At 62.5% G+C, this 230,686-nt stretch carries 186 protein-coding genes and 1 tRNA gene (2 of these 187 running past the window's edge); 62 read left to right on the plus strand and 125 right to left on the minus strand.

Features of this window, described 5'->3' with window-relative positions:
- On the minus strand, positions 1–608 hold the 5' portion of the coding sequence (locus tag ACBG85_RS15415) for a DNA-3-methyladenine glycosylase (protein WP_003944023.1). The gene continues 1 nt to the left of window position 1, outside the view; only the first 608 of its 609 coding nucleotides appear in the window; the start codon lies at positions 606–608; only part of the stop codon is in view: it crosses the left edge, with 2 bases visible at positions 1–2.
- An 86-nt stretch (positions 609–694) separates the two neighbouring features.
- Here ACBG85_RS15415 and ACBG85_RS15420 point away from each other — a divergent pair, with 86 nt between their 5' ends.
- From ACBG85_RS15420 to ACBG85_RS15430, 3 genes are read left to right on the plus strand one after another with little or no spacing between them, the layout of a single operon-like run.
- Entirely contained in the window at positions 695–1,429 is a 735-nt protein-coding gene (locus tag ACBG85_RS15420; RefSeq protein WP_372023933.1) for an ABC transporter ATP-binding protein, read from the plus strand.
- A complete protein-coding gene (locus ACBG85_RS15425) occupies positions 1,426–2,181 on the plus strand; it encodes an ABC transporter permease (protein WP_042450499.1) in 756 nt (251 codons plus the stop codon). Before ACBG85_RS15420 ends, ACBG85_RS15425 begins: the two co-directional genes overlap by 4 nt.
- Positions 2,178–2,795 (plus strand): TetR family transcriptional regulator, encoded by a 618-nt coding sequence (locus ACBG85_RS15430; protein WP_042450497.1) that lies wholly within the window; start codon positions 2,178–2,180, stop codon positions 2,793–2,795. Before ACBG85_RS15425 ends, ACBG85_RS15430 begins: the two co-directional genes overlap by 4 nt.
- Here ACBG85_RS15430 and ACBG85_RS15435 read toward each other — a convergent pair.
- The 14 genes from ACBG85_RS15435 to ACBG85_RS15500 form a co-directional block, all read right to left on the minus strand.
- Entirely contained in the window at positions 2,792–2,998 is a 207-nt protein-coding gene (locus ACBG85_RS15435) for a Trm112 family protein (protein ID WP_003944045.1), read from the minus strand. The genes ACBG85_RS15430 and ACBG85_RS15435 overlap by 4 nt on opposite strands.
- A gap of 39 nt (positions 2,999–3,037) precedes the next feature.
- Positions 3,038–6,019 (minus strand): acyl-CoA synthetase, encoded by a 2,982-nt coding sequence (locus ACBG85_RS15440; RefSeq protein ID WP_007736206.1) that lies wholly within the window; start codon positions 6,017–6,019, stop codon positions 3,038–3,040.
- Between the two features lie 170 nt (positions 6,020–6,189).
- Positions 6,190–7,632, minus strand: coding sequence for an argininosuccinate lyase (argH, locus tag ACBG85_RS15445; RefSeq protein WP_065454995.1), 1,443 nt, complete (start codon positions 7,630–7,632; stop codon positions 6,190–6,192).
- A gap of 3 nt (positions 7,633–7,635) precedes the next feature.
- Positions 7,636–8,835, minus strand: a complete 1,200-nt coding sequence (locus tag ACBG85_RS15450; protein ID WP_007736221.1) for an argininosuccinate synthase — start codon at positions 8,833–8,835, stop codon at positions 7,636–7,638.
- A 47-nt stretch (positions 8,836–8,882) separates the two neighbouring features.
- Complete coding sequence (locus ACBG85_RS15455; protein ID WP_020907875.1) at positions 8,883–9,362, minus strand: arginine repressor; 480 nt, start codon at positions 9,360–9,362, stop codon at positions 8,883–8,885.
- Positions 9,359–10,309 carry an ornithine carbamoyltransferase gene (gene argF, locus ACBG85_RS15460; RefSeq protein WP_021334039.1) on the minus strand — a complete coding sequence of 317 codons (951 nt, stop codon included), beginning with the start codon at positions 10,307–10,309 and terminating at the stop codon, positions 9,359–9,361. Before argF ends, ACBG85_RS15455 begins: the two co-directional genes overlap by 4 nt.
- Entirely contained in the window at positions 10,306–11,505 is a 1,200-nt protein-coding gene (locus tag ACBG85_RS15465; RefSeq protein WP_372023937.1) for an acetylornithine transaminase, read from the minus strand. The genes argF and ACBG85_RS15465 overlap by 4 nt, the downstream gene beginning before the upstream one ends.
- Positions 11,502–12,425, minus strand: a complete 924-nt coding sequence (gene argB, locus ACBG85_RS15470) for an acetylglutamate kinase (RefSeq protein WP_007736229.1) — start codon at positions 12,423–12,425, stop codon at positions 11,502–11,504. Before argB ends, ACBG85_RS15465 begins: the two co-directional genes overlap by 4 nt.
- Entirely contained in the window at positions 12,422–13,672 is a 1,251-nt protein-coding gene (argJ, locus tag ACBG85_RS15475) for a bifunctional glutamate N-acetyltransferase/amino-acid acetyltransferase ArgJ (RefSeq protein ID WP_058037535.1), read from the minus strand. The genes argB and argJ overlap by 4 nt, the downstream gene beginning before the upstream one ends.
- A 20-nt stretch (positions 13,673–13,692) precedes the next feature.
- Positions 13,693–14,763 carry an N-acetyl-gamma-glutamyl-phosphate reductase gene (gene argC, locus ACBG85_RS15480; protein WP_063316068.1) on the minus strand — a complete coding sequence of 357 codons (1,071 nt, stop codon included), beginning with the start codon at positions 14,761–14,763 and terminating at the stop codon, positions 13,693–13,695.
- Positions 14,764–14,801: 38 nt separating this feature from the next.
- Positions 14,802–15,263 carry a hypothetical protein gene (locus ACBG85_RS15485; protein ID WP_054187435.1) on the minus strand — a complete coding sequence of 154 codons (462 nt, stop codon included), beginning with the start codon at positions 15,261–15,263 and terminating at the stop codon, positions 14,802–14,804.
- A gap of 102 nt (positions 15,264–15,365) precedes the next feature.
- Complete coding sequence (locus ACBG85_RS15490; protein WP_054781544.1) at positions 15,366–16,301, minus strand: SDR family oxidoreductase; 936 nt, start codon at positions 16,299–16,301, stop codon at positions 15,366–15,368.
- A complete protein-coding gene (locus ACBG85_RS15495) occupies positions 16,298–17,209 on the minus strand; it encodes a bile acid:sodium symporter family protein (protein WP_007736251.1) in 912 nt (303 codons plus the stop codon). Before ACBG85_RS15495 ends, ACBG85_RS15490 begins: the two co-directional genes overlap by 4 nt.
- Entirely contained in the window at positions 17,209–18,528 is a 1,320-nt protein-coding gene (locus tag ACBG85_RS15500; protein WP_007736253.1) for an NAD(P)/FAD-dependent oxidoreductase, read from the minus strand. Before ACBG85_RS15500 ends, ACBG85_RS15495 begins: the two co-directional genes overlap by 1 nt.
- Before the next feature lie 56 nt (positions 18,529–18,584).
- On the opposite strand from ACBG85_RS15500, the gene ACBG85_RS15505 reads away from it, so the two are divergent.
- The gene (locus ACBG85_RS15505) at positions 18,585–19,646 is read left to right on the plus strand and encodes an Lrp/AsnC family transcriptional regulator (RefSeq protein WP_063316069.1); all 1,062 of its coding nucleotides are present in this window, start codon (positions 18,585–18,587) and stop codon (positions 19,644–19,646) included.
- A 58-nt stretch (positions 19,647–19,704) separates the two neighbouring features.
- Here ACBG85_RS15505 and pheT read toward each other — a convergent pair whose 3' ends face one another.
- The 6 genes from pheT to infC all read right to left on the minus strand — a co-directional run bounded on the left by pheT (position 19,705) and on the right by infC (position 25,730).
- On the minus strand, positions 19,705–22,191 hold the full coding sequence (gene pheT, locus ACBG85_RS15510) for a phenylalanine--tRNA ligase subunit beta (protein ID WP_311093581.1): 2,487 nt from the start codon (positions 22,189–22,191) through the stop codon (positions 19,705–19,707).
- Positions 22,192–22,251: 60 nt separating this feature from the next.
- Complete coding sequence (gene pheS / locus ACBG85_RS15515; protein ID WP_003944109.1) at positions 22,252–23,322, minus strand: phenylalanine--tRNA ligase subunit alpha; 1,071 nt, start codon at positions 23,320–23,322, stop codon at positions 22,252–22,254.
- Positions 23,323–23,492: 170 nt separating this feature from the next.
- The gene (locus ACBG85_RS15520) at positions 23,493–24,323 is read right to left on the minus strand and encodes an RNA methyltransferase (RefSeq protein ID WP_030536731.1); all 831 of its coding nucleotides are present in this window, start codon (positions 24,321–24,323) and stop codon (positions 23,493–23,495) included.
- A 23-nt stretch (positions 24,324–24,346) separates the two neighbouring features.
- A complete protein-coding gene (gene rplT / locus ACBG85_RS15525) occupies positions 24,347–24,736 on the minus strand; it encodes a 50S ribosomal protein L20 (RefSeq protein WP_003944011.1) in 390 nt (129 codons plus the stop codon).
- Between the two features lie 63 nt (positions 24,737–24,799).
- Positions 24,800–24,994: a 50S ribosomal protein L35 gene (gene rpmI / locus ACBG85_RS15530; RefSeq protein WP_003944043.1), complete on the minus strand. Its 195-nt coding sequence runs from the start codon at positions 24,992–24,994 to the stop codon at positions 24,800–24,802.
- Between the two features lie 43 nt (positions 24,995–25,037).
- Positions 25,038–25,730 carry a translation initiation factor IF-3 gene (infC, locus tag ACBG85_RS15535; RefSeq protein WP_075833310.1) on the minus strand — a complete coding sequence of 231 codons (693 nt, stop codon included), beginning with the start codon at positions 25,728–25,730 and terminating at the stop codon, positions 25,038–25,040.
- A gap of 369 nt (positions 25,731–26,099) precedes the next feature.
- Here infC and ACBG85_RS15540 point away from each other — a divergent pair, with 369 nt between their 5' ends.
- A complete protein-coding gene (locus tag ACBG85_RS15540) occupies positions 26,100–26,468 on the plus strand; it encodes a DUF1844 domain-containing protein (protein WP_007736262.1) in 369 nt (122 codons plus the stop codon).
- Between the two features lies 1 nt (position 26,469).
- Positions 26,470–26,886, plus strand: a complete 417-nt coding sequence (locus ACBG85_RS15545) for a DUF1801 domain-containing protein (protein ID WP_030536732.1) — start codon at positions 26,470–26,472, stop codon at positions 26,884–26,886.
- Between the two features lie 5 nt (positions 26,887–26,891).
- Here ACBG85_RS15545 and ACBG85_RS15550 read toward each other — a convergent pair whose 3' ends face one another.
- On the minus strand, positions 26,892–27,602 hold the full coding sequence (locus ACBG85_RS15550; protein WP_047270467.1) for a YafY family protein: 711 nt from the start codon (positions 27,600–27,602) through the stop codon (positions 26,892–26,894).
- Positions 27,603–27,682: 80 nt separating this feature from the next.
- Between ACBG85_RS15550 and ACBG85_RS15555 the strand changes: the two genes are divergently transcribed.
- Positions 27,683–28,390: an alpha/beta fold hydrolase gene (locus ACBG85_RS15555; protein ID WP_372023943.1), complete on the plus strand. Its 708-nt coding sequence runs from the start codon at positions 27,683–27,685 to the stop codon at positions 28,388–28,390.
- Positions 28,391–28,461: 71 nt separating this feature from the next.
- Here ACBG85_RS15555 and uvrA read toward each other — a convergent pair whose 3' ends face one another.
- Complete coding sequence (gene uvrA / locus ACBG85_RS15560; protein ID WP_024487477.1) at positions 28,462–31,422, minus strand: excinuclease ABC subunit UvrA; 2,961 nt, start codon at positions 31,420–31,422, stop codon at positions 28,462–28,464.
- Positions 31,423–31,596: 174 nt separating this feature from the next.
- On the opposite strand from uvrA, the gene ACBG85_RS15565 reads away from it, so the two are divergent.
- Positions 31,597–32,283 (plus strand): MBL fold metallo-hydrolase, encoded by a 687-nt coding sequence (locus tag ACBG85_RS15565; RefSeq protein WP_030536735.1) that lies wholly within the window; start codon positions 31,597–31,599, stop codon positions 32,281–32,283.
- Positions 32,284–32,311: 28 nt separating this feature from the next.
- Here ACBG85_RS15565 and ACBG85_RS15570 read toward each other — a convergent pair whose 3' ends face one another.
- Entirely contained in the window at positions 32,312–32,878 is a 567-nt protein-coding gene (locus tag ACBG85_RS15570; protein WP_223304674.1) for a DUF2716 domain-containing protein, read from the minus strand.
- Between the two features lie 245 nt (positions 32,879–33,123).
- On the opposite strand from ACBG85_RS15570, the gene ACBG85_RS15575 reads away from it, so the two are divergent.
- The 3 genes from ACBG85_RS15575 to ACBG85_RS15585 all read left to right on the plus strand — a co-directional run bounded on the left by ACBG85_RS15575 (position 33,124) and on the right by ACBG85_RS15585 (position 37,016).
- Positions 33,124–34,056, plus strand: a complete 933-nt coding sequence (locus tag ACBG85_RS15575) for a DoxX family protein (RefSeq protein WP_003944048.1) — start codon at positions 33,124–33,126, stop codon at positions 34,054–34,056.
- A 132-nt stretch (positions 34,057–34,188) separates the two neighbouring features.
- Positions 34,189–36,471, plus strand: a complete 2,283-nt coding sequence (locus ACBG85_RS15580; protein ID WP_372023946.1) for an ATP-binding domain-containing protein — start codon at positions 34,189–34,191, stop codon at positions 36,469–36,471.
- 83 nt (positions 36,472–36,554) lie between these two features.
- Positions 36,555–37,016, plus strand: a complete 462-nt coding sequence (locus tag ACBG85_RS15585; RefSeq protein WP_007728747.1) for a DUF732 domain-containing protein — start codon at positions 36,555–36,557, stop codon at positions 37,014–37,016.
- A gap of 1 nt (position 37,017) precedes the next feature.
- Here ACBG85_RS15585 and ACBG85_RS15590 read toward each other — a convergent pair whose 3' ends face one another.
- The 3 genes from ACBG85_RS15590 to uvrB form a co-directional block, all read right to left on the minus strand.
- Positions 37,018–37,470 (minus strand): universal stress protein, encoded by a 453-nt coding sequence (locus ACBG85_RS15590; RefSeq protein WP_003944055.1) that lies wholly within the window; start codon positions 37,468–37,470, stop codon positions 37,018–37,020.
- 188 nt (positions 37,471–37,658) lie between these two features.
- Positions 37,659–38,534, minus strand: coding sequence for a hypothetical protein (locus tag ACBG85_RS15595; protein ID WP_372023948.1), 876 nt, complete (start codon positions 38,532–38,534; stop codon positions 37,659–37,661).
- Between the two features lie 45 nt (positions 38,535–38,579).
- On the minus strand, positions 38,580–40,742 hold the full coding sequence (gene uvrB / locus ACBG85_RS15600) for an excinuclease ABC subunit UvrB (RefSeq protein WP_007728743.1): 2,163 nt from the start codon (positions 40,740–40,742) through the stop codon (positions 38,580–38,582).
- Positions 40,743–40,828: 86 nt separating this feature from the next.
- On the opposite strand from uvrB, the gene ACBG85_RS15605 reads away from it, so the two are divergent.
- On the plus strand, positions 40,829–41,347 hold the full coding sequence (locus tag ACBG85_RS15605; RefSeq protein ID WP_054187412.1) for a DUF402 domain-containing protein: 519 nt from the start codon (positions 40,829–40,831) through the stop codon (positions 41,345–41,347).
- A gap of 4 nt (positions 41,348–41,351) precedes the next feature.
- Here the strand turns inward: ACBG85_RS15605 and coaE are convergent, their stop codons facing one another.
- On the minus strand, positions 41,352–42,566 hold the full coding sequence (coaE, locus tag ACBG85_RS15610; protein ID WP_030536741.1) for a dephospho-CoA kinase: 1,215 nt from the start codon (positions 42,564–42,566) through the stop codon (positions 41,352–41,354).
- 159 nt (positions 42,567–42,725) lie between these two features.
- Between coaE and ACBG85_RS15615 the strand changes: the two genes are divergently transcribed.
- Positions 42,726–42,941, plus strand: a complete 216-nt coding sequence (locus ACBG85_RS15615) for a hypothetical protein (protein WP_003944056.1) — start codon at positions 42,726–42,728, stop codon at positions 42,939–42,941.
- A 179-nt stretch (positions 42,942–43,120) separates the two neighbouring features.
- Here ACBG85_RS15615 and rpsA read toward each other — a convergent pair whose 3' ends face one another.
- The gene (rpsA, locus tag ACBG85_RS15620) at positions 43,121–44,608 is read right to left on the minus strand and encodes a 30S ribosomal protein S1 (RefSeq protein WP_003944095.1); all 1,488 of its coding nucleotides are present in this window, start codon (positions 44,606–44,608) and stop codon (positions 43,121–43,123) included.
- A gap of 337 nt (positions 44,609–44,945) precedes the next feature.
- Between rpsA and ACBG85_RS15625 the strand changes: the two genes are divergently transcribed.
- Positions 44,946–45,791, plus strand: a complete 846-nt coding sequence (locus ACBG85_RS15625; protein WP_311093582.1) for a class I SAM-dependent methyltransferase — start codon at positions 44,946–44,948, stop codon at positions 45,789–45,791.
- Positions 45,792–45,794: 3 nt separating this feature from the next.
- On the opposite strand, the gene ACBG85_RS15630 is transcribed toward ACBG85_RS15625, so the two are convergent.
- The 4 genes from ACBG85_RS15630 to ACBG85_RS15645 form a co-directional block, all read right to left on the minus strand.
- On the minus strand, positions 45,795–46,556 hold the full coding sequence (locus ACBG85_RS15630) for an amino acid ABC transporter ATP-binding protein (protein WP_019748634.1): 762 nt from the start codon (positions 46,554–46,556) through the stop codon (positions 45,795–45,797).
- Complete coding sequence (locus ACBG85_RS15635) at positions 46,553–47,509, minus strand: amino acid ABC transporter permease (protein WP_019748635.1); 957 nt, start codon at positions 47,507–47,509, stop codon at positions 46,553–46,555. The genes ACBG85_RS15630 and ACBG85_RS15635 overlap by 4 nt, the downstream gene beginning before the upstream one ends.
- Positions 47,509–48,423: an ABC transporter substrate-binding protein gene (locus tag ACBG85_RS15640; protein ID WP_372023952.1), complete on the minus strand. Its 915-nt coding sequence runs from the start codon at positions 48,421–48,423 to the stop codon at positions 47,509–47,511. The genes ACBG85_RS15635 and ACBG85_RS15640 overlap by 1 nt, the downstream gene beginning before the upstream one ends.
- Before the next feature lie 164 nt (positions 48,424–48,587).
- A complete protein-coding gene (locus ACBG85_RS15645; protein ID WP_064689634.1) occupies positions 48,588–49,685 on the minus strand; it encodes an isocitrate/isopropylmalate dehydrogenase family protein in 1,098 nt (365 codons plus the stop codon).
- Between ACBG85_RS15645 and ACBG85_RS15650 the strand changes: the two genes are divergently transcribed.
- Positions 49,651–50,226, plus strand: a complete 576-nt coding sequence (locus ACBG85_RS15650; RefSeq protein ID WP_193595251.1) for a 2'-5' RNA ligase family protein — start codon at positions 49,651–49,653, stop codon at positions 50,224–50,226. The genes ACBG85_RS15645 and ACBG85_RS15650 overlap by 35 nt on opposite strands.
- On the opposite strand, the gene ACBG85_RS15655 is transcribed toward ACBG85_RS15650, so the two are convergent.
- The gene (locus ACBG85_RS15655) at positions 50,171–51,100 is read right to left on the minus strand and encodes a DMT family transporter (protein ID WP_372023953.1); all 930 of its coding nucleotides are present in this window, start codon (positions 51,098–51,100) and stop codon (positions 50,171–50,173) included. The genes ACBG85_RS15650 and ACBG85_RS15655 overlap by 56 nt on opposite strands.
- Before the next feature lie 213 nt (positions 51,101–51,313).
- On the opposite strand from ACBG85_RS15655, the gene ACBG85_RS15660 reads away from it, so the two are divergent.
- Both ACBG85_RS15660 and trxA read left to right on the plus strand, forming a co-directional pair.
- Positions 51,314–52,309: a helix-turn-helix domain-containing protein gene (locus tag ACBG85_RS15660; protein WP_372023955.1), complete on the plus strand. Its 996-nt coding sequence runs from the start codon at positions 51,314–51,316 to the stop codon at positions 52,307–52,309.
- Between the two features lie 74 nt (positions 52,310–52,383).
- Complete coding sequence (gene trxA / locus ACBG85_RS15665) at positions 52,384–52,755, plus strand: thioredoxin (RefSeq protein WP_003944106.1); 372 nt, start codon at positions 52,384–52,386, stop codon at positions 52,753–52,755.
- 58 nt (positions 52,756–52,813) lie between these two features.
- Here trxA and polA read toward each other — a convergent pair whose 3' ends face one another.
- Positions 52,814–55,561, minus strand: coding sequence for a DNA polymerase I (gene polA / locus ACBG85_RS15670; protein ID WP_007728727.1), 2,748 nt, complete (start codon positions 55,559–55,561; stop codon positions 52,814–52,816).
- Positions 55,562–55,862: 301 nt separating this feature from the next.
- Between polA and ACBG85_RS15675 the strand changes: the two genes are divergently transcribed.
- Genes ACBG85_RS15675 through ACBG85_RS15690 form a run of 4 tightly spaced genes read left to right on the plus strand, consistent with a single transcriptional unit; the run spans position 55,863 to position 59,992 of the window.
- Entirely contained in the window at positions 55,863–57,173 is a 1,311-nt protein-coding gene (locus ACBG85_RS15675) for a branched-chain amino acid ABC transporter permease (RefSeq protein WP_223304673.1), read from the plus strand.
- A 5-nt stretch (positions 57,174–57,178) separates the two neighbouring features.
- Positions 57,179–58,168 (plus strand): branched-chain amino acid ABC transporter permease, encoded by a 990-nt coding sequence (locus tag ACBG85_RS15680; protein WP_003944088.1) that lies wholly within the window; start codon positions 57,179–57,181, stop codon positions 58,166–58,168.
- A complete protein-coding gene (locus ACBG85_RS15685) occupies positions 58,161–59,189 on the plus strand; it encodes an ABC transporter ATP-binding protein (RefSeq protein WP_007728722.1) in 1,029 nt (342 codons plus the stop codon). Before ACBG85_RS15680 ends, ACBG85_RS15685 begins: the two co-directional genes overlap by 8 nt.
- Entirely contained in the window at positions 59,186–59,992 is an 807-nt protein-coding gene (locus ACBG85_RS15690) for an ABC transporter ATP-binding protein (RefSeq protein WP_372023956.1), read from the plus strand. Before ACBG85_RS15685 ends, ACBG85_RS15690 begins: the two co-directional genes overlap by 4 nt.
- A gap of 71 nt (positions 59,993–60,063) precedes the next feature.
- On the opposite strand, the gene ACBG85_RS15695 is transcribed toward ACBG85_RS15690, so the two are convergent.
- Both ACBG85_RS15695 and ACBG85_RS15700 read right to left on the minus strand, forming a co-directional pair.
- Positions 60,064–61,395, minus strand: coding sequence for an ABC transporter substrate-binding protein (locus ACBG85_RS15695; protein WP_003944031.1), 1,332 nt, complete (start codon positions 61,393–61,395; stop codon positions 60,064–60,066).
- A gap of 208 nt (positions 61,396–61,603) precedes the next feature.
- Positions 61,604–62,221: an ANTAR domain-containing response regulator gene (locus ACBG85_RS15700; RefSeq protein ID WP_003944029.1), complete on the minus strand. Its 618-nt coding sequence runs from the start codon at positions 62,219–62,221 to the stop codon at positions 61,604–61,606.
- Positions 62,222–62,328: 107 nt separating this feature from the next.
- Here ACBG85_RS15700 and ACBG85_RS15705 point away from each other — a divergent pair.
- Positions 62,329–62,405, plus strand: a tRNA-Leu gene (locus tag ACBG85_RS15705).
- A gap of 74 nt (positions 62,406–62,479) precedes the next feature.
- A complete protein-coding gene (locus tag ACBG85_RS15710; RefSeq protein WP_211921108.1) occupies positions 62,480–63,112 on the plus strand; it encodes a hypothetical protein in 633 nt (210 codons plus the stop codon).
- A gap of 111 nt (positions 63,113–63,223) precedes the next feature.
- Here the strand turns inward: ACBG85_RS15710 and ACBG85_RS15715 are convergent, their stop codons facing one another.
- Positions 63,224–64,195: a bifunctional 5,10-methylenetetrahydrofolate dehydrogenase/5,10-methenyltetrahydrofolate cyclohydrolase gene (locus tag ACBG85_RS15715; protein WP_372023958.1), complete on the minus strand. Its 972-nt coding sequence runs from the start codon at positions 64,193–64,195 to the stop codon at positions 63,224–63,226.
- A 277-nt stretch (positions 64,196–64,472) separates the two neighbouring features.
- On the opposite strand from ACBG85_RS15715, the gene ACBG85_RS15720 reads away from it, so the two are divergent.
- Positions 64,473–64,976, plus strand: a complete 504-nt coding sequence (locus tag ACBG85_RS15720; protein WP_042923025.1) for an SRPBCC domain-containing protein — start codon at positions 64,473–64,475, stop codon at positions 64,974–64,976.
- A 33-nt stretch (positions 64,977–65,009) separates the two neighbouring features.
- Here ACBG85_RS15720 and ACBG85_RS15725 read toward each other — a convergent pair whose 3' ends face one another.
- From ACBG85_RS15725 to ACBG85_RS15780, 12 genes are all read right to left on the minus strand, one after another.
- Positions 65,010–65,891, minus strand: coding sequence for an acyl-CoA thioesterase (locus tag ACBG85_RS15725; RefSeq protein WP_372023959.1), 882 nt, complete (start codon positions 65,889–65,891; stop codon positions 65,010–65,012).
- Positions 65,892–67,310, minus strand: coding sequence for a pyruvate kinase (gene pyk / locus ACBG85_RS15730; RefSeq protein WP_003944038.1), 1,419 nt, complete (start codon positions 67,308–67,310; stop codon positions 65,892–65,894). It abuts the gene before it with no gap.
- An 82-nt stretch (positions 67,311–67,392) separates the two neighbouring features.
- A complete protein-coding gene (locus tag ACBG85_RS15735) occupies positions 67,393–68,895 on the minus strand; it encodes a glutamate synthase subunit beta (RefSeq protein WP_372023961.1) in 1,503 nt (500 codons plus the stop codon).
- A complete protein-coding gene (gene gltB / locus ACBG85_RS15740; RefSeq protein WP_372023962.1) occupies positions 68,888–73,387 on the minus strand; it encodes a glutamate synthase large subunit in 4,500 nt (1,499 codons plus the stop codon). The genes ACBG85_RS15735 and gltB overlap by 8 nt, the downstream gene beginning before the upstream one ends.
- Before the next feature lie 133 nt (positions 73,388–73,520).
- Positions 73,521–74,333 (minus strand): TM2 domain-containing protein, encoded by an 813-nt coding sequence (locus ACBG85_RS15745; protein ID WP_064074454.1) that lies wholly within the window; start codon positions 74,331–74,333, stop codon positions 73,521–73,523.
- Between the two features lie 126 nt (positions 74,334–74,459).
- Positions 74,460–74,885 carry a TM2 domain-containing protein gene (locus ACBG85_RS15750; RefSeq protein WP_030536756.1) on the minus strand — a complete coding sequence of 142 codons (426 nt, stop codon included), beginning with the start codon at positions 74,883–74,885 and terminating at the stop codon, positions 74,460–74,462.
- Positions 74,882–75,955 (minus strand): prolipoprotein diacylglyceryl transferase, encoded by a 1,074-nt coding sequence (gene lgt / locus ACBG85_RS15755; RefSeq protein ID WP_180279703.1) that lies wholly within the window; start codon positions 75,953–75,955, stop codon positions 74,882–74,884. Before lgt ends, ACBG85_RS15750 begins: the two co-directional genes overlap by 4 nt.
- Entirely contained in the window at positions 75,952–76,755 is an 804-nt protein-coding gene (trpA, locus tag ACBG85_RS15760; protein WP_372023963.1) for a tryptophan synthase subunit alpha, read from the minus strand. Before trpA ends, lgt begins: the two co-directional genes overlap by 4 nt.
- Positions 76,752–78,101 carry a tryptophan synthase subunit beta gene (gene trpB / locus ACBG85_RS15765; RefSeq protein WP_007728699.1) on the minus strand — a complete coding sequence of 450 codons (1,350 nt, stop codon included), beginning with the start codon at positions 78,099–78,101 and terminating at the stop codon, positions 76,752–76,754. Before trpB ends, trpA begins: the two co-directional genes overlap by 4 nt.
- Before the next feature lie 74 nt (positions 78,102–78,175).
- Positions 78,176–78,985 (minus strand): indole-3-glycerol phosphate synthase TrpC, encoded by an 810-nt coding sequence (gene trpC / locus ACBG85_RS15770; protein ID WP_003944016.1) that lies wholly within the window; start codon positions 78,983–78,985, stop codon positions 78,176–78,178.
- Positions 78,986–79,110: 125 nt separating this feature from the next.
- Positions 79,111–79,815 carry a TIGR02234 family membrane protein gene (locus tag ACBG85_RS15775; protein ID WP_372023965.1) on the minus strand — a complete coding sequence of 235 codons (705 nt, stop codon included), beginning with the start codon at positions 79,813–79,815 and terminating at the stop codon, positions 79,111–79,113.
- Positions 79,812–81,398, minus strand: a complete 1,587-nt coding sequence (locus tag ACBG85_RS15780; RefSeq protein WP_007728697.1) for an anthranilate synthase component I — start codon at positions 81,396–81,398, stop codon at positions 79,812–79,814. Before ACBG85_RS15780 ends, ACBG85_RS15775 begins: the two co-directional genes overlap by 4 nt.
- Positions 81,399–81,455: 57 nt before the next feature.
- Here ACBG85_RS15780 and ACBG85_RS15785 point away from each other — a divergent pair, with 57 nt between their 5' ends.
- The gene (locus tag ACBG85_RS15785) at positions 81,456–81,914 is read left to right on the plus strand and encodes a peroxiredoxin (RefSeq protein WP_007728696.1); all 459 of its coding nucleotides are present in this window, start codon (positions 81,456–81,458) and stop codon (positions 81,912–81,914) included.
- A 40-nt stretch (positions 81,915–81,954) separates the two neighbouring features.
- Here ACBG85_RS15785 and ACBG85_RS15790 read toward each other — a convergent pair whose 3' ends face one another.
- Positions 81,955–82,737, minus strand: a complete 783-nt coding sequence (locus ACBG85_RS15790; protein ID WP_003944012.1) for a dioxygenase — start codon at positions 82,735–82,737, stop codon at positions 81,955–81,957.
- Positions 82,738–82,911: 174 nt separating this feature from the next.
- On the opposite strand from ACBG85_RS15790, the gene ACBG85_RS15795 reads away from it, so the two are divergent.
- The gene (locus tag ACBG85_RS15795; RefSeq protein ID WP_030536759.1) at positions 82,912–83,421 is read left to right on the plus strand and encodes a MarR family winged helix-turn-helix transcriptional regulator; all 510 of its coding nucleotides are present in this window, start codon (positions 82,912–82,914) and stop codon (positions 83,419–83,421) included.
- 28 nt (positions 83,422–83,449) lie between these two features.
- Here ACBG85_RS15795 and ACBG85_RS15800 read toward each other — a convergent pair whose 3' ends face one another.
- Complete coding sequence (locus tag ACBG85_RS15800; protein WP_064689623.1) at positions 83,450–84,988, minus strand: FAD-binding protein; 1,539 nt, start codon at positions 84,986–84,988, stop codon at positions 83,450–83,452.
- Between the two features lie 203 nt (positions 84,989–85,191).
- On the opposite strand from ACBG85_RS15800, the gene ACBG85_RS15805 reads away from it, so the two are divergent.
- Positions 85,192–85,782: a TetR/AcrR family transcriptional regulator gene (locus ACBG85_RS15805; protein ID WP_003943994.1), complete on the plus strand. Its 591-nt coding sequence runs from the start codon at positions 85,192–85,194 to the stop codon at positions 85,780–85,782.
- Here ACBG85_RS15805 and ACBG85_RS15810 read toward each other — a convergent pair.
- The 20 genes from ACBG85_RS15810 to ACBG85_RS15905 form a co-directional block, all read right to left on the minus strand.
- Positions 85,779–86,237, minus strand: a complete 459-nt coding sequence (locus tag ACBG85_RS15810) for a hypothetical protein (RefSeq protein ID WP_225320405.1) — start codon at positions 86,235–86,237, stop codon at positions 85,779–85,781. The two genes, ACBG85_RS15805 and ACBG85_RS15810, sit on opposite strands and share 4 nt — an antisense overlap.
- A gap of 5 nt (positions 86,238–86,242) precedes the next feature.
- Complete coding sequence (locus ACBG85_RS15815; protein WP_225320042.1) at positions 86,243–86,779, minus strand: hypothetical protein; 537 nt, start codon at positions 86,777–86,779, stop codon at positions 86,243–86,245.
- Complete coding sequence (locus tag ACBG85_RS15820; RefSeq protein WP_328599001.1) at positions 86,746–88,065, minus strand: MlaD family protein; 1,320 nt, start codon at positions 88,063–88,065, stop codon at positions 86,746–86,748. The genes ACBG85_RS15815 and ACBG85_RS15820 overlap by 34 nt, the downstream gene beginning before the upstream one ends.
- Complete coding sequence (locus ACBG85_RS15825; protein WP_231783419.1) at positions 88,062–89,195, minus strand: MCE family protein; 1,134 nt, start codon at positions 89,193–89,195, stop codon at positions 88,062–88,064. Before ACBG85_RS15825 ends, ACBG85_RS15820 begins: the two co-directional genes overlap by 4 nt.
- Complete coding sequence (locus tag ACBG85_RS15830; RefSeq protein ID WP_372023969.1) at positions 89,192–90,454, minus strand: MCE family protein; 1,263 nt, start codon at positions 90,452–90,454, stop codon at positions 89,192–89,194. Before ACBG85_RS15830 ends, ACBG85_RS15825 begins: the two co-directional genes overlap by 4 nt.
- Positions 90,454–91,467, minus strand: a complete 1,014-nt coding sequence (locus ACBG85_RS15835; RefSeq protein WP_372023971.1) for an MCE family protein — start codon at positions 91,465–91,467, stop codon at positions 90,454–90,456. Before ACBG85_RS15835 ends, ACBG85_RS15830 begins: the two co-directional genes overlap by 1 nt.
- Before the next feature lie 5 nt (positions 91,468–91,472).
- Positions 91,473–92,495 carry an MCE family protein gene (locus ACBG85_RS15840; RefSeq protein ID WP_064112554.1) on the minus strand — a complete coding sequence of 341 codons (1,023 nt, stop codon included), beginning with the start codon at positions 92,493–92,495 and terminating at the stop codon, positions 91,473–91,475.
- Entirely contained in the window at positions 92,492–93,661 is a 1,170-nt protein-coding gene (locus ACBG85_RS15845; RefSeq protein WP_372023973.1) for an MCE family protein, read from the minus strand. Before ACBG85_RS15845 ends, ACBG85_RS15840 begins: the two co-directional genes overlap by 4 nt.
- 9 nt (positions 93,662–93,670) lie before the next feature.
- Positions 93,671–94,543, minus strand: a complete 873-nt coding sequence (locus tag ACBG85_RS15850) for an ABC transporter permease (RefSeq protein ID WP_003944051.1) — start codon at positions 94,541–94,543, stop codon at positions 93,671–93,673.
- Positions 94,540–95,280 (minus strand): ABC transporter permease, encoded by a 741-nt coding sequence (locus ACBG85_RS15855; protein WP_030536769.1) that lies wholly within the window; start codon positions 95,278–95,280, stop codon positions 94,540–94,542. The genes ACBG85_RS15850 and ACBG85_RS15855 overlap by 4 nt, the downstream gene beginning before the upstream one ends.
- 34 nt (positions 95,281–95,314) lie before the next feature.
- Positions 95,315–96,568 carry a cytochrome P450 gene (locus tag ACBG85_RS15860; RefSeq protein ID WP_030536770.1) on the minus strand — a complete coding sequence of 418 codons (1,254 nt, stop codon included), beginning with the start codon at positions 96,566–96,568 and terminating at the stop codon, positions 95,315–95,317.
- A 53-nt stretch (positions 96,569–96,621) separates the two neighbouring features.
- Positions 96,622–98,259, minus strand: coding sequence for an acyl-CoA synthetase (locus tag ACBG85_RS15865; protein ID WP_338925134.1), 1,638 nt, complete (start codon positions 98,257–98,259; stop codon positions 96,622–96,624).
- A 26-nt stretch (positions 98,260–98,285) separates the two neighbouring features.
- Positions 98,286–99,533: a hypothetical protein gene (locus tag ACBG85_RS15870; RefSeq protein ID WP_372023975.1), complete on the minus strand. Its 1,248-nt coding sequence runs from the start codon at positions 99,531–99,533 to the stop codon at positions 98,286–98,288.
- Between the two features lie 5 nt (positions 99,534–99,538).
- Positions 99,539–100,090: a hypothetical protein gene (locus ACBG85_RS15875; RefSeq protein WP_007728648.1), complete on the minus strand. Its 552-nt coding sequence runs from the start codon at positions 100,088–100,090 to the stop codon at positions 99,539–99,541.
- Between the two features lie 37 nt (positions 100,091–100,127).
- Positions 100,128–100,319 carry a ferredoxin gene (locus ACBG85_RS15880; RefSeq protein WP_020907945.1) on the minus strand — a complete coding sequence of 64 codons (192 nt, stop codon included), beginning with the start codon at positions 100,317–100,319 and terminating at the stop codon, positions 100,128–100,130.
- Positions 100,320–100,321: 2 nt separating this feature from the next.
- Entirely contained in the window at positions 100,322–101,716 is a 1,395-nt protein-coding gene (locus tag ACBG85_RS15885; RefSeq protein ID WP_372023978.1) for a cytochrome P450, read from the minus strand.
- Complete coding sequence (locus ACBG85_RS15890) at positions 101,713–102,519, minus strand: SDR family oxidoreductase (protein WP_003944110.1); 807 nt, start codon at positions 102,517–102,519, stop codon at positions 101,713–101,715. The genes ACBG85_RS15885 and ACBG85_RS15890 overlap by 4 nt, the downstream gene beginning before the upstream one ends.
- Positions 102,519–103,724 (minus strand): cytochrome P450, encoded by a 1,206-nt coding sequence (locus ACBG85_RS15895; protein WP_003944019.1) that lies wholly within the window; start codon positions 103,722–103,724, stop codon positions 102,519–102,521. The genes ACBG85_RS15890 and ACBG85_RS15895 overlap by 1 nt, the downstream gene beginning before the upstream one ends.
- Entirely contained in the window at positions 103,721–104,287 is a 567-nt protein-coding gene (locus ACBG85_RS15900) for a TetR/AcrR family transcriptional regulator (RefSeq protein ID WP_024487471.1), read from the minus strand. Before ACBG85_RS15900 ends, ACBG85_RS15895 begins: the two co-directional genes overlap by 4 nt.
- 136 nt (positions 104,288–104,423) lie before the next feature.
- Entirely contained in the window at positions 104,424–105,281 is an 858-nt protein-coding gene (locus ACBG85_RS15905) for a mycofactocin-coupled SDR family oxidoreductase (RefSeq protein ID WP_047272231.1), read from the minus strand.
- Between the two features lie 217 nt (positions 105,282–105,498).
- Here ACBG85_RS15905 and ACBG85_RS15910 point away from each other — a divergent pair, with 217 nt between their 5' ends.
- The 5 genes from ACBG85_RS15910 to ACBG85_RS15930 all read left to right on the plus strand — a co-directional run bounded on the left by ACBG85_RS15910 (position 105,499) and on the right by ACBG85_RS15930 (position 110,719).
- Positions 105,499–106,965: an aldehyde dehydrogenase gene (locus ACBG85_RS15910; RefSeq protein WP_218694821.1), complete on the plus strand. Its 1,467-nt coding sequence runs from the start codon at positions 105,499–105,501 to the stop codon at positions 106,963–106,965.
- Positions 106,966–107,025: 60 nt separating this feature from the next.
- Complete coding sequence (locus ACBG85_RS15915) at positions 107,026–107,775, plus strand: SDR family oxidoreductase (RefSeq protein ID WP_030536773.1); 750 nt, start codon at positions 107,026–107,028, stop codon at positions 107,773–107,775.
- The gene (locus tag ACBG85_RS15920; RefSeq protein ID WP_064689614.1) at positions 107,772–108,707 is read left to right on the plus strand and encodes an NAD(P)-dependent oxidoreductase; all 936 of its coding nucleotides are present in this window, start codon (positions 107,772–107,774) and stop codon (positions 108,705–108,707) included. The genes ACBG85_RS15915 and ACBG85_RS15920 overlap by 4 nt, the downstream gene beginning before the upstream one ends.
- Positions 108,704–109,165, plus strand: coding sequence for a carboxymuconolactone decarboxylase family protein (locus tag ACBG85_RS15925; protein WP_082654858.1), 462 nt, complete (start codon positions 108,704–108,706; stop codon positions 109,163–109,165). The genes ACBG85_RS15920 and ACBG85_RS15925 overlap by 4 nt, the downstream gene beginning before the upstream one ends.
- 87 nt (positions 109,166–109,252) lie before the next feature.
- Positions 109,253–110,719, plus strand: a complete 1,467-nt coding sequence (locus tag ACBG85_RS15930) for an FAD-dependent oxidoreductase (protein ID WP_058037534.1) — start codon at positions 109,253–109,255, stop codon at positions 110,717–110,719.
- 10 nt (positions 110,720–110,729) lie between these two features.
- Here ACBG85_RS15930 and ACBG85_RS15935 read toward each other — a convergent pair whose 3' ends face one another.
- From ACBG85_RS15935 to ACBG85_RS15945, 3 genes are all read right to left on the minus strand, one after another.
- The gene (locus tag ACBG85_RS15935; protein ID WP_218694822.1) at positions 110,730–111,551 is read right to left on the minus strand and encodes a GNAT family N-acetyltransferase; all 822 of its coding nucleotides are present in this window, start codon (positions 111,549–111,551) and stop codon (positions 110,730–110,732) included.
- A gap of 102 nt (positions 111,552–111,653) precedes the next feature.
- Positions 111,654–112,676: an alpha/beta hydrolase family protein gene (locus ACBG85_RS15940; RefSeq protein WP_218694823.1), complete on the minus strand. Its 1,023-nt coding sequence runs from the start codon at positions 112,674–112,676 to the stop codon at positions 111,654–111,656.
- A gap of 86 nt (positions 112,677–112,762) precedes the next feature.
- Complete coding sequence (locus ACBG85_RS15945) at positions 112,763–139,555, minus strand: non-ribosomal peptide synthase/polyketide synthase (protein ID WP_372023982.1); 26,793 nt, start codon at positions 139,553–139,555, stop codon at positions 112,763–112,765.
- 260 nt (positions 139,556–139,815) lie between these two features.
- On the opposite strand from ACBG85_RS15945, the gene ACBG85_RS15950 reads away from it, so the two are divergent.
- The 3 genes from ACBG85_RS15950 to ACBG85_RS15960 are packed head-to-tail and all read left to right on the plus strand — an operon-like array spanning position 139,816 to position 144,298.
- Positions 139,816–140,640 carry an FAD binding domain-containing protein gene (locus tag ACBG85_RS15950; RefSeq protein WP_007733027.1) on the plus strand — a complete coding sequence of 275 codons (825 nt, stop codon included), beginning with the start codon at positions 139,816–139,818 and terminating at the stop codon, positions 140,638–140,640.
- On the plus strand, positions 140,637–143,330 hold the full coding sequence (locus ACBG85_RS15955) for a molybdopterin-dependent oxidoreductase (protein ID WP_372023983.1): 2,694 nt from the start codon (positions 140,637–140,639) through the stop codon (positions 143,328–143,330). Before ACBG85_RS15950 ends, ACBG85_RS15955 begins: the two co-directional genes overlap by 4 nt.
- Complete coding sequence (locus tag ACBG85_RS15960) at positions 143,327–144,298, plus strand: antibiotic biosynthesis monooxygenase (RefSeq protein WP_064689198.1); 972 nt, start codon at positions 143,327–143,329, stop codon at positions 144,296–144,298. Before ACBG85_RS15955 ends, ACBG85_RS15960 begins: the two co-directional genes overlap by 4 nt.
- Positions 144,299–144,383: 85 nt before the next feature.
- Here the strand turns inward: ACBG85_RS15960 and ACBG85_RS15965 are convergent, their stop codons facing one another.
- Both ACBG85_RS15965 and ACBG85_RS15970 read right to left on the minus strand, forming a co-directional pair.
- Positions 144,384–145,622 (minus strand): DUF222 domain-containing protein, encoded by a 1,239-nt coding sequence (locus ACBG85_RS15965; protein WP_372023985.1) that lies wholly within the window; start codon positions 145,620–145,622, stop codon positions 144,384–144,386.
- A gap of 117 nt (positions 145,623–145,739) precedes the next feature.
- Positions 145,740–148,892, minus strand: a complete 3,153-nt coding sequence (locus tag ACBG85_RS15970; RefSeq protein WP_058039494.1) for a multicopper oxidase family protein — start codon at positions 148,890–148,892, stop codon at positions 145,740–145,742.
- Positions 148,893–149,161: 269 nt separating this feature from the next.
- On the opposite strand from ACBG85_RS15970, the gene ACBG85_RS15975 reads away from it, so the two are divergent.
- Positions 149,162–149,773 carry a glyoxalase gene (locus tag ACBG85_RS15975; protein ID WP_021333651.1) on the plus strand — a complete coding sequence of 204 codons (612 nt, stop codon included), beginning with the start codon at positions 149,162–149,164 and terminating at the stop codon, positions 149,771–149,773.
- A gap of 34 nt (positions 149,774–149,807) precedes the next feature.
- Here the strand turns inward: ACBG85_RS15975 and ACBG85_RS15980 are convergent, their stop codons facing one another.
- Both ACBG85_RS15980 and ACBG85_RS15985 read right to left on the minus strand, forming a co-directional pair.
- Positions 149,808–150,821: a cation diffusion facilitator family transporter gene (locus tag ACBG85_RS15980; protein ID WP_058226988.1), complete on the minus strand. Its 1,014-nt coding sequence runs from the start codon at positions 150,819–150,821 to the stop codon at positions 149,808–149,810.
- Entirely contained in the window at positions 150,818–151,240 is a 423-nt protein-coding gene (locus ACBG85_RS15985; protein WP_003942406.1) for a metalloregulator ArsR/SmtB family transcription factor, read from the minus strand. The genes ACBG85_RS15980 and ACBG85_RS15985 overlap by 4 nt, the downstream gene beginning before the upstream one ends.
- Positions 151,241–151,349: 109 nt before the next feature.
- On the opposite strand from ACBG85_RS15985, the gene ACBG85_RS15990 reads away from it, so the two are divergent.
- On the plus strand, positions 151,350–151,775 hold the full coding sequence (locus ACBG85_RS15990) for a nitroreductase/quinone reductase family protein (RefSeq protein ID WP_058227033.1): 426 nt from the start codon (positions 151,350–151,352) through the stop codon (positions 151,773–151,775).
- 60 nt (positions 151,776–151,835) lie between these two features.
- Here ACBG85_RS15990 and ACBG85_RS15995 read toward each other — a convergent pair whose 3' ends face one another.
- The 4 genes from ACBG85_RS15995 to hisI form a co-directional block, all read right to left on the minus strand.
- Positions 151,836–152,222: a DUF2784 domain-containing protein gene (locus tag ACBG85_RS15995; RefSeq protein WP_003942402.1), complete on the minus strand. Its 387-nt coding sequence runs from the start codon at positions 152,220–152,222 to the stop codon at positions 151,836–151,838.
- Positions 152,223–152,295: 73 nt separating this feature from the next.
- Positions 152,296–152,556, minus strand: coding sequence for a hypothetical protein (locus ACBG85_RS16000; protein WP_223304508.1), 261 nt, complete (start codon positions 152,554–152,556; stop codon positions 152,296–152,298).
- 62 nt (positions 152,557–152,618) lie between these two features.
- Complete coding sequence (locus ACBG85_RS16005; RefSeq protein ID WP_065352537.1) at positions 152,619–152,912, minus strand: DUF1905 domain-containing protein; 294 nt, start codon at positions 152,910–152,912, stop codon at positions 152,619–152,621.
- A 6-nt stretch (positions 152,913–152,918) separates the two neighbouring features.
- Complete coding sequence (gene hisI, locus ACBG85_RS16010; protein WP_003942390.1) at positions 152,919–153,266, minus strand: phosphoribosyl-AMP cyclohydrolase; 348 nt, start codon at positions 153,264–153,266, stop codon at positions 152,919–152,921.
- Between the two features lie 101 nt (positions 153,267–153,367).
- On the opposite strand from hisI, the gene ACBG85_RS16015 reads away from it, so the two are divergent.
- Positions 153,368–153,889: a universal stress protein gene (locus ACBG85_RS16015; RefSeq protein ID WP_050655349.1), complete on the plus strand. Its 522-nt coding sequence runs from the start codon at positions 153,368–153,370 to the stop codon at positions 153,887–153,889.
- 21 nt (positions 153,890–153,910) lie between these two features.
- Here ACBG85_RS16015 and ACBG85_RS16020 read toward each other — a convergent pair whose 3' ends face one another.
- Positions 153,911–155,392, minus strand: a complete 1,482-nt coding sequence (locus tag ACBG85_RS16020) for an NAD(P)/FAD-dependent oxidoreductase (protein WP_030537063.1) — start codon at positions 155,390–155,392, stop codon at positions 153,911–153,913.
- Positions 155,393–155,496: 104 nt separating this feature from the next.
- Between ACBG85_RS16020 and ACBG85_RS16025 the strand changes: the two genes are divergently transcribed.
- On the plus strand, positions 155,497–156,114 hold the full coding sequence (locus ACBG85_RS16025; RefSeq protein ID WP_372027863.1) for a TetR/AcrR family transcriptional regulator: 618 nt from the start codon (positions 155,497–155,499) through the stop codon (positions 156,112–156,114).
- Here ACBG85_RS16025 and hisF read toward each other — a convergent pair.
- From hisF to ACBG85_RS16080, 11 genes are all read right to left on the minus strand, one after another.
- Positions 156,111–156,884, minus strand: coding sequence for an imidazole glycerol phosphate synthase subunit HisF (gene hisF, locus ACBG85_RS16030; RefSeq protein ID WP_003942380.1), 774 nt, complete (start codon positions 156,882–156,884; stop codon positions 156,111–156,113). The two genes, ACBG85_RS16025 and hisF, sit on opposite strands and share 4 nt — an antisense overlap.
- Positions 156,881–157,714, minus strand: coding sequence for an inositol monophosphatase family protein (locus ACBG85_RS16035; protein ID WP_003942414.1), 834 nt, complete (start codon positions 157,712–157,714; stop codon positions 156,881–156,883). Before ACBG85_RS16035 ends, hisF begins: the two co-directional genes overlap by 4 nt.
- A 9-nt stretch (positions 157,715–157,723) precedes the next feature.
- The gene (gene priA / locus ACBG85_RS16040; protein ID WP_372023990.1) at positions 157,724–158,458 is read right to left on the minus strand and encodes a bifunctional 1-(5-phosphoribosyl)-5-((5-phosphoribosylamino)methylideneamino)imidazole-4-carboxamide isomerase/phosphoribosylanthranilate isomerase PriA; all 735 of its coding nucleotides are present in this window, start codon (positions 158,456–158,458) and stop codon (positions 157,724–157,726) included.
- A gap of 19 nt (positions 158,459–158,477) precedes the next feature.
- On the minus strand, positions 158,478–158,729 hold the full coding sequence (locus ACBG85_RS16045; RefSeq protein ID WP_042449550.1) for a hypothetical protein: 252 nt from the start codon (positions 158,727–158,729) through the stop codon (positions 158,478–158,480).
- Entirely contained in the window at positions 158,726–159,361 is a 636-nt protein-coding gene (hisH, locus tag ACBG85_RS16050) for an imidazole glycerol phosphate synthase subunit HisH (protein WP_003942389.1), read from the minus strand. The genes ACBG85_RS16045 and hisH overlap by 4 nt, the downstream gene beginning before the upstream one ends.
- Before the next feature lie 9 nt (positions 159,362–159,370).
- Positions 159,371–160,492: an MFS transporter gene (locus tag ACBG85_RS16055; RefSeq protein ID WP_372027865.1), complete on the minus strand. Its 1,122-nt coding sequence runs from the start codon at positions 160,490–160,492 to the stop codon at positions 159,371–159,373.
- Positions 160,493–160,584: 92 nt separating this feature from the next.
- Entirely contained in the window at positions 160,585–160,734 is a 150-nt protein-coding gene (locus tag ACBG85_RS16060) for a hypothetical protein (protein WP_007732248.1), read from the minus strand.
- Positions 160,731–161,345 carry an imidazoleglycerol-phosphate dehydratase HisB gene (gene hisB / locus ACBG85_RS16065; RefSeq protein ID WP_003942383.1) on the minus strand — a complete coding sequence of 205 codons (615 nt, stop codon included), beginning with the start codon at positions 161,343–161,345 and terminating at the stop codon, positions 160,731–160,733. The genes ACBG85_RS16060 and hisB overlap by 4 nt, the downstream gene beginning before the upstream one ends.
- Positions 161,342–162,484, minus strand: a complete 1,143-nt coding sequence (locus ACBG85_RS16070; RefSeq protein ID WP_372023993.1) for a histidinol-phosphate transaminase — start codon at positions 162,482–162,484, stop codon at positions 161,342–161,344. The genes hisB and ACBG85_RS16070 overlap by 4 nt, the downstream gene beginning before the upstream one ends.
- Positions 162,481–163,803: a histidinol dehydrogenase gene (gene hisD, locus ACBG85_RS16075; protein ID WP_007732254.1), complete on the minus strand. Its 1,323-nt coding sequence runs from the start codon at positions 163,801–163,803 to the stop codon at positions 162,481–162,483. Before hisD ends, ACBG85_RS16070 begins: the two co-directional genes overlap by 4 nt.
- 153 nt (positions 163,804–163,956) lie before the next feature.
- Entirely contained in the window at positions 163,957–164,439 is a 483-nt protein-coding gene (locus ACBG85_RS16080) for a hypothetical protein (RefSeq protein WP_231917356.1), read from the minus strand.
- A 117-nt stretch (positions 164,440–164,556) separates the two neighbouring features.
- Between ACBG85_RS16080 and ACBG85_RS16085 the strand changes: the two genes are divergently transcribed.
- The 3 genes from ACBG85_RS16085 to ACBG85_RS16095 all read left to right on the plus strand — a co-directional run bounded on the left by ACBG85_RS16085 (position 164,557) and on the right by ACBG85_RS16095 (position 169,716).
- Positions 164,557–167,826: an arabinosyltransferase domain-containing protein gene (locus ACBG85_RS16085; protein WP_372023995.1), complete on the plus strand. Its 3,270-nt coding sequence runs from the start codon at positions 164,557–164,559 to the stop codon at positions 167,824–167,826.
- A gap of 140 nt (positions 167,827–167,966) precedes the next feature.
- Positions 167,967–169,220 (plus strand): glycoside hydrolase family 1 protein, encoded by a 1,254-nt coding sequence (locus tag ACBG85_RS16090; RefSeq protein WP_082920640.1) that lies wholly within the window; start codon positions 167,967–167,969, stop codon positions 169,218–169,220.
- 46 nt (positions 169,221–169,266) lie between these two features.
- Positions 169,267–169,716: a hypothetical protein gene (locus ACBG85_RS16095; protein WP_372023997.1), complete on the plus strand. Its 450-nt coding sequence runs from the start codon at positions 169,267–169,269 to the stop codon at positions 169,714–169,716.
- On the opposite strand, the gene ACBG85_RS16100 is transcribed toward ACBG85_RS16095, so the two are convergent.
- Positions 169,694–170,497: a helix-turn-helix domain-containing protein gene (locus ACBG85_RS16100; protein ID WP_231783434.1), complete on the minus strand. Its 804-nt coding sequence runs from the start codon at positions 170,495–170,497 to the stop codon at positions 169,694–169,696. The two genes, ACBG85_RS16095 and ACBG85_RS16100, sit on opposite strands and share 23 nt — an antisense overlap.
- Before the next feature lie 92 nt (positions 170,498–170,589).
- Here ACBG85_RS16100 and ACBG85_RS16105 point away from each other — a divergent pair, with 92 nt between their 5' ends.
- On the plus strand, positions 170,590–171,393 hold the full coding sequence (locus tag ACBG85_RS16105; RefSeq protein ID WP_230358757.1) for a sulfite exporter TauE/SafE family protein: 804 nt from the start codon (positions 170,590–170,592) through the stop codon (positions 171,391–171,393).
- Here the strand turns inward: ACBG85_RS16105 and ACBG85_RS16110 are convergent.
- The gene (locus ACBG85_RS16110) at positions 171,390–171,995 is read right to left on the minus strand and encodes a dihydrofolate reductase family protein (RefSeq protein WP_070161666.1); all 606 of its coding nucleotides are present in this window, start codon (positions 171,993–171,995) and stop codon (positions 171,390–171,392) included. The two genes, ACBG85_RS16105 and ACBG85_RS16110, sit on opposite strands and share 4 nt — an antisense overlap.
- A complete protein-coding gene (locus tag ACBG85_RS16115) occupies positions 171,989–172,645 on the minus strand; it encodes a nitroreductase family protein (protein WP_372024000.1) in 657 nt (218 codons plus the stop codon). Before ACBG85_RS16115 ends, ACBG85_RS16110 begins: the two co-directional genes overlap by 7 nt.
- Positions 172,646–172,755: 110 nt before the next feature.
- Between ACBG85_RS16115 and ACBG85_RS16120 the strand changes: the two genes are divergently transcribed.
- Positions 172,756–173,385, plus strand: a complete 630-nt coding sequence (locus ACBG85_RS16120) for a LysE family transporter (RefSeq protein WP_037130153.1) — start codon at positions 172,756–172,758, stop codon at positions 173,383–173,385.
- Between the two features lie 21 nt (positions 173,386–173,406).
- Here ACBG85_RS16120 and ACBG85_RS16125 read toward each other — a convergent pair whose 3' ends face one another.
- The 5 genes from ACBG85_RS16125 to ACBG85_RS16145 all read right to left on the minus strand — a co-directional run bounded on the left by ACBG85_RS16125 (position 173,407) and on the right by ACBG85_RS16145 (position 179,882).
- Positions 173,407–174,078, minus strand: coding sequence for a DUF1345 domain-containing protein (locus tag ACBG85_RS16125; RefSeq protein WP_030537075.1), 672 nt, complete (start codon positions 174,076–174,078; stop codon positions 173,407–173,409).
- Between the two features lie 53 nt (positions 174,079–174,131).
- On the minus strand, positions 174,132–175,451 hold the full coding sequence (locus tag ACBG85_RS16130; protein WP_372024003.1) for a lipase family protein: 1,320 nt from the start codon (positions 175,449–175,451) through the stop codon (positions 174,132–174,134).
- Positions 175,452–175,471: 20 nt separating this feature from the next.
- Positions 175,472–176,803, minus strand: coding sequence for a cyclopropane-fatty-acyl-phospholipid synthase family protein (locus ACBG85_RS16135; RefSeq protein ID WP_054187182.1), 1,332 nt, complete (start codon positions 176,801–176,803; stop codon positions 175,472–175,474).
- A 127-nt stretch (positions 176,804–176,930) separates the two neighbouring features.
- A complete protein-coding gene (locus ACBG85_RS16140; RefSeq protein WP_372024005.1) occupies positions 176,931–178,487 on the minus strand; it encodes an aspartate aminotransferase family protein in 1,557 nt (518 codons plus the stop codon).
- Between the two features lie 3 nt (positions 178,488–178,490).
- Positions 178,491–179,882, minus strand: a complete 1,392-nt coding sequence (locus ACBG85_RS16145; protein ID WP_311093607.1) for an MFS transporter — start codon at positions 179,880–179,882, stop codon at positions 178,491–178,493.
- A gap of 124 nt (positions 179,883–180,006) precedes the next feature.
- Between ACBG85_RS16145 and ACBG85_RS16150 the strand changes: the two genes are divergently transcribed.
- Positions 180,007–180,660 carry a GNAT family N-acetyltransferase gene (locus tag ACBG85_RS16150; RefSeq protein WP_180279627.1) on the plus strand — a complete coding sequence of 218 codons (654 nt, stop codon included), beginning with the start codon at positions 180,007–180,009 and terminating at the stop codon, positions 180,658–180,660.
- A 95-nt stretch (positions 180,661–180,755) separates the two neighbouring features.
- The gene (locus ACBG85_RS16155; RefSeq protein ID WP_073513049.1) at positions 180,756–181,325 is read left to right on the plus strand and encodes a DUF5655 domain-containing protein; all 570 of its coding nucleotides are present in this window, start codon (positions 180,756–180,758) and stop codon (positions 181,323–181,325) included.
- A gap of 350 nt (positions 181,326–181,675) precedes the next feature.
- Here ACBG85_RS16155 and ACBG85_RS16160 read toward each other — a convergent pair whose 3' ends face one another.
- Positions 181,676–197,887, minus strand: a complete 16,212-nt coding sequence (locus tag ACBG85_RS16160; RefSeq protein ID WP_372024007.1) for an amino acid adenylation domain-containing protein — start codon at positions 197,885–197,887, stop codon at positions 181,676–181,678.
- Positions 197,888–198,079: 192 nt separating this feature from the next.
- On the opposite strand from ACBG85_RS16160, the gene ACBG85_RS16165 reads away from it, so the two are divergent.
- Complete coding sequence (locus ACBG85_RS16165) at positions 198,080–199,939, plus strand: DUF4012 domain-containing protein (protein WP_030537083.1); 1,860 nt, start codon at positions 198,080–198,082, stop codon at positions 199,937–199,939.
- Between the two features lie 182 nt (positions 199,940–200,121).
- A complete protein-coding gene (locus ACBG85_RS16170; RefSeq protein ID WP_020969805.1) occupies positions 200,122–201,153 on the plus strand; it encodes an iron-siderophore ABC transporter substrate-binding protein in 1,032 nt (343 codons plus the stop codon).
- A 36-nt stretch (positions 201,154–201,189) separates the two neighbouring features.
- Here ACBG85_RS16170 and ACBG85_RS16175 read toward each other — a convergent pair whose 3' ends face one another.
- From ACBG85_RS16175 to ACBG85_RS16200, 6 genes are all read right to left on the minus strand, one after another.
- The gene (locus ACBG85_RS16175) at positions 201,190–201,693 is read right to left on the minus strand and encodes a GbsR/MarR family transcriptional regulator (protein WP_058039484.1); all 504 of its coding nucleotides are present in this window, start codon (positions 201,691–201,693) and stop codon (positions 201,190–201,192) included.
- Between the two features lie 61 nt (positions 201,694–201,754).
- The gene (locus ACBG85_RS16180; protein ID WP_042925087.1) at positions 201,755–203,011 is read right to left on the minus strand and encodes a hypothetical protein; all 1,257 of its coding nucleotides are present in this window, start codon (positions 203,009–203,011) and stop codon (positions 201,755–201,757) included.
- Positions 203,012–203,045: 34 nt separating this feature from the next.
- Positions 203,046–205,037 carry an ArnT family glycosyltransferase gene (locus ACBG85_RS16185; RefSeq protein WP_372024010.1) on the minus strand — a complete coding sequence of 664 codons (1,992 nt, stop codon included), beginning with the start codon at positions 205,035–205,037 and terminating at the stop codon, positions 203,046–203,048.
- Between the two features lie 93 nt (positions 205,038–205,130).
- Positions 205,131–205,643 (minus strand): GNAT family N-acetyltransferase, encoded by a 513-nt coding sequence (locus ACBG85_RS16190; RefSeq protein WP_372024012.1) that lies wholly within the window; start codon positions 205,641–205,643, stop codon positions 205,131–205,133.
- A gap of 123 nt (positions 205,644–205,766) precedes the next feature.
- Positions 205,767–207,077 (minus strand): DUF222 domain-containing protein, encoded by a 1,311-nt coding sequence (locus tag ACBG85_RS16195; protein WP_372024014.1) that lies wholly within the window; start codon positions 207,075–207,077, stop codon positions 205,767–205,769.
- A gap of 48 nt (positions 207,078–207,125) precedes the next feature.
- Positions 207,126–208,019 carry a dihydrodipicolinate synthase family protein gene (locus tag ACBG85_RS16200; protein ID WP_047270128.1) on the minus strand — a complete coding sequence of 298 codons (894 nt, stop codon included), beginning with the start codon at positions 208,017–208,019 and terminating at the stop codon, positions 207,126–207,128.
- Positions 208,020–208,090: 71 nt separating this feature from the next.
- On the opposite strand from ACBG85_RS16200, the gene ACBG85_RS16205 reads away from it, so the two are divergent.
- Entirely contained in the window at positions 208,091–208,999 is a 909-nt protein-coding gene (locus ACBG85_RS16205) for a LysR substrate-binding domain-containing protein (protein WP_058226964.1), read from the plus strand.
- Positions 209,000–209,005: 6 nt separating this feature from the next.
- On the opposite strand, the gene nadC is transcribed toward ACBG85_RS16205, so the two are convergent.
- From nadC to nadA, 3 genes are read right to left on the minus strand one after another with little or no spacing between them, the layout of a single operon-like run.
- Positions 209,006–209,878 carry a carboxylating nicotinate-nucleotide diphosphorylase gene (nadC, locus tag ACBG85_RS16210; protein ID WP_372024016.1) on the minus strand — a complete coding sequence of 291 codons (873 nt, stop codon included), beginning with the start codon at positions 209,876–209,878 and terminating at the stop codon, positions 209,006–209,008.
- Complete coding sequence (locus tag ACBG85_RS16215; protein WP_372024018.1) at positions 209,878–211,449, minus strand: L-aspartate oxidase; 1,572 nt, start codon at positions 211,447–211,449, stop codon at positions 209,878–209,880. Before ACBG85_RS16215 ends, nadC begins: the two co-directional genes overlap by 1 nt.
- Entirely contained in the window at positions 211,446–212,483 is a 1,038-nt protein-coding gene (nadA, locus tag ACBG85_RS16220) for a quinolinate synthase NadA (protein ID WP_003941702.1), read from the minus strand. Before nadA ends, ACBG85_RS16215 begins: the two co-directional genes overlap by 4 nt.
- Before the next feature lie 102 nt (positions 212,484–212,585).
- Here nadA and ACBG85_RS16225 point away from each other — a divergent pair, with 102 nt between their 5' ends.
- A complete protein-coding gene (locus tag ACBG85_RS16225) occupies positions 212,586–213,314 on the plus strand; it encodes an NUDIX domain-containing protein (protein ID WP_007733069.1) in 729 nt (242 codons plus the stop codon).
- A gap of 14 nt (positions 213,315–213,328) precedes the next feature.
- On the opposite strand, the gene ACBG85_RS16230 is transcribed toward ACBG85_RS16225, so the two are convergent.
- Together ACBG85_RS16230 and ACBG85_RS16235 are read right to left on the minus strand one after the other, a co-directional pair.
- A complete protein-coding gene (locus tag ACBG85_RS16230) occupies positions 213,329–213,661 on the minus strand; it encodes a hypothetical protein (RefSeq protein WP_003941794.1) in 333 nt (110 codons plus the stop codon).
- Positions 213,662–213,770: 109 nt separating this feature from the next.
- Positions 213,771–214,373 carry a TetR/AcrR family transcriptional regulator gene (locus ACBG85_RS16235; protein WP_007733070.1) on the minus strand — a complete coding sequence of 201 codons (603 nt, stop codon included), beginning with the start codon at positions 214,371–214,373 and terminating at the stop codon, positions 213,771–213,773.
- 83 nt (positions 214,374–214,456) lie between these two features.
- Here ACBG85_RS16235 and ACBG85_RS16240 point away from each other — a divergent pair, with 83 nt between their 5' ends.
- Positions 214,457–215,287, plus strand: coding sequence for an SDR family NAD(P)-dependent oxidoreductase (locus ACBG85_RS16240; protein ID WP_372024021.1), 831 nt, complete (start codon positions 214,457–214,459; stop codon positions 215,285–215,287).
- A gap of 11 nt (positions 215,288–215,298) precedes the next feature.
- On the opposite strand, the gene ACBG85_RS16245 is transcribed toward ACBG85_RS16240, so the two are convergent.
- The 3 genes from ACBG85_RS16245 to bioB are packed head-to-tail and all read right to left on the minus strand — an operon-like array spanning position 215,299 to position 217,135.
- The gene (locus tag ACBG85_RS16245) at positions 215,299–215,889 is read right to left on the minus strand and encodes a DUF2567 domain-containing protein (RefSeq protein WP_003941661.1); all 591 of its coding nucleotides are present in this window, start codon (positions 215,887–215,889) and stop codon (positions 215,299–215,301) included.
- An 11-nt stretch (positions 215,890–215,900) separates the two neighbouring features.
- Entirely contained in the window at positions 215,901–216,125 is a 225-nt protein-coding gene (locus ACBG85_RS16250; RefSeq protein WP_003941741.1) for a hypothetical protein, read from the minus strand.
- Entirely contained in the window at positions 216,122–217,135 is a 1,014-nt protein-coding gene (gene bioB / locus ACBG85_RS16255; protein WP_024487821.1) for a biotin synthase BioB, read from the minus strand. The genes ACBG85_RS16250 and bioB overlap by 4 nt, the downstream gene beginning before the upstream one ends.
- 175 nt (positions 217,136–217,310) lie before the next feature.
- Between bioB and ACBG85_RS16260 the strand changes: the two genes are divergently transcribed.
- Positions 217,311–217,967, plus strand: a complete 657-nt coding sequence (locus ACBG85_RS16260; protein ID WP_007733086.1) for a TetR/AcrR family transcriptional regulator C-terminal domain-containing protein — start codon at positions 217,311–217,313, stop codon at positions 217,965–217,967.
- On the opposite strand, the gene ACBG85_RS16265 is transcribed toward ACBG85_RS16260, so the two are convergent.
- Together ACBG85_RS16265 and ACBG85_RS16270 are read right to left on the minus strand one after the other, a co-directional pair.
- Complete coding sequence (locus ACBG85_RS16265; RefSeq protein WP_007733089.1) at positions 217,953–218,273, minus strand: AzlD domain-containing protein; 321 nt, start codon at positions 218,271–218,273, stop codon at positions 217,953–217,955. The genes ACBG85_RS16260 and ACBG85_RS16265 overlap by 15 nt on opposite strands.
- Positions 218,270–218,983, minus strand: coding sequence for an AzlC family ABC transporter permease (locus ACBG85_RS16270; RefSeq protein WP_051649715.1), 714 nt, complete (start codon positions 218,981–218,983; stop codon positions 218,270–218,272). The genes ACBG85_RS16265 and ACBG85_RS16270 overlap by 4 nt, the downstream gene beginning before the upstream one ends.
- A 64-nt stretch (positions 218,984–219,047) precedes the next feature.
- Between ACBG85_RS16270 and ACBG85_RS16275 the strand changes: the two genes are divergently transcribed.
- The 3 genes from ACBG85_RS16275 (at position 219,048) to ACBG85_RS16285 (ending at position 220,539) form a co-directional block, all read left to right on the plus strand.
- Positions 219,048–219,620, plus strand: a complete 573-nt coding sequence (locus ACBG85_RS16275) for a helix-turn-helix domain-containing protein (protein WP_030537098.1) — start codon at positions 219,048–219,050, stop codon at positions 219,618–219,620.
- Positions 219,621–219,721: 101 nt separating this feature from the next.
- Positions 219,722–220,135: a VOC family protein gene (locus ACBG85_RS16280; RefSeq protein ID WP_007733099.1), complete on the plus strand. Its 414-nt coding sequence runs from the start codon at positions 219,722–219,724 to the stop codon at positions 220,133–220,135.
- Between the two features lie 29 nt (positions 220,136–220,164).
- A complete protein-coding gene (locus ACBG85_RS16285) occupies positions 220,165–220,539 on the plus strand; it encodes a VOC family protein (RefSeq protein ID WP_030537100.1) in 375 nt (124 codons plus the stop codon).
- Between the two features lie 5 nt (positions 220,540–220,544).
- On the opposite strand, the gene ACBG85_RS16290 is transcribed toward ACBG85_RS16285, so the two are convergent.
- A complete protein-coding gene (locus tag ACBG85_RS16290) occupies positions 220,545–220,709 on the minus strand; it encodes a hypothetical protein (RefSeq protein ID WP_180279628.1) in 165 nt (54 codons plus the stop codon).
- Positions 220,710–220,997: 288 nt separating this feature from the next.
- On the opposite strand from ACBG85_RS16290, the gene ACBG85_RS16295 reads away from it, so the two are divergent.
- The 7 genes from ACBG85_RS16295 to ACBG85_RS16325 all read left to right on the plus strand — a co-directional run bounded on the left by ACBG85_RS16295 (position 220,998) and on the right by ACBG85_RS16325 (position 227,926).
- Positions 220,998–221,126 carry a hypothetical protein gene (locus ACBG85_RS16295; RefSeq protein WP_003941742.1) on the plus strand — a complete coding sequence of 43 codons (129 nt, stop codon included), beginning with the start codon at positions 220,998–221,000 and terminating at the stop codon, positions 221,124–221,126.
- Between the two features lie 58 nt (positions 221,127–221,184).
- On the plus strand, positions 221,185–221,625 hold the full coding sequence (locus tag ACBG85_RS16300; RefSeq protein WP_007733103.1) for a tail fiber domain-containing protein: 441 nt from the start codon (positions 221,185–221,187) through the stop codon (positions 221,623–221,625).
- A gap of 10 nt (positions 221,626–221,635) precedes the next feature.
- Positions 221,636–223,609, plus strand: a complete 1,974-nt coding sequence (locus ACBG85_RS16305; RefSeq protein WP_372024024.1) for a helix-turn-helix domain-containing protein — start codon at positions 221,636–221,638, stop codon at positions 223,607–223,609.
- Positions 223,610–223,721: 112 nt separating this feature from the next.
- On the plus strand, positions 223,722–225,005 hold the full coding sequence (locus tag ACBG85_RS16310; protein WP_042925108.1) for a hydroxymethylglutaryl-CoA reductase, degradative: 1,284 nt from the start codon (positions 223,722–223,724) through the stop codon (positions 225,003–225,005).
- A 5-nt stretch (positions 225,006–225,010) separates the two neighbouring features.
- A complete protein-coding gene (locus ACBG85_RS16315; RefSeq protein ID WP_081557965.1) occupies positions 225,011–225,979 on the plus strand; it encodes a hydroxymethylglutaryl-CoA lyase in 969 nt (322 codons plus the stop codon).
- A gap of 76 nt (positions 225,980–226,055) precedes the next feature.
- Entirely contained in the window at positions 226,056–226,547 is a 492-nt protein-coding gene (locus tag ACBG85_RS16320) for a hypothetical protein (RefSeq protein WP_372024026.1), read from the plus strand.
- Positions 226,544–227,926 (plus strand): tripartite tricarboxylate transporter permease, encoded by a 1,383-nt coding sequence (locus ACBG85_RS16325; RefSeq protein WP_003941745.1) that lies wholly within the window; start codon positions 226,544–226,546, stop codon positions 227,924–227,926. Before ACBG85_RS16320 ends, ACBG85_RS16325 begins: the two co-directional genes overlap by 4 nt.
- A 61-nt stretch (positions 227,927–227,987) precedes the next feature.
- On the opposite strand, the gene ACBG85_RS16330 is transcribed toward ACBG85_RS16325, so the two are convergent.
- From ACBG85_RS16330 to ACBG85_RS16345, 4 genes are all read right to left on the minus strand, one after another.
- Complete coding sequence (locus tag ACBG85_RS16330; protein WP_372024028.1) at positions 227,988–228,905, minus strand: GGDEF domain-containing protein; 918 nt, start codon at positions 228,903–228,905, stop codon at positions 227,988–227,990.
- A 13-nt stretch (positions 228,906–228,918) separates the two neighbouring features.
- Positions 228,919–229,398 carry a hypothetical protein gene (locus ACBG85_RS16335; RefSeq protein ID WP_372024030.1) on the minus strand — a complete coding sequence of 160 codons (480 nt, stop codon included), beginning with the start codon at positions 229,396–229,398 and terminating at the stop codon, positions 228,919–228,921.
- 187 nt (positions 229,399–229,585) lie between these two features.
- Positions 229,586–230,269: a dethiobiotin synthase gene (gene bioD, locus ACBG85_RS16340; protein ID WP_166502373.1), complete on the minus strand. Its 684-nt coding sequence runs from the start codon at positions 230,267–230,269 to the stop codon at positions 229,586–229,588.
- Positions 230,266–230,686, minus strand: partial view of an 8-amino-7-oxononanoate synthase gene (locus ACBG85_RS16345; RefSeq protein WP_285182776.1) — the end only. 725 nt of this gene lie beyond the right edge of the window; 421 of the gene's 1,146 nt are visible here — the last part of the coding sequence; its start codon lies beyond the right edge, outside the window; it ends in the stop codon at positions 230,266–230,268. The genes bioD and ACBG85_RS16345 overlap by 4 nt, the downstream gene beginning before the upstream one ends.

Consider the following 230,686-nt stretch of genomic DNA (forward strand, 5'->3'; position numbering starts at 1 on the left):
CACGAAATGACCGGCGCTCGCGGGCTTCGGCGATACGCGGACACCGCTCGCGAGTCCGGAATCCACAGGCGCCACGGAACCTCCGCCGCGGTACTGACCCCCACCCGCGGTCCGCTCACCCATTCCTTCGACTCCCCCAATTCGAGCCGAATCCGAGAGGCAGGGTTGAACACGTCTGTTCCGTTGTCCGCCAACGTGATTGCGACAGAAGCACCGAGATTACCCGGCCCTCTGGCCCATTGGTGAGATGGTCGATCCGGCGATCTCCGAGCAGACACCACATCGTGACCGGCCTCGATTTCGGCCGCTCGGAGCAGAACACCACCCGCGACACCATCCGGGCCGTACGAGATGTTCATACAAAAGTGCATTCCATAACTGCGGTAGACGTAGAGACGCCCCGCCCGCCCGAACATCACGCTGTTCCGCGGCGTTCTCCCTCGATACGAATGTGCTGCCGGATCCGGCCATGGCCCGTCCTTCTCCCCTCCGTACGCCTCGACCTCGACGATCCTCAGCGAGATGTCGTCGACGGTCAGGGTCGAGCCGAGAATTGTCAGGCCCGCTTCCAACGGGTTCTCCACATTTTCCAAGGTCTCGATGCTCACCCTTCGATTGTGCCCACGCCGTTGACTCATCGGTCGGCCGAGTCGCATAATTCAACAAGTGATGAATTATTGAAACGAGGCGAACCGTGACCACAACGCCAGCAATAGATATCCGCGGACTACGAGTCATTCGCGGCAAGCACGAAGTTCTTCACTCGCTTGACCTGCAGGTATCAGCAGGATCGATCACCGGACTGCTCGGCCCGTCCGGCTGCGGCAAGACAACCCTGATGCGCACGATTGTCGGAACACAGATCGTCGAAAGTGGTGAGGTCAGAGTGCTGGGCGATCTCGCCGGTTCCGTTGCTCTTCGCCACCGGGTCGGATATGTCACCCAATCCCCCAGCGTGTACGGCGACCTGACGGTCACTCGAAACGTCCAGTACTTCGGCGCTCTTTACGGCAAGTCCGGCGCCGACGTCGCAGCAGCGGTCGACGCCGTCGGATTGAGCCGATACGCCGACCAGACCGCCGCCGATCTGTCTGGTGGTCAACGCGGGCGAGTCTCGCTGGCTTGCGCGTTGGTGGCGTCACCTGATGTGTTGATCCTCGACGAACCGACCGTCGGCCTCGATCCGGTGCTTCGTGTCGAACTGTGGGAACGATTTGCCGACCTTGCTCGCAGCGGAACCACCCTGGTGGTCTCCAGCCACGTCATGGATGAGGCCGACCACTGCGCTGAGCTGATCCTGATGCGAGACGGGCATCTCCTCGCTCAACTCACACCCGATGAATTGCGCGCCAAAACCAGATGTGAACGCCTAGAGGACGCCTTTCTCGAGCTGATTCGGACTTCACCCGTCGGAGGCGAAATATCATGAGCATCAGGATCTTCGGTGCTACGACCGTCCGCATTCTGCTTCAGCTCCGCCAGGACCATCGCACGGTGGCCATGATCTTGTTGGTCCCGTCGTTGTTGATGATTTTGCTGTATTTCCTCTACCAAGACGTACCCACGCCACCCGGCCAGGTTTCGCTCTTCCAACGAGTGGCGATCACGATGTTGGGAATCTTGCCGTTTGTGGTGATGTTCCTGGTCACGTCCATCGCCATGCAGCGCGAACGCAGTTCAGGAACCCTCGAACGCCTGCTCACCACACCGATGGGCAAACTCGACCTTCTCGCCGGATACGGGGCGGCATTTTCGCTCTCCGCCGCCGCCCAGGCAGCCCTCGCGTGCGCGGTTGCTTTCGGATTCCTCGGACTCACCATCGCCGGCAGTCTTGCCTGGGTCATCGTCATTGCAGTTCTCGGCGCAATACTGGGCGTTGCGCTAGGCCTGTTGGCCAGCGCATTCGCGAAGACCGAGTTCCAAGCGGTGCAATTCATGCCGGTAGTTGTGGTTCCACAGCTCTTCCTCTGCGGACTCCTGGTACCGCGCGACCAATTGCCGACCTGGCTCGAATGGATCAGCAACGTCCTCCCCTTGAGCTACGCCGTCGACGCACTTCAGCAAGTGTCGATTCATGCCGACGCGACGGGTCAGATGTGGCGTGATCTCGCCGTCATGGCGGGCTTCGCCGCCGCCGCGCTATCGCTGGCCGCGGCCACACTCGATCGCCGCACTCCATGACCGACGACAGCACCGCGCCGACGCCGACTCGTTCGGGGCGACGACCGGGCAAGTCGGAGACTCGCGCGCAGATTCTCGATTCGGCGCGACGGGCGTTCTCCCAGAACGGTTTTCGACGAACAACCGTTCGATCGATAGCTGCGGCCGCTGACGTCGATCCGGCTATGATTCATCACCATTTCGGGAGCAAGGAGCAGTTGTTCACCGCTGCGATCGCGCTACCGATCGATCCAGCAAAGGTACTGGGACCGGTTCACACCTCCCCGACCGAAAACCTCGGCGAAAGCCTTCTCCGGGCGGTGATCGGGCTATGGGATTCGGAACACCAGCCGGCGATTCTGGCGGCTTTTCGATCAGCCATTTCCGGCGACGGATCGCAGTTGATCCAGAGCTTTCTGCTCGATGTCGTATTGCGCGACATCATTCCGCGGGTGGACACACCACCTGGTACCGGCTTGATCAGAGCGGAATTGGTGGCATCTCAGATGGCCGGACTGCTTGTCACGCGATATGTGCTCGGACTCGAACCACTCGCATCATTGAGCGTCGACGCTTTGGTACCGCTGGTGGCTCCGAACCTCCAGCGGTACCTGACCGGTGAGTTGCCGATCTAGCCTTCAGCCCGTGCGAGCAACTTTTCGTGCTCGTCGTCCGCTACATCGCGTGCCTCGTCGATCAACAGAACGGGAATGCCGTTCTCGATCGGGTAGGCACGACGCAGGCGCGGGTTGTAGAGCAACTCGTCCCCGACCAGCAACAGCGGGCCTTTGTCCTGGGGGCAGGCCAAAATGCTGAGCAACGTCGAATCAATAGCCACGTGTGTCCTCTCGAACCGATCAAACAGAATGTCCTCAGGCTACCGTGCTCCGGTGCTCACCCTCGTCGGCATCAACTGCGCGGCAATTGCCTTGGTCAGCCGCTTGTACGACTGCGACTCGGAATCGAGGAACCAGGTCCGTGGCCCCGGCGCCGGCAATCCGGCCGCAGCCAACGCAGTGGAGCTCGGACGGTACGACGAACCCACCGGGATCTCGTCAACCACGTGCACGATATCCGGACGAGCGTCGAAAGCGATGCGCGAGAGGGCCTCTGCAAGCTCGGCAGAACGGAACTGCCGCCCCGGACGCCATGTCACGGCAGCGACCGCGAGCTGATGCGGCGCGTCACCGACTCCGTATGCGACGGCAAGATCCACCCGCGCCACACTCGACAACGCGTCGACGATCGGCTGGGTGAACACGGGACCGCGGACCGTGGAAATGACCGTGTTCTTGTGGTCGATCAGCCAGTAGTCGCCGTCGGCGTCCCGGCGGAAGAGATTTTCGGTGGGAATCCACGAATCGCCGGCTTGGAAGAGACCTCGCATGGCTCCGCCCGAGAGATCGGCGGTGAATCCCGCGCGCCCGAGCAGCAATCCGACCTCGTCTTCAGCGCACTCACGGACAAATCCGTTTCCGTTCTCGAGGAGCCGACCACTCAGCGGGTCGTATGCCGCCAACCGCACCTGCGCGCTACCCGGCAGTGGGCGCCCCTTGGAACCAACTTTGGAGCCTGCAACATTGGCAAGAATCACGTCGCCTTCGGTCGACGCATAGAACTCGAGTACCTGCGCGGGGTCGAACGCCTCCGTTGTCCGCTTCCACAGACCATGGGGCATGCCCGAACCGATGAACAGGCGGACCGGATGACTACCGTCGATGAGAAGAAGATCCTCGTCGAGTATCTCGCGCATCATCGACCACGTGTAACTCACGACCGTCACGCCGTAGCGGTGGATTTCCTCGACGAACCTCGCGGGGTTCAGTCCACGTGAGAGCGCAATGCGTGAGCCACCGGCCATGGCACCACCGATGGTCGCGAGCAGACTCGACGAATGATGGAGTGGCGCAAGGCAGTACACGGTGTCACCGCGATCGAGATCTGCCGCCGTGGCCGTGCCGAAGGCCGACAGTGCCCACCGGTAGTTGGTGATCTGCTTGGCTTCGAGCACACCGCCGGATTCCGCAAAGATGATGAAGGCGAGTTCGCGGGCGACACCGGGATCCGGTCGGTACCACCCGGGCAGATTGACCTTCGTCGGATCGATTTGTTCGAGATCGATCACGTCGTGTGACGGATCCACCTCGAGGCCACGGGCATCGCCGCCGCCGAGCACCAGTACCGGCCGACCGGTAACCACTGCAGCATCGACGTTTTCCGGATCGGTGATGATCCGATCGACCGACCCCAGCTTGACCGCCGCCGTGATGTCGGAGCCTGGCGGAAGCATGACCGCGACGGCACCAAGTCGCGACAGGGCCGCGATGGCCGCGAGTGCGCTGGGGCGGGTCTCCATCAGGACACCGACATGCGCTGCCGGACGCACTCCCACGGAGATCAATCCACGCACGACATTGTCGATACGCGCGTTGACCGCTTCATAGGTGTGCACGCGATTGTCGAAGAGGAAGCACTCGCCGTTCGGCGCCTTTCGACGCTGCTCCGCCAGCAACTGGCTCAGCGAGATTTTGGTGTGCGGCTGAATCTGGTTGAGTCGAGCCAGACGTGGCAACGCTCGTGCCGCTTCTCCCGACAATTCGAAAGTGCCGCGCAACGCACCGGCGGCAAGGTCACTGATTCCCTTGGTGACTCCTGCACCTACTTCAGCGACCGAGGCGACGGTGTGGATGATCCGATTGCTGATCGACACACCGGTCTGGTCTTCGAGGTCGGCGCCGTAGACCATGTTCGCGATACGGTCCGGGAGGGGTCCACCCGTCTCGGTCCACTGTACGAATTCACCGGTGGTCGGCCAGGTGTGATTGGCCGCGGTGGAACCGACAACCAAACCGAAATGGCCTGCACGCAAGGTAGATTCGTAGACCTTCGCCCGCGGAGCGGCTTGACTGATGCCTCGAACCGCTTGCGGCTGGCCGATGTCGTCGACCTCACCGACGAATGCCAGGATGGGGCAGGTGATCTCGGCGAGCGAGACCAATTGATCCTTGATGACGAACCCACCTGTCATCATTCGGTTGTGCACGATGAACTGCTTGAGCAGTTCGGCTACCGCGGGCCCCGACCACGCGACCCAACCCTCGGTCGCGAGGAAGCGGCGTTGCTGCTCCCGCGGAAGCAACGCCTCACGGTCGTGCAGTTGAAGCAGAAAGTCGACGCGCATCTTCAGCGTCTTCACGGGATCGAGCAACTGGAACCCGGTACGGGCCATCCACCCGGTGACCGCCAGGCGATTGAAGACGTGATCGGCGAGGAAATCTGCACCCTTGGTTGCCAATCCCGCCGGGATGCCGAAGGGTAGCGCGGCGAGTGTGTCGACCGGACTGCCGAAGGTGATGACGCTGGCGATGTTTCGACTACGCCGATACGCGGCAGCCTGATAGGCGAACATGCCACCCTGCGAATAACCGGAGATGTGAACATCTTTTCCGGTGTGACGGTGGATGTGATCGACGATGTCGCTGAGAGCGATGATGTGATCGGCGAGGTTACGATCCCAACCGCCCTCTTCGGAGTCGGGCGAACCGAAATCGACGACCCAGGGATCAAGGCCCATCTCGTGCAGAATTCCCACAGCGCCCTGGTCACGGGTCACGTCGTACACGTTCGCCGACATCATCATCGGCGGGATCAGCAAGATCGGTGCGCCGACGGTTTCCGGGTCACTGTCCGGGAAGTAGCGCCGTAGCCGATACATCGCTGCGCGTTCGACGATCTCGAACGGCGACGTGGTCGCATCCGTTTCCAGCCCACCCAACCGGACGACCTCGAGGCCGTTTTGTGCTGTCGCAACCACCCGACGAATCGGGCCCAGCACAGACTTGGAATTCAATCCCACCATTTCACTCCCAAGTTACTCACCATGTGACGTCAGTCTCATTTTTCCCGCGCGCGACAAGCCTACTGACGGCGAATACGCGTACGCGGTCAGGGAGCAAATTCTGCTACCTGACCGCGTACGACCGAAGGACTACTGCCGAAAAGAGAGCGACAACACTCGTGACCGCGAGGTCACAGGGTCCATTCCCGCAGTGACTGCGCCACTGCTTTGACTCCGTCCAGCTGCTCGGCAACCCGCACCCCCGCGGTGCCGCCTCGCGCGTTGCGCGAAGCGATGGAACCCTCGACTGTCAGCACCTCACGAACAGCGGGTGTCAGCGCGCTGTCGACGCCGGCCAGTTCCTCGTCCGTGAGATCTTCGAGTCCGACGCCTCGCGCTTCGGCGACACGCACACACGCTCCAGCAGCCTCGTGTGCAACCCGGAACGGCACGCCCTGGCGCACCATCCACTCCGCGATGTCGGTGGCCAACGTGAACCCTGCCGGAGCAAGTTCCGCCATGCGTTCGGTGTGGAACTCGAGAGTCTGCACCAGGCCGGTGATGGCCGGGAGCAACATCTCCAGCTGCGCAACCGAGTCGAAGACCGGTTCCTTGTCCTCTTGCAGATCGCGGTTGTACGCCAGCGGCTGAGCCTTGAGCGTCGCCAGCAGGCCGGTGAGGTTACCGATCAAACGACCAGACTTACCGCGCGTGAGTTCCGAGACATCCGGATTCTTCTTCTGCGGCATGATCGACGAACCTGTCGACCACGCGTCGGCAAGCGTGATGTAGCCGAATTCCGGTGTGCTCCAGATGATGATCTCTTCCGCCATGCGTGAGAGATCGACACCGATCATCGCAAGCACGAACGCTGCCTCGGCCGCAAAATCACGCGAAGCGGTTGCGTCGATCGAGTTCTCGGCCGAGCTGTCGAACTTCAATTCCGCTGCAATGGCTTCGGGGTCGAGACCGAGCGAGGAACCGGCGAGTGCACCGGAACCGTACGGGGACACCGCAGCTCGTACGTCGAAGTCGCGAAGACGTTGCACGTCGCGCAACAACGGATGTGCGTGAGCGAGCAGGTGATGCGCCAACAGGACCGGCTGAGCCGCCTGCAGGTGCGTCTTGCCCGGCATCACGGCATCCGGATGGGCCCCGGCCTGAGTCGCCAGAGCATCGACCACGTCGAGAACGCCGGTGGAGATGCGGCGGACCGCATCCCGAAGCCACATGCGGAACAGCGTGGCCACCTGGTCGTTGCGCGAACGTCCAGCACGCAGGCGCCCACCGACCTCAGGCCCGACACGCTCGATCAGACCGCGCTCGAGTGCGCCGTGTACGTCCTCGTCCGATTCACTGGGCCCGAAGGCGCCACTGGCGACATCTGCCGCCAGACGGTCGAGACCGTCGAGCATTGTCACGAGATCGGCCTCGCTGAGCAGGCCTGCCTTGTTCAGCACACGTGCATGCGCCTGCGACGCACGCACGTCGTACGGAGCGAGGACCCAGTCGAAGTGAGTCGACTTGCTCAGCGCCGCCATGGCAGCGGCCGGTCCGGACTCGAACCGCCCGCCCCACAGCGCACCTTCGTTGGTGCCGTGTTTTTGAGCGTCTCCGTCACCGCGAGCCGTCATGGCTCAGAGTCCCAGATCGCGCTTCGCGGCGACCTTCGACGACAGACCGTGGATCTCGACGAAGCCCTTCGATGCGGACTGGTCGAAGCTGTCGCCCTCGTCGTACGTCGCGAGGTTGAAGTCGTAGAGCGACTCCGGGCTGCGACGACCGTTGACGGTGATGGCTCCACCGTGCAGGAAGAGACGGATGTCGCCGGTAACGCGTTCCTGCGTCTTGTTGACGAACGTGTCCAGTGCGTCCTTGAGGGGCGAGAACCAGAGTCCGTCGTAGACCAGCTCGGACCAACGCTGCTCCATCTGACGCTTGTAGCGACCGAGTTCGCGTTCGAGGGTGACGTGTTCGAGTTCCTGGTGCGCGGTGATGAGAACCATGGCGCCGGGAGCTTCGTAGATCTCACGGCTCTTGATGCCCACGAGACGGTCCTCGACGACGTCGAGACGGCCGACGCCCTGAGCGCCTGCGCGCTTGTTCAGTTCCTGAATGGCTTCGAGAACCGACACCGGGCGGCCGTCGATGGCGACCGGGCGGCCCTTGTCGAAGCTGATGATGAGCTCGTCGGGTGCGTTCCAGTTGACCGTCGGGTCCTGGGTGTAGTCGTAGACGTCCTTCGTCGGCGCGTTCCACAGATCCTCGAGGAATCCGGTCTCGACGGCGCGGCCCCAGACGTTCTGGTCGATCGAGAACGGCGACTTCTTGGAGACGTTGATCGGGATGTTGTTCTCTTCGGCGAAGGCGATGGCCTTCTCGCGGGTCCAGGCGTAGTCGCGGACCGGTGCGATGACCTGAAGGTCGGGTGCGAGGGCGCCGAATCCGACCTCGAAGCGAACCTGGTCGTTGCCCTTACCGGTGCAACCGTGCGAGACGATGGTGCCGCCGTGCGAGCGTGCAGCTTCGACGATGTGCTTGACGATCAGCGGACGGCTGATGGCCGAGACCAGCGGGTAGCGGTCCATGTACAGGGCGTTGGCCGCGATGGTCGGCAGGCAGTATTCGTCCGCGAACTCGTCGCGGGCGTCGACGACAACGGATTCGACTGCGCCGCAGTCGATCGCGCGCTGACGCACGACCTCCATGTCCTCGCCACCCTGCCCCAGATCGATGGCGACGGCGACAACTTCAGCGCCCGTCTCCTTACCGATCCAACTGATGGCAACAGAAGTGTCCAGCCCGCCCGAGTAGGCGAGTACGACGCGATCGGCCATGGTTTTTGTGCTCCTTCGGTTGAAAATCTCTATCAAAGAATAAGGGGTCAGGCGAGCGATTCGATCATGGCCGCGAGTTCCGCTCCGGAAAGCGGTTCTCGGGCCACCACGAAGATGGTGTCATCTCCGGCGATCGTTCCCACGATGTCGGGCATCGAGGACCGATCCAGTGCGCTCGCGAGGTAGTGCGCGGCTCCCGGCGGTGTCCGGAGAATCGCCATGTTGCCGCTGAAATCGGTGGAGACCAACAGCTCACCCAACAGCCGTGAGAGACGGTCGGTACCGCCGGACACACCGCGTACCGGGTTCCCGTCCTCCGGCACCACGTAAACACCGGCGCCGCCGTCGGCGGCACGCAGTTTCACCGCTCCCAGCTCTTCGAGGTCACGCGAGAGCGTCGCCTGCGTTGCTTCGATGCCCTCGGCACCGAGCAAGGCCGCCAGCTCCGTCTGACTTCGGACAGGGTGAGCCGCCAGAAGCGCGATGATGCGCGACTGGCGACCAGCCCGAGTGGGAGCGACGCTCACGCCGGGTCCAGTTGGGTTCGCTGTTCCAGCAGCCACACGAGCAACGCCTTCTGGGCGTGCAGACGGTTCTCCGCCTCGTCCCAGACGACGCTCTGGGGTCCGTCGAGAACCTCGTCGGTGACCTCTTCGCCGCGATGGGCCGGCAGGCAGTGCAGGACGACAGCCTTCGGATCTGCTTTTGCGAGCAGTTCCTTGTTGATCTGAAACGGACGGAAAGGTCCGACTCGATCGAGCCCGTCGTTCTCCTGACCCATCGAGGTCCAGGTGTCGGTGACCAACGCGTCGGCGCCGACGACGCCGGCCTGTGGGTCCTGCGTCAGGGTGATGGTCGCGCCGGTTTCCTCGGCGCGTTTGCGTGCTGCTGCCACGACCCAGTCCGCCGGTTCGAAGCCGGCGGGGCTTGCGATGGTGACGTCTATGCCTGCGGTCACTCCGCCGAGCATCAGCGAGTGAGCCATGTTGTTGGCGCCGTCGCCCAGGTAGGTCAGCTTCAGTCCCTTGAGCTCACCCTTCTGCTCGATCAGCGTTTGCAGATCGGCCAGAACCTGACAGGGATGAAATTCGTCGGACAATGCGTTGACGATGGGAATCGTTGCGCCCGTAGCCATTTGCTCCAGTCGCTTCTGGCCGAACGTGCGCCACACGACGGCATCGACGTAGCGGGAGAGAACGCGTCCGGTGTCCGCCAAGGTCTCTTCACGACCGAGTTGAGTGCTGCGCCCGTCTACGACGACAGCGTGGCCGCCCATCTGTGCGATGCCCATCTCGAACGAGAAACGTGTACGCGTCGAGTTCTTCTCGAAGATGACACCGACTCCGCGGGGACCCTCGAGCGGACGCCGAGCGAACGGGTCCTTCTTGAGAATCGCTGCGAGTTCGAGAACTTCGGCCTGCTGCGCAGGAGTCAGATCGTCGTCCCTGAGAAAGTGTTTCACCACGGTAGTCACTTCTCCCCCGGCTGGTCAGCCGATAGTGCACTGTCGAAGATGGCAGGTAGTGCTGCCACGAAGGTTTCGGCCTGCTCGTCCGTGAGGATGAGCGGCGGCGCCAACCGGATCACTCCGGGTTGCGCTGCATTCACAAGGTACCCGGCTTCGCGCGCTGCGTTTTCCACTGCCGGCGCGACGTCCTCGGTCAGCACGACACCCAGCAACAGTCCTGATCCCCGTACGTAGTCGACCAACGGATGGCCCAGATCTTCGATGCCCGCCGAGATCGATTTGCCCAAGCTGTCGGCGCGTGAGATCAGGTCTTCCGCTGCAATGGTTTTCAGCACGGCAAGCGCCGCCGCAGCGCACACCGGATTGCCACCGAACGTCGTACCGTGCTTGCCCGGTCCGAACAACTCTGCCGTTGCCCCGGTCGCGATGCAGGCGCCGATCGGCATTCCGCCGCCGAGTCCCTTCGCAAGAGTGATGACGTCCGGCACGATGCCGACTGCCTGATGTGCGTAGAACCAGCCGGTCCGGCCGATGCCGGTCTGCACTTCGTCGAGTACGAGCAGCGCACCACGTTCGGCGGTGATCCGCCGAGCCTCGACGAGGTATCCCTCGGGTGGCACCACGACGCCGCCCTCACCCATGATCGGTTCGAGGAACACAGCGGCGGTGTCGGAATCGACGGCCTGCTCGAGTGCCTCGACGTCGCCGTACGGCACGAACTCGACACCGGCGGGCATCGGTTCGAACGGCGCCCGCTTGGCCGGCTGACCCGTCAGAGCGAGTGCCCCCATCGTGCGACCGTGGAAGGAGCCTTGGGCTGCGATGATCTTCTTCCGGCCGGTGGCGCGAGCGAGCTTGAAGGCAGCCTCGTTCGCCTCGGTACCGGAGTTGCAGAAGAACGCGCGCCCGGTGACGTTGCCGAGATGAGCGAGCAGCTGCTCCGCCAACTCGACGACCGGCTCGCTGGCGTACAGGTTGGACACGTGGCCGAGTGTCGACAGCTGAGTAGTCACGGCTTCGACGACGGCCGGATGTCCGTGTCCGAGAATGTTGACGGCGATTCCGGCCAGGAAGTCGACGTACTGCTTGCCGTCGGCGTCGGTGAGTACGGCGCCGTCACCGCGGACGAGAGCAACCCGGGGTACGCCGTAATTGTTCATCAGCGAAGCGGACCACCGCTGCTGCAGATCGATCGTGCTCATGAGATAGCTCCCTGCTGGGGACCGGCGACCGAGGAACCCGGCACGACCATCGTGCCGATTCCTTCACCGGTGAAAAGTTCGAGTAGGACTGAATGTTCGAGCCGACCGTCGATCACGTGCGCCGACGGCACACCTCCGCGCACCGCGCGAAGGCAGGCCTCCATCTTGGGCACCATGCCGGCATCGAGACTCGGCAACAACTGAGCAAGGGCGTCGGTGTCGATCTCGGTGGCCAGCGAGGCTCGGTCCGGCCAATCGGTGTACAGGCCCTCGACGTCGGTGAGGACAACGAGCTTCTCGGCACCGATCGCCTCGGCCAGTGCGGCAGCAGCGGTATCGGCGTTGATGTTGTGGACGACACCGTCGGCGTCGGGTGCGATGGTCGAGACCACCGGAATACGTCCTGCTGCAATGAGATCGAGTACCGCGTCCGGGTTCACGGTAGTGACGTCTCCGACCAGGCCGATGTCGGTCTGCTCTCCCTCGACCGCAACAGTGCGTCGAGTAGCGGTGAACAAGTGCGCATCCTCACCGGAGATACCGACCGCGTAGGGACCGTGCGCGTTGATCAGCCCGACGAGTTCACGGCCCACCTGACCGAAGAGCACCATCCGGACGACGTCCATCACCTCGGGCGTCGTGACCCGGAAACCACCGCGGAACTCACCCTTCATGCCAAGGCGTGCCAGCATCGCGTTGATCTGCGGGCCGCCGCCGTGCACGACGACGGGGTGGATGCCGACAGTCCGCAGGAACGCCATGTCCGCGGCGAAGGCGGTCTTGAGTGTCTCGTCGATCATGGCGTTTCCGCCGTACTTGACCACGACCACCTTGTCTCGGAATCGCTGCAGCCACGGCAGCGCGTCGGCGAGGACATGCGCCTTCTGATGCTCGCTGATCACGGGATACGTCTCGGTCATGACGAGTACGCCGAGTTCTCTTCGACGTACGCGTGCGAGAGGTCCGTGGTGCGAATGCTCACGGACTCGTTGCCGATTCCCAGGTCGATGTCGAGTTCGATGTCGATCCCGCTCAGGTCCACCTCACGCGCTCCCGGAGCGCCGACGCCGTCGATGCAGACGGGACTCCCGTTGAAGGACACACTGATTCGATCGGGATCGAGCTCGATGGGAGCGATACCCACTGCGGCGAGAACGCGACCCCAATTGGGATCGGAACCGAAAAGCGCTGTCTTGACCAGGCTGTCGCGGGCGATGGTCCGGGCGCCGATCAACGCATCGGACTCGGACGCTGCGCCGCGAACCGTCACCTTGACCCGCTTGGTGACGCCCTCGGCGTCTGCCATCAACTGATCCGCGAGATCATCACACACGGCCAGCACTGCGGCGTTCAGTTCGTCCTGCGTCGGCGTGACACCGCTGGCGCCGGAGGCCAACAGGAGCACTGTGTCGTTGGTGGACGTGGCGCCGTCGACGTCGAGGCGATCGAAGCTCAGGTGGGTGGCGGCGCGCAGAGCGGTATCGAGCTGCTCGGCCGTTGCGACAGCATCGGTCGTGACGACGCACAGCATCGTGGCCAGCGCAGGCGCGAGCATGCCTGCGCCCTTGGCCATTCCGCCGACGTTCCATTTGTTCGCGTGGTGCAGCGACGCCTGCTTCGGCACGGTATCGGTGGTCATGATCGCGTATGCCGCGTCGGTGCCGCCGGAGATTCCGCCAGCGAGTTCGTGCACTACCTCGGTGACACCGGGGATCAGCTTGTCCATGGGCAAGCGGTCACCGATAAGTCCGGTCGAACAGACAGCGACCTCGATCGCGCCCGTCTCGGTGCCCCAATTACTCAGTGCCGAAGCAACTTCCTCGGCAGTCTTGTGTGCATCCTGGAATCCACCCGCGCCCGTGCAGGCGTTCGCGCCGCCCGAGTTGAGCACCACCGCGCGCAGCTTGCCCGTCGTCAGGACCTGCTGAGACCAGAGCACCGGAGCTGCCTTGACCTTGTTCAGGGTGAAGACGCCGGCAGCGGCCAGATCGGGTCCCTCGTTGAGCACCAATGCGAGGTCCGACTTGCCACTCTTCTTGATACCGGCAGCAATTCCGGCACCGCGGAATCCGGCAGGTGCGGTGACGCCCTGCGTGCGGAGCAGACGTCCCTCGGCGACGTGAACCACGTCTGCAACGGTCGCGTCAGGCTCGGTTGCGTTGTCGATCTGCTGCGGATTGTCGGTGCTCACGGAGCTACTCCCACGGTAGAGAGACCTGCGGTCTCGGGTAGGCCAAGGGCGAGATTCATCGATTGCACCGCGCCACCGGCGGTGCCCTTGGTGAGATTGTCGATTGCCGAGATGACAACGAGCTGACCGGCGTCGGCGTCAACGGTGACCCCGATCTGTACGGCATTGGATCCGATCACGGCACCGGTCTGCGGGAAGACTCCGGCAGGCAGTACGTGGATGAACGGCTCGTCGTTGTATGCCTTGTCGTAGATTTCGCGCGCTTGCTCTTCGGTGGCCGTGGTGGCTGCCGTGCAGGTCGCGAGGATGCCGCGCGGCATGGGCGCGAGGACTGGAGTGAAGGAGACACTGATGTCCTTGCCGCCTGCGGCCGAGAGATTCTGAATGATCTCAGGGGTGTGGCGATGGACGCCGCCGACGCCGTACGCACGGACGGAGCCCATGACCTCGGAACCCAGCAGATCAGCCTTCGGTGCCCGGCCGGCGCCCGAAGTGCCACTGACCGCAACCACGTTCACGTGTGAGTCCACGATCCCCGCGGCAACGGCGGGGGCCAGCGCGAGGCTCGCTGCCGTCGGGTAGCAGCCCGGAACGGCGATGCGGGTTGCGCCTACCAATTTCTCACGGGCACCGGGCAATTCAGGAAGACCGTAGGGCCAGGTGCCGGCATGAGCGCTCTTGTAGTACTTCTCCCAGGCTGCGGGATCCTGCAGCCGGAAGTCCGCGCCGCAGTCGATGATGACCGTCGACTCGGGCAGCAACTTGGCGTACTGAGCCGAATTTCCGTGTGGGAGACCGAGGAAGACGACGTCGTGACCCGAGAGGATCTCGACAGTGGTCTCTTCGAGTACCCGCGACGAGAGTGGAAGCAAGTGCGGATGATGCTCACCGAGCGTCGAACCGGCGTTGCCACCGGCGGTCAGCGAACCGATCACCAGGCTGCCGTCGACATAGGAGGGGTGCCCGAGAAGCAGACGCAGAACCTCACCACCGGCGTACCCACTGGCGCCGGCAACGGCGACTCTGATCGGCTTGCGTGCGTTCTCGGTCGTACCACCTTCAGTCATGTCACACAGTATGCATCATTGTGCATCGGAATGCATAATTACTTACCCATGGATCGCCGGATCTCCTCGAGCTTGGCCTTTGCGGCCTTCTGGCGCTCGTCCCACTGCTCGTCGACGGACTTTCCGGCAGGACTCTCGTGCGCCAGTTCGGACGAACCTATTGAAGTACCGAAGCGCCCCTCTATCTTCTCCCGAACGCGGTCGAAAGTGGGCACTCCCCCTTCGGTGTAGTCGGGTTCGGGAATTCTCGGATCGGTCGCAAGTACCACCGGGACGTCGATGATCTCGTCGACCTCCACAACGGTGTCGGGCAGTTCGACTTCTTCGGCGTCGGTGATCTCGTTCTCGTCCTCGACGCGGTTCGGCTCGAGGCTCGCGGCAGCGGTGTCCACCACGGAAAGAAGGACCGACAAACTCGGACGACGCTCGACCACTGCGCGGACGACCGCGAGGAAGTCCTTGTCGTCGAGTGCACTGGCGGCCTCGACTACCTGGTGCACGGACCCATCATGTTCGGACCCATCATTTCGTGACACTGTCAGTCCCTTCTCGAAAACGCCGACGGACAATTCCGATCCTTCCACGACCGTCCGTCGAAGGGGTCAGCGTGACGCGAGATACGCGGCAAACGCTTCCTCGCTCGAATATTCGGGGACGTATCCGAACTGTTCCTTGAGCCGCCGATTGTCGAGAACCGGTCGGTACTGGAGAAATCCGACGCGCTCCGGACCGTGTTCCGTTACGCCCAATCGCCGTCCGACGCGTAGAACGCCTCGCAACAACCATGCAGGAAGCGTCACCGTGCTCTTGCCCATCCGGGAAGCCAACTCGTCGACGGTCAGCACGCCGTCGCCCGCGACATTGAAGATGCCCACTTGGTTTCCGGTCACGGCCTCCGCAAAAGCGCCCGCGACATCGGTGTGCCAGACGAAGACGAAGGGGCTGTCGCTCCCGGCAACCTTGAGCAGCTTGCGGCGATCGAACAACGCGGTGATCTGATTGTCGACGCTCTCGCCCAAGATCGTGCCGATCCGGAAGACAACTTGTTCCAACTCCGGGTGTTCGACGCGATATTCGGCGAGCATCTCCTCGACCAGGCGTTTGTGGCGACTGTATGTGAATTCGTCGTTGCCTCGGACAGGTACGTCCTCGGTGATCCACGGTGGGTTGTCGGAGTGGTAGCCGTACGCCGCTCCGGACGAAGACACGACGACCCGTCCAACCCCGTGTTCGACGCAGGCCGCGAGCACGTTTCGTGTCCCGTCGACGTCGACGCGGTACTCCTGCTCTGCTGTCGTTTTCTTGCCGGGATTCACGATGGACGCAAGGTGGATCACGACGTTCGGTCGGTACTGACCGAACACCCGCCCCAATTCTGTGGGGTCGCAGACGTCCGCCCTGACGCGGCGGATGCGATCGTCCGGCGTGTCCTTGACCGTGAGGTCGACACAGACGACGGTGATGCCCTGCGCGATCAGTGCGTCGATGACAGCGGTACCCAGGAACCCGTTTCCGCCCGTGACGAGTGCGACGGTCATGCCGGTACCGCCTTTCGGGCGCGTCGCTTGGACCAGATCGTCGCCAGAGCCAACCCGGCGATGATGTCCCAGATCCCCCACCAGCCGGCCACGACGGCCATGCCACCGAGCCCGTCGAAGAACGTGAACACCAGGCCAAGCCCCAGCCCGGCATTGCGGATGCCGACCTCGAAAGAGACGGCGCGACGGCTGTATTCGTTCAACCCGGTGACGGCGCCGCAGAAGTATCCCAGTGCTAGGGCAACCGTGTCGTGCAGGAAGACCGCGAGCAGTACCACCCCGATGTAGTCGACGAAGTACGACGCGTTCCCCGACACCCCCGCGACGATGAAGATCAACAACGCCACCAACGAACCGTTTTTCACCCAAGGCTGCGCTTTCGCGGCGATCTCCGGAAACCTTCGTGCCGCCCAGATGCCGAGAACGAACGGCACACCGATGATCAGGGCGATTTGCGCGACCATCTCGAGCGCATTCAGGTTCACGGACTGCAACAGAGCGTCGGTCTCCGGGCGTCGGCTCCCCCAGAACGCAAGATTGAGCGGCATGAGGAAGATCGCGAGGACGTTCGACACCGCCGTCATGGACACCGAGAGTGCGACGTCGCCGCCCGCCCGGTGAGTCAGGACGTTCGAGATGTTCCCTGGCGGGCAGCACGCCACCAGGATCATGCCGAGTGCTACCGACGGAGCCGGCGAGAGAATCAGCGTCAGGAGAAAAGTCACTGCCGGCAACAGCAGGAACTGCGCAGCAATACCCACCGCCATCGCCTTGGGTTTGGTGAGCGCACGACGAAAGTCGTCGACCGAGGTGTCGAGGGCGATCCCCAGCATGATCGCGGCCAGCACCGCGTTGAGGATCATCAACGATCCCGGGTTGAAGTTGAGCACCACGTCGTCGATCGGCATCACTGTCCTCCCTTCGTCAGAGCGGCATCAAGCAGTCCGATGTGCCGCTTGATCGCCGAGCGGTAGGCGTCCTTGTTCACGTAGTAGGCCATTCGTCCCAACTTCAGGTACTTGTATCCCCCGGACAGATCGGGAGGAGGACCGGCCGCCGCCGCCGAGAATTCCCGCGCCGCGGCGGGGGCTTCGGTACGTGCGGTGATCAATTTGGCCACCAACTCGGCCTGCTCGAAACGGCCCTGCCACCCGAGACCGGATGCTTCGACCATGCCGAGAACAAAGAGATTGTCGTGGCGGCGACTCGCGACGTTGAGGAACAGGTCCGGGGCAGCGCCCGACCAGTCCAAGTCCTCGCGCGCGATGAAGGGATAGTCGAGGTGATACCCCGTGGCGCAGAGAACGAGGTCGTAGTCGGCAGACGATCCGTCGACAAACCGCACCGTCTTCCCCTCGAACCGGTCGACGTCGGCGCGCACGTGCACATCACCGTGCCCGATGTGGTGCAGGATCAACGAGTTCACGACCGGATGCGATTCGTAGATCTTGTAGTCCGGTGCCGGAAATCCGAACCGCACCGGATCACCCGTGAACTGCTTGAGTACCAAGGTGTCGACGCGTTGTTTGATCCACGGCGGCAACGGCTTTCCCTGATTCAAGGTGTCCGAGGGTCGGCCGAACAGATACTTGGGGACGAAGTAGTAGCCTCGCCGAACGCTCAGGTCGACGCACTCGGCCTGGTGGACGGCATCGACGGCGATGTCGCATCCACTGTTGCCCGCTCCGATGACCAGTACCTTCTTCCCGCGGAAGATCTCGGCGCTGCGGTACTGGCTCGTGTGCATCAACGTGCCGGTGAAGTCGCCCCGGAAAGTCGGCATGTTCGGCTTCGACAGCGTTCCGTTCGCGATGATCACGCCTCGATACCGCGCGACTGTTGTCTCACCGCTGCGACTGCGCGTGGTGACCTGCCATAGCGAATCGACCGGCGAAACGTCGACGACGGTAATGCCGAAGGCAAAGTGCCTGCGAAGATCGTGAGTATCGGCGTAGTCGCGGAAATAATCGGCAAGTTCGACGTGGCTCGGGTAGTCGGCCACCGAATCAGCCATCGGGAACTCCGCGAATGCGGTGGTGCCCTTCGAAGAGATGAGGTGCGCCGACTCGTAGACGGTGCTGTGCGGGTTGTCGATGTCCCAGAGCCCACCGACGTCGTCGTGGCTCTCGAAGCCGTCGAACGCTATCCCGGCCCGATCGAGGTTTCGCGCGCCGGCCAATCCAGACGGGCCCGCTCCGATCAGCGCGTACTTCTCCTCTGTGATCATCCGTCGAGCGTCGCAGATAGTCCGAATCTTGCAGCAATATGCCGGATAATGACGTTATGAGTGCACCAGATGCCGGCAACGGTCGCAGGATAGATGAAATCGATCTGAGGATAATCAATGCGCTCCAGCTCGCACCGCGATCGAAGTGGCTTTCGTTGGCCGAACCACTCGAACTCGACGCCGCGACTCTCGCCCGTCGTTGGAATCGACTCTCCGAATCGTCGTTGGCCTGGGTCACGGTCACTCCAGGGCCACAGGTCCTGGGCAGCATCGTCACAGCGATCATCGAAATCGATTGCTCACCTGCTCTTCTCGACACCATCGCGGCACGGCTGACTCGCTCGGCCCACGCCGTGACCATCGAAGCATCAACGGGCAGAGCAGATCTGCTCGTCACAGCCGGTACCGCGGATCTGGCGTCGATGTCGCGCTTCATCTCGGAAGACGTCGCAACGATCGACGGTGTACTGGCGACACGAACCTCGATCATCACACGCTGGTTCACCGAAGGTGGGCGATGGAGACTCAATGCGCTGGCACCGTCCGAGAAGGGTGTGCTGACCACCAGCGAAAACCGTACTGCCGTGCGCGCTCGGCCGACCGGGATATCCGAACAGGATCGCAAGGTTCTGACGAAGCTCGCTTACGACGGGCGCACTCCCATGAAGGAGTTGGCCGACGCGATCGGTGTCAGTCCCGCTGCGTGCAAACGCCAGATCGACCGGCTCACGTCTTCGGGGTTGGTGGCGCTGCGGTGTGAATTCGCGCGGCCGCTGGCCGGGCTTCCCGTGCTCGCCACTTTGTGGTGCCGCGTCGAACCCGAGCTTCTCGATACGGCGGGACGAGTGCTGAGCCGAGCGCCGGAAGTCCGAAACTGTTTCGCGGTGGTGGGCGCCGACAACCTGGTGGTTCAGTTGTGGCTGCATTCTCCTGCAGAACTCGATGCATTCGAAACTCGTCTGCGCAAGGAGATTCCGGGTCTTTGCGTCACGGAACGATCCATCGTGCTGTATTTGCGCAAACTGCTCGGCCACGTGCTCGACCAGCAAGGGCGACGGACGGACACCGTTGCGCCAGATGTGTGGCTTTCCGATTCACCTCAGTCGAAAAGCCGATAACACGACAGAGCCCACGACCACCGGCAACGGTCGTGGGCTCTGTGATCAGTTGAGGAAATCAGCCGCGCATCTGCGCACCGACGGCCTTGGACGCCGCCTCCACTGCCGCATCACGCGCGGCACTGGCCTCGTCCTCGGTCAGCGTCCGGTCGACACCACGGAATCGCAACGCGAACGCGAGCGACTTGCGGCCTTCACCGACCTGCTCGCCCTCGAAGACGTCGAAGAGGCGAATGTCTTCGAGAAGTTCGCCGCCGCCGGAACGCAGAGCTTCCTGCACCTTGGCTGCCGGAATGTCGCGATCGACAACAACTGCCACGTCCTGGAGCACTGCGGGGAACGGCGAAATGCGCGGAGCGGGCAGATTCTCGACCAATGGCAAAGCGTCGAGATCGATTTCCAGTGCGCAGGTGCGCGCGGGCAGTCCCGCGCGCTCGAGAACAGCCGGATGCAGTTCGCCCGCATGACCGACTACGTTGCCGTCAACGACAACCTCGGCGCAACGGCCGGGATGCCACGGCAGGTACTGCGCCGCACGCAGTTCCACCTCGACGCCTGCTGCAGCTGAAATGACCCGCACGGCTGCAAAAGTGTCCGAAGCCTCGGCCTGACGGCCAGGACCCCAGGGGCCGCTCGGCTCACGCAAACCACTCAACACTGCAGCGATGTGCACGGGCTGAGCCGGCAACGACGCGATCAGGTTCGCGATCTGCTCGTCCGTCGGACGACGATCCACCGGCAATGCATCCACCGGCTTGGTGTCGGGGCCCGGCAGGACGACCTGCGCGATGCCGTACAGCGACAGATCACGCTGACCGCGAGAAGCGTTGCGAGCCAGGATCTCCAGCAGACCCGGGAGCAGCGTGGTCGCCAACTCCGGACGATCGGCTTCGAGCGGGTTGAGCACCTTGCTGGTGTTGCGGCGCGGATCATCCGCGTCGAGGCCCCAGACGTCGAAGACGTTCGTCGGCAGGAAGACCGGAGGAAGGACCTCGACGTAACCGGCGTGAGCCACGGCCTTCGAGACCGTGCGCTTTCGCCGCTGCGACGGAGTCAACCCACGTCCGGCCGGAGCGGCGGGAAGCACAGACGGGATCTGCTCGAGACCTTCGAGGCGAAGAACTTCCTCGACGAGGTCCGCAGGCTGCACCAGGTCCGGACGCCACGACGGCGGCGTCGCGACCAACTGGCCGTGTCCTTCTTCGCTGACGCCGACCTCGACGTTGCAGCCAACCTGGGTGAGGCGGCGAGCTGCGGTGCCGTTGGGGTACGTGACTCCGGCGACACGGTCGGGCAGGTCGATATCCATGCGAATGGCAGCGCGAGGGGCGACATCGCCCACGTCGGTCAGGACCGGTTCGATCCGTCCGCCGGCAATCTCGACCAGCAGAGCGGCTGCGCGGTCGACGGCCGCGAGCGGAATTGCCGGATCGACGACGCGCTCGAAACGCTTGCTCGCCTCACTCGGCAGCTTGTGCCGGCGCGCCGTCTTGAAGACTGCGAGCGGATCCCAAGTAGCTCCTTCGAGGAGGATGTCCGTCGTTGCCGTTCCCACCTCGGTGGTTGCGCCGCCCATGACGGCAGCCAGCGAGATGACTCCGGAATCGTCGGCGATGACAACGTCTTCGGGATCGAGCGTGCGTTCGACGTCGTCGAGCGTCGTCAGCTTCTCCCCCGCCTTGGCGCGACGGACCACCAGGTCGCCCTGCACCGAGGTCGCATCGAACGCGTGCAGAGGCTGACCGAGTTCGAGCATCACGTAGTTGGTGACGTCGACGGCCGGCGAGATCGGGCGAACACCCGAGAGCAGAAGTCGACGCTGCAGCCACCACGGGCTCACTGCCTGCGGATCGATACCCGTGATCTTCCGCATCACGAAACGCGAAGCCTTGGACTCCGGTTCGAGGCGCACCGGCCAGGCTTCACCCTCAGCCGGGTGAGCGGGAACCGAAGCGGGATCGGCGTATTCGAGATCGAAGCCGCACGCGAGTTCTCGCGTGAGACCGCGGACCGAGAAGCAGTAGCCACGGTCCGGGGTGATGTTCAGTTCGATGATCGTGTCACCGAGACCGAGCAACTCGTTGCCGTCCGCGCCGGGTTCGGCGGTACCGGGCTCGAGCACCAAGATGCCCGAATGGTCTTTGCCGATACCGAGTTCCGAGACGGAGCAGATCATGCCGTCGGACACCTGGCCGTACGTCTTGCGAGTGGCGATTTCGAATCCGCCGGGCAGCACCGCGCCGGGCAACGCAACGACGACGAGGTCACCCTCGTTGAAATTACGCGCGCCACAGACGATGCCGCGAGGCTCGGGTTCGCCGACCTCGACCTGGCAGAAGCGGATCGGCTTCTTGAACTCGGTCAGTTCGGTGATGGAGACGACCTTGCCGACGACCAACGGGCCGTCGATCGCCTCGAGTGTGTCGAGTTCCTCGACTTCGAGTCCCACCCGGACGAACCCGGCGTCCAGCTCTTCCGGGGTCACCTCCCAGTCCGGAGTTGCCCGCTGCAGGATCTCGGTCAGCCAGGATTGCGCTACTCGCACGTCTGCTCAGCTCTCTCGTTTGTCGATAAGTCTTTGTGAAGGTTCCGCGGACCGGATCGGTCAGCCTGCGACACCGAAGGGCAGCGTGAAACGCACGTCACCCTCGACGATGTCGCGCATGTCCGGGATACCGTTGCGGAACTGCAGGGTCCGCTCGAGGCCCATGCCGAATGCGAAACCCGAGTACTCGTCGGGATCGATACCGCTGGCGCGCAGAACGTTCGGGTTGACCATGCCGCAGCCGCCCCACTCGACCCAGCCTGCGCCGCCCTTCTTGTTCGCGAACCAGACATCGACCTCGGCCGACGGTTCCGTGAACGGGAAGTAGTTGGGGCGCATACGGGTACGCGTCTCGGGGCCGAAAAGGGCACGAGCGAACGCGTCGAGAGTCCCGCGCAGGTTGGCCATGGTCAGGCCCTTGTCGACGGCCAGGCCTTCGACCTGCGAGAAGACAGGCGTGTGGGTCGCATCGAGTTCATCGGTGCGGAACGTGCGGCCCGGGCACACCACGTAGATCGGTACCTCACGCGAGAGCATGGTGCGGACCTGCACCGGCGAGGTGTGGGTACGCAGCACCTGGCGCGAGTTCTCGGGTGCCAGGTGGAAGGTGTCCTGCATCGTGCGGGCAGGGTGATCCGGCAAGAAGTTGAGCGCGTCGAAGTTGAAGTGCTCGGTCTCCACCTCCGGACCCTCGGCAACTTCCCAACCCATCGCGACGAATACGTCGGCGACCTGCTCGGAAATCAGGCTGATCGGGTGACGCGCCCCGACGGGGTGACGATCGGAAGGCAGAGTGACGTCGATTGCCTCGGCAACCAACACCGCGGCGTCACGCTCGGCGAGGAGGACCTCACGACGAGCGTCGTACGCGTTGTTGATCCGAGTGCGGAAGATGTTGACGCGCTTACCGGCGTCCGCCTTTTCCTTGCCCGGAAGGCTGCCGAGTCCCCGGCGAGCGAGGGCGATCGGGGACTTGTCCCCCAGGTGCTCCACCTTGACGTGCGCCAGCGCATCCAGGTCAGCGGCGTCCGCCAGCGCCTTCTCGGCGTTCTCAGCCGCAGCGGTCAACGCCTCTTCGGTGAGTACACTCGCGTCGACCTCCGGCGGTGTCGCGCCCTCATTTTTGGCCACGGCTGTGACGCTCCTGTCGCTTCTCGGTTTACTTCTCGTACTGCGTGCTTCTTGTACTGCTTACTTCTTGTACTGCGAGCGAGCTTTCGAACTCGCTCGAGCATTGTCTCTGCTCTTGTATTGTCTCAGGCTTCCGCAAATGGGATTCCGTGAGGTCTTCGCGTGCGTTTTCAGCCGTGATCGGTGGCGCGATTTTGCACCCGCGCGCTTGCGTACAGGCAAATTGCCGCCGCTGTCGCGAGGTTCAAGCTTTCGGCGCGGCCATGGATCGGAATCCTGACCCGATGATCAGCCTGCGCGGCGATCGCCGGATCGAGACCGTGCGCTTCGTTACCGAACAGCCAGGCCGTCGGCTTGCTCAGCAACTCGTCGGCCTCGTCGAGATCGACCTCGCCGTCAGCTGCAGTCGCGAGAATCTGAATGCCGGCTGCGCGAATCTGCTCGATCACCGACACTGTGTCTCGATCGCGGACGACTGGCAGGTGAAACAGGCTGCCCGCCGACGAACGAACGACCTTGCCGTTATGCGGATCGACGCTGTCGCCGGCGAGGATTGCCGCATCGGCACCCACTGCGTCGGCGATGCGAATGACGGTGCCCGCGTTACCTGGTTCGTTGACCTCGACCGGCACTGCGAGCAGGCGGGTCTCCTGATGGACGGCTGCGCTCAGCGGTACGTCCAGTAGATCGCTGACGGCAACGAGTCCGGGCGGCGTGACGGTATCGCTGAGAGCTTTGATTGCTCGATCGGTCACACGAGCAACACGAACTCCAGCGGTCAGCGCCCGATCGATGACGTGCTGATAGCGCTCGGCTGCGTCCTCGGTGTAGAAGAGGTCGTGTACCGGGCGGGCCTCGCCATTCGAGAGTGCACCGTTCAACAGTTCGGTGACCGAGTTCTCGCCCTCGACGAGGAAACGTCCTGCTTTGCGTCGTTCTGCTGTGCGCAGGAGCTTGACAGCAGAAACGACCCGCGGAGTCCGCTCGGTGAGCGGGTCCACGGGCCGTTGCTGTGATGCGTGAATCAGGCTGCTTCTCCGGCAGGAGCGTTCACGTCAGCCGGCAGAGCGGCCTTCGCGAGTGCGACCAGGCCGGCAAAGGCCTCGGCATCGGAGACAGCGAGCTCGGCCAGGATCTTGCGGTCGACGTCGACCTCTGCCAGACGCAGGCCCTGGATGAGGCGGTTGTACGTGATGTCGTTTGCACGAGCTGCAGCGTTGATACGCGTGATCCACAGCTTGCGGAACTCGCCCTTGCGCGCACGACGGTCGCGGTACGCGTAGGTGAGCGAGTGGAGCTGCTGCTCCTTGGCCTTGGTGTACAGACGCGAACGCTGTCCACGGTAGCCGCTGGATGCAGCAAGAATTGAACGACGCTTCTTCTGGGCGTTGACCGCCCTCTTTACGCGTGCCACTTGAAAAATCCTGTCAATCTAGGGGCTGAAAGTACGGCCCCGGGTGGTCAGTAAGGGGGCGACTCAGATGCCGAGCATGCGCTTGATGCGCGGAGCGTCGTCAGGGCTGACAACAGCGACACCGTCGAGACGACGGGTAACCCTGCTGGACTTGTGCTCGAGAAGGTGGCGACGGCCGGCCTTCTGGCGCATGAGCTTTCCGCTGCCGGACACCTTGAATCGCTTCGAGGCGCCGCTGTGGCTCTTCATCTTGGGCATGGAGTCCTCAGTTCTTGTTACGTGGTGGATCTTGGGAAATCGACTAGCTGGCCGGAGCCTCGGGAGCGGCATCGCCGGTCGTCGGTGCTTCCGGAGCTGCTTCACTGGAAGCCGGTGCGGCCGGAGCCGGACGCGGAGCAGCCTGAGCCACTGGCGCCTGAGCGCTCTCCTGCGCCTTGACACGAGTCTTGGCGCCCTTGTGCGGTGCCAGGACCATCGTCATGTTTCGGCCGTCCTGCTTTGCCGAGGTTTCGACGAATCCGAGATCTGCGACGTCTGCTCCCAGACGCTGCAGAAGGCGGTAGCCGAGTTCGGGGCGTGACTGCTCACGTCCGCGGAACATGATCGTGACCTTGACCTTGGAACCGGCTTCGAGGAAGCGAACGACGTTGCGCTTCTTGGTCTCGTAGTCGTGGTCGTCGATCTTGGGTCGGAGCTTCTGCTCCTTGATGACCGTCAGCTGCTGGTTCTTACGTGACTCACGTGCCTTCTGCGCAGCCTCGTACTTGAACTTGCCGTAGTCCATGATCTTGCAGACCGGTGGACGGGCGTCAGGAGCTACCTCGACCAGGTCGAGGTCGGCCTCAAGGGCCAAGCGGAGTGCATCTTCAACACGCACGATGCCTACCTGTTCGCCGCCAGGTCCGACCAAACGAACCTCGGGAACGCGGATACGATCGTTGATGCGGGTCTCAGTGCTGATGGGGCCTCCTAGGTTGAACGGTGCGGTCTTCATGACCGCACGCAGCCCGTACCGCCCGCACCCCAACAAAAAAGCCCCGCTGTGATGATTGCTCATCCGCGGGGCCCGATGTCGACCGATCACATAAGATCCAGCTCACGCCGAAACCTATCTCCTCGACTGAGCGAGGAACCTGACGAAGAATGATCTCCGATAACAGGTGACCGGAACCACTGAACTGCAGTTTCACCTGCCGCGCAGAGGTGGGAGTCGGACTCCACTTGCTGCCCCCGAACAAGTCGGAGGCGGTCGTTGCAACAAGAGTAACAGGTCGCCACAGATGAAAGAAATCGGTGCCGCTCCCAGTGCTGCCGGGAGAGGCCCGATTCAACACCGTCACGGCCTGATGGAATCCTTACATCCATGAGTGAGAACTTCGAGGCAGAACAGAACACCGACGGCGCGAACCCCGACGTCCGCGAACTCTCCGAAGTTCCCGCGGTCGAGGTCATCAGCCGTGCTGCAGTGATGCTGATGAGTTCAGCTGCCGAAAAACTCGGCCTCTCCGACGCCGATCCGTCTTCCAGCCCCTACCTGGACCTCGACGAAGCGCGTCGCGTCATCACGGCACTTGCCGGACTCGTGACTGCGTCGGTCGAATACCTCGGCCCTCATGCCGGACCCATCCGTGAAGGCCTCCAAGCCCTGCAGCGCGCATTCCGTGAGGCGTCCTCGCACCCGGACGAGCCAGGAAAGGGACCGGGCGAGAAGTTCACCGGTCCGGTCTACTGAGTTGGCAACCGCCAACAAGACTCAACCGACGCCCGAGGACGTCGACGCATTCATTTCACGCGTCGACGACCGCAAACGCGCCGACGCCGTGGAGCTGATCTCCCTGCTGTCGGCCGCAACCGGCGAGCCTGCTGTCATGTGGGGCTCGAGCATCATCGGATTCGGGGCACGGCACTACCGATATGCGAGTGGCCACGAAGGTGACACCCCACTGATCGGGTTCTCCCCCAGGGCCACCGCGCTCACGTTGTACTTGTCGCTGAACTTCGACGACTACACCGACACGCTCGCTCGCCTCGGCAAGCACAAAATCGGCAAGGGCTGCCTGTACGTCAAACGGCTGAGCGACGTCGATGTGACGGCCCTGACCGAACTGATCACGGATTCCGTTGCCGCAGCCCGCAACATGATCGACTGAGTCACTCACCTACGGGGAGAAACAGGCCGAGCGTCTTCGGGCGGTTGCCCGAAGACGGTCGAATCGCGTGGTGTGAAGTGATCGTTCGTCAGCGTGGCCCGACGCATTCGATCGAGTCGAAACCACCGCACCGCGTCGCGCTGGCGACACCAGCCGATAAGAAACCACTGCCCACGGTCCTGCGCCAGAATGTGCGGCTCAACTGCCCGCACCGTCTCCGCACCGTCCCCGTCCACGTAGTGCAACGACACGACGCGGCTCTGCTCGAGACCCTGCTCGACGGCTTGCCGGTTCGCGCGCGAATCCGTCAGAGCCCCGCCGTCACCGCGAATCCACACGCGGCCACCGAGCTCCGCGACCTTACGACGACTCTCCTCGTCCATCACATCGAGCAGTTTCGCCAGCGCTGCTCGCCCATCCGGCGCAAACGGAGCATCACCCATCGCCGTCAAGGCCAACGCGATCGAAACTGCTTGCGGAACAGTGAAATTCACCGGCGGTAGCGTGGCGCGACCCACGAGTCGGTAACCACCCCCGGGGCCTGAGCGCGCTTCGATCGCCGCACCCGACATCATCAGCGTCTCGATATCCCTCTTGATCGTCCGGGTGGTGACACCGAATTCCTCGGACAATCGGGAGCACGTAGTCCCTCGATCGCCCTGTCGCCGAAGTTCCTCGACGAGAGCATGCAATCTCGCAGCTCGATTCACGTTCACCAGTGTCTCAGATTCCGATACCAAACGGTGACATAATTGGTGACACTCTGTTGTCACCAACCCGGGTGCACTGTGAGTACATGAAAACTCACATCGTTCTTGTTCCCGGATTCTGGCTCGGTTCATGGGCTTGGGATGCAGTACTCCCCCACCTCGAGCGTTCCGACACCCGCGTGACCAGCCTGACACTGCCCGGGCTCGACGCCGTAGACACAGATCGATCAGCGGTCACCTTCGACGCTCACGTCCGTGCAGTCGTCGACGCCGTATCGGACTCCGACGAGCGCACGGTCTTGGTCGTACACAGCGGCGCCGGCCCGGTGGGGTACGCCGTCACCGATCGCATCCCGGATCGCGTCGCTCGGATCGTCTACGTCGACTCGGGCCCCATGCCCGACGGCGCAGCGCTGCGACCGGATCTGGCTTCCGATGTCATCGAGATTCCGCTCCCCACGTGGGCAGAGCTCGAAGCGGACGGCAGCAGCCTCGAAGGACTCGACGAGAAAGCTCTGGAGACGTTCCGCGCCAACGCGGTACCCGAACCGGCTGGGCCCGCGCGTGAGCCGATTGTCCTGATGAACGAAAAGCGCTACCAGGTGCCGTCAACCGTCGTTTGCAGCACGTTCCCCTCCGCGGTGATCGCCCAGATGGCCGACGGAGGTCATCCGATGGCCGCCGAACTGGCGAAACTCCCCGTGACGTACGTCGACCTCCCGACCGGCCATTGGCCGATGTGGTCGCGCCCCGAAGAGGTCGCCAACGTAATTCTCGAGGCCAGCACTTCCTGATCGACAAAGCAGTGATGCCGGGTCGATTCCGACCCGGCATCACTGACCGATTTCTACTTGCTCACGTTCTACTAGCTCACGGAAGCGGCTTTCTTCCGTGGCGCGGCCTTCTTTGCGGCAACTGCCTTCGTTGCACGCTTCTTGGTGATCGGCTTGGCCTTGACCGGCGCGTGCTGTGCGGTGAGAACCTCACTGAGGAACTTGCCCGTGTAGCTCTCGGGGACCGCGGCAACGTCTTCCGGAGTACCTTGCGCCACAACGGTTCCGCCGCCGGATCCACCCTCGGGCCCCATGTCGACGACCCAGTCCGACGTCTTGATCACGTCGAGATTGTGCTCGATCACGATCACGCTGTTGCCCTTGTCCACCAGACCGTTGATCACGATCAGGAGCTTGCGGATGTCCTCGAAATGCAGACCCGTGGTGGGCTCGTCGAGGATGTACACCGTGCGACCGGTGGACCGCTTCTGCAATTCGGCGGCGAGCTTGACGCGCTGCGCTTCACCACCGGACAGAGTCGGAGCCGGCTGACCCAGTCGGACATAGCCCAGGCCGACGTCGACCAGCGTCTTGAGGTACCGGTGAATTGAGGTGACCGGCTGGAAGAACTCGGCTGCTTCCTCGATAGGCATGTCGAGTACCTCGGCGATCGACTTGCCCTTGTAGTGGACCTCGAGCGTTTCGCGGTTGTACCGGGCGCCGTGGCATACCTCGCAGGGCACGTACACGTCCGGCAGGAAGTTCATCTCGATCTTCAGCGTTCCGTCGCCGGAGCACGCCTCGCAGCGTCCGCCCTTGACGTTGAACGAGAATCGGCCGGGCTGGTAACCGCGGACTTTCGCTTCCGTGGTGGCCGCGAACAGGGTTCGGATCTTGTCGAACACGCCGGTGTACGTCGCCGCGTTCGATCGTGGAGTCCGGCCGATCGGAGACTGATCGACCTGCACGAGCTTGTCCAGCTGATCGAGTCCGTTGATTCGTGTGTGACGGCCAGGCACCTGGCGTGCACCGTTGAGCTTGTTCGCCATGACGGTCGCGAGAATGTCGTTGACCAACGTCGACTTGCCCGAACCGGAGACACCGGTGACAGCGGTGAGAACACCCAGCGGGAAACTCACGTCGATGCCGTCGAGATTGTGCTCGCGAGCTCCGACGACCGTGACCTGGCGTTTGCGATCCACCGGCCGACGAATGGCCGGAACCTCGATGAAGCTGCGACCCGACAGGTAGGCGCCGGTCAGAGATTCTTCACACGTCAGCAGTTCTTCGTACGGTCCGCTGTGGACGACCTTGCCGCCGTGCTCGCCGGCGTACGGTCCGATGTCGACTACCCAGTCGGACGTGCGGATAGTGTCTTCGTCGTGCTCGACGACGATCAGCGTGTTGCCGAGGTCGCGCAAGCGCGTCAGGGTTTCGATCAGTCGTCGATTGTCACGCTGATGCAGGCCGATGGACGGCTCGTCGAGTACATACAGCACGCCGACGAGTCCGGAACCGATCTGCGTTGCCAAGCGGATTCGCTGGGCCTCGCCACCGGACAACGTGCCAGCGGCACGCGAGAGGGAAAGGTATTCCAAGCCGACGTCGAGCAGGAACCCGAGTCGTGCCTGAACTTCCTTGAGGACCTGACCCGCAATCGCCTCTTCGCGCGAACCGAGAGTGAGGCTGTTCAAGAAGTCCGCGCAATCGGAGATCGACAGTTCACAGACCTCGGCGATGGACTTACTGCCGAAGTCTCCAGCCGCGATAGTTACCGACAGGATTTCCGGGCGCAGGCGAGCACCACCACACGCCGGGCACGGCGTGTCGCGCATGTACCCGTCGTACCGTTCCTTCATCTGATCCGATTCGGTCTGCTCGAGCCGGCGATGCAGGAACGGCATCACACCTTCGAACTCCGCGTAGTAAGAACGGGTACGGCCGTACCGATTCTTGTACCGGACGTGAACCTGCTCCTCGCTGCCTTCGAGGATTGCTTTGCGGGCCTTCGCCGGCAACTTGTTCCACGGCGTCTTCATGTCGAAACCGAGGATGTCGCCGAGGCCGGAGAGCAACCGTCCGAAGTACTCCGAACTCTGGCCCATCGACCACGGCGCGATCGCTCCGTCTTCGAGGCTCAGGTCGGGATCGGGAACCACCAGATCCGGGTCGACCTCCTTGCGGATACCGAGGCCAGTGCATTCCGGGCAGGCGCCGTAGGGCGAGTTGAAGGAGAACGAGCGCGGTTCGAGATCGTCGATCGCGAGTGCGTGGCCATTCGGGCAGGCCAGCTTCTCGGAGAAACGACGCTCACGATCAGGTGCATTTTCTTCACGGTCGACGAAGTCGAGGACCACGATGCCTTCAGCCAAGCGAAGTGCGGTCTCGACCGAGTCGGTCAGGCGCTGCTTCGAACTCGCCTTGACCTGCAATCGGTCGACCACTACTTCGATGTCGTGCTTTTCCTGCTTCTTGAGCTTCGGCGGATCGGCCAGCGAATGGACGACACCGTCGACGCGCACTCGCGAGTAGCCCTGGGTGTTGAGCTGATCGAAGAGATCGACGAACTCGCCCTTACGAGTACGGACCACTGGTGCGAGGACCTGGAACTTGATGCCCTCTTCCATCTCGAGCACCTGGTCGACGATCTGCTGGGGCGTCTGACGTGCGATCTTCTCACCACACACCGGGCAGTGCGCCGAACCTGCGCGGGCATAGAGAAGTCGGAGGTAGTCGTAGACCTCGGTAATGGTGCCCACCGTCGAACGGGGGTTGCGGTTGGTCGACTTCTGGTCGATCGACACCGCAGGAGACAATCCCTCGATGAAGTCCACATCCGGCTTGTCCATCTGACCGAGGAACTGACGCGCGTATGCCGAGAGCGACTCGACGTAGCGGCGCTGACCTTCGGCGAAGATCGTGTCGAACGCGAGGCTGGACTTGCCGGAGCCGGACAACCCGGTGAAGACGATCAGGCTGTCTCGCGGGAGGTCGAGATCGACTCCTCGCAGATTGTGCTCACGCGCACCCCGCACGATCAGGCGATCCGCCACACCAATTCCCTTCATTGTCAATCGTCCGGGGCCGTCCCCCCGGAGAAGTCTCGAGTGGCCTCGCAAACGCGAGTCCTCGAGCGATCGTCATCGTAGGCCGAGCCACCGACACGTTTTTCTCACCAGGCGAGCCCATCGCTCTACCTGCCCCTATTCGAAGGTAGCCTGCGTTTCATGACGAATCAGCCCATCGTGATCGACGACTCCTACACCGGTCAGGTCTCCCCCGATTCTGCCCCTCAGCGGCGCACAGTCGAAGGCGCCGTCATCACGAAGATGTCGGTCGGCCCCATGGACAACAACACTTACCTCGTCGTCTGTTCCACGACCGGGAAATCTCTCCTGATCGATGCGGCCAACGAAGCCGAGAAGATCATCGCGCTTATCGAACAGGAAGCACCTGTTTTCGATTCCATCGTCACCACCCACCAGCACGGCGATCACTGGTTGGCCCTCGAAGACGTTCACGCCGCAACCAAGGTGCCGACCGCCGCGCACCCCCTCGACGCAGAGGTCCTTCCCGTCACCCCGGACGTGCTCCTCGAAGACGGCGACAAGGTGACCGTTGGCAACTTGAGCCTCGACGTCATTCACCTGTCCGGCCACACGCCCGGCTCCATCGCGCTGGCTCTCACCGAACCGAGCGGACAGGTTCACCTCTTCACCGGCGACTCACTCTTCCCCGGCGGAGTAGGCAAGACCGCCGACCCCGAGAAGTTCACTTCTCTGCTCGACGACGTGGAAAACAAGCTGTTCGGAAGGTACGACGACGCGACCGTCGTCTACCCCGGGCATGGCAAGGACACGACGCTCGGCGCCGAGCGCCCGCACCTGGCGGAGTGGCGCGAACGCGGTTGGTGACGTTTCACCTGTTCCGTACTGGACCCCGCTAACCGACTTGGCTGTCGACCTGTTCACCGTTGACCCGAAGTCGCGGAAGCCAGGTCGACAGAGTCCGGCCCAGTCCTTCGACCATCCGTTCCCCGAACACACACAGCGTGCGTTCCCACGGATGGCCGAAGGTCCCTTCCGTGAAGTCGTCCCGACTGAATATGTAGTAGTCACCGTTCGGATAGACCGGGACACGCCACTCCGCAAGCTCCTTCGCAGCAGCGTGTGCCTCCGCGTCGAAGGTGTAGCCCGGATGCTGCCAATCCAGAACGACGAAGTTGGGATCGTCGTTCAAATCGGTGACAAAACAGCGCAGCGCTTCGGCGTTGATCGCATCCACGCGAGCGGCCCACGCCCCTGGAGTCGCAGCTGGCGCCGCACCCAAATCGAAGACCACGGACGGGATGGGCTCGGCGATGGCGGGCCAAGATCGTGCGTCGATGCCGGGCGTGAACCCAAAGCGGTCACGAAAGATCGCCCAGTTTCTCTCGTTCTCCTCGTCCGACAGCTGTCCCCAGCCGGTGGGAAGGGTCGAGCCGAAGTTCTGAGTCATCTTGGTGGTCACAACACCATCGTGCTCGAACGGTGCGCATACTGTGACACCTTCGAACACGCCGTATGCGGATACGCGGTAACGGATACTTCAGAACGGTGTGTCCGGATCAGTGGAGAAGTCATCGTCGCAGTACAGCGCGTTTCGGCGACCAGGAATCCGTCAACCGGGTCAGGCGTGCCGGGATCGCCGAACCGGACCAATTCCTTGTGAGATCGCTAGGGTGGAAAACGAACCTACATCGGGAGGCTTGAAACATGCTGGTACGTCGAATTGCTCGTCCACTGCTTTCCACGATCTTCATCGCCGGGGGAATCGATGCTTTGCGCAACCCTGCTCAGCGAGCAGCCAAAGCGTCACCGCTGATCGACAAATCCGTCGAGACGCTGCCAGGAGCAGTGACGCAGAAGGTGCCTGCTGATCCGGAAACACTCGTCAAGATCAACGCCGCCGTCCAGATCGGCGGCGGTGCCCTGCTGGCCACCGGCAAGGCGCCGCGGCTCGCGTCGTTGGTGCTCGCGGGGAGCCTGGTACCGACCACGCTTGCCGGTCACGACTTCTGGAACGAAACCGATCCGTCACTGCGAGCGATGCAGCGCACCAACTTCATCAAGAACGTCAGCTTGCTCGGCGGACTGATGATCGCCTCCGTCGACACCGAGGGCAAGCCGTCGCTCGGCTGGCGCGGCCGTCGCGCCGCGAAGAAAGCCCAGGCGTCTATCGCCGCGGCACTTCCATTGGTCGCATCGCAGACCGATCACACGAGCGATCGCGTCGAGCATGCTCTGTCGGTGGCATCCGAACGCGGTTCCGAGCTTGCCGAAACCGCGAAGGCACACGGCACGGATTGGCTCGAACTTGCGAAGGAGCGCAGCTCCGAGTTCGCGGAGATCGCGAGCAAGCGAGCCGCGGAATTCGGAGAGGTCGCCAAGGAACGCGGCCCGGACATCCTCGAAGTCGCGCAGAAGCGCGGCTCCGAACTGGCCGAGACCGCACGCGAGCGCAGCGCCGAACTGGCAGAGCTGGCGAGCAAGCGCAGCTCCGAGTTCGCCGAACTCGCGCTCGAAAAGAGCAACGAGTGGGCCGAAACGGCGTCGGAGCAGACCGAGGTGCTGGGTAAGCGTGCCCGAAAGCGCGCCGAGAAGGCGCTCGAAAAGGCTCGCGCCAAGAAGGACGAATTGACGCACTGAGTGCACTGAAAGACACGGTCAGGCCACCTTCGGGTGGCCTGACCTGTATCTATGCGGCAGTTCATCTGGGGGAACTAGACTGTCGTGGCGCTTTTGCAGCGCGTGAATTTCTCATCAAGCCTAGGAGATCCTTTGCCCGACGCGGACCCGTCACTGAACGAGCAAGAGCTCGAGCAGCAGTACGTGACGATGTTGTACTCCCGTCTCGACGATCTTCGAAAGTATGCCCAAACTCGCTTGAGCACGGTCCTCCTCGAGACCGGCGGAACCCCGCAAGCACGCAGTGAACGCGAATCCTTCAACGCCATGTACACCGAGGATCTCGCCAAGTACGACGCAGCCGAGAACGGAATGTGTTTCGGACGCATCGACTTCGACGACGAGCGACGCTACGTCGGCCGACTCGGAATTCTGGACACCGACAACGACTACGAAACGCTACTGCTCGACTGGCGAGCTCCGATGGCACGCCCGTTCTATCTGGCGACGCCCGCGGCACCTGAGGGCGTGAAGCGGCGACGCCATATTCGCAGTCGGAGCCGCACCGTCACCGGCATCAACGACGAATATCTGGACCTCGACGCAGCCCGCGCCGCGGGCGTGGTGACCGAAGCCGGCGGCGTCGCCGGTGAGAGCGCTCTCCTGGACGCTCTGAACGCAGCGCGTACGGGTCAGATGAACGACATCGTCGAGACCATTCAGAGTGAGCAAGATTCCATCATCCGCTCCGAGCACAAAAGCGTTCTGGTGGTCCAGGGCGGTCCGGGTACCGGCAAAACCGCAGTCGCCCTTCACCGTGCCGCCTTCTTGCTCTACACCTACCGTCAGCAACTGGCCAAGGCCGGAGTTCTCATCATCGGGCCGAACGCGACGTTTCTCGACTACATCAGCCAGGTCCTTCCTTCACTCGGCGAGACCGGAGTTCTGCTCTCGACGATCGGGGACCTGTATCCCGGAGTGCGTGCGACTCGTACGGATTCCCTCGCCGCCGGTGAGATCAAGGGTTCCCTCGCGATCCTCGACGTACTCAAGAACGCCGTCCGGGATCGGCAGGAAGTTCCGTCGAAGCCGATAACCCTTCGATTCGACACGTACGACTTGAAACTGGATCGCAAGACTGTCACGAAGGCGCGCGGGCGTGCTCGGTCGTCGCGTCGCCCACACAACCTGGCGCGCCCGATCTTCGTGGCAGCAGTCATCGAGGCGTTGGCACTGCAGATGGCCGAACTCATCGGCGGAAACCTCGTCGACGGTGGGTCACTCCTCAGTCGGGACGACATCGCCGACATTCGCGACGAGATGCGTGAGGACCCGGACATCATGTCCGCCATCGCGAAGCTGTGGCCCGAATTGTCGCCGCAGCAAATCCTCGCGGAACTGTGGACGTCGCCGGCGCGGTTGGCCAAGGCAGCACCGCAACTCGACGACGCCCAACGCGACGAGCTTCTGCAGAGCGTCGGACCGGGTTTCAGTGCGGCCGATGCTCCCCTGCTCGACGAACTGGCCGAGATTCTCGGCGTCGACGACGCCGCCGAACGCGAACGCGCACAACGTGAATGGCGCGCGCAGATCGCCGACGCTCAGGGCGCCCTCGACATCCTCACCGGCTCTGCACCACAGGACCTCGAGGACGAGATGGATCCCGAGATCTTGATGGCGTACGACTTGATCGACGCCAGCCAACTCGCCCAACGCCACGATCAAGGTCAGCGTCAGACGACGGCGGAACGCGCTGCCGGCGACCGGACGTGGACCTACGGTCACGTGATCGTCGACGAAGCCCAAGAGCTCTCCGAAATGGCGTGGCGAATGCTGATGCGGCGCATACCGAATCGCTGGATGACGTTGGTCGGCGATACAGCCCAGACCGGGGATCCGGCGGGAACCTCGTCCTGGCAGAAGATTCTCGAGCCTTACGTCGCCAAGCGCTGGAAGCTCACCGAACTGACCGTCAACTACCGAACTCCTTCGGAGATCATGGATGTCGCGCACCGTGTACTCGAAGAGATCGACCCGGAGCAATCCGTGCCCCGGTCGGTACGCGACAGCGGATTCGCGCCGTGGGCGCTCAAGACCACGGCCGAAGAATTGGAATCGACCGTGCGCCGTTGCATCGAGTCCGAGTCGCATCCCGGTATCACCGCAGTGATCGCCGGTTCCGAGGTCGTTGCCGATCTGGCGGGCATTGCGAGTGACACCGTAAGCGTCCTGTCCGTCAAGGACGTCAAGGGACTCGAGTTCGACACCGTATTGATCGTCGAACCTGCCGACATTCTCGACGAGTCACCACGCGGAATGAACGACCTCTACGTCGCATTGACCCGCGCTACCCAGAGGCTCGGCATCATTCACGTCGAGTCGCTCCCCTCGGTTCTCGACGGCGTCGAAGCAGCAGAGTTGGCCTTCGATTCGTGAGCATCACGGAGTAGGTTCGTGCGTGACACCACGAATGGTGGTGTCACTCCAATTTGTGTCGACGACTGAAGGAATGACCCCTCGTGCTTGGCCTGCCCGCAAGTTCCGCCGCACCCATCCGCAAGATCGCTCGCGTGGTGATCGGCGTCGGGATGCTTGCGGCGGTGACAGCCGGTTGCTCAGAGGATGATTCGAGTTCGACGGCTGCTGCCGGCAGCGACGACATCGCTGCTGTTGCTGCCGCACCGACAGAAAAACCGGTAGACGAGGCAGATCGGCTGCGGGCGGCGCTTGCGTCTACCGGGGTCACGCCCGCCTTTTCCGACGACATGTTGCAGGCGCTCGGTGACGGCGTCTGCCAGCAGCTCGCGGCCGGAACGGATCGAGCGATGATCATCGCGAATCTGCGGGCGGTATCGCTGAACGGAGCAAGCGAACCAATGGTCACCTCCGGAAACGGCTCGGCCGCATCGACAACACCCCCCAGCGCCGATCAGCTGGCTGAAGTGTTCGTCGATGCGGCCGAGGCCGACTACTGCCGGTAGTTCAGCGAACGGTGTGCACGATCAGGACATCGGACGTCGCCTTGCGAGCGGCATCGGAAGGCACCGATCCGAGTAGACGCCCGGTCAACGTGTTCAATCCGCGATTTCCGACGACCAGCAAGTCGCCCTTCACCTCGTCGAGCAAAGCGAGAAGCGATTCGACGGGAGCGCCGACGACGGCGCGCTCGACAACATCCTTTGCCCCCTGGGCATGTGCGCGCTCACGAGCGGTGCGAAGGATCTCGTAGGTCGGAGCGGAACCGGTGACCTGGTAGGCCTCGTTACCCAACGCATCAGCGGCAGCGCTCACGTCCTTGGGATCAGCCGGGTAGTACGCACACGCGATGACGAGCTGAGCGTCCGAGCCACTGGCAATGGCGGCAGCTCTGTCGACTGCCTTCAGTGACGACTCGGAGCCATCGGTTCCTACGACAACGGTCCGGTAGGCACTCATTCATTCCTCCATGGTTACGGGACGGACGGTACGGCCGGCACCGGGCGCAACGCTGTTGCGCCCGCTCGACAACCGCTGCGCTGACATTAGCGGGATTGTGCCGCGGATAGTGTTATTTGCAGTACACGCCACAAGCCCACAGTGAATGTGATTCTTCGTCACAGACACATTTGTTCGGTGGTGACCACTCAGCGAAGTTTGCCAAAGCGGGGCCCGAACAGCGCCGCCGGAAATACTTCCTGCTCGACCAGGGCGGTACGCCACGGCGTCGCCAATTCCAGCAACCGCTTGGCACCCTCCTCACCCAGCGCATCCCACGGAGCCAAAGCGAGGTCGTCCGTCAGGTCTTCGACGACGTCACGCAAGTCCTGCCCGTCCTCGGTCAGCGCACCGGACGAACGATCCAGCAGTTCGCGGTCCTTCAAACTCTCGACGGCCTCGTCCCACTGTTCCTGCGACCATCCGCGACGAGTCTGCGCGAATTTGCGCTGAAACCCGATTCCCGTCGCGGTGTGCGTGATCAACGCGTCCAGGCCGTTCAATCCCGCGGTCTGAAGGGCCGCAATGTGGCCGTCACCGCGATACTCACGCAGCAGTGTCAGCGCGTGCCAGAAACGCAGGTGCGGCTCGGCCGGCCAGTCGAGCGACGCCCAACCCGCGTACAGAGGGCGGCCGTCCACTCCAGGAATGTTCTGGGCAGCGATCGACACGAGTTCGGCGGCCTCGGCCATGTCCGCCGATCCTGTCACGTCTGCACCGAACAGGCGGACGTACGCCGCGTCGATTGCCCGATACCGCGCGGCGGCAACCTCTGTGGGCCTTGCCAATTCCCAGGCACGTGGGATGACACTGGCGATCAATTCAGGATTGAAGTTGAAGAAGGTGGCCGTGACGACAGTCGCGGGTGGAGCGCCGAGCGGAGCTGATCGCCCGGCAAAGTACACCATTCGGCCAGGCTCCAACCCGACGCCGACAAGTTCCTTCTCCGTCTCCGGGACGAAGTACGCCAAGGAATGGAGAAGTTCGAGAGTCCGCGCGGTCTTGCCTGCAGTCTGTGCATCCATACCTGAAACCGTAGCGGTCGAAAGCACGAACGCACGCGAGGCGACCTACTTGAGACCCGCGGCGTCCATTCCTCGAAGCTCCTTCTTCAAATCCGAGATTTCGTCTCGCAATCGCCCAGCCAACTCGAACTGAAGGTCACGTGCAGCGTTCATCATCTGATCGGTGAGTTCCTTGACCAGATCTGCCAATTCGGCCCGAGGCATCGATTTGGTGTCGCGCCCCTCGTACACACCCGCACTGACCGCACGACCGGCCTCACCCTGCGCACGCCGACCACGCGTCGCATTGCGACCCGAACCACCGACGTCCACGGACGCCGCAGTGTCCTCTGCCTCCTCGTACACCTGATCGAGAATGTCCGCGATCTTCTTGCGTAGAGGTTGTGGGTCGACGCCCATCTTCTCGTTGTAGGCGACCTGCTTCTCGCGTCGTCGCTCGGTTTCCTCGATGGCCTGCGCCATGGAAGCGGTGATCTTGTCCGCATACATGTGCACTTGACCGGATACATTTCGAGCCGCTCGGCCGATCGTCTGAATGAGGCTGGTGGAGCTACGTAGGAAACCTTCCTTGTCGGCATCGAGAATCGCGACCAGCGACACCTCGGGAAGGTCGAGTCCCTCACGCAGGAGGTTGATGCCGACCAGCACGTCGTACTCCCCCAGGCGGAGCTGACGGAGCAACTCGACTCGCCGGAGCGTATCGATATCCGAGTGCAGGTAGCGGACGCGAATACCGAGTTCGAGCAGGTAATCGGTCAGATCTTCCGACATCTTCTTGGTCAACGTCGTGACCAGCACACGCTCGTCACGTTCCGCTCGCTCGCGGATTTCGTGAACGAGATCGTCGATCTGTCCCTTGGTGGGTTTGACGATGACCTCGGGATCGATCAATCCGGTCGGGCGGATCACCTGCTCGACGAACTCACCGCCGGACTGACCCAACTCGTACTTACCTGGTGTCGCCGACAAGTAGACGGTCTGACCGATCCGCTGACTGAATTCTTCCCAAGTCAGAGGGCGGTTGTCTGTTGCTGACGGTAGCCGGAATCCGAACTCGACCAGGTTTCGCTTGCGCGACATATCGCCCTCGTACATGGCGCCGATCTGAGGAACCGTCACGTGCGACTCGTCGATGACCAGAAGGAAATCTTCCGGGAAGTAGTCGATCAAGGTTGCGGGGGCAGTTCCAGGGCCACGGCCGTCGATGTGGCGCGAGTAGTTCTCGATGCCGGAGCAGAATCCGACCTGTTTGATCATCTCGAGGTCGTACTGCGTACGCATGCGCAGACGCTGAGCCTCGAGGAGCTTGCCCTTGCCTTCGAGCTCGGCGAGTCGCTCTTCGAGTTCCGCCTCGATGTCCTTGGCGGCACGCTCCATGCGTTCAGGGCCGGCGACGTAGTGCGTCGCCGGGAAGATACGAACCGTGTCGACCTGGCGAACGATGTCACCAGTCAGTGGATGGAGGTAGTACAGTGCCTCGATCTCGTCACCGAAGAATTCGATGCGGACCGCCAGCTCTTCGTACGACGGAATGATCTCGACCGTGTCGCCGCGCACGCGGAACGAACCTCGCGTGAACGCCATGTCGTTGCGGTTGTACTGAACGTCGACGAGCAGACGCAGGAACGCATCCCGCGGCACCTCCACACCGACGTCCAGCTGAATCGAGCGATCGAGGTACGACTGCGGTGTACCGAGGCCGTAGATGCACGACACCGATGCCACCACGACCACGTCCCGTCGTGACAGAAGGCTGGACGTCGCCGAGTGGCGCAGCCGCTCGACATCGTCGTTGACGGACGAATCCTTCTCGATGTAGGTGTCCGTCTGGGCGATGTACGCCTCGGGTTGGTAGTAGTCGTAGTACGAGACGAAGTACTCGACCGCGTTGTTGGGTAGCATTTCCCGAAGCTCGTTCGCGAGCTGAGCCGCCAAAGTCTTGTTCGGAGCCATCACCAGAGCCGGGCGCTGCAGCTTCTCGATCAACCACGCAGTCGTGGCCGACTTGCCGGTACCGGTCGCACCGAGGAGGACTACGTCCTTCTCCCCCTCGTTGATCCGTTTCTCCAGCTCGGCGATAGCTGCCGGCTGATCGCCTGCCGGTTCGTACGGGCTGACGACCTCGAAGCGCGCGTCTGAGCGCTCGATGTCACCAACCGGCCGAAACTCGGAATGCGCGACCACGGGATGTTCGGAAGCAAACGCCATGAAACCAGGGTAAGCGCACCTACCGACACAATGCCCGCTCGTCCGCGTTCAGCCGAAAATGCAGTTCGGCGGTAGGTTCTTCGACCATGAGCGAGGAACGTCCCCACATTCACCGGCCGAAGGTCGAAACCTTCGACATCGCAGCTCGCACCAACGTCGATCCCAAGGGCTTCGTTCGCCCGGTCGAGCACTACCGCGAAGAACCGTGGGGGCTGTACATGGCGCGCCACGCCGACCATCCCCGGTTTCACTACCTGGAGTCCTGGATCATTCCCGAACTCGGAATTCGGGCGTCGATCCTGCACTTCACCCCGGAACACATCCGAGACTGGGATTTCTATGTCGACATCGGCGACTTCATCCGCGGCGACCAGGTCTGGACGTCCGAGGACCACTACCTCGACCTGATCGTGCAGACCGGACGCAGCGTCGAATTGCTCGACGTCGACGAATTGCTCGAGGCGAACACCGCCGGGATTCTCGACCCGAAGACGTCAGAGCGTGCGATGCTGAACGCGGCCCGCGCTATCGACGGCATCGCCGCCCACGGTCACGATCTCGACGCCTGGCTCACCTCGGTGGGCATGCCGGTCACGTGGCGCTGAGTGGTTAGAGGGACCAGCCTGATTTCTCGGCCCACTCCCATGCCCGGTGGAAAGCGGCGTCGAACCACGGCGTCTTGACTCCCAGGTAGGCGTCGATCGCAGCGGCGTAGTCGTCGATGCCGGCGGCACTCTCGGCTGCCTTGACCTTGAGTTCGGCATATTCGGCACGCGCCGACGCATCGGCGCGAAGCCAGTCGCGGAAGAGGATCGCGAACTGCTGACCTGGCCAACCGTCCACCCGAATGTGAATGTTCGCGCGGCGCCCTGGATCGGCGCTTCCGTGAATTCGCTTCGCCCACACCGCCGGATCGGTCTCGCCACCGAGGTACGACGGTTTCGGGTCGTCGGCGACGATGTGCTCGATCCGGGGGAACCCGGCAGCGGCCAGATCTTCCGCGAGATCGTCGGCAACGCCGAGGTGCTCGACAGTGATCTGAATGTCGATCACGTCCTTGGCATCGAGACCAGGCACTGCGGTCGATCCGATGTGATCGATACGGCGCGCACGGTCACCGGACGCCAACGACAACCGGCCGATGATTCGTTCGGCCTGCGCCGGCCACGACGGGTCGGCTGGAGTCAGCTCGGGCAGTGCGCGCACTACCGTGCCCTCGCGGAGGTTCTTCTCGAAGGGAACAAGTCGATTCGCCCACAAGTCGCGGACCACGTCGTCGAGTGAACCCGGCTCTCCGCTGTTGTCGAGCCACACGTCGGCAACAGCACGACGCTGATCGTCATTTGCCTGCGCTGCGATGCGCGCACGAGCGTCGGATTCAGGCATGCCGCGCGAGCCCACCAAGCGCCGAACTCGTTCCTCCTCGTCGACGTAAACGATGACGACCAGATTGAATGCCGGCGCCATCGAACCCTCGACCAACAGCGGAATATCTTGAACGAGCACTGCATCCGACGGCGCAGACGAAATCTGCTCCATCGTCCGCGCACCGATCAGTGGGTGGAGGATGCCGTTGAGAGTTCCGCGTGACGTGTCGTCGGCAAACGCCAACGACGCTAGCGCGGGTCGGTTGAGGCTGCCGTCCTCGGACAGAATCCCGTCGCCGAATGCATCGACCAGAGCGGCAAGTCCCGGAGTACCGGGCTCGACCACTTCTCGGGCGATCAGGTCGGCGTCGACGATGACGGCTCCCAGTTCGCTGAGGATTTTCGACACTGTCGACTTACCGGCTCCGATGCCTCCAGTGAGGCCAACTCTCAACACACTCGACAGTCTCTCATCTCCGCGCCCGAGAGATTCAGACACGCCTACTGATCGAACACGCCGGGGCGTTCGAGGCTCAAATACCACAATTTCGGTGACCGTGCGGTTATGTTCTAGCGAACGCACCTGTACCTGCACCTTCTCGAGAAAGTGGACGCCATGCGAGCAGATCGCGACCATCACGGTCAGCACCGCCTCGGAATGCCGAACGGCGTGCACTGCATAGAGTTTCCCGAAGTTGCTTTTGCCCTGGCAGAGCACCGTCGTACGTGGTTCACGATGCTCGTGAGCCAAGGCCGACACAGCTTCGCGTCGATGCGTAAGCGCACAGCCGAAGCGACCGCCACCTACTGGGTGCCTGCTCCCGCAAACTGAGTTCTCTTCACGAAGTACAAAATGACCGGCAACCCTTCGGTGCCGGTCATTTTTGTGTTCACTCACTGAATTGATTCTTCGCTCGCAAGTGACACCTGGCAGAGAAAAGAACCCCGCCCCTGCACGTGCAGGGGCGGGGTTCTTCACAGATCTCGCCTGATCAGATCAAGCGGTAATCCTTATGCGTTGCCCGACAGCTTCTCGCGAAGTGCGGCGAGTTGTGCATCGCTGGCAAGCGATCCGCCAGCGGACTCGGCCGGAGCGGAGCCGGCAGCAGCCGGAGCCTCGGCGTCGTCTGCAGCAGCCGTCTCCGAGGAGTAGCCGGCAGCAGCGGTGGCAGCCTCAGCGGCCTCGTCTGCAGCGGTCTTCTCCATCTGAGCGGTGTGCATCTTGTGGCGACGCTCAGCCTCGGCGTAGCGGTTCTCCCACTCTTCACGCTGCTTGTCGAAGCCCTCGAGCCATTCGTTGGTCTCGGGATCGAAGCCCTCGGGGAAGATGTAGTTGCCCTGCTCGTCGTACGAGTCGGCCATGCCGTACTTGGACGGATCGAACTCGGCGTTGTAATCCTCGTTGGCCTGCTTCAGCGACAGCGAGATACGACGACGCTCGAGGTCGATGTCGATGACCTTGACGAGTGCATCGTCGCCGACGCCGACAACCTGGTCCGGAACCTCGACGTGGCGCTCAGCGAGCTCCGAGATGTGAACGAGGCCTTCGATTCCCTCTTCGACGCGCACGAATGCACCGAACGGAACCAGCTTCGTGACCTTGCCGGGCACGATCTGGCCGATGGCGTGCGTGCGGGCGAACTGACGCCACGGATCTTCCTGCGTTGCCTTGAGCGACAGGGAGACGCGCTCGCGGTCCAGGTCGACGTCGAGAACCTCGACGGTGACCTCGGTGCCGACCTCGACAACCTCGGACGGGTGATCGATGTGCTTCCAAGACAGCTCGGAAACGTGAACCAGACCGTCTACGCCGCCCAGGTCCACGAATGCACCGAAGTTGACGATGGAGGACACGACGCCCTTGCGGACCTGGCCCTTCTGGAGCTGGTGCAGGAATTCGCTGCGAACCTCGGACTGAGTCTGCTCGAGCCATGCGCGGCGCGACAGGACCACGTTGTTGCGGTTCTTGTCGAGCTCGATGATCTTGGCCTCGATCTCCTTGCCGACGTACGGCTGGAGGTCGCGGACGCGACGCATTTCGACGAGCGAAGCGGGGAGGAAGCCACGAAGACCGATGTCAAGGATGAGGCCGCCCTTGACGACCTCGATGACGGTGCCCTTGACGGCCTCGTCCTTCTCCTTGAGCTCCTCGATGGTGCCCCAGGCACGCTCGTACTGAGCGCGCTTCTTCGACAGGATCAGTCGACCTTCTTTGTCCTCCTTGGTGAGGACGAGAGCCTCGACCGCATCTCCCACGGAGACGACCTCATTGGGGTCGACGTCGTGCTTGATGGAGAGCTCACGAGAAGGGATGACGCCTTCGGTCTTGTAACCGATGTCGAGCAGAACCTCGTCGCGGTCGACCTTGACGATGGTTCCTTCGACGATGTCGCCATCGTTGAAGTACTTGATCGTGGCATCGATGGCGGCGAGGAAGTCCTCGGCGGAGCCAATGTCGTTAATGGCAACCTGCGGCGAGGTGACGGTTGTGGAGGGCATATGTTGAATTGCTCCGGACGAGTTGTGGTCGGTTGATGGATTTTGTCGGACGAGATGCGCAACTGTGGCGTACAAATGTTGGAAGTACTTTGTGAAGTACTAGATCGAAGTACCCAGCTGCATCAATAACGAACAACCGAATACCGGATCACATTCCACACCGCGGAAGCGCACCGCGAGCTCCCTCGGTCCGACCGATTCCGAGACCTTGGTAAAGATCTCGTATAGACAATCGGTCGGATGACAGACACTCGCGTGAGTAAGACTACGCGTCGGCTATCTTGCCGGGCAAACCCGGGTACCCTGCGCCCGCATCACCCGTTCTACTGTGTTGTTCATGTCTGACGAGCGCCATGCCGCTGCCAATTCCATTCTCGGTACCAGCGGCGTCGGCCGAGTCCGTGTCGATTCGAGTGCCAGCGACTGCGCCAGCCGTGCGTGGTGGGACGCCGACGCCGACGATTACCACCGAACCCACGGCGAGTTTCTGGGCGTGAACAGCGCGGAAGGTGAATTCGTCTGGTGCCCCGAAGGGCTGCACGAGGGCGATCACCACTTGCTCGGCGACATAGTCGACAAAGACATATTGGAAGTGGGTTGCGGCTCGGCACCGTGTGCCCGATGGCTCGCCGGACATGGTGCTCGGGCCGTCGGTCTCGACATCTCGATGGGGATGCTCGCCCGCGGGCAGGACGCGATGAATGCCGGCGGACCGGCAGTCCCGTTGATTCAGGCAAGTGCGGAACTCCTGCCGTTTGCCGACGGGAGTTTCGACATCGTCTGTTCCGCGTTCGGCGCCGTCCCGTTCGTTGCCGATTCGCAGCGAGTGATGAACGAAGTCGCCCGGGTTCTGCGTCCCGGCGGATCGTGGGTCTTTGCCGTCAACCATCCGATTCGATGGATCTTCCCCGACGATCCCGGGCCGAAGGGCTTGACCGCGACCCTCCCCTACTTCGACCGCACCCCGTATGTCGAGGTCGATGACAACGGAGTCCCCACCTACGTCGAGCATCACCGCACCATCGGCGACCGGGTTCGTGAGATCGTCGCCGCCGGACTTCAGGTGCGCGACATCATCGAGCCCGAATGGCCGGAGTGGTTGGACCGCGAATGGGGACAGTGGAGTCCCCTGCGCGGCCAACTCTTTCCGGGCACTGCAATTTTCAGCGCCGTCAAACCCTGACGGCTACAGCAGCTTCGACAGGAAAGCCTTGGTCCGGTCGTGCTGAGGATTGGCCAGGAGTTCCCGCGGCTCGCCTGCCTCGACCACAACTCCCCCGTCCATGAACACCAACTGGTCGGCGACCTCGCGGGCGAATCCCATCTCGTGGGTGACGACCACCATCGTCATGCCTTCTTTGGCCAACTGCTTCATCACGGTGAGAACTTCACCGACCAGTTCGGGGTCGAGCGCGGACGTCGGCTCGTCGAACAGCATGAGCTTCGGGTCCATCGCGAGGGCGCGGGCGATGGCAACTCTTTGCTGCTGACCACCCGACAACTGGGCCGGGTAGGCGTTGGCTTTGGCGCTCAACCCGACCTGATCGAGGAGGTCCTTCGCTCGTTCGACAGCCTTCTTCTTACTGACGCGCTTCACCTGCGTCGGCGCTTCGATGATGTTCTCGAGAGCGGTGCGGTGCGGGAACAGATTGAAGTGCTGAAACACCATCCCGATGTCGCGGCGTTGTTTGGCCGCTGCTCGCGGGTGAAGTTCGTACAGTTTTCCGTTCTTCTCCGAGTAGCCCACCAGGTCGCCGTCGACGTACAGTCGGCCGGCGTTGACCTGCTCGAGGTGATTGATGCAGCGCAAGAACGTCGACTTGCCCGACCCGGACGGCCCGACGAGACACAGGACCTGACCGGGGTCGATTTCGAGCGAAATCCCTTTCAGGACCTCCAATGCGCCGAAGTTCTTACAAACTCGGTCTGCTTTCACCATGGGGGTCATTTGCGTTCTCCTCCGGGGGTATCCGGAAGCGTTTCCACTACCGTAGCTTTTCCTTGCGCGTCGGCCAGTGCCTGAAGTTGGCGTGTGGTCAGTGCTCGGGTTGCGCCCTTCGAATAGTGACGCTCGACGTAGTACTGCCCGATCATGAGCAGACTCGTGATTGCGAGGTACCACGTCGCCGCCACCATCAACAGGGGAATCGGCTCGAAGTTGGCGCCCGAGATATCGCGCGCTCGACCGTACAACTCGAAGCTGTAAGGGACCGCCGTCACGAGCGAGGTGGTCTTGAGCATGCTGATGACCTCGTTACCGGTCGGCGGAATGATGACGCGCATCGCCTGCGGTAGAACGGTTCGTCGCATCGTCTGACTCCACGTCATACCCAATGCAACAGATGCTTCGGTCTGGCCCTCGTTGACCGAACTCACGCCGGCGCGGACGATCTCGGCCATGTAGGCGGCCTCGTTCAATGCCAAACCGATCACGGCAAACAGAAACGCTGCCTGCAAGTCCTGGAGATTGATGTGCGCAAACTGATGTACGAAGGGAATACCGAGATCGATGCTCTTGTAAATCGACGGGAACAGGCCCCAGAAGACCAACTGCACGTAGACAGGTGTTCCTCGAAAGATCCACAGATAGCCCCAAGCCGCGGCGCGAAGCACCGGGTTGGGAGAGAGTCGCATGACTGCCAGAATCACACCGAGGACGATCGCGATCACCATTGCCAGCACCGTCAGCTGGATCGTTGTCCACGCACCAGCGGAGATGCGTTTGTCGAACAGATACTGACCGTAAGTCCCCCATGCAAAGGCTTCGTTGGTCGCCGCGCCGTAAACGAACAGTCCGAAGAGGACCACGACGACGACCGCGGCAATCCAACGACCAGGTCTGCGTAGTGGAATCGCCTTGATCGGCACCGGATCGCCGGTCTCAGTTGTTGTCATGTTCATCAGCTTTCCGCGCCGTTGATCTTGGATACTTCGATGACGCCGGCCTCGACACTCCAGGTCTGCGCGATCTGTTGATAGACACCGTTGTCGATCAGGTACTGCATTGCCTGCTGCAGGGCGGGACCGAGGGCGGAACCCTTCACGATCGGCCAGCCGTACGGCGCGGAATCAAAGGGCTGACCCGCAGCTTCCATCCGCCCCTTACTCCGTTTGATCGCGTAGCCGGTCACCGGTGAATCAGCGGACAACGCGTCGACTCGACCCAGGATGAGTGCGTTGGCCGCGTCGTCCTGACTGTCGTACTTAATCTTCTCGATGGGCGGCTTGCCCGCAGCAACGCATGCCTCGCTCTTGGCGGGTACTTCGTCGATGTCCTCGGTAGTTGTGGTCTGTACCGCCACTCGCAACCCACACGCATTGTTCGGGTCCACGGGATTGTCCGGCCGCTGAGCCCACTGGATACCTGCGCTGTAGTACGTGACGAAGTCGACCGACTTCTCCCGCTCCTTGGAGTCGGTGAACGAAGACATGCCGAGGTCGTAGCTTCCCGACTGGATAGCGGGGATGATCTTGTCGAAGTCGGCCTGGTTATAGACAGCTTCGATCCCGAGCACAGTCGCCACTGCGTTCATGATGTCGACGTCGAAGCCGACGATTTTGCCATTCTCATCTTTGAATTCGTTTGGTGCGTAAGGAATGTTGACCCCGACCTGCAGCTTGCCCGACTCCCTGACGTTCGGGGGCAACAGGGCGGCGATCTCGGGCACCTTCTGGATGTCAAGTGGCGGCCCCTCCGGAACGAGGCCCTCGTTGTTGGTCACACACCCGCCGCACAGTGCGACGATCAAGCCCACCAACAAGACTCGCACCACGTTGGCGCGGATACGCCCGCCACTGCTCGAGCCATAACTCACGCCACGTGGCCTTGGTGCCCGTGCGTTTTCATCGACCACGACTCTGCTCTCCACTCGTCGATCGCCGCACTTGCAACGTCCATCCGAAATTCAGTCGAACGGTAGGTTACGGCAGGAGTTCCACCGTCGCCGACTTCGCAAGATTCCGGCCTGTCGTACAAGAATCAGCGACGCAGAGTGTGTGCGTACACGACTTCGGAAAATTCGCTGGTCGATGCCAAACCGCCGAGGTCGGCGGTCGCGATGCCCGACGCGATGGTCGTGCGAACGGCATCTGAAATCCGGCGTGCTGCCGCAGACAACAACCGATCGCCACGCGCATCACCGAGCCAGTCGAGCATCATTGCACTCGAGAGGAACAGTGCCGTCGGGTTCGCCCGATTCTTCCCGGCGATGTCGGGTGCGGCACCGTGCGCAGCCTGAGCCATGACCTGCGTCTCGGAAGCGTTGATCGACGGCGCGGTTCCGAGTGAACCGGACAGCTCGCCCGCCAGATCCGACAAGATGTCGCCGAACATGTTTTCGGTCACCACGACATCGAAGTCGCCGCCGCGCCGAACCAGGTGCGCCGCCATCGCGTCGACGTGCTCGTCGTCGACGACTACGTGTGGGTACTCCGCAGCGACTGTTCGGCAGGCGTCACGGAACAGGCCGGTGGTCAGTGTGAGGACGTTGGCTTTGTGGACGATCGTGACGTGATTGCGCCGTCGCGACGCCAACGCGAAGGCAGTGCGTGCGATCCGTTCACACGCAGCGCGGGTGAACACACCGACGGCCAGCGCGATGTCGGGCGTCGGCATGAACTCGCCGCTGCCGACTGCCATGTTCCGATCCGCGTACAACCCCTCGGTGTTCTCGCGGACGATCACCAGATCCATGTCGGGGACCATTGCCTTGACACCGGGGAACGCCGCTGCCGGTCGGATGTTCGCGAACAGCTCGAACTTCTTCCGGATGACGCCGCCGGGTGTGAGTTGTCCGCGAAACCTCTCCGGATAGGACGCACTGTCGTGGGGTCCGAGAATCCAACCCTGCAGCTGCCCCAACGAATCGATGGTCTCGTCGGGAATCGGTGTGCCGTGGCTGTCGATGGCCGTGTTCCCGAGCGGAAGCTCGACCCACTCGACGGGCGGAGCATGAACCGCTGACAACGCCGCATCCACGATCTGCCGTGTCGCCGGGACGATTTCGTGGCCGATTCCGTCGCCGTGCATGAGTCCCAGCCGCATGGCCGAAGTACCGATTGCGCTCGCACCTGTCATCAGGCAATCATTGCTCACCATGGTCCAGTCGGTGGAATTGCTCCTCGATCCAGTGAGTGAGTCGGCAGTCCGAGCACAGTGGCAGCTTCTCGCCGACGCCGGTTTACCAAGTCAGGCCTCTCATCACAGCCCGTCCAACCGTCCGCACATCACACTGTTCGTCGCCCGTGAGATCCCCGCGGAGGTCGACGGACTGTTGAAGCGGCGCTTCTCGGCCCCGGACTTCGAGGTCCGACTCGGTGGCTACATCGTGTTCGGCGGCAAGCAGATGGTCTTGGCGCGCTCGGTCATTCCTTCGCGCGCACTCCTTCACCTGCACCGAGAAATAGCCGAGGCAACCGTTGGTTCGACGGCGCTTCCCGCCCACGTCGAGCCCGGCGGGTGGACTCCTCATGTGACGCTCGCCCGACGCGTCGAACCTGCACGTCTGGGTGAAGCCATTGCCCTGGTCGGTAACGACGTGATTCACGGGCGCAGCGGCGCGATCAGGCGCTGGGACGGCGAACAGAAGACGGAGTGGTTACTGACGCCGCCGCTGTGACAGATCGGGTTGCACGTCGGGTCACCAGGATTCCCGCGATCACCGAGAGTGCACCAACCGGCTGATTCCAGCCAACGCTTTCGTTCAAGACTATTGCGCCGAGAGCGACGCCCACCACTGGACTGAGGTAAGTGACGGTGGACGCCGCAGTCGGCCCCCACCCCTGAACGACATTGGTGTTCCAGATGAATGCGAGCCCGGTCCCCAGTGCGCCCAGAGCGATCATCGACAGGACAACTGCCGGCGTCAGGTGCATCGGTGTATTCGCGATGACCGGTGAGGCCAGAACCATCACGAATGCACCGATACTGATCTGCAATAACGCGACCGTGCGGGTGTCGACGCCGAGAGGAAGCACGAAACGTCTGAGGTAGACAAACGAAATCCCGTACGAGGCAGTCGCTCCCAGGCAAGCGACCTGAGAACTGACACTTCCGCCGACGCCGAGATTCCACGGCGCCAATACGATCAGCACCCCACCGAATCCGAGAAGCAACCCCAGCGATTTGTATCGCGTCAGCGTCTCCCCCGGCAGAAAGGCAAGGGAGACAGCCATAGTCATCAGTGGCGTGGTGGCGTTGTAGATGCTCGCGAGTCCCGAAGACATGTTTTGCTCCGCCCAACTGAACAGCAGCCACGGCACGATGCATTGTGTCGCTGCGAGAAAAGCCATGTGTTTCCAGACGCGAAAGTCCCTCGGTAGGCCGATCCGGCTGACCGCTGACACGAGAACCAGCGCGAGCGCACCGAAGACCAAGCGCCACAGAACTACCTGCGTGAAGGACAGACCTTCGAGCCCGATCTTCATGAAGAGGAAACTGGCTCCCCACACCACCGCAGCTGCGGTGTATTGAAAGGCCAGACTTGCCCTCAAAGGGTGAAGTCTCCGTGCGGACTGACGTCGTGACGAGTGTCGGGCGTTCGGCCGGCAAGAGCTAGTACGTTCAGGACCAGTAGGACCAAGACGCTGACGACGATGATTGCCATGTGTCCAGCCTGACGGAATGTCCCACGTGGCAGTAGTGGCAGAAAAGCCAGACTTGGACGATTTTCTGCCACTTTCCTGTTTTTCTGTCACACTCGAAAGATGCTCGCGAAAGTGGTGGTCCCACTGATGCCGATGACCGAAGCGTTCGAACTCGGCGTCGCATGTGAAGTCTTCGGCTTCGACCGATCCGACGACGGCCTCCCCACGTACGACTTCTCTCTGATCGCCGCAGTTCCGGGTCCGATCCGAACGCGGTTCGGGTACAACATCGATGTTCCGTACAACCTCGATTCTCTCGACGACGCCGATCTCATCGTCGTGTCCGCCGGCGGAACCTACGACGCCGGCGACGCGTACATGTGCTCACCGAGTCCCGACTCGAGTGTCGATCCCCTGTTGGTCAAACTCAACGAGGCCTTAGCCCGGGGCGCCAAGGTGGCGAGTCTGTGCACCGGAGCGTTTGTCCTCGGGGCGGCTGGACTACTGGACGGAAGGCGATGCACGACGCATTGGCGGCATGCAGAGAGGCTTGCCCAGACGTATCCGGAAGCCAAGGTCGATCCGGACGTGTTGTACGTGGACGAAGATCCGGTGTTCACCAGCGCAGGCACCGCGGCAGGAATTGACCTGTGCCTGCACATCGTCCGAAAAGAACAGGGTTCTCGCGTTGCCAATGGCATCGCGAGAAGGATGGTGGTGCCGCCCCATCGTGACGGTGGGCAAGCCCAGTACGTTGCCACTCCCCTCGCCTCGACGCCGAGTGCAACCCTTGCCCCGCTCCTCGACTGGATGACGGAGAACCTCGCCCTCGACCTCACTGTGGGCATGGTCGCAGCCCGCGCGAACATGTCCGCGCGCACGTTCGCGCGCCGTTTCCAAGCGGAAACGGGAACAACCCCCGCCCGCTGGCTCAGCGATCAGCGAGTACTGGCCGCCCAACATCTCCTCGAGAATTCCGACCTCTCCGTCGACGTCATCGCAGAACGCGTCGGATTCGGCGGCGGTGCCGTGCTTCGCCAGCACTTCATTCGTCTGCGTTGCACCACGCCGCAGGCCTACCGCCGGACGTTTCGGGCGACCGAGAACGCAAGCTGAAATCGGCTCAGGGAAGAATCAGCGGTTCCGGGGCGTTGCACACACCAACAGCCCGCACAATGGAAAGGACCCCTGTGGCCACCCAGACACTCACCCAGCAGAACTTCGACGAAACGATCAACGGCAGCGACGTCGTCCTCGTGGACTTCTGGGCCTCCTGGTGCGGCCCGTGCCGCCAGTTCGCACCGACGTTCGAAGCCTCTTCGGAGAAGCATGCCGACGTCGTTCACGCCAAGGTCGACACCGAGGCCGAGCAGGGAATCGCAGCGGCCGCCAACATCCGCTCCATCCCCACGATCATGGCCTTCCGCGAAGGCGTACTCGTGTTCAACCAGGCCGGCGCGCTTCCCGCCGCTCAGCTCGAGGAGCTCGTCACTCAGGTCAAGGCACTCGACATGGACGAGGTCCGCAAGCAGATCGCAGAGCAGACCGCATCTGCTGAATAGCGTGAAAAGGCTGGGCCGGAATCGAAGTCGATTCCGGCCCAGCCTTTTTCGTTGCTGCCTAGTGAGCCGCGCTGTCCCAGCTTCGACCGGTTCCCACCGAAACATCCAGAGGCACCGACAGCTCGATGGCTGTGGCCATCTTGTCCTTGACCAGCGCGGTGACCTCCTCCAACTCGGAGGCAACCACTTCGAGCACCAATTCGTCGTGCACCTGCAACAGCATGCGCGACTTCAATCCGGCGTCAGCGAGAGCCTTCTGCACGTTGATCATCGCCACCTTGATGATGTCGGCCGCAGTGCCCTGGATCGGCGCATTGAGGGCAGCACGTTCGGCAACCTCACGACGCTGACGGTTGTCGCTGTTGAGGTCCGGCAGGTAGCGACGACGACCGTAGAGCGTCGAGGTGTAGCCGTCCTTACGTGCCTGCTCGACCACCGCGTGGAGGTAATCCCGCACGCCGCCGAAACGAGCGAAGTACGCATCCATCTGCTGCTTCGCTTCTTCGGTCGAAATCTTCAGCTGCGACGCCAATCCGTAGGCACTGAGCCCGTAGGCCAGACCGTACGACATCGCCTTGACCCGGCGCCGCAGTTCTGGAGTCACCTCTTCGATCGGTACACCGAATGCGCGCGAGCCGACAAAGCTGTGCAGGTCCTCACCGGTGTTGAATGCCTCGATCAGTCCCTCGTCGCCTGATACGTGCGCCATGATGCGCATTTCGATCTGGCTGTAGTCGGCAGTGAGTAGAACGTCGAACCCTTGCCCGACTACGAATCCGTCGCGAATCTCGCGCCCCGCGTCGTTTCGCACCGGGATGTTCTGCAAGTTCGGATCGGTCGACGACAGACGTCCGGTCGCGGCAACCGTCTGGTTGAACGTCGTGTGAATGCGTCCGTCTTCGGCTACGGCCTTGAGAAGACCGTCGACGGTCACCTTCATACGCGTCGCATCACGGTGCGCGAGAAGGTGTTCGAGGAACGGGTGTCCTGTCTTGTCGAACAGACCCTGCAACGCCTCGGCGTCGGTGGTGTAGCCCGTCTTCGTCTTCTTCGTCTTGGGCATGTCGAGTTCTTCGAACAAGACCACCTGCAGCTGCTTCGGCGAACCCAGGTTGATCTGCTTGTCGATCACCTCGTAGGCCGAGTTTGCTGCGTCGGCGACCTGGGAGGCGAAACGGCTCTGAAGATCGTGCAGATGCGCGCTGTCGACGGCGATGCCGGTGGCCTCGATCTGAGCGAGCTCGATCGTCAACGGCAGTTCCATGTCGGAGAGGAGCGACTTGGATTCGATCGACTCCAACTCGGTGTCCAGTGCAGCTGCCAAGTCGAGAACGGCCTGAGCGCTGAGCATCGCGGTCTCGGCCGCTTCGGCATCGAGCTGCTCGGTGTCGTCGAGCAGTGAAAGCTGTTCCTGGCCGGATGTTTCGGCGCGCAGTTCACGCTTGAGGTAGCGGAGCGAGAGGTCGTCGAGATTGAAGCTGCGCTGGCCCGGCCGGACGAGGTACGCGGCCAGAGCAGTGTCGCTGGTCAGTCCACCGAGCGTCCAACCACGCCCACGCAGAGCATGGATCGCCCACTTGGCTTCGTGCAGCGCCTTCGGCTGCGATGCGTCGGCGAGCCAATCACCGAGAGCTGCTTCGTCTTCCGGTGTTGCCGTCGACGCCGCGATGTATGCACATTCACCGTCGGAGGCCGCGATCGCGAGTGCAGTGACGTCGCCGGCGAACGGAGTTCTGGTTCCGAGCACCGTCACGCCGTGACGCTCACCGGTTCGTGCGTGGGCGTCGAGCCACGCGGCAACCGCACCCGGGGCGAGTGCGTCGCCGCTGACCTCGAACCCTTCCTCTGCTTCGGGCTCGGACGACGACAGGGTCGCGAACAGTCGATCGCGGAGAACCTTGAACTCGAGATCGTCGAACAACGCATGAATCTTCTCGCGGTCCCACGGGGCCAACACCAACTGCTCGGGCGTGTACGGCAAGGGAACGTCGCGAACCATTTCGGTGAGCTGACGATTGAGCAGGACGTTCGCGAGGTTCTCCCGCAGTGAGTCGCCCACCTTGCCGCGGACCTTGTCCACGTTGTCGACCAGTCCCTGCAGGTCGCCGTACTCACGGATCCACTTGGTGGCGGTCTTCTCGCCGACGCCGGGGATGCCGGGGAGGTTGTCACTCGGGTCGCCGCGCAGTGCAGCAAAATCGGGATACTGCGCCGGGCTGAGGCTGTACTTCTCCTCTACGGCCGTCGGCGTGAATCGGGTGAGCTCCGAGACACCCTTCTTCGGGTAGAGCACAGTGACGTTGTCGGTCACCAGTTGCAGCGAGTCACGGTCACCGGTCACGACGAGAACCCGGTATCCGAGGGCCTCCGCCTGCGTGGTCAAGGTGGCGATCACGTCGTCGGCTTCGAAACCTTCCTCGGCCATGACCGGGATGCCCAGCGCGCCGAGAACGTCCTTGGTGATGTCGATCTGGCCCTTGAATTCGTCAGGAGCCTTCGCGCGCTGCGCCTTGTATTCGGGGAACAGGTCGGCGCGAAACGTCTGACGCGACACGTCGAAGGCCGCGGCCAGGTGGGTGGGCTGCTCGTCACGAAGAAGGTTGATCAACATCGACGTGAAGCCGTACACCGCGTTGGTGGCCTGCCCACTGTGTGTCTTGAAGTTCTCTGCAGGCAGCGCGTAGAAGGCGCGAAACGCCAACGAATGCCCGTCGAGAAGCATCAGAAGAGGGCGATCGTCCGCCTTGCCGGTGGTGCCGGCTGGAGCGGTGGACGTGCTGGACCGAGTTGTGGTTGCGGGGCTCACGGTTCATCAGTCTAGGGATCGCGACCGACATCGACGCCTTCGCCGTTGTTTACGCAGGAACAGACACAAGAATCGGACAATTGATGCAGCCTTCGCCTTCGATACGGAACCGAAACATCCCGGAAATCTCAGAACCCCATCTGAAGCGAACGGAGCCGTTAGAGTCCGGAAATCGCAGCAGCGAAACAATCCCTCTGCTGCGCGGCACTTTGTCCAGACGCGCTATTCCCGACCCGCTCGGAGGACGTACGTGGCCCCACCCGTAGTGAAACGGCAGACCCTCGCGACACTCAGCCGACTACTGGCCTTTGCATTACTGACGTTCTTCGCATTACTCAGCCTGGCCGGAACTGCTTCGGCTCAGGAACCGACCACTTCCCCTACACCGCCGACCCCGACAGCATCCGCGCCACCGACAGCACCGGTTCCCGACAACGCTGTCCCCGTCAGCGGCAATCTCAACAACGGCGGCACACGCCTCGAGGGCGTCACCGTGCGTGCACTCGATTCTTCCGGCACGGAAGTCGCCACCGGAGAATCGGCATCGAACGGCCGTTGGGAACTGGCCGTGGCACCGGGCACCTACACCTTCGAGATCGTTGCCGACACACTTCCCGACGGGGTCAGTGTGCAAGCCGCTGTCGAACGCGAGGTGGTGGCCGGCCGCGCGAACACCGTGATCTTCTCGTTCGGCGAGGTACGTACCGCCTCGAATGTCAGCTTCGGCGAGAAGCTGATCCGCACGACGGTCGACGGTCTGCGGTTCGGCCTCGTGATCGCGATCGCCGGTGTGGGTTTGAGCCTGATCTACGGCACCACTGGCCTGACCAACTTCGCTCACGGCGAGATGGTGACGTTGGGAGCCGTTGCTGCCTGGGTGATCAACACGTCCTTCGGCGTTCCGCTGATTCCCGCCACGATCCTCGCGATCTTCGTCGGCATCGGCATCGGCCTGCTGACCAACGGAATCGTCTGGAAACCACTGCGTAAGCGCAAGACCGGGTTGATCGCGCAATTGGTGGTCTCGATCGGCCTCGCGATTTCATTGCGCTACTTGATCCTGATCTTCTTCTCCGACCGCGCCGAACCGTTCGACGACTACCAGGGCCAGGTCGAGAAGAACTGGGGCCCGATCGCACTGACCGACGCCAACGCGATAGTCATGATCGTCAGTCTGGTCGTCCTGGTCGGCGTCGCACTGCTTCTGCAGAAGACTCGCATCGGAAAGGCCATGCGTGCCGTCTCCGACAATCGTGACCTCGCCGCTTCGTCCGGAATCAACGTCGAGCGCGTGATCATGTTCGTCTGGGGTCTCGGCGGCGGATTGGCCGCCCTCGGCGGTGTGCTGTTCGGCATCTCCGAACTCGGCGGACGCGTCCAGTGGGAAATGGGATTCAAACTGTTGCTGCTCATGTTCGCCGGAATCACCCTCGGTGGTCTGGGAACCGCGTACGGGGCGCTACTCGGCTGCGTCATCGTCGGACTTCTGGTCCAACTCTCGACGCTCATCATCAACCCAGACCTCAAATACATCGGCGGACTTCTCGTCTTGATCGTGATCCTCGTGGTTCGCCCCCAGGGCATCCTCGGATCCAGACAAAGGATCGGGTGACGAATATGGACATCATGGGAGCTTTCCAGGTTTCCTTCGCCCAGCTGATCGGGCCGTCGGCAATCTTCTACGCACTGTTGGCAATCGGGTTGAACCTGCACTTCGGCTACGCCGGACTGCTCAATTTCGGTCAGATCGGGTTTGCCCTTCTCGGCGGCTACGGCGTCGGCATCATGACCGTGACCTACGACCAGCCGCTCTGGCTCGGCATCCTCGTCGGACTCACCGCAGCCGGGCTCCTCGCGCTCGTGCTCGGTATCCCGACGCTGCGTCTGCGCGCCGACTATCTCGCCATCGTGACCATCGCGGCCTCGGAGATCTTGCGTCTGATCTTCCGCTCGACCGCGTCGGATTCGGTGACCGGTTCCACCAATGGCCTGTTCGGTTTCGCAGACCCGTTCACCGCACTGAGCCCCTTCGACTCGGCCAAGCAGTACTCATTTCTCGGCGTGAAGTTCTACGGAGACGACCTCTGGTCGATGGTCGTGGGGTGGACGCTGGTCTTGATCTTGTGCGGATTTGTCTACCTGTTGACGCACAGCCCGTGGGGGCGCGTCCTCAAGGCGGTACGCGAAGACGAGGACGCAGCGCGATCGTTGGGCAAGAACGTGTTCGTGTACAAGATGCAGGCGCTGGTTCTCGGCGGCGTGATCGGTGGTCTGGCCGGAGTGTTCAACGCTTTGCAGACCAAGTCCATCAACCCGGACTTCTACTCGACCGCGCAGACGTTCTTCGCGTTCGGCGCACTGATTCTGGGCGGGGCGGCAACGGTATTCGGCCCGGTGGTCGGCGCAATGTTGTTCTGGTTCCTCCTCGCCATCCCTGATGCCTTGCTGCGTCAGGCGATCTCCGGCGAGAATCCGCTGCTCTCGCTGACCGAACAACAGGTCGGAGCCACCAGGTATGTCCTGCTCGGATTGATGATTGCTCTCCTGATGGTCTTCAGACCGCAGGGAATACTGGGTAACAAGCGGGAGGTGCAACTCAATGCTTGACGCCGATACCAGAGCACAGATCTTTGCCGACGTTCCTCACCTTCCCGGATCGGCGAAACCCGATCCGGTGTTGGTCGCTGACAACGTCTCGCGGACGTTCGGCGGTCTCAAGGCCGTCGACGTCGATCACCTCGAGATTCAACGAGGGTGCATCACGGGTCTGATCGGTCCAAACGGTGCCGGAAAAACGACGCTCTTCAACCTCCTTACCGGATTCGACCGGCCGGACACCGGTACGTGGTCGATGGACGGTCAATCGCTGGGCCGCATGTATCCCCACCAGGTAGCCAGGAAAGGAGTGGTACGGACGTTCCAGTTGACCAAGGCGCTCTCCAAACTCACCGTGCTGGACAACGTACGTCTCGGTGCCACCGGCCAACGTGGTGAACGCATTTTTGCATCTCTCGTCCCGTGGATCTGGAAAGGCCAGGAACGCGAGATCACCGATCGCGCCAACGAACTCCTCGCACGATTCAAACTCGACACCAAGGCCGACGACCTCGCCGGTTCACTCTCCGGTGGGCAGCGCAAACTGCTCGAAATGGCTCGCGCACTCATGACCTCGCCCTCGGTGGTGATGCTGGACGAACCGATGGCGGGGGTCAATCCTGCTCTGACGCAAAGCCTGCTCGGACACATCAAGTCATTGCGCGACGACGGAATGACCGTCGTGTTCGTCGAGCACGACATGGACGTGATCCGAGACATCAGCGATTGGGTGGTGGTCATGGCGCAGGGCAGCGTCATCGCCGAATCCACCCCGGACGAACTCTCGTCCAACACAGCCGTCGTCGACGCATATCTGGGCAGCCACCATGACCAGGCCCTCGAGTTCGACGACAACGGAAATCCGGTGGGCGAGACGGCCGTTCTGGCCGCCGCCCTGGCTGAAGCCGAGGTCGAAACCCTCGAGTCGGGCGGGGACCTGTCGGAACCCGACGTCGACAACCTTCCGGCCGATCTCGCCGCGACGCTGGAATCGAGTCCCGAGGAACCGCGCGGAAGGCACGAGAAGCCATGAGCGAGAACCACGCACGTTCACTCACGCCTGCAGAGTTCGCCGCGACGGCCGAGGAGCATCAGCGACTGTCGGCAGGTGCCCTGATCCGCGCCGACAGCCTCGTCGCGGGCTACATTCCCGGCGTCAACATCCTGCGTGAATGCAACTTCTTCCTGAAGGAAGGGGAAATCGTCGGGATCATCGGACCGAACGGCGCAGGCAAATCGACACTCCTGAAATCACTGTTCGGACTGATACCGGTACGCGAAGGGTCGGTCACCCTACGCGAGGACAACATCACGTCTGCGCCCGCTCACGTCCTCGTTCAGAAGGGAGTCGGGTACGTCCCTCAGACACAGAACGTCTTTCAGACTCTGACCATCGAAGAAAACCTCGAAATGGGCATTTATCTGCGGCCCAAGGCATTCGCGGAACGATTCGCCTTCGTGAGTGAACTGTTCCCTCTTCTGAGTGAACGACGAAAGGTGAAGGCCGGCGCACTCTCCGGCGGCGAACGCCAGATGGTCGCGATGGGCCGGGCCCTGATGATGGATCCGTCGGTGCTGCTGCTCGACGAACCGTCCGCGGGCCTGTCCCCCATGTTCCAGGACGAGGTGTTCATCCGCTGCAAGAAGATCAATGCTGCCGGTGTCTCGGTCATCATGGTCGAGCAGAACGCGCGCCGCTGCCTTCAGATCTGCGACCGCGGTTACGTACTCGATCAGGGTAAGAACGCGTACACCGACACCGGCGCCAATCTGATGAACGACCCCAAGGTGATCGAGTTGTACTTGGGAACGCTCGCTGGAAGCAAAGAGAAGTAGGACAGACACGAGAATGGGCCAGGGTCGCGAGACCCTGGCCCATTCTCGTTGGCTGCTTACCTGCCCACGACTTACTTGCCCACCACCACGAATCCTTCTGTGGTCAGGGTGTTCTCAGGGCCGAACTTGAGCTTTCCGTACGAACCGATGGACGGCTCCCCCGAATCGTTGAAGTCCAACTCACCGGTGATGCCGTCGTAGTCGATGTCGGTTCCCGCCTTCACCAACGGCAGGCACTCGACGTAGGACGTGCACTTGGTGCCGCCTTCGGTGACGCTGTTGATGTTGGCCGCGATGTCGGTACCGGCCGTCGACTTCGCCTGCTCGGCAGCGAGCGCTGAGATCACCACCGCGTCGTATGACTCTCCGGCGTAGTTGAAGTCGATCAGAGAGGGGTTCACAGCCTTCAGACGATCCTGGAAGGCAGCTCCGACGTCCGTCAGGGGCGTCGTTCCCTGCATGGTGTCGAGCAACGGCTTCGCCACGGATTCGCCGAGAGCGTTACCCATGTTGCCGTCGACGCCGTACATCGCCATTCCGTCCGACGGGCCGATGCCCACTTCGTGCATGCGCGTGATGATCTTCGCCGACTCTTCGAAGCCCACCAGTGCCACTGCATCCGGATTGAAGTTCTTGACTTGATCGACTTCGGAGTTGAACGACTGCGCGTTCGGGTCGTAGATGATCTTCTCGATCTGATCGGAGGGGACACCCGAATCGATCAGATTCTTTTCGATGTTGTCCGCCAGACCCGTCCCGTACGGGTCGTTGAGGGCCATGATCGCTACGCGCTGACCACCGTCGTCCGAAATGAGCTGTGCGACGGCCTGAGCCTGTAGTACGTCCGTCGGAGCGGTGCGGAAGTACATGCCCTTGTCGGGGTAGCAGACGAATTGGTCCGAGGTGTTGGCAGGCGAGAACATCACGACGCCTGCGCTGGCGATCTTGTCGATCACCTTGAGCGAGACCGAGGACGACGCGGCGCCGACGATGACCTGAGTGCCTGCAGCCAATTCGCGGTCGACGGTGGTGTTGGCGGTGTCCGTTGTGGTGTCACCCGAATCGCCGGGAATCAGCTGGACCGGTTGGCCGAGAACGCCTCCGGCTGCATTGACGTCATTGACTCCCAGCTGGGTGCCCGCGACCATCGGCGGCCCGAGGAACGACAAGCTGCCTGTATCGGGAAGAAGCGTGCCGATGCGCAGCGCTTCCGTGGACGGGGTGGCGCCGGCCTTGGCCTGCTCCGGGGTGCAATCAGTCGTGACGGATGTCGTCGCGGCAGAAGCGCCGGACGTAGAGCCACTCGAAGACGAGTCATCCGACTTGTCCGAGCTACAGCCTGCAAGTGCCAGTGATGCCGCGCCGAGAACTGCAGCAGTACGCACAAGTGTTCGTCTAGCCATCCCACGCTCCTAAGATCAGCCGGTGCTCGCGCCACCCGAACTGGCGCTCGCTGTGGGATCAGACGCTAGACCTTGGAACCGTTTCGCGATCCTTCAAGAAAGCCCTGTGACCTGACTGTTATCTGAAGGTGCACAGTGTTTACACGGCTGTAGCGCTGCGCGACGTTTCGACGGTCGACGCAGCAACCGGGTAACCCGGACACTTTGCTCAAGCGTCCGGTTCACCGCCCAGAGTTTCCAGTACGACCTGTGCGACCGCCTTCATCGTGGAGCGCCGATCCATCGCGGCGCGCTGAATCCACTTGAACGCCTCAGGTTCGGTGAGCGCTTGGCGAACCATCAGAACACTCTTGGCTCGCTCGATCAGCTTGCGTGCTTCGAGCCGGTCCGAAAGATCAGCGACCTCACGCTCGAGCGCCGTCACCTCGCGGAAACGACTGACCGCCAATTCGACAGCGGGAACGAGGTCACTGATCGAGAACGGCTTGACCAAGTAAGCCATGGCGCCGGCATCGCGTGCGCGCTCGACCAACTCGCGCTGACTGAACGCTGTGAGAATGACAACAGGAGCGATGCGTTTGGCGGCAATCTCCGAAGCGGCGTCGATGCCGTCTCTCCTGGGCATTTTCACGTCCATGATGACCAGATCAGGCTTGAGCGACTCGGCCAACTCCACCGCGACCTGCCCGTCACCGGCCTCACCGACGACGTCGTAGCCCTCTTCGCGGAGCATCTCGACCAGATCCATGCGGATCAACGCCTCGTCTTCAGCGACGACAACACGACGGGGTGCGAGCTGATTGCCTTGCGGCTGCGGCGAATTCATGGCCACCATCCTCCTCCATCGAACCGCCCCGACACGAGACGCGAACGATTAGAGGGTACCGGTGTTTGACATTGAAATCGCATCTTCTAATGTAGTCATCGCAACAAGCCCTCGTATCCCAATTGGCAGAGGAAACGGATTCAAAACCCGTCCAGTGTGAGTTCGAGTCTCACCGAGGGCACCACCTGCCGCAGCTGGCCGCACCGCAAGGTTTCGGCATTCGGCTGTACCCCAGATCGACCGCCGTAGATTCGATCCATGAACGGTCACCGGCTGATTGCTCTGCTCGGAGCCATATCGATTCTCGCGCTGCTCACCGGGTGTCAAACAGACGGCCAATCCAATACTGCCGGCGAATCCAGCACTGCCGGCGAATCTTCCACCCAGGCCGCGCTCGATGCTGCAACACAGACCGGCACCCTTCAGGTCGGCTCTCCCCCTATCGATGCCCCATCCACCGAGATCTCCATGCCTCCCCCGTTCCCGAACGACACGGAGGTCCCTTCACCGACTCCGCGCGTCGACGTGACCGAGATCGACGTGATCGATCACGATGGTTTCACCCGCATCACCTATCGCTTCGACGGAAGCGGATCTGTGTTCTGGAAAACCGAATACGTCAGTGAAGCAATCCGAGCGGGTGACAGCACAGTCGTGGACGTCGGAAGTCGATCGATACTTCAAGTCGACCTGATGGGAGTCCAATCGGATTCGTCGCTCAACTCCGTATCTCACGAGGGCGAAAACATCACGCGCATAGACAGTGCAGCCAGGAACAGTGCGATCCTGCAGTCGTTTGTCGGCACGGTCGACATCCGTCCGGCATACACCGTATCGACATCCGATTCACCGTCCCAGTTGACGATCGACATCCCCAAGGCAGACAGCTGACTGTCGAATACCCAATTGCGCGCTCAGCTCAGCCATTCCAGCGCAGCGGTGCTCGACGCGGTAATTCGGTTATCGCGGGGCGGATGAATACTCCGTCTCGACACCGAGGTCTCACAATCGATCCGAGGCGATTGCGGGGTCCGGTTCAACACGACTGTCATGATTCTCACTGCATGCCCGAACGTCCGCTGCTCGAACTGCTGCTGCCAGTGTTTGTTCCAGCAGGACTGCCACCGTCATGGGGCCGACGCCACCCGGCACTGGTGTGATCGCACCGGCATGTGGGAGCGCAGCGGCGTACTCCACATCTCCGACGTTGCCCTCGTTGTACCCCGCATCGATCACCACTGCACCAGGCTTGATCCACGTCCCTTTGATCAGTTCCGGAACACCGACGGCCGCGATGACGACGTCTGCCGAGGCGACGTGGGCGGCCAGGTCGACGGTGCGCGAATGGCAGTATGTCACCGTTGCGCCTCGACGCAGGAGGAGCATTCCCATCGGCAATCCGAGTATCGGGCTTCGGCCGACCACGACAGCATGCTTTCCGGAGAGTTCGACGCCTGTGGCGTCGAGCAGGCGCAGGATGCCACTCGGCGTACACGATTCGAATCCCCCACCGGTCAACGCCATTGCCGCAAAAGATGCCGAAGTGACGCCGTCAACGTCTTTGTCGGCCGAGATGGCATCGAACGCGGCCCGTTCGTCGATGTGGTCTGGCACCGGGTGTTGCAGCAGTATGCCGTCGATCGAAGGGTCCGCCGACAACGCTCTCAGCACGTCGACCAGTTCTTCGGTGGTTGTACTCACTGGGAGTTCGACCGTCCGCGACGTCATTCCGACGGCGACAGATCGTTTGGCCTTCATCTGTACATACGCCTTCGAGGCCGGGTCCGCTCCCACGATGACGGCGGCCAGGCAAGGAACGTGCCCCGCCTCATCACGAAACTGCCTGGTGCGCACCGACAGGTCCGCGAGCGCAGCATCGGCAATTGCGCGTCCGTCGATTATTCGAGCGGCCACGTTCTGGCTGGGCAGATTTTCGGTAGACAGATTTTCGGTGGGCCGATTCTCGATAGACATGGATCCCCTTCACACAAGATGTGTGAAGCACCCAGGCGGTCGATGCCTCGCGATGTGCACTCCCCGGTGGTAATTCCCACCCGCGCCAGTCGTGCGTGGTCAGCGTACCGCGCGGTTGCTTCACCGCCACGAAACGCGTCGAGAACGCCACTCACAAAACGAGACAAATCGACATAACCTATCAATAGGTAACGATCTGACCTGCAGTTATTCCATCCTGTGCAATTAGATGGCACGATGGGGGCAACCGCACGGGCACCAAGCATTGGAGGCACCGATGGACAACGGCAAGATAAACCTGACCTATGACGGTCGGGTGTCACTGAGCTTCCAACTGGCGATTCCGCACGCACCGGACAAGGTCTGGAAAGTGATAACGGAACGCGAGTACCTCGACGCCTGGTTTCCGGCGGACGTCGATTTCGATCTCACTCCCGGCGCGGATCTACTGTTCAAGGTGACACCGGAACAAGTCGAGCGTTTCGGACTGCCCGCAGATCACGTGACGCGCGGGACGGTCATCAGCGTCCACCCGCACCGAATTCTCGAATTCCTCTGGGACGCAGACACTCTTCATTGGGAACTGGCACCGGACGGCACCGGCGGCTGTTGGCTGACTCTCACCCACACGATGGAGGACGAGGAGTCCGCGTACGCGCACGCCGCCGGTTGGCACGCGGGCTTGGAAGTTGTTGCGGCCCAACTCGATGGACGCGAAGTCGACTGGTCTCCGTGGGACCGCGCCGACGAACTCTCACCGCAATATCGCAAGTCTGCTTGATTCTGGGCCCGAGTTCAGTCTCGGGCCCGCATCTCATTCCCCTTTACGCGGGAAATGCCTGATCATTCCTTCTTGGACCACCGTCGCCAACAGCAGTCCTTCCACCGAGAAGTACCGTCCGGTTGCCAGACCGCGCGAACCTGCGGCGACCGGCGATTCGGTGGCGTACAGGACCCAGTCGGTGAACTGGAACGGGCGATGGAACCAGATCGAATGATTGACCGTCGCCGCGACGATACGATCATGACCCCAGGACAAACCATGAGTGGTCAGAATCGAATCGAGCACGGTGGTGTCGGACGAATACGCCAGCGTCGCAGCGTGAATGAGCGAATCGTCCGGCAGATCACCGTCGGGGCGCATCCACACCCGATTGTGGTTGAGTTTCTCGCCGGTGCCCTTGAGGATCCACGCCGGATCGTTGGCGTACCGCATGTCGATCGGCTTGAGCGCTGCACTGAAATGCGGCAGTTTTTCCTCGTACCCCACCAGATGATCGCCGATGGGAGGCAACGACTCCGGAAGTGGAACATCCGGGATCTCGACAGCATGGTCGAGCCCCTTGCCGGAGTCCTGGAACGCCGCGAGCATCACGAACAATTCGTTCTCACCCTGATAGGCAGTCACCTGACGGTTGGCGAACGCCCGCCCGTCGCGATGACGATCCACCCGATACTCGATGGGCGCCTTGACATCTCCGCCGCGAATGAAATGGGCATTCACCGCATGGATGGGGCGATCACCGTCGACGGTCCGCCCGGCGGCCATCAGTGCCTGAGACACCAACTGACCGCCGAACGTCCGCGAACCTACCTGTTTCGGGTGGTATCCACGGAACGCGTCTTCACCGATCTGCTCCAGATCCAACAAACCGAGGAGAGTACCGAGGTCGGTGGACGCGTTCGCGTGGGTCACTCAGTGGTCCTCTTCACCGATGCGGTGGACGTGAATGAGGTTGGTGGAACCGACAGTTCCCGGAGGGGACCCGGCAACGATGACCACGAGGTCGCCCTTGACGTACCGCCCGAGGGAGAGCAACGCACTGTCCACCTGACGCACCATCTCGTCGGTGGTGGCCACCGCATCGACCAGGAACGTCTCGGTTCCCCACGTCAGCGTCAGCTGACTGCGCACCGCGGGCAGCGGTGTGAAGGCGAGCAACGGCAGCGGCGTGTGCAGACGAGCCAGTCGACGCACCGTGTCACCGGACTGAGTGAACGCAACCAAGGCCTTGGCGTCGAGACGTTCGCCGATGTCGCGTGCTGCGTACGAGATGACACCGCGCTTGGTGCGCGGGACGTGGGTCAACGGTGGGACACGGGTCGATTCGTTCTCGACGGCCTCGACGATGCGAGCCATGGTGCGAACGGTTTCCATGACGTACTTGCCCACCGAAGTCTCGCCCGAGAGCATGACTGCGTCGGCGCCGTCGAGAACGGCGTTGGCGACATCGGATGCCTCTGCGCGAGTGGGACGTGAGTTCTCGATCATCGACTCGAGCATCTGCGTCGCGACTATGACCGGCTTCGCGTTCTCACGAGCAATCTGGATTGCGCGCTTCTGAACGAGCGGGACCTGCTCGAGCGGCAACTCGACACCGAGGTCACCGCGGGCGACCATGACGGCGTCGAACGCGAGCACGATGGCTTCGAGATTGTCGATGGCCTCGGGCTTCTCGAGCTTCGCGATGACGGGAACGCGGCGCCCGACTCGATCCATGATGGCGTGAACCAATTCGACGTCCGCCGGTGAGCGAACGAAGGAGAGTGCAATGAAGTCGACACCCAGCTTGAGAGCGAACTCGAGGTCGGCGATGTCCTTGCCCGACAGGGCTGGAACGGAGACGTTCATACCGGGCAGTGAGAGGCCCTTGTTGTTGCTGACCGGACCGCCTTCGGTGACCCGACAGACGACGTCGTTGCCGTCGATGGACGTGACGACCAGGCCGACCTTTCCGTCGTCGACCAGCAGTCGATCGCCGGCCTTGGCGTCGCGCGCCAATTCCTTGTACGTGGTCCCGACGCGATCGTGCGTTCCCTCGACGTCGTCGACGGTGATACGAACCTCTTCACCGTTGGCCCAGGTGGTCCGCTCGTCCTTGAATCGGCCGAGGCGAATCTTGGGCCCCTGAAGGTCGGCGAGAACACCGACGGCCTTTCCGGTGGCGTCCGACGCGGCGCGGACGCGAATGTAGTTTTCTTCGTGATCGGCATGCTCGCCGTGGCTGAAGTTGAGGCGCGCCACGTCCATGCCGCTCTCCACGAGCTCACGGATGCGGTCGCCAGAAGCTGTCGCAGGTCCAAGTGTGCATACAATTTTTGTCCGTCGGTTCACGGCTCGAGCCTAGTCGCTACCCCACCGCACTTCTATCCGGCATTTGCGACCTGCACTTTCTGTACTTACTCGATTCAGTTGGTCAGCTCACGAACAGCGGAAATGCCTTTGGATGAACCGGAGCCGGAAGCGCCGACTCGCCTGTGAGAAACATGTCGACGGCACGTGCGGCCGACCGTCCCTCGGCAATCGCCCACACGACCAGCGACGCCCCGCGATGCGCGTCGCCGCAGACGAATACGCCGGGTGTCCGGGTCTGCCACCCGACATCACACTCGATTCTGCCGAGTGGATCGGTGCCGACATCAAGGTCGGTGAGCAGCGGGGCGGTTTCGACGCCGTCGAAACCCAGAGCGAGCAGGACCATCTCGCACACCAGATCCGTCGTGTCGCCGGTCTCCACCAGGGTCCGTTGTCCGTCCTTCGCTCGTGACACGGCTACCGGAACCATCCGGATTGCACGGACCGCACCCTTACCGTCGTCGAGAAATTCCTGCGCAGCCCATCGGAACCGTTTGTCACTGCCCTCCTCATCCGCCGGCGAGCTGCGTAGGACCCGCGGCCACAACGGCCATGGGTCGCGATCTCGATCGCGGTGTGCCGGAGGTGGGACGTGGTAATCCAACTCCGTCACTGCGTGCGCACCCTGGCGATGCACCGTGCCGAGGCAGTCGGCGGCCGTGTCGCCGCCACCGATGATCACGACTTTCTTACCTCGCGCCGAGATGCTCGACGCACCATCACCCTCGCATTCGTGGTTGGCCGCACGCAGGTACGTCATCGCACGATGGATTCCGCGAAGACTACGACCCGGTACGTCGGTGTCTCTGGCACGATCAGCCCCGACCGCCAGGACTACCGCCTCGAAATCCGTCGAGAGGTCGTGCGCGCTCACGTTCACTCCGACGGCGCAGTCAGTGACGAATCTGGTCCCCTCGGCGGTCAGTTGGTCCAGCCGCCGGTTGATGAGGGCCTTGGGCAACTTGAATTCCGGAATTCCGTAGCGAAGCAGTCCCCCGATCCGATCGCTCCGCTCGAACACCGTGACACTGTGTCCGGCTCGTGTCAGTTGTTGAGCCGCGGCCAGCCCCGCCGGTCCCGAACCGACAACCGCAACACGGTTTCCGCTGTGAACTACCGGTGCCTGCGGCCCCAACCAACCCGATTCCCAGGCGTTGTCGACGATCGCCTGTTCGATGCGCTTGATGGTGACACCCCCCGACGTGTGCTCGTCGTCGAGTGCGAGAACGCAGGCCGTTTCGCACGGTGCGGGGCACAGATGTCCGGTGAACTCGGGGAAATTGTTGGTGGAATGCAAATTCTCCGAGGCTTCGGACCACCGTCCACGCCGAACCAGGTCGTTCCATTCCGGAATGAGATTGCCGAGCGGACACCCCACGTCGGCCGAATGGCAGTACGGCACAGCGCAGTCCATGCAACGCGAGGCCTGTGCAGATACGTCTCGATTTCGCACGACGGGATCCAGCGACTCGTATACCGGCGCCCAGTCGCCGACACGCACATCGGTCGATCTGGTCGGTGAGCCGGATCGTTTCACGTTGAGGAACCCGCGTGCGTCAGGCATGAGCCGGCTCCACCAGTTCGTTCTCTTCCACGACCTTCCGGTAGTCGACAGGCAAAACTTTGGTGAATCTCGGACTCTGGCCAACCCAGTCGTCGAGAAGTTTTGCCGCCACCGGCGAGCCGGTCGCAGCCAAATGCTCGCCGAGAATTTCGACCAGCTGACTGCAGTCTTCCGCCGAAGGCCGCTCCAGAACGACCATGTCGCCGTTGACCTTCTCTGCCTTCACGTCGAGTACGAAGGCAATTCCGCCCGACATTCCCGCAGCAAGGTTCCTACCAGTTGGGCCGATGATGACGACGCGACCCCCGGTCATGTACTCGCACGCATGGTCGCCGACGCCTTCCACCACAGCGACCGCGCCCGAGTTGCGCACCGCGAATCGTTCCCCGACACGCCCCCTGGCATAGAGCGCACCGCTCGTAGCGCCGTACAGCAGCGTATTGCCGGCAATCACCTGCTCCTCGGCCACGAAGGGTGCGTCCTCACTCGGCCGAAGCACAATTCGTCCACCCGAGAGCCCCTTTCCCACGTAATCGTTTGCATCGCCGACGACGACCAGCGAGATGCCGGGCGGCAGGAACGCACCGAGTGACTGGCCTGCCGTTCCACTGAGCACGACGTCGATGGTGCCTTCAGGTAGCCCAACGGCGCCGTAGCGTCTGGTCACCTCTGCGCCCAGCCTCGTTCCCACCGCCCGATCCGTATTGTGTACTGGCAGTTCGATATGCACGGGTCGAGCGTCCTCGAGTGAGTTCGCGGCGCACTCGATCAGGGTGCGTTCGAGTTCGCTCGAAACAGGTACACACGGCGGGTAGGCCGCGCCGGTCGGCGCGGCCGGAACGTCGAAGAGTGGTGAGAGGTCCAACGTGCGACTCTTCCAATGCGCCACCGCCGGAGACATTTCCAATACGTCTGCGTGGCCCAGAGCGTCGTCGATACTTCGAAACCCCAGTTCTGCCAACAGCCGTCGTACGTCGTCGGCGATGAAGCGGAAAAAGTTCTCGACGTACTCGGGCCGGCCGGTGAATCGCTCGCGCAGTTCGGGATTCTGCGTTGCTACTCCGACGGGGCAGGTGTCGAGGTGACATACCCGCATCATGACGCAGCCGGCCGCGATGAGTGGCGCCGTGGAAAACCCGTACTCCTGCGCCCCCAGCAACGCGGCGACGACGACGTCCCGCGCCGTGCGCAAACCCCCATCACACTGGACGACGATTCGATCGCGTAACCCGTTGAGCACCAGAGTCTGCTGAGTTTCGGCCAGCCCGACCTCCCAGGGCGTACCCGCGTGGTGGATGGACGAGAGTGCCGCAGCACCCGTCCCACCGTCGTGACCGGAGATCAGCACCACGTCGGCGTGCGCTTTGGCCACACCTGCCGCAACAGTCCCGACTCCGGCTGCGCTGACCAACTTCACGTGTATCCGCGCGCGATTGTTCGCGCATCTGAGGTCGTAGATCAATTGGGCGAGATCCTCGATCGAATAGATGTCGTGGTGCGGGGGCGGAGAAATGAGCCCGACCCCAGGCGTCGAGTACCGGGTTTCCGCGATCCACGGGTACACCTTGGACCCCGGAAGCTGCCCTCCTTCACCCGGCTTGGCACCTTGGGCCATCTTGATCTGAATGTCGGTGGCATTGACCAGGTAATCGCTGGTCACCCCGAAGCGACCACTCGCGACCTGCTTGACAGCGCTTCGACGCTTGTCGTCACGCAACCGCTCCGGCGACTCTCCGCCCTCACCGGTGTTGGAACGCCCGCCGAGAGCATTCATCGCAACCGCCATCGTCTCGTGCGCCTCCGCAGAGAGGGAACCGTAGCTCATCGCACCGGTGTTGAATCGAGCGAGAATCAACTCGACGGGTTCGACCTGATCGAGCGGAATCGGCGGACGAACCTCACACCGAAATCGAAACAATCCCCGCGGTGTTCCGCCCTGCGCGCTCAGTCGATCGACTTCATCGCTGTAGCGACGAAACATCTCACTTCGCCCGGTCCGGGTCGCATACTGAAGGAAGAACACGGATTCGGGTGTGAACACATGCAATTCACCATCGCGGCGATACCGGTACTGTCCACTGTCGGTCAACTGACGATTGTCGAACTGACGATGCTGCACTGCGGACGACGAGAACGCAGCCGTGTGGCGCATCAGAACTTCGCGCGCGACTTCGGTGATACCGATCCCGCCGATCCGGCTCCGTGTGTTGCAGAAGTATTCGTCGACCAACTCTCGACCCAAGCCCACGGCCTCGAATACCTGTGCGCCCGTGTAGGAGTGAACCGTAGCGATTCCCATCTTCGACATCACTTTGAGCACGCCGAAATTTGTTGCTCTCAGGTAGTTGTCCGACGCAGTCTTCGGATCTATCCCGGGAAGTTCGTCCTGCTCGCTGAGGGCTTGGACAGATTCGAGAGCAAGATACGGGTGGACAGCCGCCGCACCGTAGCCGATCAGCAGCGCGATGTGATGAACTTCGCGCGCGTCACCCGAGTCGACGACGAGGGAAACCTTGGTCCGCAGGCCATGACGAACCAGATCGTGGTGCACGGCTGATACTGCGAGCAATGACGGAATGGGAGCCTGCTCAGGGCCTGATCCACGGTCGGAGATCACCAGAATCTCGATTCCGGCTGCGGCGGCTGTTCGGGCGGACTCACGAAGCCTCTCGACGCCTTCGGTGAGACTGCCCCTCGGATCGAAACTTGCGCGAAGGACAGCGCTTCTCGGAGTTCTTGCGCCGTATAGTTCGGCAACCTTCGCCATCTTCCCCGGTCCGATCACCGGTTTGTCGAGAACAATCCTTCGGCACGACAGCGCCGACGCTTCGAACAAGTTCTGCTCAGCGCCGAGGGTGACACCAAGCGTAGTGACGACTTCCTCGCGAATCGCGTCCAAAGGCGGGTTGGTCACCTGAGCAAAGAGCTGAATAAAGTAGTCGTACAACAGCTTCGGCCGATCCGAAAGAACGGCGAGAGGCGTGTCGACACCCATCGATCCCAACGGCTCCGATCCTGAGCTTGCCATCGGGACAAGAATGTCCCGCAGGTCCTCGGCGTGGTATCCGAAGAGCAACTGCCGTTGCAACAGCGGAGGCGGATCGCCTCGGGCAGGCGCAGTCTCGGGGATGTCCTCGAGGTCTACCAATCCCCCGTCGACCCAGTCCCGGTAGGGGGCTGTGCTCGCGAGTTCGGACTTGATCTCCGCATCGGAAACGATCCGATGGCGAGCGGTGTCCACGAGAAACATGCGTCCCGGTTCGAGGCGCCCCTTCTCCAACACCTCGGACGTGGGAGCGTCGAACACACCGCTCTCACTGGCCAACACGATACGGTCGTTCTTCATCCGCCACCATCGCCCTGGGCGAAGACCGTTGCGATCCAACACGGCCCCGACAACAATGCCGTCGCTGAACGTCACGGACGCCGGACCGTCCCACGGTTCCATCAGACAACCGTGAAATTGGTACAAGGCCTTTATCTCGTCGGGCATCGAAGAATCGTTCTCCCAGGCTCCGGGAATCATCATCGCGATGGCGTGTTGCACACTGCGGCCCCCGAGCGTCAAAAACTCCAGTACTTCGTCGAACGACGAAGAGTCGGATCCTCCCGGGGTGCAGATCGGAAACAGGCGATCGATGTCCCCACCTAAAAGTGTGCTCCGCAGCATCGGCTCGCGAGCGCGCATCCAATTCCTGTTTCCCACAATCGTATTGATCTCGCCGTTGTGGGCGATGCAGCGATACGGCTGAGCGAGTGGCCACGACGGAAATGTGTTCGTGGAGTATCGACTGTGCACAACTGCCAACGCAGTTCGCATTCGGTCGTCGCGTAGGTCGGTGAAGTAACCGGATAACTGCGTCGGCGTCAGCATGCCCTTGTACACGATGGTTCGGGCGGACAACGAGGGGAAATACACCGCATCATCGGCCGAATGAATTCGCTCGACTTGTCTCCTGAGCGCAAACACTCGTCTGTCCAAGGCAATTCCGCCCACACTACGATCTCGCGACTCGGCGCACGTCACAAAACACTGACTGATGTACGGAGCGCACTGCGCGGCAACGGTTCCGACGCAGTCTCGGTCGACCGGCACCTCTCGCCACCCGATAATCTGCAGTCCTTCTGCCGCTGCGTACCGGTGTATCCGAACTACCGCGCGCCAACGTGCTTCCTGATCCACCGGGAGAAAGCAGTTTCCGGCCGCGTAGGTGTTCTCACCCATCGCGTTGGGTGGTGGAAGCTCGAACTCGGTCACCGCGTCGAAGAACTCCGTCGGCAGCTGAATCAGAATGCCCGCGCCGTCTCCGCTGTTGGATTCGCGCCCAACTGCGCCGCGATGGGAGAGATTGCCCAGGACCGCGAGCGCATCGTCGACAACGGAATGCAGGTGGCGTCCAGAGGTGTCTGCTACCACGGCTACACCACACGAATCGGTTTCCTGATCGGGGTCGTACAGGCCCCGAGGTTCAGGTATTCGAGAAAACAGCACTCGGCGACCTCCACGCGGACATGCAGCCGACGTGCGCTAGTTTATCAGCCCATAACCGCAGGTCGCGAGAGCAAAACGGTGACCCCCTGATACCGAGGCATCAGGGGGTCACACTTGCCGAGGGTCGTTTCGATCAGCTACGCAAAGGGCGGTTGTACTGATCGCGCACACTGCCGGTCAACATCATGATTCCGTCGATGAGCGGCCAGATGCCACCGATTCCACACGTCAACCAAGTGACCGCGATCTGTGCGACAGCCATGCCGGGCTGGTTGAGATAAAAACGTCCTGCACCGAATCCGCCGAGCAGAATGCCCAGCAATCCGGCAGTCGTCTTCGACTTGTCCGAGTACGGTTCACCGGTCATCGGGTCACGTCCGTATGGTGCGGACGGGTCGACCAGGCCGTAGCCAGGCTGAGGATAACCCTGAGCTTGTGGGTACCCCTGAGGCTGACCGTAACCCGGCTGTGAGTATCCCGGCTGGGGGTAGCCCTGCGGCGGAGCCGCGTAGGGATTCGGAGTCTGATCTGCCGGTGCACCGTAGACGGGACCGTCCGTCGGGGTTTGGGTCGGCCTCGAGTAGTCCGGCGCCGGATAGTTCTGGGCGGCGTAACTTTCCTGCGACGTGTACGGCGCTGTCGGCTGATTCGGGGTGGAATCAGAATCGGCAGCGGGAAACGCTGTGGTCGATTCGGTTCCGGTCGGCGGCGGGTAGATGGGGTGGTTTCCCCACCCCGGACCGTTTCCGACTCCCGAATACGTGTCCCAGCCTGGACCGGTGCCGGTGGTCTCCGTCGACGGCGTCTTTTCGGTGGGTGCCGAGGTTTCCGTCAACGACGCATCCGCCGTCGCGTCGTAGTCGAACGGCGACCCGAACTGCGGTGGAACCGGCGGCTGTGATCCAGACGAGTCCCCCGACTCGGAAGGTTCCGGATTCTTGTTCAAGTTAGGCAACGTACTTTCCTTCGATTCGACGACGGTACGTAATAGCTTTTGTTATCGGACTTCGAGAAGGTTCGACCTTCTCGAGGCCAGTCCCCCACACATGTTTCCTCGGTTCGCGCTCGCGACTCATCCTCGCAATGGCCGGCGAGCACCGTCCCGCGCATTGCCCGAAAGTATCACGATGCCGTCGACGAACGCCCAGATCCAGATTCCGATCGCAAATGGAATTCCGATGAGGAACGCCGACATGAACAGCGCGAAGAACATGCCGAGCAGTTGGCACAATCCGATGCCGACACTTCCGATATAGAGGCGCCCGACTCCACAGATTCCGAAGAAGCCCAGCAAGATCTGCAACAGTCCAGCGGTGGCCTTCGACTTGTCGGAATACGGTTCCCCGGTTACCGGGTGCCGACCGTACGGGGCGTAGGGATCTCCGAACCCGTACATCGATGGAGGCGGCAATGGCTGCTGATATCCGTACGGATTGGGCGCGCCGTAGACCGGTCCCTGATCCTCGGGGAATCCCCCCTGCGAATAGGGACCTGTCACGGCTTGTCTTTCTTCGACAGCTTCACCGCGTCCGACGACTCATCCGACGCTGCCGTGGAGGCGCTTGCCTCACTGGAAGCGGATTCAGCAGCATCGGATTCAGAATCTTCAGCGTCGGCGACTTTCGCGTCGGCCTTCGCCGAATCAGTTTCGGTAACTGGCGCCGCGACTCCTGCTTCGCCGGCAGCTACCGCAGCGACGTAGTCCTTCGACTTCAAATCAGCCGGATCCTCACGACCCTTCTTCGCCAGGAAGAAGTAGGCCAGTGCGGCGAAGAACACGATCCCCGAAGTGAATGTGTTGACGCGAATGCCGGCGATCTCGTAGGCGAAATCGTCGCGCATCAGTTCGACGACGAACCGGCCCAGGCAATAGCCCGCGACGTACAGAGCAAACAGGCGTCCGTGGCCGATCTTGAATCGGCGGTCGACGAGGACCAGCAGGATCACGATCAGGACGTTCCACACAGCTTCGTAGAGGAACGTCGGGTGAACGACCCGAATGACTTCTCCGTTGGAGACACCTGCCAGTTGATCGAGCTGGCCGGAAGAGTTCACACGCTCGAAGATCTCGAGGCCCCATGGGACGGTGGTCTCGCGACCGTACAACTCCTGGTTGAAGTAGTTGCCGATACGACCGATGGCCTGCGCGAGCAAGATTCCGGGCGCAATCGCATCACCGAGCGCGGACACCGGAATGCCGCGTCGACGGCAGCCGATCCACGCACCGATGCCGCCGAGGAACACTGCTCCCCAGATTCCGAGGCCTCCCTGCCACACCTTGAGTGCGTCGAGTGGCTGACCGTTCTCGCCGAAATAGGCGGGCCAGTCGGTCAAAACGTGGTAGAGCCTGCCACCGATCAGACCGAAGGGAACGGCCCAGATCGCGATGTCGAGAACGGTCCCCTTCTCGCCGCCGCGGGCGACCCAACGACGATCTCCCCACACGATCGCGACGATGATGCCGAGGATGATGAAGAGCGCGTAGGCGCGAAGCGCCACCGGTCCGACGTACCAGACGCCTTGGGGCGGGCTGGGGATATAGGCCAGCAGGTCCACAGTTGAGGTCACGACGCCACGGTAGCCGAGCGGACGCCCTCGGCGAGTTCTTCGGTGAGCGAGCGAACCGCTCCCAGGCCGTTCTCGACCGCGGAGACCAGAGCCGAGCCGACGATGACGGCATCGGCGTATGCCGCGATTTCGGCAGCCTGTGCGCCGGAGCGAACTCCCAATCCGACGCCGACGGGAATGTCGGAATGCGCGCGGATTCGTGCGGTCAGTTCCGGAGCCATCGAAGACACGGCGTCGCGAGCGCCGGTGACACCCATCGTCGAGGCCGCGTAGATGAATCCACTACTCGCATCGAGTGTCATCGCGAGTCGTTCTTCCGTCGAGGACGGAGCGACAAGGAAGATCCGGTCGAGGTGGTGCTCCTCGGATGCTTCCATCCAGACGCCGGCTTCTTCCGGAATGAGGTTGGGGGTGATCAGTCCGAGCCCGCCGGCGGAAGCGAGGTCTCGTGCGAACTTGTCGACGCCGTACTGCAGTACCGGGTTCCAGTACGTCATCACGACGGCCTTGCCGCCGACCGAACTGATCTGCTCGATCACGGTGAAGATGTCGCGAAGGCGAACGCCGTTGGTGAGTGCGGTTTCGGCTGCACGCTGGATGGTCGGACCGTCCATGACCGGATCGGAATACGCGACACCGACTTCGATGATGTCGCAGCCACCGTCGACCATCGCCTTGAACACGTCGATCGATTCGGGAACGGTCGGATAACCGGCAGGCAGGTAACCGACGAGGGCGGCACGCTTGTCAGCCTTGCAGGCGGCAAAGGTGGGTGCGAGGCGTGATGGTCGTTCGCTCACTTGTCCGAGCCTTCCGTGTTGTCGTTCTCGTCTGCTGCATCATCCGGAGCGGCTGCCTGACCTGAGGCGCCGTCGAAAAGACCGAACCAGCTTGCGGCGGTGTCCATGTCCTTGTCACCGCGACCGGAGAGATTGACGACGATGATCGCGCCCTCACCGAGTTCTTTGCCCAGTCGGAGTGCGCCGGCGACGGCGTGGGCCGATTCGATGGCCGGGATGATGCCCTCGCGGCGCGAGAGCAGCAGCAGCGCATCCATGGCTTCACTGTCGGTGACGGGTTCGTAGGTCGCGCGCCCGATATCGCTCAGGTAAGCGTGCTCGGGTCCGACGCCCGGGTAGTCCAGACCAGCAGAGATCGAGTGCGATTCGATGGTCTGACCGTCTTCGTCCTGGAGGAGGTAGGAGTAGGCACCCTGGAATGCACCAGGGGTACCGCCGGCGAACGTTGCTGCATGCCTTCCGGTTTCGACACCGTCGCCGGCCGCTTCGTAGCCAACCAGCCGTACCGACAGATCGTCGATGAACGGGTGGAAGATTCCGATTGCGTTGGAGCCGCCTCCGACGCAGGCTGTGACTGCATCGGGCAGGCGGCCGGTCAGTGCCTGAACCTGGACGCGTGTTTCGAGGCCGACCACTCGCTGGAAGTCCCGAACGATGGTGGGGAACGGGTGCGGGCCTGCCGCGGTACCGAAGCAGTAATAGGTGTTGTCCGCGTGGGAAACCCAGTCGCGCAAGGCTTCGTTGATCGCGTCCTTGAGCGTGCGCGAACCGGTCTCGACCGAAACGACCTCCGCGCCGAGCAGGCGCATGCGTGCGACGTTCAGTGCTTGACGTTCGGTGTCGACAGCACCCATGTAGATGACGCACTCGAGACCGAGCAGTGCACAGGCGGTTGCCGATGCCACACCGTGCTGGCCCGCTCCGGTCTCGGCGATGATGCGGGTCTTGCCCATACGCTTTGCCAGCAGAACCTGACCGAGAACGTTGTTGATCTTGTGAGAACCGGTGTGGTTCAGATCTTCACGCTTGAGAAGGATGCGCGCACCGCCGGCGAACTCGCTCATTCGCGTTGCCTCGAAAATCGGCGACGGGCGCCCGGTGTAATCGCGCTGCAAGCGGTCGAGTTCGTTCAAGAACGTGTCGTCCGCTCGAGCCTTTTCGTACTCCGCAGTGACTTCGTCGATAACCGCCATGAGGGCTTCCGGCACATGCCGTCCGCCGTAGACGCCGAAATGGCCTCCGGCGTCGGGATCGTGGGAGCGCTCGGTGAGTCCCGCGCTGGCCGGCGGCAGATTGCCGCCCTTGAATATTGCACCGGAGCCTGGTTCCTGAGTACGTGAAGTCACCCCACCAGTCTGCCCCAACGGTGTCGCTGGTCACCGCCCGGGTGCATCAAAGCACGCCGGGCGGGTGAAGCGATTTATCGAGACGGTTTGGGGCAGGACGGGTGCGCACCTGCATTGACCAGATCTGCGACGGCCTTGCGAGGGTCGCCGCTGGTCACGAGGCCTTCACCGACGAGCACTGCGTCGGCGCCCGCCCCGGCGTACGCCAACAGATCGGCAGTTCCGCGAACACCGGACTCGGCAATCTTGATCGTCTCGGTCGGAAGACCGGGAGCGATGCGACCGAAGGTGTTCTTGTCCACCTCGAGAGTCTTGAGATTGCGGGCGTTCACACCGATCACCTTGGCGCCGGCTTCGAGCGCGCGGTTGGCTTCTTCCTCCGTGTGCACCTCGACGAGGGCAGTCATTCCCAGAGATTCGGTGCGATCGATCAACGAGGCGAGCGCCTGCTGCTCGAGTGCCGCGACGATCAGCAAGATGACGTCGGCGCCGTGAGCGCGAGCCTCGTGAATCTGGTACGGCCCCACGATGAAGTCCTTGCGGAGCACCGGAATGGTGACCGCTTTACGGACTGCGTCCAGGTCGGCCAACGAGCCGTGAAAACGGCGCTCTTCGGTGAGAACACTGATGATGCGTGCGCCACCGGCTTGGTACGCCGCGGCGAGCTCAGCGGGATCGGCAATGTCGGCCAACGCACCCTTTGACGGGCTCGCTCGCTTGACCTCGGCGATGACGCCGATGCTCGATTCCAGAAGTGCTGCTGCAGCATCGAGTGCAGGCGGTGCAGCGGCCGCAGCAGCCTTGACTGCAGCGAAGTCGAGTACGGCTTCGCGGGCGGCGACATCAGCGCGCACCCCGTCGAGAATCGAGTCGAGTACGGTCATCGTGGCCCGAATCCTTTCTGGGCAAGAGCCCGATGTGAGATACGTCATCAGGGTGGTCTCAGCCTAGTGGGACGAAATTTTGCTACTCCGTCGGGGTACCCACGCAGGTGAGGGTTCAGTCTTACTCAGTGGGACGACCCCGGTTTCGCGCCGTTGTCTCCCCCAACTCCGTCGTCCCCGTCAGTCGCTGTCGGGTCCTCTCCGGCGTCGAGCGCATCCCACAACATCCGTTGTGTCACAGGCTCGTCCGATGCGGGTTTGTCTCCCTGACCGAGCTTGGCTGCGGCCTCGCGGCGCGCGGCAGGGTTGTCGTATTTCGACGACAACCCGCCTCGCACTGGAGGTTTGCGCATCAGAAGTACCGCCGCGCCGAGCGCCGCCACCGCTCCGACCAACGCAAGCAAGGCAGGCAATACCGAAACAGTCGTCGAGAGATCTTCCGGGTGACCGGACAACTCGGCCAAGTCCACCGCTCGGTCCGCAGAGGCTCCGGACACCAACAACTGCACTGCCGTAACCGCTACCGCGATGGCGACGAGGGCAACCAACAGTCCGACTACCCGAAGTGCCCAACCTCGCACCGCAAACGACGCCGCGATCGCCGCTAGAAGCGCGAGCGCGAGCGGAGTCATCGCCGCCGCCCAGGTGCTGCCGTCGAGATCCGTCGTCCTCTCCAGCGTCTTGCCGTCGCTCGAGGTCAGATGAACCCACGTCATTCGTGAGCTGCCCCACAGAGCTGCTGCCGACAACGCCAGCAGAAGCGTTCTCGGCACGGCGGTGCCACGAGAAACGCTTGTAGGCTCCGCTGCACTCGACTCGTTCTCACTCACTGATCGTCACCTCCGATGGTGCGCAGGGTGTGCGCCGACGCAATCGCGCTCAGCACTGCCATCGCCTTGTTGCGGGCCTCGGTGTCCTCGTAGACCGGATCCGAGTCGGCGACGACGCCGGCGCCCGCCTGGACGTATCCGATCCCGTCCTTGATCAATGCCGTTCGGATCGCGATCGCGGTGTCGGCGTCGCCGGCGAAGTCGAGGTAGCCGACGATGCCGCCGTAGATACCGCGCCTGGTCGGTTCCAGTTCTTCGATCAGCTGCATCGCTCGGACCTTGGGCGCCCCCGAGAGGGTTCCAGCGGGGAAGCATGCGGTGACGGCGTCGAGAGCGTGCTTTCCCTCGGCCAGATGTCCGGTGACCGTCGATACGAGATGCATCACGTGGCTGTACCGCTCGATGTGCCGGTAGTCGTGCACCTTCACCGTGCCCGGGCGACAGACACGACCCAGATCGTTTCGCCCCAGATCGACGAGCATGAGGTGCTCGGAGTTTTCCTTCTCGTCGGCGAGGAGGTCCTTCTCGAGCAGGATGTCGTCCTCCTCTGTGGCACCGCGCCATCTGGTTCCAGCGATCGGGTGTGTTGTCGCGACGCCCTCGGCGACGGTTACCAGTGCCTCAGGGCTCGAACCGACGATCGAAAACGCCGTCTCTCCATCACCGTTCGGCACGTTGAGCAGATACATGTACGGGCTGGGGTTCGACGCTCGCAGCATCCGGTACACGTCGATCGGTGCTGCAGTGCAATCGATCTCGAATCGCTGCGAGAGAACTACCTGGAATGCCTCGCCCGCTTCGATGTCGCCGATCAACTTTTCGACGTCGACACCGAAGCTCTCGGTGGTGCGCTGACGACGGTAGTTCGGAGTCGCTTTCGAAAATGTCGACACCGTCGATTTCGCCGGCGCCGCGAGAGCACGAGTCATCGCGTCCAACCTGGCGACTGCGTCGTCGTACGCCGTGTCGACGCGCTCGTCCGTGCCGTCCCAGTTGACGGCATTGGCGATGAGGGTGATCGCCCCTTCGTGGTGATCGACTGCGGCGATGTCGGCGGCAAGCAGCATGACCATTTCGGGGATCTGCAGGTCGTCGACCGCGGAGTCACCCAATCTCTCGAGGCGCCGCACCGCGTCGTAGCCGAGGAATCCGACCATTCCGCCGGTCAGCGGGGGCAGGTCGGGCAGCCGCTCCGAACGAAGCAGCTCGAGGGTGGCACCGAGCGCGTCGATCGGGTCGCCGCCGGCCGGAGCGCCGGCCGGAACGTTGCCGTACCAGGCCGCCTCTCCGTCCACGACGGTCAGTGCAGCCGGACTCCCGACGCCGATGAACGACCACCGCGACCACGAACGACCGTTCTCGGCCGACTCGAGCAAGAAGGTGCCGGGACGATTGCCGGCCAACTTCTCGTACGCCGAGAGCGGAGTTTCGGAGTCCGCCAACACTTTCCGAGTGACCGGAACGACCCGGTGCTCAGCTGCGAGGGCACGGAACTGCTCCCGGGTGGTGGTGGAATCGGACGCGTCACCGACGATCGCGGTGTCGGACGACCGTGCGGACATGGAGGTGGGCTCGCCGTGCATGCCTCCATCATCCCAGGCTCCCCCACACGGTCGTCGTGCGCGGGTAACCTCGGCCGAATGAAACCAGGCCAACTCGCTCCCGATTTCTCACTGCCCGACCAGGACGGGACTCCGCGCTCGCTGACGAGCCTGCTCGAGAACGGACCCCTGGTCCTCTTCTTCTACCCGGCAGCCTCGACGCCGGTGTGCACCGCCGAGGCGTGCCACTTCCGTGACCTCGGCAGCGAATTCGCCGCGGTGGGCGCTTCGCGAGCGGGCATCAGCACCGATACGGTCGAAGCTCAGTCCACCTTTGCCACCGCACAATCCTTCGACTACCCCCTACTCGCCGACACCGACGGCAAGGTAGCCGAACAGTTCGGCGTCAAGCGCGGACTCCTGGGCAAGTTGGCTCCGGTCAAACGCTCGACCTTCGTGATCGACACCGACCGCACCGTCCTCAAAGTCATCTCGAGTGAACTACGCGCCAACACCCACGGCGACCAGGCGCTCGAGTTCCTTCGCAATCGAAGCTGACCCACCTGGGCGACCTGATTCTCTGCGCGATTTGAAATCTCTAGGCGACCTGAATCGAGCGCTTCGCAAGCCCCATCCAGAATCCGTCGATCACCTGGGTGGGCACCTGTTCCGGATCGGATGACGCACCGAGCGTGACGAACAACGGGGCGAAGTGCTCGATGGTCGGATGCGCGTACGGCATCCCGGGAGCTTGAGCGCGGAAGTCGATCAAGGAATCGACGTCACCGGCAGCGAACCTCTCCCCTGCCCACGCGTCGAATTCCGCCGACCATCCCGGGGCCTGCGCCTCCGGTGACGGATCGCGCAGGAACGGTAGCCCGTGCGTGGTGAATCCGGATCCCACGATCAGTACACCTTGCTCACGGAGTGGCCGTAGGCGCTGTCCGAGATGGAGCAAACGCTCGGGATCGAGGGTGGGCAGCGAAATTTGCAGTACCGGGATGTCTGCGTCCGGGTACATCACCGTGAGCGGCACGTAGGCACCGTGATCCAGGCCTCGATTCGGCTGCTGAACCACGCGTTCGTTGTCCGGCATCAACGCGGCAACCTGGGCGGCGAGTTCCGGAGCGCCGGGAGAGTTGTACTTCGCGCGGTAGAACCTCTCGGGAAAACCACCGAAGTCGTAGATGAGCGGGGTGCCCGTGGTCGTCGATCCGATCGTCAGCGGTGCTGATTCCCAGTGCGCCGATACGACGAGGATTGCCGTCGGCCGCGGAAGGTCGCCGGCCCACGCCCCCAACTGGTCGACCCACAACGCGCTGTCCACCAGCGGCGGAGCACCGTGGCTGAGATACAGCGCAGGCATGGTTGTGGTGGACATACGGACTCCTCGGGATAGACATTCGTCGCAAGTTGAAGATTCAACCTAATATAGAACTCAACACTTGCGTCCCGCAACTATTCCCCGCAGGATTCTTCTGGACATGCGTCTGAGACGCTGTACACAAGCACGCTCCGTGCACGAAGAATGCTCGACCCGAAGGAGAAGTCACCGATGAGTGAACCGACCGCGCAGCCCGACGCGCAGTCTCAGACGAAGTGGCTCACAGCCGAGCAGCAAGAAGCATGGCTGACACTGATCGCTCTCGTGACACGGTTGCCTGCCGCACTCGACACTCAACTACAACGCGATTCGGCACTCACACACTTCGAATACTTCGTACTCGCGGCACTCTCGGACGCCCCCGACCACAAGCTCCAGTTGTCGGTACTGGCCCAGCGCGCGAACGCGTCCCTGTCCCGCCTCTCGCACGTGATCACGAAGATGGAGAAGGCCGGCTGGGTGAAACGGGAAGTCATTCGTGGCAGCCGCGGCTCCAACGCAGTGCTCACCGATGAGGGAATGGCAAAGGTGGTCGCGGCCGCACCGCCGCACGTCGCCTCAGTTCAAGGTCTCCTCTTCGAGGGCCTCGACGATCGCCAGGTCGCCCAGCTTTCGTCGTTGGGTACAGCAATGCTCACCCAACTGGACAAGGGAATCGCCGCCGGACTCGGCAAGGCCTGACCACATCCCCGAGACGAGCGACTGATGATCAAGACGGCAGCTTCGCGAGGTCGAGTGCAGCCAAGTGACTGAACAGCATGCTCGCTCCGATCGGGTTTCCACCGCCGGGGTACGTAGTCCCGCTGGCCGCTGCCATCGTGTTCCCCGCCGCGTACAACCCGGCAATCGCCGTACCGTCGGCTTTGAGCACCCTCCCGGTCGCGTCGGTCCGTAGACCACCTTTGGTCCCGAGGTCGGAGATGCCGAAAGCGGCAGCGTGAAACGGCCCTTGATCGATCGGTACGAGCGGCGAAGCCCCCTCGGAGAAGGCGCGGTCGTACGCAGTGTCTCCTCGACCGAAGTCCGTGTCGACGCCAGTCGCCGCAAACGCGTTGAATCGCTTCACGGTCTCCACCAGTTCCGCTGCGGGAACATCAATCTGGGCAGCGAGGTCTTCGAGTGTCTGTGCACTCTTCCACAACCCCGCAGCCACATACTGCTCCGTCTGGGCCATGGGTACGTTGGGTGCCTTCACCGGCGGCACTGCGCCTTCTCTGTTGTCGTAGATCATCCAGTACGGCGTGGTTACTTTCCCTGCCCGCATGTGTTCGATGACGGCGCGACCCAAGCGGTCGTACGGCGCTGATTCGTTGACGAATCGACGACCGTCGTCGTCCACGAAGATTCCGCCGGTGAACCACAGCGCAAACGCGGAGCGCCCATCTGGATGGGTGAGTCCCGGCGACCACCAGGCCTCGCCCATCAGGTCGGTGTCGGCACCCGCGGCGACCGCAGCCTGGTGCGCCTTCCCGAGGTTGCCGGGGCAGCCCATCGTGTCGAGAGCGGATCCGGGGACACCGAATTCGGCACGCATGGTCTCGTTCTGCTCGAATCCACCGGCGGCGAGGATCACTCCTCTGCGTGCCTGAATGGTTCGACGCCGACCATCTCGGTCGACGACGGCTCCGACCACCACCCCGTCCTCGACAACCAGTTCCTCGAGAGTGGTCTTCAGGTGCATGGTGGCGTTCGGGAGTTCCGCAAGAGCCAACAGGAATCGACCGATCAACGACTGGCCGCCGACGAGGTACTTCGGCAACTCCTCCCCCAGCCGTTCCGTCGCCAGCGGCGGACGAAGCGAATCACGAAGGGCACCCAGCTTGTTCGCGTTCATCGGCTTGGGAACAATGTGCCGTCCACTCGCTCGAGCCTTGGGCTCTTCACCGAAGTAGTCGGGCCACGGCAGTATCTGAAACTCGAAGTTCGAGTCCTCTTCGAGGTAGTCGATCAACCCGGCGCCACCTCGAACGTAGGCTTCCTGAACGTCGGCGGGCGTACGATCACCCACCACTGATCGGTAGTACTCCAGCGCATCCTCGATGGTGTCGTCGTCCCCGCCCCGACGAAGAACGGCGTTGCACGGGAACCACATTCCGCCGCCGCCCGAGTACGCCGTTGTTCCGCCGTACTTGTCGGTTGCTTCGATCGCAATGACGTCGAGGCCTTCGCGGGCTGCCGTGTACGCGCCGGTGAGTCCGCCGCCTGATCCCACAGCGAGTACGTCGCACGTCTCGTCCCACTTCGTCATCGTCAGCCTCTCTGATTCTGGGCACAGTTTCCGAACATGTTCTAGAAATCGTTCTAACACATGGACTTAGCGATCGCGGGGGTTCGAAATTCTGTCCCACCGAGCGGGAGCGAGACATGACGCCGAGCGGGAGCGAGAACGAGAACGAGCAGCGATAGCGCACACTTTGCTCGCACGGGTCCGATCCCGTAGTGTCTGGACACATGTCTGGTAAGACCAAGTTCGAGTCCACTCGTCGACGGCTCACACAGCAGCAAGCCGAAACCGTCGATCGATTGACCGCGGCAGCGATCACGGTCCTGCGCGACAAAGGGTTTGCGGATCTGACCGTGCGGATGGTGGCAGCGGAAGCCGGTGTCGCCGCGGCTACGGCGTACACCTATTTCTCGTCCAAGAGTCACCTTGTGGCAGAACTGTTCTGGCGCCGACTCGACGCGGTACCGCACGAGCCCTCCCCCGAGGCGGAACGAGAAGCGCAGGTCTGCTCGGTCCTTCGAAGCGTCGCACTCCTCGTTTCCGACGAACCGGAGCTGGCCGCGGCCGTGACCACGGCGATGATGGGCAACGATCCCGACGTCGAACACCTTCGGGGACGTATCGGCAAGAACATCCGCGAGCGGCTCATCGAGGCGCTGGGGCCGTCATACGATCCCGACGTACTCGAAGCACTCGAAATCTCCTGGTCCGGAGCGCTTGTCCGAGCCGGCATGGGTTACGAGTCCTATTCGCAGATCGCAGACCGGCTCGAAGTCACTGCCAGGCTGATCATGGCGGGCCGCGACAACCTTCACTAGATGGGGGTCATGGCACTCACCAGCCATGTGCCGTCGACTCGATCGAGTGTCACCTCGACTCGGCTCGACGTCGACGCTGGTGCCGGCCGCGCGATACTCGTCGTGATCTGATCGACGAACAGGAGCAATTCCGCTCGGTCTGCAGCAGCGGAGAGCACTCCGACATCGACTACTCGCGCTTTCGTGCTGATTCCCTGCTCCTTCGACTGTGGGGCAACTGTTTTCGATCCGAATTCGGTGAAACTGTCCTGAAACGATCCGCCGGCGCCTTCGGCCGCTCGTGCGAGATCGCCGTCGACGGTATCGCTGTTGTAGCTCAAGAGCTTCTCGACGAGCGTGGGCGCCACACCGATCACCTCGGCACGTGCGGTTTCAGCGTCCCCCGAACGGTGGTGACTCCAGATCGCAGTGCCGCCGACTCCCATCAAGACCAACGCTGCAAGCGCTATGACCATGCGCTTCACGGCACGAACTCCACACTCGACATCAGTACCCGCCCGTCGACGTCCTCGACACCGACGCGCAGACGGTAGGTGCGCGCCGAAGACTCTCCCGCTGAATTGCCGACCTGAGCAGATGCCGCGATCAGCACCACCCCCGATTTACCGGATTCCGATGCCAAGGCTGCGGTGTCGACACGCCCGTCGGAATCGACGGCAAAATCACGGATGGACGCGACGAACGCAGATTCGCCGGACTTCAGTTCGTCGGCAAAGGTTCCCGTACTCAGCGACTGCAGTGTCTCGAGGTCCTCGTCGACTGTGGCGGAGTGAACGTCGATCAGAGCGAGGGCTCCTGCGACCGCACCGTCGACGTAGTCTTGACGCTGGGACTCTCGCGCGCGGTCCGATCGAACTGCCAGAGCACCGAAGACGACAACGACGCTCAGAGCCGCGAGTGCAATCCAGACCAGGGCAGTGAGTACACCGCGCTTCCCTCCGACCGGATCCAGCACCTCACCTCTCAGCGATTCGTCGGCGTCAGCAACTGTTGCCACGGCTCACCCTCCCCCGGGCCGGAGTCAGCCGGAGCCAACTCCGTGTGTTGATAGTCGACTCCGTCAGGCCCGGTGTACAACTCGCCGGGCGCATTGGTCCCCGACGGCACGTACGCTTCGGGGCTCCGACAGATCTCCGGGCTCGGTGCTCGTTTGCCCGGTACCTCCATACAGGGAATGTTCCGGGATCCACGAACTGCGAAGACCGAGTTCTGCGGAACTTTGCAGTACAGATCAGCCGGGGTGTCCGGCACACTCATCTGGGTCGGGTCCCGTCGCTGATCGGCCGGAAGGTAACCGGTCGAGCACGCCGCGGGGTCCTGCGCTTGGAGGTGGAAGTTGACGTTCGCGGCGCCGTCCACCTGCCCGCGTTGGACAACGGTTTCCTGTGCCGCAACCAGTGGCGGCAAGATGACGAGCACCTGCTCCAACCCGGCGTTGTACGTCAAAGCCACCTGAGCGGTGCTGGTGAAATTGGCAAGCAGCACAGGCAAAGTGGGCTTGAGGCCTTGAAACAGCAGGTCGGCTTCAGTCGCGAAGCCCGGTCCGGTCTCGAGGATATTGCGCACGGACCCGTCGGCGACCGCCAACTGTCCACTGAGTTGAGCGACACTGGACGCCCACTGGCGAATCTGATCGCCCGTCACCACCTGTGTCTGCAGGAGCGGATCCAACTGCTGTACGAGCGTCGTAGCCGGCGTTGTGGCAGCAGACATCTGATCGACGAACGAAGTGGTCGAATCCAGCAGACGAGCCAGATCCTCGCCCCTGCCTCCGAAAGCTGCCGCGGACTCGTCGATCACCGATCGCAACTTGTCCTGCGGTACGGATGCGAGCATCGCCTGCGCCTGATCGAGGACCGGTCCGATCTCGGTCGGGATCGTGACAGCGTCGGGGCCGATCACGTCTCCGTCGGTCAGAAAGGGTCCGTCCGCGGTGCTCGGTTGCATGTCGACGTATTGCTCGCCGATTGCCGACACGCTTCGCACCGCTACTGTGAGCCCGCTGGAGGGAACGGGAACCGCACTCTCCAAAGATAATTCGGCGCGTACCACTCCCGGAGACAGACGCACCGACCTGACCTGACCGATGGTGTCGCCGCGATAGGTCACGTTCGCGTTCCGATACAGGCCGCCGGCGTCGGGCAGTTCGACTGTCACCGAGTAGCGCCCGATGCCGAGCATGGTCGGAACTCTCAGGTACGAGATAGCCGCTGCGCTCATGCCTATCACCGCCAGGATCGCGAAGATCGTCAATTGCCTTCGCACCAACTTCGTGAGAATCATCGTCCACCTCCCTGGGCGGGTTGCGCTGTGCCAGGTGGGCCGGGCTGCCCTGTGCCGAGTGGGGCGGTCAAGGGATCGACCAGTACTCCGTTCTCCACGGGGGTTTGCGGCGCCCCGAACGGAGTGCCGAAGCCGAGCCCCGACTGGAGACGATTACTCGTGAGGTCGATCAGCGCCCACAGATTGGTGTAATCGCCGCGCATTCCGTCGTCGATGGTCGTCTGAGGGAAGGGAAAGGTACTCAGGTTGCCCAAATTGTTGATCAGGTCCGGCCCCGTTTCGACCACCTTCTGCAGCGTCGATTCCAAGGAGCTCAAATTGGCTTTCAGATCGTCGCGGGTCCGATCGACCAGATCGGTCCCGACGTCCCCGAACCTACCGACCGCATCGAGCGCGGTGGTCAGGCTCACGCGCTGGGCGCTCAGTTCCGCCAAGGCAGGATCGAGCATCTCCAAGGCCTGACCGAGAACATCTCTCTGGGCCGTGATTTCACCGGCGAAGACGTCGAGATTCTCCATGGTCGTGACCATCGCATCACGTTGGCGGTCGAGTGTTTCGGTCACGGTATCCATCTGACTCAGCAGGTCGCGAGCCGCGTCGGTCCGTCCGCCGAGCGCCGTGTTCAGCTCCGTGGTGATGCTGTGAATCTGAGCGAGCCCGCCGCCGTTGAGGACCAATGACAGTGCCGTCAACGCTTCCTCGGTGGTGGGATAGACGCCGGCCGACGCGAGGGGGATCACCGATCCCTCCGACAACCGCCCTTCCGGCGCAACATCGGTAGGCGGCGCAAGCGCAACGTGTTTGGACCCGAGCAGACTGGTTTGGCCGATCTTGGCAGTCGCGTTGGCGGGCAGCGACACCGAGCCGTCGAGCGCAACCGTCACTCGTGCGTGCCAGTTGTCGGTCTCGATCGCACTGATACTCCCGACTGTCACGTCGTTGACCATGACCGGAGAGTTCGGACTGATCGACGTGACGTCGGGCATCTCGATCACGACCGAGAAACTTCCCTCACCGCGGCCGGCCGCGCCTGGCAGCGACACCGAATTCAGCCCGCTCCATTGACAACCCGTCAGAACGAGCACGGCGCTCGCCGCCACACACACTGTTCCCCACCAGCGGGCAGTCATCGTGATCCTGTCGACGGCATGAGCAGTCCGGCCAGGTCAGGCGCCGGGAGCATGATCGGAAAGCCCAACGCAGCAGTCGGTTTCAGATCAGGCTCGCTGTACATCAACTGATCCGGTAACGCGCCGAGTGCCCTGGTCGGATTGAGGCTCAGATCCGGGTAGTTCGCCTTGATCGTGTTGAGCAACGGGCCGAGGTATTCGACGCACAAATCCGCGCCCTTCTTCGAGGTGTCGTTGGCCAGGCCGGCGATTCCGCCGCAGATCAAGTCGATCGGGTTGCCGACGTTCTGGAATGCGGGCACACCCACCATCGCTCCTTGGGCCGGCCGGTAGACGTTGTAGTAGTTCGACAACGCTGTCGGAGCCAGATGCAATACCTTCTCGAGGCCTGCGCGCTTGTCGACCAGTACCTGGGACACGTCGGCCAACTTCGCGATCTGCTCCGTCAAGCCGGTTCGGTTCTGTTCGACGAACCGCTGTACGTCGACGACGGCGGCGTCCAGATCGGCGAGAGCCGGAGCCAATTGCGTCCGGCTCTCGGCGAGCACACTCGAGACATTTGCCAGTCGTCCTTGGAACTGAACGATCTGTTCGTCGCTTGCGGCGAGTGCGGTCGTGAAGGTCTGCAGGCCGCGGATGGTGCCGAACAGATCGGCTCCGCCTTCGTCGAGTGTGCTCATAGCCTCCGAGAGTTCGGTCACCGAGCGCCCCAGCGCTTCCCCGTTGCCGGCCAGTGCGGATCCGGCACCGTCGAGGAAGTTGGCGGCGGGACCGCGATCGTCCCCGACGGGACCCAAAGCATCGGCAGCCCGGCCCAGCTGTTCCTTGATCTGGTCCCACTCGACCGGGACGGCCGTTCTGTCGAGTGGGATCTCCGCACCGTCATTCAGTGCGTCGGCGCCGTCCGTCACCGCCGGCGTCAACTGCACGAAGCGGGCCGAGACCAGCGACTGGGCAACGATCACCGCTTTCGCGTCCTCGGCGACGGGAACCTCGCGCGCCAATTTCAGTTCGACGCGCATTCGATCTCCCTGTGGGGCGATCGCGGTGACGCGGCCGACGTCGACTCCCACGACACGAACGTCGTCACCGACATACAGACCGGTCGTCGAGGTGAAGTAGGCCGTCACGTTGTAGTAGCGCAGATGTTGCACCGCAAGGTATCCCGACACGACGACGATCGCCGCACCGATGACGCTTCCACCAACGACGGCGATTCGACGCCAGTTCAGCGGAGTGCGAACTCGTGAAGCACCCATCATCGAACCTCCGGAATCGGTAGCGGCGCAGGTGGTAGCCCGAACATCGCGTTGATCAACGGTTGGGTGTATTGCGCCGGCACCAGGTTCTGGACGTAGGCGTAGTAGAAGGGGCCGCTGGCCACGGTGTCACCGAGCGTGCCCACGTACGTACCGAGACCGTCGATTCCCTGAGAAAGGTTGTCCTTGTTGTTCTGCAGAATGCCGACAACCGTGTCGAGTTTGCCGAGGACCGGCTGCAACTGCGCCTCGTTGTCGTGGACGAGTCCGCTCAGCTGGGTCGACAACGCCGAGATGTTCGTGATCACCTCCCCCAGCGCCGCGTGTCGCCGATCCAGTTCACCCAACAAGGCATTGCCGTCGACGAGTAGCGCGTTGACCTGTGGTCCACGCTCGGCCAACGTCCCGGCGACGTCGTTTGCATCGGACAGCAAGGTGCGCAACATGTCGTCGCGTCTATTGACGCTCTCGGAGATCCGTGCGACACCGTCCAGTGCCGGCCTCAGGTTCGGCGCACTGTCGGACATCACCAGTCCCACTGCGTCGAGCGATTCGGAGAGTTGGTCGAGATCGATGTCCTCGACCGTCGTGGTGAGGTCACCGAGCACGTCGGGCAGCGAGTACGCCGATCTTGTTCGCTCGACCGGGATCTCGCCGCCGACCGCGATCCTTCCCGGACCGTCCAGATCGAGCGATACCGCTCGCTTGCCGAGCAACGACATCGTGGTGACGGCCGCCGATGTGCTTTCTCCCAAACCGATCGAGCCTTCCAGTGTGAAATCCACGCGCGCAAGTCCGTGCTCGACCTCGATCCGGTCCACCGTTCCGATCTTCACTCCGGCGGCGTTGACTTCGTCTCCCGGCGCGAGACCGCTGGCGTCGGCGAACACCGCGCTGTACCCGACACCCGATTTCAGGAACTGCAGATTCTGATACTGGAGCGATGCCAATACGACGGCGGCCGTGACGACCAATCCCACGACCCCCACGCGTACGGCCTGGCTCTGTGCCATCTCTCTCATCGTGGTGCGCACCTTCCGGTCGTCTGATCCACCAGGTCGACAGTGAGCGGCGTACCGTCGGCACCGTCGACCTTCAGTGCGATTCCGCACAGATAGAAGTTGAAGAACGACCCGTACGAGCCGACTCGGATCAGCTGCTTGTAGTTCGAGGGCATGGACGCGAGAATCCGATCGAGCTCACTTTGTTGCTCGATCAGCGGATTCAGGCTTGCGTCCAGCTTCGACAGGTTTCCCGCGATGTCCGGGCGAACTCCGGCGAGGAGATCGGCGAAGGCGCCTGATGCGGTGTTCACACTCTCGACGGCAGTCCCGATCATCTCCCGGTCCGCCGCGAGCCCGCTGACCAGCTGTTGTAGGTGATCGAGAGTGTCACTGAACTGACCACCGCGGCTGCGCAATTCGCTGAGCACACCGTCGAGGTTGCCGATCACTCGACCGATCAGTTGGTCGCGGTCTGCGAGAGTGTTCGTAATCGATCCGGTGTGCGCCAGCACCGATGCCACAGTTCCGGACTGGCCTTGAAACACCTCGAGCAAGGACATCGACAACGCGTTGACCTGCTCCGGGTCCAGGGCTTGAAACAGCGGCTTGAAACCACCGAGTAGCGCATCGAGGTCGAGTGCCGGTGCGGTGCGATCGACGGGGATGCTCTCGCCCTCTGGTTGCGGTTCCGCGATCCCCGGATCGTCGAGCAGTTCGAGGTATCGATTACCCACCAGATCCTGATATCGAACAGCGGCTCTGGTCGATACGGTCACGGTGTCACCCGTATCCACACTGAAACTCACGTGGGCACGGTGATTCCCACCGAATTCGACGGAGCCGACAGAACCGACCGGCACACCTGCGATGCGCACCTTGTCGCCGGCTCTGAGCCCGGAGGCGTTGACGAACTCCGCCGAGTACGACCTCGCGTCGCCACCTCGCATCTGGCCGAACACGAGGATCAGCCCGGCGTTGACGAGGATCATCACCAGAACAAAAATTCCGAACTTGACGGTGTACCCACGAACTTTCATCGGATCTCCGTCCCGAACAAGTAGCTCATCAGATCCGGGACCGTGTTCATCGGTTGCCCACCATTCGGCTGACGCTCGGGCGCAAACGGATTCACCCCGGTGTCGGTCACCAGGTACGGAGCATTGACGTTCGGGTCGCGCAGTGGAAGGCCCATACACTGCGGGCCACCTGTTGCCGCGACCTTCGGGAGGTCGTCGGGATATCGGTACGGTTCGGTTCCGGCGATCAGACCGATCGACATCTTGATTCCTGGTTGTCCGTTGTAGGCGCCGTCGCCGATCTTCTTGCTCTCCTGCAGTCCGTGGAACATGCAGGGAATCACCGGGGAGTATTCCTCGAGCAGTGCGGTGGTCGGCCGCAGTAACGACAGAACGGTGTCGATACCGTCGGCGTTTTCTCCCAGTACATCTTCTCCGGTGCGGGCGACCCCGATCACGTTGAGCAAGAGGAGATCAAGATTCTGCTGCTCGTCGAGAACAGTGGTTCCCGTCGTCGTGAGCGAGTCGAGTGTGTCCATCAAGTCGAGAACAGCGTCGCGGTAGGTCTGTGTGACGGCTGGTAAATCCGTCAACACATGATCGAGAGACTCACGTGCAGTGTTGAATTCGAGCAAGGAGGAATCTGCTTGTTCGAGTGCGACCCCGAGCCGTTCGCCGCGTCCTTGCAGAGCAGTCGAGAGGGCACCCAATGTCGAATCGAGTTTGCCCGGGTCCACCGTCCGGAGCACGGTGGTGAGTTTCTCGAACACCGTGTTCAGCTCGACGGTCACCCGGGATGCGTCGATCGTCGCTCCGGCGGCAAGTCGCGCACTACTCGGCTGCTCCGGCGAGGACAGGCTGACGAACTTCGCGCCGAAGGCCGTGTTCGACGTGATCGCCACATTCACGTTTGACGGAATCGATTCGAGCGCTTCGGGATCGATCGACAACGACAGTTGTGCGGTGGCGTCGTCAGTCGGCGTGATGGACTCCACCGAGCCCACGGTCACCCCGGCCATCTTCACCCGCGCGCCCGGATCCATCACGAGCCCCGCGCGCTCCGCGATCACCGTGATCGGGACGCGAGCGACAAACACCTGGTTGAAAGACGCGACCGACAACGCGATGACCCCGACGATCGCCGCAGCCAAGCCCAGAGCAGCCAACTTGTAGCCGTATCTGTGCACGCAGTCCCCCTAACCGGACAGATTGAAGTTGCCGGAACCGCCGTAGAGCGCGAGTGAGACGAGCAGGGTCACCGCCACGACGCAGATCAGCGAGAGCCGAACCCCGCGGCCCACTGCAGTTCCCACGCCCGACGGTCCCCCGGACGCGTTGTATCCGTAGTACGTGTGGATCAGCATCACCAGTAGTGCCATCACGAGCACTTGAACGAAGGACCATGCGACGTCGACCGGATCGAGGAACGTCGTGAAGTAGTGGTCGTAAAGACCGGAGGACTGACCGAACAGCACGACCGTGGTGAATCGTCCGGCCAGAAATGATCCCACGAGCGCCAGTGAGTACAGCGGCAAGATCGCGATCATCCCTGCGGTGACGCGGGTGCTGACGACGTACGGGACCGAACTGATCGCCATCGATTCGAGGGCGTCGATTTCCTCACTGATGCGCATGGCACCGATCTGCGCGGTCGAACCTGCTCCGATCGTGGCCGACAGGCCGATTCCCGCGATGACCGGCGCGGCGATACGAACATTGATGAAGGCGGAGAAGAATCCGGTGAGCGCTTCGACTCCGATATTTCCCAGTGAGCTGAAACCTTGGATCGCTATGGTGCCGCCCGAGGCGAGAGTCAGAAATCCCACGACCGCAACCGTGCCGCCGATCACTGCCAAAGCTCCGGTGCCCATGCTGATCTCGGCTACCAGTCGCAAAACTTCCTTAGGGTGTTTGCGAATTGCCCACGGGATGTGAGCGATGGCGCGCGCGAAGAAGACAGCTTGTCGCCCGACGTCGTCGATCGAGCGTGACGTTCGAGCCACCCGCGCCCGCGTGCGTCCGAACTTGCCGATTTGTGCCAGCGAATCCGACAGCGTCACCTCGATCACCCCGCCGTCAATCGGATGCCGACCGCGGTGACGATGGTGTTGACGACGAACAACGCCATGAATGCGTACACCACCGTTTCGTTGACGGCCTCCCCCACGCCTTTCGGCCCACCCCGTACCGACAGTCCGCGATAGCAGGCCACCAATCCCGCCAGCATCCCGAACAGTGCAGCTTTGACCATCGACAACGCCACCTCGGGCAGGCCGGTCAGCAACGTGATTCCCTCGACGAAGGCGCCAGGGTTCACGCCCTGGAGAAACACCGAGAAGGCGTAACCGCCGGCGATGCCGATGACGCAGACGAGTCCGTTGAGCAGCAAAGCCACCACGGTCGACGCGACCACCCGAGGAATCACCAGCCGAGTGATCGGATCGATCCCGAGCACCTCCATGGCGTCGATCTCTTCACGAATCGTTCTCGATCCCAGATCGGCGGCGATGGCAGTCGCGCCCGCACCTGCCACGATCAGCACCGTCACCACCGGACCGACCTGAGTCACGGCGCCGAGCGCGGCCCCGGCGCCGCTGAGGTCGGCGGCACCGATCTCACGGAGCAGGATGTTGAGCGTGAAACTCACCAGGACCGTGAACGGCACGGCCACCAATACGGTCGGCACGATCGACACCCGGGCGATCATCCAACTCTGCTCGAGAAACTCCTGCACTTGAAAGCGGGTGCGGAACAAGCCCACTGCGACATCGGCGCCCATACGGTAGAACTGGCCGAGTTCGCGCATCGGGCCCGCAAGTGCAACTCTTCCGCTGTACACGTCAATGCCCCGAAGGACATGACGTGGAGTTGCCGTAGTCGACCTTGAATTCCTTGATCCCGTTGAGCCAACCGGACGAGAGCCTGCTCGGATCGCCGAGCTTGCTGATGTCGGGCATGTGATCGGCGATCTTGCCGAAGATCAGATCGACCTCCATTCTGGCCAGGTTGGCGCCGACGCAGTAGTGCGGCCCGGTTCCTCCGAACGCGAGGTGCGGGTTCGGGTCTCGGGTGATGTCGAAGACGTCGGGGTTCCCGAAGACGGTTTCGTCGAAGTTCGCCGAGCCGTAGAGCAGTACGACACGCTGCCCCTTCGCAATCGCAGTGCCGGCAATCTGTGTGTCGACCACTGCTGTTCGTTGCATCGACGTCAGTGGCGAAGCCCAGCGGATGATCTCGTCCGCGGCGGTGCGCGGACGCTCGCGCTTGTACAGTTCCCACTGATCCGGATGCTCGAGAAATGCCATCATGCCGAGTGTCGTTGCGTTTCGCGTCGTTTCGTTGCCCGCGACAGCCAACATGATGACGAAGAAACCGAACTGTTCCGGGGTGAGTTTCTGCCCGTCGATGTCGGCATGCACCAAGCGTGAGATGATGTCGTCGAGCGGTTCCTCCCGTCTCGCCTCAGCCAGTTGATAGGCGTAGCCCAGGATCTGCGCCGACGCCATCCGAGACTCGCCGGCGAGTGACTCGTCGTCGTATCCCGTCATCTGATTCGACCATTCGTACAGCTGACGGCGCCCGTCCTGCGGTACACCGATCAGCTCCGAGATCGCCTGCATGGGTAACTCGCTGGCGACCTGGCTGACAAAATCACCGCTACCTTCCGCCACGGCAGCCGACGCTATGTCTTCTGCCCGCGCTTCCAACCCGGCCCGCATCGCTTCCACCGACCGCGGAGTGAACAAGCGCGCCACCAACTTGCGCAGCTGTGTGTGCTCAGGGGCGTCCTTGTTGATGAGAACGTGTTTTGTCGCCTCCAACTCCTCCGCCGAGATGTTGTCTTCATGCCGCGGAATGCAGCCGTTGACGTTGCTCGAGAACTCCTCGCTGCGCAACGAGACGTCGCGGACGTCTGCGTGGCGGGAGACAACCCAACAACCACCGTCGTGAAATCCGCCGGTACCCGGTTCCTGGGCGTTCCACCAGACCGGAGCGCATCGTCGTAGTTCGGCGAACTCGGCAAGCGGGACGCGCTCGCCGTACAGATGCGGGTCGGTCACGTCGAACCCGTCGGGAAGGTCGATCTCAGGCATTGCAGATGCTCCTTTACGGATGGGTGCCGGGTGCCGGGTGTTGCGTGTGAGCGCTAGTCGATCCGGTGGACCGGGTCGCTGTTCTGTGAGAACTCCTTGGCCCAGCGGTAGTCCGGCTTGCCGCTCGGCGCTCGAACGACCTCGTCGGCGATCCAGAAGGAACGCGGAATCTTGTAGCCGGCGAGGTGACTGCGGGCGTGCTTCTCGATGGATTCGAAATCCGGTTCCACACCGTCGCGGATGCGAAGCACTGCCGCCACCCGATTGCCCCACCGCTCGTCCGAAACACCGATCACTGTCGCGTCGTAGATGTCGGGATGGGCCTTCACCACGGCTTCGACTTCTTCCACGAAGACCTTCTCGCCGCCGGTGTTGACCACCATGTTTCCCCGTCCGAGGAGGGTGACCGAGCCGTCGTCCTCGATCCGCGCCCGGTCTCCGGTCACCACTGCCCGCGCGCCGTTCACCTCGCGGAATATCTCGGCCGACTTCACCGGATCGTTGTAGTAGCCGAGTGGAACGTTTCCGAGTTTCGCCAGCCATCCTTCGGCGCCCGAGCCCGGCTCCAACACTCGGTTGTCGTCGTCGACGACGACCGTGAATCTGTTGGCGCCCACTTTGGGTCCGCCACGCTGCTCGAGCCCCTTGGTTGCGAATCCGATTCCGCCGAAGCCTGTTTCGGACGATCCAACCGAATCGGAGATCATCAGATTCGGAAAGACGTCGAAGAACGCATCTTTGACCGATCCGGAGAAGAGCGCAGCGCCGGAGGCGAGCACAGCCAGGCTCGACCCATCCGGTTGCAATTCGTGATGGGCTTCGACCAGTGGACGGCCCATGGCGTCGCCGGTGATGACCATGACCTGCGGCCGATACTCGGCGACGACTTTCCAGACCTGTGCCGCATCGAACTTCGGTTCGAAGATGACGGTGTTTCCGGAGAACAGAGCGTTGAACGTCGGCATCAGTGCCGAGGTGTGGATCAGCGGTGGAAGCATGCACCACCGCATCGGTTCGGCTGCCGCGGCGCCACCGCGCGACTGCTGGTACTCGTCGGCGATCGGCTCACCCGAATAGAAGTCGTAACCGCCGGCCAATACGCGCCAGATGTCTTCCTGCCGCCAGACGACGCCTTTCGGTCGTCCGGTTGTTCCGCCGGTGTAGAGAACGTAGACGTCATCGCCGGAACGCTCGGGAAATGCATGTTCACCTGTGCGAAGCGAGGATTGGTTGCCGAGCGCATCCTCGTACGCCACTGCCCCCGGAATCGACGGTTCGTTCCCGAGAGCGAGTTCGTCCGCCGCCTCGATCACGTACTTGACCCGCGGCGTGGCCACCAAGGCCTCGGCGACCCGCTCAGCGAAACCACGATGGAAAACCAACGCCGTGAGATCCGCGTTCTCGTACAGATAAACCAATTCGTCGCTCGTGTAGCGGTAGTTCACCGTGATGGGAACGCCGCGGATCTTGAAGGCCGCGAGGACAGCAACCATCGCCTCGATCGAGTTGTGCAGCTGAATACCGATGTGCGAACCGACACCCAACCCGACGGACTGGAAGTAATGCGCCAATCGGTTGGCCCGCTCGTCGAGCTCACGGTATGTCACCTCCTCGCCGGAAACGATCAGCGCGAGGCGATCGGGCATCGCATCGACGGAATGCTCGAACAGGTCTGCAAACGTGTACGCCATAGGTTGAGTCCTTCGGGTTCGGCCGGTCAGACGACGAAGAGAGGCAAGGGGATTCCGCGATCTTCGAATACGAATGCCGCGCCGGTACTGACCTTCGTGATGGCGACTTCGACGCATTCCGGAGCGGGAGCTTCGGTGATGTCGACGGCCAGAAGAAGCCCCGCGGCATCTTCGGCCACCACTCTCACGGTGAAGTGCGGATTCACGCCGCGGACCAAAGCTTGGAGAGGATCAAGGTGCTCGCTGCCGAGCAAGGTCGGCCAACCGCCGTCGCGGTCGACAAGAGCTTCTCGCGAGATCCGCAGCTCCAGAGCACCGCCGTCCTGTCGAATCTCGCTCTCCACATACTGCTTCGGATTCAGCAAGGGATGCACGGACAGGACCAATGCCAACGATTCCAGCGTCGAAGGAAGCCCGAGCGCATCTCGAATACGCTGTGCCGCAACTCCCGCGATTCCGGTCAATTGCTTTCGCGTGATCTCGCGAGCCTTGTCTTCGTCGGCACGGCGGCGAACCGCTGCCAGAAAGCCCAACGCCAACAGATGATGCTGCACGCAGATCTCCTCTGCGATACGAACCAAGGCTGATCGCGAGAAGTCGGAAAACCTCAGGTCGGACAACAACGGACCCGAGTAGTCCGCCCTACCGTCCCCACCGTGATCGATCGGGCTCAGCTCGACCGTCACCGCGGCGGTGCGTCCGATCTGCTCGGTGTGCGCGGTCATCACGGGAGGCGTGTGCGACGGGTCGATGGAAACGGTCCAGGCGCAGTGCGGATGTCGGTCGGCGGGCCTGCGCGGTGGTCGGTGAATCGGCCGGATCTGGGCGCGCGGGTTGGTCGCGATGGCCGTTGCATCGAAAGTCGGATCCTCGATGTCGTGACACATCGAGGTCACGAACTCATCGCCCAACGGCTCGACGTCCATGAGTGCTCCGCAATGGTCGAGCCAGAATTCACCGTGCAGCGGATCGTCGACCCGGTATCGGAAGTCCATGAACTGTGGCGGAGCGCCGATGTCGAGTTGTAATCCTTTGAAGATCGTCACGACGTCGTCGCCCTCGTATCCGAGAGCCCTCTGCATGCGGCGGGTGTACCAGGGGCTGGCCGACTCCCACTCCTCGACGGCCACCTGTGCCATACCCTCGCGTCCGAATTCGACGATCAGATGCGCCATGCCCGAGCGATCGATCAGCTGCCCGCACAGGAGCAACTCGGGCACCAGCACGGCAAGGTCGCGCTGCGAGAGTGCCTCGAAGGAATCGCGCACCGACATCGGACTCACCACAGCGAAACCGGCGCGGTGCCCACCGGATACCAGCCCGGTAGCGGGTCGCCCGAGATCGATCGCTGGATCCGGCCCTGCATCCCCTTCGAGAGAGCATTGTTGCCGATCATCTCCATGAACAGTGCCGACACGTTCCCGAAGTCGAAGAAGTCACGCTGCCACGACCATTGGAAATCCCCGCCGTAGCGGAACCAACTACCACCGATACCGTAGACGGAGTAGTTGCTACCGTCCTCACGCTTGGCATCGGAAATCTGCTTCCACAAGCCGATCACGTTTCCGCTACGGTCGTCGATCACAAAGTCTTGATACGGATACTCCCAGCCTTCGAGGCCCTTCATCTCGAGACCGAGCGCGACTTCGCGAATCTCCTCGCGCCCCACCGCCATGAAATCCTGCTTGGGGCCGTAGTTCCACCCGTACGTGGCGTCCTCGGTATACATGTCCGCCAACGGTTTCCAATCGCCGGCGGCTTCGGCCTTTTTGTTCGCCTCGATCCAGCGTTGGACCATCTCGTCGAGCTCTGCGCGGTCGAAACCCGTCATCTGAACTTCCTCCCTCGAGCACATGAATTCGCTGCAATCAATCGACAATTCTCAGGGCGCCGGTCGGGCAGTACCTGACCGCCATCTCGGCTTCACCGCGGAGCGACTCGGGTGGGTCCGAGTCCAGAAGACTGACCTTCCCCCGCTTCGGGACGACAAAGATCTCCGGTGCCTCCAGCTCACACGCCGCATGGCCTTGGCACAGGTCGAGGTCGACTTCGACGTGCATGATCACCCCTCACGCCCGGGACGTGTTCGGCGCCGGTACCTCACCGCGCACGGCTGCTGCAACTGGACGACCATCTTGCTGTGGTCGTTTCGGTAGGATTCCGACGGCTGCGCCATCTCGAACTCGAAGTCCCGCAGCAGGATCGAGAAGATCGCTTTGAGCTGCATCTGGGCGAACGCAGCGCCGACGCAGCGATGCCGGCCGGCTCCGAACGGAATCCACGTCCAGCGGTTGACGATGTCCTCTTGATTCGGGTCGATGTACCTCCCGGGATCGAAGGTGTCCGGCCGGGGAAAGTCCTCGGCGATTCGATTGGAGATCGCGGGTGTCGCGGCGACAATATGGCCCTCTCGGATCTCGAAGCCGCCCACTTCGAAATCTCCACGAGCCACCCGCAACAGGATGATCAACGGCGGATGCAGTCGAAGGGTTTCCTTGACCACAGCCTCGAGAACCGGAATCTGGCGCAGGGCATGAAAACTGATGTCGGCGCCGTCGGAGTACAGATTGTCGAGTTCGTCGACGACGTCCGTCATGGTGTCGGGATGCCGCAACATCTCGATCAGCGACCACGCTGCCGTGCCGGAAGTCGTGTGGTGGCCGGCGAACATCATCGAGATGAAGATTCCGGTGATCTCGTCGGCACTGAACCGGAGGTCGCCGTTCTCGTCCTTGACCGAGACCAACACGTCCAACATGTCGCGGTCATCCTTGCCCTGCGGAGGATTCGCGATGCGCCCGTTCATGATGTCCTGTACCAGAGCGACCAACGCCAACCGGGCCTCGTCGCGGCGGCGGAAACTCTCGATCGGCGCGTACGGATCCACGAAAGCCAATGCATCCGTTCCCTGTTCGAGCTCGTGATACAGCTTGGCGAAGCTATCATCCAGTTCGTCGCGGAACTTCTTGCCGATCAGGCACGCCGACGAGGTGTAGATGGTCAGCTCGGCGAAGAAGTCGAGCAGATCGATCTCGCCTTCGTCTCCCCACTGCGCGACCATCGCCTCGACTTCGCGGCCGATCGTGGCGGCGTGCCCGCGCATCTGTTCGCCGCGCAGAGCCGAGTTGTGCAGCATCTCTTTACGCCGCTCCGGGCTGGCGTCGAAGACGACGCCTTCACCGAATATCGGCTTCATGAAGGGGTAAGCCGCTTGTTGGTCGAGATCCTCGTCGGTGGAGCGGAAGAAGAACTCGTTTGCCTCGGCTCCGGACAGCAAGATCACTGTGCGGTCGGCAAGTTGAAAGGCGCCGACGTCACCACATTCCTCACGCACCCGGCGCATGAGCGCTATCGGGTCGGTTCGCAGTTCCTCGAGATGCCCGTGCGGGAGATCCCCGCCGGACACCCGCGGCGGCTCTGGCAGTGTTCGCGACGTCTCTTGCACTCCGTGCGTCATGTCGTCTCCTGTGAGTTCGCAGTGGGAAGTTTGTCCAGTGGCGCCTCGGGCTGAACTTCGACGAGCACGATGTGTGCTCCTCGCGGCGCCGACACAACGGCGACGATGGCATTGGCGATGTCCGAGGCGCGCAGAAAGTAACCATGGCGGGCGAACCCCCACTTGCTCCACGATTCCCCGACCGGTCCGATGATCTCCGGCGTCGTGTCCATCCCCATGCCGGTCAGTGTCGGCCCGGGTCGCACGATCGACGCGCGAATGCCTGTTCCCTCGAGCTCCATTCGCATCTGACGCCCCATTGCCTCGAGCCCGGCCTTCGCCGCGTCGTACGCACCCATGAGTGGACGCTGGCGCTCGGCACAATCCGAGCCGATCAGTACGAAGTCACCGCGCTGTCGTTGCCTCATACCGGGGAGAACACGATGCGCCAATCGCTGCGCACCGACGAGGTGAACTTGGATCTGCCGTAGAAACGCCTCAGGATTCATCTCGTCCGCAGCCCCGAATTCGAGGTCTCCGGCACCGGAGACGACGATTTCCGCGGGGCCGTGGACTGCCTCTGCGGCCGAGACGAACCCGTCGACCGAATCACCGTCCGTGACGTCGAGGAAGTGGGCGAACGCTTCACCACCGTTGCTGCGGATCTTCTCGGCGATGGCTTCGCATTCGGCGACTCGACGCGCACCGAGTGCAACCGGATGCCCGAGTTCGGCCAGGGCATACGCGGTGGCTGTGCCGATTCCCGACGACGCACCACTGATCAGTGCCGGCCGGCGAACGGGATTGGGTTCGAAACGAGGCATCAGCGCACCTGCACTTTCACCGGCAGGGCCGCAAAGCCCCGGACATTTGTCGAATGAACACGCTCGATTCCGGACTCGACGACTTCGTAGTCGCTGACCCGACGCCCGAACTCCGCCAGGGCGATCTTGGCTTCGAGCTTGGCAAGGTGGGCACCGAGGCAGAAGTGCACGCCACCACCGAAACTCGCGAGTTTGCCCGACGAACTCCGGCCGATCTGGAAGCTGTCGGCATCGTCGAAGACGTCGGCGTCTCGGTTGGCCGATCCGATCAGGAGCAGGACCTTCTCCCCCGCCGGAATCGTGCGCCCGTGGTATTCGAGGTCGACAACCGAAGTCCGAGCCACGATCTGACTCGACGTGTCGTAGCGAAGAGTCTCTTCCACCCATTCCGAGGCTCGTTCGGGATCGTCGAGGACCGGTGCGATCTGCTCCCGGTGGTGCGAACCCCAGTACAGAGCGTTTCCGAGAAGCTTGGTCGTGGTCTCGTTTCCGGCCACGACCATCAGAAACATGAATCCGAGGATCTCCTGGTCCGAAAGCTTGTCTCCGTCGATCTCGGCGTCGAGCAAGGCCGAGGTCAGATCGTCCGTCCGCGATCGGCGACGCTGCGCGATCATCTCCTTGTAGTAGCCCATCAAACTGATCGAAGCCTCCACCGCAGGTTGCGGCACGTCGAGAACACCCGCCTCCCGATGCACCACCAGATCCGCCTTGCGCCGCAGTTCGGCTCGGTCGGGTTCGGGGACACCCATGAGTTCGGAGATGACGTCCATCGGCAGCTTTCCCGCCACCTCCGTAATCCAGTCGAACTCCCCCGCGCCCAGCGCGGGTATCAGATGTTGCTTCGTCAGTTCGAGTATCCGGCCGTCGAGCTCCGCAACACGCCGCGGTGTGAATCCGCGAGAAACCAACTGGCGCAACCGCATATGGCGGGGATCATCCATAGCGAGAAACGACATCACATAATGCGCGTGTGGACCGTAGGCTGCGGGGTCGAGTGATACTCCGTTTGCGCTCGACAGACGCTTGTTGTCCTTGAATCCGTCGACCACGTCCGCATATCGCGACAATGCCCAAAATCCCACGTCCGGATTGTGATACAGGGGTGATTCTTCGCGCAGACGCTTGTACGTCGGATACGGATCGTCGTGAAAGTGGTAGTCGTACGGATTGAAGACCACCGGATCGATCAAAGCTTCTGTCATGATTTCTCCAGGATCAGTAGAGCTGAGGCCTCGAGGCGTCCAGCGATTTGCGCGTAGGTTCCGTAGCCGATCCCTGCCCGCAGAAGCGCCCCGGCATAAAGCATTTCGAGCGCTTCCAACACTTCGGGTTCGCCATTCGGATCCAACGCCGAGGCGAGTCGTTGATGGATCTCGAGCCCGATCCGGCCGCGAAGATGTTCCACTTCAGGGTCGGATCCGAGCAGTGCATTGGTCACGGCGGCCGATACCTCCGGTTCGTCCGCGAGAAGCAGCGCGATATTTCGAAGTACAGACAGCACGTGCGCGGTGCGATCCAACCCTGAGCCATCAGGCGCCGACGAGTTCTGAAGTCTTCGCCAGAAAACCTCTGCGACGAGATGCTCCTTGGACGCGAAATACGTGTAGGCGGTCGCAGTTCCTACACCCGCTTCGGCCGCAACCGAACGGACAGTCAGCCCGGAAAACTCTTGTTTGCGTAGAACTTTCACTGTTGCTTCGGCAAGCCTGGCCACAGTTTCCGCCTGTTTGCCCGTGAGGCGCCTGCGAGTGGATTCGTAGACAATCGATCCCCCGCCACTTGAATCGCCCCGTTTACTGGACACGTGTCTGGACGTTACTACAGCGTCCTGTCCAGGGCAACGAAATGGGGAAACTTGGAAAATTCACCACGAACAGGCAGCAGCGACGCGAAAAGTTCTACTACAGACCGATCTTCATCCCGGCACCAGCGTCCACGCGCAGTTGCTGGCCGGTGACGAATCGCGACTCGTCCGAGGACAGGTACACGACTGCATGCGAGATGTCCGCGGGTTCGACCCACGGGATCGGCATCGCCTGCATGAACGGGAACGTCACAGCCGCATCCTCGGCGGTCGGATTCTCGAGGTCGGGACGGAACGTCCGGTACATCGGCATGCTCTGCAACATGTCGGTGTTCACATTGGTCGGATGAATCGCGTTGACGCGAATGGAACTCGGCCCGAGGGTCAGCGCCAACGAACTGGTGTAGGCCTGAATCAGCTTCTTGGCCAGGCCGTATCCGTCGCCACCCGGACCCTGGAGCGCCTGTTGCCCGTTGAATCCGGTCTGCGGCACCAGACCGGCAACAGATCCGATCGCGATGATCGAACCCCCTTCGCCGAGGTATTCCATCGACGCGTGCACTGTATTGACGACACCGAGAAAGTTCACATCGAAGGCGTCGACGAAACCGGCGGTCGACACGTGTTTGCCCAGCGGACAGATACCGGCGTTCGCCACGACGACATGCAATCCGCCCAACTGCCCTACCGCCTCGGCAAGTGCTGTTTCGAGTCCGGCGCGATCACGGACGTCGACACGCGCCGTCACCACCTGCTGCCCGGCCTCTTTCACCAGGCGAGCGGTTTCCTCCAGATCGGCTGGACTGGCGAGCGGGTATTCGTTGCTGGCGATGTCTGCGCACAGATCGAAGGCGATGATGTGCGCGCCCTCCTGCGCGAGACGGACGGCGTGACTGCGCCCCTGACCTCGAGCAGCGCCGGTCACCAACACCACTTTTCCGTCAACTCTGTTCATTTCGACCTCTCTCCTGTGGATGTGAAGACGTGGTTGTGAATGTGCGGTGAACCGTAGCGGCGCCGCACCGGACACGAGGCGGTTTTCGTCGAAGCAGATCCGAGACCCTCTCGAGACCGCTGGGCTCTCGAAATCTCTTATGCCCCAAAAACCATTGCCTCAACCACAAGTGTGAACTAGAGTCCAGACACATGTCCAGAAAGAGAGGGTTTGCGCTATGACGCTTCGACCCGCAGACAGTTCTGCACTTCTCGTCGACGGAAAACTGGTTCCCGGATCCGGCGGGACCTTCGAAGTTTTCAACCCGGCGACCGAGGAACTGATCGGCCGTGCGGCCGAAGGCACCGCCGCGGACATGGACGCGGCCATCGCCGCTGCGCGCCGTGCGTTCGACGACACCGAATGGGCACGCGATCACGGGTTTCGCGCTCGCTGCCTGCGCCAACTGTGCGATGCACTCCAGTCCCACATCGAGGAGTTGCGTGAGATCACCGTCGCCGAGGTCGGCGCACCGGTCATGCTGACGAGCGGTCCGCAACTCGAAGGCCCGATCGAAGATCTTCGCTACTGGGCCGATCTGATCGAAACCTATTCGTGGGAACAAGATCTCGGGCACGCGTCACCCATGGGGATTCCGACCCATCGCCGACTGCTCAAGGAAGCCGTCGGCGTCGTCGGCGCAATCACACCGTGGAACTTTCCGCACCAGATCAATTTCGCCAAGCTCGGTCCCGCCCTCGCAGCCGGCAACACCATCGTTCTCAAACCCGCGCCGGACACGCCCTGGTGCGCCGCGCTGGTCGCCAAGGTGATTGCAGAAGAAACCGAGATCCCGGCCGGCGTAGTCAACGTCGTGACGTCGACAGATCACTCCCTAGGCGCGCAGCTGTGCAGCGATCCGCGCGTCGATCTCGTGTCCTTCACCGGTTCCACCGCCACCGGACGCACAGTGATGGCCACGGCCGCGCAAACCCTCAAGAAGGTCTTCCTCGAACTCGGGGGTAAGTCCGCATTCATCGTCCTCGACGATGCGGACATCAAGGGTGCATGCTCGGTTGCCGCGTTCTCCGTCTGCGTTCATGCCGGTCAGGGATGCGCGCTAAGTACCAGACTTCTGGTGCCGCGCTCTCGGTACGACGATGCTCTGGCCGCGGCATCTGCCGCGATGGCGGGTATCCGAGCCGGCGACCCCAGCGCGCGCGGAACGGTGTGTGGCCCGGTCATCTCGGCGCGCCAGCGCGCCAGGGTGGAGAGCTACCTCGCCCTCGCGGTCGAAGAGGGCGGCACGATCGTGACGGGTGGGGGCCGTCCCGACGATCGCGAGAGGGGTTTCTTCGTCGAACCCACTCTCATTGCCGGGCTGGACAACTCGTCTCGCGTAGCGCAGGAGGAGATTTTCGGGCCCGTCCTCGTGATCCTTCCGTACGACAACGACGACGACGCTATCCGGATTTCCAACGATTCCCCCTACGGCCTGTCCGGGTCGGTGTGGGGCACCGATCCCGATCGCGTCGCGCACGTCGTTGCCGGTGTCAGAACCGGAACGCTGAGCGTCAACGGCGGCGTCTGGTATTCGGCCGACGCACCGTTCGGCGGCTACAAACAATCCGGGATCGGCCGCGAAATGGGCCTCGCGGGTTTCGAGGAATACCTCGAAACCAAGCTCGTCGCTTCACCTTCCTGACATTCCACACCCTCACCCCACACCCTCACCACAGAATGATCACCACGAAAGTAGGTCGACATGGGACGTTTCGACGGTCGCACCGCGATAGTCACCGGAGCAGCGCAGGGTATCGGAGAGGCGTATGCCCGCGCTCTGGCCGCGGAGGGGGCCAACGTGGTCGTGGCGGACCTCAATCGCGAACTCGGTGAAGCAGTCGCCAAGCAGATCAACGCGGACGGCGGAAATGCCGTGTTCAAGGACGTCGACGTCGCCGACGGGGAGTCGACTGCGGCACTCGCCGACTTCACGATCGAGCAGTTCGGCAGCATCGAGCACCTGGTGAACAACGCTGCCATCTACGGCGGAATGAAGATCGATTCCCTGTTGACGGTGGACTGGGACTACTACCGAAAGTTCATGAGCGTCAACATGGACGGCGCATTGCACGTGTGCCGGGCGGTAGTACCTCACATGCGAGCGAAGGGCGGTTCGATCGTCAACCAGTCCTCCACAGCAGCCTGGCTGTACTCGAATTACTACGGACTCGCGAAGGCCGGCGTCAACAGCCTGACACAACAACTCGCGACCGAACTCGGCTGGTCGAACATCCGGATCAACGCCATCGCTCCCGGCCCTATCGACACGGAGGCGACTCGAACCGTCACCCCCGGCAACATCGTCAAGGACATGGTGAAACGAATCCCGTTGCAGCGCATGGGAACACCGGACGATCTCGTCGGCATGTGCCTGTTCCTCCTCTCCGACGACGCAGGCTGGGTGACCGGGCAGATCTTCAACGTCGACGGAGGCCAGGTGTACCGGTCATGACGCAATCGGCGCCGAAAGCCAGCGCTTCGAAAACCAGACTGGGATACATCGGCCTAGGCAACATGGGCGCGCCGATGGCGCAGCGCCTCCTGGACTGGCCGGGCGGACTGGTGGTGTGTGATGCCCGCGCAGAAGCGCTCGAACCGTTCACCGCTGCGGGCGCGAGCGCAGCATCGACGCCCGCCGACGTTGCAGCGCAGGCGAGCATCATCTCCGTCACGGTGCTCGACGACGCGCAGGTACGCGAGGTTGTGTGCGGGCCGCACGGGATTCTGTCGACCGCACAGCCAGGCACTGTCGTCGCGATTCACTCCACTATCTCGGACACCACGGCGGTGGAACTCGCTGACATCTGTCAACAGCGTGGTGTTCTGCTGGTCGACGCGCCGATCAGTGGCGGTGCCGGCGGCGCAGCGCAGGGCAGGCTGGCAGTGATGATCGGCGGCTCCGACGAGGCGTTCGAAGCCGTCCGCGAGCCCTTCGGATCCTGGGCCGAGCTGGTGGTTCACGCCGGTGACGTCGGCGCGGGAACGCGAATGAAGCTCGCACGCAACCTTCTTCACTTCGTCTCGTTCACCGCCACGACCGAGGCCGCGCGACTCGCCGAAGCAGCAGGACTCGATCTCCGCACGCTCGGAAAGGTCGTCAGGCACACCGATGCGATCACCGGTGGCGCGGGCGCGATCATGCTCCGCGACACCACCGCACCGGTCTCGGAGGACGACCCGTGGTTCTCGATACTGCGGCATGTTCGCAATCTCGGGGAGAAGGACTTGGCCTTGGCCATCGACCTCGGTGATCGGCTGAATCTCGACCTGCCGCTCGCGCACCTTGCGCTCGCCGGACTCGGTGCCGGTCTGGGCGTCGGGAATGACAGCGAAGTCAGGCCGGCCGAACCTTCAACGGCATCTACTACTCGGGAGCACGCATGACCGACATCACTCACATGACCGATGCCGGTGGAACCGACGAAAGCCGCATCTCCGAGGCCCGTGCTCGTGGCGTCGCGAAGATGAACGAGGTGTACGGCTGGGAGCTTCCCGCCGACGTTCCCGGCGACTTCTTCGCGGTCACCGCCGACCACCTCTTTGCCGACATCTGGACGCGACCGGGACTGTCGGTACGTGATCGACGACTACTCCTGATCGGTGCCATCACCGCCCAGGGGCAGAACGATGTGGCGAAGATCCAGATCAACGCTGCTCTCCACAACGAGGAGTTGACCGAGCAGCAGTTCGAAGAGGCCGCAATCTTCCTGTGCCACTACGTCGGCTGGCCGCTGGCCACCGGGCTCAACAATGCGCTGATCGCCGTGAAGGCCGACAGACGTAAAGCCGCGCGCGCCAAGGAGAAGGCCGCGGCCGATTCCGCGAAAACGGACACCGACTGACTTTCGGTCGAGATACTGCCATCAGGGCATCGATCACACCCACCGATTCCCCCACCAATCAACCAGAAGAGCGAAGGATCCGAATCCATGGCCGAGGCCAGCTCAATCCGTCCGCAGTCCTCCGCAAACATCGAGCAGTGGCACTTCGAGGCTGACGTCGTCGTCGCCGGCTACGGCATTGCCGGAGTGAGTGCTTCGATCGAGGCCGCGCGAGCGGGCGCCGACGTGTTGGTGCTCGAGCGCACGAGCGGCTGGGGCGGCGCTGCGGCGCTGGCAGGCGGATTCATCTATCTGGGCGGCGGGACCCCGTTGCAGCAGGCACTCGGGTTCGAGGACTCCCCCGCCAACATGAAATCGTTCATGATGGCCGCACTCGGTCCCGGCGCCGACGAGGAGAAGATCACCGACTACTGCGAAGGCAGCGTCGAGCACTACAACTGGCTCGTCGACAACGGTGTGCCGTTCAAGGAGAGTTTCTACGGCCAACCCGGCTGGGAAACACCCTTCGACGACGGACTCATGTATTCCGGCGGCGAGAACTCGGCACCGTTCAACACGATCGCGACACCGGCCCCTCGCGGGCACGTTCCACAGATGAGCGGCAAGCGCACCGGGGAGAAGGGCGGTGGTTTCATGTTGATGAAGCCACTGATCGAGACGGCCGAAAGCCTCGGCGTACGAGCAGAATACGACATGCGAGTCCAGCGCCTGGTCGTCGACGGAGATCGAGTGGTCGGCATCATCGCCAAGCAGTACGGCAAGGAAGTGGCAGTTCGAGCACGCACGGGTGTCGTACTGGCGACGGGAAGCTTCGCCTACAACGAAGCGATGATCCAGTCGTACGCCCCACGGCTGATCGGGCGCCCCGGTGCGGCTATCGAAGAGCACGACGGAAAGTCCATCCAGATGGCGCAGGCTCTCGGGGCCGACCTCGCGCACATGGACGCCACCGAGGTCGCATTCTTCGGCGACCCCCAGTTGATGATCCGCGGCATTCTCGTCAACGGACGCGGCCAGCGCTACGTCAACGAGGACACGTACCCGGGACGAATCGGCCAGGAGACGCTGCTGCGCAACGAGAATCAGGCCTACCTGATCATCGACGAAGCTTCCTACGAAGAGGGCTGCGCCGCCGACAGTTCCACACCGTTCTTCAGATTCCAGCCCAAGTGGGTGGCCGAGACCGTCGAGGAACTCGAATCCGACATGGGTCTGCCGGAAGGCACCCTCCAGTCGACCGTAGAGGTCTACAACCGCCACGCCGCGCGTGGTGAGGACCCGGTACTGGGAAAGAAGAAGGAGTGGGTCAAGCCGATCGGCTCACCCGTCGCCGCGCTCGATCTTCGCAATTTCACCGCCGGTTTCACGCTCGGCGGTCTGCGCACGTCGATCAACTCGGAGGTCATGCACGTCTCCGGCGAACCGATCCCGGGTCTGTTTGCCGCTGGACGATGCACCGCCGGTGTCTGCGCTGGAGGGTATGCCTCCGGAACGTCCCTCGGAGACGGCAGCTTCTACGGGCGACGCGCGGGAATCAGCGCTGCCAAGGGCTGAGCGTCTCTTCTCAGATGTCAGCGTCCTCGCTGCGACGTTCGAGGAACAACGTGTCACGCCACCGCCCACCCAGTTGAGCGATACGCGACCGAGTGCCGACGACTCGGAATCCGACGGCCTGATGCAAGGCGACGCTTGCCCGGTTCTCCGGGAAAATCGACGACTGCACTGTCCAGATCTCACTGGCGTCGGCGGCTTGCACCTGTCGGCGAAGCAGCAGCTTGCCCACGCCGCGCCCGCGAGCGCCGCTACCGATGTAGATGGAGTTCTCGGCGACCCCGCGGTAGCAGTCTCGCGAGGACACCGGGCTGAGGCTCGCCCAGCCTTCGACGCGGCCGTCGATCTCGGCCACCCATCGATGATCGGGTAACCATTGCGCGTCGAGCTTCTCGGCGGATGGCACCGAGGTGGTGAACGTCGCGGTTCCGGTGTCGATTCCTTCGCGGTAGATCGAGCGGACGGCATCCCAGTCGCCGGATTCCATGCGGCGCACCACCACGTCATCGGGAAGAACTCCCAGTGTGTCTTCGACCGGACCACGAGCAGCCACGACGGCGGCCGCTGCCATCAGATCGGAGTATGCCGTTCCGGCAACACTGACAACCGAAGTGCCTTCACGCACCGAAGCCTCGACAATACCGACCTCGATCAAGGCCTCGAGGTGGGCACTCAACGCCGACGGCTCGAGTGATGCGGCGTGTGCAATCGTGTCGACGTCGATCGGACCGCCGGCAGCAAGTCGGAGCACTCGCAGCCGCGTCGGATCACCCAGGCACGCAAACCTGCGCGCAAGTACGTCGGTGTCGAGGGGAGCGAGTGTTTCTGAACTCATGAGGCGACTATAACGCCGCTGACCTGCAGTTCGGTCGGCTAGGTTCGGCAAGAGTGTCCCGGAGTGAGAAACAACTCAGCCACCGACCCCAGGGTTCGCCGGCTAACGCGCACCGATCGACGCGGCAATCATCGACCACGAGTTGTGAAGATCGTCCTGCCAGTAACCCCAAGAGTGAGTGCCAGTTGCCCGGAAATCATAGGTGGCCGGGATGCCCAAGGAGTCGAGCCGCTCGGCCAAACGCTGGGTGCACTGGTTCGTCCCGGCCTCGATGACTCCACCCACGATCACCTGGTTCGCCAGAACGCCGAGGTCGCCGTTGACCATCGGTCCGCCCAGATTCTCGTGTGGGCCGGGCAGGCCCGATCCATTGCTGATGTAGAGGTCGACCCCCCGCAATCTCTCGGCGTTGACCACAGGATCGTTGGCTACCCAGCCCGGACCGCCGGGAGGACCCCACATGTTGTCCACGTTGCCGCCGCGGAATCCGACCACGAATCTCACGTAGTCCTGACCGGGTTGAGTACTCGTCTCGGCACACCCGCTGAAAGCACCGACGGCACGGTAAACGGATGGCGCCGCCTCGGCCAGGCTCAGAACCGAGGTACCTGCCATCGACAATCCGGCAACGGCATTCGTACCCGTAGTCCCGAGCGTGGCATCGACGATCGGTGGCAACTCCTGGGTGAGAAATGTGGTCCACTTGTTCAGTCCGAGAACAGGATCGGGCTTCTCCCAGTCGGTGTAGTAGCTGTAGGCACCGCCGATCGGGTTGACGACGTTGACGTTCTTGTCGCCGAAGAAGTCGACGACGTCTGTCCGTGTCTGCCACGTCGCCGTGTCCTCGCCTCCGCCGGCGCCATTGAGTAGATAGAGGGTCGGCCGGGGCGCACTCGTGTCTGCCGGCCGAATCACCTCGAGCGGAATCACCTTGTCCATCGCAGCCGAGTAGACGTACATAGTCAGCTGACGGGCGTTGATCTCCTCGACGTGATCGAGAGCTGAACCGTCTGGAGGGGATGTTCGCGCCTGATCAGCCGAGGCAAGCGCCGCTTCACCGAACAATCCCGTCCATGCGACGAGTGCGACGACAAGCATTGCCCGAGTACGTCCGATTCTTCTCATTGCCGCTCCTCGTGCTCGATTGCGGTGCCCGGCAACAGCTCGGTGGCGCTCGCTTCGCGGGCGTGCGGCTTGGTGGCTTGAAGTTGTCATGCCCGTTCGGAGTAGCCGGAAAACATCGAGAGCACCCGGGCGAGCTCCGGTCCGATGACCGCCATGGCCGGAGGTTCGATCATCTCGTTGTGTTCGCAGCGCACGGGCACCTCCACGATCCGGCCCGTCACGAGTGGGCTCCATTCCTGCGGCGACCTGTCGCGCGGAATCGTGTCGTCTTCTCCGGATGCCAGGAAGATCAGCAGATCTCCTTCGTAGACCTGGGGAACGAACTGGTGCGTGATTCTCTGTGAAGTCTCGTACCCTCGGGCAATCCGTTCGAGGTCCCGACCGTCGACTCCCGTATCGGGCCCGAGCCTCCGGGCCAACACGGCCGCCGCCTCGTCGAAGGTCAGATCTCGGTCGGTCTGGGGTTCGAGGCCGAGTCCTCGCAGTAGGTCTCGGACGTCGAGTTCGGCTGACGCAGGGGCATCGCCGTTGTCGGGGTAGCTGTCCATCATCGCCAGTGTGGCGACGTCGCGGCCGGACGATTGCAGTTCGACGGCCATGGCGTGCGCGATGACTCCGCCGAGGGACCATCCGAGTAAGTCGTACGGCCCGTCCGGCGAAACGGCCTCCACCTCTTCGACGTAGCGATGGGCTAACTGTTCGATCGACTGATAGTCACCGTCGTCGCTGAGAGCGGGGAGCTGAAGTCCGTACACGGGTCTGTCCTCGGGCAGATACCGCACCAAGCCGGCATACCCCCAGGACAGGCCGATACCGGGGTGCACACAGAACAGCGGTCGCCCAGTCCCTTCCGTCCGCAGTGGAACAACCACGGCGAGAAGCTCTTCCATACCGGCGTCGGCTGTCGGCATGTCGAGGCGTCGAGCGATTCCAGCGGGTGTCGGGTCGAGGAACATCCACTGAAGCGGGATTCTCCGTTGGAAACGAGAGTGCAGTGCGCTGACGATTCGGGTGGCCACCAGGGAGGACCCGCCCAGGTCGAAGAAGCTGTCGGTAGTGCTCACCCGGTCGACACCCAGAACCTCGACGAACGAGTCGACCACGGCACGCTCGGTGTCGGTGACCGGCTCGCGGAACTCGGCTGCAGCCGAACCGAATTCGGGTTCCGGTAAGGCCTTTCGGTCGAGCTTGCCCACCGGTGTCATCGGAATCCGCTCGAGAAGCACCACTGCCGACGGAACCATGTGCGAGGGTAGTCGGTCGGCTGCGTACGCCCGTATCTCGTCAGTGCCGGTGGCGTCGGCAGCTGACGCACGCACGTACGACACCAGGACCGTTTCACCCGACGGTCCCGTGTGGCCGACAGTCGCGGCGAAGTCCACCGACGGATGGCGTGAGAGAACTGCATCGATTTCCCCGAGTTCGATCCGAAAACCACGGACCTTGACCTGGAAGTCGCTGCGCCCGATGTATTCGAGCGTGTGATGCACCCCATCGCCGGAGCCAACGATTTTGGCACTGTCACCGCCGGATTCACGCCAACGCACGACATCTCCGGTGCGGTACATCCGGCGCCCCGGCGACCCGTACGAGCACGCGACAAATCGTTCCGACGTGAGCGACGCCCGATTATGGTACCCACGTGCCATACCTGGACCGATGATGTACAACTCCCCCGGCACGCCCACCGGGACGGGCTGCAAACGCTCGTCCAGCACCAGGAAGCCGAAGCCCACTGCCGGCGAGCCGATATTCACTCCCGCACCGGGTTTCATCGAATCGCTGACGCTCGCCTGCACGGTGGTTTCAGTCGGGCCGTAGCCGTTGTGCAGCCTCCGACCCGGCGCCCATTGCGCGACGACCTCCGGCGGGCAGGCCTCGCCCACCAGATCGAGAACACGGAGCGCCTCGAAACCGTTGTCACCCAACGCCGCCAGCGCGGTCGGTGTAATGGTGGCATGAGTGACCTGCTCGCGCCGGAAAACATCGGCCAATTCGGCGCCACCGTACACAGCAGGCGGAACGATCACGACTTGCGCCGAGGCGCTGAATGCCATCGTCAACTCGAAGATGGAAGCGTCGAAACTCGGCGATGCCAACTGAGAGACATGAGAGTCGTGAGTGACCTCGAACCTCTCACGAGTTTCGGCCGTGAAGCTCGCCAAACCTCGATGAGTAATGTTCACTCCCTTGGGTTTCCCGGTAGATCCCGAGGTGTAGATCAGGTAGGCCGGATGATCGAGGTTCAGTTCACCGGTTCGATCGTCATCGGTGATCGGTTCCGGCGACAGCGCGGCTACCCGCCGGGCGAAGTGTGGGTCGTCGAGTTCCAGCCAGGGAACAACGTCGGGTAGGTGAGTTCGGCTGGTCTGAACAGTCAAACCGAGCGAGGCTCGGCAATCGGCGAGCATGTATTCGACGCGCTCGCGCGGATAGGCCGGATCGACAGGCACAAAAGCCGCTCCGGCTTTGGTCACCGACCAGATCGCCACCACCGATTCGATCGAGCGAGGCATTCCCAGTGCCACGAAGGTCTCCGGGCCCACACCGCGACCGCACAACTCCCGGGCAACACGATTCGACCACTCGTCCAGGTCGCGATAACTGAGCTGCCGGTTCTCGAGCGACAGGGCCACCGAGTCAGGATCGATCGCCACGGCGTCCGCCAACAACTCAGGCCACAATTTCGGAGGTACTTCGGGGAGCCCATGCGCCGGCGTCAACTCGCGACGTTCGAGATCGCCGAGTAGGTCGATGTCACCGATCGGTACCTGCGGATTCCGGGTCACGGCCTCGAGCACACGAACGAACATGTCGGCAAAACCGCCGACCGTACCGGGGTCGAAGAGATCAGTGGCAAAGTCGACGGCTCCGCTCATCCCTCCCGGTTCACCGCGATCGTCGTACTCCTCGGCCAGAAGGAATTCCAGGTCTACCTTCACTACCTCGAGTTCAGGGTCGATCCCGCGGACATCCAGTCCCGGTAGCTTCAGAATCGGTCGTTTGTTGTTCTGGAATTCCAGCGACACCGAGGAAATCGGTGCATAAGCGCTCGACCGTTTCGGCCCGACCGCGTCCACTACCCGCTCGAAGGGCACGTCGGAATAAGCGAACGCGGCGAGGTCGACTTCGCGGCAATGCTCAACCAACTCGCGGAACGATCGAGCCGGATCCACCTGTGTGCGCAGTGCGAGCGTGCCGACGAACATGCCGACCAGATCATCGAGGGCACGATCTCCCCGGCCGGCGATCGGCGTGCCGATCACGATGTCGTCGGTGCTGCCCAAACGTGCCAGCAAGAGCGCGAGCGCTGCATGCACAGTCATGAATGCAGTGGACTCGTGCTGCCGCGACACGTTCAGAATACGGCGGTGAAGATCACTGCTGATCGAGAAGTGAATCCGCGAGCCGTGAAAACTCTGTTGCGTCGGCCGGTCTCGATCGAGCGGAAGTTCCAAGAGGTCGGGAGCACCTGACAATGCACGTCGCCAGTAAGCCAACTGCTCACTGATCACCGACCCGGGGTCGTCGACTGAGCCCAGAATCTCCCGTTGCCAGAGCGCAAAGTCGGCGTACTGGACTGGAAGCGGCGTCCACTGGGGATCCCCGCCGTACGCGTGGGCCTCGTATGCAATCATCACGTCTCGGGTCAACGGAGACATCGAGAAGCCGTCAGCCGAGATGTGGTGCACCACTACGGCAAGCACGTGTTCGCGCTCATCGATGGTGAACAACGCTGCCCGCAGGGGAATTCGTGCGGCGACGTCGAAACCGGCCGAGACCATCCGGGCAAGCTCGTCACGGAGATGATGTTCGTCGGTCACCGATGTCTCGGTCAGTTGCGGCAGCTCGGCGCTCTCGGTGGGCAGGATGTGCTGGACCGGTCCGTCACCGTGGACCGGGAACATCGTTCGCAGCGATTCGTGGCGGGCGATGACATCGGACATCGCCGATCTCAAGGCCGGTTTGTCGAGTTCACCGCTCAACCGCACCACGAGCGGAATGTTGTATGCAGGAGAACTGGTGTCGAGTTGATTGACGAACCACATCCGCTGCTGAGCAAACGACAAGGGGATGCTGTCGGGTCGGGGGCGCGGTCCCAGTCGCTCCGACCCTTCGGCAACCGACTGGCCGATCACCGTAGCCAACTCGGCGACCGTCGGCGTCTCGAACAGATCCCGCACGCCCACGGTAGCTCCGAGCACCGCCCGTAGCCTCGCCGCGACCGAAGTGGCGCTCAGAGAATTTCCACCGAGCTCGAAGAAACTGATGTCGGTACCGACTCGTTCGAGGCCGAGCACCTCGCCGAACACGTCCGACACTGCCTGTTCGACCGGGCCGACCGGGGGACGGAAATCCCCTGTGGTCGTCTCGATTTCGGGTTTTGGCAACGCCGAACGGTCGACTTTTCCGACAGCGGTCAACGGAATGTTCTCCAGCACCGTGAGAACGGCAGGCACCATGTGCGAAGGCAAGCGCCGGGCCACGGCGCGAATCAGAATCCTGGTGTCCAGTCGACCCGCCGTGGGCACGACGTACGACACGAGTCGGGTGTCTCCGGTGGGGCCGGAATCGGCAACCGTAACGGCAAAACCGACGTTGGGCTCCGACATGAGCACACTGTCGATCTCACCGAGTTCGACACGGAAGCCTCGAACCTTGACCTGGAAGTCGCTTCGCCCGACGTACTCGACACACATGTCCGCCGTCCATCGCACGATGTCGCCGGTGCGGTACATCCGCGTTCCTGGGTCAGCCGGGTTGGCAACAAAGCGTTCTGCCGTCAACCCCGCCCTTCGGTGATATCCCCGTGCCACGCCTGGTCCGGCCAGGTACAGCTCGCCGGGGACCCCGACGGGAACCGCTTGAAGTCGAGTGTCGAGCACCAGTTCGCTGACGCCCCTGACGGGTCCACCGATGGTGATTGGTTCTCCGGCGGTCATCGGCGGGCTGACGTTGGACATGATCGTTGCTTCGGTCGGTCCGTACGCGTTGTACAGGCGGCGGCCAGGTGCCCAGCGAGCGACGAGGTCGGGCGGGCACGCCTCGCCCCCGAATACGACTTCCGAAAGTTGTTCCAGCCCAGCCGGGTCCACCGATGCCAATGCCGCTGTGGTGACGAACGCGTGCGTGACGGCGTGCTCTGCCAGAAGTTGCGCCAGGTCCTCGCCCCCGTAGATCCCGGGTGGAGCGATAACCATCGTCGCCCCGGCTCCGAAAGCCTGCAGATATTCGAAGAGCGACCCGTCGAAACTCGGAGTGGAGAAGTGCAGCGTGCGTGATTGTGGAGTTGCGCCGTAGCGTTCGAGCTGGTCTCGGGCGAAGTTGTCGAGCCCTCGCTGCGTGACCACGACGCCCTTGGGCACGCCGGTCGACCCCGAGGTGTAGACCACGTAGGCAGCTGAATCCAACCCGATCGGACGGAGTCGGTCGTTGTCGGTCAACGGGCTCCCCGAGAATCCCTCGCACTTCTTCGTGAAATGCGGATCGTCGATAATCAGCCACTCCGCGATATCGGGCAATCGATCTCGGCCCGCGGTGGTGGTCAATCCGAAGCTGACCTTCGAATCGATCAGCATGTGATTGATCCGCTCGTCCGGATAGTCGGGATCGATCGGCACGAACGCAGCGCCTGTCTTGGCGACGGCAAGTATCGACACCACGGACGCGAGAGAACGTGGGACACCGACCGCTACATAGTCCTCGGTTCCCAGGCCGTGCGAGACGAGCATGCGAGCAATGCGATTGGAAAGGATGTCCAGCTCGCCGTAGGTCATGCTGCCGTCCGCCGATTCCACGGCCGGTGCGTTCGGATCACGCTGGGCTGCCTCGTCGAAGATCTCCGGGAAGACGCGCGACGACCCGCCGGCCGTGCCACGGACTGGCACCAATTCAGCATGTTCGGAGGCTGCGAGCACCGACACCACAGCCAAGGGACGATCCGGCTGGGTACACGCTTCGAGTACGCGCCGCAGTCGTCCGGCGATCTCTTCGATGTCGGCGGCACCGAAAACCTCGGGTATGTACTCGAATTTCAGGCGGAGCCTGGTGTCGACCGATGCTACGAGGCTGAGCGGGTAGTGGGCAGCGTCCTTGGCTTCGACATCGGTGATCCGGACCCCCGCAATATCGGTATCGGACGAAAGCCCCTGACGGTCAACGGGATACGATTCGAAGACAGTCAACGTGTCGAATCCGATCTCCGGCCCCGCGCCTACGTGGATCTCGGAAAGCCCGAGACAGTGGTGATCCGACAGCTCTGCTTGCTCGGCCTGGATCCGCGCGAGGAGTGTGCCGATACTTTCACTCGGGCGCAGCGTGATTCGGACCGGAATTGTGTTGATGAACAGCCCGACCATGGTTTCGATCCCGGTCAGCTCGGGAGGTCGACCCGACACCGTCGCTCCGAACACCACATCGTCTCTCCCGGTCAGTGCAGCAAGGACGATCCCCCACGATGCCTGAACAATCGTGTTGATCGTCAGCCCGAGTTCACGCGCCATTCCGCGAAGTGAGGTTGTGAATTCCTCGTCCAGATCGAACACCCACTCGGCCGCCATGGTGGAGAGTCGACGCGATCGAACCGCTGGAGCCAACAGCGTCGGTCCTTCGACTCCGCTCAGCGTCCTCGCCCACACAGCTCGGGAAGCTTGCTGATCGCGGCGGCTCATCCAGGTCAGATAGTCGCGATACGCGCGCGCGTGAGGCAAGGCCGCCACTTGACCGTCGGCGGCATAGAGCGTCGCCAATTCCCGGATCAGCAGGGGCATGGACCAGCCGTCCAGAAGGATGTGATGATTGGTGAGCACGAGCGTGAACTTTTCGGGGGCGAGAGCGATCAGGGTGAATCGGATCAACGGCGCCCGTGCCATGTCGAACGGGCGCGCTCGGTCCTCGGCCAGCGCTCGATCAATTTCCTGATCTGGTGCACCCGTGAGGTCGATTTCCTGCCACGGCGCTGCCACGTTGCTTCGGACCACCTGGACGGCACGGCCGTCGGCGCTGTGAAGGAAGGCGGTACGCAGGTTCTCATGCCGGCCGAGCAGCGCGTCGGCGGCGCGGCGCAGGCGCTCCGAATCGACTGCGCCGGCTAGATCGAGAGCCACTTGTACGAGGTATGCGTCGACCGATCGTTCGGCCAATTCGGCGTGGAACAACAACCCCGCTTGCAGTGGAGAGAGTGGCCAGACATCGCTCAGGTCGGGACACCGACTTTCGAGGTCGTCGATCGCCTCCTGTCGAAGATCGACCAGATCGAAGTCCGAGGGTGTGAATCCGCCGCCGCCCGCCGCGAACTCTGCGAGTCCGGCCAGTGCGTCGAGCCACCACTGCCCCAGTTGCCGAACGTCGTCCGCACCCAGAATGTCCGGTGGGAACGTCCAGCCGGCAACGAGCTGCGGACCGTCCTCGGTATCGCTGTCGACCGTCATCACGTTGACCTCGAGGACGCTGGCGAGTGGGAGATCGACGGCCGCAACCGTCCGCAGGTCCTCGTCACGGATCGGTACCCATCCCGCTGAAGCGTCGGCGTCGGATCCACCGACGCGTCCGAGGTAGTTGAAGCTGATCTGAGGCACCGGAAGTTGCGAAAGAGTGTGTGCCGTTTCGCGGTTCAGATAGCGCAGCAACCCGAAGCCGATGCCGCGGTCCGGCACCGCCCGGAGTTGTTCCTTGACAGTCTTGGCAGCGACGCCGGCAGCCGGGCCGCCGGCGAAGGCGTCACCCGGATCCACTCCGCTCAGATCGATCCGCACCGGGAAGATCGTCGTGAACCATCCCACCGTGCGAGCAAGATCTGCCCCGGGAACCACCTGTTCCTCGCGTCCGTGCCCCTCGAGACTGATCAATGTCTCCGGATTGTCGATGCCGCGGTCCATGCGCCAGCGGACCATCGCAAGTGCCAAAGCCGTCAACAATCCGTTCTCGACGCTCCCATGAATCGCCTGCGGAACTGTCGTCGACACGGCCTCGGTCAATCCCGTGGGAACTCGTACTTCGATGTCAATGGTGGCCGAGGCGGTGTCCCTCTTCGTCAGGGCGCGCACACCCAGAGTCGGATCCGGGCCCTCGAGCACCTCTCGCCAATAGTCGATTTCAGCGACCCGATCCGGCTCGCGCGCGGCGTCGACGAGGCCATGTGCCCATCGACGCATCGAGGTTCCGACCGGAGCAAGTGACGGGTCGACGCCTGACTGCACCTGCGCACAGGCAAGTGCAAGATCGGGGATCAGGATTCGCCAGGAAACGCCGTCCGTCACGAGGTGGTGCGCCACGATTAGCAACTGTTTCCGGCTCTGCCGGTCCTTTTGAATCTGTCCGTCGGTGTCGAGCAGGACTGCCTGCACCATCACACCTGCCTCCGGGTCGAGCCGCCCCAGAGCTGCGTCGAGTTCTGTCGAGACCGTCTCCGCGGCAGAACCCCCGAGGCTCCCGTGGCGTACGACGGTCTCCGCCCGCACCGTACCTACAGGCGCAACGTCCATCCGCCGAGCGGATTCAGGATGATGCGTCGCCCGGATGCCTGCGCGGAGGATGTCGTGGTGGTCCAGCACAGCCTGCATGGCCAGTGTCAGCGTGACCTCGTCGAGCGTGGCAGGAACCGAGAGCAGAACAGATTGGGAGTACCGGCGAAAATCTCCACCACGGTCAAGCATCCATTCGACGATCGGCGTCAATTCGATCTCACCGACGCCGCCGCCAGGCAATTCGTCGACGACGACACGGTTGCCAGCCGTTCCGGCCGTCTCGGACAGCGCCGCAACAGTTTTGCGTTCGAACACCTCGCGCGGTGTGATCAGAACTCCGGCAGACCTGGCGCGCGTCACCAACTGGATGGACATGATCGAGTCACCGCCTAGAGTGAAGAACGAATCGTCGACCCCCACCTCCTCGAGTCCCAGAACTTCGGCGAACAGACTCGCAAGGATGTTTTCCGTCGCGGACGCGGGGCCACGACTTACGGTTGCCTGTCGCCCGAAGTCAGGTTCAGGCAATGCATTCCGGTCGAGCTTTCCGTTCACCGTCAGCGGCAAACCCTCGAGAACCGTCACGACAGCGGGGACCATGTGGGGCGCCAACCTCTGTGAGACATACTCGAGCAACGCCGCCGGAGAGATAGTGGCACCGGACTCCGGCACCACGTAGCCCACCAACCGGTCTCTGCGGGCTACCACCGCCGACTGAGACACGCCCACTCCGGAGAGCAGTGCAGCCTCCACCTCGCCGAGTTCGATTCGGTACCCCTTCACCTGCACCTGCAGATCGTTTCGTCCGAGGTACTCCAGCTGCCCGCTGTCGTTCCAGCGCCCCAGGTCACCGGATCGATACATACGCGCACCACTGACCGCGAGGTCGGGAATGAACCGCGCGGACGTCAGACCGAACCGGCCGAGGTATCCGCGTGAAACCTGATCACCGGAGACATACAGTTCACCCACCACACCGGGCGGCACCGGGTGCAACCGCTGATCCAACACATACACACGCAATCCGGGTAACGCCCGACCAATCACCGAGGCCGATCGTTGACGCACCAGCACACGATCGAGCGGTAAATGGCTGACGTGCACAGTGGTCTCCGTGATGCCGTACATGTTGACCAGATCTGGTGACGAAGTCCCGCGGCGGGCGTACCAGCGCGTCAACTGTCCGAAGTCGAGCGCTTCTCCGCCGAAGATCACGTAGCGCAATGACAGGGCCGCACCCCCGGTAAGCCGGTCGGCTTCCGCCAATTGATAGAAGGCGGTGGGAGTTTGATTGAGCACCGTGACACGTTCGTGCCGTAGCAATTCGAGGAATGCCTCTGGTGAACGGGCCGTGAAGTAGTCGACCAGTACCAGTCGGCCACCGTGTGCGAGTGCGCCCCACATTTCCCAGACCGAGAAGTCGAATGCCTCCGAATGGAACATCGTCCACACATCGCCGCTGCCGAAGCCGAAGAGCGCTCTGGTGTTTGCCAGCAACGTCACTACGCTGCGGTGAGAAACCTGCACCCCCTTCGGGCGCCCGGTGGACCCGGAGGTGTAGATCACGTAGGCCACCGATTCGGGTCGGAGCGGTAGCAGCCGATCTCGGTCGGTCACCGCAAGCGGAGAAAACCTGTGCAGTGCATCGAGAATCACCGGGTCGTCTACCGCAATCACTGGAATCTCGCTGTCTGCGATTGCGTCACTGTCTCGTATGTAGTCGCCGTCGGCCCGGGTGGTCAACACACACTTCGGCCGGGCGTCACGCAGCACGAAGTCCACCCGGTTTACCGGAGAAGTCGAGTCCACCGGTACGTATCCGCCACCCGCCTTCACCACCGCCAGCAATGCCACCATCAGGTCGATCGAGCGGGCCATCGCGACTGCCACCAAGGTTTCCGGCCCCACCCCCTGCGCCACCAACAGTCGAGCAAGGCGGTTTGCTCGCTCGTCGAGTTCGCGGTACGTAACCGACAATCCGCCGCAGCGCACCGCCACGGCAGCACCGGACGTCCGCGCCGTGCGATCGAAGAGATCCGACAACGAATCCTCGTCTGTTCCGGCGCCAGAGGGCGTGGGCGCAACCAGCAACCCGCTGAGTTCGCCGGCCAGAATCATGTCGATATCACCGACGACCACCGACTGGTTCTCGGTCACGGCGCCGATCACTCTTTCGAAGCGCGCCGCGATGCGCGCCACCGACATTCGATCGAAAATATCTGTTGCATAACGGAAACCGGCGCTGATACCAGCGGGCTCACCGTGCTCGTCGACGTGCTCCATCACACTCAGTTGCAGATCGAATTTCGCAACCGCGAGATCGACGTCGAGCGAGCGAACCGTCAGTTCCGGCAAGTCGAAGCGCAGTCCCGTATCGGTCTGGAATTCGAGGAGTACCTGAAACAGAGGTGAATGCTCGGTGGAACGGTCGGGCGAGAGGTAATCCACCAACCTCTCGAAGGGGATGTCTGCATGGTCCAGAGCACCGAGATCCATTGACCGCACCGCGGCCAACACCTCGGCAAAGGTTGCTCCGGATGAGACAGGTGTGCGAAGGACGAGCGTGTTGACGAACATCCCGACCACATCGTCGAACACCGATGCACCGCGACCTGCGACCGGAGTCCCGATCACTACGTCGTCCGCTGTAGTGAGCCGTGCCAGCAATACCGCCAGAGCCGCATGCATCACCATGAACAGAGACGAACCGTTCTGGTGTGCGAGTTCGTTCAAAGCTCGATGGATCTCGGGCGAGAAGTCCATCGAAACCACCGCGCCCTCGGCAGACCGTTTCGAGGTTCGTGGTCTATCGAGAGGGAGCGGCAAGACGTCCGGAATACCCGACAGCTTCGCTGTCCAATAATCGAATTCGGCCGAGGGCGAAGTTTCCGGACCAACGTCTGCGTCGACGATCTCACGCTGCCAGAGGGTGTAGTCGGCGTACTGAATCGGCAGCGGCACCCAGTCCGGGCTCCGACCTTGCGTGCGCGCGGTATATGCACTCATCAGGTCGCGTGCCAGTGGTGCCATCGAGAAGCCGTCTGCGGCGATGTGGTGAACAACGATCGCGAGTACATGCTGCTCCGGTCCGGTTCGGAGTAACCTCACGTGCAGCGGGAACTCTTCGGACACATCGAATCCGATGTCGAAGAACGCGCGCAAGTCCGTGAAAAGCCCCTCGCCGGGAATCGGCACGGGGTGGATTCGAGGAGCAGCGACCGCGGGTTCGGCGATCACCTGGTAGGGCCCGTCTGCGGACGCAGGAAAGATCGTTCGAAGGGATTCGTGCCGTTCCACCACATCACCCAGCGCGGCTTGGAGCGCACCCGAATCCAGGAACCCGTCCAGTTGTAGTGCGACGGGGATGTTGTAGAGCGGAGACGACGTGTCGAACTGGTTGACGAACCACATCCGCGATTGCGCGAACGACAGCGGAATACGTTCTGGCCGTGCCCTACTCGTGAGGGGCACACGAGTAGCTTCCTCGAGTCCAGGCTCGCCCGGCGCGGAGTCGATTGGATCTATCGAGGCCGCCAGGTCCGCGACCACGGGGGCGTCGAACAGTGCATTGACCCCCATATTGGTGTGCAATGCGGCGTTGATGCGGGCGATGACTCGAGTGGCGCTGAGGGAATCCCCGCCGAGTTCGAAGAAACTGTCGTCGGCACCCACCTGGTCGAGACCGAGAACGTCGGCAACAGCACGGGCGATTCCGATTTCGGCAGGAGTGGCGGGAGTCCGAAACGCAGCGCTCGCAAAATCAGTGTCCGGGAGGGCTTTACGGTCCAACTTCCCATGCACCGTCACCGGAAACTCCCCCAACACCACCACCACCGACGGCACCATGAACCCCGGAAGAGACCTCCGCACCCCCTCCAACACCACCACCTCATCGACCACCACCCCCACCTCACCCACCACAAACCCCACCAAAAAATCCCCACCCACACCCGACCGCAACACCACCACCGCACCAGCCACCCCCACCTGAGCAGCCAACACCGCCTCCACCTCACCCAACTCCACCCGCTGCCCCCGCACCTTCACCTGAAAATCCGTGCGCCCCACAAACTCCAACACCCCACCACACCCCCACCGCACCACATCACCCGTCCGATACACCCGAGCACCCACCACCCCCGACACCGGATCCGCCACAAACCGACCCACCGTCAAATCCACACGACCCTCATACCCCCGAGCCACCTGCACCCCACCCACATACAACTCCCCCACCACACCCACCGGAACCGGCCGCAACCGCGAATCCAACACCAACACCCGCGTATTCCACACCGGCCGACCAATCGGAACACCCACCCCCACAACACCCTCCACCCGATGAAACGTCACATCCACCGACGCCTCCGTCGGCCCGTACAAATTCACCAACTCCGCACCACACACCCCCGCAAACCGCCCCGCCAACACCGACGACAACCCCTCACCCGACACAAACACCCGACGCAAACCCGAACACCCCACCCCCAACTCCCCCACGCTCAACTCCCCCACGAACACCTCCAACATCGACGGCACAAAATGCACCACCGACACCCCCCACCGCTCGATCACACCCACCAAATACACCGGATCACGATGCCCACCCGGATCCGCCACCACCAACCGCGCACCCACCATCAACGGCCAAAACAACTCCCACACCGACACATCGAACGACACCGGCGTCTTCTGCAACACCACATCCCCCACACCCAACGGAAACTCCCCCTGCATCCACAACAACCGATTCACCACCCCCGCATGCGACACCACCACCCCCTTCGGACGACCCGTCGACCCCGACGTGAACATCACATACACCGCATGCTCAGGCAACAACACCCCCAACCGATCCCCCACCCCCACCGGACCACCCGAAAAACCCGAAACATCAACACAACCCACATCAACAAACCCCACCCCCACCGGCAAACACCCACCATCACCAACCCGCGACAACACCACCACCGGATCCACCACACCCACCACAAACCCCACCCGCTCCACCGGCGCACCCACATCCACCGGAACAAACACCCCACCAGCCCGCACCACCGCAAACACCGCCACCAACAACTCCACCGACCGCGACAACGCCACACACACCCGCGACTCCGGACCCACCCCCAACGAAATCAACAACCGCGCAAAACGATTCACCCGAACATCGAACTCACCCCACGACAACACCACCCCACCACACACCAACCCCCCACCACCCACACCAGCAAACCGCCCATCCAACACATCCACCAACGTCAAACCCCCCACCACAACCCCCACACCATCCCAACCACCCACCACCAACCCACGCTCACCGGCGACAAACACGTCGACCTCACCGACCGGTGTATCCGCGTTCGCTGCGAAGGCGGCAAGAATCCGCGACATTCGCTGTGCAATGGTGTCGACCGCGGCGCGGTCGAATGCCGCCGGCTGGTACCGCAGGCTGACCTGCAGCGTCGGTTCCGCGACCGACAGCACGGTGAGCGGGTAATGCGTGGCGTCGCGGGCATTCACAGCGGTGACGCGCATACCGGCAATGTCGGTGTTCCCGCCCATCCCCGAGGTATCGATCGGATACGACTCGAAGACCGACAGTGTGTCGAACAAATTGCCTGTCCCTACGACAGATTGAATCGCGCCGAGTCCGACATAGTGATGATCGAGCAGAGCTGTCTGCTCGCTTTGCAGTCGAGCGAGCAGCTGCGTACACGTCTCGTCCGGATCCAGTTGCACTCGGACAGGCAACGTGTTGATCAGCAGCCCCATCATGTTTTCCACACCAGACAACTCGGGTGAGCGGCCCGAAACCGTGACGCCGAAGACTACGTCGTCACGGGAAAGCATCCGAGACAGTAGGACACCCCACGCCGCCTGGATCACCGTGTTCATCGTGATCCCGCTCCGTTGGACCAGCGCACCGAGTCCGTCGCGGACCGAATCGGGTAGATCGACGGCAACCTCTTCGGGCACCAGCTGCTCCGCGATCGGCGTCGAAGGCGCCAACAACGTCGGCTCGTCGACGCCTTCCAAGGCGTCCTCCCACGCCGCGAGCGAGGTCTCCATATCGCGGTGCATCAACCATTCCAGATAGGCGCGGTAGGAGGGAGTCTCGGGAAGATCGGCCGGGGCCCTCTCGACCGGGAGACCGTCGGCCGCGTATCGCATCAACAGTTCGCGAACCAGCAACGGTATCGACCAGCCGTCGAGAACGATGTGATGGTTCGTCACCACCAACACGCACCTCGTCGGCGAGGTTCGCAGCAGCGTCAGCCGAAGCAGTGGCGGCGATGCGAGGTCGAAGGGTGCACTGCGGTCCTCGTCGAGGCGGCGCTCCAGATCTGCGTCGGTTGCCGATCCGCGATCACTCAGGTCGACCTCGGTCCAGGGAATCACGGCATCGTCGACAATCAACTGCACCGGTAGGCCGTTCACGTCGTAGAGAAACGCTGCACACAGATTCGGGTGGTTTGCGAGTAGTCCGGCAGCAGCGCCGCGCAAACGCTCGGAATCAACCGCTCCTTCGAGCTCGACGCACAACTGCGCTGTGTAGACGTCCGTCGACGTGGCCGCCAGTGAGGCATGGAACATCAGCCCGGCCTGAAGGGGCGACACCGACCAGACATCTTGCAATCCGGGGAAGTCGTTCTCCCAGCGTTCGATCTGTTGTTGGTCGACCGAGACGAGGGGAATGTCCGACGGCGTCAGACCGCCCGCATCAGGTCGCGACGCGTGCGCGGTGAGTCCGTCGAGCGCACGACGCCACAGTTCCGCGAACTCCGCGATGTCAGACCTGTCGAGCACTCCGCGGGGAAAGGTGAAAGATGCTGTCAGGCAGGGCCCGTCGACATGGTCCTCAACCGCCGCGTTGATGTCGATCACGGACGCCACAGGCATGGACGGGTTCTGGGTTCCGCCGAGCCTTCGATTGCCCTCCACCGGCAGCCAGTCCTGTGTTCCGTCAGAGGAGCTGATCCGGCCCAGATAGTTGAAACTGATCTGAGGAAAACGGAATCGGCCGAGTGGGTCGCTCTCGCCCGACAGGTACCGCAACATCCCGAATCCGATTCCATGATCGGGGATCGCACGCACGTACTCTTTGACAGCTTTGAGAGCCCGCCCGGCGTCGGCGCCACCTGCCAGTGCGTCGTCGACGTCGATTGCGCCAAGTTCCACGCGCACCGGGTAGAGCGTGGTGAACCAACCAACGGTGCGAGCGAGGTCTGCACCAGGAACCGCTCCTTCCTCGCGCCCGTGTCCTTCGAGCGTGATCAGGGCGGCAGCGGTATCCATACCGCGGCGTCGTCGCCACTCGATCGAGGCCAACGCAACAGCGGTGACGAGTCCGTCGTTCACGCCGGCGTGGAATGCCGCAGGAACCGTGGTGAGAAGGTTCCTGGTCGCCGAAGGCGAGATGTCCACTGTAACGGTGTCGACCGTGTCGTCGACGTCGATCGTGGGATCGAGTGGGCGCGAACCGATCAACGGGTCATCGCCGTCCAGGATCGTTTTCCATATGTCCAGTTCGACGCTCCGGTCGCCCACGTGCTCGACAAGCCCATGCGCCCATCGCCGGAACGACGTTCCGATCTGTGGCAGTTCGGGCGTGACACCGGCCTGGAGTTGTGCTGTCACCGACGCCAGGTCGGTGACCAGAATGCGCCACGAGACGCCGTCGACAACCAGGTGATGAATCACCACAAGTAGTCGGCCCCGCCCGGTCGACACGTCAGGTTTGTCGGCCAGGTCGAACCAGATCACGCGCACCATGTCAGCCGTGGCGGGATCCAAGCTGTCGGCCACGGCCTCGAGTTCTCCCGACGCCAAGGCCCTGAATCCTTCGTCGTCCACCGAATCGACAGCTACGCGGTGGATCAGTCCTTCGGCCGAGATCGAGCCGGGTGGTAAGACTTCCATGACCCGGTCACTCTCAACCAAGCGAGCTCGAAGCATTCCGTGGCGGTCCAGCAACACCTGGAGACCACGGACAAGGAGGTCCTGGGTGAGATCAGCGGGAGCTGTCAGCAAGAGCGCCTGGGAGAACCGTTTCACTCCGCCGCCACGCAGCCCGCCACTGCTGCGGTCGAGCATCCACTGCGCCACCGGGCTCAGTGGAACAGTTCCGACAGCGGATCCCGGTAGCTCCGCGAGTACATCAGGCCTGTCCTGCTCAAGGTGCGCCGACTCGGCAAGCGCGGCGACGGATTTGTGGTCGAAAACATCTCGGGGTGAGATAATCACACCCGCATCGCGAGCGCGGGCCACCAATTGGATGGACATGATGCTGTCGCCACCGAGCTCGAAGAACGAATCATGCACTCCTACCGCGTCGAGACCGAGAACCTGCGCGAACAGAGCGGCAAGAAGATTCTCGGTTTCCGTTCGCGGTGGCCGGTCGGGTGTGGCGGCGGACGAGAAATCGGGTGTGGGAAGCGCTGCGCGGTCGAGTTTTCCGTGAACCGTCAGCGGAACGGCGTCGAGCACCACCACCGCCGCCGGCACCATGTACGACGGCAGGCGCTTGCCTGCATGGGCGAGGACGTCTCGCGGATCGACACTCGCTCCGCGATCGGGAACCACGTAGCCGATCAACCGATCCCTGCCGTCGCCGTTCCAGACGGCCGTCACCGCCTGGGCCACGCGCGGGTGCGTCTGCAGTGCCACCTCGACTTCCCCGAGTTCGATGCGGAACCCACGGACTTTGACTTGGGCATCGGTGCGCCCGAGATACTCCAGCCGTCGGTCGGGCGTCCACCGCACGCGATCGCCCGTGCGATAGATCCGCGTTCCCGGCGCACCGAAGGGATCTGCGACAAACTGCGTGGCGGTCAACGGGTATCGCCGGTGATAGCCGCGAGCGAGAGCCGGCCCGGCAAGATACAACTCCCCCGCGACACCTACCGGTACCGCTCGCAGACGCGAGTCCAGCACTACCTCGCTGAATCCGCGAGTAGGTGTGCCGATAGTGACCGGGTCGTTCGGAGCCAGTGCCGCACTGATGCTCGACACGACAGTTGCCTCGGTAGGACCGTAGGCGTTGAACATCTTTCTGCCCGGAGCCCAGCGGGCCACCAATTCCGGCGGACACGCTTCCCCACCTGTCACGACACAACCGACAGTGGTGAGACCGTCTGGGTCGACGGACGTTAAGGCCGCCGGAGTCACAAAACAATGGGTGACGCGCTCGCGCTCCAGTAACGCCGCCAGTTCCGACCCGCCGTAGACGGTCGGTGGCACGATCACCATCGTGGCTCCAGCACCAACGGCCATCACGAGCTCGAGAACCGACGCGTCGAAACTCGGCGAAGCGAAGTGCAGAGTTCTGGATCGGGTCGTGGCGGCGAAGGTCTCACGCTCCTGGAGCGCGAAGTCGCTCAACCCGCGATGTGTGACCGTCACGCCCTTGGGTGTTCCTGTCGACCCCGACGTGTAGATCAGATAGACCGGATTGTCGATGCGAATCGGTGCCTTCCGATCCGCGTCGGTGACTTTCGATGGCGAGTACGCCCGCAGCCGTTCCTCGAAACCGGCATCGTCGAGGACCAGCCACGGCACGAGGCCGGACAATGCCGCGTTGTGAGCTCGAGACGTTATCCCCCACCCTGCACCGGAGTCGCCCAGCATGTGCTCGATACGAGCAGCAGGATGTCCCGGGTCCACGGGAAGGAATGCCGCACCTGTCTTGGCAATGGACCACACCGCCAGAACGGACTCGATGGAGCGTGGGAGACACAACGCCACCACCGATTCGGGACCCACTCCGGATTCGATCAGCATGCGGGCCAATCGGTTCGACTGCGCGTCGAGTTCGAGATAGGTCACTTCACGTTCCTCGAACACCAGCGCAACGGCGCCGGGATCCTGGGCAGTCGCCATATCTGTTGCTGCAGTCAGCAAATCCGGAAGGGTCTGAACAGCGGCGGAAATCTCACCTCGCACGGGTACCAGTTCGGCTGACTCATAGGCGTCGAGGATCTCGATATCTCCGATCCGTGATTGCGGATCCGTGATAACGCGCTCGAGAATCCGTTGCAGGCGGTCGGCGAAGCCCGCTACCGTTTCCTCGTCGAAAATATCTGTGGCATATCCGAATTCGGCGCGAAGACCGTCCGATTCGCCGGCTGCGCCGGCGTTCTGCGTCACCGTCAACTGAAGATCGAAGTTGATGGTGTCGATCTCGACGCCCACGTCGGTCACCTGCAGGTCGGGGAGTTCGAGTGCAGGCCGTTCGATGTCTTGGAACTCCAACATGACTTGAAACAGGGGCGAGTACGCCGTCGAACGTGAAGGATTCACGATCTCGACGACTCTTTCGAACGGCACGTCCGCGTGAATGAAGGCGCTCAGATCTACGTTTCGGACCTGGTCGAGGAAGTCTCCGAAAGTTGCGCCGCGGTCCACTGCAGTGCGCAACACCAACGTGTTGACGAACATGCCCACCAGGTCGTCGAGTTCGCGCTCCCCACGCCCGGCGATGGGAGTTCCGACGGCTACGTCGTCCTCATCACTGAGCCTCGCCAGCAGCACTGCCAAGGCTGCGTGCACAACCATGAAGACCGTGGCGTTGTGTTTGCGCGACAGGGCAACCACACCGGCATGCACCTTCGGACCGAACACGAACCTGATCCGTCCGCGTCGAAGCGAACGCACATCAACACGCGGTCGATCGGTCGGAATGTCGAGAACCTCCGGTGCGCCCGCAAGATTCTCGGCCCAATAGCCGAGCTGTTTCGAGATCAGAGACCGAGAGTCCGATTCCGAGCCCAACCAACCACGTTGCCACAACGCGTAGTCGGCATACTGGATCCCGAGCGGCGCCCACTGCGGTGCCTCACCGTTCACACGGGAGGTGTATGCGCTCATGAGATCTCGGGCCAGCGGTACCGTGGAGAATCCGTCGGCGGCGATGTGGTGAATCACGATCACCAGGACATGCGAGTGGACCTGGTCGTCTCGCCGCAACAAGGTGGCGCGCATCGCGACCTGCTGCATGACGTCGAAACCATCCGAAACGATCTGCCGGCAACGCTCGCGCAGCTCTTCCTCTCCCTGCACAAGTATCGGTGCAAGATCCGATACCACCTGTGAGGTAGACATGATCACTTGACGCGGGCCGTCGTCAGTGAGAGGAAAAACAGTGCGCAAGGACTCGTGCCGCTCGACGACGTCGACAAATGCCGCGTGAAGTGCACTCAGATTCACTGTGCCGTCGAGCCTCAACGCGCACGCGACGTTGTAGGCGGCGGACTCGGGGTCGAACTGATTCGCAAACCACATTCGCTCCTGCGCCGGCGAAAGTGGGATATCCGTCGTCGTACCCCGCGGCCTCAACGCCGGCTTGGCCCCCTCTCCTCCGCGACACTGCGCCAACTCGGCCAGCGCTGCAACGGTAGAAGCATCGAAGACGTCACGAATGTTGATCCGTTCGCCGAGAACAGAATTCACTCGCGCAACCAGCCTGGCCGCACTGAGAGAGTTCCCACCCAGGGCAAAAAAGTCGTCGTTCACGCCCACCGTCGACGTTCCCAGCAGATCATCGAAGATTGCGGCAACCGTCTCCTCGACCGGCGTTCGTGGCGCAACATACTGCAGCGGTTGAGGTTCGAAGTTGACGTCCGGGAGGGCTTTACGGTCCAACTTCCCATGCACCGTCACCGGAAACTCCCCCAACACCACCACCACCGACGGCACCATGAACCCCGGAAGAGACCTCCGCACCCCCTCCAACACCACCACCTCATCGACCACCACCCCCACCTCACCCACCACAAACCCCACCAAAAAATCCCCACCCACACCCGACCGCAACACCACCACCGCACCAGCCACCCCCACCTGAGCAGCCAACACCGCCTCCACCTCACCCAACTCCACCCGCTGCCCCCGCACCTTCACCTGAAAATCCGTGCGCCCCACAAACTCCAACACCCCACCACACCCCCACCGCACCACATCACCCGTCCGATACACCCGAGCACCCACCACCCCCGACACCGGATCCGCCACAAACCGACCCACCGTCAAATCCACACGACCCTCATACCCCCGAGCCACCTGCACCCCACCCACATACAACTCCCCCACCACACCCACCGGAACCGGCCGCAACCGCGAATCCAACACCAACACCCGCGTATTCCACACCGGCCGACCAATCGGAACACCCACCCCCACAACACCCTCCACCCGATGAAACGTCACATCCACCGACGCCTCCGTCGGCCCGTACAAATTCACCAACTCCGCACCACACACCCCCGCAAACCGCCCCGCCAACACCGACGACAACCCCTCACCCGACACAAACACCCGACGCAAACCCGAACACCCCACCCCCAACTCCCCCACGCTCAACTCCCCCACGAACACCTCCAACATCGACGGCACAAAATGCACCACCGACACCCCCCACCGCTCGATCACACCCACCAAATACACCGGATCACGATGCCCACCCGGATCCGCCACCACCAACCGCGCACCCACCATCAACGGCCAAAACAACTCCCACACCGACACATCGAACGACACCGGCGTCTTCTGCAACACCACATCCCCCACACCCAACGGAAACTCCCCCTGCATCCACAACAACCGATTCACCACCCCCGCATGCGACACCACCACCCCCTTCGGACGACCCGTCGACCCCGACGTGAACATCACATACACCGCATGCTCAGGCAACAACACCCCCAACCGATCCCCCACCCCCACCGGACCACCCGAAAAACCCGAAACATCAACACAACCCACATCAACAAACCCCACCCCCACCGGCAAACACCCACCATCACCAACCCGCGACAACACCACCACCGGATCCACCACACCCACCACAAACCCCACCCGCTCCACCGGCGCACCCACATCCACCGGAACAAACACCCCACCAGCCCGCACCACCGCAAACACCGCCACCAACAACTCCACCGACCGCGACAACGCCACACACACCCGCGACTCCGGACCCACCCCCAACGAAATCAACAACCGCGCAAAACGATTCACCCGAACATCGAACTCACCCCACGACAACACCACCCCACCACACACCAACCCCCCACCACCCACACCAGCAAACCGCCCATCCAACACATCCACCAACGTCAAACCCCCCACCACAACCCCCACACCATCCCAACCACCCACCACCAACCCACGCTCGGGCACGCCCGAAATTTCCGTATCCCCTACTGGCACTGTTGGATCCGACACGACCGACCGGAGGAGGCGGACGAAACGCTCGCCGAACTCGGCGACTGTGGTGCGCTCGAAGATATCGGAGGCATAGGTGAAGGCGGCATCGAAACCCATGGGGAGGCCGTCTTTGCCACGCTGCTCGGAGAGCGACAGTTGCAAGTCGAATTTGGCGACACCGACGTCGACTGGAACAACATCGACACCCAGTCCGGGTAGTTCGAGGTGGGGATCTGCGGTGTTCTGGAATTCCAACAGAACCTGGAAGAGCGGTGAGCGAGATGACGAACGCTCCGGCGCAACTGCATCGACGACTCGCTCGAACGGCACCTCGGCTTGTCCGAACGCTGCCAGATCGACTTCGCGAGTTCGTGAAAGGATCTCCTCGAAAGTCGCGGCGGTGTCAACGGTGATTCGCAGGACGACCGTGTTGACGAACATCCCGACCAGATCGTCGAGGACTTGCTCGGCGCGCCCTCCTACCGGAGTCCCGATCGCTATGTCCGGCGAGGCGCTCAGCCGTGCCAACAGAACCGCCAGCACTGCGTGCATCACCATGAACGGTGTCGTGTTGTGATTCCGAGCGAGTTCGAGGAGTTCACTGTGCACGTCTGCGGGCACCGAGAATCGGACCGATTCACCGCGCATGGATCGTTCCGCCGGTCTCGGTCGATCCAGCGGAAGGTCGATCACGTCAGGTAGACCGGCCAGGGTGGACGTCCAGTAGTCCAACTGCTTCGCCTCGAGCGTGTCCGGATCGTCGTCACTGCCGAGCAGTTCGATCTGCCATTGGCTGTAGTCGGCGTACTGCACAGGCAAAGGCGACCAGTCCGGTGCCCGTTTCGCAGCCCGCGCCGCGTAGGCGCGGGTCAGGTCGCGGGCCAGCGGCTCGAGGGATGCTCCGTCCGCCGAAATATGGTGAACCACCAGCGCAAGGACATGATCGTCCGGCGTGACCCGAAAAAGGGAGCCGCGCAGGGGCACGTTCGCGCTCACGTCGAACCCCTCGCGAGCGAGATCGGCGATGCGCCTGTCCAAGGCTTCCTCGTCCACGGATACTTCCCACGCGATCTTCGACGTCACGCGTTCCGAAGGCACTACTACCTGATGGGGGCCGTCGACCGACGCCGGGTAGACGGTACGGAGCGATTCATGCCGATCGACAACATCTCCCACCGCGCGCTGCATCGCAGCGACATCCAAGGCACCTGACAGTCGGACCACCATCGGAATGTTGTAGGCCGGGGACGACGTGTCGAACTGATTGACGAACCACAGGCGTCGTTGTGCCACAGACACCGGAATCTTGTCCCTGTACGAATGTGCCTGCAGGATTGGACGCTTCGAACGCGTGCGATCAACGCGGGATGACTTCGCATCCCGCACGTGACGGGCCAATGATTCGATAGTCGGTGCTTCGAACAAAGTCCGCACCCCGAAATCGATTTCTTCAGCGGCATTTACGCGAGCGATCAGCTTCGTGGCAATCAGTGAGTTCCCGCCCAGATCGAAGAAGTCGTCACCCGCACCCACCGTCTCGACGCCTAGAACATCGGCAAAAATCTCGGCGAGCACTAGTTCCTCAGCGCCCTCGGGCGGTCGAAAGTCGTCCGACCGAGCATCGAGCCGAGGTGCAGGTAAGGCAGCGCGATCGACCTTTCCCGCCGGAGTTACCGGCAACTCGTCGAGTAGAACAAATGCCGCAGGAACCATGTACGACGGAACACGGCTCGCGACGTACCGCGTCAGCTCGGCCGTCGAGAGCGCACTTCCGCCGGCAGGCACGACGTACGTGGTGATCGTCGCTGTCCCGGAGGGAGCCGCACGCGCCACGGTGACTGCATTCTCGACCTGCGGACACGACCGCACGACGCTGTCGATTTCCCCGAGTTCGATACGAAATCCGCGAACTTTCACCTGGAAGTCACTACGACCGACGTACTCGAGTCCACGGCCACGGCGCCACCGCACCAAATCCCCCGTTCGATACATCCGCTGCCCGGGGAGGCCGAAGGGGTCTGCCACGAATCGTTCTGCGGTCAACGCATACTTCCGGTGATATCCACGTGCGAGCGCGTCTCCCGAGATGTACAGCTCGCCCACAACACCGTCGGGGACGGGGTGCAATCGCTGATCGAGCACGATCTCCTCGAAGCCGCGGAGCGGACCGCCCACTGTGATGTCCTCCGACGACACCATCGGCTCGCCGATGTTCGACATGACGGTGGTCTCGGTCGGCCCGTACGCATTGCACAGCCGTCGGCCGGGAGCCCACCGCTGCACGAGATCCGGCGGACAGGCCTCACCACCGACCACCACTTCGCCGAAGTCCGAAAGGCCCTCGGGCGAAACTGTTCCGAGCGCCGCAGTAGTGACAAAACCATGCGTGACACGCTGGGATTCGAGGAAGTGAGACAACTCGTCACCGCCGTAGATCGTGCTCGGCGCAATCACCATGGTCGCTCCGGCACCGAAAGCCAGCAGGTACTCGAAAATCGAGGCGTCGAAACTCGGGGTCGAGAAGTGCAACGTTCGCGCATCCTGGGTCGCACCGAACCGCGAACGCTGTTCGGCAGCAAGCGCTTCCAGTCCACGATGCGAGACCGTCACCCCCTTGGGGAGTCCGGTGGACCCGGACGTGTAGATCACGTATGCGGGATTGTCGGGCCGGATCGGGCGCACCCGATCGACATCGGAGATGGAACGCACGGACAACCGTGCAAGTCGGCCACGGAACTCAGCGTCGTCGATCGCTGACCAGGGAACCGAATCCGGCAAGCGATGAAGTTCCGCGACGACCGTGAGTCCCAGTACGGCGCCGGAATCGGTCAGCATGAAGCGAACACGTTCATTCGGATAGGTCGGATCCACCGGCACGAATGCCGCGCCGGCTTTGCTCACGGCCAACATCGCGACAACCGATTCGATCGAACGCGTCATACCCAGCGCCACAATGTTTTCCGGACCGATGCCGCGGTCGATCAATTCTCGGGCCAACTTCGACGAACGCTCGTCGAGTTCTCGATACGTCAACTCGTCATCGAGATACGACAGGGCCACGCCGTCGGGGTGTGTGCGCGCCGCACCGTCGAACAAATCGGCCAGGGTGCGATGCGAAGCGCGCGGGTCACCGCGGACAGGCCGTATCGCGGATCGCTCGTCGTCGGACAAGATATCGATGTCGCCGACCATGATTGCCGGATCCGCTGTGACGGATTCCAGGACGCAGGCGAACCGCAAACCGAGGCCGCGTACCGTCTCGGCGTCGAATAGATCGGTGGCAAACGCGAGCCTCACCGAGATTCCGGACGGCGTACCCACCTCGTCGAACAGTTCGACTGCAGACACTCCGAGATCGAAGCGGCCGATGTCGCGAGGGCGCTCGTCAGCGCCGGCGACGGACTCGAACATCACCTGTACAACCGGCGCATAGGCGGGTACATCCTCCACGTGCAATGGCTGAACCAACTGCTCGAGCCGTATCCCACTGTGCGGCAGCGCATTACTTCGGACCTCGACGACACTGCCCAAGAGTGCCGTGAACGGCGTCTCCAGATCGATGCGACTCCGGATGGCAACGATGTTCGCGTCGGATCCCGTCGGCGTACCGATCACAACATCCGAAGCACCGGACAACCGGCTCACCAGGAGAGCAAAGCTTGCATGTAAGACCGCACGAGTGTCCGTCCCGAGATCACTCGCCATCGCCGTGATCCGCGCGTGGGTGTCGGTGGCGATCAGGACCTCAACCCGTCCGTTCTCCAGCGATTGCGTTGCAGGCCTGGGCCGATCGAACGGAAGTTGCAATAGTTCGGGCGCCCCGGTGAGCTCATGTCTCCAATACTCGAGGTGCCGGACTTCGCGTCGTCGTCGCTCGCCCTCCCGGGCCGTCGGGCTGTGAATGTCTGCGAGTTCGGCACCGGAATCAGACGCGATCAACTCTTCCAGCAAGCCGACAAAATTCCGGTGGTGCTCGCGTAAACCCGCCTCCTCGTATCGGATCGGGTTTGCCCGGAAGTCGACACGCAGCCTGTCGCCGCTCGGATACACGTTGACCAGAAGGTCGTCCACCGGCCCGGAGGTGACGATGTGATACTCCCCAACCACCTCGCCCAACTGCACCTCCTGGCGAAACAGCATGACGTTGACCATGGGCCCGGCATATGAGTCTTCGCCTTCCAGACCGCTCGTCACGCCTGCGTCCCGACGGATGTCGTCGAGGCTGCAGCGCTGGTGCCGCAATGCACCCATGAGCTCATGTTGGACCTGGGCGAAGAGTTCACCGACGGTGTCGACCGCTGCGACACGGATGAGCAGTGGCGTGACGTTCACCATCATGCCGCCCGAATCCCGCAGCACCGCCGTAGTCCGTCCGGACATCGGAACATGAATCTGGACAGTCTCTTTCGCCGTCATCCGCGCGAGGTACAACGCGAGCGCAGCGATGACCGGTGCAGCGTGGTTCTCGGATTCGTAGAGAAGGGCACAACTTCGGTCCGACATCAGTGTGCTTTCGAGTCGGCTCTCGGTTTGCGCGGGCCCAGAAGCCTCCGCCAGGCTGGATCCGGCGAGGGTGGTATTGCGCTCAGCCCAGTACTCCCGGTCGGCGGCGAATCGATCCGACATTCTGTACCGCTCGTCGATGTCGTACAGCGTGCGCAGCGTCGCGGCACGACTCGGCTGCGAGTCCTTTCTCGCCGCCGAGGCCGAGTACCGATGCGCAATGCGGTTCATCATGGTCATGGCACCGAAACCGTCGAGCGCAACATGATGGATGCGGCTGTACCACAGATAGTGCGCGTCACCCACGCGCAGCACAGCGGTCGCGACGATTCCGTCGACTGCCAGGTCGAGCTGTGTCCGGCAATCTCGGCGCATCCACCCGAGGGCATCCTCGATCGGATCGGGGGACCCACGGAGGTCGACCAAACCGACCGAGATTTCGGCCTTCTCATCCACGTACTGCATCGGTTGACCGTCGATCTCGATCACTTTGAGCAAAGGAGATTGAAACTCGTATGCCACCGCTCGCGTTTCGCGATCCAGCAGTTCGACGTCGAGTTCGCCGCGCAGCTCCACGTAGTGCGCTATCAGAATCGGGACTTCGGGATCGAATTGCTGAGCGAACCAGGTTGCCCGTTGGGCGGCCGAGAGCGGAAAGAGCGTCTCATCAGAAGGGTCGGTCCGACTTACCTCGAAGGGTTTCACAGCGCCCCGCCCCGCATGATCTCCGCGGCCGCCGAGTGCGTAGCCGCGTCCGAATCAACAGCGCGAAAGCAAGAGGCTGATCGCGCCTCTCAAGCAGTCGTACCCAGAATCGGCAAGCGCATGCACCGCCCCACCAGTCGATGTCACGTACGTATCGCTCATGTTTCGCGTGCCCGATATGTACTAAAAGTGTGAATGCGTCTCGTCACCTCGGTAATGTCCCACTCCGAGAAGACACATCCCCCGAGGGGAGCAGGCGCATGGACATCACCACCATTACCGACGTGATACGCCGACCACCGGATCGCCCAGGGGACGTGTGGCGTCCCGGCGACGCCTGGCTCGCGGGAGGAACGTGGCTGTTCTCAGCAGAACAACCCGACACGCGTCGACTGGTCGACCTCACCGCGCTCGGTTGGACACCACTGGAGGTCGGCCCGACTCATTTCGGTGTCGGAGCTACGTGCACCGTTGCCGAACTGTATGCGTTTGTCCCGCCGGACAATTGGCGTGCGAGTCCACTTATTCGCGTCAGCTGCGAGTACTTCCTCTCGTCTTTCAAGGTGTGGAATTCGGCCACCGTAGGCGGCAACATCTGTATGTCGCTTCCGGCCGGACCGATGATCACCCTGGCAGTTGCACTCGAGGCTTCGTTCACACTATGGGCTACCGACGGAACAGTGAGGACCGTCGACGCGTGCGACTTCGTGACCGGTGACCACCAGAATGTCCTGGAGCCGGGCGAAGTCCTTCGGAGCATCGAGTTCCCGGTGCACGCACTCACCAAACGGCACGCCCACCGCCGCTTCAGTCTCACGCACCTCGGCCGTTCGACGATCTTCATGATCGCGACGCAGACTCCTGGCGCCGACGACTTTCACCTCACCATCACCGCCGGCACCACCCATCCGATCCGGCTGACGTTCGACACCATGCCGGACGAGCACTCTCTGCGACGAGCCGTCGACTCCATTTCGGCCGACATTTGGTTCGACGATCCCAACGGAACCCCAGACCACCGCCTCCACCTCGCCCGCCACTACGCCGACGAGCTCCGAAACGAACTCACGGGGAGCCAGTCATGAGCTACACGGTGAACGACCGGCAGTTCCACGAGGAGCCGTTCCCGGGACAGTGTCTCCGGACGTTTCTTCGGCACCTCGGACACCACGGGGTGAAGAAGGGGTGCGACGGCGGGGACTGCGGGGCGTGCACAGTGTGGCTCGACGGAACACCGATACACAGCTGCATCACGCCCGCCTTTCGCGCCGACGGTCGCGCGGTAACCACGATCGAGGGACTCGGCACGCCCGAAGATCTCCATCCGATTCAGCAGCAGTTCCGGGATGCACCCGGCTTTCAGTGTGGGTTCTGCACCGCCGGGATGATCATGACCTCGGCGGCGCTCACCGACGCGCAGAAAGAAGACTTGCCGCGAGCGCTCAAGGGAAACCTGTGCCGCTGCACCGGTTACCGATCCATCGAAGACGCGGTCAACGGTGTCGGTGCTATCGAAGTTGCCCTCCCGGGACAGGCCGTCGGAACCAGCGTCGGGGCGCCGGCGGCCACCGACGTGGTGACCGGCCGAGCCGAATACACTATGGACACCGCGATCGACGGCATGCTGCACCTGAAAGTGCTGCACTCGCCTCACGCACATGCCCGCATCACCTCCATCGACACCACCGAGGCGCTCGCCGTCCCCGGTGTCCATCGCGTCTACACCTGGAAAGACGTGCCGCGCAAGCTCTTCACCACGGCAATACATACCGACCACCTTGTCGATCCGGACGACACCTACATTCTCGACAACGTCGTGCGGTTCGTGGGTCAGCGTGTAGTGGCCGTCCTCGCCGACTCCGTCGTCGCTGCGGAAGAAGGCCGTCGGAAGGTGAAGGTCGATTACGAGATCCTGCCTTCCGTGTTCGATCCGGAAGAGGCCATGGCCGACGGCGCTCCAGCCCTGCACGGATCCGACGATCCCTTTGTTCGGGATCCCGAGCACAACATCCTGCTCGAACTTCACGGTCATGTGGGCGACGTCGAGGCCGGGTTCGCCGAGGCCGACGTCATCCACGAAGGCACCTACTTCTCGCCGCGGGTTCAGCATGCGCACCTCGAGACGCACGGTTCGATCTCCTGGATGGAAGACGGACGCCTTCACGTTCGCACAAGTTCGCAGTCCCCCTCCATCGCCAAGGTCAAACTCGCCCATCTCTTCGACCTCCGCCCGGATCAGCTACGCGTGTTCTGCAAACGCGTGGGCGGCGGGTTCGGAGGAAAACAGGAAGTGATCAGCGAGGATCTGGTGGCGCTCGCCACCCTCGACACCGGTCGTCCCGTCTGCCTCGAATTCACCCGAGAAGAAGAGTTCACCACCGCGTCGCCGCGTCATCCGATGAAGCTCACGATCAAGCTCGGTGCCAAGTCTGACGGAACCCTCACGGCATTTCAGTACCGAAACATCTCGAACACCGGTGCGTACGGAAACCACGGTGGAGAGACACTCTTTGCCGGCGGCGCGGCGGTCTCGCTCTACCGCTGCGCCAACAAGAAGTTCGATGCGTATTCCGTGTACACCAACAATGTTCCGAGCGGCGCTCTACGTGGGTACGGCATGACTCAGCCCGCTTTCGCCGTGGAATCGGCCATGACCGAATTGGCCATCGCGCTGGACATGGATCCGCTCGAACTGCGTCGACGCAATATCGTCCGACCGGGCGATTCGCTCGTCGCACTCGAAGACGGCCCAGACGACGTGATCTTCACCGAAGACGGACTGGGGCAATGCATAGATCTGATCGACGCCGCGTTGAAGCGCCAACCGGTTCCCTCGCTCGGAGCGGATTGGCTGATCGGCACCGGCACTGCCAGTTCGCTACACGAGACCGCGCCACCCACCGAGCACATTTCCGAGGCTTGGCTCACCCTCGGCGAAGACTGTGTATACGAACTTGCCATCGGCACAGTCGAATTCGGTGAGGGTACTTCTACCGCCCACGTGCAGATCGCCGCGAATCAGCTGGGCACAACACCGTCACGTGTACGAATCATTCAGTCGGACACCGACCGAACCGGTTTCGACACAGGCGCTTTCGCCAGCGCCGGCCTGTTTGTCGCTGGGAACGCGGTACTTCGCGCGTCGAATGCGCTCCGCGATCGCCTACTTGCCTTCGCCGCGCACCACACCGGCGTGTCGATTGACCAGTGCTCGATGGACGACGACAAGATCGTCTGCGGTAGTACTCGATTAACACTGCAAGAGATACTCGAGGCCGCACGCCCGCGCGGGATCCGATTCACCGAGGCGCGGAAGGCATACGGATCTCCGCGCAGCGTGGTGTCCAACACTCATGGCTTCCGGATTGCCGTCCATCGCATCACAGGCGAGATCCGCATTCTCTACAGCGTCCAAGCCACCGACGCTGGGGTTATCATCAATCCAGCGCAGGTGCGGGGACAGATCGAAGGTGGCGTCGCCCAGGGCATCGGCTTCGCACTCACCGAGAACTTCCACGTAGACGCAAACGGCGCGATGATGAACCCGAATCTACGTAACTACCGGATCCCGACATATGCAGATATCCCACGCACGGAGGTGATCCTCGTCGAGTCATCAGACTCCGTCGGCCCACTCCGCTCCAAGGGCATGGCGGAGTGCTGCATCAATCCGGTTGCCCCTGCATTGGCGAACGCACTGCAGGATGCAACCGGGTCACGATTCCGGTCACTACCGCTCACCCCGGAACGCATCTACTCAGGCTTGAACCGATGACCGCGAACACGTCGGCAGACAGCGTGGCGACGGTCATCATCGGCCAGCGGGTGCGTGCCGGACTGGAGAAAGAATTCGAGGTCTGGCAGAAAGATCTCAACCGAGCCGCCGCAGATTACGCGGGCTTCCTCGGGGCAGAAATCGCGGCTCCGACGCCCACCCAACCCGATTGGGTGATCGTGTACCGCTTCGACTCCATCGCTCATGTTCAAGCGTGGATCAACAGCGCGACGAGGCAGAACTACCTCGACAGCGGGCGTCAGTACTTCGACGGCCCGGCCACGCAGCAGGTAGTGAGCGGTGGGATCAGGCCTCCGGACCCACTGCTGACCGTCGTAGTGACGCACCGAGTCGGTGACGACAGCATCGACGAGTTCCTTGCCTGGCAGGATCGCCTTCGGGAGGTGGAGAGTGCTTTCGACGGATTCCGCGGCACCGAACTGTTTCGCCCAGTCGACGGTGTGCAGGATGAATGGACCCTGCTGTATCGCTTCGACAATGCTGCCCACCTCGATACGTGGCTGACTTCCCCTGAGCGACAACAACTCCTCGCCGAGGGCCGCAAGTTTCACGACTTCGAACTGCGAACCGTGGACAATTCGTTCGGCAGTTGGTTTGCCTTCGACGAGAACGGAAACGAGGCCCCTCCACCTTCGGAGACAAAAACCTCGATCGCGGTCTGGGTCGGTCTCTACCCGACTGTCGTCTTGCTTACTTTGGCGCTGTCACCGCTGAAGCTGCCACTCTGGCTCGGATTGTTGATCGGCAATCTGCTGTCGAGCTTCATCATGAGTTTCTTCACGATGCCGTACTACGTGAATCGACTCCTGCGCCGTTGGCTGCGTCCGCCTCCGGGGATTCCTGTCGCAAAAACCAACGCACAAGGGGTGGCAATCGTCGCCGCTGTGACCTTGTTCTGGGTTATCGTCTTCTACCTCGTGACTACTCAGTTCTGGTCGCTGCCCTGAACTCTCCGGAACACGAAAAGCCAGCGCATGCAACGGGGCATGATTCTTCCCCGGTGCATACGCTGGCATTTTCAGTTATGTCCGTTCACGCGGCCGTTGGTGGGCTGTTCCCGCCGATCGGCTGCTGGAACGGATCGATCGACATCGGTGGATAGAACACCGATTTCCGATCCGGACCGATCTCCACCCGCCACTCCGTGTGATGCAGCGTCCGATGATGATGACCACACAACAAGACCAGATTATCGAGATCCGTTGGGCCACCATCACCCCAGTGAACAATATGATGAGCATCGCACCACCCCGACGGAGTCCCGCACCCCGGAAACGCACACCCACCATCACGAACCGCAAGAGCCCGCCGCTGCGGAACCGTCGCCGTTCGCGCTTCCTTACCGCAGTCGAGCGGAACACCACTCTCGTCCAACAAGATCCGGGTGACCGTGCAGTCGCACGCCAACATCCGGGCCGTGTCGATACTGATCGGACCCACCCAATCCGTCCACGCGAAACCCAGTTCTTCAGTCGACGGCAAGAGGTCTTTCAGCGCCTTGAGGTCTGTCATGTCTTTCGCCGACGCAGTCACAGTGATGTGCGGTTTCACCCCGCCCTCGACCGGACCCAACCCCGCCCACTCGTACCGGCGCAACAATTCGCAGAACCCGTCCGCCCGTCGTAGCGCCGGAGTGCGGGTGTCCTTGACGCCGTCCTTCTCCGGTGTCGGCGCAGACAGGCTCGACAGCAACGTGATCAGACGGGCCCCGTTCACAGCATCCAGATCACCCTTCACGGTCACACGCCCGTACAGGCCCTTCGACGCGTAGAACTCGTTACGCTCCGAATCCTCACCCACCGGAACGCCGTCCTCACGCTTGCCGTACTGCTTCTCGATCCGCCGAATCGCCGCCCGCACCGCATCACAATCGGCAATGTTCTTCGACGCCAACCCCAACAGAATCCCGCGAGCCTTGTCCACATCCGCCAGGGTCATGTTCTTCGGCGGATGCTGACAAAACGACGCCACCTGCCGCGCTTTCAACGCATCCACGTCACCACGGTGAAACGCATCGCCCACAACAGGCTCGAGCATCAACAACCGCGCCAACCCGACCAACAGACTGCACTCACCGATCTCCAAATTCGTCGAACCATGCAACCACTGCGCGATCGCCCGAAAACCTCTCCCGCCGAGAACCTCCCGGGAAAACATCTCCACGATCAACAACACCATCCGCGACTGCAACTCGTGCCGGACACGCACCAGATCCAGAACCTCACCCTTGAGGCCCTCACCATCCAGCTGCCACGCTCCCCGACTGTCCATACCGAAAGTTTAATCGAACACACTTTCGATAACCAGAGACAAAACGGACAACTTCGAGAACAGGAAGGCTCGAGACACGTTGACATGAAACTACTTTCAGCAACTCTCAAAACCGGATCATCGGCCGCCGAGCGGCAGAACTCCCCCGCCGACGGGATAGGGCGGCAGCGTTCCCACAAGCGTCGGTGTCAATGTGGTCGCAGACGGATCGGCACGACCGAGAGTGAATTTCCGAACTTCGGCACCCGTTCCGTTGCTGCCGCTGACGAGGAGATCCGCGCCGGTAGTCGTGCTCGTCGTGGCCACTCCCACACCCGACTCTGGAGCGGTGAACGGGTCGAAAGCTGCAACCTCCCGAAATGCCACGTCCGTCGAATGGTGATCTGGACTCTCGAGGTACATCTCGGGTGCACCGTCGAGCCTGGATCCACTCGAGAAGACGCGGATTGATCCTTCTCCTCCGAGCATGCCTGCCACTATCGACTTTGCGCCGCCCTCGGCGCCGGCCACCCAACCCGTCGACAGAGACACCCCGTCGCGGTAGCCCTGATCGAATGCCAAGAACTGCGACGTCATTACAGGACCAGCCGTATGACCTGCGTGTTCATCGGAGCCGCCCTGCGCAGCCGCCGTCGGTTCGTACAGGTCGTAGCGGAACGTCTTGATCAACGGCTCCTCGCCCGCACCCGGTGCGGTCACGATGCTCGCTCGACCGGAGTGACTGTCAACCATTCCGGTTGCGAACGTGACTCCGCTACTCGATCCCGGGTACGGCGAGAACGAACCGAATTCTGCGGGTGCGGACCTCTTGTCCGCCGGAAGGTCGGTGGAGTAAATCTTGACCTGCGACTCCATCCCTGGGCCCGAGGCAACGATGATGTTGTCCGCCAGTGCGTTTCCGTCGATATCGACGCCGCCGATGTTCACTCCGCCACGAAAACCCACATCGAAGGGGGCAAATCTTGCCAACTCGTCGGTGAACGGCACGCCGCCGACTGCGTTGTACGCCACCACTTCCGGAGCCGAGCCTGCACCTGTTCCAGCGACCAGATCAAGCACCATGTCTCCGTTCACGTCCGCCATCGCAACACTCGGGGTGCCTTCGAACGACGGGAAGGGCGTCACAGCAGTGATCAGTTTGTCGCCGTTGGCATCGAATATCTGCACCTTGGCGGGCACGCCGGCCGAACCAGGTATCGCGACGGCATATGTCGATACCTCGGGAATCACGTTGACAGTCGCCATCAAACCGTTGTCCTCGTGATTGAGTCGGTGGCAGTGAATCACAAAGGTTCCGGTGTACTCGGTGAACTTCGTCCGCAACGTCACCGATGCTGGTTCCAGCGCATTCTCGTTCTCGTCCGTCACCGGCGCCGGCACGTTCACGTTGTCGATTCCCCAGGGCTGAACGCCCGTCGTGGTACCTGCGACGGGATCCACAACTTCCGTTACCTGGAAGTCGTTGACGTGAATATGCATCGGGTGTTCGTCGTTGTTGAGGTTCGTGATCTTCCATTCCTCAACGGAATTCAGTCGCGGTTGAATCAGCGGAATGTTGGGGAACGTGTTGTCGGCGAATTCGTAGGTGAAGGCCTTCGGATCACTGTTGCTGGCCTTCTCGTTTCCGAACCCACCGGACACTGTGAGGTTGCGGGTCACGTCGGGCGTCATCGCTGCGGTATCCACGAACGAGGTGTAGGTATCGAGCTTCTGTCCGAACTCGAAGGGAGTCGTCTTTCCTTCGCCCTCGTCTGGCGTCGCACGGATCAACTGCTGAGTCGGGAACGTGAAGAATCCGTCCGCGTAACTGATCACCGACGGGTCGACGGTGACGGTTCCGAGTTCGGCGGGCGGATTGTCGGTACCGTTGTTGGTGTAGAGAATGCCTGGATTGCTCACCGGCTTTGCACCTTCGAGCGGTGGCATCTCCAGCACCAGATCGCCGGACTCCGGCATCGTCACTGCGATCGCGTATCGCGAGGCCGGCGGAATCACCAGCCTGGTTCCGTCCCCGTCCACGGGTGGCCTGACCTCGTCGAACGGGTTTCCGTCCTGCCCTACGATGGCGAACTTCGGATGGGCGCCGGTTGCGGTTTCCGTCAACGTGACCGGCATGTAGGCAAAGTCGCTGATGTTGGCAAGCACCCAGATCTCGGTCTGCCCCGGCTTCAGTTTCAGCGACGGCTGGAACTGACCGTTCACGGTGTACTGCACATCGCGTTGGTTGTCCGGCAGTGAGGGATCGGCCGGTACAGTCGTCGATTCACCCACGAAGCTCTGCAGATTGCCTGGAACGAATTGATTCTGTCCACGATGATTGGCCGGGGACAACGGTCCGGTATACCAGTTGGTGAAATACTGCGCGCCCTCGGTGGTGTCCGAGAAATTCACCGGAGCAAGGCTCGGACGGTACGTCCCGTCGGCTAGTTCCGTACCGGCGGGTGGCGTCAACGTACTGACGAATTGGGGCCAGTTCGCGTCGTTGAGCTGTCGGCCCTTTCCTTTGCGGTCGAATACGAAGTTGTACTGCAGTGCCATATCGCGAATCGGAACGTCGTTTGCCGTCACGACAGGCAGATTGCCGTCCGGCCGGCCGATTTCCAGTAGCCCGGCCAGGCCCATGTACGTCTGCTGGGCGGTGAGGGTGTGCCGGTGACTGTGATACCAGTACAGACCGTTCGGCATCGTCCCCGGAATCGCGTAGTCGTACACGTTTCCCTGGCCGGCTGGAATGTTGAGCAACACGTTGTCCGCATTGCCGTCCGGACTCACGTGCACTCCGTGCGTGTGCAGATTCAGCGGAGCCGACGTCAGCGCCGGCGGATAGATCGGCACGCCCCCGCCCGCAGGTGTGAATGCCGGATCGTAGAAGTCCTGGATCGTGAGATCCTGCAAATCGTTGTCGTAATGAATGATCAATCGCTCTCCGGGATTGACGCGGAGAGTCGGCGCCGGATAGACGTCACTCGCCGAGGTCGATCCGTCCGACGCCGTACCGCGGATGACCTCGTACCCGAAGAGCAGAAAATTCGACACGGGCGCCGAAGCGGTATCGAGCGGAATCACTCCCTGATGAGCGGACAAGCGCACCTCGAGAACACCATCTCGGCTACTCAGTTTCACCGGCTCCCGATAGTCGACGGCGGTTCCGCCAGAGCCGTAATTGCCGCCCACCTCGGGCGCCGATTCACCGGAGGTACACGCGGCCAACGCCATCGTCATGGACACCACAACTGCTGCGGCTAACGACTTTCGTCGCAGTGCGATCACTGGTTTCCCCGTTCCATGGTGGCGTGAGGTACGTCCGATCAGCGCTCACCAGCCTATCGAGAAAACATCGGCTGAACAGGATATTCACGACAAATCGCCCACCTAAGGCCTGCGTGAGTGCTGCACCTTGCAAGCAGTCTCAGCAAACCGATCAGAAATCGAGAAGCACAACCACGGGACCCGCAATTACGTTGAAACACATGAACACACCACAGAAGTCCACTTCCGACCACACGTCGCCAATCCACACATCAGCAGGGAGCGCCCAGATGACCACCGCGAAATCCGTGATACTCGACGTTCCCGACCTCGCGGCAGCCGAAGCCTTCTACAACGCTCTCGGCGTCGGAGATCGAATCCAGCTACGCGAATCGAACGAACCGACAACAGGGTTTCGTGGGTACACCCTTTCGCTCGTCGTCTCCCAACCGAACATCGTCGACGCCTTCGTCGGCGCAGCACTCGCAGCCGGTGCCACCGCCTTGAAGCCTGTCAAGAAATCCCTCTGGGGATACGGCGGAGTCGTCCAGGCTCCAGACGGTTCGATCTGGAAGATCGCCACGTCGTCGAAGAAGAACGACGGGCCGGCCACCCGCACGATCGACAGCCTCGTGCTGCTGCTCGGCGCCGAAGACGTCAAGGCCAGCAAGCAGTTCTACCTCGACCGCGGACTCGAGGTGTCCAAGAGCTTCGGTCGCAAGTACGTCGAATTCACCAGTGCAGCAAACAATGTGACACTCGCACTGTATGGTCGCCGCGCTTTGGCAAAGGATGCCGGGGTTGCTCCGGAAGGCACCGGATCACACCGTCTGACCGTTGCCGGCGCGTCTGAAACCTTCACAGACCCAGACGGTTTCGCCTGGGAAGCCGCCTGCGCTTGACATCAAGCACAGATCACCGGGAAGGCGGCCGGTATCAGACTTCGGAGTTGGCCGCGTCATGCGCCGGGTACGCATGCACCAAGGCAGTAGCGAGTTTGGGCACCGCGTGAGTGAGCGAATGCTCGGCGCTGTGTGCAATCGCATGAGCTTCGGCAAGTGTTGCCCGGGGATCGATGTCGAGTTCTGCATCGGCATGCAGTCGGTGTCCGATCCACCGCATCTTCAGATCACGAACACCGAGGACTCCAGGTTCGTGCATCAATGCATGCTCTGCGTCGTCCACCAACTCAGGTTCGACGCCGTCCATCAACCTCCGGAAGACGTCTCGCGCTGCAGTCCTGAGCACCGCCACGATGGCAACGGTGATGACAAGGCCGATGATCGGATCTGCCAACGGGAAACCCAGCGCAACTCCCCCCACCCCCAGAAGGACTGCGAGCGAAGTGAATCCGTCGGTCCGAGCATGCAATCCATCGGCCACCAGGGCCGCTGAACCGATTTGCCTGCCGACCCTGATCCGATACAACGCCACCAATTCGTTTCCGATGAAACCGATCAAACCTGCCGCCGCTACCCAACCGAGGTGCTCGATCTCGACCGGGTTGATCAATCGCCTCACCGCCTCGACACCGGCGATCACTGCCGACAGTGCGATCATGGCGAGCACGAACAGTCCGGCCAAATCCTCCGCACGCCCGAAACCATAGGTATAGCGCCTGGTCGCAGCGCGCCGACCGAGCGCGAAGGCAATCCAGAGTGGGACTGCCGTGAGCGCGTCGGAGAAGTTGTGAATGGTGTCCGCCAGCAGCGCCACCGAACCCGAGATCGCCACGATCGCAACCTGAGCAACTGCGGTGACTCCGAGCGCGACAAGACTGATCTTGACCGCCCGGATGCCGATTGCGCTCGATTCCAATGCGTCGTCGACACTGTCGGCAGCGTCGTGACTGTGCGGCGAGAACACTTCGCGGACTGCCGATCGAAATCCCTTCGGCCCGTGGACATGGCGGTGGCCGTGGCCGTGGGACGTCTTGGGTTCGTGCGTCATGACGCACCTTCTTCTTGATCGGTCCGATCGACGTTCGCCGAGCGCTCCGGGTGTATCTCCCGAAGCTCACCTTCACTACGGTGATGCCCCGGCAATCCGGGTCCGGCATGCTCCGCATTGAAGACCGCGTCCGTAACCAGTTGGCGCACATGGTCGTTCTCCAGGCGATAGAACACCGTCGTACCATCGCGGCGGGTTCGTACCAACCTTGCCATGCGCAATTTCGCCAGGTGCTGCGACACCGAGGGCGCCGGCTTGCCGACGCGTTCCGCCAGTTCGTTCACCGAGCACTCGCGGTCGACCAATGCCCACAAGACCTGCACACGGGTTGCGTCGGCCAGCATGCGGAACACCTCGACGACGAGGTCGACTTGATCATCGGGAAGCTTGCGGCGACAAACACCACTATCTGCGTTCATACGTAGATAGTAGATCATGCTGGACGCCGAAGATGACCTCTCGTCGATTCACCAGTTGTGCAAAGCTTGGCGGCAGAGCCCTTCGCCACTCGCAGACCGGGAGACAACGATGAGTACCGACGATTGGAACGCAGGAATCATTGCGGAATTTCGGGAGAACGAGGGCAAGGTAGGTGGCCCCTTCGAAGGTGCGCCCATGGTGTTGGTCCACCACACAGGACGCAAATCCGGACGCAATTTCGTGAGTCCCATGATGTATCTGGCAGACGAGCAGGATCCGAAGACCATCTACGTTTTTGCATCCAAGGCCGGTGCCCCGACCAATCCCGACTGGTACTACAACCTCGTTGCCACCGACCAGGCAGAGGTCGAGATCGGCACCGAAACATACCCGGTCTCCGTCAGCGAAGTAACCGGCGAGAAGCGTGACCGCATCTACGACGAGCAGGCCAGTCGATACCCGGGATTTGCCGAATACGCGGAGAAGACCGCTGAGATCCGCACAATCCCGGTGGTAGCCCTGACTCGCGCGTAAATCCTGGTAGCACCTCCCAGTCGTTTCCATTCGGAAACGGCTGGGATCGTTTGTACGGAATCAGGTCGCTGAAGAGGCTTTGACCTCACCCTTCGCATGCCGTCCGAGCAGCACGTATCCGACCCAGGATCCGACAACCACTGTCGCCGCGAGCGCCTGTACAAGGCCTTCGATACTCGCCGGATAGAACACGCCGGTGATGTAGTGCGAGATGAATCCGGTGGACGGCAACTCCGCGATCCCGGCCATCCGGCGGGCCCAGTTCTCGAGATTGGTCAGCGGGCAGTCATATCCGACCGCTATCGAACCGGCTCCCCAGACGACTGCAAGTAGGTGGAAACCGATGGTACGACGCCACTTCCACGCCACGAACCCACCCAGCACCACATAGAGGACAAACCCGAAGTGAACGAACACCGTTACTACTTCGATGAGCCGATACACCATCGTCGTCTCCGCTCGTGGCGCGGAAGTCCCGCAACAACCAGACTAATCCGATGTTAGTCCTCGTAGAGGTGATCTACCCGGTGTATGCAGCGGTCGTGCGAGCAGCGGCGGCTGCAGCCGCATCCGGGTCGTCGCCCGATGCGATCGCAGCTTCGGCCCACAGTTCACTGCTTCCCGCGATGAATGCCTTGGCCTCGTCGCTCGCCGACCACTCGGGTGTCTCGAGTGGCGTCGCGATCCCCAGTTCCACGTGTCGAGCCAGCCCGAGCAGTCCCATGTCCCACCCGACACCGACGGCACCTGGACCGTACTCGGCCCACCGATCCGGCTCCACGTCCGCGGCATGTTCGAAATCGAACAGAATTGCACGACGGCGCTCCTTGGTTCGGGAAAACTTCAGCTCAGTCGCTGCTGTAGATGTACCGCTACCTCTTCTCCAGCGGCGCTCTTGCCGATCGCCTTGCACAGCGCCACGCGCAGCGGAAGCCAGTGCGGTCCGTCGCCGGAGGGCATCAGCGTCGCCTCGAAGGGATGCTCACCATCGAGGGTTCCGAGCACCTTCACAGCGCGTCTGGTTCCCAGAATTTCCGCCGAGCCGGGCACGGTCAAGAACGTTGCGAACGCACCGTCTTTCTCGATGGGAGCGGTGAACGAGTAATCGAGCGGTTGTGGAGTCTTGTCAGTGGCCATCTCGCGTCACTGCTCAGCAGCGAGCAGGACGTCGGTGTCGAAACACGTGTGAGTGCCGGTGTGGCACGCGGCGCCCTCCTGATCGACGATCAGCAAGACGGAATCGCCGTCACAGTCGAGTCGCACCTCGTGCACGTACTGGGTGTGCCCGGAGGTCTCTCCCTTGACCCAGTACTGCTGCCGCGAGCGCGAATAGTACGTCCCCTTACGGGTTTCCAGTGTTCGCGCGAGCGCTTCGTCGTCCATCCACGCGACCATCAGCACATCACCGGTCGACTTCTCCTGCGCAACCGCGCTGAACAGTCCGGCGTCGTTTCGCTTCAGCTTCGCCGCGATTGCGGGATCAAGACTCATATGACGTTTATACCTTCCACCTGTGACTTCCGTGGAATTCCCCTGCACGGCCGCCCTAGAATGGAAGTTCCTTCGCTTCTCGCTCTGGAAGAAGATCCGACATGAACCATCAACGTCATGACGGTCCGCACCCGGAGTACATCTGCCATCTCGCGAACCCGAGTACCGATCGCGTCCGAACCCGCCACGTCGTTCTCGGCATCGGCCCAGGTGCTACCAGCAAGAATGTACTCAGCTACGCACTGACGCTTGCCGCCAAGGAGGATTCAGCCCTCCACGTCGTTCACTGCATCACGTCCGAGGACCTACCTGTCGAAACCGACTCACCAGAATTCGAAACGCGTCTGCACGACGAGATGGTGTCGCAACGCGAGCAGACAACCTCGGCACTTGCCTCGCACGCCGACACCTGGACGTACGACTGCACCTATGGAGACCCGGCCGGTGTCATTCTCGCAACCGCGGACAAATACGACGCATTTACCATCGTGATCGGATCTCCGCGAAAAGGCGCTGCCTCCGCGGTGAGCCGACTGATGCACATCTCGGTCACTTCCCGACTGAACCGGCAGAACCGTTATCCCGTGATATCGGTTCCGACCGGAGTCAGCTCGGCAAGATAGCCGAACACGGGACAAGCCCGCCTAGATGATCGAATAGTCCTCGAGCGGAAAGCGTTTCGCTTCGACGAACGCATTCCGTGTAGACGTGGGCCGCAGAATCGCAGCCTCGCCGTGCTGATTGAAGTAATAGCTTCGTGCAGTCTGGCAACTACCGCCGTAGAAGACGGAGTCCGCCAGGTTCTCGGTCATCCGGTCGAGAAACTCGGCGTTGGCAGTTTCGGTGACCTCGAATGTTTCCGCGCCGCGCCGTTTCACCTCGCCGAACAGTCGATCCATGTGCTGCATCTGGGATTCGATCGTCGTGAAGTAGGACAACCCGCTGTACGAGTACGGACTGGCGAGCGTGAGAAAATTGGGGAAATACGGAACCGCGACCCCTTCGTAGGCCTGGAAACGGTTGTCGCGCCACCACTTACCGAGGTTTCGTCCCTCTCGACCGATAACCTCGATGGCTGGAAAATTCACATCCCAGAGGTTGAATCCCGTTGCCAGCACCAAGGTGTCGATCTCGGTCTTGCGACCGTCGGCGGTGACGATTCCGTCGGCAGCGATGTGGTCGATCGGCGTCGTTTCGAGATGCACGTTGTCCTTGGTGAACGTACGGAAGTAGCTGTTGGAAAATGTGGGACGCTTGCACCCGAAGTCGTAGTCCGGTGTGAGTTGTTTGCGAAGGCTGGCGTCACTGACCTGGGACCGCAGAAACGCACGTGATGCGGCCGCCGCACCCTTGTTCAACAGTTTGACCTGCTTGTAGTGCAGGACCGCGCTGACCATGATCATTTCTAGGATCGACGAACTGACAGCGCGCGCGATTCGCTGGGTGAGCGGAATACGCGAGAACAGCTTCTGCACTGCATTCGGAATGGGGACGTCGATCTTGGGAACCACCCAGATCGGGGTGCGTTGGTAGACGGTCAACTCTGCGGCCTGACGCGCCACCTCGGGGATCAACTGCACAGCGGTGGCGCCGGTTCCGATGATTGCGGTCTTGGTGCCGGACAGATCGTAGGAATCGTCCCAGGCCGTGGTGTGGATGATCTTGCCGGCGAAGTCGTCGATACCGGAGATGTCGGGCCGATGCGGTTGCGAGAGGAAACCCGTCGCAGTCAGGAGGTACTTGGCAGTGATGTCCGGCGCGCCTTCGACGGATACGACCCAGTGCGAGGAATCCTCGTCCCAGCGGGCTCCGTTGACCACGGCACCGAACGTCATGTGCTTCCGCAGATCGTACTTGTCCGCGACGTGATCGGCGTACTTCTTCAGTTCCGCGCCCGGTGCGAAAAGCCTGGACCAGTTCGGATTGGGCTCGAACGAATACGAGTAGGTGACCGACGCGATGTCGACAGCCAGACCGGGATAGCGGTTGACGTGCCAGGTTCCACCCAGATCGTCCTCGCGCTCGAGGATCGCCAGGTTGTTCAGGCCCAGCCGCTTGAGTTGAATGGCCGCACCCATTCCGCCGAAGCCCGCCCCCACTACTACTGCGTCGTACTGCACTGCCATCGGAGAATCCCTCTCGTGAACTGCACATCAGAAAAACTGCACATCAGAAACTGACACGTCATTCCGTTATTGAGAACGGTATCATTCCTGATGTGACGAAGGCCATGACCAGAGCGGAACGAAAAAAGGCGGAATTGCGCCGCGAGATCATCGACGCATCATTCGAGTGCTTCGCCCAGCGCGGCTATCACGCAACCGGAATTGCCGACATCGCAACAACTCTCGGAATCGGCCATGGGACCTTCTACCGGTACTTCGCGAACAAGCGCGACATCATCGATCACGTCATCGACGACCTCGTCGCAAAGATCATCAGCGCACTGGCCACCGAGAATGCTCCCGACGCCGCCAGCACACTGGACGAGTACCGCGCCCAAGTGGGACGGATCGCCGAGGCGCTCCCCCGCATCTTCTTCGACGACCCCCGCATCCCGCGGGTTCTGCTGTTCGAGACGACGGGCGTCGACGCCGATCTGACGGGCCGGATGCTCGATCTACTCGACCAGTCGGCTTCGTTGACCGCGGCGTACCTGCACCACGGAGTCGAATGCGGCTATCTACGCGCCGACCTCGATGTCGACAACACTGCCCACGCCGTCAACGGCATGATGCTGGCAAGTGCGATTCAAGGATTGCGAGCCGGTTCGTCCGTCGACTGCACGGCGTTGAACCAAGCCATCAGCCGCCTCATGTTCGACGGAATCCGCGCCGAGAACGCCTAGCGAACGACGATTCCCTCGGCACGCATCGCATCCTTGACCTCCGGGATGCTCAGATCGCCGAAGTGGAAGACACTTGCTGCGAGAACTGCGTCTGCGCCCGCTTCGACTGCAGGGGCAAAGTGCTCGACCAGGCCGGCACCGCCACTGGCGATCACCGGTACGTGGACTGCCGCCCGGACAGCGCGGATCATCAGAAGGTCGAAGCCCGCTTTGGTGCCGTCGGCATCCATCGAGTTGAGCAGGATCTCCCCCACTCCCAACTCTGCACCACGCTCGGCCCACTCGACAGCGTCGATCCCGGTGCCGCGCTTGCCCCCGTGCGTGGTGACCTCCCACCCCGACGGTGTGTCCGGCTGCCCCTGGGGAACGGTGCGGGCATCGACCGAGAGGACGATGCACTGCGAGCCGAAACGCTCACTCAGTTCCTTCAGCAGTTCCGGGCGCGCAATCGCCGCGGTGTTCACGCTGACCTTGTCGGCACCGGCACGCAGCAGACGATCGACATCCGCGACCGTGCGCACTCCACCGCCGACGGTCAGAGGAATGAAAACCTGCTCGGCAGTGCGACTTACGACGTCGAGCATCGTGCCGCGATCCGACGTGGAGGCGGTCACGTCCAGGAAGGTCAGTTCGTCGGCGCCCTGAGCGTCGTACGCTGCCGCGAGTTCCACCGGATCTCCGGCGTCGCGAAGATTCTCGAAATTGACACCCTTGACCACTCGCCCGGCGTCGACGTCGAGGCACGGAATCACACGAACTGCGAGGGTCATGACTGTGGTCCTCCTGAGGACGAAGCGCGCGGATCACCGAGCGCGTTGAGGATATCGAGAATCTCACCGTGGATGCCCGGAGCGGCAGCGAGCACCGACTCCGATTCTACGGTCCACGGGCGGCCGGCCAGGTCGGTGACCACCCCGCCCGCACCGCGAACGAGCGCGACCCCGGCCGCGTTGTCCCACGCGTTGCGGCCGTAGACGATCGCACCGCCCAGGATGCCGGCCGCGGTGAAGGCCAGATCGACTCCGGTTGAACCGTGTATCCGGATCCGCGAGGACACCTTGCTGATCTCGGCGAGGAGATCGAGACGGAAACTGCCGGGGATCCGCCCTCGACTGTTGACGTTGAGCGCACCCAAGCCGACGATCGACGACGCCAGATCGGTTGGCTCCAGCGGCGGTACGGCGATTCCATTGACCAACAACGGACCGCCGGCGCGAGTCGCGTACGTGTGACCGATCAATGGAAGCCAGGTCAATCCGAGCACCGGGACACCGTCGTCGAGAAGCGCCAACAACGTTCCGGCAGTGGGCAATCCGGCCGAGTAGTTGAAAGTACCGTCAACGGGGTCGAGAACCCAGACGAGCCCGGAACCGACGTCGGGACCACCGAATTCCTCGCCGTGCACCTCGATGCCGGTCTGCTCGAACAACTCCGCGGTCAACCGCTTCTCGAGCGCAAGATCGACCTCGGTGGCAAAATCACCCCAGCCCTTGCGGACCGCACTCGGGGCGCCGACACCGGAGACGAACTGATCGTGGACGCCGTCGAGAAGCCGACCCGCAATCGCGAGAAGTTCGTCGAGGTCACGCGTCGGAGTCATCTGGAAAATCTATCCGGAAACTGCTGCCAGTGCTTCGGGGAGAGTGAAGCGACCGGCATACAATGCCTTGCCCACGATCGCGCCCTCGACACCCTGATCAACCAGGCTGGAAATGGCGAGTAGATCCTCGATGGTCGACACACCACCGGAGGCGACGACGTGCGCGTCGGTGACCGCGCAGACCTGGCTGAGAAGTTCGAGATTGGGACCGGTCAGGGTGCCGTCCTTGGAGACGTCGGTGACGACGTAACGAGTGCAGCCGTCACGGTCCAGACGCGCGAGGGTCTCCCACAGATCGCCGCCGTCGGTGACCCAGCCGCGACCACGGGTGCGGTACCGACCGTCGACGAGACGAACATCGAGGCCGACAGCGATCTTGTCGCCGTACTTGGCCAATGCACGCGCACACCACTCGGGATCCTCGATAGCGGCAGTACCGAGATTCACGCGAGCACAGCCGGTGGCCAGTGCGGCTTCCAGGGAAGCGTCGTCGCGGATTCCACCGGACAGTTCCACCTTGACCGTCAGGTCGCCGATGACGCCGGCCAACAGTCCACTGTTGGACCCACGCCCGAAAGCAGCGTCGAGGTCGACAAGATGCACCCATTCGGCACCGTCGTTCTGCCACGCAAGAGCAGCGTCGCGGGGCGACCCGTAACCGGTCTCACTTCCCGCCTCTCCTTGCACGAGGCGAACAGCTTCACCGTTGACGACATCTACAGCAGGCAAAAGGACCAGGCTCACGTGCGGTAACCCTAGTAGGTCAGGACCTCGAACCGTCTTCCGGGTCACCGAACGCTTTTCGCGTCATCCGCTTGGATACGACGCCCATTGCCGCAATCGCAGCGACGACCCCCACGAGACCGATCACGAGGCCGACGCCCGGCGATGGTTTGAGAACAACGATGACGACGGTTGCGACCGCCAGCGCAGCCACAGCGGCGCCGAGCGAGAACAACGCCAGACGGGCGAGGGAGAAATCGTCACCGCGGTTCGGTCCGGATCCCCCGGTCACAAACTCTGCACCCAGTTGCTCAGCAACTCGGCGCCTGCGTCACCGGATTTCTCGGGGTGGAACTGCGTTGCCGACAACGCACCGTTCTCGACGGCAGCGAGGAACTTTCCGCCGTGATCGGCCCATGTCAGCTTCGGGGGTGCAATGTGCTCGGACGGCGCGAGCTCCCAACTCTGCACACCGTAGGAGTGGACGAAGTAGAAGCGGGTATCGGCGTCTATGCCCTTGAACAGGGTGCTGGACTCCGGCGCCTCCACGGTGTTCCAGCCCATGTGCGGCAAAACCTCTGCTTGGAGCCTCTCGACGGTGCCGGGCCATTCGCCACAGCCCTCCGCCTCGACACCGAATTCGACTCCCCGGTCGAACAGAATCTGCATACCGACGCAGATGCCCAGCACCGGTCGGCCACCAGCCAGGCGTCTGCCGATGATTCGGTCACCCTGCACTGCACGCAGACCTTCCATGCAGGCCGCGAACGCGCCGACGCCGGGCACCACGAGACCGTCGGCCGCCAGTGCAACCTTCATGTCGTTGGTCACCTCCACCTGCGCCCCGGTGCGCGCCAGTGCGCGAGTAGCCGAATGCAGGTTGCCGGAGCCGTAATCGAGTACAGCAATCGTGGAAGCGCTCATGCCCCAACTCTATCGGGCAACCCTGCTGCCGATCACTTTGCCGCCCGCGGCCAGTACCGGGAGGAGCGCGACAACTACCGCGGAGACCGCGAAGACCCACGCATAGCCGGCAGTCGTGGCCACGAATCCCAACGCCAGTGCACCGATTCCGGTGCCGGCGTCGTAGCCGATGTTCCAGATCGCGCTGGCGGATCCGAGTTGCCTCGGGCCGGCAGCCTGAAACGCCATGACCAAGGACTCGTTCTGCACCGCCCCGAACCCCAGCCCGAAAAGGACCGCCGCGCAGAACAAGACCGGCGTCGACCCGCCGTCGACGTTGATCGCGAACAGCACCAATCCGATGGTCGACGACGCCAATGCCGGCGCGAGTGTCCGACCACTGCCGAGACGATCGGCGATCAGTCCCGCCGAGTACCGGCCGACCAACATCGACCCACTGGCGGTCGCCAACACCACTCCAGCAACGGCCGCACGCTCCGAGATTGCGATCGGCAGTAGAGACGACAATCCGCCGAACGAGGCGGACACACACGCCAGAGCGAGCACCGGAACCAAGACGGCGAACACACTCAGTCGAACGGATTCCCCGGTCGGCTGGGCGAAGATCTTCGGCAACCCGGCAATGGCCACCAGCGCGAGCGCCGGGATCAGCGCACCGAGAACGAACACCGGTGTCGCCGACCACCGTTCCATGATCGCAAGCCCCAGCGGAAGCCCCGCCATTTGTGACGCTGCGATCGCGATTCCCTGAGCACCGGTGGCACGGCCCAGAATTCGTTTGGGCGCCAACTCGGCCACCAGTGCACTGCCGGCGACCGTCAGCATGCCGAAACCGATGCCACGCACCGCGGAAACCGCCAGGACAGGGCCGGCGTCGGCCGAGATCAACAGCACCAACGACGGTGGACCGAGGAGCAGACACCCGACCGCCAGCACGCGCCGGTAGCCCTGCGTCCGCAACAACCGAGGCACGAGCAGTTGCGTCAAGACCGTGGCCGCCATGAAGACACCGGTCACCGATCCGGCAAGCGCATCCGATCCGCCGGACTGCGCAACCAGCAACGGCACCACCGGCAACAGCAACGACCAGCCACCGAAAGCTGCTGCCGCCATGATCAGGACACCGATCATGCCCGGAGTGCGAAGCAACCCCGGCGATGGAGCAGGATCTCGCGTCACAGATACAGTCACTTTTCGCGTCACAGACACAGTCACTTTTCGCGTCACAGACGCAGTGCGCCCGCTACCGCCGCCAGAACCGCCAACGCCAGAAGGATTCCCGACGCAAGCTTGTTGACCTTGAACATCGAGTAGGCGCCGCCCACGGCAATACCCGCGCCGATGAACAGCAGATAGGTGAAGAGGACGCTCACAGTGTGCCCTTCGTCGACGGCACGCCACTCACGCGCGGATCCGGCTCGACCGCCTCACGCAGAGCGCGCGCAACGGCCTTGTACTCGGCTTCGGTGATGTGATGCTGATCGCGGCCGTACAGAACCCGAACGTGCAGTGCGATACGTGCATTCAATGCGATCGACTCGAACACGTGGCGGTTGATCACCGCGTGATACGGAACGCCCGGGTACCCGCCGATGACGGAATGCACCATGTAGTCGGGCTCACCGGTGTGCACGCAGTACGGGCGACCGGAGACGTCGACCGACGCGTGCGCCAGCGTTTCGTCCATCGGGATGAAAGCGTCGCCGAAACGACGGATGCCCTTCTTGTCGCCGAGAGCCTGGCCGAGCGCCTGGCCGAAAACGATCGCGGTGTCCTCGACGGTGTGGTGAGCGTCGATCTCGACGTCACCCTTCGCCTTGACGTCGAGATCGAAGCTGGCGTGCGTACCCAGGGCGTTGAGCATGTGGTCGAAGAACGGAACGCCGGTGGAGACGTCGACGATGCCGGTCCCGTCCAGATTCAGTTCGACGACGATGCTTGATTCCCGAGTTGTTCGTTCGATCCGCGCGATGCGATCGCTCATGCCGTCTCTCCTGAATTCGTGTCGACCAGCTGGGTGCCTGCGATTTCGTCACTGGCCTTGATGAACGCGTCGTTCTCGGCTTCGAGTCCCACGGTGGCCCGCAGGTATCCGGGGATGCCGATGTCGCGGATGAGAACCCCGCGGTCGAGGTATTCCTTCCACGCCTGTGCACTGTCGGTGAACTGACCGAACAAGATGAAGTTCGCGTCACTGGGAATCACTCGGAAACCGTTGTCCGCCAGCGCCTTCGACACTCGATCGCGCTCGGCGGACAAGGCGTGCACACTGCCGAGGGTCTCGTCGGCGTGACGCAGGGCGGCACGTGCCGCCGCTTGCGTGACCACCGAGAGGTGATACGGCAAGCGCACCAACAACAGTGCGTCGATGAACGCGGGAGCGGCGGCGAGGTAGCCGAGTCGGCCACCGGCAAACGCGAAAGCCTTGCTCATGGTGCGGGTCACAACCAGCTTGGCCGGGAACTCGTCGATCAGCGTCATCGCGCTGGGGGCAGCGGAGAACTCCGCGTACGCCTCGTCGACGATCACGATGCCCGGCGCCACGTCGAGGATGCGTCGCAGTTCCGCAATGCCGACGCTGTGTCCGGTCGGGTTGTTGGGGCTGGTCACGAACACGACGTCGGGTCGACGTTCCGCAATCACGGTGACGGCAGCATCCACGTCGAGTGCGAAGTCGTCCCGACGGAAGACCTCGACCCACTCGGTATCGGTAGCGTCGGCGATGATCGGGTGCATCGAGTACGAAGGCACAAAACCCATCGCGCTACGTCCCGGACCTGCGAACGCCTGAAGAAGTTGCTGCAGAATCTCGTTCGATCCGTTTGCCGCCCACAGATTGTCGACGGTGACCGGTACACCTGTCTGCTTCGCCAGGTACGCAGCCAGGTCCGTCCGCAACGCCACAGCGTCACGGTCGGGGTAGCGGTGCAGTTCCTTCGCGGCTTCGCGCACGGATTCGGCCACATCGTCGATGAGCGCCTGGGTCGGCGGATGCGGGTTCTCGTTCGTGTTGAGCTGAACCGGAACCGTCAACTGCGGTGCGCCGTACGCCGACTTTCCACGCAGGTTCTCGCGAATCGGAAGGGCGTCGACCGAAATCGACTCTCCAGGAGCACTACTCATCGCAGAGCCTCGAATCGCAGACGCACAGCCTCGCCGTGAGCCGGCAGATCCTCCGCATTGGCCAGCGTGATGACGTGTCCGGCAACGTCTTTCAGTGCAGACTCGGAGTAGTCGATCACGTGGATTCCACGAAGGAACGTCTGCACACTCAGACCGGAGGAGTGGCGTGCACACCCGGCCGTCGGCAGAACGTGGTTGGAGCCGGCGCAGTAGTCGCCGAGACTGACCGGCGCCCACGGGCCGACGAACACGGCACCAGCGCTGGTGACCTGAGCTGCCACCCCGGTTGCATCCTCGGTCTGGATCTCGAGGTGCTCTGCCGCATACGCATTGACGACGCGCAGACCAGCGGAAACATCAGAAACGAGCACCGTGCCCGACTGGCTACCGGTCAGTGCCGTGGTGACGCGCTCGCGATGCTTGGTGATCTCGAGCTGCGCAGCCAGAGCCTTGTCGACCGCGTCGGCCAAGTCGACGCTGGTCGTGACAAGAACGCTGGCGGCCATCACGTCGTGCTCGGCCTGGCTGATGAGATCGGCGGCAACGTGGACCGGGTCAGCGGTGTGGTCGGCGAGGATCGCGATCTCGGTGGGACCGGCTTCCGCGTCGATGCCGACCAGTCCGCGGCACAGACGCTTGGCGGCAGTGACGTAGATGTTGCCGGGACCGGTGATGAGGTCGACCGGGACAAGCTCGGTTCCATCGGTGTCGGTTCCGCCGTAGGTAAGGAGGGCGACGCCCTGCCCGCCGCCGACGGCCCACACCTCGTCGACGCCGAGCATGGCTGCTGCGGCAAGGATGGTCGGGTGCGGCAATCCGCCGAAGTCGGCTTGGGGCGGCGAGGCGACAACAAGTGATCCGACGCCGGCCGTCTGAGCCGGCACGACGTTCATGACAACGCTGGACGGGTACACGGCATTGCCGCCGGGCACGTACAGCCCGACGCGCTCGACCGGAACCCAACGCTCGGTGACCGTGCCACCCGGAACGACCTCGGTGACGGTGTCCTTGCGACGCTGATCGGCGTGCACCTTGCGGGTGCGCTCGATCGCAACCTCGAGGGCTTCCTTGACTGCGGGGTCGAGTTCACGAAGTGCGCGCTCGAGCTCGGCCGCGGGTACACGAACCGAAGCCGGACGAACGCCGTCGAACTTCTCGCCGAATTCGAGGGCGGCTTCTGCCCCGCGATCACGGACGGCTTCGACCATCGGGCGAACCTGATGCAGTACCGCGTCCACATCCACTCCACCTCGGGGAAGCGCGGCGCGAAGTTCGGCCGTGGATGGGGTACGACCACGCAGGTCGGTGCGGGCAAGCATGAGAGTTCCTCTCGTACGCAAACGGGGTGCCTGTGCAAGCGGCAGCAAACCGGTCCGGCATCACAGGCCCTGAACAGCGCGCCTGAAACACAGAACTTATGTCAATTATCCAGGATAGGCGCACCCCGTTTTTCACCGGTCCACCTGCAACGCTCACTGCAGGTCCGGCGCCCGCCGCCGGGCGAGTTCGATCAGCTCGTCCCTTCGAGGTGTTGCCACCGAGATTTCACGGCCGTCATGCAGACGAAAGCGGACGCCGTCGCCGGGAGATGCGAGAATTACCCGCATACCTGGGCCGGTCATTCGATAACCGATTCCGGAGCCCATCCCGATATGTACTGCAGTGGCAGACACAACTTCGTCCCACCGAAATACCTGACGCAGCCCCGGAGACAGCGCGATCGACACTCGTTCGACGTCTGTGGTGATGATCACGCGCACCTTCCACATGTACGCGGCCAACCCGAAGGACAGGACCGCGGACAACACGGCGCCGACGTAGCCCGCCGAGTCGCGATCCACGATTGCCGCGAACCCGCAGACAATTACCAGGACAATTCCGAGGACGACGCACAATGCGACCGCCGACCGCCGCAGTAGTGGGCTCAGGGGAATGGACTCGTGAAATTCGCGCACAGCACCCCCGCCTCGATCGCCGACAACCCCACCCCGAGGAATGACACCGGGAACACGACCATCCCATTACTCGCGCTTTTATAACAAACACGTCACGCACAGCTAGGGTCCAAAGTCGTGACAGACAGTGACGTGGCCACGACCGCACCTCCGGCCTTGCCGACCCCTCAGCGATCCAGCGGACCGAACCGAGCACGGATCGTTGCGATTGTCGCATCGATCCTCGGCATAGTTTTGTGCGGATCAGTGCCGTTCCTGCCGATCGAGCAGGACACCGCCGCCGTCAACTGGCCGCAGGCCGGGTCGACGACAAGCGTCGAGGCGCCATTGGTCTCGTACACACCGTTGCGCATGGAGGCATCGATTCCGTGCGCGTCGATCAGTGAGTTGGCTGCCACCGGCGGAACGCTCGTCTCGACTGCTCCCCCGGGTGCCGCCGATGCGCGCCGCTACGGATTTGTTGCCACTGTCTCCCCCGAATCCTCCGACGCTCCCGCTCGGGTCGACGTTGTCCTACGCGATCGAGTGTTGCTCTCGACACCCGTCGCTGATCTGCCGAGTGGATGCGCACTCAGGCTCGCCGCCGAGCCGACCCGAACCACCTTCAGTGCCACCGGTTCCGAACCGCGCGTCATCGAGGGCGACAGCCGGCCACAGGTAGTCGGCGTCTTCAGCGACCTCGATTCGGCGGCAGCCGGTTTGAACGTCTCGATCGAGGCGGACTCTCGCTTCACGTCGAGCCCGTCGGTGATCAAGACTCTCGCCATGATTCTCGGGGCACTCACGGCTGTCGTGTCCCTCTTCGCGCTGCACCGCCTCGACAACCGCGACGGCCGGGGCACACGCAAATTTCTGCCCGCCCGATGGTGGAAGTTCACCGTCCTCGACGGGGTCGTCGTCGGAACTCTGGTGCTGTGGCACTTCATCGGCGCTACCACCACCGACGACGGCTACCAGCTCACGATGGCAAGAGCCTCCGAGCAATCGGGCTACATGTCCAACTACTTCCGGTGGTTCGCGGTCCCCGAAACCCCGTTCGGAACGCCGTATTACAACATCCTCGGACTCCTGGCCCACGTCAGCACCGCAAGCCCCTGGGTCCGTCTGCCTGCTCTGTTGGCAGGCATCATCACCTGGCTCGTCATCAGCCGGGAGGTTGCGCCTCGGCTGGGCGCCGCCATTCGCGGAAATCGACTCGCCCTCTGGACCGGCGCGCTTGTCTTCCTCGCTTTCTGGCTTCCGTTCAACAACGGACTGCGCCCCGAACCGATCGTTGCCCTCGGCGTGCTGCTGACCTGGTGCTCGATCGAACGCGCCGTCGCGACGAGACGACTTCTGCCGGTCGCAGTCGCGATCCTGATCGCCGGATTCACCTTGACTGCCGGCCCTTCCGGCCTCATCTGCTTTGCCGCACTCATCGCCGGAATACGCCCGATCATGCGCATCATCATCGAACGTGCGCGCACCACCGGTTACGTCGCGGCTGTCGGGCCACTGCTAGCTGCCGGACTCTCGATTCTCATCCCCGCGTTCGGCGATCAAAGTCTGGCCGCCGTCATCGAGATGCAACGCGTGCACTCGATCTCACCGAATCAGCCCTGGTTCGACGAGTACCTCCGCTATCAGTACCTCTTCAACATCTCCGTCGACGGTTCCCTGACTCGCAGATTCGGTGTGTTCGTCATGGTTCTGTGCCTTGGCGTCTGCACCGCGATGATGCTGCGCAAGGGGGGCCGGATTCCCGGTTTGGCCGCCGGCCCGTCACGCCGCGTCGTGGGGCTGACGATCGGCGCACTGCCACTGCTGATGTTCTCGCCGACCAAGTGGACGCACCACTTCGGAATCTTTGCCGGACTCACCGCCGTTCTGGCGATGATGACGGCCGTCGCCGTGGGAACAAAACTCCTGCGCTCGCCGCGCAATCGGGCCCTCTTCGCGGCGGCCGTCCTGTTCCTCCTCGCGGTGGCATTCACCGGCAGCAACAGCTACTACTACGTGTCCAGCTACAGCGTTCCGTGGTGGGACAAGCCTGTGTCCATCAGCGGACTCGGCGCGAGCACCGTCCTCCTCGGGCTGACGGTGCTGATGCTCGGCGTCGCCGCGTGGTACTTCTTCCGTGAGCCGTACACCGCGGGGAAGGAACCGTCCGCGAAGCACGCTCGACTGCTTGCCATCTCGCCACTGACGATTGCCGCAGGTGCCATGGTCCTCTTCGAGGTGCTGTCCATGGCCAAGGGCGCGGTCACCCAGTACCCAGCCTATTCGGTGGGCCGTGCAAACGTCGACGCCGTTCTCGGCCAACACTGCGGACTCGCCAACGACGTTCTGCTCGAGACCGATCCGAACGCCTCGATGCTGACGCCCCTCTCGGGCAGCGTCGCCACAGGACTGTCCGCCGGTGGGGCTACGGGATTCGATCCGAATGGCGTCGCCTCCGACCTTCGAGCAGACAAGGAAGCCACGGCTACCGGCGGCGCGAACACCGTCGACACCTCCGAGGACACCGCCGGCAACTCGGCCGGAACCGGCGGTGGCGCCGGACAGACCGGAGTCAACGGCAGTTCGGTCGCGTTGCCGTTCGGTCTCGACCCGGCGACAACACCCGTCATGGGTAGTTACGGTCAGCCCTCCCCCGGCACTCTGACCAGTGACTGGTACCAACTCCCCGACGTGGGCGAGAACGCCACACGTGGCGACATCATCTCGATTGCCGCGGCTGGTCGTGTTCGGTCCGTCGACAAGGACGGAATCGTCACCTACGGCCAGAACGTCGAGGTCGAGTACGGCACAGCGCGTGGCGTCGACGATGCCGAAACAGACGCTGTCGAAACACTCGGAAAGATCGCGCCCCTCGACATCGGCCCGGCGCCGTCATGGCGGAACCTGCGTGTGCCGTTGGATCAGATTCCCGTCGAAGCCAACAGCATTCGACTGGTCGTCAGCGACTACGACAGCAAGCCCGACCAATGGGTGGCCGTCACCCCGCCGCGGGTTCCGAAGACCCAGAAGCTCAACGACGTCGTCGGTTCACAGGCGCCCGTCATGCTGGATTGGGCTGTCGGACTGGCATTCCCATGCCAACGCCCCTTCGATCATCGGGTCGGTGTCGCCGAGGTCCCCGAGTATCGGATCCTTCCCGACCATTCCGGCGCGCTCGTGACCAGTGCCTGGCAGGACCACTACGGTGGTGGACCGTTGGGGTGGATCGATCTGCTCCTGACCGCTCAGACCATTCCGTCGTATCTCGACAACGACTGGGCTCGCGACTGGGGTTCGATCGAGAAGTACACACCGATCGATCCGAGTGCAGTACCTGCCCAGGTCGACGAAACGACCGTTCAGCGCTCCGGGACGTGGAACCCGGGATCGATGACCATGGTTTTCTGAGCGGAATTTCTGAGCGGCTGGGTCACTGAGTGACACGGTCCTGCCGCGGGCGGATCGGACGAAACGCCTGCGACTGGACACTTGTATGACTTAGTCTCCCAGGCATGGGAGCCCTGTCACGGTCTATTGCGCCTGCGCTGATGGCACTGACGTGCCTGTTCGGGGTGCTGGCCCTTCCCGCTCACGCCTCGGCTGAGGTACCGGATGACTTCCTCTGGGGCGTTGCCACCTCCGGGTTCCAATCGGAAGGTTCGTCGCCGGACAGCAACTGGTCTCGATACTCCGATTCCGGACGAACCCACGACAAGATCGGTGACTCGGTCGACTTCCGTCATCGCTACGCCGAGGACATCGACCGGGCGGCCGATCTGGGATCGAAGGTTTTCCGATTCGGCGTCGAGTGGGCGCGAGTTCAGCCCGCCGCCGGGAGCTGGAACGAGACCGAATTCGCCTACTACGACGACGTGGTAGCTCACATCCGCGCGCGGGGCATGACTCCGATGATCACACTCGACCACTGGGTGTATCCGGGATGGGTTGTCGATCAAGGCGGCTGGACAAATCCGAAGACGGAAGCCGATTGGCTGGTCAACGCAGAGAAGGTAGTCGAGCGGTACTCCGGAATCGGGGCGCTCTGGATCACGATCAACGAGCCGACTGTGTACGTTCAGCGCGAATTGACCTACGGCGGAATCGCACTCACCCAGGCGCCGTCGATGTTCGACTCATTGGTCCGAGTCCACCGGGCGATCTACGACCGCATCCATGTTCTCGATCCCGGTGCCCGCGTAAGCAGTAATTTCTCCTTCATTCCCGGCGTGTCCGAGGCGATCGATTCGGTATTCACGGATCGAGTGCGCGACAAGCTCGACTTTCTCGGCATCGACTACTACTACGGTGTGGCCCTGAACAATCCGACTGCCGCGTACGCCGCACTCGACGAGTTCTACAACGTCACGCCGCAGCCCGAAGGCCTGTACGACGCATTGATGCGGTACTCGGGCAAGTATCCGGAACTCCCCCTCTACATCGTCGAGAACGGCATGCCCACCGACAACGGAGCGCCGCGCGCCGACGGATACACACGCGCGAATCACTTACGCGATCACATCTATTGGATGGAACGCGCCCGAGAAGACGGTGCCGACGTGATCGGCTACAACTACTGGTCCATCACCGACAACTACGAATGGGGTTCGTACCGACCTCGATTCGGCCTCTACACGGTCGATGTTCTCGGCGATCCCACTGCGGCCCGAATCCCGACCGACGGCGTCGACGCCTACCGCCGGATCATTCACGAGAACGGCGTCGGGGCCGACTACGTGCCCGTCATGGCCCCGGCTTTCTGCTCGCTCGTCGATCCTCCCCGCAGCTGTACGGCTACTCGATGAGGGCCGTTTTCCGAATTTCCTCCACTCCTCGTCGTTAGGATGTCCCATGCGAACACTGCGAAATATCGCCGGAACTGCCGCTGCCACCGCTGTCCTGATCCTGCTTGCCGGAGGCGCTGCGACGGCAGCCCCGAACCCGGCCGATTCACCCCGTGAGGCGCAAGCACGCGCCTACATCGACGCCCTCGTCTCCCATGACGTCTCCGATGTTCATTTCGCCCCGGATGCGACCCGCGTCGAAGCCGGACTCAAGACGGGGTTCTCCGGACCACAGATGTCCGCCGACCTCGAAAACGGCATCCAATACCGCGTTATCCAGGGCGTCCGAGACCTAGAGATGTCGGAGGCCGGGGACATCGTCTCGACCACCTACCTGCTGGACGCGGGAATCGGCGGCACTCGCCTCATGACCGTGGAGATTCGTGAAACCTTCGAAGTCCGTGACGGTCTCATCCACGACGTCGTCGCCGACATCATCCCGGTGTCTGTGTCGTGACGCGCGCCCGATAGCTACTGGGCGGTGCACCCGAGACTCGGGTGCACATCGCCGCGAAGGCAGCCGGCGTCGAGTATCCGAGTTCAGACGCAACGGCCGTCACACTGGCCCCGGCAGAAAGTTTCGGAAGCGCGTGAAGAATGCAGGCACGCTGCATCCACGACGACGCGCTCATCCCCGTTTCCGAGATCAGCAAGCGGTGCAGTGTCCGTTCACTGACGTGGAGTCGGTCGGCCCACCGCGTGGGCGAGTCATGGATCGACGGGGCTGCGAGATACTGCGCGCACAACGCCCGCAATCCCGGGTGCCGAGGCAGCGGGAGTTCCACAGGTAGGGGCGCAAGATCGCGAAGTTCGTGCAGGATCAGCTGAAATACCGCGGCGCTGCGTCCGTGTGCGGGGAAGTCGTCCTCCACATTCAGCTCGACATCCATGTCGACTGCAGCGACAAGTAACTCACGCAGGAGCGACGATACTGCGACGACTCGGCACCTGACCGGGAACCACGGCGCTGCGGACGGTTCGATGTAGAGGCTTCGCGTGCTGACGCCGTCCATTGTCACGGCATGAGCGACACCGGCGGGAATCATGACCGCATTGGACGGCAGAACCGTCCACTCACCGTCTTCGGTTTCGACGTTCATCGCACCGTTCACAGCGAAGAGAAACTGGGCTCGTCGATGTTCGTGGGCGGCCAGCACGTGACCGGGTGGGTAGTCGGTTCCGATTGCGAGAACACCGCGGGGCGAGTGATCGACGTCGTTGATCGAGATGTTGCGCACCGGAGGAACCTACCGAGTCTGTGTCCGATTCACAATGGAACGTGGCAAACCTTCGAATGTGCGCCAACGGAGAAATCGCTACCGTTCATCGAGTGCTTCACTACTCCCTCATCCTGCTCGCTTTCGGCGCCTTGACCGGAGTCACCACCGTTCTTTTCGGATTCGGTGGCGGGTTTGTCACTGTCCCAGTCGTTTACGCTGCATCGACGCTGCGGCCGGACGTCATCGATCCGATGCATGTCGCCGTAGCATCCTCGGCGGCCGTGATGGTGGTCAATTCACTCGGTGCCACAGTCGCATTCAGGAAGTCAGGACGGCTTCGGACGGAGTACATCAGACCTCTGATCGGTCCCGTCGCACTCGGAGCCGGGCTCGGAGCGGTTGCGGCGGGCCACGTAGACGACGGCGTCGTCCGGATTCTGTTTGTGCTCTACCTGCTGGTGACAATCCTGGACAGTCTTCTGCGACAAGGGTTTCTGACACCATCTGAACCTCGCGAACATCTTGACCGTCACGGCGTCCGCGCTGTCGGGATAGGCATCGGTGCCGTCGCAAGTTTCCTCGGAGTCGGCGGGAGCGTCATGACGGTTCCGATGATGCGACGCCGCGGAGTTCCGATGGCCGACGCCGCCGCGAGCGCCAACCCGTTGAGCTTGCCTGTCGCCGTCGTCGCGACTGCGGTGTATGCGGTCTCATCAGGGCACAGTTCAGCCTCGGATCTGTCGGCGGGCAGAGTCGGCGCTGTCGACCTTCTGGCCGTCTGTGCACTACTCGCCGGTTCCCTACCGGCGATCGCGCTGAGCCGACGAATCGTCGGTGCCATACCGGACCGAGTCCATGCCGCCGCCTACATCGCTCTACTCGGCGTCGTCACGGCAGTGATGGTGATTGCTTAGCGAACGGCGTATCGCAGATAGATGACGCCGCCGTCGAAGGTTTTCTCCTCGAGCAGTTGCAGATCAAGCCGGCTTTCCGGGAGAGCTCGCAATCCGCCACCGATATTGACCGGACACAGGAACAGTCTGACTTCATCGACCAAACCCGCCGCGAAAGCACTAACCGCAACCGTCGGTCCACCGATCGAGATATCTTGTACCGCTTCACTCTCGAGCAAACGGATGGAGTCTTCATCGAAGCTCGGGACAATCCTGGTACGTGCGGTCGACACCTCGTTCAGCGTCGTGGAGTACACGATCTTGTCGATTCCACGCCAGATCTGAGCGAACTCGGCGGTCGCCGCCTCGATACCGGCAAACTCGTCCGGAGCCGAAGGTCCTCCTGCCACCGAAGAACGCTCGAGATCCTCGGATGCCATTGTTTCCCAGGGAATCATCGTCTCGTACATCCGGCGCCCGAGCAGGTACGTGCCGACTCCCCTCTCTAGCTCGTTGACGAACGCATGGACCTGTGCGTCGGGAACCGCCCAGTCGAAGTTTCCTTGCTCATCAGCCACATACCCGTCGATCGAGCAGATCGCCGAGTAGATCAGGCTCACCATCGGTCCACGTGCAGCACGTTGTCGACCGGTTCACGGGCGGCGGGTTTGAACGTCTCGCCGGTGAAGTACGCCGTCGGGATGAGCGCAGCCTGATGGAAGCCGGCCGGAATGCCCAGCAGCTCCGCAACTTCCGCTTCACGCTGCAAATGCAATGTCGTCCACGCCGTACCGAGCCCACGTGCCCGCGCGGCCAGCGCGTAACTCCACACAGCCGGGAGTAGCGAACCCCACAGGCCGGCTTGGTTCCCCTCCGGCAGCGTCTTGCCCGCCTTGATACACGGAATGAGAAGGACCGGCACCTCACCCATGTGCTCACCGAGCCACGCGACGCTGGTGCCCACGCGTTGTTGAATCGGCGCGCGATCGGGATCATCGGCGAAGAGTTTTGCCGCCGAACCGTGAGAGGCAAGGTACTCGTCGGTGACTTCCTTGTAGATCTGCCCGACTGCTGCACGCAGTGCCGGATCGGTCACCACCATCCACTGCCAGCCCTGGCGATTCGAACCGGAGGGCGCTTGCAGGGCGATCTGGAGGCATTCCTTCACCAGGTCCAACGGCACGGGACGGGTCAGATCCAGACGCTTTCGAACGGTCCGCGTTGTGGTCAGCAATTCGTCGGGTGTCAGGTCGAGTACGGGATACGACGTCATCCCCCGATCATTGCACTGTCGCGAGCAGTGAGCAGGACTGTCCGTCTACACTTTTCTGATCCCGTGCGTGCTCGTTGTCGGGAGTATTTCCCGATCAAAGGACTTTCGACATGAGTTGGCACGTCTGGTTGGCGTTCTTCGGAGCAAGTTGGGTGATCAGCCTGTCGCCGGGGGCCGGCGCCATTGCGTCGATGTCGTCGGGACTTGCCTACGGCTTGCGACGCGGATACTGGAACATCTTCGGGCTGCAGTTGGGATTGTTGCTGCAGATCGGAATTGTCGCGGCGGGGGTCGGTGCAATTCTCGCCAGTTCGACCGTGGCCTTTTCCTTGATCAAGTGGTTCGGTGTCGCATACCTCGTCTACCTGGGGATCAGGCAGTGGCGATCGGCGCCCACCGAGGTGGAGACCGACGAGGCAGCCGCGAGCAGCTCCGGTCCGATGATGATGCTTCGCGGATTTCTCGTGAACGCGAGCAATCCGAAGGCCGTCGTTTTCATGCTCGCAGTGCTCCCGCAGTTCCTGGACCCGTCGGCGCCGCTGCTGCCGCAGTATCTGATCATCGCCGCCACGATGTGCGCAGTCGACGTGATCGTGATGACCGGATACACCGGCCTGGCCGCCCGGGTGCTCACCTTGATGCGCTCCCCCAAACAGCAGCGAACCACCAATCGAGTGTTCGCCGGTCTGTTCTTCGGAGCCGCCGGCTTCCTCTCGAGCATCGGGCGTGCAGCGGCTTGATCGGTCACACGGCTCGAGAGATCACAGGCCCGCAATCAAGTTGACGACGGACGCCACGATCACCGAACCGAACAGGTACGACAGCAATGCGTGGCCGAGTGCCATCGCGCGCATGTCCGACGACTTCAAGTTGGTGTCGGAAATCGCGAAGCTCATCCCGACCGTGTACGCCACGTAGGCGAAATCGCTGTACCTCGGCGGTTCTTCCTGATTGAAATCGATTCCGCCGTCGGGGCCGGAGTAGTACAGCCGTGCATATCCGAGGGCGAAGAGCGTGTGGACCGCCAGCCACGAGATCACGACGCTGCCGACTGCAACCGATGCCGCCACTACTTGGTAGTGATGTCCGTCGGGTGCCGCCAGGAGCAAGAACGCGATACCGACCAGGCTCGCGACGGCGGCACCGAGAATCAGCAGGTGCGCGACGTTTCGGGCGGGCTCTTCGCGCGTTGCGTGGCTTGCGGTGAGCGTCGCGTCGAAGGGCCAGACCAGAATCCACGTCCACACCGTGAACACCATCGCCGCCACATCCCAGCCGATCAGAAACGCGAATCGGGGATAGCCGACCAACGCCGTGACGACACCGGCGGCCACACCGAGCAGCAGACCCGTCGACACTCTCAGCGCCGGCCCGGCACCCAGGGCGCTCCGTGGAACCGGGTTGATCGGAAGGTCGTGCGGTCGATCGTTCACGGGCTCAGTCAACCACTGTTAGAAGTGAGACGGTGGTTACGTGACACGGCGACTCAGGCGTTGCACGCACCGACTATCGGCTTGCCGTTGAATCTGTCCAGCACGTACTGCAATCCGACACCGAAATCCGCTACGGCCGGCGCGAGGTGGTTGTTGCCGCTCCCCGGATTCACCGCAGGCAAGGTGTCGATGAACAACGTCGCCTCGGCCCCGCGCGCGCACCAGTCCTGAACCAGGCGCCGGGTTTGCTCGTACGGGATGAAATCGTCGTTGAGCGCTCCGTTGACCAGAATCGGCGAGGCCGGGGTTCGCCACCCGACGCGTTGTTCCTCGATCACCTGTTGGATCTCCGGTACCGATTCCACCACGTCGGCGAGTGGTCGTCCGTCTGTGGTCCACGACGCCGTCGACTGCTTCCCGTACTTGGTTCGGGAATCGATGAGGCATTGCCCGGCGACGTCGGCGAGCACGGACCGGCCGTAGTCGTTGAGTCGAGATTCGATCGGCTCTCGGGCGGCGGGATAGCGGTCGAGGACGCCGTTGATCGTGTAACCGATCGCGGCCATCAGGCCGGTACCGTCGATATGACGCAGAACGCTTGCCAAGTCTGCCGGGGGCGCGCTCGCGTAACTCCCGACCAGATTCAACTCAGGCGCGTATTCGGGTGCCAGTTCGGTTGCAGCGGCAGTGGCGCCGCCGCCCTGCGAGTGGCCCCACAGCGCTATCGGATCGTCCTCTCCTGCCCGCGCGAGGGCTCGGGCAGCGCGTGCACCGTCCAACATCGCATGGGCTTCCTCGGCGCGATTGACGTAGGTATGAACGCCGGGTGTTCCGAGTCCGATGTAGTCGGTGACGAATACACGAACGCCCTGGGCGAGGAAAGCAAAAGCAAAAGCTGACTCGTAGTTGACACCGACACTGTCCACACCGGCACCGTAGTTCGACGGATTCCCGGGTTCCGCCAGGCGGAGCTGACCGGCAGTGGGAAACATCCTCGACGGCGCGCACTGATCACCTTGGCCCTGCGTACCCGGACCGATCACCACCGTCGGGCGGGGGCCCGCTCCTGACCACGGGGCAGCCGGCTCCAGGTACGAGCCCGACACAGCAACCTTGGATCCGTGGGTGTCGGTACTCGAATACAGGATCCGGGTCCCCACACCAGGCACTCCGCCGACGGCACCGGCCAGAGCCAGCGGTTCCGTCCGAATCACCGAACCCGGATCACCGACGTCGCCCGGAATCGCATCGTAGAAATCGTTCACAGGTTCGGCGTTCGACATCGGTGTGAACAGCAGCGAGGTCGGCAACAGCGCCGATACCGCAACGGCCGTAACCTTCAGTGCCGCGAGGACAACCTTCCGGGTGCTCATGGAAATCCAACGTATAGGCCTCAGTCGACGCGCGGACCGGTTTCGATCTGCGGGACTTCAATCGATCGATACCAACTGTCACGCGAGCGGGCCATGCCGCTGGCCCCCCGATCCCCTGGTTTCACGGCCAGAACCTGATGAATCGTAAGCCTGTGCGGCTCCTCGAAACCCAGAGCACTGGCAGCGAGATACAGCAACCAGGTACGCACCCGGGGAGCACCGACCTGTAAGACCGATGCGTCCCAGTTCTCACGAAGGTTCTGCACCCATGCGCGCAGTGTCAGTGCGTAATGCTCGCGCAACGCTTCGCTGTCACGCGTCTCGAAACCCGAAAGTTCCAGCGCATCAATGGTTTTACTCAACGGAAGGATCTCACCGTCCGGGAAGATGTACCTGTCGATGAAGCTGGGACCGTCATCGACGTTGTCCGACAACGACTTCACCGCGGCGATGGCATGATTGAGCAGACGACCCTGCGGCACGAGCAGGTCGTAGAGTTTTGCCGTGTACACCGGCAAATTGACCAGGCCCACGTGCTCGGACATGCCGATGCTCGAAATCGCGTCGTAAGGGCCATCGTCGACGTCGCGGTAGTCCTGCACCCGAATCTCGATGCGATCGGTCAAACCCGCGTCGGCAACTCGCCCCTTGGCGTATTCGACCTGCTCGTTGCTCAGCGAGACTCCGACGACGTCGACGCCGTAGTTCTGGGCGGCGTGCAATGCCATCGATCCCCAACCGCAGCCGACGTCGAGCAGTCGCATTCCCGGCTTCAGATCGAGCTTGCGGCAAATCAAGTCCAGCTTCGCGTACTGAGCAGCTTCGAGAGATTCGACACCTTCCGGCCAGTATCCGCACGAATAGACCATGCTCGGCCCGAGGAACAGTTCGTAGAAGCGATTCCCGACGTCGTAGTGATGGGAGACAGTCGCCGAATCGCGTGATCTACTGTGCCGCTTGCCTCGCTTACTACGCATCTCGATCGCCGGGGGTGACGGTGGTGGACCCACCGCTCCCAAGCCGGCGAAAGTACCGGCGGCGCGAACAATCGAGCGCAGCGGCAAGGTCGACAAACGATTCTCACCGAGCCGCGTGACCAGTTCCGGAACGTCGAGGAGCGCGAAGATATCGCCGTCTACGTCCAGATCGCCGGAAACGTACGCCCTCGCCAGCCCTAATTCGTTGGGAGAGTAGAGGACCCGCCGTAGGGCACGCCGATTCCGGAAGTGAACCTGCGCAGCGGCGTCCGGTGGCCCTGCCTCCGAACCGTCCCAACATCGCACGCGAACCGGAAGCGGAACCCCGATCACTTCCTCGAACACCGTCAAAATCTTGGCCGCGGCACCAGTCACTGATCAACCCTCCGACAAAAGATGGTTAGCCGATGACAGAAAACTTACGCCCGATTCGCGAATCTTTCGCGCCATTTGTCCGAGTTTTGGACAGTGTTCATCGCGGTTTCGGTATTCATCGCCGAGTTCAGGGCTCCACCATTCCGGCGAGGAATTCCACCAGCAGTCTCTTCGTGACCTCACGTGGCAGCGATTCCACTGCCGCGAGGACGGCCGCCATGTCCAAGGGAGAATCGGAAGAGCCCCGAGGATCCAGCCCCGCCGACGTCAACGCTGCCGCGACGGCGTCACTGGGCAACGCAAGAACATCGGCGACGGTGACATCGCCACGTTCGAATGCTCCGGCCAACTCTGCCAGGGCCGGCGGCGCCTCGGCTGCCGCCGAGCCGCGAACGTCGTCGGCACCGAGGACGAGTGCGCTGGTCAACTCGCCGAGCACAGATTGCGTCACCGGGGTGACGGTGAGGTGGGTTGTTCGAGGCAACGTCGTCCCGTCAGGTTGCGTCGACGCCGGCTGCCCTTGAAGGACGAAGCCGCGAGCACCGACAGCGCTCACCCAGCGATGCGGATCCACTCGCCGTTCGAGCGGCACGGAATCGTCGGTAGCGACCGCGAACAGTGGTCCCACCGGCGAGCCCACGACGCGAAGACCCTCGATTGCCTCGACCGTGCCGATCAGTGCACGAGTGGCCCGCTGCGCCCGGGACACCAATTCGGCGTACCCGGATTGCCCGAGGACTTGCGAAATCGCCCAAGCACCGGCAAGAGCAGCAACGGATTTGGAACCGAGAAGCGTGGGATTGACCACCGGGTACCCCGGCCAGTCCGTGAGTCCGAAATACTGCTTGCGATGCAGATCTCGCCCTCGGTGCAGCAGGACCGAAACGCCTTTGGGCGAGTATCCGTACTTGTGGAAGTCGACGGACATGCTGGTGACCCCGGGCACCCGGAAATCCCAGGGTGGCAGATCACCCCACCACGGCAACGCAAGCCCACCGATGCAGGCGTCGACATGCAGTGGAATCGAATGTGCACGAGCAACTTCCGCGACATCGGCGATCGGGTCGAGCGCCGCGAACGGGTAGCTGGGCGCGGAGACGACGATCAAGACCGTGTCTTTCCGAACTGCCGTCGCAATATCTTGTGCGCCGACGCGCCCCGACGTGGGATCTACCGGTACCAGGATCAGTTCCAGTCCGAGCAGGTGAGCTGCCTTGTGGAAAGCGGCATGCGCGGTGGTCGGAAGAACCAGCGAACCCTCACCCGGCGGGAGCCCACGGAAGTCGCGAGCTGCCTTGACGGCCAACACACAACTCTCCGTTCCGCCGCTGGTGACATTGCCGACGACTACGCCTCCGGCGTCTGTATCTGCGGCTGGGTCTGAAGCTCCATGGAGGAACTCGCGTGCGAACGCAACCAACTCACGCTCCATCACCGCGGTGGACGGGAACACCGTCGGGTCGAGACCGTTGACCGGCTGAACCAATCGAGCTGCGTCCGCTGCCAACTCGTCGAGCGCTGCGAGGCCGCTGTCGTACACGTACGACAGAACCCGGCCTCCGTGCGTCGGAGCGTCCTGCTCGCGAAGCGAACGCAACCGACTCAAGATGTCGGCCGCCCTCTTCTCGAGGTTTGCGCTCTCGACGATCTTGCCCTGAAGTTCCTCGGCCCGAGTGGAACTCATCGTTCACCTTTCGTTCTCGTGAGTGGATTCTTGTTCGGTGCGGTAATTCCGCAATACGACCAGGCTGATCGCAACCAGGATCGCCGGCACGACCGAGAAGCCAAGGGCAATTCCGGTCAGCGCCGATTCCGGTTGCACGACAGTCTCGCCCGCAGTTTTCGAAACGAAGCCGGTCACCGCGAGTACACCCAAGAACACCGCGGGTCCCAGGGCAAGGCCTGCGGTTTCCGCGGCGGTCCAGATACCACTGAGCGAACCACCGCGTTGGCGCCCACCGATTCGCGCGTCGTCCTCGATGACGTCCGGAAGCATCGCCAGCGGGAACACCTGCATGCCGGCGTAGCCGACGCCGGCAAGCGCGACGGCACCGTAGATCCACGAACCCGCGTCGACAGCCGCAAGCGTCAACAACGCCGTGGCGACGACGAACAGAACCGAAGACACCACGTAACCGCGAAGCTTTCCGTACCGATGCGAGAACCAGTACCACAGCGGCATGACGACGAGAGCTGGTCCGACGAGTGCAACGAACAGACCGGTGAGCGCACCTTCGTTGCCCATCACATAGGTCGCCAGATATTGCGCACCCGCCAACATCACGGCGGTGGCAAGAGCTTGGAGCACAAAGACGATGACCAGCAATCGGAACGCGCGGGTACGTCGTATCGCGTCGAACCCGTCCCGGTACTGCGAGAGCAACGAGCCGACCGGCGCGTCCGCGTGAGTCACCGTGTGGCGCGCGGCTCCGCGAACTGCCCAGATCATTGCCCCGCACATCAGCGCCGACACCCCGATCGCCATGACCAGATAACCGCGTGCTCCGCCCCCGGCAGCGTCGCGTAGCTCGGGTCCGCCGGCGCCGATGACCAGAATTGTCAGGGCCAACACCGCAATTCGAACCGATACCAACCGGGTGCGCTCGTGGTAATCGCCGGTCAACTCGGTCGGCAACGCGATGTACGGCACCTGAAAGAGGCTGTAGGCACTCGCCGCGAGCAGGAAGAAGACGAGCACCCACATCGCCCCGACTCCGGGGCCGGCCGACACCGGGGCCGAGAACGTGAGAATGAAGAGCAACGGCAGTCCCAGAGCGCCTGCGAGCATGAGTGGCACTCGCGTACCAGTTCGATGAGAGCTTCGGTCGCTGATCGACCCGATCAGCGGATCGATCAGGACGTCGGCGATTTTCGGGACAATGACCACAAGCGACGCGAGCGCCGCGGCAACGCCGAGCGTGTCGGTCAGGTAGTACGCCAGTACCAGACCTGGCAGAACACCGAATCCACCCGTACCGACACTTCCCGCTGCGTATCCGGCCACCACACCACGCGAAAGCCTGTCAGGCGATCTACCTTCACGAAGACGTACCGGTTTGTCTGTAGTCACCGTCCACACACTAATGTCACGACTTCGTACCGCGAGGGCAAAAGAATCCCGATGACCAGAAGTCGCTCACTCGGACGTGCCTGGCATGCCAGACTGTGACCCGATTCGCACACGAAACGAAGGTCTGAAGACGATGGTTGACCCACTGCGAGAGATCTGGCCTCCGTACGGAGTCACGATCACGTGTGGGCCCATCACCTTGCTCCCTGTGCGCGACGATCATTTCCCCGAACTCACTGCGCTGGTCCGAGCCGGCATTCACCCTGCCGAACAGATGCCGTTTCTCGTCCCCTGGACGGTGGGCACTCCCGACGAAGTGTCGCGAAGATTCATCCAATACCACTGGTCGGTCCGCGGAGCGATGACCATGACCGACTGGAAATTCGAAACAGCCATTGTCGTCGACGGAGAAATCGTCGGCTGCCAGGCGTTCGCCGCGACGGACTTTCCTACCAGTCGTACCGGTGAAACCGGCTCGTGGATCGGACGCGGGTTCCAAGGCCGGGGTGTCGGCACTCTCGCCCGACAGGCAATCTGCGCATTCGCATTCGACTCTTTGGGTGCACGAAGCGTGGTGTCATCGGCATTCACGGACAACCCCGCCTCGATCACGGTGTCCACCAAAGTCGGGTACCGCGCAGACGGCACAGTAGAGGAGTTGGCTGCCGACGGTCGCATGACCGTGCGTCGTCTCTTCACCCTCAGCCGCGAAGATTTTGTCGCACCGCCGTATCCCGTCGAAGTGACCGGCGTGCGCGCGTTCAAGACGATGCTCGGCATCGACTGAGCGAGCTACCCGTGCACCGTGAGAACCGAGAGAGCAGCGACAACCGGAAGACCAGTGACAACCGAAAGACCAGCGACAACCGGTAGAACAGACACATGGAACCCTCCGACATGATGGCCGCAGTCACCTCGTCCATGCGCGACCGTACCGGGCGCACCCTCGAAGAATGGGTTGAGGCCGTACGGACGTCCGGGGTCGACCCGCTCGATCAGAACGAAGTGCGCAAGTGGCTGAAAGCAGAGCACGGTGTGCCGCAGAATTCGCAGTGGGCAATTGCATTCGAGACTGCCGAACAGTCCGGATGGGTGGAGCCGACCGTCGAGCAATACATCGACCAGCAGTACAGCGGCCCGAAGGCAGCACTGCGGCCGATCTTCGATGAAGCCCGACGTCTGATCGAAGAACTCGGAACCGATGTTCGGGTCGAAGGCCGCGGAACCTACACGCCCTTCGTTCGCGCTCGCCAATTCGCCGCCATCGCAGCGGCCACCAAGGCCCGAGTCGACCTCGGACTACGTTTTGTCGAGGCCCCCGAATCCGAACTTCTTGTCCCGGCCAAAGCTCCCGGGCAGTCGACCCACAAGATCGGGCTCACCAGCACCGCAGACGTGAACGACGAAGTCGGATTGCTGACAGCGATCGCGTATCAACAGAACGGCCGGTAGGTCACTCACTCACCGCCACGCAAACGCTCACCGGCAGGCTGCACGAAAGTCCCTGTTCTCCTTGTCGGAGAACAGGGACTTTCTTCACCGCGGGGGAAGGTCGCTGCGACGTGTCAGCTCAGGCCGAAGAGCGCGCCGATGATGGTCCGAGCAGCCTCGAAGAGCGCGTCGACGGACGGAACACCGATTTCAGAGCTGATGGAAAAAAGGGAACCCAACATACGATCCTCCGGAGATAGTTTCTGAATGGCTTACTGCCACAAGGGAAATGCTACAGATTCTACTTGCGGAACTGAAGCAAGGGGACCACGGGAGTGACAATTCCGGACCAAAGTCCCGGCACGTTAGATCTACTGCACCCCAGTATGATTGCGATCCTTCGAATCCGAATCGACACCTTCGAGATAGCCGACGAGAACTTGGGCGACCTCCGCCAACACCTCAGTGCTCGACATTTCCGAGTGGGAGCAGTCGACCAGGTACGCCCGCAACGGCCCCACCAGTTCGGACCACCTTTCGACCAGGTGACGATGTTCAGGCAGATCATGCTGCGCCACAAACAGTTCCACTGACCCGAAATAGTGCCTCGGCGTGTGGTCCCGAACGATTCGCGACAGTTTTTCCACCCGACCCACTACGGATTCGAGTACCGTATCGGAAAGGAAATCCATACCGGTCTGCCTTCGGATCTCTGCCGCAACGTCTGTGAAAGTCAGTGCTGCAGTTTCAGTTTCAACCTCGGATAGCCCGATCTGCGCGAACAGTTCGGAAGGTTTCGGAGCCGCTTGTACCGATGGCATCATCTCCGGTAACAGCGCGTCGAGCATGAAAACCGAACCGACCAGATCGCCGGCCTCTTCGAGCTGGCTCGCCATCTCGAGCGCGATCGTTCCGCCGGCAGACCAACCCAGTAGATGGTATTCACCCGATGGCTGCACCGTCCGTACGGCATCGACGTACCCCGACGCCAACTCCGCCACCGTGCCTGGCAATTCACCTGCTCCCGTTGCCTGGATGCCGTACACCCGTCGACCCCGCAGCTGACCGACGAGTCCGGCGTAGCACCAGGCGATTCCGCTGACCGGATGCACACAGAACAACGGCGGCCGTTGGTCATCGGGGTCGCCGCCGAGCATGACGACCGTGTCCAGCGGATCCGAACGAAGCGAATCACCCTCGAAGACATCGGCATGAACGAGATCCATCCGAGAGGCAAGCTCCGCCACAGTTCGGTCGGTGAAGATCCATTGAACCGGGAATTCCCTGTTCAGGCTCTCACGCAAGCGCGTCGCCACTCGAACTGCACCCATCGATGTCCCGCCGAGCTCGAAGAAGTCGTCGTAGCGGCCGACCGATTTCGCGCCGGTCACGCCCTCGAATGCCTGTGCCACGTGACGTTCGGTATCCGAGATGGGTCGATCCACACTCGACCCTGGCTGCGGTGAAGGAGCAGGAAGTGCCGCTGCGTCTATCTTCCCCGAAGCGAGCAACGGTACCTCGCCCACTATCGTCACCGACGAAGGCAGCAGGTGCTTCGGCAGCAGGCCGGAGACGAACCCGCGAAGCTCCGATTCCGTCGCCGAACCGTTTTCCGCCAACGTCACATACGAACGGAGTTCAGCGGATCCGTGCCCGTCGTCACAGACAACGGTTACCGAGAAGGCCACTGCTCCATGGCTTGACAGAGCCGCGTCGACCTCCGCCGGTTCCACGCGGACACCCCGCACCTTCACCTGCGCGTCGTTGCGACCCAGGTACTCGAGCGCTCGGTCGTGACGCCTACGACGCACGAGGTCACCCGTGCGATACATCCGGGTCCCCACCGCATGAGGATTGGCAACAAAGCGCTCGGACGTCAGAGCCGGGGAAGCGACGTACCCCCGTGCCACATTCTCACCGGCGAGGAACAGTTCTCCCGCAACGCCATCCGGAACCGGTCGGAGCCTCTGATCGAGAACAAATGCTGTCGTACCAGGGACTGGAGTGCCGACAGTGACGTCCGCGTCAGTGATCCGTGCGGAAATCGATGCCGCGATCGTTGATTCGGTCGGTCCGTATCCGTTGACGATGCGATGTCGGGGTGACCACGCCGACGCAAGGCGCGCAGAGAGCGGCTCCCCCATCGATTCGACGATCAACGGTTGCACTGCATCCGGATCGACTGTCGCCAGGACCGTCGGCGTCACGATCAGATGTGTTACGTCGGCGGCTATCAGCAGATTCGTGAGTTCTTCTCCCCCGTAGACGAAGTCGGGAGTCAGAATCAGCGTTCCACACCCTGCAGCCGCGAGAAGGATCTCGATCACCGACGCGTCGAAGGTCGACGACGCCAATTGCAGGACTCGGGGGCCACGCTCGAGCTCGGCGATCTCGGCGTGTGCGGTGCAGACGTTCATGATTCCGCGGTGTGAAACCTCCACGCCCTTGGGTCTTCCCGTGGAACCCGACGTGTAGATGACGTAGGCGAGGTTGTCGGGGTGAGCCGGCGTTGCCGATACCTCGGCAGCGCCACCAGCAGTGCGGGATTCGTCCATCGCCACCCACTCGACGCACTCGGGCAAACTCTCGGATGCACCTCCCGCTGTCAAACCGACAACCGAACCGCATTCCTCGACCATCGTCTGCCGGCGCGCTGTCGGCAGCGCCGGATCGAGCGACAGCCACGCTGCGCCTGCACGCGCTACTGCCCACAACGCAACGATCCACAGATGCCCGCGCCCGAGCGCAACGGCCACCACGTCGTCGGGTCCGATTCCTCGGACCACCAACTCGCGTGTCCAGTGCGACGACTCCTCGTGCAGGTCGCGGTAAGTCCAGCGTCTGCCGTTCTCTTCCAGCGCGACGCCGTCGGGCGCCTGACGCAGAGCGCGTTCGAAAATGTCGGCAATCGTCAGAGGTTCGACGTGGCGAGGATTCGCAGCAGTCAGCACCGAGCGTTCGAGTCCGGACAGCAGTTCGATCTCCCCGATCACAATCTCGGGTTCCGCGGTCACTGATTCGGCGATACGTCTCACCCGCTGCATGAACAGTTCCGCGGTCGACTCGCGGAACTTGTCCGTCGCATACAGCAATCGAATAGTCAGACTGTCACCGGTGTCGACCAGGTCCCACGTCAAGTCGTAACCGGTCGACGCCCCTGAATTGTCGATGTCGAAGACGGTAATGCCGTCGATCTGCGGCAACTCCAGCGCTCGCCGGTACGCCAGCATGACCGTGAACAGCGGATGCTCGTTCATCCTGCGCGGCGGATCGACCTTCGCAACGACGTCGTCGAACGAGACGTCCGCGTTCGCCATTGCTTCCAGATCGACACGGCGAACCTCGTCCAGAACAGCAGCGAAGCGATCGGTGGAGTTGATCCTCGTGCGCAATGCGACAGTACCCACCATCATTCCGGCGACGCTCAGCAGCGCCGGATCGTTCCGCAGACTCACAGCTGCTCCCACCACGACGTCGTCCGTGACGCACTCGCGAGCGAGCAGCACGGCAATCACGCTGTGGACGACCATGAATACCGTGACGCCATGCGAACGAGCCAACGCCGACAACGCGTCGTAGGTGGCGCCGTCGAGGACTTCCGTCACCATCTCCTCGGATCGTGAAGACACGGGACTCCGGGGGTTGTCGACGGGTAGAGCCAACACATCCTCGACGCCACAAAGTGCGTCCGACCAATAGTCGAGTTGCCGGTGAGCCATGCTGAGAGAATCCTCGGGGTCACCCAAGCTCTCTCTCGCCCAGAAACTGTAGTCGCCGTAGCTGATCTCCCCCGACGAGCGATCCCAGGGAAGACCTGCCGACCTGGCCTCGAAGGCTGCCACGAAATCGGTCAGGATCGGGCCCATCGACGCTCCGTCGATCGCGATGTGGTGAACAACGATGACCAGGACCGTCAGTCCTGCAGAGTCGACTCCTGCCTTTTCGGCGAACACACGCACACGGAACGGAACATCTCGTTCGAGATCGAACGGCACAGTCGCGAATGCCGAAGCGCTCGCACGGATATCGCCGACGTGTACCGCAGTGAGATCGAATGCAACAGAGTCCATTTCAAGTTGTTGCGGACCGAATTCACCCGGAACACAGACAGTTCGCAATACGGCATGGTGATCGACGACGTCGCCGAGCGCGCTGCTCAAGACCGAACGATCGATGTCGTCTGCCAGGACCGCTGCAAACGTCAGGTTGTACGCAGTCGATTCCGGCTGAAGCTGATTGATCAGCCAGAGTCGTTGTTGCGAGGGCGCCAGCGGGGCCGGCTTGCCGGGATCACGTCGAGTCAGTTCGCGGCGTTTGCCATCGGACGCGCTCGCCGACAGCCACTGAGACATCGCTCGCGGCGACGGATTGTCGAAGACGGCGCGAACAGGCACATCTCGCGCGAAGATCGAGGCGAGTCGACCTGCCACCGCTGCCGCAGCCAACGAATCACCACCTGATTCGAACAGGTTGTGCAGAGCGCCGAAACTTCCGGACACGTGTTCCGACATGACAGCGGTGACGAGTTCCTCCGAAACCGTCACTGCTGCATCGGGCGCCTGGCTCTCGAACACATGGCGCCGCAACGCATCTGCGTCCAGTTTTCCGTTCGTCGTGAGCGGGATCGACTCCAATACGACCACGCGGCCGGGCATCAGATACGCAGGCAACATCGCGGCCAACTCGATTGTCAGCTGATCCGCCTCCACACCATCGCCGACCGCGCACGCAACGGCGATGTCGTCGACGAGGACAACCGCCGCAGCCTCGACGCCCGTGCACCGACGCAGAGCTGATTCGATTTCGGCGGGCTCGACGCGGATTCCTCGCACGCTCATCTGACGGTCGGAGCGTCCGACGAATCCGAGCCTGTCATCCGTGCGGCGATGAACCAGATCACCGGTCCGATAACGGCGGTGCCCGCCGGGTGCTGCGATGAACGACGTGGCGGTGCCGGCAGGATCTCCGGCATAGCCCATCGCAAGCCCGGGCCCGCTGACGTACAACTCACCGATCCCGGCCCACGGCACCGGACGCAGTCGCGTATCGAGCACCTCTGCACCGATTCCGGCGAGCGGGACTCCGATGGTGACCCGATGATCCACCTCGGCGACAGTGGTGACCACCGTGCATTCCGTCGGTCCGTACGCATTGAGCATTCGCGCGCGGCGACTCCACGCACGCGCGGTGGAAGGTGAGAGCACATCGCCACCGACTGCCACCACCTCGAGCGAATCGAACCGCTCCGGAGCCATCGTGTCGAGTACGGCTGGAGTGGACAACATGTGAGTGACGCCGCGTTCTGCGACGAATTCTTCGAGTGCCCTTCCGCCGAAAGCCTCCCGAGGAGCGACCGCCAAGGTAGCCCCGGCGCCGATCGCCAACATCATCTCGAGGATTGCTGCATCGAACGTCGGTTTGTAACCGTGCAGCACAACCGAGTCCGAGGTCACGCCGTACTTGCGGACAGCATCGTCGGTCAGCAGGCCCAGTCCTCGGTGGGTGACTGCAACGCCTTTCGGTTCACCGGTCGACCCGGACGTGTGAACAACGTACGCGACTGAATCCGGATACTGCCGACCGGGAACAGGGCTGCGATCGGAGAGGACTGTGCGCAGCTGCTTCAGACGTGCCGGTGGCAGGTCGGGGTCGATCGGCACGAATGCCGCGCCCGTTTTCGAGATCGCCAACATTCGGACCAGGTACGCGATAGTCCGTACCGCCGGAATCTCGTACACGGCACCCGGTCCTGCTCCCCGAGCCACCAGTTCCCAGGCTTGGGCATCCGAGGCAGAGTCGAGTTCGGCATACGTCACCGTGCGGTGTCCGTCGTCGAGAGCAATGTTGTTCGGGAATCGCGCCGCGGTGGCGGCGAAGATCTCGGTCAGCGTGCGGGACGAATCGACCTCGGCAGCAGTCCAACTGGGCGCCGCGCCCACCGCGAGATCCGAAACGAGTACTGGCACATCCTCGGCAATCGAGGTGAGCACTCTCGACAGCTGTCGGGTAACCGCGTCGGCGCTCGAAGGATCGAAAACGCTCGCGGCATAGATGAGCGCTCCGGTCAATGAACCGTCGTCAGCGGGTGCGAGCGAGACATGCATGGGGAACTTCGTTGTCGCGGTCTCGATTTCGCGAGCCTCGATCGTGAGACCGGAAACCTCCACGGCAGGGATCGCGAAGTTCTGCAGACCCAGCGCAATCTGGGGAGTTCGTCCACCGAGCAGCTCACCAACCAATTCGGCAGGAACAGAGCTGTTTTCGAACGCTGCCACATCAGCATCGAAAGCTGCACCCAACAGAAGATCGATCGGCACGTCCCCGTCGATCCGAAGGCGAAGAGGCACCGTATCCACGAACATGCCGACCACGCCGTCGAGCTGAGGCGCCCGCCGTCCGTCGACAGCTGTCGCGATCACGACATCGGGATTTCCACTCAGCTTGGCAAGCACCACCGACAACGCCGCATGAACCACCGCGAACAGCGAAACCTTCAATCGGTCGGCTCGCGCCTGCAGTGCCGAGGTGATGACGGCTGGTATCACGAAGTTCACTCGCTGCGCCACGGTATCCGGCCCGCCATCGGAGTGATCCACCGTCAGCGGAGACACAGATGTCACACCGTCGAGGGTTCGGCGCCAGAACTGCTCGACGACAGGGGAAACGTCACGTGCTGCCTCCCACGCGGCAAAATCCCCGTACTGGATCGGCAACGGAGACCATTGCGAATCCAGTCCAGCTCGTCGCTTGCCGTACGCGGTCAGCAGGTCGCCGACCACCGTTCGCATCGACACCCCGTCGACTGCGATGTGATGAAAGCTCACTGCCAGAACGTGCCTGACCGGTGACACCTGGAGCAGCATCCAGCGCACCGGCAGGTCTGCCGCTACATCGAAACCACGCGAGCCGAACTCTCGCAGCAGCACCTCGACCTCGATGTCGGCGACCAGCCGCGTTTCCATTGTCACGGAGGTCGGAGGATCCACGACCTGAACCGGTGGAGTGCCCGGATACCGGGTTCTGAGGACATCATGACGACCGACAAGATCCGTTGCTGCCTGACGCAGCGCCGCCGCGTCGAGTTCACCGTCGATCTCGATGCAGATCGGCAGGTTGTACGCGCCGCTCGCCGTGTTCCGCTGATTCAGTACCCACATCGCACGCTGGTTTCGTGACAGGGGTGCGGGCGTGGGGTCGCGGCGCGGTTCCAGTCGGACAAGATCGGTCACCGAGTCGTTCTGCTCGAGCGAATCGAGCCGGGCTGCCAACGCCGCAACTGTTGGATGCTCGAATACGGTCCTGAGCGGAACAACCAGCCCCAGAGTACTACTCAAGAGCGAGGTAACCTCCGCGGCCGACAGCGAGTTGCCCCCGAGCGAGAAGAAGTCTGCGTCGCGGTCGTCCTCATTCCCACCGAGGACGGAACCAAAAGCTCCGGCTACAACACGTTCGGTGGCGGTGGCCGGCCCCTCTGCACGGGAAGCATCCAGTGTCGGCGACGGGAGACGGGCGAAGTCGACCTTGCCGTTCCGCATCGGAAGCTCGCCCTCGATGTCGACGATGGCATGCGGAACCATGTACGTCGGAAGGACTTCTGCGGCGGCAGCGCGAAGTTGACCTGTGTCAACTCTTTCGGCACCTGAACTTCTCACGTAGGCGACCAACAGAGGACTTCCACCTTCGGCCGACCGAACCCCGACGACACAGAAGTCGACGTTCGCGACAGACTGAATGACTGCCTCGATCTCACCCGGTTCGATCCGGACACCGTTGACCTTCACCTGCACGTCGGTTCGCCCGAGATAATGCAGGCGATACGTATTTCCCTCGGATTTGGGGCTTTCCGGCTTCCACATCACCAGATCGCCCGTCCGGTACATCCGGGCGCCTGAACCGGTTGCCACGAATCGTTCCGCAGTTCGGGCCGGTTGGCCGGCGTAACCGCGAGCGAGCATTCGACCTGAGAGATACAGTTCGCCGGCGACTCCCGGCGGCACCGGTTCGAGTCGATCATCGAGCACGACGGCGTCGACCCCGGCCAGTGGATACCCGATCGATCCGTCGTGAGTGTCACCCGACAGTTGTTCGATCGACAGTGGTTCGGTAGCAAGCGAATACATCGTCGACTCGGCAGGTCCGTATCCGTTGATGACTCGGCGTCCGGCTTGCCAGCGCTTCGCCATCGCGCCGCCGAGTCGCTCGCCCCCGAACATCACCGTGGAAAGGTCCGGCAGCGAAGGATCGCCGATCGAGGCGACGACAGTAGGTGTGGCGCACAGATGAGTAATTCGCTCGCGCCTCAGTGCTGATGCGAGTCCCGAGCCGAACAGTTCTTCGTTCTTCGCCAGAACGAGCGTGGCCCCGGACGCACTCGCGATGAGCACCTCGAGCAACGTCATGTCGAATCCTGGCGCTCCGCGATGGAATACGCGAGAACCTGGCCCAGCCGAGAATCGACCGGGCAGGTCTTCGGCGATCACACCGAGCCCGCCGTTGGTCACGACCACAGCCTTGGGGGTTCCGGTCGTTCCTGACGTGAAAACTACGTAGGCCGCCAGGTTCTCGGAATATTCGCGCACCGAGTCGGTGACTTTCCCACCACCAGCGTCTTCAGCACCAGCGTCTTCACCACCAGCGTTGCGGCCGCCGATCGCTCCGGTGCCCAGTGTTTCGAGGACATCGCGTACTCGCGCCTGCGGCTGTTCCGGGTCCGTCAATGCCGGAGCTGCACCGACCTTCGCGATTGCCCACAGTTGCACGATCGACGCAATCGACCGATCTGCAGTCCAAGCAGCGACCTGGTCGACTCCAACTCCCCGGGAGCGCAACTCGTCGGCTGCGACATCCGACTGGGCATCGAGTTCCCGGTAAGTCAGTGTGTTGCCCTCACCCTCGACCGCCACAGCGTCCGGGGCGGATTCGACGCCGAAGCGCAGCATGGAGGCAAGTGTCGTACCGGAAAGTCGAGATCGATCAGGCCGGTCGACCGCGCCATGTACGGGGACGAGAAGAGCTCGTTCCGCACTGTCCAACAGGTCGATTTGCCCTACGGCGACATTCGGGTCGACAGACACTCGATTCAGGAAGCGCTCGAACCGGCCCGCAAAGCTCGATACCGTCAGATCATCGAATAGATCAGCGTTGTAGACGAATTCGAGACCGAGTTCGCCCCCGACCCCCTCGTCCGTGACGTTGACCTGCAGATCGAAATTTGCGTGCCTGACTTCAGGAGCAATCTGTGTGATGTCCAGCCCTGGTATCGACCACGCGGCGGTCTCAGCAGTTCGGAACGAGAGCGCCACCTGGAACAACGGATGTCGCGAACGCGATCGCGGTGGGTCGATCAGATCGACCAGCGATTCGAAGGGCATCTCTGCGTGCGCGAACGCCGCTACGTCACGCTGACGAACCTGCTCGACCAACCGGCCGAACGAGTTCGACGGATCGACTTCGGTTCGAAGAACAATCGTGCCGGCAAACATGCCGACCAGCTCGTCGAGTTCAGGTGTGACGCGTCCGGACACAACAGTGCCGACAGCTACGTCATTGCTACCGTTGTACCTCGCCAACAGCGCCGCGAGAGCGGCGTGTACAACCATGAACATGGTCGCGTTGTTCGATCGTGCGAGTGTCTGAAGGCCCGTTCGTACCGAACCTGAGATCTCCACCCGACAGCTCGACGCACGGGCGAACGTCGAACGTGGACGATCGAGGGGAAGCGTCACCTGCTCGGGAAGTCCTTCGAGAGCCTGCATCCAGTAGCTGCGTACCGTCTCGGGAATCCCCGATTCCCTTTGCCATGCACTGTAATCGGAGTATTCGAGCGCGAGCGGCGACCACTGCGGAGCGTGCTGCGCCGAGCGGGCGATGTACGCCGCAGTGAAGTCGCGGACCAACAATTCGAGTGATCGAGCGTCGGCGGCAATGTGATGGACGACGACAGCCAGGATGTGCTCGACAGGTGAAACCTGGAGAAGTGCCGCACGTACGGGCGGATCAACGGTGACATCGAAGCCCGAACCCACCAGTTCTGCTACACAATTCTCGGCGTCGCCGCCGTCGAGTGCCTCGAGCTGAAAGGCCGGAAGCGCATCCTCGGCGTCGAGCACCGTCTGAACCGGGCCGCCGCCGACAACCGGGTACACGGTCCGCAGGGTGCGATGGCGATTGATCACGTCACGAATTGCCAGTTCGGCCGCAACCACGTCCAGCTCGCCTGCCAAGCGCAGCACGATCGGGATGTTGTATCCGGCGGAGTCTGTATCCAACTGATTCAGAATCCACATTCGATGCTGGGAAGCTGACAGGTGCACTTCCGTGTTGTCCGAACGAGGCCCCAAGGACACGTCAGACGCGTGCTCCGCGCCGGTTCGCCCTACACCTATCCGCGCAGCAGCGATGTCTGCGAGCTGATCGACGGATGGGTGCTCGAACACATCGCGGACGTCGAGGTTGCAGCCCAGGGCGGAGTTCAGACGCGACGAAAGACGAGTGGCGATCAAGGAATTGGCGCCTTGATCGAAGAGGTTCCGGACCGGATCGACATGCGGAACTTCCATCAAATCGCTCAGAATGGCTGCGACTGTCTGCTCGAAGAAGTCTCGCGACTGCCGAGTCGGCTGCGTGAGAGACACCGGGGTCGGCAACGATGCTCGGTCGATTTTGCCGTTGATCGTGACCGGTAATGACGCGAGCGCCATCAAAGCCGACGGAACCATGTGCGCGGGCAGCAACGAACGAGCAGTCCGCAAGACGCCGTCGAGGTCGTGTCCGCTCCCCGGGGTGATGTAACCGACCAAAGTCGGCCCGCTGTCGAGTTCTCTCACCACTACCGCGGCCTGCTCCACCGACGTGTGAGCCAACAGCGCGGATTCGACCTCGCCCGGTTCGATGCGGTAACCGCGCAGTGCCATCTGACCGTCGGCGCGGCGAACATATTCGAGTCGGCCGGCTCGCCAACGGACCAGATCGCCGCTGCGGTACATCCGTGATCCATCGAATCCGGGTTCAGGCACGAATCGCGAAGACGTCATCGCGGGTCGACCCAAGTAGCCTTCGGCCACCTGCGGACCCGCAACATACAGTTCGCCGACAGATCCCGGAGGGACGGGCTTCAACGACGCGTCCAGTACGTAGCTGCGCAACCCTGGTAGTGGGGACCCGATCGGCGAGACAGTCTCGTCACCGGGGACAAGATCGAAACTGGTGACATGGACTGTGGTTTCGGTGATTCCGAACATGTTGACGCCCCGCACGTCCGGGTGCCGATCGAACCAAGCCTCCACGCGCCCGGCGTCGAGGCGATCACCGCCGAAAACAATCGTCCGGAGCGGAAGCAGCATTTCCTGCGTGACTTCCGCCAACGCATAGAAGGCGGCCGGGGTCTGATTGAGAACGGTCACTCGTTCCCGCACAATCAGATCCGCGAATCTTTCGGGTGAGCGCGCGACATCACCGTCCACGATCACGAGGGATCCGCCAGTGGTCAACGAGCCCCACATCTCCCAGACCGAGAAGTCGAATGCGTACGAATGAAACATCGTCCACACATCCTCGGCGTTGAAGTCGAAGATCTCTCGGGTCGAGGCGAGCAGCGCCAACACGTTGTCCTGAGACACCACTACGCCTTTGGGAGCTCCGGTCGATCCGGAAGTGTAGATCACGTAGGCGGCGGACTCCGACTGTGCAACGGGCCAGTCGGCTGTAGCGTCAGTCGTCTCGTCCACGAAGATGACAAGTTGCTCGTACCCAACGAACCGCCCAGCAGATTCGTCCGTCGACAGAATCGCTTTCGGGCCTGCATCGGCAAGTACGTAGTGGATACGAGCGTCGGGATACTGCAAGTCGATCGGTACGTACGTCGCGCCCGCGCGAACGACAGCGATGATGGCTACGACGAGGTCGACCGATCGAGGCAGGGCGACCGCCACGCGATCACCGACTCGAATTCCTCGATCGATCAAGACAGCGGCAAGGCCCTCCGAACGAACTCGCACCTCTTCATAGGTGACGCGAGTATCGCCACTCGACACCGCGATTGCATTCGGATGCCGGGCTGCGACGGCCCCGAAGAGGTCAGGCAGCGACTGCGCGACAATCGACGGCGCCGGCACCCGAGCCGACAATTCTTCGCGTTCCGCAACACTGAGAACATCGATGTCACGCAGCATGATTGACGAGTTCTCGGTAATCGAGTCACATACTCGACGAAGCCGCTCGACCCAGCTCTGCACGGTGCCTGCATCGAACAGATCGGCGGCATATCGGAAAGTGCCGCGAACACCGCTCGCGTCGCCGTCAATCGTACGATCCTCGCGCACAGTCACTTCGAGGTCGAAGCGAGGGTGGACCGGAGGTAGCGGAGTGCCGTGCGCCGTCAAAGTTCCCATCGCGATCGCGGAGTCGGGCGCTACCGGATCGACAGCGAGAACCACTCTGAGGAAGGAATTCTTTTCACCTACGCCCCCGCCGACCGCACGGTCGACCACCCAGTCGAACGGAACGTCGGCATTGGACAGGGCCGCCACATCAACCTCGCGCACCCGAGTCAAGAACTCACCGAACGTGTCTCCGCCGCGAAGGAGCGTTCGCAGCGCGACGGTCCCGACGAACATACCGACGACACCGTCGAACGAAGGATGCGTTCGTCCGGAGGTCGGGGTCCCGATGACCACATCGGACGCACCGGTGATCTTGCTCAGTGCGATCGAAAGGCAGGCGTGCAACACCATGAAGGTTGTGCAGTCGTGCGCGCGAGCGATCTCGTTCAGCGCCGCATGGATGGGTGAGGGCAACTCGAACGTCACGTCCCGAGCCGACGACGGTTGGTCCGGCCGGCGGGATCTGTCCACGGGAAGCGCAAGAGTCGGATCAACACCGGCGAGTGTGTCGGACCAGAATTCCAGCTGGCGTCCTGCCAAGCTCTGTGGATCCGCGGGATCACCGAGAATGGTTCTGTGCCAAGCGGAATAGTCGCGGTAGTCGAGAGCGGGCGAAGGCCAGATCGGCGACCGTCCGTCGGCGCGAGCGTCGTACGCCGCGACGAGGTCCGAGACGATCGTCGCGAACGAAAGGCCGTCCAGGGCGATGTGATGGGCAACCACGGTCATGCGGTGGTCGGCGTCGCTGCCCGAGGCGAGGATCAAGCGAAGAGGCGCATCGGTCGCCAGGTCGAAACCCGCCGCAACCAAATCCGCTGACGCAGCCTCGTAATCCTCGGACGCAACCTCGATCAGAGTCACCGGAGTCGCGGTCGCAACCTGGATCGGCCACGCATCGTGATTCTGGTCGAACGAGAAAACAGTACGCAAGACGAGATGGCGATCGGTCAGGTCACCTACCGCCGCCCTCATCGCCTCGATATCCAGAGCACCACTGAACGCGACCTCGAACGCAATGTTGTACGCCGACGACTGGGGATCCAGACGGTTGAGTAACCACAGGCGTTGTTGCGCCGGTGCGATTTCCACGACGAGGTCGTCCGAAATGCGTTGGGGTTCCACCATCCACTCCGCCCGCCCCGCACGGATTACCCGGGCCAGGCGCGCCGGCGTCGGGGCACCGAACACGTCCCTGACACCAACCCGTCTTCCGAGAGCGGAACTCACTCGCGCGGCAACATACACGGCGTCGAGTGAACTACCGCCCCAGGCGAACAAGTCGGAGTGCGGTCCGAGAACTCCGACGCCGAGGACCTCGGCCATCACCGAGGCAATCAATTCCTCGTCGTACTCGATCGGACGGTTGACCGCCGCGCGCTGCTCGGCCGGCGCGGACGACGCCGGTTCGGGGAGCGCTGAACGGTCAGTCTTTCCATGGCTCGTGACGGGCAATGCTGCCAAAATAGTCACCGAACTCGGCAGCATGGAACGAGGAAGTCGGGAAGCCAGATGATCGAGCACCATCGTCTGGCTCAACGGATGAGCTGCACCTTCGGCCACGGTCACATACGCCGCAAGCGACCCGGATCGCTCGACCACCGCTGCTTGCGCAACGCCGGGAGTCGACAGGAGCACAGCCTCGATCTCGCCCAGTTCGACGCGTACTCCACGGATCTTGACTTGTTGATCAGAGCGACCCAAGAACTCGAGTTGACCGGCATCGTTCCATCGCACGACATCCCCGGTGCGGTACATGCGCTCGCCGGCACCAGTGGCACCAAAGGGCGCCGCTACGAAACGCTCCGCGGTGAGCGTCGGAGAAAGGTACCCTCGCGCCAGTCCGTGTCCCATCACGTACAGCTCCCCCGCGGCGCCGACCGGAGTCGGACGCAACCACGAATCCAACACCACAGCGGCAACGCCGTCGATCGGACGCCCGATCGGAGTATCACCGCCAGGCTCGAGTGGCTCGCTCATGAATGCCGCGACGGTCGCTTCACTGGGGCCGTACGAATTCACGATGTCGACGTGACTCGACCACGCATCCACTAGCGCTCCCGGCGGTCGCTCGCCGCCGACGTTCAGGACTCGAAGTTCCGGCAAAGCCCGAGGATCCATCGTCAACGGAACCGATGGCGTCGAGTTCAGGTGCGTGACACCTTCGAGCCGCAAATAGTCTTCGAGGTCCACTCCGCCGATCAATCCGGGAGGAACGATCACTGCGGTCGCGCCGCAGCCGTGTGCAAGCAGAATCTCGAGGATCGCCACGTCGAACGATGTGTTTGCAAGGAGCGCGACGCGGGAGGAACTATCGATGTTCAGACGCCGTGCGTGAGAACGCAGCAACGGCACAATGCCTCGGTGCGTGACCGCGACACCCTTCGGTCGCCCGGTAGAACCAGAGGTGTAGACCACGTAGGCGGTGTCGTCCAGAGACAGGTCGGCGATAGATGAACCCGCCCCCACGCGTCGATCCACCGGCCCTTCGACGGTCTCGTCGCCACTGGGATCAACGACGCACACCCAAGCCGGCACGTCCACGAGTTCGCCACCGACCACAACGGACACGTCGGCGTCGTCGAGAATGAAAGCGACACGCTCGGAGGGTGTTTGAGGATCCACGAAAAGAAGGACAGCACCAGCCCGCACTACCGCGTGGAATGCAACTACGGAATCGGTCGAGCGCTCGGTGAGGATCCCGACGACGTCGCCTCGTCCGACTCCGTTCTCCACGAGCAAGGCGCAGAGTGCATCCGCGCGAGCGCCGAGCTGGTCATAAGTGACGTCCACACCTTGCTCGCGGATCGCGACAGCACTCCCCTGCCCTGCGCCGCCTCTGATGACCGAATCGAGCGTCGCGAATCCGTCCGTCCGCGGACCCAGCGCGGGGACCAGATCCTTCACTTCATCCGTCGAGAGGATGCGGAGGTCACCGAGCGCACGGGTAGCAGAGTCGAGGAACCCCTCGAGTAGCCGAACGAACTGACGATGATGCATCGCCAGGTCACGTTCACTGTAGAGGTGCGGATTGGCTTCGAAGGAAAGGCGAACGTTCTCCCCCGCGATCGACGGATAGATGCTGAAGAACAGGTCTTCGGTGGGGCCGGATGTGAGGACGTGAAACTCGCCGACGACGTCGCCGAGCCGAATGGCTTCGTGAAACATCATGACGTTCACGGCCGGGCCCGCCGCCTCACGGGATCCGCCCTGACCTTCCTGGAAGCCCATGTCCTCGTAGCGGAATCGCTGGTGGCGTAGCGCACCGGTCATTTGAACCGAGATCTGACGCACCAGTTCTCGTGGCGACAGATCCCGTTCGAGTTGCGCACGAACAGGCACGATGTTGGACAGCATCCCACCTGAACGTCTCGACGTCGCCGTGGTGCGGCCGGACACCGGCAAGCTGAGGACTACGTCATCGGAATCAGTCATGCGACCGAGATAGGACGCGAATGCACCGACGAGGACCGCCACCTCGGACGTAGTCCACTCGGTCGCGACATCCGAAAGCTGTTTTGCAAGAGTTGGATTCAGTGTCCGAACCATCATGCGCTGCGGCATGGACGTCAGGCCGGCGCCGTCGGCGAGGCGAACCGGGCGGGGCAGGCCTTCGGACATCTCCGTCCAGTACTGCTCGTCCGATCGATACCGCGACGAGGATCGGTAATCGACGTCGAGGTCATGCAGTGCACGTACCCCGAGACCACCGAAAGGAGTCAGCGTCTTGCCATGAACCAGATGCGAATAGCGCTCGGCCACCCGAGCGGTGAGTGTCATCGCCGCATGTCCGTCGAGCACGAGGTGATGGGCGTGCGAGTACCAGTAGTAGTGCTCATCTGCCAGGTGAAGCAAGGTTGCCGAGATCAGGCGGTCAGACATCACGTCAAGTGGCCGTGAGTATTCCGCTGTCATCCACTCGTTCGCGCGCTGAACCGGGTCGCGGTCGCTGCGTAAGTCGAGGTATGCGAGATCGTCGACGATCGAATGATCGACGACCTGTGCCGGCTCGGCATCGGTAGCGACGAGGCGAACGAACGGCGACTCCAATTCATGACATGCCGTATTCGTTGCCTCGATCAGCGCGTCGACGTCAACCGGTCCGCGTAGTTCCACGTACTGAGCCACCACGAACGGAGTTGACGGACTCAATTGCTGCGCGAACCACAGCGCGAGCTGAGCCCGAGACAACGGAAAAGCACTCAACCCGTCACCTCACATTTCACCAGCCTTGTTTTTCACGAACGTTCGGTGGCTGATCACGTGAATCCATGGGAGCGAACACCACGAACGGCCGAACCGAACCCTACTGTCTCGTCTAAGTTTTCACCACTGGGCCAACACTGCTAGACATGTCGACGCAGCTTTCACGCACTCAAACGTCAGGAGCTTCAGCGGATGAACAACGACACGGTGGGACCAAAGTCCGACGACGATTCCGGGGCTGAACCGAGCGGCTCCAACACCATCCCACCGAGGGGCCCGGAGCGCGAAACCAAGGGGGCGGCCGCTTTTCTCCGAAGCCGTAGAACGGCAGTCGCGATCACCGCAACGACGCTGGTAGTGGGCGGTTTCGTGGCATGGCTCGGGTACACGGCATACGAAGCGAAAGACAACCTGGAGGCGGCTCGCGACCACGCACAGTCGGCGAAGAGCGCTCTCCTGGCCGGAGATACGGGAGTCGCAGAGTCTGCCGCGGCGGAAGCCGATCGCGAAGCATCGGCTGCATACGACAACACCCATTCACTCCCCTGGAACATCACCGCCGCAATTCCCGTCATCGGGTCGCCGTTCGAGTCGACGCGCCAGATGACCGAGGTCGTTCAGGGGCTTACGCGTGACGTTCTCGGCCCTGCCGTGACTACCGGAACTTCACTCGCACCAACGGAATTGGTGCAGCCCGGTGGGCGCTTGGCACTCGCACCGTTACGCGAAGCGGAACCGAAACTGGCCGAAACAGCTATCGCCGCGGAATTGCTGTCGTCGCAGGCACAGGAAGTTCCCGAATCGAAGTACCTGGGCCGAGTTAACGATGCCAGAGCAGAATTACAGTCGCAGACAAGCGAACTGGCTACCCTCCTGACGAACACCGCCACCGCGGCGCGCATCGCACCGGCGATGCTCGGCACCGACGGACCGCGCAACTACTTCATCGGTTTCCAGACCAATGCGGAAGCGCGAGGAACCGGCGGCCTGTTGGGTGGATACGGCATCGTCCGAGTCGACAACGGCGCCGCTCGGGTGGACACACTCTCCCCCAACTCCGAACTAACACTGGACAATCAACCGATAGACCTTGGTCCTGACTTCAACCAGCTGTACGGAAACAGTCGACCGACCACCGATTTTCGCAACAGCAACCTCAGCTCGCACTTTCCCTACGCAGCGCAGATCTGGCAGTCCCTGTGGTCACAGGAGTCCGGGGGTGAGCTGGTCGACGGCGCGATAGCGACCGATCCGATAGCACTGAGTTACCTCCTCGAGGCGGTGGGACCAGTAGAGATGCCGGACGGAGAGTCGGTCACCGCCGACAACGTCGTTGAGTTGACCGAGTCGACCGCGTACGCACGCTTTCCCTCCGACAACAAGGCACGAAAGCAGTATCTGCAGACAATCGCGGCCCGTGTCGTGGCGAAGATGACCGGGAACATCAAGTCGCCGAGCGCATTACTGGAGGCTCTGGGCAGAGGTGTCAGCGAGGGCAGAATCGCAGTGTGGAGCTCTCACCCCGACGAACAATCGGTTCTTGCCGACACCGTCCTCGGGCACACCATTCCCGATGATGCGGCTCCGTATGCCGGTGTGGTGATCAACAACCAAGCCGGCAACAAGCTCGACTACTACCTCACACGAGAAATCGACTACACAGCCCAGACGTGCACCGGCGACACCCGAAAGACAACGGTCACCGTTCGACTGACCAACAACGCGCCCGACGCCGACCTGACCGAATATGTCAGCGGGATCGTCGACAACCCCGGACGACTGCCCAATGGCACCAATGTGGCTGCAGTCACTCTGCTTGCGACAGCCGGCGCCAAACTCGATGCCGTCTCCGTGGGTGGACAGATTTCGTTTGCCGTCAACGGAACCGAACAGGGTCACCCGGCCTACATGACCAGGGCCGTCATTCCGCGAGGCCAGACGGTTGAGCTGAAGTTCGATCTGACCGAGCCCACAGCCGAGGGCGAAGCTCGCGTACCGGTCCAGCCGCTGGTCGACGACCCGAAGATTACCGTCGACGTGCCTACCTGCTGAGCTTGACCGGCAAACGTCGACGAGGCCCCTGGCATGTCGCCGTTTGTCGGGCTCGTGAACTTTCAGCAGATTTGAAACTTTGGCGAAGGCTAGCCTATGCTTCCTGACGCGCCTGGAACCGGCCGTCGGCTGCGATCCGTCGGAGTCTCACTCCTCGGCGCATCGACAACGGAAGGTTCCCCATGCGATACGCCCGTGTGCGCTCACTTCGCCGAACTGTGGCGCTGAGTGGATTGGTCATTGCCGCCCTGGTAATCGGCGGATGCAGTAACAACGACACCGCAACCGAATCGAGCAGCAGCGACTTCGAAACCGTCACCATCGAAAGTGCGCTCGGAAACGCCGTCATCACCGAAAAGCCCGAGCGAATCGTGACTCTCGGCATGGGGTCGGCGGAGACCGTAATCGCGCTCGGCACGATCCCCGTCGGCGTCGAAAAGTACGCATGGGGCAGCGACGACACCGGGTATCTGCCGTGGGTCCACGAAGCGGTCACGAAGCAAGGTGGCGAACTGCCAGAGCAGTTCACCGGCGGAACCGATCTCAACATCGAGGCGATCATCGCTCTCGAACCCGACCTGATCCTCGCCCCCTGGTCCGGCATCACACAGCAGCAGTTCGACTCACTCAACGCGTTCGCGCCGACCGTCGCCTACGCCGAGAGCCCCTGGACCATCACGTGGGAAGACCAGATCAACGTCATCGGCAAAGCCATGGGTGAATCCGAGAAGGCAACGTCCGAAATCGACAAGATCAAGTCGCAGTTCGCGGAATCGACTGCAGCACATCCGAACTACGCCGACGTCAGCTTCTCCTTCATCTACAACACGGGCCCAGGAACCCTCGGCGTCTTTTTCGCCGAAGAGCAGCGTGTGGCCATGGTCCGCGCACTTGGCCTGCAGGTGGATCCCGTCGTCTACACCTTGACGGAATCTGAAGGAACAGACTCCGCCGTCATCGGCCTCGAGAACGCAAACCTCCTCGACAAGTCCGACCTGCTCTTCACCTTCTACTCGGACCCGGCCAACCGGGCCGAGATCGAAGCGCAGCCCGCTTACCAGGCAATCCCCGCTGTGGCTCGGGGAACTGTCATCGCTCCGACCGAACAGCCCTTCGTCACCGGTTCCTCGATGATCAACCCTCTGACCGTGCCCTGGTCGCTCGAGCGCTACGTGCCGATGATCGACGAGGCAATCGCGAAGCTGAACAAGTGATGTAGATCAGCATCGTGCGATCGAGAAACCCGCGTCCTATTCGGACGCGGGTTTCTTGCCGTCGCGTTCAGCTTTGAATCGCATCCACTCACTGCTCAGCATGCGATTGTCGATGATCCACCCCATGTAATCGCGCATGTTGAGCACACGAATGTACGCGGGACCGTTGGGATTTGCGTACTGCAGGGCCTCGGTCGCAAGCTTGCGTTGATTCTCGAGATACACGTGCTCTGTTTCGAGGAATCCGCCCCACACGTCGGAATCCATGACGTAGTAGTGAGTCCGATCCCGAGGCCTGCGCGTGAGCTTGACGAACCCCCGGTCGATCAACCGACGAATATAGGTGGACACCGATCCGCGACTTGCTCCGAGTGCCTGCGCCAACTCTTCGGCGCTGACCCCTGGCGACTCGCTGATCAACAGATAGCCCGCAATACGTCCTTCGATGCGGGCCCCACCGCCGGACTGCCAGTACACGGAGAACTGGTCGATGAACCAGGTGGAGAAATCGTCACCGCGAGCAGGGCTGGCATCGCCCATTCGTTGAGCCTCCGACGTCTCTGGGTACGAACAATTCGCCACTATTGTGCCAGCACCACCGTCACCGAGCCGAAATCACCAGCCCTGGAGTGGTTGCGATGAACTCGAGCTGTTCGATTGTCAAAGGCGACGCCGATGTGGAGCCAGCCGATGTCACGAACTGGGTCACCACTACTGTTTCGCCGGAGGGGTGAACAACCCGGACCGTGTCATCGCCCGAGCCATCGGGATCGACCAGGCGAGTCACGGTGGTGGAGCCTGGCAACGTCAGTGTCTCACCCGGTTCCGGCACAGCGGTACCAACTGATATTTCGACATCGCTGCTGCCGTCCGCTGTCGAGGCGACGATCCGCTCGCACACTCCTCCCTGTCCGTAATCATCTGGAACCAACGAACCGAGCGGGCGCTCCAAAGTGACGCCTGCCGCGCCGAGATCCTTCCAACGTGCATCGAGCAACTGATTCAGTCGGTCGATATCCATGCGCGACGCAGGTGGACCGGCATTCACAGAATCGGTGTAGCAGGATGCCATCGGCGGCGGCGTCGAGTCTGGAACCGGCGCAGTCACCGCAAGCCCCGGCGCGGTCGCTAACGCGATCAGTTCGTCCATCGTCAAGAGCGGGGAAGCATCCGACGAAGTTCCGGTCGACGTGTCGACGCTGGCAACAACCCGGGATCCATCACCGAGATACGCGACGACTCCGCGCTCGCCCCCGACTTCCGAACCGTCTGTGTCTTCGAAATCGGCTCTGTCCTCGAAATCGGCGATGTCGAGCACTGTTCCGTTTTCGAGATGCTCCCGCCGATCCACCAGACCCTCCAAGCACGGCGGCACCGGCTGATCCCATGCACGCACCTGAACCGAGATATCCGCAGTCCGCCCGACGCGAGTCAAGGTTCCCTTCGCCGACGTAGAACCGCTGAACTCGATCGGGTCGACCCCGTCAGGAAACGAGGCACCCCGGTAATTCTGGATCGGCGCAAACTCGAGCGATTTCGATGGACTCGCAAATGCAACGTCGACATCGGAAGGCAGCGATTCGAGTAGTGCGTCGCTCATGGCGGTGGCCTTCGGTCCCGAGAACCATGGATAGTCCGGGTCGTCATAGCCGGGCTCACCGGCAAAACCGTAGTTGATACGCACCGGCGGACCCGGCGATGCCACCGAATCGCAGCCGGGAATCGACGCGCCCGTGTCCTCGTTCGTCACCGCCGCGACAACAGTTCCCAAGGCGACGATCGAGACGATCACCAGCCCGTCACGCCAGGTCCATTGCTCGCGGCGACGGTTCGACTCGTGTGCGGTGCGCCCAGACATTTCTCGATCATTGCCTACCACAACAACTACGTCGCTATCCGACATACCCGCTGAGGTCGTAGATCGTGGAATTTCCCACCGTTGTCGACGTGAAATTCGCTTCGACCCATTCCTGGATGACATTCGACGTGCTGTCCCCGCTTTGGCGCTCTCGCTGGCTTCCGCCCTGGCCACCGGCAATGTAGTAGTGAATTTTTCCGTCTGCCACGTACTGGATGAATTGATCCAATGTCGGTGCGGGATCGGAACTCCAACCGCCGATCGCCATCACCGCGGTATTGCTGGCCAACTCGTAGGTTGCTGCGCTTTGCGAGCCGTTGGTCGCGGCCGACCACGTGGTGCCCGCATTGACCAGCATTGCCGTCAACTCGGAAGTACTTTCACTGCCGCTACTCAGTTCTTGCCCGTTCGACGCCGGATTTACAGTCGCGTCAGAAGAATTCGGCGGAGCGTCACCGTTTTGCAGCTCTGGGCCCCCACCCATACCTCCTCCCCCGCCGATTCCGGAGTCGGACACGGCGCCGGTCGGTCCGGCCGTCGGGATGGACCCACCGTGCGCTGTTGCGGCAGTGGCAATCGCGTAAGACGCAGAACCGGTTATCCCTGCCAACGATCCAAGAATCAATCCAGCGACAGCGAGCTTGCGAAATCGATCCTTAGCTCCCACGAGAACCAGGATCGCGCCGACGACAGTGCCCGCCAACAGAATCCACTTCAGCATCGGCAGCCAGTCGGCATTGCGGTGCAACAACACCCAGCTCCAGATTCCTGCGGCCAGCATCGTCGCAGCCAACCCGCAACGTCCGATCCAACGGGCACGGACCAACCACAGAGCGTATCCACCGGTCCCGATCATCCCCGCGACGGCGGGCGCCAGCGCAACTGTGTAGTAGGGGTGGATCGTGCCGGACATGTAGCTGAAGATCAGGCCGGTAACGAGAAACCAGCCACCCCAAAGGATCAACGACGCACGGACAAGATCTGTGCGCGGTGCGCGCCCACAGGCGAGCAGGCCGAACACCAGCGCAATCAAAGCCGCAGGAATAAGCCAGGAAATCTGGATACCCATCTCGCTGCCGAACAGCCGTTCGAGTCCGGCACTTCCCCCGAAGCTCGAACCTGCACTGCCACCGGCCATTCCGCCACCGCCACCGGTGCTCCCGAAAAGTCGACCCAATCCGTTGTATCCCAGTACCAAGTCCATGACGCTGTTGTTGGTCGATCCGCCGATGTACGGGCGAGAATCAGCGGGCCACAGCCACACTGCCAACACCCACCACCCAGCCGATATGACAACGGACGCAGCACCGATCACCAGGTGGACCAGGCGAGTCCGCAAGCGCACCTGTCCGGCGATCAAATACGCGGCACCGAATGCAGGCAACACCATCAGCCCTTGCAGCATCTTGGTGAGAAAGGCAAACCCCAGCGCTACTCCTGCGAGCGCCACCCACATCGCGGCTCGACGACCGATCGCCGTGCCCATAGCCCGAATCACGAAGTAGCCGGCAAGAGTCATGAGCAGAACCAACAGTGCATCAGGATTGTCGAACTTGAACATCAGGGCGGCAGCGGGCGTAGCTGCCAACACAGCTCCCGCCACCAAACCCGCAGCGGGCGACGCCACTCGTTTGACGGCCGCATACACGAGCGCAACTGATCCGACGCCCATCAACGCCTGCGGAACTAGAAGACTGGCACTCGAGAATCCGAAGATTCGTCCGGACACACCCATGACCCACAATGAAGCGGGCGGTTTGTCGACAGTGATGAAATTCGAGGTATCGAGGGAACCGAAGAACCACGCTTTCCAATTCTGGGAGCCGGCCTGCGCCGCCGCAGCGTAGAAGGTGTTGGCGTAGCCACTCGCGGTCAGATTCCACAAATACAGGACTGCCGTTGCTGCCAACAGGATCGTCAGCGCCAATCCTGTACTGCGCGTGCGGAACCACGACGGCGAGAACTCCGCTCGATGGGCAGTTGGTGCCGGGCGCTGAGGCGGGGCCGGATGCAGAACGGCGGTCATCAGGAAGTCCCTTCACGAGTTACTGTCCTGCCAACGATCGCGTCTCCAACCCTGGCGGCACTGGGAGCCGCCTGGAAAGTTGCTGTGAATGGATCAGGTCAGGGAGCGCTCGAACAACACGACACTGAACCAACCGTTGTCGGCATCGTCTCCGAAGTCACGACGCCCTACCTCGGCGAAACCCGCGTCTCGGTAATAGCGGCGCAACCGCACGTTGGTTTCTACACAATCGAGCCGCAGGTACTGCGCGTTCTCCTGCGCGGAACGTCGATGGGCCCAGCCGAGTAAGCGTTCGCCCAACGAGGTGCCCGAGAATTCTCGGTCGATAACCAATCCGTGCACGTAGCCGGCAGGATCGTTCGAATCGGGCCAGACCACGGGGTCTGACCAGATCAACCGCAGGGCACCGACAATCCTCGACTGTTCCCGGTCTCGCGCAACAAAGAACTCCCCTCTCGAAATCTGCTCCCCGACCTGCTCGACAGACACTTCACGCGGGCGCCACTGGATGATTCCGCGTTCTGCCAACCAGTCTTCTGCCGCGTGCCGCAGCGCCAGAATCTCCGGCCCATCGGTCTCGACCGCTTGCACAACGTCGACAACCATATGACCTCCCCCATATCTGCAGCCGTTCACAACAACACGGCCTCCAGGCCCCAACCCGGGTGTATCTCCGAGTTGAAGCCTATCGGCGTGAAGTTGTGCGCCTGAACGGGTGTCACCACTCAGTCAGGTTTTGAATGTGGTGTTGGCCGGTCGCGGGTGCTGTCCGGGGTCGATCGAGGGCGGCGGGATGAACCAGGGTTTGTTGTCGACACCGATCCGGATCACCCACTTCCCGACGAACTCTGATTTGCGGTGCATCAACCGATGATGTGAACGGCACAGCAGGACCAGATTGTTCATCACCGTCGGCCCGCCGTTGGCCCAGTGCCGGATATGGTGCGCATCGGTCCACGCCGGTACACATGTGCAACCCGGGAACGCACAGCCTCTGTCTCGGGCAATCAACGCCACTCGCTGTTCGGCGGTGACCAACCTCTTCCCTGGTTTCGCATCGAGCGGCGCGCCGTGATCGTCGAGCAGGACCGTGGAGAGGAAACAATCACACCCGAGAAGCCTGGTCTGCGACACCGACAGCGGTCCCAGCCAGGGCATGTGCCCGACATCAAGATCGGACAGCTCCAGTGAGCCGTCATCACCCGAATCCGAAGACTGTGCGGCACAATCCCGATGCTCAGCCAAATCACGAGCATTGATGTGCACGTTCACATGCGGACGCTGACCACCATCGGTACCAGTCCTCGCGCAGTCCAGGTAGCGCCGGATCAGTTCGGTGAACCCATCCGCAGTCCGCTTCGCCGCCGACCGGGCATCGGGAGTCCCGTCCGGTGCCGGGGTCGGCATCGTCAGATTCGACAACGCCGACAACAACATTTCCCCGGTGAGGGCATCGAAATCCCCACGCACCACCACCCGACCATTCAAGGTCGAGGCGATCCGCAACTCATTGAGATCGACATCCTCGGCGGGCGGAATCTCATCCGATTCGAACAACCTCTCCAACGTCGCGATCACGTTCCGCACCTTCGTCGTCGTCGCCTCCACACCCGACGCAGCAGCCAACAACAAATCGATGCACTTCGGTAATGCCTCCTCCGGCATCCCCTTCGGCGGTGACTCGCAGAACGCCACGATCAACACCGCATGCTCGAACGAGCAATCCCCGCAATCGAACCGAGCCGCCACCGCCGGAAACGGCCGCAAAGCCGCACCCAACGCGGCGATCTTCTTCCCGTCCCGAACCTGCAGCATCGTGTTCGCCGCCAACCACGAACCGACACCGCGGCTGGCAATCACCTGATCATCCGGGCGCAACGACAACTCGTCCACCACCGCCACACGCACCGCCTCGAGGCGCAGAATCTCCGCACTCGCCTCGACAGCAGCAGCCCGCAACTCAGCAGCCGACAACCGCCACAGGCGTCCGCGTAACCCCACCGCAGAACCCGACACCACATCCGACAACAAGACACTCATTGAATCCCCCGATCCCCTCCCCACACAATACTCGAACATGCGTTCGAGTCAAGAGTGGTAGACCTCGAGCGCCCGCGCTACCGATTCGTCACCCGCAGGTAGCAACGGCAGTCGCACATGGGGAGTCGGAATCTGTCCCAACGCATGCAATACGCCCTTGATCACAGTCGGGTTCGGTTCGGAAAACAGAGCTCCGGACAGCTTCGACAAACTCCGCCCGAGGTCACGGGCGCCGTCCACATCGCCACTGTCCCAAGCTTTTACCAAGCGGACGAACTCAGCGGTCGACACATGAGCGGACGCCAAGATGCCACCGGCCGCACCCAAGGCCAGAAGAGGCGCGAGAAATAGATCATCCCCCGCCAGTACGGCGAAGTCGCCCGGAAGATCCGCGAAGAGTTCGACGGCAGCTGCGTCGATACCGCCCGCGGCATACTTCACACCAACAACCCCGGGCAAAGTACCCACCTCCTGCAAAGTGCCGCTGTCCAGATCGCACGCAGTTCGGTACGGCACGTGATAGACGATCAGCGGCACTGGGCTCGACGACTGCAGATGCGCGAAATGCGCCACCACACCGGCTTTCGACGGCCTCGTGAAGGAGGGAACCGGCACCAACGCCGCCGAGACCTCAGGCCACCGAGCCAGCCTCCCGAGCGCCTGCGCACTGGCCGCCGTGTCGTTACTGCCCGCGCCGACGATCAACGTCGCGCCTCTCGCACGGCACACATTCGCACAGATATCCAGAACGGTCACTCTCTCCTGCTCGGTGAGTGTTGCGGCTTCCGCTGTAGTCCCCAGCGCAACGAGTCCGACCGCACCCTCGGAGAGGACCTGGTGCGCAAGCTGTTCGAGTGCATCGGTTGCAATACGACCGTCGCTCTCGAAGGGCGTGATCAGTGGAACATGGATTCCGGCCAGGTCAACTCGAGTCGTAGTCATAGAACTCAGCCTCACCGAACAAACCTTGTAGGTCTAGTTCGCATTTCCATCGTCGAGCGTAAGCTGAGCTGATGCTCGATGTTCGCCGACTGAAGCTCTTGCGCGAACTAGCGCTGCGCGGAACCATCGTTGCCGTTGCCGAGGCGCTGTCGTTCAGTCCCTCCGCGGTGTCGCAGCAGTTGGCCGTCCTCGAACGTGAAGCCGGCGTGCCGCTGCTGGAACGAACAGGCCGTCGCGTCCGACTCACACCCGCCGGTGAGAACCTCGCACGTCATGCCGAAGCCATCCTGCAACGCCTGGAGCAGGCGTCAGGTGAATTGGTCGACGCACGTCGTGGACTGGCGGGGCCGCTGCGCATCGGAACGTTCCCGACCGCGGCACGGGCGATCCTCCCGGCGGCATTGATCGCCCTGTCTCGCGAGCATCCCGGGTTGGAACCGATGGTTTCGGAGATCGACCCGGCGGACGTCGCCGACGACCTACGAGCTGGGACTCTGGACTTGGCGTTGATTCACGACTACGACTTCGTCCCTCGCCCCACCGAACCGGGCCTGACGACATTGCCGCTCTGCAGCGAAGCCGTGTACCTCGCATCGAGTGACATCGAGTCAGATCCCCACGACGCTGTCGCATCGCTGACCGACTGCGTAGAACGTCCCTGGATTACCGCAATTCCCGGAACTGCTTGTCATGCAATGACTATTCGCGCATGCCGGGCAGCTGGATTCACCCCGAAAGTGCGACACCACATCGACGAGTTCGCCACCGTTCTCGCCCTCGTCGCTGCGGGACAGGGTGTTTCGCTGGTTCCTGAACTCGGAGCAATCCATCCGCCGCTAGGTGTGCGCCTGACGCCGATGCCCATTCGACGAAGGACCAAGATTGCACACCGAGCGGGCTCCGACGCTCACCCGGCGGTCGCAACCGTGACAAACGCGCTTCGCTCGGCCGTCCCGCAACTGCTGGACGCCGAGCAATAGCGACACCTACATGTCGAGCCCGAGGTCGAGGACCGTCACCGAGTGCGTCAAGGCACCGACAGCGAGGTAGTCGACGCCGGTTCGGGCGTACTCTGCGGCAACGTCGATGGTGAGACCACCGGATGACTCGAGTTTGGTTTCTGGAGCAACAGCGTCTCGGCGCTGGACCGCGATCTGCGTCTGCCACAGCGGGAAGTTGTCCAGCAGAACAAGTTCCACGTTCTCCGCCAGCACCTGATCGAGCTGAGTGAGGTTGTCGACCTCAACTTCGCACTCGATGTCCGGGGCGAGCTCACGGACCGCACGAAGTGCTGCGACCACCGAACCGGCAGCAGCAACATGGTTGTCCTTGATCAACGCCGCGTCGCCCAATCCCATACGGTGGTTGACGCCTCCGCCCACGTGGACTGCATATTTCTGCAGAGAACGCAGTCCGGGCAGCGTCTTTCGGCTGTCCCGCACTTTGGCATGAGTGCCGGCAATGGCGTCGACCCACTGTGATGTCGCCGTGGCGATTCCCGAGAGATGGCAGACGAGGTTGAGCATCGTGCGCTCTGCCGTGAGAAGTCCGCGGGTAAGCGCGACAACGGTGAGCACCGATTGACCTGGCGCAACCCGAGTTCCGTCGGCCACCCGATCAACGACCTCGTAGTTACCCGCGCCGATCACCTCGTCGAGAACAAGCAGTCCGACGTCGATGCCGGCGACAGTACCCGAGGAGCGTGAGACGACCGACGCCTTCGCGACCGCATCGGCGGGAACCGTTGCGGTAGAAGTGATGTCGGGTCCATAGCGCAGATCCTCGTCCAGAGCGAGCCTGACCAATGTGAGCAGCTCGTCACGGTCGAGCGGCGCGGGCAGGATCTTCTGCTCGGTCATCAATGAACTCCTGTCAACAACATGTCGGGTATTTCGAGCGCTCCATCGGCACCCATCTTGATCCGAGTGCTGCGACGCTGATTCGGATCTGTTTCAGGATAGTCGGTGCGGGTATGGCAGCCACGGCTCTCGGTTCGCGCCACGGCCACGTCGACCAATGCAGTCGCGGTCAACGTGAGCGCCGCGTCTTCGAGGTCCGGAGCAGCCACCGCCACTGTCTGTTCGGCGTCGGCAAGCGCGGCTCGCGCAATCTGGAGACCGCCTCCGTCGCGAACCACTGACGCGTGTGCCGTCATGACGGACTGCACGGTCTCTCGCGGCAGGATCGTCATCGGCTTGCGCACCACGTTGACCACTTCGGCATGAACCTCGCGACGCTCGGCAGCTGCGATTCCTGCACGCTCCCCGACTACCAAACCCTCGAGAAGGCTGTTGGACGCAAGACGATTCGCGCCGTGCAATCCCGTGCGAGCCACTTCGCCTGCTGCGTAGAGACCAGGCACTCCCGTTCGTCCATGGACGTCGGTGGCGACTCCGCCGCACGAATAGTGCGCGGCCGGAGCGACCGGAATTAATTGGGTGCGTGGATCGATGCCCGCTTCGAGGCAGGACGCCGTGATGGTCGGGAATCTCGAATCGAAACCGTCGAGCTTGCGAGCGTCGAGATAGACGTGATCAGTGCCGAGATCGCGTAGGCGTGCTGCGATTGCCCTCGAGACCACGTCACGCGGGGCGAGATCACCCAGCGGATGAACACCTGCGGTGACCGAATCACCGTTGGTGTCGACAAGAATCGCGCCCTCGCCGCGGACCGCCTCACTGATCAGGGGTCGGCGGCCTACCCCGCCCGGAGTGAAGAGCACCGTCGGATGGAACTGAACGAACTCCAGGTCCGCAATCGCCGCACCGGCTTCGAGTGCCAACGCGATTCCGTCGGCAGTCGCTCCGGGCGGATTTGTGCTGCAGGCATACAGCTGACCGAGTCCGCCGGTAGCGAGCAGCACCGCGGGCGCATGGATCACTCCGAGGCCTTCCGGCGAGGAGACGATGAGTCCGCACACCCCACGCCGGTTGGTCACCACCTGGACTGCCGCTGCACCGAACAGAACGGGGAGCCCGGCAGCATTGAGAGCCCGCTGCACTTCCGCGCCAGTGGCGTCGCCGCCGGCATGGATGATCCGACGCGTGCTGTGCCCACCCTCGCGGGTGCGCGACACCTCGCCGTCTCGCCCGCGATCGAAGACCGCTCCCAACGCGGCCAGCGCAGCAACAGCGTCGTGACCAGCTTCGACGATGGAATAGACAGCTTCCTCGTCGCACAAACCGACGCCGGCCTCACACGTATCCGAAACGTGCGACTCGACGGAATCGGTATTCAGATCGTCGACGACCGCGATGCCGCCCTGCGCGTACTGAGTCGCGGTGTCCGTCGGACCGCCCTTGCTGACCGTGAGTACTTTCAGTCCCCGCAGAGAAGCGGTGCGCGCAGCGGTGAGGCCCGCGACACCGCCTCCCACGACGACCAGGTCGGCATGAGCCTCCCAGGCGAAACGCCCGGCAGGGCTGGTCACTCGCCGCCGCCCGGATTACCGATCTCGATCATGCGCTGCACCGACTTCTGTGCACGCTTGGCCATCTCGAGATCGACGTGGACCTCGTCCTTGCCCTCGAGAAGGCAGCGAAGCAACGCGGCAGGCGTGATCATCTTCATGTACGGGCACGACGCGCGGTCGTTGACGGCCTGGAAATCGACGTCGGGCGCTGCCTTGCGCAACTGGTGCAGCATCCCGATCTCGGTCGCGACCAGAACCTGCTTGCTCTTGGTGACGCGGGCAGCGTCGAGCATTCCGCCGGTGGAGAGAATCTTGACCTTGTCCGCGGGGACCGCGCCTTCACCGGCTAGGTACAGAGCCGAAGTAGCGCAACCACATTCAGGGTGCACGAACAGCTCGGCGTCTGGGTGCGACTTGGACTTGGCCGTTAGCTCGTCACCGTTGATGCCGGCGTGCACGTGGCACTCACCGGCCCAGATCTGCATGTTGGTACGGCCCGTCACGCGCTTGACGTGAGCTCCCAGGAACTGGTCCGGCAGGAACAGAACCTCGCGGTCGGGATCGATCGAGTTGACCACGTCGACGGCATTGGACGAGGTGCAGCAGATGTCGGTGAGACCCTTCACCTCTGCGGTTGTGTTCACGTACGACACCACCAGCGCGTTCGGGTTGTCGGCCTTCCACTCACGAAGCTGCTCGGCATTGATCGAGTCGGCCAGAGAGCAGCCGGCTCTCTCGTCCGGGATCAGCACGGTCTTGGACGGCGACAGGATCTTCGCGGTCTCGGCCATGAAGTGCACACCGCAGAAGACAATCGTGTCCTCGGGCGCCTCGGCAGCGATTCGCGACAGCGCCAGGGAGTCACCGACATGATCGGCGACGTCCTGAATCGCAGGCAGCTGGTAGTTGTGCGCAAGAATCGTCGCGCCGCGTTCGCGAGCCAGACGTTTGATCTCAGCGGCCCACTCGGGGGTCGCTTCGACTCCGTTGTATCCGCCGGGGCCGTCGTGAATCTGCGAGGCCGATCCCTCCCATAACGTCGTGGTCGTCATGGCGTTCTCCTTCACCGTGAACCCGGGCTCGTCACCCAGTTCAAATCCGGACGGGCTGGCCCGGATTTGCGTATTCGAGGTTTTCGACTTAGGATCGAAAACGTGCCCAATAGTAACACCACCCACGAAGTGCTTGCAGCGGTGTTCCAAGTTCGCACCTTCCCCGCAAGCATCGCCGCAGGTGACGGCGATCACTGCCCGCAAGGGCGTGAAGAGTTGGCCGTACTGCTGTGGCAGCGTGCACTCAACCCACAGAAGGGCACGTGGTCCCTGCCCGGGGGCACTTTGCGCGACGACGAGGACCTGACGACCTCCGCTCGACGACTCCTCGCCGAGAAGGTCGACCTACGAAAGGTCGCCCACCTCGAACAGCTCTCCGTCTTCAGTGATCCACAGCGCGTGCCGGGTCCGCGCCGCATCGCGTCGACCTTCCTCGGACTCGTTCCCCTCAGCGCCGACCCACAACTGCCACCGGACACAGCCTGGCACCCCGTTTCGAAGTTGCCGGAGATGTCGTTCGACCACGGAACCGTCGTACGGCACGCGCGCAATCGACTTGCCGCGAAACTCTCGTACACCAACATCGCATTCGGGCTGGCCCCGGAAGAGTTCGCGATGTCGACACTGCGCGAAATCTACTGCGCTGCCCTCGGTTACCAGGTCGATGCCACCAACTTGCAACGCGTGCTGGGGCGTCGAGGCGTTCTGACTCCCACCGGCAACACCGCACCGTCCGGCAAGTCGGGTGGACGTCCACCCGCCCTGTACCGTTTCACCGACTCCACCTTGCGGGTCACCGACGAATTCGCCGCACTACGGCCGCCAAGCTGACACCGATCGCACTGTCAGGCAACAGCTTCGAGACTTCCGCGCTGCAACCACACCGAGGTCACGGCGCCGGCCGGATCGATGACCCGGTTGATTACACCGAACCGAGTCGTCACCCGATCGAGAATCCGATCGGCCTGCCAACGATCCGTCGGATCGGCGACAATCGCAAAGAAGCGATGGGCAGGTTTTCCCGCCATGACGCGAACCAATTCGGTGACCGTCCGCGCCGTGACTGCCACGCTCCAACCAGCGTCGAGAAACTCGGCGGCCGTGCGCGCACCGTGCTCGAATCCGATGTCCGTGACAAGTACAACTCCCCTGTTGGGGGCGATCTCTGAAACACTCATTGCCGAACCTCCACTCGGAATCAAACTTCTTGACTCCTATGTAAGTCCGCAATCTTGTGCTTCCCTTGTGCTGGTTCTGTGAGAACTCTGGGGAATTGCGCGCCCCACCTCAGACTGCCCTGGAAAGGCCCGCCCAGAAGACCGTCGAGGCCGCGTTCACCACCTCGCCCACCGGCACGTCGCCCAACATTCCGCCCGCAGCAAGCGTCGCGACGCCGTGGAACGTCGCAAAGGCAACCAGCGCAATACTTTCCGGATCACCGGCGGCAATGTCACCTGCGGCCTGAGCTTCCGAAACGAGCCGGACGGTCAGGTCCATCGTCGCGTGCCCCGCGTTGACGACAGTTTCGGCGGCGCCCGGCGCATGCTTGTTGCTGTACATCAGAGAGAGCAGGCCCGGATGCTCCAGCGCAAAATCCACGTAGGCATTGGCGAGCGAGGAGAACCGGGCCCTCGCGGTCGGTGGAGCATCCGCGACTGCCCGCTCGAGCGCACCGGTCATCCGATGGAATCCACTTTCGGCCAAGGCATCGAGCAAAGCCTGGCGATCACGAAAGTGCTTGCCCGGAGCCGCGTGGCTCACGCCCGCCTCACGCGCGAGTTGCCTCAGCGACAACTTGTCGACGCCATCTCGTTCGAGTGTTGCTTCGGCCGACGCCAGGAGTTCCTGTCGCAGGCTGCCGTGATGATACGGCTGTTCGTGGGCGGGCATGGTGGCACCATATCAAAATGTTGTCATTGACAACTATGGTGTCAGTGCCTACATTTGGGATCACCCGAACCGAAGGAGCCACCATGGCCATCGAAGTAGCCGGAACCACCGTCCTCATCACCGGAGCCAGCGCTGGGCTCGGAGTGGAATTCGCTCATCGCTTTGCCGCTCGCGGCGCAAACCTGGTTCTGGTCGCCAGGCGGGCCGACCGCCTCGAGGCACTCGCCACCGAACTCCGTGGCGCCCACGGCATCATCGTGACAGTCCTGCCCGCCGACCTGGCCGCACCCGGCGTCGGTGCATCGCTGCACCAGGAGCTGACAAACCGTGGCATCACCGTCGACTCGCTGATCAACAACGCCGGATTCGGAACACACGGGGCATTCGTGGACGAAGATCTCGAGCGCGTCACGTCCGAGATTCAGCTCAACATCGCCACGCTGGTCGAGCTGACACACACATTCCTGCCCGACCTTCTCACCGGCCGCGGAGCACTGGTCAACATCGCCAGCACAGCGTCGTTCCAGCCGACACCGGGCATGGCCGTCTACGGCGCATCCAAGGCGTTTGTACTCAACTTCACCGAAGCACTCTGGGCCGAAGCTCGCGGCAGCGGATTGACTGTATTGGCGGTGTGCCCCGGTCCGACGCGCACCGAGTTCTTCGACGTAGTCGGCTCCGAAGACGCGGCGGTCGGGCGAATGCAGACGGCAACTCAGGTGGTGGACACCGCTTTCCGAGCACTGGATCGACGCTACGCGCCGCCGACCGTCGTATCGGGACTGCCGAACTGGGTGTCCTCGATCAGCACTCGCTTCGCAACCCGCCGGTTGGGCGCGCTGATTTCCGGGCGACTGTTGGGTGACGTGCGAATGAAAGCCGAAACCAAGCGCTCGTCGACCTCGCCGGCCTAGCGACGCAACAGTTACGGAAGTTTCGGCTGGCTCTCGACTTCGGTCTGTTCGGTGTCGGTGGCCGGATCCCCAGATTCCGGATCCCCGGATTCCGGGTGGTCCCCCACCCCGAGGTCGTCGTACGGATTGAGCACTGCAAGAACCAATGTCACGACGCACGCCGCGAGCGGCTGAAACAGAAGCACGAGCAAAGTTCCGACGTTCGGGGCCCGCGCGATGATCTCCCCGACCGCCGGATTGTCGGCCGTAGGGAAACGCAGTTTTGTCACGCCCGAACCCACGAGTGCCATCAGTCCGGCACCTGCCACTGAACCGACTATCAACCCGCCCAGGGCATAAGGACCTCGACTCAGGCGTGCCAACCAGGCCGCCACAGCCGACAGCACACCGACGATCAGTGCCAGCCAGATGAACACGGCGCTCGCGTCGAACTGATGAAGGCTCTCACCCGTCAACGCGACGCCGCGCCCCTCGGACACCACCAACAGGTGCTCGGCCGGAGCCAAGAACGCCCACAGCACACCGACGAGCACGCTCACGCCCGCAATGGTTGCGGCGATCACGATCGCGGTGCGCAGACGAGTCTGCCGAAGAGAGATCACACAGAGTGACGCTACCTGCGGGCGACGTCGATCGAGTCGACGACACCGTGTCGGGAGCATTTCGCCCACCATCCGTCAGGGCTGACCTGAACGATCATGCGGCGCCCGCACTGCTCGCAGAAGCGAGGAGGCTCGAGCCCCATCGACGCCGCAGTCGGCGTCGGATCGTCGACGCCGTCGACGATCCGACGCCCGGTGAACGGGTTGTACCGCTCCTCGGTCACCGGAGTGCTCACAGAGTGTCGTTCAGTGCTTTGATCGGCATCTGCAGATCCACCAACAAATCCAGATCCTTCTCGGCGGGACGTCCGAGGGTCGTCAGATAGTTGCCGACGATCACGGCGTTGATTCCGCCGAGGATGCCCTGCTTGGCACCCAGGTCGCCGAGAGTGATCTCGCGTCCACCTGCGAAGCGCAGGATCGTGCGAGGCAGCGCGAGACGGAAAGCGGCCACGGACTTGAGCGCCTCACTGGCGGGCAGCACGTCCAGATCACCGAACGGCGTACCCGGACGCGGGTTGAGGAAGTTGAGCGGGACCTCGTCCGGCTCCAGTTCAGCCAGGTTGGCCGCGAATTCTGCGCGCTGCTCCAGCGATTCGCCCATGCCGAGGATTCCGCCGCAGCACACTTCCATGCCTGCTTCACGAACCATCCGAAGCGTGTTCCACCGCTCTTCCCACGAGTGCGTGGTCACGACGTTCGGGAAATGCGACTTCGAAGTTTCCAAGTTGTGGTTGTACCGGTGCACACCCATGGCGGCCAGTTGGTCGACCTGCTCCTGGGTGAGCATGCCGAGCGAGCAGGCGATCTGGATGTCGACCTCGTTGCGGATCGCCTCGATGCCTGCGGCAACCTGAGCGAGCAACCGGGCGTCGGGTCCGCGGACGGCGGCCACGATGCAGAACTCGGTAGCGCCCGACTTCGCAGTCTGCTTGGCAGCTTCCACCAAGCTCGGGATGTCCAACCACGCCGCGCGAACCGGCGACTGGAAGAGTCCGGACTGCGAGCAGAAATGGCAGTCCTCAGGGCAGCCGCCCGTCTTCAGGCTGATGATGCCCTCGACCTCGACCTCCGGTCCACACCACTTCATACGCACATCGTGGGCGAGAGCCAGCAGGTCTTCGAGCCTGTCGTCGTCGAGTCGGAGTACGTCGAGCACCTGGCTTTCGGTCAGGCCAACTCCTCTTTCGAGAACTTGCTCGCGCGCCTGGTCGAGGATGTCGACCGTCGCAGGGGCCGTGCTAATCGGGGGCGGGGTCACAGACGTCTCCTTCGAAACCAGCAAAATTGAACACCGTACAAGTTGAACGGTGTTCACGTTAGAGACGTGGTGGAATACTGTCAAAGGCGGGTCCGATCGACATCCGATCGACATCCGATCGCGAGCGGTCCACAGCGGGACGAAACGAGGGGTACAACAAGTGCAGTTGCGACGCGGCGACGTGCTGGACGGCGCCATGGCGATACTCGACGAGTTCGGACTTGCCGACCTCACGATGCGCAGGCTCGCAACGTCACTGGGTGTCCAACCCGGCGCTCTCTACTGGCACTTCCCGAACAAACAGACCTTGCTGGGCGCGGTCGTCGACAAGATCCTCGAAGACCTCGACGCCCCCGTCGACGCAGACACGTGGCAAGAAGCGTATTCCGAACTGGCACACAGACTTCGGTCTGCCCTACTGGCGCACCGCGACGGCGCCGAGTTGGTCAGCGCCACCTTCGCCTCGCGGATGACGAACAGCAAGGTGCGCGAGCATTTCGTACAAGCCGGGCAAGAATCCGGTCTCTCACGCGAGCACGCCCAACTCGCGGCGTACGCCCTGCTGTATTACGTACTCGGCCATACCGTGGACGAGCAGTCCCGAGCGCAGATGGAAGAAATGGGGGCACTGACCAGAGCACCCATTTCCCCCGACTCCCCCGAGGTGATCGGCGGCGGTTCCGACGAGGACCTCCTCGACGGCGATCCGACAGTGCGCTTCCAGTTCGGCCTGGACCTGTTCATCGACGGCATTCGCACTCGCCTGAATTCGATCCCCGATTCAACGCCCATCGAATCGGCTCTACGACACTCCTGACAGTCGGAGTACTGCAGTAGTGCCGGCCGCGACAATCACCACGACCACCAACGGCGCCTTGAACCAGGCGCAGATGCCTCCGGCCACCACGCCGAGCATCCGCGCCGGCCCCGCAACGTCATGCCCGGTGAAGACCGTCGATGTCACAACCACTGCGAGCAGCAGCACCACGACAGCACGATCGAGGGTTTTCTCGGCGAAGCCGGAGAGCTTCACCCGAGCGCGGAGCAGAACGCCACTTGCCCGCAAAGCGTAAGAACCGCAAGCGAACACGACGATACCGATCCAGACCGACGCGGTATTCATCGAACCTTCTCCCGGAACGGTATCGTCACCGCGATACTCAGCAGCGCAACGAGCGGAGCGGTACCCGACGGCAGGAACGGCGACGTGGCCACCGCGACTGCTGCACCGATCAGGGCGGCAAGCAGCGTCACCTTTTCCTTCAGCGCAGGCAAGACAAGGGCCAGAATGACAACCGGAAACGCGGCATCCAATCCCAACGCGCCGGGGTCTCGGACGACTCTGCCGAGCAGCCCGCCCAGGAGAGCTCCGATCGGCCACGACACCGCGATCCCGATCCCACAGAACCAGAAGGCCGCACGCTTCTGCTTCACCGAGCCCTGCGCCATGGCAACCGCGACGCTTTCGTCGTTGACCAGGTGCGCGCCGACCAACTTGCGCCAGCCCGAGCCCCTGCGCCAGCCTGAATCCGTGTGGCGAGCCTCGCCGAGAAAAGATCCCGCTGCCAATCCGTAGGCGAAGTTTCGGGAGTTGATCAGCAAGCCGGCTACAACTGCAGCGACGGCGCCGCCTCCGGCCGCGATGATTCCGATGAACAAGAACTCCGAAGACGCTCCCAGAACGAGTACAGCCAACGCCGAAAGCTGCCACAACGAGAATCCAGCCGATCCTGCCGTCACACCGTAGGACACACCGACGATGGCCACGGAGAGACAGATCAGCACGCTCACCCGAACCGTGTCTCGATCAACTGTTCGCCATAAAGAACGCATGTATTCTATGTTGAACGAAGTGACACCGTTCGTCAAGTAGAACGATCGATCGGAGAATCGAACGATGCCCAGTAATGAAACGGATACAGCGGAGACTCCTCAGAAACTGGTCGCCGTCGCACTCAAACGCGAACGTGCCCGAGCAGGCTTGAGCCTTTCGGAGGTCGCCCGGCGCGCCGATATCGCCAAGTCCACACTCTCCCAACTCGAATCCGGACTCGGAAATCCGAGCCTCGAAACACTGTGGGCACTCGGAAACGCATTGGGCGTGCCGTTCTCACAACTCGTCGACTCTCAGGCACAGACCGTTCAGTTGATTCGAGCCGGAGAAGGTCCCGCGATTGCGTCGGCAAACGCGTCGTACATCGCGACGCTCTTGGCGCCGAGCCCACCGAACGCACGACGCGATCTGTATCGGATAGTCGCCGAACCGGGCGAGCCGCGTATTTCCACTCCGCATGCACGCGGCACCACCGAACACGTCGTGATCGGCACCGGACGGGCGGAGGTCGGGCCCACTGCAAATCCGATCGAACTCGGACCGGGCGATTATCTTGCTTATCCCGGCGACGAGGAGCACATCTTTCGGGCGCTCGAACCAGGGACGACAGCGATCTTGGTGTCGGAACACACCTGAGCCGCGATGAGTTTCGCCGCTGCGGGAAGTCTGTATCTGGGAGGTGACGTGGCCAGAGCCTCGATTGCCGACGACAGTAACGACCGACAGCAGGAGGACCCATGTCCGGATCCAGCATCAGCAGCATTTTGCTCTCGAGCACCGACCCCGAACGCTTGCGCGACTGGTACGCCGAGGCGTTCGCCCCGAAGGTCGACCGGACTCCCGGCGAACCCGGCTACGACGTGCTCGACTTCAACGGTTTCTACGTGATGCTCGACAGACGCGACGACGTCGGCGAGACCAACCCCCAGCCGGGTCGCATGTTCCTCAACGTCGAAACCGACGACGCCCGGTCGATCGCACAGCGCATCGATACGCTCGGCGGAAACTGGCACGCTCCACTCGAAGACCGCGGGGGCAGTTTGTTCGCCACTGCGATCGACCCCGACGGAAACTACGTTCAGATCATCGAGTTCAGCGAGGAAGCCAGGGCCGAGATGGAATCCGGAATGACGGATTCCCAAACCACCTAGTCCGGCAACCGCTGGGAACGGAGATAGTCATGCTTACAGACACGAAAGCATTCAGCGGATTTTCGGTGACAGACATCGACTCTGCAAAGAAGTTCTACGGCGAAACACTCGGGTTGAAGGTAACCGACGGAGACATGGGACTGATTCGCCTACATCTTGCCGGCGGAACCGAGATCCTCGTTTATCCGAAGCCGAATCACGAAGCGGCGACCTACACGATTCTCAACTTCGTCGTCGACGACATCGACACAACCGTCGACCAACTGACCGCACGTGGCGTGGAGTTTCTCAAATACGACGGATTCCCCCAGGATGCGCGAGGCATCATGCGTGGCAACGGCCCCGACATCGCGTGGTTCACCGATCCCGCCGGCAATGTTCTGTCGGTGATCAAGGAGTCCTGACGCGCTTAACCGCTGAACAGCCGCGACTGCCGCTGTTCAGCGGTGTCGGTGTTGGAGCGTTCTGCTGCCGCAGTTTCACGCTCGGCAGCCAGTTGCTCGGCGCTTTTTGCGTCGACAACGGGCTCCGACGCGCTGAGGTCGGAAAACAAGCCACTGCTCGATTCGTTCACATGCCACCCTTTTGCCTGGTCATCGTTGCCGCGCGCAGATAAACCTGCGTTAGAGATCGGTCGATGGCTACTCAATTACTGCCGCCCGTACGGCGCCGACAAGACGCCGATGACTCAGCAGTTCTTCACCCAGTGTTGCACGCCTGTGTTTTCCACGAGAAATTCGGTCCAGACGGGTTGTCATCGCCCGCACGGCGGAGCAATGTGAAAGATGAGCGCGGAGCAGGTCGGCAGCACTTTCGTCGGACACCTGGCCCCTCAATTCACCGCACAATTTTTGGAGGAATCATGTTGGGAATTGCTTTGGGCCTCGGCAGCGCCGCTGTCGGAATCGGCCTCGGACTGCTCGGCGCAGGAGCGGGAATTCTGCTGAGCGACAAGACCGTCAAAACCGCACGACGTGAACTCACCGCCTGACGAGGGCGAGCGCACTGAATTTTTGGGCACTCGGGTCGGTATTCGGGTGAACGCCGCGATGCGACACCCCGCGCAGTGGGTGTTCGCACGGGCCGCGCATCGACGTGGCGTGCATACCGGCGTAGATGTTCCGACGAGCGCGCAGGACGTGCTCGACCGGTTGACGGCACTCCGAATAAGTACGTGGAGTTACGGATTCGACCACAAGTCGGTCCGTCACCTGGGTCCGATGGCGCAAGACTTTGCGGCGATTTTCGGCTTGGGATCCAACGCCCGCCGGATCTCCGCCGTCGACGCGAACGGCGTCTGCATGGCGAGCATCCAAGCGTTGAACCGCAAAATCAGTGCCCTCGAGACAGAAGTCAGCGCGCTCGAGAAGGACGTGAACAGACTGAGACGGGAAACGGGAGACACGAGCACGACTCGGAATGCATTGGAAACAAACAACAATCACATATCCACACCGCTCGACGAATTCGGTGGATCCACCGGTCTGTAGTTTGTTCGGTGTGACCGCCCCTGATTCAGACTCCGACTCAGCGCCCAACGTGATTGCCGCGCTGTTCGACGTGACGTTCGATTCAGTCGGCGACGAACATGTCGAACAGGTACTTGCCGAATTCGGCTTTGGCGCAACGGAGGTCGCGGAGACCGCGGCCCTCATCCGGGCCAGTCGGTCGGAATTTCGGCGACTTCGCCGTCGCGAGAACGAATTGGCGGTTCTCTATTCGAGTGCACGTGAGCTCGCGCAGGTTCGCGACGTGGACACACTGCTGCAGAGGCTGGTCAACCGCGCACACGACATCATGGGCACCGACGTCACGTACCTGTCCGAGTTCGACGTGATCACTCGTGACCTGAATGTTCGAAAGACGGCCGGCGCGGTCTCGCCGGAACTCCAGCATCTGCAAGTTCCTGCCGGCGCGGGACTGGTCAGCGCGATTGCCGAATCTCGAGCAGCCCAATGGGTTCAGAACTACAGCGACTACACGCAGTCGCGCCATGACGAAGTGGTCGATGCCGCGATCGTCGCCGAGGGTCTGGTGGCGATTCTCGGCGTGCCGATGCTCTCCGACGGCCAGATCCTCGGAGTCCTGTTTGCCGCCGACCGCCGGGAACGACGATTTACCGCAGATCAGATCGCCCTGCTCTCGGCGCTGGCTGATCACGCCTCGGTAGTCCTGCAAACCGCACGGGCGCTGGACCGCGCCGAGGAATCCGCCGCCGAGACCGGGCGAGCACTCGACGAGCTGCGCGAGCACGTGTCCGCGCGGGACAAATCGAACATCGTCCACCAGGATCTGATCCACGCCGTTCTCCGCGGCGGTGGCTACGCCCAGGTTGCACGAACCCTCAGCAGCGCACTCGAACGCAGCACCGTCGTCGTCGACAATGAGCTACGCCCTCTCGTCACATCGTCGGGTGAGCAGATCACGACGGTGCCGTTGTCGCTACCTCGCGCCGTGTCCGATGCCATCGACCAGAGTCGCCGCAGTGGCCGATGCACGTTTGTCGCCGATAACAGCGAGACCGTGATCCAACTCGTCAGCGCCGTCACCGCCGGAGAATCGTTCCTCGGGGCCATCTTGCTGAATCGTTCGGACGCGCCGATCGGCCCCGTCGAACTCCGGACCGTGGAACGGGCAGCTCAGGTCACTGCCATCCTCGTGTTGCAACACTCGGCGGCGGCAGCAGCGGACCGGCGTGCACGTGACGAACTGGTCGCCGACTTGCTGAGCACTGCGCCCGAGCGCAGGCGCGATCTCGAACGTAGGACCCGAAACCTCGGCATCTCCCTCGGCGAACTGGACACCGTCCTCGTGGTGTCGGTCGCTCCGGAACTCCGCACCGCCGCGCTCCGCGCAATCGGGCAGTCTCTGCCGGTAGCGGGGTTGGCGGCGCAGCATGCCGGATTGATCGCGGTGGTCTCGCGCTCGGGAAACCCGGCAGCCGCGGCGACGGTCATTCACCGCCAGATCACCGGTTCGGTAGGACCGCACGCAGTAGTCATTGCGCCGGCGACGGCGGAACGCCCCGAAGAGCTCCCGGCGCGCTTCACCTCGGCGCTGCGCACGGCCCGCCTACTCACGGCATTGGGCAAGACCGACGGCGCGGTCACGACGGCGTCATATCTGCCGTACACCGTTCTGTTCGGCGAAAATCCGGAATCACTTCATCAGTTCATCGACGAAGTAATCGGCCCGGTACTCGCGTACGACCGCGACAAGGACACCGATCTCACCGCGACCCTTCGTGCCCTGGTACGCAACGACGGGAGCCCGACCAAGGCTGCCCGCGCACTCAACTATCACCCCAACACCGTCGTTCAGCGTCTCGACCGCATCCGTACGCTCCTCGGTCAATCGTGGCGGGAAGACGAGAACTTTTTCCGGGTGTCCATGGCGACGAGGCTCGACGAACTTCGGGACGTGGGAACCGAAGAGGCCGGAAGCGGCATCAACGACAGCGCCGATGGTGCATGACACTACAATTTCGACCGATCGATGTGTCGTGAGCACGTGGCCTGGCAAGCATCGACCTCCGTACTGTGAAGCGGAGCACAGAACCACTTCAGGAGGACGACCCCACGTGTCTATGAACAACCGGTCCATCAACAGCCGCATCGCCGATTTCCGGTCCTACGACGTCGCCGCACGACGCGCCGAGATCGTCCGCCAGACCGACCTGACCGAGGCAGACATCGCGGTCTACGACGCCGCCGACGGCCTCACCATCGACCAGGCCGATCGCATGGTCGAGAACGTCCTCGGCGTCATCGGCATCCCGGTCGGCGTGGCCACCAACTTCACGATCAACGGCACGGACTACCTGATCCCGCTCGCCACCGAGGAGCCGTCGGTAGTCGCAGCCGCAAGCAACGCTGCTCGCATCGCACGCGGACTCGGCGGCTTTCACGTCTCGAGTACCCCGCCGATCATGCAGGCCCAGATACAACTCGTCGACGTCGTGGATCCGGCAGCTGCCCGAATCCGACTCCTCGAGGCACGTGAAGAAATCATTGCACTCGCCAACGAACAGGACCCGAAGCTGGTCAGTGTCGGCGGTGGCGTGAAGGACATTTCGGTACGCATCGTTTCTTCGGACAAGGCCACCTACGTCGTCCTTCACCTTCACGTCGACGTACGAGATGCCATGGGCGCCAACGCCGTCAACACGATGGCCGAGGCAATCGCGGATCGAGTGGCCGAGATCGGCGGCGGACACGTCGTCCTGCGCATCCTCACCAACAAGGCCGATCTGCGGCTGACACGCGTTCGCGCCGTGTTCGATGCCGAATTGATCGGCGGCGCAGAGGTTGTGGACAACCTGATCCATGCCGCACGCTTGGCGGAGCTGGATCCCTACCGCGCCGCGACGCACAACAAGGGCATCATGAACGGCATCAGCGCCGTGGTGCTGGCGACCGGAAATGACACGCGCGCAGTCGAAGCCGGGTGCCACTCCCATGCAGTCAACGCCGACGGAATCTACTCGTCGCTCTCGCATTTCGAGAAGAATGCCGACGGAAACATCGTCGGCACCCTCGAACTGCCCATGCCGGTCGGCCTCGTCGGCGGGGCCACCAAAGTGCACCCCGTAGCGCAGGCCGCAATCAAGATGCTCGGCGTCGAGAGCGCCGAGGAACTCGCCGGCATCATCCTGGCAGTCGGCCTGGCGCAGAACCTGGCTGCGGTCCGCGTTCTGGCCAGTGAGGGTGTCCAGCGCGGACACATGGGGCTGCACGCCCGCAACATCGCTGCCACCGCCGGAGCGCAGAAGAACGAGATCGACGCCGTGGTGGCACGCCTGATCGCGGACAAGAGCATTCGCGTCGAGCATGCCGAGAAGGTTCTCGCCGAGATCCGCGGCGGAAACTGACGACAATGACCGAAACAGTTGCAGGATCACCGGTGTGGAAGCCGGCGCCTCATCGAGTGCCGGCGCCGGGGCTGCCGACCTCGGTCCGGATCTACGAAGTCGGGCCACGCGACGGACTTCAAGCGGAAACAGCGGTGATCCCGACCGAGACGAAAGCCCAGTTCATCGAACGCCTGGTCGCGGCCGGCTCCCGCACTGTCGAATTGACGAGTTTCGTCTCACCTCGATGGATCCCGCAACTTGCGGACGCGGAAGAATTGATGGGTCGGCTGCACCTGCCGGACTCGGTACGTACGGTCGTTCTTGTCCCGAACCGCAAGGGTCTCGAGCGGGCCGTCGCCGCCGGAGCAAGCGAGGTTGCAGTATTCGTCAGCGCCACAAAGGAATTCGCGAAACGCAACCTCAATTCCACGGTGGACGGCGCGATCGCCGCGGCTGCCGAGGTCACTACGGCCGCCCGAGCCCTGGGACTTCCCGTCCGCGGCTACATCTCCATGTGCTTCGGCGACCCCTGGGAAGGCTCCGTGCCCGTCGAGCGTGTCGCCGACATCGCAAAGACCCTGATCGACAGCGGTGTCACGTCACTCTCACTCGGCGACACCATCGGCGTCGGCACACCTGGCCATGTGCTCGCTTTGCTCGGCGCCCTCCGAGAACGTGGCATCCCCACATCGCAGATCGCCATGCACTTTCACGACACCTACGGCCAGGCGCTGTCGAACGTCTATGCGTCGTTGACCGCTGGGGTATCCGAATTCGACAGTTCCGCAGGTGGTCTCGGACGGTGCCCATATGCCAAGGGCGCGACCGGAAATCTCGCGACCGAGGATCTGGTGTGGATGCTCCACGGCCTCGGGATCGACACCGGCATCGACCTGGATTCGCTCACCGATACAAGCATCTGGATGGCCGAACAGATCGGCCACTCGAGCCCGTCCCGAGTTGTCACCGCCCTCCGCGCAGCACGCACCTGACACCCGCAACGCAAGCCCCTCATCTCGCAAGCCCCTCCCTGTACGACCCCGCCATGCATGACACTGGAGAAGACTGATGTCACCACCGCAGCCGGCAACGACGCCGACCACCACAACCGAGCCGACCGAGCAGCAGACATACCTCGAGGTCTGGGGCGACACCGTCAACGGTCGACACCTCGCGATCTCCGTTGCAGTCGGCAGTGTCGTCGGCGCCTCGGCCCTTCTCGCGGCCCAGGCACTGTTCGAACGGGTCGTCAGCGAACCGTCGTTGGCCCAGGCGTACAGCCTTCTGGTCGGCATCGCGGCCTGCCTGCTCGCCGGGGTGGTCTGCGGAATCTTCATCAAGCCGAAGCGGATAGTCGCCTTGGCCGCCGCCGACGCGGAGTCGATCGACGGTGTCATCACGACGATGAGTGAACAGCGCCAGGGTCTGGGCACTCTCGCCGACATTCCGGAGCAGAGCCGACAGGAACTTCGCGAGCTGGGTCTGTACGACCACTTCGCCGCTGCCGAGGCCGAGCACGCACAGGTCTCGAACACACCGAAGGACGGTGGGCGCGCATGAGTTCGGTTCTGACCAACGAAATTCTGATTGCCGTTCTCTTCGGCATCATCGGCGCGGTCGCATTCACGTTCATCGGATTGATCTCCGGCACGGACGAGACCGCCACGATCGCACCGCTGACTCTGCTCGTGATTCTGCTCGGCGCTCCCCCGGCGGCGGTCTTCACGTTCTTCCTCTCGGGTGCGATCGCCAAACACATGACGCACGCGGTGCCGACGATGCTGCTGGGCATTCCCGGCGACACGATGGCGATTCCACTCTTGCCGGAAGCGCAGATGATGCGCTCACTCGGCATCCCGCACATCGCACTCCGCAAGGCGATCTCGGGAGCAGTGATCTCGGCGTTCGTCGCTGTGCCGGTTGCCGTTTTGTTCGCGACCATCCTCGCGCCGTTCGCGGACACCGTTCAGTCGATAGCACCGTGGCTGTTCCTGGTCGCCGCCATCGGCATCGCCTACGCCTCACCAGGCCGCTGGGCCGGGGTTGTCGCCCTCGTTCCCTTCGTCATCTTGATCCTCGGCGCTCGCGCGTTGACGTCGAATTACGATGTGTCGCTGAACATCAGCTACTTCCTTGCGATCGCAGTCGGGCCGCTGATCGCGGACCTCGCATTGACCTTGGGCCCGTCGAGCCGTAAGGACATGGAACGCAGTGAACCCAAAACCGTTGCATTGGCCCCGGACATCAAAGGATGGAAGGGATACTTCCCCAATCCTCTGAAGGTCCTCGATCGCAAGCAGATCGGTTACACCGCCGCCGCTTCCACGGTGTCGAGCGCAACCTTCGTCTTCAGCCCGGTCGCCATGACTGTTCTGATGGGTGAGCTGGTAGGTGCGCGGATCAAGAACGGCTATCACCGACTGACCACAATGGTCTCGGCGAAGAACGGTACGACGGAATCCACCTACATCGCGGAAACCCTCATCCCACTCGTCGCTTTCGGCCTTCCGCTCAGCCCGCTCGCGGCAGGCCCCGCAGCCCCTCTGTTCAACGCTCCACCGGTGTTCGAGACCAATCAGGAAACCGGAGTGATCAACAATCTCTCCACGTACCTGACGCAGTGGGAGTTCCTGCTCTACGGACTGCTCGCAGTGGTCACGGCAACGGTCATCGCATACCCCTTTGCCATGAACTACGCGTACCGCGCTGCGTCAGCGGTGGTCAAGCACATCAGTCACGAAGCTGTGATCGCGGTGTTCACGGGACTCGTCGTCGTCATCAGCATCTGGGAGGGCGGCATCCTCGGGCTTCTGATCACCGTGACGGTCGGCCTGGTCGGTGGTCTTCTCGGGCGCCTGTTCAAGATTCACGGCGGAGTTCTGTTCATGGGTTACTACGTAGCGCTGTTCAGTGTTCCTGCCCTGATCAATCTGTTCTGAATCGGTCGACTCCACCACCACGTGCGGACCCGCAACAAACTGCGGGTCCGCACGTATTTCTTCAGCTACCGACCGTGAGCGCCACGGTTCGATTGCGGTCCAACTTCTTCGCTCGATACAACGCCTCGTCAGCGCAATCGACCAATTGCGTCAGGTCTGCGTCGCCGTGGGGTGAACACGCGACACCGATGCTGACGGTCGGCCCGAATTCACCCAATACTGCCGACGAATTCTCCGCTTGCGCGCGTCGAATCATCTCGGCTGTTTCGGTCGCACCCTCGAGATCGACACCGGCCATCAGTACGACGAACTCCTCGCCGCCCAATCGGGCGAAGAGATGCTTGTCATCGAGGTGCCGCCGCACCTGATCGGCAAAACTCACCAACGCTGTATCGCCGGCACGATGACCGAGGTTGTCGTTCACCATCTTGAAGTGATCCAGATCCATCATCAGGACGCTGACCGGACGTCCAGAGGGGCGACGCGGATCGGTCGCACCCGTCACGCTGCCGCCTCGCCGCAGGAACTCGTCCCGGCGCAACGCACCGGTGAGATCGTCGTGGGTGACGGCCTGGGTGAGTGCCTCGAGCGCGCGGCGACGCTCGAGGATCACACAGGCCACCGCGATCGGCGCTACCGCCAGCAGCGACAATCCGATCTGGACCGACGCGCTGACCGGCGAGACGCCCTCGCTGGACAATCCGAGATGGCCGTCGGCCGTCAGTACCAACGTCCAGGCAGTTGACACAGCGGTGAGCACCGACGTGACAAATACATTGGTGAGCAAGGCTGCAGTCACCAGCGCCGGCATGGCAAACGCGATCGCTCCGGCACCACCTATCACCCACTCCAAGATGATGCAGACGGCCAGCAGCGCCGTCGGAACGACTGATCGACGCACAAGCGTGGCAACAGCTTTCGGTTCTCGATCCACTCGTCGAAGCGAAGGGAATGTCAGCACCAAGGGGACGATGGTCATGTAGTTGACGAACTCACTCGAGAACCAGAGCAACCAGCCGTCCCACCACTGCCCGCCGAACAGCGCGGTTCGCGATTCCGCCCACGAGCGCCGCCATCGACGCGGCGGCGACAGTCACCGACACGAGATAGCCGACGGACTGAATACTGGTCAGTCGACGGTCCTCACTGTCGACCCAGCGAAAGGCGTAGAAGCCGCTCGCAACCCCGACGATGTTGGCCGCGTTGAGCCACACCGTGGACTCCCATGCCCCACCGGTGATCAGGTCGGCTCCGACATAACCGACTACGACGCAGATCCAGGTGAGCAGTGTGGCGGAACGCGGCGACCGAAAGAGGATCCCGAGTAGCAGCGCGTTGGCCGGCCAGAAGACTGCAAGCGTGCCCGGCAGACGGCTCAGAATTCCGACCAGGCACGAGACGAAGACGACTACGCCGATAAGCAGTGCGCGACGTACGGCCGATGACGACAACGACTTTTCGACCGTGCTCACCACCTACATTCGACTGACCTACTCACAATTCGACAACTACTATCGGTGACCAAGGCGCCCCGGATGCAGGGTCGCCGCAAGACACCCGTCGAAATATACCGACCGGAATCGTACGCGAGGGACGTCGAAACCCGAGGTGCCCCACTGTGCCTTGGCTATCGATGTGGACAAATCGGATGTTACGTCGTCAGTTGGTCAAATGAAGTTCACCGAGCGTGATCGAAGCGGTGCGAGCAAACTCTCGGACACTCGCGCCTCCACTTCCGGCAGGCATTACCCCGAGAAGGGGAACACCGCTGACCGAAACCAGATCCTCGCGATTGCATCTCTCGGCGAGGTCCGGTTCCTGCGGCCACGAACCGATCACCAACCCGGCGCAGTCCACGCCGGATGCACGTAGGGTTTCCACGGTCAGTGCGGTGTGATTGAGCGTGCCCAGGCCGGACGCAACCACCAGCACCACTGGCACCGCCAGAGCCGCGGCAAGATCGCGAGCGGTGAACCCGTCGACGCCCAAGCGGACCAGCAAGCCGCCGGCGCCTTCGATCAGGGTCAAGTCGTGGGTGGTGTCCAGGTCGCGAGCAACTCGGACTACTTCGTCGAGCGCCAACAACGGCAGACCACTTCGACGGGCAGCAGTATCCGGCGCCAAAGGTTCGGGATACCGCGCCAACTCGACCAGCGTCACGCCGCCGCCGGTCAGACGCTCGATCTCGGCCAGATCACCCGCACCGTCCACGTCGACGCCGGTCTGGGCCGGTTTGAGCACTGCAACCGACTTGCCCGACTGCAAGGCCACCGATGCCAATGCAGCTGTCACCACTGTTTTTCCGACGTCGGTCGACGTTCCGGTCACCAGGAAAATGCTCATGCTCGGGCTCCGGCCAATACTTCGCGCAGTACGAGAACGATCTGCTCCATCTCGGATGCGGACAGCGTCGCTCGTGCGGTTAGACGCAGCCGTGACGTTCCTTCCGGAACCGACGGCGGGCGGAAGCAACCGACATGCAACCCCTGATCCCGGCACGCCGACGCGGCATCGAACGCCCGCTGCGGATCACCGAGAACGACTGAGACGACAGCAGATTCAGGCGACGGAGCACCGGTGACGTCCGCCAACTCGGATGCCCGGGCCAGGACGTCGAGCGCTCGCGTCGGCTCACGCTGGAGTACGGCGAGTGCAGCCCTGGCCGCGCCTACGGCGGCCGGTGCGAGACCGGTGTCGAAGATGAACGTTCTTGCCGCGTCGATGAGATGCGCGCGGATCTTGTTGTCACCGAGCACAACT

The organism is Rhodococcus sp. NyZ502 (assembly GCF_041464245.1).
In the GTDB taxonomy this organism is placed as follows: domain Bacteria; phylum Actinomycetota; class Actinomycetes; order Mycobacteriales; family Mycobacteriaceae; genus Rhodococcus_F; species Rhodococcus_F qingshengii.

Coding starts and splice junctions, on each gene's coding strand:
- ACBG85_RS15870 (WP_372023975.1), bottom strand. CDS start 99,533: ATGTCGGTGCGCGATTCCTTCGAGGCACTCTCGCAGCGCGACCTTGCC.
- ACBG85_RS16175 (WP_058039484.1), bottom strand. CDS start 201,693: ATGGGCGATGCCAGCCCTGCTCGCGGTGACGATTTCTCCACCTGGTTC.
- ACBG85_RS16115 (WP_372024000.1), bottom strand. CDS start 172,645: ATGACGTCGTATCCCGTACTCGACCTGACACCCGACGAATTGCTGACC.
- ACBG85_RS16025 (WP_372027863.1), top strand. CDS start 155,497: ATGACCAGAGCGGAACGAAAAAAGGCGGAATTGCGCCGCGAGATCATC.
- ACBG85_RS15890 (WP_003944110.1), bottom strand. CDS start 102,519: ATGCCTCGTTTCGAACCCAATCCCGTTCGCCGGCCGGCACTGATCAGT.
- ACBG85_RS16280 (WP_007733099.1), top strand. CDS start 219,722: ATGTCCGGATCCAGCATCAGCAGCATTTTGCTCTCGAGCACCGACCCC.
- ACBG85_RS16265 (WP_007733089.1), bottom strand. CDS start 218,273: ATGAATACCGCGTCGGTCTGGATCGGTATCGTCGTGTTCGCTTGCGGT.
- ACBG85_RS16095 (WP_372023997.1), top strand. CDS start 169,267: ATGCGAACACTGCGAAATATCGCCGGAACTGCCGCTGCCACCGCTGTC.
- ACBG85_RS15780 (WP_007728697.1), bottom strand. CDS start 81,398: ATGCACGGCGAGCCCACCTCCATGTCCGCACGGTCGTCCGACACCGCG.
- argB (WP_007736229.1), bottom strand. CDS start 12,425: ATGACCGAGACGTATCCCGTGATCAGCGAGCATCAGAAGGCGCATGTC.
- ACBG85_RS15625 (WP_311093582.1), top strand. CDS start 44,946: ATGTCTGACGAGCGCCATGCCGCTGCCAATTCCATTCTCGGTACCAGC.
- ACBG85_RS15995 (WP_003942402.1), bottom strand. CDS start 152,222: ATGGTGTATCGGCTCATCGAAGTAGTAACGGTGTTCGTTCACTTCGGG.
- ACBG85_RS15635 (WP_019748635.1), bottom strand. CDS start 47,509: ATGAACATGACAACAACTGAGACCGGCGATCCGGTGCCGATCAAGGCG.
- ACBG85_RS15885 (WP_372023978.1), bottom strand. CDS start 101,716: ATGACGCACGGAGTGCAAGAGACGTCGCGAACACTGCCAGAGCCGCCG.
- ACBG85_RS16130 (WP_372024003.1), bottom strand. CDS start 175,451: ATGAGCACCCGGAAGGTTGTCCTCGCGGCACTGAAGGTTACGGCCGTT.
- ACBG85_RS16180 (WP_042925087.1), bottom strand. CDS start 203,011: ATGTCTGGGCGCACCGCACACGAGTCGAACCGTCGCCGCGAGCAATGG.
- ACBG85_RS16235 (WP_007733070.1), bottom strand. CDS start 214,373: ATGCCCGCCCACGAACAGCCGTATCATCACGGCAGCCTGCGACAGGAA.
- ACBG85_RS15865 (WP_338925134.1), bottom strand. CDS start 98,259: ATGGCGTACACGTTTGCAGACCTGTTCGAGCATTCCGTCGATGCGATG.
- ACBG85_RS16185 (WP_372024010.1), bottom strand. CDS start 205,037: ATGACCGCCGTTCTGCATCCGGCCCCGCCTCAGCGCCCGGCACCAACT.
- ACBG85_RS15835 (WP_372023971.1), bottom strand. CDS start 91,467: ATGGCACAGAGCCAGGCCGTACGCGTGGGGGTCGTGGGATTGGTCGTC.
- hisD (WP_007732254.1), bottom strand. CDS start 163,803: ATGCTTGCCCGCACCGACCTGCGTGGTCGTACCCCATCCACGGCCGAA.
- ACBG85_RS15965 (WP_372023985.1), bottom strand. CDS start 145,622: ATGGACAGTCGGGGAGCGTGGCAGCTGGATGGTGAGGGCCTCAAGGGT.
- ACBG85_RS16325 (WP_003941745.1), top strand. CDS start 226,544: ATGAGTTCGGTTCTGACCAACGAAATTCTGATTGCCGTTCTCTTCGGC.
- ACBG85_RS15500 (WP_007736253.1), bottom strand. CDS start 18,528: ATGATCACAGAGGAGAAGTACGCGCTGATCGGAGCGGGCCCGTCTGGA.
- ACBG85_RS16240 (WP_372024021.1), top strand. CDS start 214,457: ATGGCCATCGAAGTAGCCGGAACCACCGTCCTCATCACCGGAGCCAGC.
- ACBG85_RS16310 (WP_042925108.1), top strand. CDS start 223,722: ATGAACAACCGGTCCATCAACAGCCGCATCGCCGATTTCCGGTCCTAC.
- ACBG85_RS15735 (WP_372023961.1), bottom strand. CDS start 68,895: ATGCCTGACGCACGCGGGTTCCTCAACGTGAAACGATCCGGCTCACCG.
- ACBG85_RS15490 (WP_054781544.1), bottom strand. CDS start 16,301: ATGACCGTCGCACTCGTCACGGGCGGAAACGGGTTCCTGGGTACCGCT.
- ACBG85_RS15935 (WP_218694822.1), bottom strand. CDS start 111,551: ATGAGTTCAGAAACACTCGCTCCCCTCGACACCGACGTACTTGCGCGC.
- ACBG85_RS16020 (WP_030537063.1), bottom strand. CDS start 155,392: ATGGCAGTGCAGTACGACGCAGTAGTAGTGGGGGCGGGCTTCGGCGGA.
- rpmI (WP_003944043.1), bottom strand. CDS start 24,994: ATGCCCAAGATGAAGAGCCACAGCGGCGCCTCGAAGCGATTCAAGGTG.
- ACBG85_RS15495 (WP_007736251.1), bottom strand. CDS start 17,209: ATGCCGATCGACGACGTGGTGCTCAACTTCAACCCGGGATCGTTGATG.
- ACBG85_RS16170 (WP_020969805.1), top strand. CDS start 200,122: ATGCGATACGCCCGTGTGCGCTCACTTCGCCGAACTGTGGCGCTGAGT.
- ACBG85_RS15830 (WP_372023969.1), bottom strand. CDS start 90,454: ATGGGTGCTTCACGAGTTCGCACTCCGCTGAACTGGCGTCGAATCGCC.
- ACBG85_RS15810 (WP_225320405.1), bottom strand. CDS start 86,237: ATGGTCATAGCGCTTGCAGCGTTGGTCTTGATGGGAGTCGGCGGCACT.
- ACBG85_RS16140 (WP_372024005.1), bottom strand. CDS start 178,487: ATGAGTTCCACTCGGGCCGAGGAACTTCAGGGCAAGATCGTCGAGAGC.
- ACBG85_RS16285 (WP_030537100.1), top strand. CDS start 220,165: ATGCTTACAGACACGAAAGCATTCAGCGGATTTTCGGTGACAGACATC.
- ACBG85_RS15715 (WP_372023958.1), bottom strand. CDS start 64,195: ATGTCTATCGAGAATCGGCCCACCGAAAATCTGTCTACCGAAAATCTG.
- rpsA (WP_003944095.1), bottom strand. CDS start 44,608: ATGCCCTCCACAACCGTCACCTCGCCGCAGGTTGCCATTAACGACATT.
- ACBG85_RS16330 (WP_372024028.1), bottom strand. CDS start 228,905: ATGACCATCGTCCCCTTGGTGCTGACATTCCCTTCGCTTCGACGAGTG.
- ACBG85_RS15465 (WP_372023937.1), bottom strand. CDS start 11,505: ATGAGCACGATCGATCTGCAGCAGCGGTGGTCCGCTTCGCTGATGAAC.
- ACBG85_RS16195 (WP_372024014.1), bottom strand. CDS start 207,077: ATGAGTGTCTTGTTGTCGGATGTGGTGTCGGGTTCTGCGGTGGGGTTA.
- ACBG85_RS15955 (WP_372023983.1), top strand. CDS start 140,637: ATGAGCTACACGGTGAACGACCGGCAGTTCCACGAGGAGCCGTTCCCG.
- ACBG85_RS15700 (WP_003944029.1), bottom strand. CDS start 62,221: ATGAATTCGCCGCAGCCGCAAGGCAATCAGCTCGCACCCCGTCGTGTT.
- ACBG85_RS15960 (WP_064689198.1), top strand. CDS start 143,327: ATGACCGCGAACACGTCGGCAGACAGCGTGGCGACGGTCATCATCGGC.
- ACBG85_RS16200 (WP_047270128.1), bottom strand. CDS start 208,019: ATGACTACGACTCGAGTTGACCTGGCCGGAATCCATGTTCCACTGATC.
- ACBG85_RS15720 (WP_042923025.1), top strand. CDS start 64,473: ATGGACAACGGCAAGATAAACCTGACCTATGACGGTCGGGTGTCACTG.
- ACBG85_RS15985 (WP_003942406.1), bottom strand. CDS start 151,240: ATGAACGCAGATAGTGGTGTTTGTCGCCGCAAGCTTCCCGATGATCAA.
- ACBG85_RS15905 (WP_047272231.1), bottom strand. CDS start 105,281: ATGAACAGAGTTGACGGAAAAGTGGTGTTGGTGACCGGCGCTGCTCGA.
- ACBG85_RS15820 (WP_328599001.1), bottom strand. CDS start 88,065: ATGATTCTCACGAAGTTGGTGCGAAGGCAATTGACGATCTTCGCGATC.
- nadC (WP_372024016.1), bottom strand. CDS start 209,878: ATGACCGAGCAGAAGATCCTGCCCGCGCCGCTCGACCGTGACGAGCTG.
- ACBG85_RS16205 (WP_058226964.1), top strand. CDS start 208,091: ATGCTCGATGTTCGCCGACTGAAGCTCTTGCGCGAACTAGCGCTGCGC.
- ACBG85_RS16190 (WP_372024012.1), bottom strand. CDS start 205,643: ATGGTTGTCGACGTTGTGCAAGCGGTCGAGACCGATGGGCCGGAGATT.
- ACBG85_RS15605 (WP_054187412.1), top strand. CDS start 40,829: ATGAGCGAGGAACGTCCCCACATTCACCGGCCGAAGGTCGAAACCTTC.
- ACBG85_RS16275 (WP_030537098.1), top strand. CDS start 219,048: ATGCCCAGTAATGAAACGGATACAGCGGAGACTCCTCAGAAACTGGTC.
- uvrB (WP_007728743.1), bottom strand. CDS start 40,742: ATGGCGTTTGCTTCCGAACATCCCGTGGTCGCGCATTCCGAGTTTCGG.
- ACBG85_RS16320 (WP_372024026.1), top strand. CDS start 226,056: ATGTCACCACCGCAGCCGGCAACGACGCCGACCACCACAACCGAGCCG.
- ACBG85_RS15980 (WP_058226988.1), bottom strand. CDS start 150,821: ATGACGCACGAACCCAAGACGTCCCACGGCCACGGCCACCGCCATGTC.
- ACBG85_RS15975 (WP_021333651.1), top strand. CDS start 149,162: ATGACCACCGCGAAATCCGTGATACTCGACGTTCCCGACCTCGCGGCA.
- ACBG85_RS15950 (WP_007733027.1), top strand. CDS start 139,816: ATGGACATCACCACCATTACCGACGTGATACGCCGACCACCGGATCGC.
- ACBG85_RS15695 (WP_003944031.1), bottom strand. CDS start 61,395: ATGGCTAGACGAACACTTGTGCGTACTGCTGCAGTTCTCGGCGCGGCA.
- ACBG85_RS15855 (WP_030536769.1), bottom strand. CDS start 95,280: ATGCGCGAACTCGGCCAGTTCTACCGTATGGGCGCCGATGTCGCAGTG.
- ACBG85_RS15540 (WP_007736262.1), top strand. CDS start 26,100: ATGAGTGAGAACTTCGAGGCAGAACAGAACACCGACGGCGCGAACCCC.
- ACBG85_RS15450 (WP_007736221.1), bottom strand. CDS start 8,835: ATGGCCGATCGCGTCGTACTCGCCTACTCGGGCGGGCTGGACACTTCT.
- ACBG85_RS15930 (WP_058037534.1), top strand. CDS start 109,253: ATGGCCGAGGCCAGCTCAATCCGTCCGCAGTCCTCCGCAAACATCGAG.
- ACBG85_RS16295 (WP_003941742.1), top strand. CDS start 220,998: ATGTTGGGAATTGCTTTGGGCCTCGGCAGCGCCGCTGTCGGAATCGGC.
- ACBG85_RS15425 (WP_042450499.1), top strand. CDS start 1,426: ATGAGCATCAGGATCTTCGGTGCTACGACCGTCCGCATTCTGCTTCAG.
- ACBG85_RS15710 (WP_211921108.1), top strand. CDS start 62,480: ATGAACGGTCACCGGCTGATTGCTCTGCTCGGAGCCATATCGATTCTC.
- ACBG85_RS15910 (WP_218694821.1), top strand. CDS start 105,499: ATGACGCTTCGACCCGCAGACAGTTCTGCACTTCTCGTCGACGGAAAA.
- ACBG85_RS15650 (WP_193595251.1), top strand. CDS start 49,651: ATGGCCGAAGTACCGATTGCGCTCGCACCTGTCATCAGGCAATCATTG.
- infC (WP_075833310.1), bottom strand. CDS start 25,730: ATGAAGACCGCACCGTTCAACCTAGGAGGCCCCATCAGCACTGAGACC.
- ACBG85_RS16090 (WP_082920640.1), top strand. CDS start 167,967: ATGGCACTGACGTGCCTGTTCGGGGTGCTGGCCCTTCCCGCTCACGCC.
- ACBG85_RS15790 (WP_003944012.1), bottom strand. CDS start 82,737: ATGTCCACCACAACCATGCCTGCGCTGTATCTCAGCCACGGTGCTCCG.
- ACBG85_RS16315 (WP_081557965.1), top strand. CDS start 225,011: ATGACCGAAACAGTTGCAGGATCACCGGTGTGGAAGCCGGCGCCTCAT.
- ACBG85_RS15660 (WP_372023955.1), top strand. CDS start 51,314: ATGCTCGCGAAAGTGGTGGTCCCACTGATGCCGATGACCGAAGCGTTC.
- ACBG85_RS15920 (WP_064689614.1), top strand. CDS start 107,772: ATGACGCAATCGGCGCCGAAAGCCAGCGCTTCGAAAACCAGACTGGGA.
- ACBG85_RS16070 (WP_372023993.1), bottom strand. CDS start 162,484: ATGAGTAGTGCTCCTGGAGAGTCGATTTCGGTCGACGCCCTTCCGATT.
- ACBG85_RS16165 (WP_030537083.1), top strand. CDS start 198,080: ATGAACAACGACACGGTGGGACCAAAGTCCGACGACGATTCCGGGGCT.
- ACBG85_RS15925 (WP_082654858.1), top strand. CDS start 108,704: ATGACCGACATCACTCACATGACCGATGCCGGTGGAACCGACGAAAGC.
- ACBG85_RS15440 (WP_007736206.1), bottom strand. CDS start 6,019: ATGGTGGGATTGAATTCCAAGTCTGTGCTGGGCCCGATTCGTCGGGTG.
- argH (WP_065454995.1), bottom strand. CDS start 7,632: ATGACGGCTCGCGGTGACGGAGACGCTCAAAAACACGGCACCAACGAA.
- ACBG85_RS16300 (WP_007733103.1), top strand. CDS start 221,185: ATGCGACACCCCGCGCAGTGGGTGTTCGCACGGGCCGCGCATCGACGT.
- ACBG85_RS15840 (WP_064112554.1), bottom strand. CDS start 92,495: ATGAAAGTTCGTGGGTACACCGTCAAGTTCGGAATTTTTGTTCTGGTG.
- ACBG85_RS16155 (WP_073513049.1), top strand. CDS start 180,756: ATGGAACCCTCCGACATGATGGCCGCAGTCACCTCGTCCATGCGCGAC.
- ACBG85_RS15915 (WP_030536773.1), top strand. CDS start 107,026: ATGGGACGTTTCGACGGTCGCACCGCGATAGTCACCGGAGCAGCGCAG.
- ACBG85_RS16150 (WP_180279627.1), top strand. CDS start 180,007: ATGGTTGACCCACTGCGAGAGATCTGGCCTCCGTACGGAGTCACGATC.
- ACBG85_RS15805 (WP_003943994.1), top strand. CDS start 85,192: ATGTCTGGTAAGACCAAGTTCGAGTCCACTCGTCGACGGCTCACACAG.
- ACBG85_RS16005 (WP_065352537.1), bottom strand. CDS start 152,912: ATGGCCACTGACAAGACTCCACAACCGCTCGATTACTCGTTCACCGCT.
- ACBG85_RS16110 (WP_070161666.1), bottom strand. CDS start 171,995: ATGGTGAGCCTGATCTACTCGGCGATCTGCTCGATCGACGGGTATGTG.
- ACBG85_RS15645 (WP_064689634.1), bottom strand. CDS start 49,685: ATGACAGGTGCGAGCGCAATCGGTACTTCGGCCATGCGGCTGGGACTC.
- ACBG85_RS15990 (WP_058227033.1), top strand. CDS start 151,350: ATGAGTACCGACGATTGGAACGCAGGAATCATTGCGGAATTTCGGGAG.
- ACBG85_RS15895 (WP_003944019.1), bottom strand. CDS start 103,724: ATGACAGAAGCTTTGATCGATCCGGTGGTCTTCAATCCGTACGACTAC.
- ACBG85_RS15880 (WP_020907945.1), bottom strand. CDS start 100,319: ATGCACGTCGAAGTCGACCTCGACCTGTGCCAAGGCCATGCGGCGTGT.
- hisI (WP_003942390.1), bottom strand. CDS start 153,266: ATGAGTCTTGATCCCGCAATCGCGGCGAAGCTGAAGCGAAACGACGCC.
- ACBG85_RS15555 (WP_372023943.1), top strand. CDS start 27,683: ATGAAAACTCACATCGTTCTTGTTCCCGGATTCTGGCTCGGTTCATGG.
- argC (WP_063316068.1), bottom strand. CDS start 14,763: ATGACTGAAGGTGGTACGACCGAGAACGCACGCAAGCCGATCAGAGTC.
- ACBG85_RS15680 (WP_003944088.1), top strand. CDS start 57,179: ATGGACATCATGGGAGCTTTCCAGGTTTCCTTCGCCCAGCTGATCGGG.
- ACBG85_RS15615 (WP_003944056.1), top strand. CDS start 42,726: ATGCGAGCAGATCGCGACCATCACGGTCAGCACCGCCTCGGAATGCCG.
- ACBG85_RS16230 (WP_003941794.1), bottom strand. CDS start 213,661: ATGAGTGTTTCAGAGATCGCCCCCAACAGGGGAGTTGTACTTGTCACG.
- ACBG85_RS15690 (WP_372023956.1), top strand. CDS start 59,186: ATGAGCGAGAACCACGCACGTTCACTCACGCCTGCAGAGTTCGCCGCG.
- ACBG85_RS15860 (WP_030536770.1), bottom strand. CDS start 96,568: ATGCCTGAGATCGACCTTCCCGACGGGTTCGACGTGACCGACCCGCAT.
- hisF (WP_003942380.1), bottom strand. CDS start 156,884: ATGACCCTCGCAGTTCGTGTGATTCCGTGCCTCGACGTCGACGCCGGG.
- ACBG85_RS15505 (WP_063316069.1), top strand. CDS start 18,585: ATGAGTGCACCAGATGCCGGCAACGGTCGCAGGATAGATGAAATCGAT.
- ACBG85_RS16015 (WP_050655349.1), top strand. CDS start 153,368: ATGAACCATCAACGTCATGACGGTCCGCACCCGGAGTACATCTGCCAT.
- ACBG85_RS15590 (WP_003944055.1), bottom strand. CDS start 37,470: ATGAGTGCCTACCGGACCGTTGTCGTAGGAACCGATGGCTCCGAGTCG.
- ACBG85_RS15940 (WP_218694823.1), bottom strand. CDS start 112,676: ATGAGAAGAATCGGACGTACTCGGGCAATGCTTGTCGTCGCACTCGTC.
- ACBG85_RS15595 (WP_372023948.1), bottom strand. CDS start 38,534: ATGGATGCACAGACTGCAGGCAAGACCGCGCGGACTCTCGAACTTCTC.
- ACBG85_RS15630 (WP_019748634.1), bottom strand. CDS start 46,556: ATGACCCCCATGGTGAAAGCAGACCGAGTTTGTAAGAACTTCGGCGCA.
- bioD (WP_166502373.1), bottom strand. CDS start 230,269: ATGAGCATTTTCCTGGTGACCGGAACGTCGACCGACGTCGGAAAAACA.
- ACBG85_RS15825 (WP_231783419.1), bottom strand. CDS start 89,195: ATGACTGCCCGCTGGTGGGGAACAGTGTGTGTGGCGGCGAGCGCCGTG.
- ACBG85_RS15800 (WP_064689623.1), bottom strand. CDS start 84,988: ATGACGAAGTGGGACGAGACGTGCGACGTACTCGCTGTGGGATCAGGC.
- ACBG85_RS15875 (WP_007728648.1), bottom strand. CDS start 100,090: ATGACGGGTTTCGACCGCGCAGAGCTCGACGAGATGGTCCAACGCTGG.
- ACBG85_RS16270 (WP_051649715.1), bottom strand. CDS start 218,983: ATGCGTTCTTTATGGCGAACAGTTGATCGAGACACGGTTCGGGTGAGC.
- trpC (WP_003944016.1), bottom strand. CDS start 78,985: ATGACCGTACTCGACTCGATTCTCGACGGGGTGCGCGCTGATGTCGCC.
- hisH (WP_003942389.1), bottom strand. CDS start 159,361: ATGAGCGCTTCCACGATTGCTGTACTCGATTACGGCTCCGGCAACCTG.
- ACBG85_RS16035 (WP_003942414.1), bottom strand. CDS start 157,714: ATGACTCCGACGCGTGACCTCGACGAACTTCTCGCGATTGCGGGTCGG.
- ACBG85_RS16120 (WP_037130153.1), top strand. CDS start 172,756: ATGAGTTGGCACGTCTGGTTGGCGTTCTTCGGAGCAAGTTGGGTGATC.
- ACBG85_RS15795 (WP_030536759.1), top strand. CDS start 82,912: ATGAGTGAACCGACCGCGCAGCCCGACGCGCAGTCTCAGACGAAGTGG.
- ACBG85_RS16055 (WP_372027865.1), bottom strand. CDS start 160,492: ATGATCGGTGTCCTGATCATGGCGGCAGCAGCTTTCGGTGGCTGGTCG.
- ACBG85_RS15565 (WP_030536735.1), top strand. CDS start 31,597: ATGACGAATCAGCCCATCGTGATCGACGACTCCTACACCGGTCAGGTC.
- ACBG85_RS15685 (WP_007728722.1), top strand. CDS start 58,161: ATGCTTGACGCCGATACCAGAGCACAGATCTTTGCCGACGTTCCTCAC.
- ACBG85_RS15430 (WP_042450497.1), top strand. CDS start 2,178: ATGACCGACGACAGCACCGCGCCGACGCCGACTCGTTCGGGGCGACGA.
- ACBG85_RS15785 (WP_007728696.1), top strand. CDS start 81,456: ATGAAACCAGGCCAACTCGCTCCCGATTTCTCACTGCCCGACCAGGAC.
- ACBG85_RS15575 (WP_003944048.1), top strand. CDS start 33,124: ATGCTGGTACGTCGAATTGCTCGTCCACTGCTTTCCACGATCTTCATC.
- nadA (WP_003941702.1), bottom strand. CDS start 212,483: ATGACGACCACGACGTTATGGGAGGGATCGGCCTCGCAGATTCACGAC.
- hisB (WP_003942383.1), bottom strand. CDS start 161,345: ATGAGCGATCGCATCGCGCGGATCGAACGAACAACTCGGGAATCAAGC.